Origin of the sequence: Bifidobacterium ramosum, assembly GCF_009299505.1 — a bacterium.
Lineage (GTDB): Bacteria > Actinomycetota > Actinomycetes > Actinomycetales > Bifidobacteriaceae > Bifidobacterium > Bifidobacterium ramosum.
This window is the reverse complement of the sequence record NZ_WBSM01000007.1, coordinates 1-179,515: the sequence shown is the minus strand read 5'-3', so window position 1 is coordinate 179,515 and position 179,515 is coordinate 1. Positions and strand designations below refer to the sequence as shown.

The 179,515-nt window shown below is 63.2% G+C and carries 133 protein-coding genes, 5 pseudogenes and 2 riboswitches; of the genes and pseudogenes, 89 read left to right on the top strand and 49 right to left on the bottom strand.

Translation table 11 applies throughout. The features are described from left to right. Positions 1–871: 871 nt before the first annotated feature. Positions 872–2,320: a DUF349 domain-containing protein gene (locus DSM100688_RS07690; RefSeq protein ID WP_152358511.1), complete on the bottom strand. Its 1,449-nt coding sequence runs from the start codon at positions 2,318–2,320 to the stop codon at positions 872–874. A 102-nt stretch (positions 2,321–2,422) separates the two neighbouring features. On the opposite strand from DSM100688_RS07690, the gene hisS reads away from it, so the two are divergent. Both hisS and aspS read left to right on the top strand, forming a co-directional pair. Beyond that, positions 2,423–3,826 (top strand): histidine--tRNA ligase, encoded by a 1,404-nt coding sequence (gene hisS / locus DSM100688_RS07685; RefSeq protein WP_152358510.1) that lies wholly within the window; start codon positions 2,423–2,425, stop codon positions 3,824–3,826. Beyond that, complete coding sequence (aspS, locus tag DSM100688_RS07680) at positions 3,823–5,619, top strand: aspartate--tRNA ligase (RefSeq protein ID WP_152358509.1); 1,797 nt, start codon at positions 3,823–3,825, stop codon at positions 5,617–5,619. The genes hisS and aspS overlap by 4 nt, the downstream gene beginning before the upstream one ends. Positions 5,620–5,920: 301 nt before the next feature. On the opposite strand, the gene DSM100688_RS11790 is transcribed toward aspS, so the two are convergent. Next, complete coding sequence (locus DSM100688_RS11790; RefSeq protein WP_163146910.1) at positions 5,921–6,070, bottom strand: hypothetical protein; 150 nt, start codon at positions 6,068–6,070, stop codon at positions 5,921–5,923. Positions 6,071–6,343: 273 nt separating this feature from the next. Between DSM100688_RS11790 and DSM100688_RS07675 the strand changes: the two genes are divergently transcribed. Together DSM100688_RS07675 and DSM100688_RS07670 are read left to right on the top strand one after the other, a co-directional pair. After that, on the top strand, positions 6,344–8,074 hold the full coding sequence (locus DSM100688_RS07675; protein WP_163146911.1) for a DUF6020 family protein: 1,731 nt from the start codon (positions 6,344–6,346) through the stop codon (positions 8,072–8,074). A gap of 8 nt (positions 8,075–8,082) precedes the next feature. After that, a complete protein-coding gene (locus DSM100688_RS07670; protein ID WP_163146912.1) occupies positions 8,083–8,727 on the top strand; it encodes a response regulator transcription factor in 645 nt (214 codons plus the stop codon). A gap of 65 nt (positions 8,728–8,792) precedes the next feature. Here DSM100688_RS07670 and DSM100688_RS11785 read toward each other — a convergent pair whose 3' ends face one another. Next, positions 8,793–9,593 (bottom strand): hypothetical protein, encoded by an 801-nt coding sequence (locus DSM100688_RS11785; protein ID WP_163146913.1) that lies wholly within the window; start codon positions 9,591–9,593, stop codon positions 8,793–8,795. Positions 9,594–9,952: 359 nt separating this feature from the next. On the opposite strand from DSM100688_RS11785, the gene DSM100688_RS07655 reads away from it, so the two are divergent. The 5 genes and pseudogenes from DSM100688_RS07655 to DSM100688_RS07635 form a co-directional block, all read left to right on the top strand. Continuing rightward, entirely contained in the window at positions 9,953–10,504 is a 552-nt protein-coding gene (locus DSM100688_RS07655) for a YbaK/EbsC family protein (protein WP_152358504.1), read from the top strand. A gap of 79 nt (positions 10,505–10,583) precedes the next feature. Beyond that, a complete protein-coding gene (locus DSM100688_RS07650) occupies positions 10,584–11,387 on the top strand; it encodes an amino acid ABC transporter ATP-binding protein (RefSeq protein WP_152358503.1) in 804 nt (267 codons plus the stop codon). A 36-nt stretch (positions 11,388–11,423) separates the two neighbouring features. Next, entirely contained in the window at positions 11,424–12,263 is an 840-nt protein-coding gene (locus tag DSM100688_RS07645) for a glutamate ABC transporter substrate-binding protein (RefSeq protein WP_152358502.1), read from the top strand. Then, positions 12,263–12,940: an amino acid ABC transporter permease gene (locus tag DSM100688_RS07640; protein WP_152358501.1), complete on the top strand. Its 678-nt coding sequence runs from the start codon at positions 12,263–12,265 to the stop codon at positions 12,938–12,940. Before DSM100688_RS07645 ends, DSM100688_RS07640 begins: the two co-directional genes overlap by 1 nt. A gap of 6 nt (positions 12,941–12,946) precedes the next feature. Continuing rightward, a pseudogene (locus tag DSM100688_RS07635) lies at positions 12,947–14,044 on the top strand (amino acid ABC transporter permease); the annotation flags it as partial. Positions 14,045–14,414: 370 nt separating this feature from the next. Here DSM100688_RS07635 and DSM100688_RS07630 read toward each other — a convergent pair. Beyond that, positions 14,415–15,980 (bottom strand): glycosyl hydrolase family 28 protein, encoded by a 1,566-nt coding sequence (locus DSM100688_RS07630; protein WP_152358500.1) that lies wholly within the window; start codon positions 15,978–15,980, stop codon positions 14,415–14,417. Between the two features lie 348 nt (positions 15,981–16,328). On the opposite strand from DSM100688_RS07630, the gene DSM100688_RS07625 reads away from it, so the two are divergent. The 6 genes and pseudogenes from DSM100688_RS07625 to DSM100688_RS07600 all read left to right on the top strand — a co-directional run bounded on the left by DSM100688_RS07625 (position 16,329) and on the right by DSM100688_RS07600 (position 29,188). Next, positions 16,329–20,309: a 5'-nucleotidase C-terminal domain-containing protein gene (locus DSM100688_RS07625; protein ID WP_163146914.1), complete on the top strand. Its 3,981-nt coding sequence runs from the start codon at positions 16,329–16,331 to the stop codon at positions 20,307–20,309. A gap of 465 nt (positions 20,310–20,774) precedes the next feature. After that, a pseudogene (locus DSM100688_RS07620) lies at positions 20,775–21,069 on the top strand (substrate-binding domain-containing protein); the annotation flags it as partial. A 265-nt stretch (positions 21,070–21,334) separates the two neighbouring features. After that, positions 21,335–23,740 (top strand): alpha-L-rhamnosidase, encoded by a 2,406-nt coding sequence (locus tag DSM100688_RS07615; RefSeq protein WP_152358497.1) that lies wholly within the window; start codon positions 21,335–21,337, stop codon positions 23,738–23,740. Between the two features lie 181 nt (positions 23,741–23,921). Beyond that, positions 23,922–24,974 carry a nucleoside hydrolase gene (locus tag DSM100688_RS07610; RefSeq protein ID WP_152358496.1) on the top strand — a complete coding sequence of 351 codons (1,053 nt, stop codon included), beginning with the start codon at positions 23,922–23,924 and terminating at the stop codon, positions 24,972–24,974. Positions 24,975–25,017: 43 nt separating this feature from the next. Then, on the top strand, positions 25,018–27,594 hold the full coding sequence (locus tag DSM100688_RS07605) for a DEAD/DEAH box helicase (RefSeq protein WP_152358495.1): 2,577 nt from the start codon (positions 25,018–25,020) through the stop codon (positions 27,592–27,594). Between the two features lie 226 nt (positions 27,595–27,820). Next, a complete protein-coding gene (locus DSM100688_RS07600) occupies positions 27,821–29,188 on the top strand; it encodes a replication-associated recombination protein A (RefSeq protein WP_152358494.1) in 1,368 nt (455 codons plus the stop codon). A gap of 151 nt (positions 29,189–29,339) precedes the next feature. Here DSM100688_RS07600 and DSM100688_RS07595 read toward each other — a convergent pair whose 3' ends face one another. Then, entirely contained in the window at positions 29,340–30,071 is a 732-nt protein-coding gene (locus tag DSM100688_RS07595; protein WP_152358493.1) for a nitroreductase family protein, read from the bottom strand. 237 nt (positions 30,072–30,308) lie between these two features. On the opposite strand from DSM100688_RS07595, the gene DSM100688_RS07590 reads away from it, so the two are divergent. Beyond that, a complete protein-coding gene (locus DSM100688_RS07590; RefSeq protein ID WP_170286282.1) occupies positions 30,309–31,172 on the top strand; it encodes a DUF1287 domain-containing protein in 864 nt (287 codons plus the stop codon). Between the two features lie 117 nt (positions 31,173–31,289). Next, the gene (locus tag DSM100688_RS07585; protein WP_152358492.1) at positions 31,290–31,694 is read left to right on the top strand and encodes a pyridoxamine 5'-phosphate oxidase family protein; all 405 of its coding nucleotides are present in this window, start codon (positions 31,290–31,292) and stop codon (positions 31,692–31,694) included. Positions 31,695–31,853: 159 nt separating this feature from the next. Here DSM100688_RS07585 and DSM100688_RS07580 read toward each other — a convergent pair whose 3' ends face one another. The 3 genes from DSM100688_RS07580 to DSM100688_RS07570 form a co-directional block, all read right to left on the bottom strand. Further along, positions 31,854–32,396 carry a DNA-deoxyinosine glycosylase gene (locus DSM100688_RS07580; protein WP_152358491.1) on the bottom strand — a complete coding sequence of 181 codons (543 nt, stop codon included), beginning with the start codon at positions 32,394–32,396 and terminating at the stop codon, positions 31,854–31,856. A gap of 93 nt (positions 32,397–32,489) precedes the next feature. Continuing rightward, positions 32,490–32,675, bottom strand: coding sequence for a hypothetical protein (locus tag DSM100688_RS07575; protein ID WP_152358490.1), 186 nt, complete (start codon positions 32,673–32,675; stop codon positions 32,490–32,492). A 434-nt stretch (positions 32,676–33,109) separates the two neighbouring features. Next, positions 33,110–33,883, bottom strand: a complete 774-nt coding sequence (locus tag DSM100688_RS07570; protein ID WP_152358489.1) for a winged helix-turn-helix transcriptional regulator — start codon at positions 33,881–33,883, stop codon at positions 33,110–33,112. A gap of 949 nt (positions 33,884–34,832) precedes the next feature. On the opposite strand from DSM100688_RS07570, the gene DSM100688_RS07565 reads away from it, so the two are divergent. The 6 genes from DSM100688_RS07565 (at position 34,833) to DSM100688_RS07540 (ending at position 44,571) form a co-directional block, all read left to right on the top strand. Then, positions 34,833–35,639: a histidine phosphatase family protein gene (locus DSM100688_RS07565; RefSeq protein ID WP_152358488.1), complete on the top strand. Its 807-nt coding sequence runs from the start codon at positions 34,833–34,835 to the stop codon at positions 35,637–35,639. A gap of 144 nt (positions 35,640–35,783) precedes the next feature. Next, the gene (locus DSM100688_RS07560; RefSeq protein WP_152358487.1) at positions 35,784–36,734 is read left to right on the top strand and encodes a magnesium transporter CorA family protein; all 951 of its coding nucleotides are present in this window, start codon (positions 35,784–35,786) and stop codon (positions 36,732–36,734) included. Beyond that, positions 36,731–37,810, top strand: coding sequence for a transporter substrate-binding domain-containing protein (locus tag DSM100688_RS07555; RefSeq protein WP_163146915.1), 1,080 nt, complete (start codon positions 36,731–36,733; stop codon positions 37,808–37,810). The genes DSM100688_RS07560 and DSM100688_RS07555 overlap by 4 nt, the downstream gene beginning before the upstream one ends. 94 nt (positions 37,811–37,904) lie before the next feature. Further along, positions 37,905–40,892, top strand: a complete 2,988-nt coding sequence (gene leuS, locus DSM100688_RS07550) for a leucine--tRNA ligase (protein WP_420837493.1) — start codon at positions 37,905–37,907, stop codon at positions 40,890–40,892. Between the two features lie 200 nt (positions 40,893–41,092). Next, positions 41,093–42,193, top strand: coding sequence for a ComEA family DNA-binding protein (locus DSM100688_RS07545; RefSeq protein WP_152358484.1), 1,101 nt, complete (start codon positions 41,093–41,095; stop codon positions 42,191–42,193). 578 nt (positions 42,194–42,771) lie between these two features. Further along, positions 42,772–44,571: a ComEC/Rec2 family competence protein gene (locus DSM100688_RS07540; protein ID WP_240811848.1), complete on the top strand. Its 1,800-nt coding sequence runs from the start codon at positions 42,772–42,774 to the stop codon at positions 44,569–44,571. A gap of 676 nt (positions 44,572–45,247) precedes the next feature. Here the strand turns inward: DSM100688_RS07540 and DSM100688_RS07535 are convergent. Further along, the gene (locus DSM100688_RS07535; RefSeq protein ID WP_204316719.1) at positions 45,248–46,015 is read right to left on the bottom strand and encodes a nitroreductase family protein; all 768 of its coding nucleotides are present in this window, start codon (positions 46,013–46,015) and stop codon (positions 45,248–45,250) included. Positions 46,016–46,498: 483 nt separating this feature from the next. Beyond that, a riboswitch (TPP riboswitch) is annotated at positions 46,499–46,605 on the top strand. On the opposite strand from DSM100688_RS07535, the gene tenA reads away from it, so the two are divergent. Together tenA and DSM100688_RS07525 are read left to right on the top strand one after the other, a co-directional pair. Next, positions 46,596–47,330 carry a thiaminase II gene (tenA, locus tag DSM100688_RS07530; protein WP_163146917.1) on the top strand — a complete coding sequence of 245 codons (735 nt, stop codon included), beginning with the start codon at positions 46,596–46,598 and terminating at the stop codon, positions 47,328–47,330. It overlaps the preceding riboswitch by 10 nt. A 303-nt stretch (positions 47,331–47,633) precedes the next feature. Further along, positions 47,634–48,740, top strand: coding sequence for a glucuronyl esterase domain-containing protein (locus DSM100688_RS07525; protein WP_152358481.1), 1,107 nt, complete (start codon positions 47,634–47,636; stop codon positions 48,738–48,740). A 125-nt stretch (positions 48,741–48,865) separates the two neighbouring features. On the opposite strand, the gene DSM100688_RS07520 is transcribed toward DSM100688_RS07525, so the two are convergent. The 3 genes from DSM100688_RS07520 to DSM100688_RS07510 all read right to left on the bottom strand — a co-directional run bounded on the left by DSM100688_RS07520 (position 48,866) and on the right by DSM100688_RS07510 (position 53,592). Next, positions 48,866–51,331 carry an energy-coupling factor transporter ATPase gene (locus DSM100688_RS07520; RefSeq protein ID WP_152358480.1) on the bottom strand — a complete coding sequence of 822 codons (2,466 nt, stop codon included), beginning with the start codon at positions 51,329–51,331 and terminating at the stop codon, positions 48,866–48,868. Positions 51,332–51,447: 116 nt separating this feature from the next. Next, on the bottom strand, positions 51,448–52,062 hold the full coding sequence (locus DSM100688_RS07515) for an ECF transporter S component (protein ID WP_163146918.1): 615 nt from the start codon (positions 52,060–52,062) through the stop codon (positions 51,448–51,450). A gap of 5 nt (positions 52,063–52,067) precedes the next feature. Then, positions 52,068–52,221, bottom strand: a riboswitch (FMN riboswitch). Positions 52,222–52,278: 57 nt separating this feature from the next. Beyond that, positions 52,279–53,592 (bottom strand): ATP-binding protein, encoded by a 1,314-nt coding sequence (locus tag DSM100688_RS07510; RefSeq protein ID WP_152358478.1) that lies wholly within the window; start codon positions 53,590–53,592, stop codon positions 52,279–52,281. Positions 53,593–54,175: 583 nt separating this feature from the next. Here DSM100688_RS07510 and DSM100688_RS07505 point away from each other — a divergent pair. Then, complete coding sequence (locus DSM100688_RS07505; protein ID WP_152358477.1) at positions 54,176–61,327, top strand: cell surface protein; 7,152 nt, start codon at positions 54,176–54,178, stop codon at positions 61,325–61,327. A gap of 4 nt (positions 61,328–61,331) precedes the next feature. Here the strand turns inward: DSM100688_RS07505 and DSM100688_RS12100 are convergent. Then, positions 61,332–61,463, bottom strand: a pseudogene (locus DSM100688_RS12100) (helix-turn-helix domain-containing protein); the annotation flags it as partial. A 211-nt stretch (positions 61,464–61,674) separates the two neighbouring features. Between DSM100688_RS12100 and DSM100688_RS07500 the strand changes: the two are divergent. The 12 genes from DSM100688_RS07500 (at position 61,675) to DSM100688_RS07450 (ending at position 68,511) form a co-directional block, all read left to right on the top strand. Then, positions 61,675–61,926: a helix-turn-helix domain-containing protein gene (locus tag DSM100688_RS07500; RefSeq protein ID WP_223847555.1), complete on the top strand. Its 252-nt coding sequence runs from the start codon at positions 61,675–61,677 to the stop codon at positions 61,924–61,926. Between the two features lie 311 nt (positions 61,927–62,237). Next, positions 62,238–62,384 carry a hypothetical protein gene (locus DSM100688_RS07495; RefSeq protein WP_163146909.1) on the top strand — a complete coding sequence of 49 codons (147 nt, stop codon included), beginning with the start codon at positions 62,238–62,240 and terminating at the stop codon, positions 62,382–62,384. Beyond that, entirely contained in the window at positions 62,381–63,592 is a 1,212-nt protein-coding gene (locus DSM100688_RS07490; RefSeq protein WP_150381224.1) for a helix-turn-helix domain-containing protein, read from the top strand. The genes DSM100688_RS07495 and DSM100688_RS07490 overlap by 4 nt, the downstream gene beginning before the upstream one ends. Continuing rightward, complete coding sequence (locus tag DSM100688_RS07485) at positions 63,589–64,035, top strand: WhiB family transcriptional regulator (RefSeq protein ID WP_150381225.1); 447 nt, start codon at positions 63,589–63,591, stop codon at positions 64,033–64,035. The genes DSM100688_RS07490 and DSM100688_RS07485 overlap by 4 nt, the downstream gene beginning before the upstream one ends. Positions 64,036–64,162: 127 nt before the next feature. Beyond that, a complete protein-coding gene (locus DSM100688_RS07480) occupies positions 64,163–64,759 on the top strand; it encodes a ParA family protein (protein WP_150381226.1) in 597 nt (198 codons plus the stop codon). Between the two features lie 4 nt (positions 64,760–64,763). Then, positions 64,764–65,003, top strand: a complete 240-nt coding sequence (locus DSM100688_RS07475) for a hypothetical protein (protein WP_150381227.1) — start codon at positions 64,764–64,766, stop codon at positions 65,001–65,003. Between the two features lie 95 nt (positions 65,004–65,098). Beyond that, complete coding sequence (locus tag DSM100688_RS07470; protein WP_150381228.1) at positions 65,099–65,506, top strand: transcriptional regulator; 408 nt, start codon at positions 65,099–65,101, stop codon at positions 65,504–65,506. Between the two features lie 102 nt (positions 65,507–65,608). Next, positions 65,609–65,866 (top strand): hypothetical protein, encoded by a 258-nt coding sequence (locus DSM100688_RS07465; RefSeq protein ID WP_223848171.1) that lies wholly within the window; start codon positions 65,609–65,611, stop codon positions 65,864–65,866. 256 nt (positions 65,867–66,122) lie between these two features. After that, positions 66,123–66,398 (top strand): hypothetical protein, encoded by a 276-nt coding sequence (locus DSM100688_RS07460; RefSeq protein WP_152358476.1) that lies wholly within the window; start codon positions 66,123–66,125, stop codon positions 66,396–66,398. Between the two features lie 42 nt (positions 66,399–66,440). Beyond that, positions 66,441–67,136 carry a hypothetical protein gene (locus DSM100688_RS07455; protein ID WP_152358475.1) on the top strand — a complete coding sequence of 232 codons (696 nt, stop codon included), beginning with the start codon at positions 66,441–66,443 and terminating at the stop codon, positions 67,134–67,136. Between the two features lie 274 nt (positions 67,137–67,410). After that, the gene (locus tag DSM100688_RS11780; RefSeq protein ID WP_163146919.1) at positions 67,411–67,572 is read left to right on the top strand and encodes a hypothetical protein; all 162 of its coding nucleotides are present in this window, start codon (positions 67,411–67,413) and stop codon (positions 67,570–67,572) included. A 462-nt stretch (positions 67,573–68,034) separates the two neighbouring features. Further along, a complete protein-coding gene (locus tag DSM100688_RS07450; protein ID WP_152358474.1) occupies positions 68,035–68,511 on the top strand; it encodes a hypothetical protein in 477 nt (158 codons plus the stop codon). Positions 68,512–69,065: 554 nt separating this feature from the next. Here the strand turns inward: DSM100688_RS07450 and DSM100688_RS07445 are convergent. Genes DSM100688_RS07445 through DSM100688_RS12415 form a run of 3 tightly spaced genes read right to left on the bottom strand, consistent with a single transcriptional unit; the run spans position 69,066 to position 71,478 of the window. Beyond that, positions 69,066–70,289: a tyrosine-type recombinase/integrase gene (locus tag DSM100688_RS07445; protein ID WP_240811847.1), complete on the bottom strand. Its 1,224-nt coding sequence runs from the start codon at positions 70,287–70,289 to the stop codon at positions 69,066–69,068. Next, the gene (locus tag DSM100688_RS07440; protein WP_152358473.1) at positions 70,286–71,158 is read right to left on the bottom strand and encodes a tyrosine-type recombinase/integrase; all 873 of its coding nucleotides are present in this window, start codon (positions 71,156–71,158) and stop codon (positions 70,286–70,288) included. Before DSM100688_RS07440 ends, DSM100688_RS07445 begins: the two co-directional genes overlap by 4 nt. Then, entirely contained in the window at positions 71,155–71,478 is a 324-nt protein-coding gene (locus DSM100688_RS12415; RefSeq protein WP_476727150.1) for a hypothetical protein, read from the bottom strand. The genes DSM100688_RS07440 and DSM100688_RS12415 overlap by 4 nt, the downstream gene beginning before the upstream one ends. A 210-nt stretch (positions 71,479–71,688) precedes the next feature. Between DSM100688_RS12415 and DSM100688_RS07435 the strand changes: the two are divergent. Next, positions 71,689–72,636 (top strand): annotated as a pseudogene (locus DSM100688_RS07435) (Abi family protein); the annotation flags it as partial. Between the two features lie 274 nt (positions 72,637–72,910). Beyond that, positions 72,911–77,206, top strand: coding sequence for an LPXTG cell wall anchor domain-containing protein (locus tag DSM100688_RS07430; protein WP_152358471.1), 4,296 nt, complete (start codon positions 72,911–72,913; stop codon positions 77,204–77,206). Between the two features lie 172 nt (positions 77,207–77,378). On the opposite strand, the gene DSM100688_RS07425 is transcribed toward DSM100688_RS07430, so the two are convergent. Continuing rightward, a complete protein-coding gene (locus tag DSM100688_RS07425; RefSeq protein WP_107043664.1) occupies positions 77,379–78,860 on the bottom strand; it encodes a glycoside-pentoside-hexuronide (GPH):cation symporter in 1,482 nt (493 codons plus the stop codon). A 362-nt stretch (positions 78,861–79,222) separates the two neighbouring features. Here DSM100688_RS07425 and lacZ point away from each other — a divergent pair, with 362 nt between their 5' ends. The 3 genes from lacZ (at position 79,223) to nagA (ending at position 84,660) form a co-directional block, all read left to right on the top strand. Then, positions 79,223–82,384 (top strand): beta-galactosidase, LacZ type, encoded by a 3,162-nt coding sequence (gene lacZ, locus DSM100688_RS07420; RefSeq protein ID WP_100495501.1) that lies wholly within the window; start codon positions 79,223–79,225, stop codon positions 82,382–82,384. An 85-nt stretch (positions 82,385–82,469) separates the two neighbouring features. Beyond that, entirely contained in the window at positions 82,470–83,282 is an 813-nt protein-coding gene (nagB, locus tag DSM100688_RS07415; protein ID WP_100495500.1) for a glucosamine-6-phosphate deaminase, read from the top strand. Between the two features lie 73 nt (positions 83,283–83,355). Beyond that, entirely contained in the window at positions 83,356–84,660 is a 1,305-nt protein-coding gene (nagA, locus tag DSM100688_RS07410) for an N-acetylglucosamine-6-phosphate deacetylase (RefSeq protein WP_100495499.1), read from the top strand. Between the two features lie 51 nt (positions 84,661–84,711). Here nagA and DSM100688_RS07405 read toward each other — a convergent pair whose 3' ends face one another. The 3 genes from DSM100688_RS07405 to DSM100688_RS07395 all read right to left on the bottom strand — a co-directional run bounded on the left by DSM100688_RS07405 (position 84,712) and on the right by DSM100688_RS07395 (position 87,985). After that, the gene (locus tag DSM100688_RS07405) at positions 84,712–85,713 is read right to left on the bottom strand and encodes a LacI family DNA-binding transcriptional regulator (protein WP_100495498.1); all 1,002 of its coding nucleotides are present in this window, start codon (positions 85,711–85,713) and stop codon (positions 84,712–84,714) included. 332 nt (positions 85,714–86,045) lie between these two features. Continuing rightward, positions 86,046–87,332 carry a sensor histidine kinase gene (locus DSM100688_RS07400; protein WP_100495497.1) on the bottom strand — a complete coding sequence of 429 codons (1,287 nt, stop codon included), beginning with the start codon at positions 87,330–87,332 and terminating at the stop codon, positions 86,046–86,048. Further along, a complete protein-coding gene (locus DSM100688_RS07395; RefSeq protein WP_100495496.1) occupies positions 87,329–87,985 on the bottom strand; it encodes a response regulator transcription factor in 657 nt (218 codons plus the stop codon). The genes DSM100688_RS07400 and DSM100688_RS07395 overlap by 4 nt, the downstream gene beginning before the upstream one ends. Positions 87,986–88,171: 186 nt before the next feature. On the opposite strand from DSM100688_RS07395, the gene DSM100688_RS07390 reads away from it, so the two are divergent. The 11 genes from DSM100688_RS07390 (at position 88,172) to DSM100688_RS07340 (ending at position 99,128) form a co-directional block, all read left to right on the top strand. After that, positions 88,172–88,477, top strand: coding sequence for a hypothetical protein (locus DSM100688_RS07390; protein ID WP_100495495.1), 306 nt, complete (start codon positions 88,172–88,174; stop codon positions 88,475–88,477). A 93-nt stretch (positions 88,478–88,570) separates the two neighbouring features. Next, entirely contained in the window at positions 88,571–89,209 is a 639-nt protein-coding gene (locus DSM100688_RS07385; RefSeq protein WP_239519405.1) for a hypothetical protein, read from the top strand. A 68-nt stretch (positions 89,210–89,277) separates the two neighbouring features. Further along, the gene (locus DSM100688_RS07380; protein ID WP_240811846.1) at positions 89,278–90,321 is read left to right on the top strand and encodes a peptidoglycan-binding domain-containing protein; all 1,044 of its coding nucleotides are present in this window, start codon (positions 89,278–89,280) and stop codon (positions 90,319–90,321) included. Then, entirely contained in the window at positions 90,311–90,913 is a 603-nt protein-coding gene (locus DSM100688_RS07375; protein WP_100495494.1) for an ATP-binding cassette domain-containing protein, read from the top strand. The genes DSM100688_RS07380 and DSM100688_RS07375 overlap by 11 nt, the downstream gene beginning before the upstream one ends. Positions 90,914–90,924: 11 nt before the next feature. After that, positions 90,925–92,007, top strand: coding sequence for a hypothetical protein (locus tag DSM100688_RS07370; protein WP_239519406.1), 1,083 nt, complete (start codon positions 90,925–90,927; stop codon positions 92,005–92,007). 385 nt (positions 92,008–92,392) lie between these two features. Beyond that, on the top strand, positions 92,393–92,599 hold the full coding sequence (locus DSM100688_RS07365) for a hypothetical protein (RefSeq protein WP_025263185.1): 207 nt from the start codon (positions 92,393–92,395) through the stop codon (positions 92,597–92,599). A gap of 18 nt (positions 92,600–92,617) precedes the next feature. Further along, entirely contained in the window at positions 92,618–93,463 is an 846-nt protein-coding gene (locus DSM100688_RS07360) for a VirB6/TrbL-like conjugal transfer protein, CD1112 family (RefSeq protein WP_100495492.1), read from the top strand. A 40-nt stretch (positions 93,464–93,503) separates the two neighbouring features. Beyond that, positions 93,504–93,884 (top strand): PrgI family protein, encoded by a 381-nt coding sequence (locus DSM100688_RS07355; protein WP_100495491.1) that lies wholly within the window; start codon positions 93,504–93,506, stop codon positions 93,882–93,884. After that, positions 93,877–96,273 (top strand): VirB4-like conjugal transfer ATPase, CD1110 family, encoded by a 2,397-nt coding sequence (locus DSM100688_RS07350; protein WP_100495490.1) that lies wholly within the window; start codon positions 93,877–93,879, stop codon positions 96,271–96,273. The genes DSM100688_RS07355 and DSM100688_RS07350 overlap by 8 nt, the downstream gene beginning before the upstream one ends. 524 nt (positions 96,274–96,797) lie before the next feature. Beyond that, on the top strand, positions 96,798–97,862 hold the full coding sequence (locus DSM100688_RS07345; RefSeq protein ID WP_240811844.1) for a CHAP domain-containing protein: 1,065 nt from the start codon (positions 96,798–96,800) through the stop codon (positions 97,860–97,862). 21 nt (positions 97,863–97,883) lie between these two features. Then, positions 97,884–99,128: a hypothetical protein gene (locus DSM100688_RS07340; RefSeq protein WP_239519408.1), complete on the top strand. Its 1,245-nt coding sequence runs from the start codon at positions 97,884–97,886 to the stop codon at positions 99,126–99,128. 6 nt (positions 99,129–99,134) lie between these two features. Here the strand turns inward: DSM100688_RS07340 and DSM100688_RS07335 are convergent, their stop codons facing one another. From DSM100688_RS07335 to DSM100688_RS07270, 14 genes are all read right to left on the bottom strand, one after another. Then, complete coding sequence (locus DSM100688_RS07335; RefSeq protein WP_055427673.1) at positions 99,135–99,761, bottom strand: ABC transporter ATP-binding protein; 627 nt, start codon at positions 99,759–99,761, stop codon at positions 99,135–99,137. Positions 99,762–99,826: 65 nt separating this feature from the next. Further along, positions 99,827–100,495 carry a hypothetical protein gene (locus tag DSM100688_RS07330; RefSeq protein WP_152358470.1) on the bottom strand — a complete coding sequence of 223 codons (669 nt, stop codon included), beginning with the start codon at positions 100,493–100,495 and terminating at the stop codon, positions 99,827–99,829. Between the two features lie 19 nt (positions 100,496–100,514). Continuing rightward, the gene (locus tag DSM100688_RS07325; protein ID WP_100495487.1) at positions 100,515–101,213 is read right to left on the bottom strand and encodes a hypothetical protein; all 699 of its coding nucleotides are present in this window, start codon (positions 101,211–101,213) and stop codon (positions 100,515–100,517) included. Beyond that, positions 101,203–101,889 (bottom strand): ABC transporter permease, encoded by a 687-nt coding sequence (locus DSM100688_RS07320; RefSeq protein ID WP_100495486.1) that lies wholly within the window; start codon positions 101,887–101,889, stop codon positions 101,203–101,205. The genes DSM100688_RS07325 and DSM100688_RS07320 overlap by 11 nt, the downstream gene beginning before the upstream one ends. 251 nt (positions 101,890–102,140) lie before the next feature. Next, positions 102,141–102,548, bottom strand: a complete 408-nt coding sequence (locus DSM100688_RS07315) for a hypothetical protein (protein WP_174514764.1) — start codon at positions 102,546–102,548, stop codon at positions 102,141–102,143. A 141-nt stretch (positions 102,549–102,689) separates the two neighbouring features. Then, positions 102,690–104,357: a VirD4-like conjugal transfer protein, CD1115 family gene (locus tag DSM100688_RS07310; RefSeq protein ID WP_100495485.1), complete on the bottom strand. Its 1,668-nt coding sequence runs from the start codon at positions 104,355–104,357 to the stop codon at positions 102,690–102,692. Beyond that, on the bottom strand, positions 104,354–104,788 hold the full coding sequence (locus DSM100688_RS07305) for a hypothetical protein (RefSeq protein WP_100495484.1): 435 nt from the start codon (positions 104,786–104,788) through the stop codon (positions 104,354–104,356). Before DSM100688_RS07305 ends, DSM100688_RS07310 begins: the two co-directional genes overlap by 4 nt. After that, positions 104,785–105,093 carry a hypothetical protein gene (locus DSM100688_RS07300; RefSeq protein WP_152358469.1) on the bottom strand — a complete coding sequence of 103 codons (309 nt, stop codon included), beginning with the start codon at positions 105,091–105,093 and terminating at the stop codon, positions 104,785–104,787. Before DSM100688_RS07300 ends, DSM100688_RS07305 begins: the two co-directional genes overlap by 4 nt. Next, on the bottom strand, positions 105,090–105,803 hold the full coding sequence (locus DSM100688_RS07295; protein ID WP_100495482.1) for a hypothetical protein: 714 nt from the start codon (positions 105,801–105,803) through the stop codon (positions 105,090–105,092). The genes DSM100688_RS07300 and DSM100688_RS07295 overlap by 4 nt, the downstream gene beginning before the upstream one ends. Before the next feature lie 18 nt (positions 105,804–105,821). Next, positions 105,822–107,279 (bottom strand): antirestriction protein ArdA, encoded by a 1,458-nt coding sequence (locus tag DSM100688_RS07290; RefSeq protein WP_163146920.1) that lies wholly within the window; start codon positions 107,277–107,279, stop codon positions 105,822–105,824. Then, on the bottom strand, positions 107,279–108,277 hold the full coding sequence (locus DSM100688_RS12095; protein WP_239519409.1) for a hypothetical protein: 999 nt from the start codon (positions 108,275–108,277) through the stop codon (positions 107,279–107,281). Before DSM100688_RS12095 ends, DSM100688_RS07290 begins: the two co-directional genes overlap by 1 nt. Positions 108,278–108,316: 39 nt before the next feature. Further along, positions 108,317–109,219 (bottom strand): PcfB family protein, encoded by a 903-nt coding sequence (locus tag DSM100688_RS07280; protein WP_100495480.1) that lies wholly within the window; start codon positions 109,217–109,219, stop codon positions 108,317–108,319. A gap of 51 nt (positions 109,220–109,270) precedes the next feature. After that, the gene (locus DSM100688_RS07275; RefSeq protein WP_152358468.1) at positions 109,271–110,722 is read right to left on the bottom strand and encodes a relaxase/mobilization nuclease domain-containing protein; all 1,452 of its coding nucleotides are present in this window, start codon (positions 110,720–110,722) and stop codon (positions 109,271–109,273) included. Continuing rightward, positions 110,713–111,117, bottom strand: a complete 405-nt coding sequence (locus DSM100688_RS07270; protein WP_055427653.1) for a MobC family plasmid mobilization relaxosome protein — start codon at positions 111,115–111,117, stop codon at positions 110,713–110,715. Before DSM100688_RS07270 ends, DSM100688_RS07275 begins: the two co-directional genes overlap by 10 nt. A 258-nt stretch (positions 111,118–111,375) precedes the next feature. Here DSM100688_RS07270 and DSM100688_RS07265 point away from each other — a divergent pair, with 258 nt between their 5' ends. Continuing rightward, positions 111,376–111,912 (top strand): hypothetical protein, encoded by a 537-nt coding sequence (locus DSM100688_RS07265; RefSeq protein WP_152358467.1) that lies wholly within the window; start codon positions 111,376–111,378, stop codon positions 111,910–111,912. Between the two features lie 28 nt (positions 111,913–111,940). After that, positions 111,941–112,273 (top strand): hypothetical protein, encoded by a 333-nt coding sequence (locus tag DSM100688_RS07260; protein WP_055427651.1) that lies wholly within the window; start codon positions 111,941–111,943, stop codon positions 112,271–112,273. 116 nt (positions 112,274–112,389) lie between these two features. Here the strand turns inward: DSM100688_RS07260 and DSM100688_RS07255 are convergent, their stop codons facing one another. Then, positions 112,390–113,949, bottom strand: coding sequence for a ParB/RepB/Spo0J family partition protein (locus DSM100688_RS07255; protein WP_152358466.1), 1,560 nt, complete (start codon positions 113,947–113,949; stop codon positions 112,390–112,392). 87 nt (positions 113,950–114,036) lie between these two features. Further along, the gene (locus tag DSM100688_RS07250; RefSeq protein ID WP_133119377.1) at positions 114,037–114,654 is read right to left on the bottom strand and encodes a DUF4192 family protein; all 618 of its coding nucleotides are present in this window, start codon (positions 114,652–114,654) and stop codon (positions 114,037–114,039) included. Between the two features lie 468 nt (positions 114,655–115,122). Here DSM100688_RS07250 and DSM100688_RS07245 point away from each other — a divergent pair, with 468 nt between their 5' ends. Both DSM100688_RS07245 and DSM100688_RS07240 read left to right on the top strand, forming a co-directional pair. Beyond that, complete coding sequence (locus tag DSM100688_RS07245; RefSeq protein ID WP_100495476.1) at positions 115,123–115,836, top strand: YqcI/YcgG family protein; 714 nt, start codon at positions 115,123–115,125, stop codon at positions 115,834–115,836. A 41-nt stretch (positions 115,837–115,877) separates the two neighbouring features. Beyond that, positions 115,878–116,681: an EamA family transporter gene (locus tag DSM100688_RS07240; protein WP_239519410.1), complete on the top strand. Its 804-nt coding sequence runs from the start codon at positions 115,878–115,880 to the stop codon at positions 116,679–116,681. A gap of 57 nt (positions 116,682–116,738) precedes the next feature. On the opposite strand, the gene DSM100688_RS07235 is transcribed toward DSM100688_RS07240, so the two are convergent. Then, entirely contained in the window at positions 116,739–118,064 is a 1,326-nt protein-coding gene (locus DSM100688_RS07235) for an ABC transporter substrate-binding protein (protein ID WP_100495474.1), read from the bottom strand. A gap of 233 nt (positions 118,065–118,297) precedes the next feature. On the opposite strand from DSM100688_RS07235, the gene DSM100688_RS07230 reads away from it, so the two are divergent. The 8 genes from DSM100688_RS07230 to DSM100688_RS07195 all read left to right on the top strand — a co-directional run bounded on the left by DSM100688_RS07230 (position 118,298) and on the right by DSM100688_RS07195 (position 128,239). Next, complete coding sequence (locus DSM100688_RS07230; protein WP_094729296.1) at positions 118,298–119,413, top strand: ROK family protein; 1,116 nt, start codon at positions 118,298–118,300, stop codon at positions 119,411–119,413. Positions 119,414–119,544: 131 nt separating this feature from the next. Beyond that, positions 119,545–120,474 carry an ROK family protein gene (locus DSM100688_RS07225; protein WP_094667170.1) on the top strand — a complete coding sequence of 310 codons (930 nt, stop codon included), beginning with the start codon at positions 119,545–119,547 and terminating at the stop codon, positions 120,472–120,474. A 412-nt stretch (positions 120,475–120,886) separates the two neighbouring features. Beyond that, positions 120,887–122,197: a sugar ABC transporter substrate-binding protein gene (locus DSM100688_RS07220; protein ID WP_055427642.1), complete on the top strand. Its 1,311-nt coding sequence runs from the start codon at positions 120,887–120,889 to the stop codon at positions 122,195–122,197. Between the two features lie 10 nt (positions 122,198–122,207). After that, on the top strand, positions 122,208–123,143 hold the full coding sequence (locus tag DSM100688_RS07215; RefSeq protein WP_044088999.1) for a carbohydrate ABC transporter permease: 936 nt from the start codon (positions 122,208–122,210) through the stop codon (positions 123,141–123,143). Further along, complete coding sequence (locus DSM100688_RS07210; protein WP_055427641.1) at positions 123,143–124,012, top strand: carbohydrate ABC transporter permease; 870 nt, start codon at positions 123,143–123,145, stop codon at positions 124,010–124,012. The genes DSM100688_RS07215 and DSM100688_RS07210 overlap by 1 nt, the downstream gene beginning before the upstream one ends. A 134-nt stretch (positions 124,013–124,146) precedes the next feature. Beyond that, entirely contained in the window at positions 124,147–126,183 is a 2,037-nt protein-coding gene (locus tag DSM100688_RS07205; RefSeq protein ID WP_150381240.1) for a beta-N-acetylhexosaminidase, read from the top strand. Between the two features lie 182 nt (positions 126,184–126,365). Continuing rightward, positions 126,366–127,031 (top strand): response regulator transcription factor, encoded by a 666-nt coding sequence (locus tag DSM100688_RS07200; RefSeq protein ID WP_055427639.1) that lies wholly within the window; start codon positions 126,366–126,368, stop codon positions 127,029–127,031. Further along, positions 127,007–128,239 (top strand): sensor histidine kinase, encoded by a 1,233-nt coding sequence (locus tag DSM100688_RS07195; protein WP_146143585.1) that lies wholly within the window; start codon positions 127,007–127,009, stop codon positions 128,237–128,239. The genes DSM100688_RS07200 and DSM100688_RS07195 overlap by 25 nt, the downstream gene beginning before the upstream one ends. Before the next feature lie 306 nt (positions 128,240–128,545). On the opposite strand, the gene DSM100688_RS07190 is transcribed toward DSM100688_RS07195, so the two are convergent. The 4 genes from DSM100688_RS07190 to DSM100688_RS07175 form a co-directional block, all read right to left on the bottom strand. Further along, on the bottom strand, positions 128,546–129,949 hold the full coding sequence (locus DSM100688_RS07190; protein ID WP_223846962.1) for a tyrosine-type recombinase/integrase: 1,404 nt from the start codon (positions 129,947–129,949) through the stop codon (positions 128,546–128,548). Positions 129,950–130,234: 285 nt separating this feature from the next. Next, a complete protein-coding gene (locus DSM100688_RS12090) occupies positions 130,235–130,972 on the bottom strand; it encodes a hypothetical protein (RefSeq protein WP_223846963.1) in 738 nt (245 codons plus the stop codon). Then, a complete protein-coding gene (locus DSM100688_RS12085) occupies positions 130,969–131,673 on the bottom strand; it encodes a helix-turn-helix domain-containing protein (protein WP_223846964.1) in 705 nt (234 codons plus the stop codon). Before DSM100688_RS12085 ends, DSM100688_RS12090 begins: the two co-directional genes overlap by 4 nt. A 92-nt stretch (positions 131,674–131,765) precedes the next feature. Further along, the gene (locus DSM100688_RS07175; protein ID WP_152358464.1) at positions 131,766–133,010 is read right to left on the bottom strand and encodes a tyrosine-type recombinase/integrase; all 1,245 of its coding nucleotides are present in this window, start codon (positions 133,008–133,010) and stop codon (positions 131,766–131,768) included. A 361-nt stretch (positions 133,011–133,371) separates the two neighbouring features. On the opposite strand from DSM100688_RS07175, the gene DSM100688_RS07170 reads away from it, so the two are divergent. The 4 genes and pseudogenes from DSM100688_RS07170 (at position 133,372) to DSM100688_RS12220 (ending at position 138,446) form a co-directional block, all read left to right on the top strand. Next, the gene (locus DSM100688_RS07170; RefSeq protein ID WP_152358463.1) at positions 133,372–134,724 is read left to right on the top strand and encodes an LPXTG cell wall anchor domain-containing protein; all 1,353 of its coding nucleotides are present in this window, start codon (positions 133,372–133,374) and stop codon (positions 134,722–134,724) included. Between the two features lie 104 nt (positions 134,725–134,828). Beyond that, the gene (locus DSM100688_RS07165) at positions 134,829–136,559 is read left to right on the top strand and encodes an isopeptide-forming domain-containing fimbrial protein (RefSeq protein WP_152358462.1); all 1,731 of its coding nucleotides are present in this window, start codon (positions 134,829–134,831) and stop codon (positions 136,557–136,559) included. A 144-nt stretch (positions 136,560–136,703) separates the two neighbouring features. Next, positions 136,704–137,537: pseudogene (locus DSM100688_RS07160) on the top strand (class C sortase); the annotation flags it as partial. A gap of 57 nt (positions 137,538–137,594) precedes the next feature. After that, positions 137,595–138,446: an isopeptide-forming domain-containing protein gene (locus tag DSM100688_RS12220; protein ID WP_152358460.1), complete on the top strand. Its 852-nt coding sequence runs from the start codon at positions 137,595–137,597 to the stop codon at positions 138,444–138,446. Here the strand turns inward: DSM100688_RS12220 and DSM100688_RS07150 are convergent. Continuing rightward, the gene (locus DSM100688_RS07150) at positions 138,433–139,665 is read right to left on the bottom strand and encodes an ATP-binding protein (protein ID WP_152358459.1); all 1,233 of its coding nucleotides are present in this window, start codon (positions 139,663–139,665) and stop codon (positions 138,433–138,435) included. The genes DSM100688_RS12220 and DSM100688_RS07150 overlap by 14 nt on opposite strands. A 322-nt stretch (positions 139,666–139,987) precedes the next feature. Here DSM100688_RS07150 and DSM100688_RS07145 point away from each other — a divergent pair, with 322 nt between their 5' ends. Next, the gene (locus tag DSM100688_RS07145) at positions 139,988–141,001 is read left to right on the top strand and encodes a glycosyltransferase family 2 protein (protein ID WP_152358458.1); all 1,014 of its coding nucleotides are present in this window, start codon (positions 139,988–139,990) and stop codon (positions 140,999–141,001) included. A 48-nt stretch (positions 141,002–141,049) separates the two neighbouring features. Here DSM100688_RS07145 and DSM100688_RS07140 read toward each other — a convergent pair whose 3' ends face one another. Beyond that, on the bottom strand, positions 141,050–141,835 hold the full coding sequence (locus tag DSM100688_RS07140; RefSeq protein WP_152358457.1) for a nitroreductase family protein: 786 nt from the start codon (positions 141,833–141,835) through the stop codon (positions 141,050–141,052). Between the two features lie 157 nt (positions 141,836–141,992). Here DSM100688_RS07140 and ppgK point away from each other — a divergent pair, with 157 nt between their 5' ends. Next, positions 141,993–142,757, top strand: coding sequence for a polyphosphate--glucose phosphotransferase (ppgK, locus tag DSM100688_RS07135; protein ID WP_152358517.1), 765 nt, complete (start codon positions 141,993–141,995; stop codon positions 142,755–142,757). Between the two features lie 283 nt (positions 142,758–143,040). Then, positions 143,041–144,207 (top strand): pyridoxal phosphate-dependent aminotransferase, encoded by a 1,167-nt coding sequence (locus DSM100688_RS07130; protein ID WP_152358456.1) that lies wholly within the window; start codon positions 143,041–143,043, stop codon positions 144,205–144,207. A 361-nt stretch (positions 144,208–144,568) separates the two neighbouring features. Here the strand turns inward: DSM100688_RS07130 and DSM100688_RS07125 are convergent, their stop codons facing one another. From DSM100688_RS07125 to DSM100688_RS07115, 3 genes are all read right to left on the bottom strand, one after another. After that, a complete protein-coding gene (locus tag DSM100688_RS07125; protein WP_152358455.1) occupies positions 144,569–145,402 on the bottom strand; it encodes an ATP-binding cassette domain-containing protein in 834 nt (277 codons plus the stop codon). Between the two features lie 294 nt (positions 145,403–145,696). Beyond that, the gene (locus tag DSM100688_RS07120) at positions 145,697–147,502 is read right to left on the bottom strand and encodes an aryl-sulfate sulfotransferase (RefSeq protein WP_152358454.1); all 1,806 of its coding nucleotides are present in this window, start codon (positions 147,500–147,502) and stop codon (positions 145,697–145,699) included. Between the two features lie 153 nt (positions 147,503–147,655). Beyond that, positions 147,656–149,887: a hypothetical protein gene (locus DSM100688_RS07115; protein ID WP_152358516.1), complete on the bottom strand. Its 2,232-nt coding sequence runs from the start codon at positions 149,885–149,887 to the stop codon at positions 147,656–147,658. Between the two features lie 104 nt (positions 149,888–149,991). On the opposite strand from DSM100688_RS07115, the gene DSM100688_RS07110 reads away from it, so the two are divergent. The 7 genes from DSM100688_RS07110 (at position 149,992) to DSM100688_RS07080 (ending at position 164,090) form a co-directional block, all read left to right on the top strand. Continuing rightward, entirely contained in the window at positions 149,992–153,624 is a 3,633-nt protein-coding gene (locus tag DSM100688_RS07110) for a tetratricopeptide repeat protein (protein WP_420837492.1), read from the top strand. A 217-nt stretch (positions 153,625–153,841) separates the two neighbouring features. After that, positions 153,842–156,520, top strand: a complete 2,679-nt coding sequence (gene ligA / locus DSM100688_RS07105; RefSeq protein WP_152358453.1) for an NAD-dependent DNA ligase LigA — start codon at positions 153,842–153,844, stop codon at positions 156,518–156,520. A 276-nt stretch (positions 156,521–156,796) separates the two neighbouring features. Then, positions 156,797–157,627 carry a hypothetical protein gene (locus DSM100688_RS07100; protein WP_152358452.1) on the top strand — a complete coding sequence of 277 codons (831 nt, stop codon included), beginning with the start codon at positions 156,797–156,799 and terminating at the stop codon, positions 157,625–157,627. 227 nt (positions 157,628–157,854) lie between these two features. Then, on the top strand, positions 157,855–158,970 hold the full coding sequence (locus tag DSM100688_RS07095) for an Mrp/NBP35 family ATP-binding protein (RefSeq protein WP_152358451.1): 1,116 nt from the start codon (positions 157,855–157,857) through the stop codon (positions 158,968–158,970). A 44-nt stretch (positions 158,971–159,014) separates the two neighbouring features. Continuing rightward, positions 159,015–159,224: a DUF6199 family natural product biosynthesis protein gene (locus DSM100688_RS07090; protein WP_152358450.1), complete on the top strand. Its 210-nt coding sequence runs from the start codon at positions 159,015–159,017 to the stop codon at positions 159,222–159,224. A gap of 51 nt (positions 159,225–159,275) precedes the next feature. Next, on the top strand, positions 159,276–162,860 hold the full coding sequence (gene dnaE / locus DSM100688_RS07085) for a DNA polymerase III subunit alpha (protein WP_163146955.1): 3,585 nt from the start codon (positions 159,276–159,278) through the stop codon (positions 162,858–162,860). 339 nt (positions 162,861–163,199) lie between these two features. Beyond that, entirely contained in the window at positions 163,200–164,090 is an 891-nt protein-coding gene (locus tag DSM100688_RS07080) for an aldo/keto reductase (protein WP_152358448.1), read from the top strand. A gap of 160 nt (positions 164,091–164,250) precedes the next feature. Here the strand turns inward: DSM100688_RS07080 and DSM100688_RS07075 are convergent, their stop codons facing one another. Both DSM100688_RS07075 and DSM100688_RS07070 read right to left on the bottom strand, forming a co-directional pair. Further along, entirely contained in the window at positions 164,251–165,600 is a 1,350-nt protein-coding gene (locus DSM100688_RS07075; RefSeq protein ID WP_152358447.1) for a metal-dependent hydrolase family protein, read from the bottom strand. Between the two features lie 179 nt (positions 165,601–165,779). Continuing rightward, the gene (locus DSM100688_RS07070; RefSeq protein ID WP_152358446.1) at positions 165,780–166,085 is read right to left on the bottom strand and encodes a YhbY family RNA-binding protein; all 306 of its coding nucleotides are present in this window, start codon (positions 166,083–166,085) and stop codon (positions 165,780–165,782) included. A 200-nt stretch (positions 166,086–166,285) separates the two neighbouring features. Between DSM100688_RS07070 and DSM100688_RS07065 the strand changes: the two genes are divergently transcribed. From DSM100688_RS07065 to priA, 9 genes are all read left to right on the top strand, one after another. Next, on the top strand, positions 166,286–168,163 hold the full coding sequence (locus tag DSM100688_RS07065; RefSeq protein ID WP_152358445.1) for an oleate hydratase: 1,878 nt from the start codon (positions 166,286–166,288) through the stop codon (positions 168,161–168,163). Between the two features lie 1,436 nt (positions 168,164–169,599). Continuing rightward, positions 169,600–170,496, top strand: coding sequence for a GNAT family N-acetyltransferase (locus DSM100688_RS12375; RefSeq protein ID WP_239519445.1), 897 nt, complete (start codon positions 169,600–169,602; stop codon positions 170,494–170,496). A gap of 113 nt (positions 170,497–170,609) precedes the next feature. Then, entirely contained in the window at positions 170,610–172,298 is a 1,689-nt protein-coding gene (locus DSM100688_RS07050; protein ID WP_239519446.1) for a xylulokinase, read from the top strand. A gap of 277 nt (positions 172,299–172,575) precedes the next feature. Next, complete coding sequence (gene hisD, locus DSM100688_RS07045; RefSeq protein ID WP_163146956.1) at positions 172,576–173,973, top strand: histidinol dehydrogenase; 1,398 nt, start codon at positions 172,576–172,578, stop codon at positions 173,971–173,973. A gap of 99 nt (positions 173,974–174,072) precedes the next feature. Then, the gene (locus DSM100688_RS07040; RefSeq protein WP_152358444.1) at positions 174,073–175,245 is read left to right on the top strand and encodes a histidinol-phosphate transaminase; all 1,173 of its coding nucleotides are present in this window, start codon (positions 174,073–174,075) and stop codon (positions 175,243–175,245) included. An 87-nt stretch (positions 175,246–175,332) separates the two neighbouring features. Further along, positions 175,333–175,935 carry an imidazoleglycerol-phosphate dehydratase HisB gene (gene hisB, locus DSM100688_RS07035; protein WP_152358443.1) on the top strand — a complete coding sequence of 201 codons (603 nt, stop codon included), beginning with the start codon at positions 175,333–175,335 and terminating at the stop codon, positions 175,933–175,935. A 92-nt stretch (positions 175,936–176,027) separates the two neighbouring features. Beyond that, on the top strand, positions 176,028–176,807 hold the full coding sequence (locus tag DSM100688_RS07030) for a hypothetical protein (protein WP_204316738.1): 780 nt from the start codon (positions 176,028–176,030) through the stop codon (positions 176,805–176,807). A gap of 96 nt (positions 176,808–176,903) precedes the next feature. After that, entirely contained in the window at positions 176,904–177,551 is a 648-nt protein-coding gene (hisH, locus tag DSM100688_RS07025) for an imidazole glycerol phosphate synthase subunit HisH (RefSeq protein WP_152358442.1), read from the top strand. Positions 177,552–177,604: 53 nt separating this feature from the next. Beyond that, positions 177,605–178,330, top strand: a complete 726-nt coding sequence (gene priA / locus DSM100688_RS07020) for a bifunctional 1-(5-phosphoribosyl)-5-((5-phosphoribosylamino)methylideneamino)imidazole-4-carboxamide isomerase/phosphoribosylanthranilate isomerase PriA (protein ID WP_152358441.1) — start codon at positions 177,605–177,607, stop codon at positions 178,328–178,330. Between the two features lie 471 nt (positions 178,331–178,801). Here the strand turns inward: priA and DSM100688_RS07015 are convergent. Beyond that, on the bottom strand, positions 178,802–179,515 hold a 714-nt coding region (locus DSM100688_RS07015; protein ID WP_152358440.1), incomplete at its 5' end, for a DUF2252 family protein.

Genomic DNA, 179,515 nt, shown 5'->3' with positions numbered 1-179,515 from the left:
CCAGCTCCGGCCAAGAAACAAACCGACAGTTGAATGACACCGACATGACGCATGTGTCAACCATGCCCCAGGACATACCGTCAACCATGCCCCGACACATGCGTCATTTAGGCCCCGAGACATTACATGCGCTGAGGATGGGTCAGTGCGGGAAATTCGGGAGAGATGGGTTGTTTTCCTGAAAAAGTTGCGCTTGGACTTGCTCAGTGCGGGTTATTCGGGACGATAGGGCTGTTTTCCCGAATTTCTTGCGCTGGCGATGTGGGGTGGTGGCCGAAGCGTGTGCTTCCCTGGGGTTCCACCCTCATATGACGGACATGCAGCCGATTGTGGCTGCGTAATCGGCCGTATGTCCGTTGAGGATGAAGCGGCGGCTGAAAAGAGCGTGATGAATAGTTGTAGTACTTGCGACTCTCTAACGGACATACAGCCGATTTACCCACCTGAATCGACTGCATGTCCGTTGGGGAAGGAGGAGAAGGGAGATGGTGGCTCGGGACGGCTTGTCGGGAATCCGCGATCATGAATCCCTAACGGACATACAGTCGTTTTGGGTACTGAAATCGGCTGTATGTCCGTTGAGGGGAAGAGATGGGAAGAAGGGAGGAACGGACACGTAGGAGGGGCGGAGGAAGGGAGAAGAAGAAAAATAGGGGGAGGAAGATCGGCCTTATCGAAGGCAATATCGATGGAAACGGTCACTCCATAAAGAACGGACATACAGCCGATTCGTCCCACGCAATCGGCTGTATGTCCGTTAAAGAATGGGGATAGGAAAGAAGGAAGAAGAAAGAGAGAAAAGAAAAAGAGCAGGAAGATGGGAGTCGCGTGACGCAGACTTCCATCCTCCTGCCCTTTTCCCGCCACTTACCTACTTGATGGCGTTGAGCCACTGCTCCTTGGTGGCCTTCTCGGCCTCGAGCTTGGCCTTCTTCTTCGGGTCGGACTCGGCGGCGATCTTCTCGTCCAGCTCGGCGAGCTGCGCGTTGAGCTGTTCCTCGAAGCTGGACTTGCGGGCGTCGGCCTCCGGATCGGTCTTCTTCCACGCGGCGTCCTCGACGGCCTTGATCTGCTTGTCGACGGCGTCGAGACGGCCCTCGATGCGGCGCATGTCGTCGCGCGGCACGTAGCCGATCTGATCCCATTCCTCCTGAATGGCGGCCAGCGCCTGACGCGCCTTCTTTGCGGCGGCCTCGTCGGCGACCGGCACCAGCGCCTCGGCCTTGGCCAATAGCTCCTCCTTCTTGGCGAGGTTCTCCTTCTCGGACGAGGAGATCTGGTCACGGTCGGCCTGACGCGCGTTGAAGAACGTGTCGGCGGCCTCGCGGAACTTCGCCCACAGGGCGTCGTCCTCGTTGCGGCCCGCGCGGCCGGCCTGCTTCCAACGGTCCATCAGCTCGTTGAACTTGTGCGAGGTCTCGCCCCATGCGGTCGAGTCCTTGAGCTCGTTCGCCTCGGCAATGATGGCCTCCTTGGCCTCCTTGGCGGCGTTGCGCTCGTTGTCGCGCGCCTGCGCCCACTTGCGGCGGGCCTGGTTGAACGTGGTGCGCGCGGCGGAGAAGCGCTTCCACAGCGCGTCCGCGTCGGCCTTGTCGATGCGGACGGTGGTGCGCTGGTGCTGCTGCCACTGGTCGAACAGCGCGCGGAACTTGTCGGCGGTGGAACGCCAGTTGGTGTTCTCGCCGAGCGACGCGGCCAGCTCCTCGGCCTTCACCACGATCGCGGTGCGCTCCTCGACGGCCTTCGCCACGGCGGCCTTGCGAGCCTCGGAGATCTTCGCCTTCTTCGCTTCGCCTTCGGCCTTCAGCGCCTCGAACTGCGCCTTGAGCGCGGCGACGTCGCCGACGACGGCCGGCTGCGCGGTCTCCTCGGCCAGCGTCTTGATCGACTCGTCGATCTCGCGCGGCTTGATGCCGTTCGACTTGAGACGGCCGGCGAACAGGTTCAGCTTCGCCTTGAGATCCAGGAAGCGGCGTGCGTACAGCGCCAGCGCCTCCTCCTTGGACACGTCCGGGAACTGGCCGACCTCACGCTCGGACTCGCCGTCCTTGACGTACACGGTGCCGTTGTCATCGACGCGGCCGAACTCCTCGGCGGCCTTGACCTCGGCATCCGAATAGGCGCCGGTCGCGGGAGCCGGAGCGGCGGTGTGCGCCGGCTTCTTGGCGAACGCGGCGGGGGAGGGCGCGTGCGGCTTCGGCATGCTCGCCGGTGACGGTTGTGCGGGTGTGGCGCTGGCTTTCTCCTCGGGGGCGGGCGTCGGCGCCTGCTCGGTGGTTGCGGTGGTGTTGTTCGGTTCGGTGACGTTCTCGTCGGCCATGGCCAGCTCCTTAAGCTACAAGGTGGTAGAGAGGTTGCGCGCGCCTGCGACGGCCAAAACCGTGCGACGTGTTTTCCGCAACCTCCCTTATTATAGGGAACCGTGGCTAAAGGCGCATCTATTTCAGGATTTCCAGAGTGGCTCCCCTCTGAACGTGTCGTGGAGCAGCGTGTCATCGATACGCTCCGTAGGGTTTTCGAGCTCAATGGGTTCATCGGCATTGAGACTCGCGCGGTCGAGCAGGGCTCCAGCCTGCTCAAGAAAGGCGAGACCAGCAAGGAGATCTACCTGCTGAGCCGCCTGCAGGAGGTCGGTCAGGAGAACGACACTCCGATCGAGGACCGTCTCGGCCTGCACTTCGATCTCACCGTGCCGCTGAGCCGGTACGTCGTCGAGCATTCCGGCGATCTCGCGTTCCCGTTCAAGCGCTGGCAGATCCAGAAGGTGTGGCGTGGCGAGCGTCCGCAGGAAGGCCGTTTCCGCGAGTTCGTGCAGGCCGACATCGACGTGATCGGCCAGGGCGAACTGCCCGACCACTACGAGGTCGAGCTGCCGCTGGTTATGGTGTCCGCGCTCGAGCAGCTGCGCGCGTATGGCCTCCCGAAAGCGACCGTGCACGCGAACAACCGCAAGCTGTCCGAAGGCTTCTACCGCGGCCTGGGACTCACCGACATCGAGGGCGTGCTGCGCGAGATCGACAAGCTCGACAAGATCGGCGCCGACGAGGTCGTCAAGCTTCTGGTCGACGGATGCGGCGCGAGCGAGTCGCAGGCCCGTGCGTGCCTCGAACTCGCCGATCTGACCGCCGCGAACGGCGACGAACTGGCCGCCAAGTTCGACGCGTTGTGCGCGAAGCACGGCATCGCAACCGATTCCGAGGCGTACGTGCTCGCCCGTCAGGGACTCGACACGCTCGCGATGATCGTCGACGAGGCCGCGCGCATCCGTCCGGGTTCGGTGATCGCCGACCTCAAGATTGCCCGCGGACTCGACTACTACACCGGTTCCGTCTACGAGACGTTCCTCGAGGGCGCCGCGTCGCTCGGCTCGATCTGCTCCGGCGGCCGCTACGACAACCTCGCCTCGCAGGGCAACCGCAAGTACCCGGGCGTCGGCCTGTCCATCGGCCTGTCGCGACTCGTGTCGTACATGCTGCACACCGCCGGCGCGCACGCCAACCGCGTGTCCCCGGCCGCCGTGCTCGTCGCCGTGTGGAACGAGGCGGACCGCTCCCAGTCCAACGTCATCGCGAACGCGCTGCGCGCCCGCGGCATCGCCGCCGACGTCGCGCCGACCGCGGCCAAGCTCGGCAAGCAGATCAAATACGCCGACAAGCTCGGCATCCCGTACGTGTGGTTCCCGGCCGACGTGGCCGACGAGCGCGCCCACGACGAAGTCAAGAACATCGTCACCGGCGACCAGCAGCCGGCCGACCCGCAGTCGTGGGAGCCGGATACTGTGTACGCCCAGCAGCAAGTCGACATCAAAGGAGTAGAGGAAGCATGAGCCAGACGGCTTACAGAACACATCATGCGACCGACGTGACCGAAGCGCTCGTCGGACAGAAGGTGACGCTCGCGGGTTGGGTCGACCGTCGTCGCGACCACGGCGGCGTGGCCTTCATCGACCTTCGCGACAACACCGGCCTCGTGCAGGTCGTCATCTACGACGAGGACATGGCGCGCCCGCTGCGCTCCGAATTCGTCGTGCAGGTCGTCGGCGAAGTCCGTCTGCGTCCGGAAGGCAACGAGAACGAGCATCTGGCCACCGGCAAGATCGAAGTCGTGGCCGAGACCATCACCGTGCTCGCCAAGTCCGACGCGCTGCCGTTCCAGGTGTCCACCGCGCTCGAAAACGAGTCCGAGACCAAGCTGCCGGGCGAGGACGTGCGCCTCAAGTACCGTTACCTCGACCTGCGCCGCCCGTCCATGCAGCACAACCTCAAGCTGCGCTCCGACATGGCCAAGGCCGCCCGTCACGCGCTCGAGGACATGGACTTCACCGAGGTCGAGACCCCGACGTTCATCAAGTCCACGCCGGAAGGCGCCCGCGACTTCCTCGTGCCGGCCCGCCTCGTGCCGGGCTCCTGGTACGCGCTGCCGCAGTCCCCGCAGCTCCTCAAGCAGCTGCTCATGGTCTCCGGCGTCGAACGCTACTACCAGCTCGCCCGCTGCTACCGCGACGAGGACTTCCGCGCCGACCGCCAGCCCGAGTTCACCCAGCTCGACATGGAGATGAGCTTCGTGGACCAGGAGGACGTCATGGCCATGGCCGAAAAGGTCATCGCCGCCATCTGGAAGGTCGCCGGCTACGACGTGCAGCTGCCGCTGCCGCGCATCTCCTGGCAGGAGGCCATGGACAAGTACGGCTCCGACAAGCCGGACCTGCGCTTCGGCAATCCGCTCGTCGAACTCACCGACTACTTCAAGAACACCCCGTTCCGCGTGTTCCAGGCCCCGTACGTGGGTGCCGTCGTCTACAAGGGCGGCGCCTCCACGCCGCGTCGCCAGTTCGACGCATGGCAGGAGTGGGCCCGCCAGCGCGGCGCCAAGGGCCTCGCGTACGTGCAGTTCACCGACGACGGCGAGCTCAAGGGCCCCGTCGCCAAGAACCTGTCCGACGAGGAGCGCGCCGGTCTGATGCAGGCCGTCAACGCCGAGCCGGGCGACGCCGTGTTCTTCGCCGCCGGCACCCGTGAATCCTCGCAGCTCCTGCTCGGCGCCGCCCGCGTCGAACTCGCCCGCCGCGAAGGTCTGCTCGACCCGAAGAAGTTCGCGTTCACGTGGGTCGTCGACTTCCCGCTGTTCAAGCCGACCGACGATCCGGACGACGACGACGTGGCGGTCGGCCACTCCAAGTGGACCTCCATGCACCACCCGTTCACCATGCCGTCCAAGGACTGGATCGACAAGTTCGACCAGGATCCGGAACACGCCATGTCCGACTCCTACGACATCGTCTGCAACGGCGAAGAGATGGGCGGCGGCTCCGTGCGTATCCACCGCGACGACATCCAGGACCGCGTCCTCAACGTCCTCGGCATCGCGCCGGAGGAGGCCAAGGAGAAGTTCGGCTTCCTGCTCGACGCGTTCAAGTACGGCGCCCCGCCGCACGCGGGCATCGCCCTCGGCTGGGACCGCACCGTGTCGATCCTCGCCGGCGCCGACACCATCCGCGACGTCATCGCTTTCCCGAAGGCCGGCGGCGGCCGCGATCCGCTGACCGGCGCCCCGGCTCCGATCACCGACGAGCAGCGTGCTGAGACCGGTGTCGACTACGATCCGGAAGACGAAAACTGAGTGATGGAGCGTCCTCGTCGCTGAGCCGTTAAGCAGGCAGTCCGGTGGACTGCCTGTAGGCGAGGTGAGCGGCTGTGCCGCGAAGGCCGTGTGTAGCACGGCTCCTCGGTTGACGTACCTTCGTACGCCTTCCCTCGGTGCGCCTAGAGGACGCACGCATCACTCAGTTTTCTGCGAAAACTGATCTGCGGAGCGTGCGCAGGTAGATAATCGTTGATTGACGAGAGGACAGTTCCCATAAGGGAGCTGTCCTCTCGTCATATATGAACCTGGTGAAACGTGAGCTGTGAATCGTCACCGGTCAGTCACCGGACTGGCCGACGATCACGCCGTCGGCGATGGAACCGTCCGTGCCGCGGTGCTGGGCGTGCGCGTCCGTCGTATCGTTCGCCATGACGATCTCGGTATGTAACAGGTACTGTTCGGCAAAATCCAACGTGGTATACACCATCCGCGCATCCCCCTTTCACTGTGCGTCGCGGCATCGGCGTCAACGGCGTTCCCCTTCACCGTTGGACGACAATCCAACCATGGATCCGCCGGCGACACAAGACCGGCGTCATAGCGGTCATGGATAACGCGTTCTTGATGCGATTGATAGCTGCCGGCGCGTCGCGATGAGGTCGCGGTGATATCTCGATGCCGACCGGATGCCGACTAGACTGAATGCCGACGATCCTGCGGGTGTAGGGCATGGGGGAGATGATCGGCAATGATCGGAAACGTGGGCGATCGTATGCGGCGCGCCTTGACCGCAGTGGCTTCGACCGCGGCGGCCTCGCCGCTCGTCTGGCTGACCGCACGCCGTCCGTCCACGTTCGGCAAAGCGATACGCGCACGGTTCGTGTTGTACGCCGTGACGCTGATCGCGGCGTGGACGCCGTATCTCATGCTGATCTGGCCCGGTGCGATGCGCGACGACACGCTTGCGCAATACCTGCAGACCGCCGGCCTGCACCGGTATTACACGCAGCATCCGCTGTTCGACACGTTGATCTTCGGCCTGTTCTGGAGGATCGGGGACGTGTTCGGCTCGCCGCTGATCGGCGAGGCGGTCTACACGGCGACGCAGGCCGTGCTGCTGGCCGCCGGCGCCGCGCTGATGCTGTGCTACGTGCGCAAGATCGGCGCGCCGCGATGGCTGCGTCTGCTGGGATTGCTGTATCTCGCCACGAGCTACGTGGTGGTCGGTGCGGTCGGCACGATGGGCAAGGATTCCCTGCACACGGTGTTCTTCCTGCCGTTCGCCGTGCTGTTCGCGGAGGCCTGTCTGACACGCGGACGCGTGCTGCTGCGCATGCCGGTCGCCGTGACGTTCGTGACGGTGCTGTTCGCGACGGTCGCGTCGAAACGCACCGCGTTGATGATCGCCCTGTGTTCCGGCGTGGGATTGCTGGCTGTCTGCATGCGCGGGCGGAGCCGCCGCCGGGCACTCGTCTGCCTGTGCCTGGCGATCGTCCTCGCACAGGGGGTGTTCGCGCCGCTCGCAGCCGCGGCGACGCACGCCAACCGTTCGCCGTCGCGCGAGCTGTGGGGCGTGGTCACCCAGTCGGTCGCGCAGGTCGCGCATGACCGGCCGTCGGCGGTCTCGGCCGCGCAACGGGCGGCGTTGAACGGCATCATGCGGCTCGATCAAGCCGCGCTCGAGATCAACCCGCATCGCACCGACGAGACATTCCATACGCTGCGTGAGGATCCGCGGCCGTCCGGCGAGGCGACGCTCGCGGCGCTGCGTGCATGGGCGGAGCTGGGACTCGCGCAGCCGGGGGAGTATCTCACGGCGTGGGCCGGGCCGATCCGCGGCTGGTGGGATCCGCGCGTGAACTTCGCATACCCGACGGATTCGGATTATCTGTTGCGTGGCGGATACCTGCGGCAATGGGCCACGTTCCTGCCCGAGGACGCGGGAGTCGCGGATGGCGTCGGTGCCGCTGTCGCTGGTGTCACCGAGTCCGGCCTCGCCGACGAGGACACCGTCGAGGCACTGCGCGTGGCGCGGATCACCCGTGATCTAACGCCGCTGATGGGCACGTCGCGCAAGCCGCGATGGCAGCGGGACCTGTTGGACCGCATCCGCCGGTGGATCCGTGACAGCAACCCGTTCACCGCGATGGCCCTGTACGTCACCTGGTTGCCGTTGCTGGTCGGCGCGACGCTGCTGGCGCAGACCATCGCGGCGCGAGGGCGGCGGTCGGTTGCGCATTCGGGGATCTCGGGACGGTCGGCGGCCTTGCCCACATCGCGCGAAACGCCGCATGACGGCATGTCGCGACCGGCTCCGTCCTGCCGTCTGGCGGCGTGTGGCCTGTTGTGCTGGACGGTCCTGTCGCTGTACGCCTCGCCCGAGGCCCTGTTCTGGTATCCGATCCCGGTGTTCCTGTCCCTGCCGCTGTTCGCCGCACTGCCGTTCACCGTACTGCCGTCCGTTACGGACGATGAGCGGCGACTGCGATAATAATGGACATGACAACGATTGCGATCGTGGACAACGACCGGTTCGCGCTGGGCATGCTGGCGCAGATCGTCGGGCGCGCCCTGCCTGGCGCGGCGGTGATCTGGACGAGCGAGGACGGGGAGACGGCCGTGCACCGGTGCCTGTATGAGGGCGACGCGGCGGCGCCGGACGTGCTGTTGCTCGACATGTCGCTGAACGGGGATCCGGGTGCGTGCCAGGATGGCGTGGACGTCTGTCGCAGGATCCGTGAGGCATCCATACGGCCGGCGGTGTTGTGTCTGACCTCGTATTCGCGCCGGCACTACCGTCAGGCGGCGATCGATGCGGGCGCGCAAGGACTGATCGGCAAGGACGTGACACCGAAGGAGCTGGCGGCCGCGATCGACGCGGTGGCCGCAGGCCGGACGTTCGACGGGTTCATGACGGCCGCCGTCGCACACGAATCGCTGGCCGCGTCTGCGCAGCGCTCGGCGGCGCTGTCCGATCAGGAACGTGAGGTGCTGCGCCTCTACGCCGCGAACCGCACCACCGAGGAGATCGCCGACATGCTCGGCATCAAGCCGTCCACGGTGTTCGTCGTCACCCGCCATGCCAAACGCAAGCTCGGCGCCGTCACTCGTGCCGAGGCGATCCGCGCATTCCTCGGCCGGTAGTCCGTCGTACGGCACGGCACGTGGCCGCCCGTCCGCCGTACCGGCATGATCGTCGGCGTGATCCGTCAGTGCGGGTCGCCGATGCCGTTTGACGGTGACGTTTGTGGGCGGCGTACGTCGGCGGACGTGCACGAACCGGTGCCGTCGTCGCTGTCGTCCAACGTGTCGATGGCCTGATAGGTGCCGGTCATGGCGCGCTGGATGAACGACCGGATCGTCAGCAGGTCGTCGCGCTGGGACTGCGACAGGTCGTCACGGTCGAGATCGGTGTTAACGAGCATGATCGCGTTCGCCAGATCATTCGTCGTGCGGTCGTGCAGTGCCGCGGCGATGCGCTCGCGCTCCCGCCGCTGCCGCGCCTGTTCGCGCGTCCGCCGGCTGTCGGCCATCCATCGCGACACCAGACCGATCACGATCGCGAACATGCAGTACGCGAACGAGACCACCACCGAATCGGTCACACCGAGTCCGAACAGCAGCCTGCGGTCGACCAGCAGCGCCGTGACGGCCAGTAGTCCGGCCAACGCCGCTGCCCACCGATGTTCCCGCCAGATGATCGTCATGGCGACGGCCATCGCCAGCAGATACGAATACGACATCGGAAACGGCGACACCAAACCCACGCAGATCAGCGTCGTCACGAGCCATGCCCCCGCCTCCGGCGCGAGCGCCAACACCGGCAGCGACGCCAACGCCAGCAACGGGATCAGCAGATACGACACGTGGAAGTTCGCGGTCGGCCAGCGCAGGATCGTTTCCGTGACGACGCAACAGGCGACGGTCGCGCACGCGATGGTCAGGGTACGACGCGGCGGCGTGAACTGTGGTGTGAACCGTGGTGTGGACGACGGCTGAGGATGGCTCATATGACCATCATCCCACGACGACGTGCCGATGTTGTTGAGTTACGGTCGTTTCCAGGGGCGAAAACGACCGTAACTCAACAGTGAGGAGCGGTTCATGTTGAGTTACGGTCGTTTGACGGGCTACGGAAGGCCGTAACCCAACATGACGGGACGGATGATGTTGAGTTACGACCGCGTGGCGGAAATGTCTCGCTGACGGTACCGTCAGCGAGACATTTCCGCCACGCGGGCACCCACCGACGGGAGCCCGGCGAGGACGCGGATAAACGGCCATAAGGAACGTCTATAGGCCGGCGGCGTTGCGGCCGGCGCATGGCCGGTATGCTGGCGCATAACAAGTTGCGGGGAAGGCACATCATATGACGTTGGAAATATTGGATTGGCATGACGGGGATCTGCTGGCGAAGCCGGTGTTCGACGCACTGAACGCGCTGGTCGCGGCCGGCGTGCCGGAGCGCAAGATCCTCGGCGTCACGATCAACACGGACGAGGAATCGGATACCGACCTGTGGTGCCCGAAGTACGGTATACCGTTCGAGCAGACGGGCAACGTGGTCGTCGTGCACACGCACAAGACCCGCAAGGCCCCGCCGCAGTTCGCCGCCGCGTTTGTCACGGCGGACACGCGGGCCGACCTCAACGGCGTGGTCAAGCACACGCTCGAGGTGAGCAAGGTCAGCTTCGCGCCGATCGCGGACGCGGTGGCGGCCACCGGCATGGAATCGGGCGGCATGTCGCCGATCGGTCTGCCGGCGGACTGGCCGGTGCTCGTGGACCAGCACATCCTCGCGGTGCCGAAGCTATACCTCGGATCGGGCATCCGGCCGTCCAAGCTCGTCGTGGACGGATCGATCTTCGCGGACATCCCCGGGGTGACGTTTGTCGCCGGACTGGGCAAGCCGAAGGTGTGAACGTTCACTGTCTCATCAGGCGTCCGAAACATGGACGGCATGTGTCGAATCGGTAACATGCGGCCGATATACTGCCCGCATGCCAGAAATCCAAGAAGAAGAGAACATCGCCCGCACCCCACTGGTGCCCGGCGTCGAATACCCTGATCACCCGCTCGTCGAGCTGACCCACGTCGAAAAATACTTCGGCGACCTCCACGTCCTCAAGGACATCAACCTGACCGTCAATAAGGGCGAGGTGCTCGTCATCGTCGGCCCGTCCGGCTCCGGCAAATCCACCATGTGCCGCACCATCAACCGCCTCGAGACCATCGACTCGGGCGACATCCGCATCGACGGCAAGGCCCTGCCGCAGGAAGGCAAGGAACTCGCCAACCTGCGTGCCGAGGTCGGTATGGTGTTTCAGTCGTTCAACCTGTTCGCCAACAAGACGATCCTCGACAACGTCACCCTCGCGCCGATCAAGGTGCGTCACATGAACAAGACCGAGGCCGAACACCTTGCCATGGACCTGCTCGCCCGCGTGGGCGTCGACTCGCAGGCCCACAAGATGCCGTCGCAGCTGTCGGGCGGCCAGCAGCAGCGCGTCGCCATAGCACGCGCGCTCGCCATGAAGCCGAAGGTCATGCTGTTCGACGAGCCGACCTCCGCGCTCGACCCCGAAATGGTCAACGAGGTGCTCGACGTGATGGTCGAGCTCGCGCACGAGGGCATGACCATGCTGTGCGTCACCCACGAGATGGGCTTCGCGCGCAAGGCCGCGGACCGCATCGTGTTCATGGCCGACGGCCAGATCCTCGAACAGAACACGCCCGACGAGTTCTTCGAGCATCCACAGACCGACCGCGCCAAGGACTTCCTGTCGAAGATCCTCACCCACTGATCGTGACCGCAACAGTGAGACAGTGAGGCATCGCATATGACAGTCAAACCAAGTATCAGACGGATCGCCACGCGCGTCGTCGCCGCCGTGGCCGCGCTCGCATGCACGTTCTCGCTCGCGGCATGCGGCGAGGACGAGGCCGGCAAGATCCGCATCGGCATCAAATTCGACCAGCCGGGCCTCGGCTTCAAGAAGTCCGGCACCTACGTCGGCTTCGACGTGGACGTGGCCAAGTACATCGCCAAGAAACTCGGCTACTCCGAGGACGAGATCATCTGGAAGGAAGCGCCCTCCAAGCAGCGTGAGGCCATGCTGCAGAACGGCGACGTCGACATGATCCTCGCCACGTACTCGATCACCGACGAACGCAAGAAGGCCGTCTCCTTCGCCGGCCCGTACTTCGTCGCCGGCCAGGACCTGCTCGTGCGCAAGGACGACCATTCGATCAACGGCCCGGAGGACCTCAACGGCAAGCGCCTGTGCTCCGTGACCGGTTCGACCTCGGCCGCGACCGTCAAGGAGAAGTTCGCGTCCGAGGTGCAGCTCATGGAGCAGCCCGGCTACGCGGAATGCGCCACCGCGTTGTTCTCCGGCATCGTGGACGCGGTGACCACCGACGACATCATCCTCGCCGGCCTCGCCTCGGCCTCGCGCGGCAAGCTGCGCGTCGTCGGCAAGCCGTTCACGCAGGAGTACTACGGCGTGGGCATCAAGAAGGGCGACACCAAGCTCGCCACGCAGATCAACAACGCGATCGTGCAGATGATCCAGGACGGCTCATGGCAGCGCGCCATCAGCGACAACACCGCCGGCACCGACTACACGCCGGACGTGCGCTACAACCCGCCGACGCCGAACGAAGGGGAGGAGGAGTGATGAACGGATTCCTCGAACTGTTCAGCCAGTATGATGTGCTCGGCGCGTTCCTCGTCAACATCGAACTGACCCTGTGGAGCGCCCTGTTCTCGCTCGTGCTCGGCGTGATCCTCGTCATGATGCGCATCTCGCCGATCTCGTCGCTGCGCTTCGTGGGCGGTGCGTATGTCGAGCTGTTCAAGAACCTGCCGCTGACGATCATCATGGTGTTCATGGTGCTCGGCGCGTACGCGCAGTTGAAGCTCAGCTTCTCCGACACGTTCGCCACGAACTTCTTCTGGCTCGCCGTGACCGGCCTAAGCCTGTACACGGCCGCGTTCGTGTGCGAGTCGCTGCGTTCGGGCATCAACACCGTGCCAATCGGCCAGGCCGAGGCGGCGCGTGCGCTGGGACTCGGCTTCATGCAGTCGGCCACGCAGATCATCCTGCCGCAGGCGTTCCGCGGTTCGGTCGCCCCGCTCGGCAACACGCTGATCGCGCTGCTCAAGAACTCGACCGTCGCCGCGGCCGCGTCCGTGTCGACCGAAACGTCGTCGCTCATGAGCTCGATGATCGAATTCCGACCGGACGTGATCATCCAGATCTTCCTGATCTTCGCGTTTGGCTACGTGATCCTGATCATCCCGATCGGCATGCTCACCACGTACCTGTCCAACAAGCTCGCCGTCAGGAGGTGATTTCGGATGGCTGATACTTCCAATTCCGTACTGTTCGACGCGCCCGGCCCGAAGGGTCGGCGCACCATCCGCATCGCCAACTGGATCGCCGGCGTGATCTTCGCGTGTCTGCTCGTGCTGATCCTTATGCGGCTGCACAATCCGCCGCAGGGCGAGAACCAGCTGAGCTGGGAGCTGTGGAAGCCCGCGATCGAACGCGAGGCGTGGACCGACTTCTACCTGCCCGGCCTATGGGCCACGATCCGCGCGACGATCGTCGCCGTAGTCGGCGCGGTCGCGTTCGGTCTCGTGTTCGGCGTCGGCCGACTCCTGCCGAACATCGTGATCCGCTCGGTCTCCGCGGTGATCGTCGAGTTCTGCCGTGCGGTACCCGTGCTGCTGCTCATGATCTTCTTCTGGCGACTGTTCGCGTTCGCCGGCATGCCCAGCCCGTCATACTGGGCGGTCGTGCTTGCGCTCGTGCTGTACAACGGCTCGGTCGTGGCCGAGCTCGTGCGCTCCGGCGTCGGCAACCTGCCGAACGGCCAGCGCGAGGCGTCGCTGGCGCTGGGCCTGACCGAAACGCAGTCGCTCATGCAGATCGAGGTGCCGCAGGCCGTGTACGCGATGCTGCCGGCCGCCGTCACGCAGTTGGTCGTCGTCCTGAAGGACACCGCGCTCGGCTCGATCATCATGTACACCGATCTGCTGCAGGAGTCGCGCCGACTCGGCTCGATGTACTTCAACATCCTGCAGACGCTCGTCATGGCCGCGGTGATCTACTTCATCGCCTGCTGGCTGCTCTCGCGACTGGCCGAATGGCTGCCCGAACGCATGCAGCAGCGCACGGCCGCGCCGGCCGAACCCGAGCCGGTCGCGCCGATCGCCATCATGGATCCGTCGAACGTCAACCAGATCGCCGTCGCGAAGGAAGTCAAGGAACTGCCGTACGGCGGCACGCCGCGCAAGTACCACGTGCATCATCGCGGCACCAACGCGTCGATCCGCAACTGGCGACGCACCCGCTACGAGCAGGGTTACGACGAGACGCATCCCGAGTCGCAGGTCGACCCGCTGACCGGCGAGTTCCCGGCGGCCCGCAAGGCGGCCGAGGACGAGAAGGCCGCCAAGGCGAAGGCCGCGCGCGCCAAGCGCAAGGCAGAGGCCGAAGCCGCTGCCGACGGCGGTGCCGACCGTCACGGCGACAAGGCCGCGCACCACACCGACGCCATGCCCGAACACAACCCCGTGTTCAAGCACGGCAACGACGTGGGCAAGGGCCATCCGAACCTCGGCGGCAAGCCGAAGATCTGAGACCGAACACCGACGCGCTAATGTCGTGCGCATAAGGAGCCGGTTCCCTGATCGGGGGAGCCGGCTCCTTGCATATTTCGTATGCCTTGCCTACGCGTCGGCATGAGGAACGATGCCGTCTGCGATCACGAGTCGCCATGCGACATCAGGCGCGACACCAGGCGCAAGATCAGACATGAGATCAGGCGCAGTCGACGTCGAAGCTGACGTCGCGTACGTGCCGCAGACGGATGTTGGCCGCGCCGTTGGCATGCGGATCGATCGCGCCGGGCTGCGTCGGCGAGAACGTCAGCTCGCGGAACACGATGCCACGCACCGGATGATCGGCGTCGAACCCGCACACCTCGATGTCACGCCCCTTGCCGCGTCGGTCGCCGGTGGCCGGGAAGCGGTCCAGCAGGCGCACGCGCTCGAACCGCATACGCTCGAACACCGGCACCTGGCCCGAGTCCTCGCCGTCGTCGTTGTATGGCACGCCGTGCAGTTGGATGTGCGAGAACGTGCTGTCGGTTGCGACGACATCGCGCACGTATCCGCCGCGCTTGCGCGTCGCCTTGATCTCCAGGCCGAACGACGTGCGTGACATGTCGCAATCCCAGATGCGCACGTCGTCGATCCCGCCCGACATCTCCGAGCCGAGCGTGATGCCGAACCCGAACTCGGCCCGGCAGTCGAAGATGCGGATGCGCCGACTCGGCCGGCCGATCCGGTTGCCCTCCGGATTCTTGCCGGATTTGATCGCGATCGCGTCGTCGCCCGTCTCGAACACACAGCCGAAGATCGTGCAGTCCTCGCACGAGTCGGGATCCCAGCCGTCGCCGTTGAACACGCCCTTCGAACGGAACGTGCAGCCGTACGTGACGATGTGGTCGCTGTAGATCATGTGCACGTTCCAGCTGGCCGACTGGCCGAGCGTGAGCCCCGCGATCGTGACCCGGCTCGCGTTGCTCATGTTGATCAGCCGCGGTCGCACGCGGCCCGGCACCGTGTCGTCGCCGTCCGGGCGGCCCACCGCGGCCGGCGCGGTCGACTGTCCGGCGCGGATGCGTTGCTTCTCCCGGTCGATCACGCTGCGCATGAGTTCGCGGCCGCCGCTCAGGATCGCGCCTGCGCCGCGGATCGTCACGTCCGTGCAGTTGGCCGGGCCGTCGTGATCCAGTTCGCCGATGTTGATCAGGCTTGACAGGCAGTCCATTTCGATGCCTTCGAAGCGGCTGCGGATATACGGTTCGTAGTCGGCCGGATCCGTCGTGCCCTGCAGCGTCGCGCCCGCGGCGACGACGAGTTCGGTGTGCGAGTGCATGCGCAGCGCACCGGTGAGGAACGTGCCGGCCGGAATAAGGACCGCGGTGTCGGCGTCGCAATCGTCCAGCGCGCGTTGGATGGCCGTCGTGTTGAGCGTACGGCCGTCGCCGACCGCGCGGTACGGTGGCCGGGTGACGTCCAGCATGCGCTTGACGGCGGTCGTGCAGGCGTCCACGCCGCCCAGTTCCCGCAGTTCGCGGTCGTCATCCGCATCGACGAGATGCACGGTGACGTGATACGGATGCGATGGCTGCAGATCGCCGATCGTGCAGTGCGTCACCGTCGTCTGCTGTATCCGTTGTGTCTGATGCGTTTGCGGCGCGACGTCGTCGCTGACTGTCACCTGATAGCGGCGCCCGGACCGCGCGTCGTCCGGGCGATCCCACCATATCGTCAGCGTGTCGTGCGTCGCCGTGTAGTGCAACCCTGCGTCGTCAGTCATATCCGTTCCCCGTGTCCGATCCGGTTGTATCGCATGGTTACGGTATCCATGACGGGTGCGCCGGTGGCCGGCTGTTGCCACGTTTTGCCGTGCGTCCGTGACTGTCCGTGTGCCTGTGACTGTGCCGCGTGACTGTGCCGAGGCGGCCGCGCATGATGGATGACGCGCTCGGCAGGCGGCGTGACGGCCGTTCGCCCAGTGTTCAGATGCGGTACGGTTGGCGTTCGTTCGGATACGGTGTCGGATTCACTTGCGTTTTCTAGCGTGGAACCTGTCCATATCGATCGGCCGCGGCTCGCGATGAAGTGTGCGGGGGTGTCCGCCGACGCAGAAGAAGGGGTATTACGCATGGGGAACCATCACCGTATCGCGGCGTCGCGTCGTGCGATCGCGCTGCTGACCGCGGCGGCGACGCTGTCGGGTCTGGCGGCGGTCGTCGCGCCGGCCGCAGTGGCCGAGGCTCCGGCCGCCGGCGCGTCCGCCAAGCCGTCCGTCATCATCAACGAGGTCTTCGCGGGCAACACGAAGGAGCTCGGCGATCCGATCGCGCAGCGTGACGACTGGGTCGAACTCAAGAACACCGGTTCCGCGCCGGTCGACGTCAAGGGCTGGGGCATCTACGACGAGAAGCAGAAGAAGCACTACACGATCGGCGTCGACAAGGAGATCAACGACGACACTGTGGTGCAGCCCAACGGTTATCTCGTCGCCTATATCGACTACAACGGCGAACCCGGTCTCGGATCGGACGCCGACTCCGTCTACCTGACCTCGTCCGTCGGCGACAAATATGATGCCGCCGCCGAAGTCGACGCGACCACGTGGAAGCTCGCCGACAAGATGACCGACGCGCAGTCGTGGTCGCGTGCCGACGACGGCACGTTCAAGGTCAGCGACAAGCCGACGCCGGGCGCGGCCAACGAATTCCCGTCGCCGACCCCGACCCCCGAGCCGGGCGGGACGATGACCGTCGACGCATGGCCGGGACTCGATACCGTCTCCGCGATCGACGCCGACGGCGAATTCGGCGCGAAGGGCCAGTCCGGCGACCACACCGACGGCAACCTGTCGGGACTGGTGTATGAGTCCGGTCGCAACGGCTCCTCCGATACGCTCTGGGCCGCCGACAACGACCTCAACCCCACGCTCGGCAACACCGAGGACAAGGGGCCGGGATCGATCAACAAGTTCGTGCTCGACGCCGCGACCGGCACCTGGAAGCAGGACCCGACCGACGGATGGACGTTCGACGTGAACGGCCAGACCAAGGGCGGCAAGCAGCTGCACTTCAAGGACGGCAAGGGCGGCGTCGACTCCGAAGGCATCACGCTCATCCCGGGCGCCGACGGTTCGCTCGACTCGTCCAAGGGCGTGTTCATCGGCGCGGAACGCGACAACGAGAACAAGAACGTGCCGCGTCCGTCCATCCTGTCGTACGACGTGAACGCCGCAGCCAGCGACACGAACGGTGATGGCGCGCAGGATCTGACCGCCACGCACGAGTGGAACCTTGTCGCGCCGCTGGGCCAGTTCGGCGTCACGCTCGGCAAGGACGACGCCAACCTCGGCGTCGAAGGCCTCGCGTTCATCCCGGACGCCGTGCTCACCGCCAACCATTTCCAGGTCAACCTTGACCCGAGCAACGTGCACGCATATGATCCGGCCGGCACCGCCAACGACTACGGCGGCCTGTTCTTCGCGGCGCTCGAGAAGACCAACGCGATCTACGCGTTCGCGCTCGCCACGGTCGGCGGCAATGACGTGGCCTACCCGGTCGCGCAGATTCCGCTGCCCGCAGCCGCGGCCAACGCCGGATTCGACGGGCCGCGCGACCTGACCTGGGACGGCGAACACGGCCAGCTCCTCGCCGAAGGCGACAACGACAAGGGCACCGGCGCGAAGATCGCCACCTACACCTTCGACGGGAACGGCACGTTTGCACTCACCAAGCTCACCGCGACCCCGGCCGAGATCGCCGGGCAGAACTCCGAAGGCTTCGCGATCACGCCCGATGCGGCCGCTACCACCGTCAAGGGCGGAGCTGAAGGAAAGACGTACAAGCCGGTCTTCTGGGCCGACGACGGCGTGACCAACGGCCACTCGCTGCGCCAGGGCTGGATCGAGGCGACCAACCCGAACCCGCAGCCGGAACCGCAGGATTCCGCCAAGGTGACGCTGTTCGGCATCACCGACTTCCACGGCCACATCGAAAACGGCGGCTACCTCGCCACCGCGCTCAAGCAGACCAAGGCCGCCAACCCGAACACGCTGTTCGTCGGCGCGGGTGATCTGGTCGGCGCGTCCGCGTTCGAATCGTCCATCGCGAACGACGTGCCCGCCATGGACCAGCTCAAGGCGATGGGACTCGCCGTCTCCGCCACCGGCAACCACGAGTACGACAAGGGCGCCGCCGATCTGGCGAACCGCATCGTGCCCGGCATCGCGCCGGCCAAATACGTCGTCGCCAACGTGACCGGCGACGTGCTCAAGGGCAAGGTCCAGCCGTACGCGATCGAGGAATCCGGCGGCAAAAAGATCGCCTTCATCGGCGGCATCTTCGCCACGCTCGCCGACTCCGTCTCCCCGGCCGGCATGAAGGGCATCACCGTCACCGACCCGATCGCGGCGATCAACAAGTACGCCGACCAGCTGTCCGACGGCGACCCGTCCAACGGCGAGGCCGATGCGGTCGTCGCCCTCGTCCACGCCGACGCGAACGACCTGAAGAACCTCGACGCGAACGTCGACGCGGTGCTCGCCGGTCACACGCACCTGTACGAGACCGCGAAGACCAACGCGGGCGCGCCGATCATCGAGACCGCGAACTATGGCGTCGAATACTCCACCACCGACCTTGAGATCACCGGCAGCGGCAAGGACGCGAAGGTGACCGCCACCGCGGCCAAGCACGACGTGTTCACGCAGGACGCGGACGGCAAGGACATGCCGCTGTTCGAGGCCGATCCGGCCGTCAACCAGATCTACCTCGACGCGAAGGCCGCCGCCGACGCGAAGGGCAACGAGGTGCTCGGCACGCTGGCCGACGATGCCACGTTCAACCGCGGCGCCAGCAAGCCTGGCGACCTGACCACGGTCGGCAACAACCGCGGCGTCGAATCCACGCTTGGCATTCTCAACGGCAACGCCGCGAAATGGGCCGCCGAACAGTCCGGCCAGAAGGCCGACATCGGTGTGATCAACGCGGGCGGCATGCGCGCCGACCTCGACCCGAACGGCGACAAGCAGGTGACGCTCAAGGAAGCGCACGACGTGCTGCCGTTCGGCAACTCCAACGCCGTCGTCACCCTGACCGGCAAGCAGTTGAAGACGCTCATCGAGCAGCAGTGGCAACCGGCCGACGCGCAGCGACCGGTGCTCTGGCTCGGCTTCTCCGACAACGTCGACTACCAGTACGACACGTACGTCGCCACCGTCGACGGCAAGCAGGTGCCGCGCGGCGCCGTCCACGACCTGACCGTCAACGGCAAGGCCGTACGCGACGACGACACGTACCTGATCGCCGGCAACTCGTTCCTGCTCGCGGGCGGCGACAACTTCACCGTCTTCCAGCAGGGCTCCGGCTACGTCGACACCGGGTACATCGACTTCGACGGCTTCTCCGACTACCTCAAGGCGCATCCGAAGCTCGAATCCGCGAAGACCCGCCACAGTGCAGGTTTCTCGGCGGCTCGGCTGGCGGATGACGGCACGGTGACGTTCACCGTGAGCGGCCTCGCGTTCACCACCGACGAGCCGCGGCCGTGGGGCGTGCGACTGACTGCCAACGGCGTGGACTTCGGCGACCTGACCGGACTCGATTTCACCGGCGAGGAGCAGGGGCCGGGCGCCGGCTCGATCACCGTGACCAAGAAGCTGACCGATACGGAACGCGCCGCGTTCGTGGCCGCGGCGGAGAAGGCTCCCGCGGCGGCGAAGGATGCGGCTGCGGCCGACGGCGGGGCGCTCGCGATCGGCGACTCGACGGTGGAGACGCTGCTGACGAAGCCGGCGGAGAAGCCTCAGCCGGAGCCTGAGCCAACGCCGACTCCGGAGCCTCAGCCGACGCCGACTCCGGAACCGGAACAGCCGAGTGCGAATAAGCCGACACCGCAGCAACCGGGCCAGTCCCAGCAGCATGGTCAGACCGTGACCGCGAAGCCTTCCGGAAAGCCCGAGGCGGGTGCGCCGGCGGCCAAGGTGCGGAACCTGTCCGACACCGGCTCGTCCGTGGCATGGCTGGCGCTTGCCACCGCCGTTCTCGTGGCACTCGGCGGCATCGGGCTCGCCGCGCTCGGCGTGCGGCGTGACGATGGCATGACGGCGGCATAACGGCGTAGGAGACTGTCGGCGGACGATGGTTCGTCGGTGTCCGTTGATGTCCGTTGAGATGATGGCGGGGGTCGATCTCGAGAAGGGATCGGCCCCGTCGTCATTGCCATACTGTGCGGCTGGGGCGGTGGCAGTGCCGTCATTGAGTTACGGCCTGTCGCGCAGACCGGTAGCGGCCGTAACTCAACAATAGCGAGCGTCTGTTGTTGAGTTGCGGTCGGGAACGGCCTCCGAAACGGCCGTAACTCAACGTTGGGGACCGGATGTTGTTGAGTTGCGGTCGTCCGCGGTCTTAGGAAGGGTCGCGTCGCTATGACGGCGTCCCCGCAGTATGGATGGCATGCGCAATACGCATCGGAAAAGGAGCGTTCATCATGACGACGTCACGCGTAACGGCACTCGCCGCAGACCGGGGCCGATGGCCGTTCCGCCGGTCGGCGCTGCTCACGCCGAACGGCTCATCGCCTCCCGTTCGACGGGGTGGTCGCGTTCAACGACCAGCTGGCCATCGGTGCGCTGTTCGCGCTGCGCAACGCCGGTTTCGACGTGCCCGGCAGCGTGCAGGTGATCGGCTTCGACAACATCGAGGAGGCGCAGTACCTGCAGATCCCGCTCACCACCATGGATTCCTACCTCGACTGGACCGCGCCGATCGCGGTGGACCGCATCCTCGCCCGCATCGGCTCGAACGGGGCTTCGGTCGGCCCCGAACTGCTGACCTGCGAGTCCGCATGTCATCGCGCGTGCGACTATGCGGTAACGTTGGTTCGTTGCGGCGTCCCGCTACGCTGCGGCGTTCGCCGTCGCGGTGACGCGGTTCCGCTGCATCGCGCTGCGGTATTTCGGCCCGGCCGAGATCCGACGTTGGTCTGTGGTGGAATGATGGCGTGCGTCTGACCAGCTGGCATATGTAACGGTATATATTGGTTTTGTTGAAAATTGTGTGATTGTGCGACTTGCTTATTCGTATCAGCGTGATTATTGTATGTACCGATACAACGACGTTGGCGAGGGAGCGTGACGCGATGACGACGATGACGGAACCGGTGCCGTGGCAGGCGCGGATGATTGGCGGTCCGGATGGCACGGTGGTGGTCGATCCGGCCAAGGCGGGCGGCGAGATGCGACGTCCGCCGGTGATTCGCTGTGATTTCGCGGTGACCGGCACACCGGTCGCCGCACGGCTGCGCGTGACCGCATGGGGACTGTTTGAGGCGGAGCTCAACGGACGGCGTGTCGGCGGCGACGTATTGGCCCCCGGCTGGACCGTGTACGGTGAACGGCTGCCGTACTGGACCTACGACGTGACCGATCTGGTGCATGCGGGCGCGAACGTGCTGGGCTTCTGGCTCGGCGACGGCTGGTATCGCGGGCAGATCGGCTTCAACGGCGGGCAACGCGACTGTTACGGCAGCCGGCTCGGCGTGTGCGCGCAACTGGAACTGACGGATGCGGACGGCATGGTCACGGTCGTCGCCTCGAACGCCGACGACGGGCGGTGGCGGGCCGGCTATGGGCCGATCCTTGCCAGCGGACTGTACGAAGGCGAGACGTTCGATGCGCGCGAAGGCGTCGATCCATTCGCGTCGTCGGCATCGGCGGCATCGCCAGTCGCCGCGAGCGACCGTCACTGGCATCCGGTCGAACGGTTCGACTTCGACCGATCCATCCTGTATCCGGCCGACGAATCGACCGCCGTGCGTTGCATCGGCGAGCATCGGCCGGCATCCATCAGCCGACTGCCGGACGGTCGCTGGCTCGTCGACTTCGGCCAGAACTGCACGCAACGCGTCGTACTGACCATCCCCGCAACCGAACCCGGCCACGAGATCGACATCCGGCACGTCGAGGTGCTGAACCCCGACGGCACACCGGCCACGCGCCCGCTGCGCCGCGCCATCCAGCACGACCATTACATCAGTGACGGCAATCCGGTCGTCTGGGAGCCGCGGTTCACCATGCACGGCTTCCGCTACGCGGTCATCGGCGGCTGGCCGTCCGATCGCGCACTCACCGCCGCAGACCTGCACACGCGCGTCTACAGTTCCGCGCGGCATCGGCTCGGCTGGTTCTCCTGCTCCGATGCGCGCGTGAACCGACTCGCCGAGAACGCGCGCTGGTCGATGCTGTCGAACTTCGTCTCGATCCCCACCGACTGCCCGCAGCGCGACGAACGATTCGGCTGGACCGGCGACATCGCCGTGTTCGCCCCCACCGCCGCGTACCTGTACGACGTGAACGGGTTCCTCGACAGCTGGCTTGACGATGTCGCGATCGAGACGGAACGTTGGGGCACTGTGCCGTATTACGTGCCGTATCCGTTCCCGGGCTGGGGCAAGCCCGATGCGGTCGCGCTGTGGGGCGACGCGGTGACGATGGTGCCGTGGGCGATGTACATGGCGAGCGGCGACGTCTCGGTGCTGCGCCGGCATGCTCCGCTCGCCCGCCGTTGGATGGACGAGGTCGCGGGACTGCTCGCGGATGACGGTGTGTGGGACCGTAGGCCGGACGTGTGGTGCGGGCAGCTCGGCGACTGGCTCGACCCGACCGCGCCGCCCGACGACGCGGCCCGAGCCATGACCGACAAGGCGCTGGTCGCCACCGCATTCGCCGCGCATTCGGCCGATCTGGTGGCGCGGATGTTGGATGTGCTTGGGGACGCGGAGGCGCGGGAGCGGTATGCCGCGCTCGCCGCGCATATCCGTGCCGGATTCCGCGCCCGGTTCGTGCGGGCCGACGGCACGATGACCTCGGACACGCAATGCGCGTACGCGCTGCTTATCGCGCTCGATCTGCTTGACGGCGTGGATGGGCCTGTCGAGTACGAGCGGCTGCGTGCGGCGGCGGGGGAGCGGCTCGCCGCGCTCGTGCGCGAACGCGGGTTCGTGGTCGGTACCGGATTCGCCGGCACGCCGTTTGTGCTGCCGGCGTTGTGCGCGACCGGCCACGCGGACGAGGCGTTCTCGCTGTTCCTGTCCGACCGGTGCCCGTCGTGGCTGTATCAGGTGCGCATGGGCGCGACGACCACATGGGAACGCTGGGATTCGATGCTGGAGAACGGCGAGGTGAACCCCGGCGACATGACCTCGTTCAACCATTACGCGTTCGGCTCGGTGCTCGACTGGATGCATGCGGCGATCGGCGGACTGGAGCTGGCCGACACTGGGTGGCGGCGCGTGCGTGTGCAACCGCAGGTTGCCGCGGCGCTTGCGCACGGGATCACGTCCGGTTCGGCCGCACATGTCACGCCGCAGGGGACGATATCGGTCGCGTGGCGGGCGGACGACGATGGCACGGTGCGTCTGACCGTTGACGTGCCGCAGGGCGTCGCTGTCGAGCTCGGGCTCGCCGTGGTCGACGAGCGTGACGGACGGCGGCTGCCGGCCGGCGCGGTTGTCGCGCCGGGGGAGCATCGGTTGGTTATGGCCTGACATCTGGTTCCCGGGATTTTCGCCGGCGGATCCCGGGAACCGGCGCATGTTCGGTTTTCGACGGCGACATTGGAATATCAACGATCGCCATGTGCGGCATTGTCCGTATATGTGCGATTGCCGGTTCCCGGGATCATCACCATCAATCCCGGGAACCGGACGACAGCAAAAGGAGCATCCCATGAAGCAATGGCAACTGCACCGCAAGCCGTGGGCCGAACAGACCGCGCCGGCATGCCGCGTCATCATCGACAACGACTTCGCCGGCGACCCCGACGACCTGTACCAACTCGTCCACCATCTGCTCAGCGACACCGTCGACATCCGGTTCATCATCTGCTCGCACCTGCGCGCCGGCGACTTTATCGACCCGTCAGGCGACACCGTCGCCCACGCCGAAACGCGCGTGCGCACGCTGCTCGGCCACATGGGCTGCGACGTCGGCGACATCATCGTGCGTGGTTCGGAACAACCGCTGCAGCCCGCCGACTTGACCGGTCATTCCGCGCATCCGCAACCCAGCCAGGCCTGTGACGCGATCATCCGCGAGGCGATGCGCGATGACACGGACGTGCCGCTGTACTACGTTGCGGGCGGCGGCGTCACTGACCTGATCAGTGCCTATCTGACCGAACCGCGCATCGCCGACCGTATGCGCGTCGTCTGGATCGGCGGGCAGGAATATCCGGGCGTGCGCCCGCCGCTGAACCGAGTGTGCACCGAATACAACGCCGACATCGACCCGTTGGCCGCGCGCATGCTGCTGTGCGATACGCCGTTCGAACTGTGGCAGGTGCCGCGCAACGCATACCGGCAGTGCCTTGTGTCGATCGCGGAGCTGCGCGAACGGGTGCTGCCGTGCGGCGAGATCGGGTGGTTCCTGTACGACTCGATGAACACGATCCGCACGCATGACGATCGGTACGGCACCAGGGCGACCGGCGCGTACTGCCTCGGCGATTCGCCGCTGGTGAGCCTGACTGCGCTGCTTACGCCGTGGGAGGTCGCGCCGGCCTCGCACCACTGGCATACGGTCTCGGCGGTGCGTTTGGATGAGCACGACCGGCCGGTCGCGGTGGACGAATGGCCGGATGCGGGCGACGACGGGCATGCGGGCCCGGACGAACGTGCCGGCAGACGCGCGATCCATATCGTCGACCAGGTCGACACGCGCCTCCTGTTCGAGGACCTGTTCGCCCAGCTGCGTGCCTTCCACCGCTGGCAGGAGGCGTAGCCCGCCCGGCGGATGCGGGCGGTCGAGTAGACTGGGGAGCATTATGGCAGATAACGAACAGTATGGCTCCCTGGGGGCGTTGGCGCCGAGCTGGGGCGGCGGCGACGGCGGCGACCGCAACATCGATTCGGACGAGATCTACGAGCGGTTCTTCGGCTGGGTGCACGACGTCAAGCACATCGAACCGTGGCCGCATCAGGAGGAGGCCATCATGGACCTCCTCGCCGGCGACCACGTGATTCTGAACACGCCCACCGGTTCGGGCAAGTCGCTCGTCGCGCTCGGCATGCATTTCGCCGCGTTGTGCACCGGGCGGCGCTCCTATTACACCGCGCCGATCAAGGCGCTCGTCTCGGAGAAGTTCTTCGATCTGGTCGACGTGTTCGGCCGTGACAACGTGGGCATGATCACCGGCGACACGCATATCAACGCGGATGCGCCGATCATCTGCTGCACGGCGGAGATTTTGGCGAATCAGGCGTTGCGCGAGGGCCGGCATGCCGATGTCGGCTGCGTGGCGATGGACGAGTTCCATTATTACGGTGATCCTGAGCGCGGCTGGGCGTGGCAGGTGCCGCTGCTCACCTTGCCGAAGACGCAGTTCCTGCTCATGAGCGCAACGCTCGGCAACGTGGATGCGATCGCCGACAAGCTCGAGGACATGACCGACACGGACGTGGACATCATCGCCGACGCGCCGCGACCGGTGCCGCTCACCTATGAGTACACGCTCGACCCGCTCGAGAAGACCGTCGAACTCGCGTTCCGCGAAGGTTCCACGCCGATCTATGTCGTGCACTTCTCGCAGGATGCGGCGCTGGAGACCGCGCAGGCGCTCGCCTCGACCGGTGTCTCGAGTAAGGAGCAGCGTGCGGCCATCGCCGACGCGATCAAGGGCGTCAAGTTCACCACCGCGTTCGGCAAGATCCTGCAACGATTGCTGCGCACCGGCGTCGGCATCCATCATGCCGGCATGCTGCCGCGCTACCGGCGACTGGTCGAGCAGCTCGCCCAGCAGGGACTCTTGCCGGTCATCTGCGGTACCGACACGCTCGGCGTCGGCATCAACGTGCCGATCCATTCGGTCGTCTTGACGGCGCTCACCAAGTTCGATGGCACGCATATGCGCAAGCTGCGCGCCCGTGAGTTCCATCAGATCGCCGGCCGTGCGGGCCGTATGGGCTTCGACACGGAAGGTCTCGTGATCGCCGAGGCGCCCGAGTTCGAGATCGAGAACGCGAAGGCCGTGGCCAAGGCCGGCAACGATCCGAAGAAACTCAAGAAGGTCAAGCGCAAGAAGGCTCCCGAAGGGTTCGTTACGTGGAATCAGGCCACGTTCGACAAGCTCATCGATGCGGCCCCCGAAACGCTGGTGCCGCACATGAAGATCACGCATTCGATGGTGCTCAACGAGGTCGCGCAGGGCGGCGACGCGCGCTACCGCGTCGACCGGCTCATCGACGACTCCGCGCAAAGCTCCGACCAGAAGGAGAAGCTGCACCAGCGCGCCGACGAGATCTTCCAGACTTTGTTCGACACGAAGGTCATTGAAACCGAGGACCGTGACGACGGCGGCAAGAACTACTACCTCGACGTGGACGTGCCCGACGACTTCGCGCTCGACCAGCCGCTGTCGCCGTTCCTGCTCGCGGCCTTGGAGCTGCTCGACCCCGAATCCGACACGTACGCGCTCGATGTGATCTCGATGGTCGAGGCCACGCTTGAGGATCCCAAGCAGGTGCTCAAGGCGCAGGAGCGGCAGGCGCGCGACAAGGCGCTCGTCGAGATGAAGGAGGATGGGCTCGACTACGACGAGCGTATGGACAAGCTGCAGGAGATCACGTATCCCAAGCCCTTGGAGGACATGCTGCAGGCCGCGTTCGACCAGTATCGCGCCGACGTGCCGTGGGCGAACGACTACTGGCTCTCGCCGAAGTCGGTCGTACGCGACATGGTCGAGACCGCGTCCGACTTCACGGGGTATATCGCCCGATACAACATCGCGCGCTCCGAAGGCACGCTGCTGCGGTATCTCTCGGATGCGTACCGCGCGTTGGCGCGCACCGTGCCGGTCGAGAAGCGCGACGAACAGCTGGATGACATCATCTCGTGGCTGCGCGTGGTCGTCCGTTCGATCGACTCCAGTCTCGTGGACGAATGGGAACATGCGGGCGACGAGTCCGATGCGGCCGCCGAGGCCGCGGCGAATTTGGCTGCGCCGGGTGGGGCGCGCGAGGCCGTGGTCGAGGACCGTCGCGGCCTGATCGTGCTCATCCGCAACGCGATGTTCCGCCGCGTGCAGCTCATGGATCTCGACAAGCCCGAGGAGCTGGGTGCGCTCGACAAGGACTGGGGCTACGGCGTGCACGAATGGGAGGACGTGCTCGACGATTACTACGACGAGCACGAATACGTCGGCATCGATGCGGCCGCCCGTTCCGGCAAGCTGTTCATTCTCGACGACTCGCTCGAGCAGAAGGAACACGCGTGGAAGGTGCGTCAGATCATCGACGACTCCGATGGCGACCATGACTGGGCCATCACCGGCACCGTCGATCTCGACACCACGCAGGAGACCGGTGAGGTCGTGTTCTTCGACTATCACGTCGGCGCTGCCTGACGCCGGATGACCGACGTGGTAGGGGTGGTCGGATGTGAGGGAGACGCGTGGCGGTTTTGTCTCGCTGAGGACCTCCTCAGCGAGACAAAACCGCCACGCTGCGGTCCGGCTGGCCCGTGCGTGGCGGAAATCGCCCGCTGAGCGACCGCTCAGCGGGCGATTTCCGCCACGCGGATCACTAGAGTATCGAACAGATGTTCGACGGGTTGGGGTATGATGGGATGCCATGAGCGATAACGACCTGTTCGACGCGACGGATGCGCCTGACGACATGACGCGACCGCTGGCGGTGCGCATGCGGCCGAACACCTTGGACGAGGTAGTCGGCCAGTCGCGCGTGTTGGGGGAGGGCTCGCCGCTGCGGCGGCTCGCCAACCCCGCGTCGAAGGGATCGCTCGCCGCGCCGAGCTCGATCATCCTGTTCGGACCTCCCGGCGTGGGCAAGACCACGCTGGCATACATCGTGGCCCAACAGTCCGGCCGCGTGTTCGAGGAGCTGTCGGCTGTCACCTCCGGCGTCAAGGAGGTGCGCGACGTGCTTGCCCGCGCCCGTCAGCGGCTTGTCTCGCAAGGCAAGGAAACCGTGCTGTTCATCGACGAGGTGCATCGCTTCTCCAAATCCCAGCAGGACGCGCTGCTGCCCAGCGTCGAAAACCGCGACGTGACCTTCATCGCCGCCACCACCGAAAACCCGAGCTTCTCGGTCATCAAACCGCTGCTCAGCCGGTCGGTCGTCGTCAAGCTCGAATCGCTCGAACCTGACGACCTGCGCACGCTCATCACCCGGGCCGTCGAGGACCGGCGCGGGCTCAAAGGCGAGGTGAGGATCACCGACGACGCCGTGGACGAGATCATCCGCATGGCCGGCGGCGACGGCCGCAAGACGCTCACCATCCTCGAAGCGGCGGCCGGTGCGGCCACTGGCGATCAGGCGCGAAAAAAAGGCGCCCGCAAGCCGATCATCACGCCCGACATCGTCAGCAAGGTCATGGACGTGGCCACCGTGCGCTACGACAAGGACGGCGACGACCACTACGACGTCATCTCCGCGTTCATCAAATCCATGCGCGGATCCGACCCGGACGCGGCCATCCACTATCTCGCGCGCATGCTGCGGGCGGGGGAGGATCCGCGCTTCATCGCGCGGCGCATCATGATCGCGGCCGCTGAAGAGGTCGGCATGGCCGCGCCGCAGATCCTGCAGGTCACCGTCGCCGCCGCGCAGGCCGTCGCGATGATCGGCATGCCCGAGGCGCGCATCATTCTGGCGGAGGCGACCATCGCCGTCGCCACCGCGCCGAAATCCAACGCCAGCTACAACGCCATCAACGCGGCGCTCGCCGACGTGGACGCCGGGCTCATCGGTCAGGTGCCGCTCTACCTGCGCAACGCGCCCACCAAACTCATGAAGGAGTGGGGCAACCACGAAGGCTACAAGTATGCGCACGACTGGCCGGGCGCGGTCGCCCCGCAGGAATACCTACCCGAGGAACTGCGCGGCCGGGAATACTATCATCCCAACGACCGCGGCTATGAACACGAGGTGAGTGCGCGGCTGGACCGCATCCGCCGCATCCTGCACGACGGAGAGTAGTCGCCGGGGGCGGGTCTGTCCGGTGGTCGCCTGGCGGTGCCACGGCGGATGACCGGACGCACGATGGCCACCTGTCTGCGCGCCCGTACGGCGTGACGCATGCGCGTCGTGGTATACGGTTCGCGCCGCGCTTACGCCGATTCTGTCGCGGCTACGTCCAAGTGAACCGGTCGGTGCCAGCGCCTAGTTCGAAATGCAGCTTGGCGATGCCCAGACCGATCTCCGCCTGCACGCCGTCCAACGCCTCGGCCCGCACCGTACGGCTGTCATCGCACAGCGTGAACCGGAACGGCTGCTTGCCCAACGCGCTCGGCGCCAGCTGCACCGCCTCCAGACCGCGTATGAACCACTCCGGCGCATCGGCCAGACCGTCGCCGTTACTGCCGTCGTCGGTGCCGTGACCATCACCGGTCGTGTGCTCTACCGCGCCCAGCTCCTCGACCGGCTTGCTGCGATGCGGCCGCCCTGGGCGCGCGCCATACCCCAGCGCGATCGCCGCAGGCATGCGTTCGCCGTCGCCGATCGTCCACCGGCCGTCATGCTCCGCCGTCTCGTGCAGCACCACCCAACTGGTGTCCAGTCCGAGCCGTACCGCCTCCAACGCCAGCCGTTCGCCGTAATAGCCGACTCGTTCGTCCAGATCGTCCCCGTCGTCCCGTCCGATCAACGCCAGACAATACCGCACGTTCTTGAACCGACCGTAATGCGTCGGACATCCGCCGAATGCATCCGCATCGTCGTGCACGAGCTGCACGTCGAGACGGCCCGCCGTGTTCACCTGCGCCACGGTCCCGCGCAGCGCTGCCAACGTCGTCTCGTCGATCGGCTGATCGGTATAGTCGCGCACCGCATGCCGTGCCCGCATGGCTTCGATGATGTCCATGTATCCTCCCTGTATTCCGGCGTTTCCGCGGGGCCGCCGCATGCCGCGCGCCGCACCCCGCCGTCGTGTGCTGCCGTTCATCTTAGCGCCCGGGCATGCACAGGGACATACGCGAGGACACATGAGAACATACAACGCACGACGAGACCGACGCATACTGATTTTCTGTATCGCCCGTTGCCATGTCCGCGGTCGTGGGGTATGTGTTGGTGAGACAAACGGACGGAAGGGACATATATGGCATGGCGTCATGCGAACGGTCCGGCGGCCGGCGATCTCCAGGCACGCGGTCGTCGCGATCGCAGCGTACGACGATGGGTCGCGGCGGCCGTCGTGATCGCACTGCTCGCGGTCGTCGCGGTCGCGGGAACCGTCGCGATGCGACGACTCGGCACCTCGTGGCGTACGCTCGGCTCGTCGATCGCATCGATTGCCGCCGGTACCGGCACCGCAGCGACGAACGGCGACGGCGATGCGGACAACGGCAATGTCATGTCGCAGGACGAAGCCGACCGTCGGTATCCGAAAGCCGTCAGCCCGGTCGACTTCAACGACAACGGCACCGACGACTACGCGGATATCGTCGCCGGCGCGCGGGCCGACGCCGTCGCACGGCCGACCTATGACGACGGGTATTATCAGGGCGGCTATCCGCCCGACGACCGCGGCGCCTGCACCGACCTCGTCTGGCGCGCGTTCCGCACCGCCGGCTACGACCTCAAGGCCATGGTCGACGCGGACATCGCCGCCGATCCGGCGAGTTACGCGGCGGTTGCGCCGAACCCCGATCCGAACATCGACTTCCGCCGCACCGGCGTGCTCGACGTGTTCTTCGCGAAATACGGTCAGACGCTCACCACGGACACCGCCGACCGCGACCAATGGCAGGGCGGCGACATCGTCGTGTTCGAACACACCCGGCACATCGGCGTGGTGTCCGACAAACGCGACCGCGACGGCTATCCGTACATTCTGCACAACATGGCGCAACGGCAGCGCGAGAACGATTATCTGACGTTCGCTCGGCACATGACCGTCACCGGACACTACCGGTTCGACGCGTCGAAGGTGCCGCAGAACGTGCTCAAACATTGGCGGTAGGCGTCGCGCCCGGCATGGCGGTGAGATTACTCACAGCCGAACATGCGGCGGACGGGCGGCGATTGGCGTACGCTAGAAGAGATTGATATCGCAGACATTTCGTGAAAGGATACGAATATGGCAACGCTCACCGCTGAGATGAAGACCTTCATCGAGAACAATCTTGGCTGGATCTCCACCGTCTCCAAGGACGGTCAGCTCGACCTCGGCCCGAAGATGAGCCTGTTCGTGCTCGACGACAACCACATCGCCTACCACGAGCGCACCGCCGGCCAGGCCTACGAGAACCTCAAGAACGGCTCCCCGCTGGTCATCGCGTTCGCGAACCTCGCCGAGAAGAAGGGCTACCGCTTCCGCGGCACCGTCACCCTGCACTCCGACGACGCGATCTATGAGGCGCAGGTCAAGGTCGCCGAGGAGAAGGGCACCAAGAAGCCGGCCGTCATCCCGGTGCTCGAGATCACCGAGATCCAGGATCTCGCCTCCGGCGCGAACGCCGGCAAGACCATCGCCAAGGACTGACGTTTCGTACGGACCGAAAGAAGCGCCGCTTTCCTTACGGGATCGTCCCTACGTATGGGATTTTCCTTTCGGAAGACGGCGCTTTTTCTGTAGTGTTTCTGTAGTGTTTCCGTATTTTTTGGATGACTGCCATTGACGTCTCGTCGTCGAGCCGGTCGGTCAGTCGATCGCCGGTATGCCGGCCTCGTGAAACGCCGCGCGATAGACGGCGACGAGATCGGGCAGACGCATGGATGCATTCGCCGGACTGGTGGACGGCAGTGGGATCATGGGAACGGCGATGCCGGCCGCGTCGAGCTGTGGTGCGATGAGCTTGCGATACAGCTGTGCGGCCTTGGCTCCGGTGGTGAGCACGCGCGTGACGTGCGAGTCGCGCAGGATCGGCGTGAGATCGTTCGGGACGGCGTTGCGTATGGAGGAGTCGGACGCGCCGACGATGTCGCACGAGGCGATCACGTCCCACAGGGCGATATGATGACGCAACGCGAACGCCCGTCGGGAATCGGGGGAATCGCCGGGCACGTCGCGCGGATCCGCGGGATCGGCGAACAGCGCGGCCATGACCGGCCAGAACCGGTTCTGCCGATGCATGTAGTAGAATCCGGCCGCGCGGGATTTCGGACTCGGCATCGATCCGAGCACCAGCACCCGCGAATCGGCATCCCATACCGGTCCGAATCCGTGTTCGACATGTTCGCTCATGCCGTCCATCGTAGTCGTGTGCGGTCGCGGCGAATCGGCTGCTGGTTGGTGAGATTACTGGAGAGATTGGCGCGGCTGGGCGCGATCGGGCAGTCAGTGTTTCCGGTCGACGAATCGCACCTCGTCGGACCAGAACTGCGGATACCGCTGCTGGAACAGCTGGCGGCACGCGCTTTCGGCCGTATACGGGCTGCCGGAGCGCGACTCGACCTTATGGCCGTACGCGTCACGCAACACGCCCAGTCCGTCCTGCCATGAATACACGAGATAAGCAGCCATAGCGCATCCCCTCCGCCCATATTGTAGGCTGCGTCACGTAACGGGAATCTTGCCGGCAGAAGAACATCCTGTTGTTTCTTTTGAGCGTCCTGCCGTTCTTTCCAAGCGTCCCGTTGCTTCTCCCAACCTCAACATCCCGCCGCTCCGCTTGGCATATTCTGGCCCCTTGGTTTTCCGTCCCATCTCTCCTAACGGACATACAGCCGATTCGGCAGGATAAAACGGCTGTATGTCCGTTAAGGAAAACAACTGGTGATGGTTCTCCTGCTCCGCCACTCCCAACGGACATACAGCCGATCTCACAGGGTAAAACGGCTGTATGTCCGTTAAGGAAAACGGCTGGTGATAGTTCTCTTGCTCCATCACCCTAACGGACATACAGCCGATTCGGGACCGTTATCGGCTGTATGTCCGTTGAAGTGGCGGGCGCTAAATCAGCGAATGCGGTAGTGATGACCGTGCTGGGTGATGAAGAACCCGAGCCGACGCAGCTTACGTGTCAGCGAATACATCGTGGTGTCCATCACGCTGCGCCGGTCGGCGAATCCGGCGCCGTCACCGAACACCAGCCGGGACAGTTCGTCGAAGCTCAGGAACTCGCCATCGGCGCGGATCAACGCCTCCAACGCCGAATACTCGCGTGGCGACAACGCGATCGGATGGTCCGTGCCGCGGTAGTAGGCGCGCTGCCGATGCGTGTCGAGCGTCAGATCGCCGTGGATGAGCAACGTTGGCACATCGTCGTGTGTGGGGTCGTCGTTCTGCAGCAGTGCCATGTACGACAGCAGTTCGGCGTCGCCGAATGGTTTGACGATCGTGACGTCCGGCGAGAATCGGGATGCGAGTGCGTTGCGGACGTCGTCGTTCGACGCCATCGACGGGGTGACCAGCAGAGCGATACGGGGACGGCGGTCATGCCGTTGCGTCGGCGTGCGCGATGGAGATGCGTTCGATGGCGCGATCGTTGCAGACGATATGGCCGTTGCTGTCGATGCGTCGTCCAGCGCCGTCGTCAGCCGATCCAGCAGTGGTGCGGGCGTCAGATCGTCGACGAGGACGGCGTCGAACGGCCCGTTGACGTGATCGGCGATCGCACGGTCGAATTCGTCGACGGTCGTCGCGGCAAACGCCGTATGACCCGCGGATTCGAGCGTGCGCGACACGGCCGATGCCAACGCCGCGCTGCCGGTCACGAACAGTATCTCCATTGTCACCTCCCGTCGTTGCCTACCCAGCACTATAGTCCCACGGCGCAACGGTGACGGTGTGACGGTGCAGGCGTGCCGATGTGACGGTGCCGGATCCATGCACAGTTATCGATCGGTCATAACTCTCAACGGACATACAGCCGATATAGCCCACTGAATCGGCTGTATGTCTGTTGGGGGAAAGACGGTCGACTGGCTAGGAAGGTATCAAGTGCCTTGACGTGACTCATTCCATCCCCATAACGGACATACAGTCGATCTGGTGGGCTATATCGGCTGTATGCCCGCTGAGGAGATAGGGGTTATTCGTTGATGGAAGGATGGTTCCCGAATTTCTCGCGCTAAGGGATGGTCAGCGCAAGAAATTCGGGAAAATGGGGTGTTTTCCCGAAAAACCTGCACTAGGACACGCTGAGCGCAAGAAATTCGGGAGAAGTGGGCTGATCCCGAAATAGTTGCGCTTAGTGTCGCTCAACGCAATTTTTTCGGGACGATGCGGCCGTTTCCCCGAATTTCTTGCGCTATGGGTATGGCATGGCCGGTTAAGCGTGTGCATCCTTGGGTTTCCCACGCTGGGCAACGGACATACAGACGATAACGGGTCCGAATCGGCTGTATGTCCGTTGGGGGGGGGCGGTCGACTGGCTAGGAAGGTATCAAGTGCCTTGACGTGACGCGTTCCATCCCTATAACGGACATACGGCCGATATACCCCGCAGAATCGGCTGTATGTCCGTTGAGGGGGGGGCGAGAGTGATATAGGCGCGAAATAAGTCGATGGGGTGGGGTCGTCGTACCGCCGGCGAACGGTCGCATCTCCAGCGGGCATACAGCCGATTCCACCGGTCACATCGGCTGTATGTCCGTCGGCGGTTGGGGGAGACCTTAGGAGGGACGGGCCGACCGATATGATGGGTGGGACACGGCCGGACGACGGAAGGCATGGAACATGATCGACGAAGTGGTGATGCTGCGGCACGGACGCACTTCCTATAATCTCGCGGGGCGGCTGCAGGGGCAGATCGATGTGCCGCTCGACATCGTCGGCCAATGGCAGGCCGACATGGCCGGCCTCGAACTCGCCCAACGCTACTACTGGGCGAAGGTCGGCGACGTCGCCCGCCATCCCGAGCGCCTCGCCCAACCCGGTCCCGACGCCGTCAAACGCAGCGACATCGAGGAATACCGCAACGCGTCGGCCGCCGAACGCCGCATGGTCGTCATCTCGTCCGACCTGTTCCGTGCCCAGCAGACCGCGCACGCCTTCGCCGACCCGCTCGGCCTGCCGGTCGAAACCGATCCGCGACTGCGCGAACGCAGCTTCGGCCAGTGGGAGGGCAAGACCCGCGAGGAGATCCGTGCGATCGACGAGGATGCCTATGCGTCGTGGCGGCGGCATGAGGGCGGCGAACTCGCGTACGGCGTCGAAAGCCGTGAAGCGGCCGGTCGCCGTGGTGCCGAGGCGATGCGCGCGATCCTCGCCGACCCGCGCTACGCCGCCGCGCCGACCACGCTCATGATCGTCGGCCACGGCTCATGGATCGCCGCCACCATCGAAACGCTGGTCGGCATGCAGGTCAACTCGCTCGACAACCTCGGCCGCATCCGCAACGCGTTCTGGAGCCGGCTGAGCGTGCTGTACGACATGAACGGCGTGACGCTGGACCGTCCGGTCTGGCAGATCGACGCGTTCAACGAGTCCGCGTCCATCGCACGCCACGTCGATTGGGAGCACGGTCCCGCGTACCTGCGTTGACGGCCGCGCACTCGGCACCCGGCCTGTCGCACCGTAGGGACTATTCTTGTCTCGGTTCGATCGGTGCGCCCGGCAACGGCGGGCGACGCCGATCGCGGCGCATTCGTGACGCATACGTACGGTGAGAGGCGGGTGAAGCGAGACATGTTGAGAATATTCAGCACCATCAACGGCCAAGTGGAGCAGATTCAGAAACCCGAGAACGGTTCGTGGATATCGCTGAGCGAGCCGACCGACGTGGAGCTCGCCACCATCGCCCAGGAGACCGGCATCGATCTGGCCGACCTGCGCGCTCCGCTGGATGACGAGGAACGCTCGCGCGTCGACGTCGAGGACGATTACACGATGGTCATTGTCGACATCCCGACCGTCGAGGAGCGCGGCGGCCGCGACTGGTACGAGACAATCCCGTTGTCGATCATCGTCACGCAGAACCTCATCATCACCGTGTGCATGCAGGACACGCCCGTGCTGCACCCGTTCATGGAGGGCACGATCCGCGGCTTCAACACGTTCATGCGCAGCCGCTTCATCCTGCAGATCCTGTACCGCAACGCGACCATGTACCTGCGCTACCTGCGCATCATCGACCGCGAAAGCGACAAGCTCGAACTCAAGCTCCGCCACTCCATGCAGAACCGCGAGATCGTGATGCTCATGGAGTTGAGCAAGACGTTGGTCTATTTCACCACGTCGCTCAAATCGAATGAAATCGTGATGGAGAAGCTCACCACGCTGAGTCGCATCAAGCAGTATCCGGACGACGAGGACCTGCTCGACGACGTCATCACCGAGAACAAGCAGGCCATCGAGATGGCGAACATCTACAGCGGCGTTCTTGCGAACATGACCGACGCGTTCGCCTCGATCGTCTCGAACAATCTGAACAACGTGATGCGCATCTTCACGATCATCTCGATCACGCTGTCGGTGCCCACGCTCATCTTCTCGATGTACGGCATGAACTTCCAGGAGGGCATGCTCGGCATGCCGTTGAGCGACAAGCCGTGGGGTTTCGTCGCGATCATTCTGATTTCGGTCGCTCTGTCCGCCGTGGTGACATGGTTCCTCACCCGTTCGCGCATGTTCAAGTGAGCGGTCGACCGTTGCCGTCGTTCCATGCGTTGCCGCTGCCGTTGCCCGGTGACGGTGCCGTTGCCGCTGACGTTGCTGCCGCTGCCGCATGGGCGAGACGACGTATGCGTGCGCGCGTGCGTGTGCGGCGTATGGCCGCGGCCGTGTGCGCGTTGATCCTGGCGGCGGTGCCGTTGGCCGGTTGCGGGGCTGCGTCGGAGTCGACGGCGACGGATGGTGCCGGCGTCGTGTCCGCGACGAGTGGCCAGCCGCAGGGGCCGACGGTCACGATCGGCGTCACCTCCGATCTGCCGGGTCTGGGGTACTGGCATGACGGCACGTATTCCGGATTCGACGTCGACGTGGCGACGGCCGTGGCGAAGGCGCTCGGCTATGGCCGCAAGCAGATCGTGTTCGTACAGGTGCGTCCGCAGGATCGGGCGACGGTATTGGACGACGGCCGCGCCGACATGGTGATCGCGGGGTTCGCGATGACCGATGACGCCGCACGGCGAGTCGCATTCGCCGGTCCGTATCTTGACGTGCGGCCGGCGGTGCTGACGCATGACGATACGTCGCTGGACGAGCGTACGGTCGCCGGTCTGTTCATCGCAGCCGATCAGGCCTCCGACGACGATCGGACGTCTGATGATGCGTTGGACACTACCGCGGCGGACGGCGATACTGAGCCGGATCGGAATCTCACGGTGTGCGCGGTGAACGGCACGGCCGTGCGGACGATGATCGCCGGTCATGACGACGTGACGGTAATGACGTTCGACACGTACGGCCAGTGCATGACCGCGCTCATGGCCGGTTCGGTCGACGCGGTCGCCGGCGACAACGCGACGTTGCCGGGGCTGATGCGCGACCGTCGCGGATCGTACCGCATCGTTACGGATCCGTCGGACGATCACGGACTGCAATACGGCATCGCCGTGCGACACGACCGCACCACGCTCGCGCAGCGGGTCGACGACGCGTTGCGGACTATGATCGACAACGGATCGTGGCAACGGTACGTCGATGCCGACCTCGCGCCGTTCGGCTACCGGGCAACGCAGCCGCCGACGATTCCGACCGATTCGGACCGGTGATCGCCGACCGGAACCGACGCCGATCCGGCCGCGATATCACGGTGCGGTCGAATCGCGCGGAAAACGGGCGCAAGTGTCCAGTTGCATGGCAATAATGCACCGTATGGCTAATGAGAAGAACACCGCCGCGCAGGCGGCCGAAGTCCCCGCCGAGCCGTCGTTCCGCTACAACGCGGCGCTCGCGCAGGACATCGAAACCAAGTGGCAGAAGAAGTGGGACGACGAGGGCACCTTCTGGGCCGCCAACGTCAACGGTGACCTCAAGGACGGCAAGGGTCGCAACGCGGACGGCCGCCCGGCCTTCTTCGCGATGGACATGTTCCCGTACCCGTCCGGCAAGGGCCTGCACGTCGGCCACCCGCTCGGCTACCTCGCCACCGACGTGGTGTCGCGCTACCACCGCATGAAGGGCGAGAACGTGCTGCACGCCATGGGCTACGATGCGTTCGGTTTGCCCGCCGAGCAGTACGCCGTGCAGACCGGTCAGCACCCGCGCATCACCACCGAGCAGAACATCGCGAACATGCGTCGCCAGCTGCACCGCATGGGCCTGAGCTTTGACAACCGCCGTTCGTTCGCGACCATCGACCCCGGCTACGTGCGTTGGACGCAGTGGATCTTCTCGCGCATCTACGACGCGTGGTACGACGAGGACGCCAAAAACCCGTCCGGTTCGCAGGGTTCCGCGCGCCCGATCTCGGAGCTCGTCGCCAAGTTCGAAAACGGCGAGAAGGCCATTCCGGGCCATGAGTCCGACGGGGTCGCGTGGGGCGATCTCTCCGAAGCCGAGCAGCAGGACATCCTCAACGACTTCCGCCTCGCCTACATCTCCAAGTCCCCGGTCAACTGGTGCCCGGGCTTGGGCACCGTGCTCGCCAACGAGGAGGTCACCGCCGAGGGCAAGTCCGAGCGCGGCAACTTCCCGGTGTTCCAGCGTGAGCTGCGTCAGTGGTCCATGCGCATCACCGCGTATGGCCACCGTCTGATCGAGGACCTCGACGGCATCGACTGGCCGGAGAAGGTCAAGCTCATGCAGCGCAACTGGATCGGCGAGTCCCACGGCGCGTCCGTGCACTTCACCGTCGAGACGGCGTCCGGCGACAAGGACATGGAGATCTACACCACCCGTCCCGACACGCTCTTCGGCACCACGTTCGCCGTCGTCTCCCCGGAGCACGACCTGTTGCAGTACGTGCCCGCCGAATGGCCGGCCGACATTCCGGACAGCTGGAAGGGCGGCTACGCGACCCCGGCCGAAGGCGTCAAGGCGTACCGTCTGGCCGCCGAGTCGAAGACCGCGAAGGACCGCGTCGAGGAGGCCGGCGAAAAGACCGGCCTGTTCACCGGCCTGTACGCCACCAACCCGATCACCGGTGTGAAGCTCCCGCTGTTCACGGCCGACTACGTGCTCATGGACTATGGCACCGGCGCGATCATGGCCGTGCCGGGCGGCGACCAGCGCGACTACGACTTCGCGACGAAGTACGGTCTGCCGGTCATCTATACGGTTGAGCCGCTGCCGGAATCCGGCGACGATCTCGCGAATTACGAAGGCAAGGCGCCGTTCGTCTCGCACGATGGCATCGTCATCAACTCGTCAGTGGACGCGACCGCGGCGAAGGGCGACGCGCTCTCGCTCAACGGCCTGCGCGTCGACGACGCGATCGCCAAGGTCAACGCGTGGCTCGAGGAGGCCGGCGTCGGTCGCGGCACGGTGAGCTACCGTCTGCGCGACTGGCTGTTCTCCCGCCAGCGCTACTGGGGCGAGCCGTTCCCGATCGTCTACGGCGAGGATGGTACCCCGCATCTGCTGCCGGACTCCGCGCTGCCGATCAACCTGCCGGACGTGCCCGACTACCAGCCGCGCACTTTCGACCCGATGGACGCCGAATCCAACCCGGAGGCGCCGCTGAGCCGCAACGAGGACTGGGTCAAGGTGGAACTTGACCTGGGCGACGGCAAGAAGACGTACTACCGCGACACGAACACCATGCCGAACTGGGCCGGCTCCTGCTGGTACTACATGCGCTACATCGACCCGACCGACACGGCCCACATGGTCGAGAAGGACGAGTTCGACTACTGGATGGGCCCGAACCACAACAAGTACTCGGGCGACGAAGGCGGCGTGGACCTGTACGTGGGCGGCGTCGAGCACGCCGTGCTGCACCTGCTCTATTCGCGCTTCTGGCACAAGGTGCTCTTCGACCTCGGCTACGTGGATTCGGCCGAACCGTTCCACAAGCTGTTCAATCAGGGCATGATCCAGGCGTTCGCCTACACCGACGACCGCGGCCAGTACGTGCCGGCCGCCGAAGTCGAGGAAGGCCCGGCCGGCGCCGACGGCGAACCGACGTTCACCTGGCACGGCGAGCACGTCAACCGCGAGTTCGGCAAGATGGGTAAGAGCCTCAAGAACATCATCACGCCGGATGACATGTACGAGAACTACGGCGCCGACACGTTCCGTCTGTACGAGATGAGTATGGGCCCGCTGGCGGACTCCCGCCCGTGGAACACTCGCAACGTGGTCGGCGGCATGCGCTTCCTGCAGCGCCTGTGGCGCAACGTCGTGGACGAGAACACCGGCGAGGTGCATGTCTCCGAAGACGCGTTGGACGACAAGACGCTCAAGGCGCTCAACAACACGATCGCCGAGGTGACCGAGGAGATGGAGGGCATGCGCCCGAACACCGCGATCTCCAAGCTCATCGTGCTCAACAACCACCTGACCTCGCTCGGCACCGTGCCGCGCGCCGCCGTTGAGCCATTGATCCTCATGCTCTCGCCGATCGCGCCGCACATCTGCGAAGAACTGTGGGCGCGTTTGGGCCACACCGAGTCGCTGGCACACGAGCCATGGCCGGTCGCCGACGAGCGTTACGTCGGCCAGGACACGGTGACCGCGGTCGTGCAGATCAAGGGCAAGATCCGCGCCAAGCTCGAGGTCTCGCCCGATATCGACCCGGCCGAGCTGGAGAAGATGGCGCTCGAGGCCGTCGCCGACCGTCTCGGCGGCAAGACCCCGCGCAAGGTGATCGTCAAGGCCCCGAAGATCGTCTCCATCGTGCCGGCGGAGTAGCGTTCAGGTCCTTCTCTTCGTAGGCGTTTGGCTCCCCTCTGTGAGGGGAGCTGCCAGCCGTAGGCTGACTGAGGGGAGCGGCGGGAGATGCCCTGTTCCCACACTGTCCGCCTCCCCACTCCATTGTGGATAACCGACCATTCGACCACATACCCCGATCCGGCTAGACAAGATGCCCATACATCCCGCACCGTGGATGTATGGGCATCTTGCATACTGGCACCATCGGCATCGGCGACATATCCGGCGCGGTCGCTGCGCGCGGCGTATCGCCGTCCGTCCACGACGTGACGACGACGTCTGATCGTCTGCGCGCACTGGCATCGCCGTCACGATCGTCAACGCGGCCGTTGGTACAGTCGCCAGTCCAACCGCGAGAAAGCGACCACAACACGACGTTGCATCCGCCGCCTCCACCGATCCAATGCGCGGCGACATCATCGAACATCCCATATCCGGTCGACCCCGACGATACGTCGTCCGGCCTGTCGACCGATCCGCCCGACGACACGCGGCCGTATCCGTCGATCGTCACCCGGACCGTTGCCCACACCGATCCATCGATCGAATCGATCGGCACATCATCGGCTCAGCCGCACACGGTGCCCGATACCGCCGCCGAGCCGGACAAGACGGATGCGCGGCGACGCTCCACGCTCGCCGCGCTGGCCGGCGTGCGCTCGACCGACACCGCGCACGAGGAGCATCGGCTACGACGTGACCGTCCGCGGCTTGCCATCCGGCCGATCCACATGTTCGGTGCGATCCTGCTGCTCGCGACGTTGCTGTGCGCCAGTCTGACCATGCTGCTCCAACAGGCGATGCGCTACGAACGTGCGTTGTCCGCGGCTCAGACGTCGGTTTCCGCGGATGGGACGGACGGTGTGAACGCGGTGGCGTCGGATGACGACGTTGATAAAGCGCGTGATGACGCGCGCGACGGTACGGGCAATGATGCGGATGCCGTGGTGCCGGATAGTGCGATGGATGACCGTCTGGCGGACGATACGGGAACGGCCTCGACCATGGAGAACGATACAGACGATGCGGCAAACGGTGCAAACGATAGCGGACATGTTGACGGCGGTGCCGATGCCGCCGACGACGGCAGAATCGACCTCAACACCGCGACCTCCGCGCAACTGCAAACCGTTAAGGGCATCGGGCCGGTCACCGCCGAACGCATCCTCGCGCATCGCGATCGAATCGGTCGATTCACCAGCGTCGACCAGTTGCTCGACATTAAGGGCATCGGCGCGAAAACGCTCGCCAAAATCCGGGATGCGGTGACGGTGCGATGAGCGGGGCAAATGTGATGACCGGGGGAGCGGGCGGAACTGCGCCGCCGCGCCGATGGTCGCGAGATGGTTGCCGTAGCGATCGCGATGGGCGCGATGGCGCCAGTAGACGCGATGGTGTCGGTTGCCGCGATGGGGTACGCGGCGAACGGCGCGATTGGGCGGGCGATGGATTCCAACGCGAACAGGGCAGTTGCGATTGGCGTATGCTGCCAGTCGCGGTTGTCGTGTGGATGGCCAGTCTGACCGCGCATCAGCTCTTCGTGCTGCTGATGGGCGACGGCGAGACGGACATGCTGACGTTGTTCGTCACCGTGACCGCCATGCTCGGCACCTGCGCAGCGTGTGCAACCTACGGAAACTCTCGATATGCGTTGCGGCACGGGCCGGCGGCGATGACGACATCGTCGCCGTCCAGGCGGTGCGGCATGGCGACCCGGGGGCGCGACGGCGATCGCAACTGTGACGTATCAGACCGCATATACGGGGTGACGGCCCAGGTACGCGGATGTGATTCCCCGTCGCCGGTGACCGTCATACGTTGCCGTCGTTGGCTTGAGACTGCCGTCGTTTCATTGCCGGTGCTCGCGATGCTGCTCGTCGCCATCGGTCTGTCGACGGTCAGCACCTTGTCAGCGGCGCTCGTCCAATGGCACGATCCCACCAGCCGGCTCGTCCGGCAGTCCGACGACACCGCCGTCGTCGCGACCGTACGCATCATCACACCACCCACCGTCACCACGTTGCGCGATGCGGACTGTCAGGCCGACGCCGTCATGCAATCGTTGGCAGACGGCATCGTCGCACAATCGTCGCACGCCGCCCTGCGCATGTTCGCATCCGACGACGGCTGCACGACGCTCGCACACGGCGCCACGCTACGCATCCGCGGCGGTCTGCAACCGGCACAGTTCGGCAAACAACCGCTGTGGCTCATCGTCGAACCGGACGCCGCGGTCGAGACCATACGCGCGCCGAACACGATACGGCAAACGATCGCAGCTATGCAACGGTCGTTCTTCACCGTCACCGAGCGACTGTCCGACCAAGGACGCGTGCTCGTGCCGGGACTCACGCTCGGCGTGCTCGGGCAGGACTATGTCAACGTCGGTGGTGGGGTGATGTCGTCGAGCGGTGTGGCAGGGTCGTCGGAGTCGGCCGAATCGTCTGCATCGTCTGTATCGTCCAAGCGATCGGAGTCGGACCGCGCACGGCAGCCGGTCGACGACGCGTACGCCGAACTGATCGAGGACAACTTCCGCCGCTCCGGCATCATGCATCTCATGGCCGTGTCCGGCGGGCACTTCATGCTCGTCGCCGGTCTGATCCGCCGGCTGTGCGCGCGGCTGCTCATGCCGCGGCGGTTGGTCGCCGGATGCGTGTCTGGCGCGTATCTGCTGCTCGCCGCGGCCATGTACCCGTCCGATTCCGTGCTGCGCGCGCTCGTCATGGGACTGCTTGGCGCGGCGGCGATGTTCGTCGGGCGGCGCGGGCAGTCGGTGAGCGCGTTGAGCTGGACGGTGATCAGCGTGATCCTGATCGATCCCGCGATGGCGCGCAGCTACGGGTTCGCGCTGTCCAGTGCCGCGGTGCTTGGCATCGTGCTGTTCGCGGGGCCGATCGGCGACCGGCTTGCCGCGTTGATGCCGCGTGTCGTGGCCGAGATGCTGGCGATGACTCTGGCCGCGCAGTCGCTGACCCTGCCGATCCAGATACTCATGGAGCCTGAGCTTTCGCTCGCCTCCGTACCGGCAAACCTGCTGGTCAGCCCGTTCGTGGGATTCGCAACGATGACCGGACTTGCGGCGTTGCTGGTGTCGTGGGCGAGTCCGTCGCTTGGGTTTGCGCTCGCGTGGACGGCTGGTTGCGGTACGCAGGTGATGGAGCGCGTCGCCGCATGGCTTGCCGCCGGCCGGTACGCCGTGATTCCGTGGGGTGGGGAGGAGTTGCTCGGTGGTGCGTTCGAAGATCTGCTGATGACGTCCGGCAATGTGCCCGCCGCTTTGCTGATGCTCTTCGCCGAGATTGTGTTGGTGGCGGCGACCGTGGTCATGGCACGGTGCGTTCGGTGCCTGCGTGAGGGCGGGCTTGCTGCGTCATTGTGCGGTGGGATGTCCCGTTGTCTGGCGCCGTATCGTCTCGTGTCTGGTGGAAATACCGGCACCGGTGTGGTGGGTGCTGCTGGCGAGGGTGGCGATGCCGAATCGGACGTCGCGGGTACGGGCGATGCTGCGGCAGCTGCTGTTATCGGTGCGGACGGCGATGCCTTGTCCGCGATGTCGGAGCTGCCGGGCGAATCCTTCCGTCCGACCATTCGCGCCTGTATCGCCGTCTGGTTCGCCGACACCGAGACCCTGCTGAGCCACGTCTTCGACAAATGATGTGCGCACCCCTCCCGTGCAGCAGCCCCCTAACTGACAACCAGCCGATTCGTGCACTAAAATCGGCCGGTTGTCCGTTGAGAGGAAGGTTTTCCCGAATTTCTTGCGCTGAGCAGTCGTCAGTGCAAGAAATTCGGGATGAGTGAGCTGATTTCCTGAAAAACTTGCGCTTGGATTCGCTGAGCACAAGGATTTCGGGACGATGGGGCTGTTTCCCCGAATTTCTTGCGCTGACGGAATGACACGGCATGCCAGCGTGTGCATCCCTGGGTTACCCCATAAAAACGGACATGCAGCCGATTCGGCCATCCAAATCGGCTGGTTGTCCGTTGAGGAGGAAGAGCACAAAACCAGAGAACAGAGAACGTTTCTCAAACATCATTGGGCATCATCCCCAGTCTCCAACGGACATACGCCGTTTTTGTCGTCTCAATCGCCTGTATGTCCGTTGAGGGGAAAGGCCGGATTGCAGCAGATATAGCGATAGGTGAGGGAGAGGGGTGTAGCGTTGTTCCCCAAACTGTTCCGCATTGCAATGATTGTAAAAACGGACATACAGCCGATTCGAACATCCGAATCGGCTGTATGTCCGTTAACGATGAGGAACGCCGTGCCGCGATATGGAGCGCATGACGGCGGTTCGGCGATCGTCAGCGCCGATCATCAGCGCGATAGGTCAGCGATCGAGGCGGAAGCCTTGATCGCGTACCGGCGCAGCCATCGCATGACCGGCCATGTCGGCCGTCGCGTTCTTCGCGATCTGATCGCTGAACGCATCCACCGGCCGATCGGTGTTGCGCAGATCGTAATACTGGTGCACGGCCTCGTCGAACGCGGCGAGCGGTGCCAGCGTCGCCTCGTCATCCGCCGGATATGCGTTCTCGAAGAACTGCATCGACCGCGGCATACGCGGCTTCAGCGCCGGCTCTTGATCCGGCTTGCCGATCGCCAGTCCCAGCACCGGATACGTGTACTTCGGCAGCTGCAGCACGTCGATCAATCCGCGCACGTCATTGAGCAGCGAGCCGAGAATCACGCACCCCAGACCGAGCGAATACGCGGCGGTCTCCATCGCATGCAGCGCGAGCACCGCGTCGTTCTGCGCCTGCGCGAAGCGATAGCTGGCGTTCAGCGTGAACGTGTCGGAGTCGGTGTCCACGCCCTTCGATGCGGCGACCGCGGCGTTGCGGTGCTCGTCGAGGACGAACACGTACAGCAGGGGAGCGGTGGCGATGTACGGCTGATGACCGAACTCGGCCATCTTCTGCTTGACGGCGGGATCAGTGATGCGGATGGCGGACCAGTCGTTGAGGAACTGGCTGGACGCGGCGTGCTGCGCGACGGTTTCCAGCGTGGCGACGGTGTCGTCGTCGATGGGGTCCGGCTTGAACTTGCGGATGGAACGACGGTTCAGCAGGGTATCAATGGTGGCGTTATGAATCAGTGTGCTCATGATGCCATTGTCGCGCGGTCCGATGGCCATGCGCAACGTTGGTACGCTCCCGGCGGACACTCGCACGTTGCTCGGCGTATAGCCGTCTTCTCTCTCAACGGACATACAGCCGATAGGCATAGATAAATCGGCTGTATGTCCGTTGAGGAAGAGCAGAACGCAGATGAATGGGATATCGATGCGCGGTTCCGCTCCTCCTCCTTAACGGACATACAGCCGATTTCATCGGTGTAATCGGCTGTATGTCCGTTAGACGGTGAGGGTTGAAAGAGAGGGGAGGAAGGTCCGGATGGGGCGATCAGGGGGAAGGCCGGGCTGGATGCCGTCCCCCTCAACGGACATACAGCCGAAAACCGTGGTCAAATCGGCTGTATGTCCGTTAGAAAGGAGAGGACATATGACGCGGAGGAACGCGTGAAGACAGGCAGCCCCCGGTCGGGCAACCCCCGGTCGGACGGCGTTGGCATAATGGCGGGTGTAATGCAGGGGAACCCGGCGACGGGTTGAGAAAGGCCAAGCGCGGCCTGACCCTTAGAACCTGTTGGCCAACACCAGCGAAGGGAGACATATCATGACATTCGACGCCGCATCCTTCGGTCCGATCACCCCCGACCACATACCGCCGTTCGCGCAACGGCTGCGCGACGCCGCCGACACGGTCTGGGAGGAGGGCTATCGCCAGCCGTTCCTGCGCGAGCTCGGCGACGGCACGCTCGACCGCGAACGGTTCGCGTTCTATCTGCTGCAGGACTACCGCTATCTCAAGGACTATGCGAAGGTCCACGCGCTCGCGCTCACCAAGACCACCGATCCCGAGATCATGACGTTCATGGTCGACGTGCAGAGCGCCGTGTTCAACGTCGAGACCACCGTGCACCGCAAGTACATGGCCGAGTACGGCGTGACCGAGGAGCAGATGGATCACGTGCGCCAGTCCGCGTTCGCCAAGGCGTACACGTCGAACATCCTCGCGATCGCGTATGGCAATCCGCTGGTCGACGTGCTGGTCGCGGTGCTGCCGTGCGCGTGGGTGTACGCCGACTATGGCCGTCGTCTCGCACGCGAGTTCGCCGATACGCTCGACGCGAACCCGTACAAGAGCTGGGTCGACATGTACAAGACGGACGAGTTCTGGTCCGGTTCGGCGTGGCTGATCGAGCATATCGAACGGTTGGTCGACGGGCTGAGCGAGGAGCGCAGGGCCGAGCTCGTGGACATCTTCGTCACCGGCGTGGAGAACGAGTACATGTTCTGGTCGAGCGCGTACGACATGCAGTATTCGTGGAAGCAGGAGTGGTCGCGGTAGCATTGTTTGCGTAAACAATGCTATGGGGGCGGCATGATGATCACGGACGAACAGTCGGCGTACTCCGATCAGCCAAGTCAATCCAGTCGGTCAAGTCAGTCTGATCGGTTCGGTCGATCGGACCAATCAGATCGATCAATTCAATCAGATCAATCAGGACAGCCGGCACCATCCCGGTCGGCGAAACGACGTCCGCGACCGACGCCTCCGCACGACGACCGGCTGCTGCCCGACCCGTTCGTAACCGCGGACGGTGATCGCATTCGCACGCCCGACCAATGGCCCGCGCAACGCGAGCATCTCGTGGATCTGGTGCAGCGCGGCCTGTACGGCACCATGCCGCCCGCCCCGCGCACGCTGCTGGCCACGGTCATGGAACGGCATACGATCTGGCACGGCGACGGTCTCTACGAACTGGTGCGGCTCACGATTCCGGACACGCCCGGCGGCGTACGCATCACGTTCGACGTGCGGGTGTGCCGTCCGACGGATACCGGTCGAACGGATGACGGTCGAACGAATGACGGTCGAACACACACCACCGGCCGCGGTCCGGCGCTGGTGCTGCCCAACTACGCCTCGCCCGACCGGTTCTGCGGGTTTTGCATCCGCGAGGAAATGCTGCGGTCCGCCGTGGAACGCGGCTATACGGTCGCGGGGTTCGAGATCGACGAGGCCGCGCCCGACGACGCCGAACGGTTCTTCGTCAGCCCGTGCCTCCGCGCGTATCCCGGCTACACGTGGCGCGCGTTCGCCGTGTGGGCGTGGCTGCAGAGCCGTGTGATCGACTGGCTGCGCACACAGGAATTCGTGGATCCGGACATGATCGTCGCCACCGGCCATTCCCGGTTCGGCAAGACCGCGTTGTGCTGCGGCGTGACCGACACGCGCGTCGCGGTGACCGCGCCGGCCGGTTCCGGCTGCGGTGGCATGGGATCGCTGCGTCTGCAGGGCAACCGGTTCGGCGAAGGCATCGGCCATTTCGAACGTATCGGCAGCATGGCGCATACGTTTCCGCATTGGGTGCTGCCCGAAGCCGGCGCGTATGGTTCGCCGGATGGCGAGCGGCCGTACCGTGAGTCCGAGCTGCCGTTCGATGCGAACACGCTCGCCGTATGCACGGCACCGCGCGGGCTCATCGTGGTCGAAGGGCTGGATGACGGCGCGGCGAACCAGTTCGGCACGCAGACCGCATGGCTGGCGGCCAGCGAGGTGTACCGGTTCCTCGGCGTGCCGCAGCGGTGCGGCATCCACTACCGCGAGGGCGGCCACGACTACACGCCGGAGGATTGGAACGTCGTGCTGGACTTCTGCGACGCGACGTTGCGCGGCCGGCAGGTCGCGGCGACGTACAAGACGCGTACGGATGGTGATGTTCCGGTCGGATACGACTGGTCGATGCCGCGGTGACCGGCCGATCGGCGGACGTCATGCAGATTCGTGCCTACTGATGACGTCGGGCCGACGTTCGTCGTATGCCATCCGCGACGTTCGCCCGATGTACGACCGATGGCGGCCGACCGTACGCCGTCACATCAGCCGACGACCAACGGCAGCGCGATCAACGCGACGATATAGACGACGGCCAACGCCGCGAACGCCAGATCGGACGGCCGTACACGCAGCTCGTGCCAGTGCGTGCGGCGGATGCCTTCCTCGTAGCAGCGCGCGTCGAGCGCAAGGCTGAGATTGTCGGCGTGACGGATCGCCCCGGCGAACATCGGCACGCATAATGCGGTCATCGCACGTAGCCGGGCGGCGGGCGAGCCGGTCTCGATGCTGCCGCCGCGGGCCGCCTGCGCGTCGGCGATCGCCTTCGCCTCCGTGCCGAGCGTCGGCAGGAACCGCAGTGCGAGGCTCATCACGAGCGCGATTTCCTGCGTATGTACGCCGAGCCGGGCGAGCGGCGACAGCAACGATCCGAAGCCGTCGGTCAGCGCCGTCGGCGTGGTCGTCTCCAGCATCACCGCGCCGAGGATGATCACCAGCGCGAACCGCAACGCGTACAGGACCGCGATCGTGATGCCGTCGTCGGTGACCGGGATCGGGCCGAGTCGCACCAGCACGTCGCCCGACCGCACGAAGAAGATGTTGAGCAGTCCCATGACGACGAACATCGCGAGGAACATGTGCACGGACGCGAGCAGTCGCAACGGGCGGATGCGCGACGCCGCGACGATGCCGGCGACCAGTGCGGCGCCGAGCGCGAGCTGCGCCGGCGTGGCGATCGCGAATGCGGTGAACATCATCGCGAGGAACGTCACCATCTTCACGCGCGGATCGAGCCGTGCGATATACGATGAGTTGCGGGTTGCGCGGGGCTGCGAGGAAGCGGATGAGCCGGCAACACCGGATGGGGGAGTGGTCGGAACCGTCGCCGTTGCATCCCCGCCGCCCAGCATCACCACGCGATCGGCCACCTCCTGCGCCTCTGCCGGCGAATGCGTGATGATGAGCACCGTGACGCCCTGCGACCGCAGCGTGCGGATCAGGTCGTGGATGCGCGCGGTCGCCACGTCGTCGAGACTGGCGGTCGGCTCGTCCATGACGAGCACGCGCGGCCGGCAGGCGATGACGCCGGCGATGGCGACGAGCCGCTGCTGCCCGCCGGACAGACTGAACGGCGAACGGTCGGCGAGATGCTCGATGTGCAGTAATCGCATCGCCTCGGTGACACGCGCGGCGACGTCGTTCTCGCTGAGCTGCTGGTTGCGCGGGCCGTAGGCGATGTCGTCGGCCACGGTGTCGGCGAACAGCTGCCGCTCGGGATGCTGCATGACGAAGCCGACCGTGCGGCGCAGGCGTGCGCGCTGCCGGCGGTCGAGCGTGCGCGGACGGCGCGCGGTGCCGTTGCTACTTGCCGCCACGGGGATGCCGGCGACGGTGATCGACCCGGATGTGGGCGTGTCGAGCGCGCACAGAAGTCTCGCCAGCGTGGATTTGCCGGCGCCGTTTTCGCCCATGATCGCAATGGTTTCTCCGGATGTGACGGTCAATGAGAGATCGTTGATCGCCGGTGCGTCGGACGACGGGTAGCGGTAGGTCACATGACTGACGGTGATGGCCGGAACGTCGGCCGGCAATGCTGCGTGGTCCGTCGTTGACCGATGTTCTGGTGCGACCGTCGATCGCGCGTCGGCCGGGGGAGTGGCCGTCTCCGCGATATTCCGCGACGGATGTCCGTCGGATCGTCCGTCGTCCGCCGTCGTGACATGGTCTCGCGCCGGCGCAACCGCAACGTCCTCGACGATCCGGCCATCCTGCAACCGCACCACGCGGCCGGCACGTACCACTTCGTCGTCGTGATGCGTCACGTGCACGATCGTCGTGCCGCGGGCATGCAGTTCGTCGAGAATCCGCATGACCTCGGCACGCGCGGCCGGATCGAGCATCGCGGTCGGCTCGTCCAGCACCAGCATGGCCGGATGCATCGCCAGCATGTCGGCGATCGCGACGCGCTGCTGCTGCCCGCCGCTCATCCGCGTCGGATCGTCGAACCGATGTGCGGCCATATCGACCGCATCCAGTGATTCGTTGATCCGTGCTCCGATCGTCGCCCGGTCCAATCCCAGATTCTCCGGGCCGAACGCCACGTCGTCCGCCGTGACCGTGGTGACGAGCTGGTCCTCCGGATTCTGGAACACCGCGCCGATCGAACGCCGGGCCGCACGATACTCCGCCGGATCCGCACCGAAACCGGCGGCATGTCGCGCGGCATCGGCAGGGTCAGCGGCGGCATCGGCGGCATCGGCATCGTTCGCGACGTCCAACGAAAACACATGATGGCCGAGCAGCGTGACGTCGCCGTCGTCCGGTGCGGCAAGCCCGGCGACGAGCCGCGCGAGCGTGGACTTGCCGGAGCCGTTCGCGCCGGTCAGACATACGTATTCGCCGGTGCGCACGGTGAGGTCGACGCCGTCCAGCGCCCAGTGTTCGCCGCCGTCGTAGCTGAACCGGATGCCGGTGAGCGTTGCCGCGATGGATGCCGTAGGTTCGGTCATGAATGGTTCCTTATGCGAAAACGGGCGTCGGCATGTCATGAACAGAGCGGAATCATAGGTCTTTCTGACATGCGAACGCCCGCATATGGGTGGTGCGTGATCGATACGCGTCCGGTCTACTTGTCGAGCAGCGTGGTGATCGGCTTGTAGATCAGGAACGTGACCACGCCGTGGATCGCGAACTTGAGCAGGTTGAACGGCAGCAGGGCCGGCACGATGAGCGCGGCCACCTGTGCGACGGTCATGTGCGCGTAGATCGGGGTGACGATGAGGTTGCCGACGATCGCGATGGCCAGCGCGCACACCGCGCCGACGATCAAACCGATGATCGCGCCGTTGCGCGTGCGGTTCTTACGGTAGATGACCGCGGCCGGCACGGAGAGGAACAGCGCGACGAGCACGGCCATGAGCGTGCCCCACGGATCCATGAACAGGTGCGGCACGAAGCCGAGCACGCTCACGATCGCGGCGGCGGCCGGGCCGAACGCGAAGCCGGCGATCAGCGCCACGATGCCGGACGGGTCGTATTTGAGCCACTGGATGCCCGGAATGATCGGGAATTCCACGAAACTGGTGGCCATCGCGAGCGCGACGAACAGCGCGTACATGGCGATGCGACGGGTGGACCAGCGGCCCGAGTCGGCCACGCCGGTCGAATGCGCGGTGTCCGGGCGCGACGAGGTGGCGCTGCTGGTGCTGGTGGCGTTGGTGGTATGCGAAGAGACACTCATATCGAGCTCCGTTTCTTCCATCCGGACTGTAACCGTTGGCCCCGGAATCTCACCGGATCAGCCGCTTGCGCGGGTCGCGGGCTTGCGCGTGAGCGGCCGTTATGATGTCGGCCGTGCGTTTACCGCCAGTAAGGATTTTCACCTTCCCTGAAACTTACGTGCTCCATGTATACGCCCACCCCCGGATTTGCGCCGGCAGCATAGTCTGCTACGCAGTCAGTGGTTCTCGAGTAATCCGATGGTGTAGATGGGAGCGTACAGGATCTTTTCCTCCTGAGAAATGTTGCATGGGCCGAACACATAGCCGGTATCGAGATGGTACTTGGATTCCGCCAGTACGTTGTCCATTGCGTGGTGACGTTTGTATGATTTGCCGGATTTGATTTCTATGGGCAGTACGTTGTCGTTACGGTCTTGGATGAGGAAATCGAGTTCGCCGAGTTTCTTGCTGTTGAAATAATACAGGTTGAATCCCTGTGCGCTGAGCTCTTGGGCCGCGGCGTTTTCGTAGATGGAGCCGTAGTTGATATCGGGTTCTCCGTCAAGCACTTCGATGGCGGTTTTCCTGAGGAACGAGCCGGTAAGCAGTCCGACATCGTTGTAGAAAAGTTTGAACAGGTTGCGTTCCTTGCTCATCTCCAGTGGTGAGCAGGGTTCGTCCACGTTGTATGCCGCAATGGCGACGTCGGCTCCGACAAGCCAGTCGAAGTCGGACGCGAGCGCTTGGAATCGTGCTGTCTTATCGATTTTCGCGAAGGTGAATCTCTTGTTGGGATTGTTGAGTTCGCTGGGTACCAGATCATAGATGGTTCGTATATGCAGTCGATCCGCCTTGTGCGCGTATTGGCTGATGTCTCGGCGGTATTCGCGTTTGATGTTCTCCTGGATGGTGCGGACACCCAGAATGCTACCGTCGGCGCAGAATGAATCCACGGCGGCGGGCATGCCTCCGACCACGAGGTATTTGGCGTACAGATCCATGAGCCGTCGATGAATGAATGCGTCGATTTCGCGGCGCTGTTCGAAATGATCTCGTAGTACGGCGAATATATTGTCCCCAATGTTCTGAGACCAGCAGAATTCCTCAAAATCCAGCGGATGCATGTCAAGTTCGCTCATATAGCCGACGGGTACCGAACGAATGTCTTCCAATTCGACACCGAGCAGCGAACCGGAGAGCGCATAGTCGTATCTTCCGTCATCCACGAGGAATTTGATGGCGGTGACGATTTCCCGACATTGCTGTACCTCATCGAAGAAGATCAGCGTCTTACCGGGGACCAATGGCGTGTCCACGGCGAGTTCGAGACGCATCAGCAGGTTCTTTGCATCACGCGGAGTGCTGAACAGGCTGATGAGTTCGGGATTCTCGATGAAATTGAGTTCCGCCACGTATTCGTAATGGGTTCTGGCGAAATGACGGATGCTGTAGGTCTTGCCGATTTGCCGGGCCCCGGTGACCAGCAGAGCCGTGCGTCGTGGAGCAGCGTGCCAGCGTTCGAGGTCGGTCTCGATTTTTCTTTTCAGCATAGGGTCCTCCGTTGGTGCGTGCGTTTCGGTCGCGCTCCTGATGACACGTTTTCAAACCAGAATAACTATTCTGAATCACGTTTTCAAACCAAAATATGGCAATTATGCCACGTTTTCAAACCAAAGATACGGGCTGTTGCCGCGATTGCCCAGCGGTTTTGATGTTGCTGCGGCAATGGGATGCGCGGCATGTTCGCTATGCGGGAAGTGTCGTGATGGGTGGGACGGGGATACGGGGGTACGGCGTGTCGTATGCCCCCGTTGTTGAAAACGTGTGCACGTGTCGAACCGGTTACTGATTGATCAGTTGCAGTGCGGCAACGTAGTTTAACGAGATAAGTACGACACTGTAAGCGGTTACCCTATGGCGCATAGACAGTTTGCAAACGTTTGCGTAATAGTACAGGGAAGTGTGAAGTATCTAGATTTTTACTGATAATTTGCCTGATTTTCGTGTCGCGGGGGGGGGGTAATCATGGCCTCGAAATCGCGAAGGCGAGACGATATCGAGAGACCGAAAGGTGCAGCGATGAACTGGAAGCCTCGGAGTGCAGATCTCCGGAACCGTGACTGCGGCGATGCCGTGCGTCGCATCGTTCCGTCGCGCCTGCGCCGCGGCATCGCCGTCGCCGTCTCGCTGTCCATGACGCTGGCGTGCGCGGTGCCGTCCGCCTACGCGCAGAACGCCGGCGTTGCCAATACGTCCACCTCCGACGTGACCGTCATCTCCAACGGCAAGGTCGTGACCGACAATACCGTCGTGTCCGCGGCGGAGTCGCTCGCCCGGCAGCGTACGGCCGAGGCGGATGATGCAGCCGGCACCGTTGGCGCGAACGGTGCGGCCGATACCTCTAATACGAACGGTGCGTTCGACAATGACGGTAATACTGTATTCGCGAACGACAACGTGTTCGGTTCCAGCAACGGCCTGACCGCCGGCGACGCGGCGGTCGTGCAGACCAACGACTCCGCCGATGCTGCCGATGCCGACACCCGGACCGCTGATGAAACAACCGTCGATCAGAACAATGACGGCGTTCAGTCCTCGGCCGACGCATCCGACCAGTCCGACGGCACCCAGCAGACTGATGCCCCGTCCGAAACCACATCCGCCCAAGCCGACGCCGCCGACGCCCTCGGCGGCCGCGACTTCGCCGGTCAGGTCACCAAGACCATCAACGGCAAGACCTACATCCTCATCGGCAACGAACAGCAGCTGCGCGCCATCGGCACGGGCAAGAAGGTGACGAAGCCGATTTGGTCGATCACACAGCAGTACCAACAGACCGGCAGCGTGCTCGGTGTCCCGACCTATGGATGGAAGGATGTCGCCGATTCCAAGCAGGTGGTCTACACCGGTGATGCCGATCTGGGCACGACCGACACCCTTGACGAGGGCAACAGCGCGAAGATGGACGAAACCGGCATCGTGGGAGTGGGGCACACCCGTCTGCGCTATGTCACCGTCGACGATAACGGTAACGAAGTGACCGCGAAGACGCTTCTTATCGGCGGCAACAACACGCTCGTCGATGGCGTCACCTACACCAACACCGCCAACTACATCATCTTCCGCGACATCGATCTGTCCGAGAACGCGGCCGACCGGAACAACACCAACTGGACGCCGCTCATGTTCTCCGCGATCATGCTCGGCGCGAAGTCGCAGGATCCCGGCACGGCACAAACGCTCTGGAACGGCATCAACGCCGAAGGCGATGCCGTCACCGATAAGGCGGACCGCCCCACCATCTCGAAGGTCGTTGTCCGTCAGACCGGCAGGATCAATCATCAGCAACAGTCCGGCATCGGCTTCTTCGGTACGATCAGCAATCAGGTCAGTCTGGACAAGAGCGCCGGTGGTCTGAAGTCGCTGCGTGAAACCGTGGTCTCCAACATTCGGCTGAATGACGTCTCCGTATCCAACGAATCCACCGAAACCGAGGAAACCACGACATTGGTGTCGGCATTGACCGATCTGCTGGGATTCCTGCTGGGCACGGTCATCGGCGGCTTGGTGGATACGCTCGCCAAACTCGTTGGTTTGGACCTCGGGCTGAAGGACATCCTTACCGGCCTGTTGAACGTCAGGGCGGCCGATCCGTCGCTGTTCGCCACCGGCGCGTTCGCCGGACGCATCGACGGCGACGTGACCGTCAGCAGATGCGAGGTCGCGAATGTGACCGTGTCGAACGTGAAGGGCATGACCGGCGGATTCGTCGGCTACGCGACCGGCGAAACCCAGTATGAGATCGTTTCGGCCGCGTTGGGCGCGATCATCGATGTGCTCGCGCAGATCCTCAGTTATATTCCCGGTCTTGGTCTGGGCGATTTGGTCAAGTGGCTGCTGAACGGCGGTCTGATCAAGGTGGGGAGCCTTATTCCGATCGGATATTACAATCCGACGCTGTCCGGCAACACGGTCGTCGATTTCCGACAGGGCACGGTCATCGGTTCGGACGCGCAGGACTACGCCGGCGGTTTCGTCGGCAATCAGATCGGCGCGATCATCGAGAACTCGTCGGTGACCAGTGCCGAGGCGTACACGGTGAAGGCCCACATGTACGCCGGTGGTTTCGCCGGTGTGACCCGTAACGGTGTGCTTGAGGGCACCTTGGAGAATCTGGGCGTCGACCTGTATCAGGCGGCCCAGCCGCAAAGCCTGATCGAAGGGTCCTCGGTCGAGGCACAGTCGGTGACCGTGAACGCGGCCAGTTTCGCGGGCGGTTTCACCGGCGCACTGGCGAACAGCTTCGCCGTGAACGATACGGTGCGGGGCGGTGTCGACGTGACCGCATCCGGTGTCAAGGACCCCAGCGGGCAGACGGAAACCACGCTTGCATACGCCGGCGGCTTCGCCGGCATCGAAACGTTGGGCTGGCTGACCGCTCTGGGCCAGTACTCGACCGATAAGAACCAGTACAACCTGCTTGAGTCGGTCGGCACGATTCTGAAGGACGCGCTCACCGGCAATCATGACGCCTCCGCGTTGCTGAGTCTGGTCGGCATCGCGCCGTCCGCCATCCTCGGCCTCACCATGAGCGGCACCATAACCGTGTCGTCCGCGCATGATTATGCGGGCGGCATCGTCGGCCGTGGTGACGGTGCGACCATTGCTCGTTCCGATGCGGAGCATCTGACGAGCTACCCGTTCTGGAAGACGAAGCATGCGCGTGCCTTCCCCACGGCACAGGATAATTCGGTCACCGGTTTGCAGTCCGTGACCGCGCAGGGTTCGTATGCAGGCGGCATCGCGGGGCAGCTCGGCACCGCATCCATCGGCGGCATCGTCAATGACACGATCGGTCTGGGTGGCTATCTGCCATTCGAGGTAAGTGCATTGAGCGTCGCCGGCACCACAGACGCCGGCTACACGGTCACGGCGAGCGGCGACTACGCGTCCGCCGGCATCGGCAAGGCCACCGGCGGCCGCATCGGCAAGGCCACGACCGCCTATAAGACGAAGGACGCGGACGGCAACGAGATCAACCCCGTTCCCGACACGGCGGGCGTGACGCTCGACAACGTCGCCTCCGTCACCGCGAACAACTACGCGGGCGGCTTCATCGGCGTGTCCGGTCCCGGTGATCTCGTCGGCTCGGACGGTCTGAACCTGCTCGGTCTGGGCGCGCTGAAGATCAGCGGTCTGCTGTCCGTGGCCCAGGGCGTGATGGTCGAAATCGAAGCGGCGAACGTCAACGGCATCGCCCGTGGCATGACCGTCGCCGCCAAGGGCGCGTACAAGAAGGACGATCCGACCACGTACTATGCCGGTGGTTTCCTCGCACAGTCGAACAGCACGCAGGTCGCGGACGCGCACGTCGACAACCTGCACACGGTTACGGCGGACGGCGCGGCCGGCGTCGCTGGTGGTTTCGTCGCACTGTCCGAAACCGGCGGACTGGCCGACGTGGCCGACAAGGATTCGATCCTCGACCTCGTGAAGATCGACGGCGGACTGCTCAAGGCGGTGTCGTACCTGATTCCGAAATACGACAACGTGGACGTCCGCTACGTCAACAGCGGCTCCGTGACCGCCAATATCGCCGGCGGCTTCACCGGCGACTTCCAGAGCGGCACGGTCGACGACACCGTAAAGGGCGAGAAGGACGCGTGGGCCGTCTACAACCTTGACACCGTGACCGGCGGCGCCTATGCCGGCAGCTTCGGCGGCAAGGTGCATTCCGGCGCGCTCGCCAGCTCGGACGGTGGCATCAGCGTGCTCGGCAATCTTGGCGACGGCGCGTTGACCATCGGCGCCGATGACCTGGCCTCCATCGCCAACGCGTACGTACCCGTCATCACCAATGCGGGCGTGCACACGGACGCCACCACGCAGGAAACCACGAGCGGCCGCACCATCACCGATCCCGACGATCCGGGCCTGACCGTGACCGCGACGACGATCGCGTCCACCGACTCGAATTCGGGCTCGGCCGGCGGCTTCATCGGCTACGGCTCCGGCGTGCAGGTGTCGAACTGCGACCTGACCCAGCTGCGCCGCACGGATGTGAAGGCTCCGAAGAACCTCGAAACGACCGGTTCGATCGACGACACGTACCTGTCTTCGGCCAGCGCATACGCGGTGACCGGTGCCCGATACGCGGGCGGTTTCATCGGCAAGATGGACATCGGCTCCGCGGCGTCCGTCGGCGGCGGTCTGAAGATCCTCGGCAAGAGCATCGGCATTCAGAACGTGCTGACCGTCCTGTCGGCCGTCGTCTCCACGATCGAGCACTCCGACGTGACCGGCGGCATCGGCGGCTACTCCGTACTCGCCTCCAACACGGACGACCAGAGCAACGCGCTCGGCATGGCCGGTGGTTTCGCCGGTCAGATCAAGGGCGGCCACATCCAGGATTCCAGCTCGCACGAGTTCGTCTACATCATCGGCCAGATCTCCGCGGGCGGCTATGTCGGCACGATGCAGCCGGGTGCCGCGGCGGACATCCTCGGTGATGCGACCATTCTCAGCAGCATCGTCGATGTCAGCGACGCCGCCAGCCTCGTGCAGGACTTCGTACCCACGATCCGCAACTCGTCCACCGACGCGGCGATCTGCGGCGGCGCGGTGCGCGCCCAGGGAACCTCCGACGGCACGACCCGCCGCGGCATGGCCGGCGGCTACGTCGGCCACGACAACGGCGGCCACATCTGGGGTCTGAACGACGCCTCGTGGAAGAACGAGAACCATAAGGACGGCGCGAACAAGGGCAAGTACAGCGGACCGCAGAAGGTCGCGTACGCGGCCCGCATCCGCAGCGTCTACGGCCAGGAGATCGCCGGCGGCTACACCGGACTCATGGAACCGGGCAGCACGGCGGAAACCGGATCCATCGGCCTGCTGAAGGGCCTGATCAAGATCGACAACCTTGCGGGCGTGCTCGCCGTCGTCTATCCGACCGAACAGCACACCAAGGTCACCGGCCCGCTGCGCAACGCGAGCATCGACCAGTGGAATACGTGGGTGAACAACATCGGCAAGTACAGTGCGTACGGCAAGGAATTCACCGACATCGCCAAGAACGTCAAGAACAAGACGATCACGACGCAGGAAGACTTGGACGCGTACCTCAACGGTTACGTGTTCGGCTTCAATGTCGTCGCCGGACGCGGCAAGTATGCGTCGGGCGCGAACCTGCGCGATTCCGGCGTGGCCGGCGGCCATGTGGGAATCATGATCACCGGCGTGATCACCGACGGGCAGTCCGAGGACGTGAAGACCGTGAGCGCCATGCGAGCCGTCGGCGGATATGCCGGCACGATGGAAGCCGGCCAGGCCGCGACATTCGGCAGCCTCAACCTGCTGGGTCTCGACGTCGATCTGGGCAAGCTGGTCGGCGTGGCGAAGGTGTTCGTGCCCGTCGTCAAATCGTCCGGCGTGATCGGCTGCCGCAAGGGCATGAAGGTGTCCGCCACCGGCAGCAGCGTCACGAACGGCACCGGCAACGCCGGCGGCTACGTCGGCATGGGCGTGGGCGCGCAGCTGTGGGGCGATCTCGACTCCAACGGCGACGATCTACCGTCCGGCAGCACCGCGAACAAGGCGGCGGGCGTGAACGTGACCAACCTGCGCAAGGTGTCCGGCCGCAACAATGTGGGCGGCTACATCGGCCTGGCCACGAGCGGTGCGACCGCGGACTTGGACCTGAACTCGTCCGACGGGTTCCTGCAGCGACTGCTGAATGGTCTGATCTCGAACCCGACCGAACTGGTGCGGGTCCTGCAGGCCACGATCGTCACGATCCGCGGCGCGCATGTGAGCGCGGACAGCAACGAATGGGGCTACACCGTCGAAGGCGCCTACAGTGACGAGAGCGGCGCGACCAAGTACGCGTTGAACGCGGGCGGTTTCGCCGGCAGCCTGCAGGCCGCGATCCTCGGAGACAAGGATTCCGCGAAGTCCAACGACTCCACTCAGGACGTGGACGTGTCGAAGGATCCCGCCGAGCTCGTCGTCACCGGATTGCGCGCCGTGGAAGGCGGCCAGTACGCGGGCGGCTTCTTCGGCCTCGCGGACGTGTCGTCCGTCGCATCCGTCGGCGGCAACGAGGTCGAGCCGAACCAGAACACGAACATCCTGCTCGGTCTGCTCAAGACCAACGAGATCGGCGTGCTCGAAGCGTTCCGCACGTTCATCTACGGCGCCCGCGTGACCGGCGTATCGGACGGCATCCAGGTCAAGGCGCACGAGTCGACCACGAGCGGCGTCATGGATTCGACCCGGTTCACCGGCGCGGCCGGCGGCTTCGGCGGCGGACTCATCAACGGTTCCGTCAAGCAATCCAGCGTCGCGAACCTCAACAGCGTGACGGGCGTCAACTATGTCGGCGGCTTCATCGGCCATCTCGGCAAGTCCGGCACCGTCAGCGCCGAAAAGGTCAACGCACTCGGCCAGATCCTCAACGTGACCGCCGGCGTGCTCAACATCTGGGGCTCGCACGTCGAGAACTCGAAGGTTTCAGGCATCAGCGCCGGATATACGGTCACGGCCACGCACGGCGGTACCGAGCACGGTCGCGGCGAAACCAATGCGACGGGTCGAGAAGTGGCCGGCGGTTTCGTCGGATACGCCGATCTCGCTCGCATCAAGAGCTCGCATGTGACCGGACTGAAGAAGGTCACGAGCGGGGAACTGGCCGGCGGATTCGTCGGCGAGACCAAGCGCGCATACCTGGTCGATGCGGAAGCCAACTCGGTGCTGCTGAACGTCCTGTTCACCATCGTCAACGAACTGGTCAAGGCGCTCTATCTGCCCGAGGCCGAGCGTCTCGATGTGATCGACCTGGGCAAGTTGCTGCCAGGCGTCAGCAAGGTGTTCAATCTGAAGGTGCTGTCGGACGGTGATCTGCTGTACGTGAACCTGCTCGGACTGAAGATCAGCGTCGCGCTGTCCAAAGCCGATGCCGAGAACCAGCAGCAGACCGATGTGGCGATCATCACGATCGGCGATTCGACCATCAAACTGCCCTGTTCCAAGGATGGCATCGACGACCCTGAGGAGAACCGTGCGAATCTCTCTGGGGGTACCCACCGGCTCCGGGCTCCACGAGGTATCGTGGCCCGGAGCCTTTTGTTTCCAACGGTTTCAGGCCGTCAGCCTGGCCTTCAGCCGCGCGCACAGGAAACCCGGCGGTGGCCGCTGCCACCAAAGATGCACCTCCGTCGCCGTTCATGCCACGCATCATCTGCTCGTACATCGACGCGTCCAGAAGGTAGAGGGGCGAGACGTTGAGGAACTCCGCCACCGCGGCGATGTCCTGGATGGTCCAGGTGGTCTTGCCGGTCATCTTCGCGGACACCGCACCCTTCTTCAGCCCCAACGGGGCGCACAGTGCCTGCTGGTTCAGGCCACGTCCCGTCAGCTGCATGTTGACGTTCCAGATGAACACCTTCTGCATGTAGTCGCCGAGTCCATTGGTTCCGGGAGATGATTCAAAACTTGTCATATCAGGTTCCTCCATATTTGCATACGTCCATTGCTGATGGACACAATCCTACAACAGCGATTTGCTTCGACGCAAGTTCCCTGATATATTGTCTATCGTGAATGGACTGACAGCAAAAAGATTGGATTCTCCGATGCGTCGATACATGACGGCGGCGGGTCTGAGCTGCCGTGACCTCGCGAAGGAGATGGGCAAGTCCAAATCCTCGGTCGCGGGGAAGGTCAACGGTTCGATACCGTGGCAGCAGTCCGATCTGATCTGGCTGGCCATTCACCGAAACCTGTCCCCGGGGTACGTGCTCGGCATCGATGCATACCTGACGGACGGCGGGTGGAAACCCGAAACAAGAATCCCCGGACCGGCTGGAACCCGACACGGGGATTGAACGGCAACAACCATGGGACGCGCCGGCGCGTGCATCCGCCAAGATCAGACGCCAGCTGTCCCGATTCCCCGAAGGAGGATCATCGCCATGACCGATTCTACCAATGCCGCCGGCGTTCGCCCGGCGCATGTTTCCGAGCCTACCCGTTCGCGCGACTCCGCGCGGCGGACGACGCGAGTCGATGGGAACGTCGACATGCGCATTGCGAAAGCTCATGTGCTGTCCATGCTCGCCCACCCGTCCCGGGGCTCGCGCCGTTGAGGCGCGCGTCCATGGGACATCCCCTCGAATCCGGCCGAACCATGTGGTGGATGGTCGTGGTCGCCGTGTGCGTTTCCGGCGGCGTTCTCGCGTATGCGTTGTGCCGCGCCGCCCGCTTGGGCGACGAGATCGGCGCAAGACTGCGCGAACGGCGTGAAGCGGACCGGCGGTGTGACGTCGAGGAGGACTGTCGATGAGCAGCAGGGCCGAGAACTGGGCATGGGAGCGTGACGACGTCAAGGGCATCACCAAGTTCGTGCTGGTGTATCTGGCCCGTCGCGCCTACTACGACGATGGCGCCGCCGCCTGGCCGAGCGTGGAGACCATTGCGTTCAACTGCGGATGCTGTGAGCGCACGGTGATCCGTTCGTTGCAGGAGTTGGAACGCAAGGGCTACATCAGGCTCGGTGACCAGGAGATGTCCGCGCGCAATCCGCGCACGCGCAAGCCGATCGCCAAGGGGCATCGCTCCCGCGTGTGGGACGTCGTCATGGACGGCGGCCGTCCCGCCGAGAACATCGAGGAGAAGCCCCGGAACCTGGACGCGCTGGCCTGCTCCGGCGAGTCGGATATAGGCAAGGACAATTTGTCACCCGACGGATTGTCACCCGAACCGACGGATGTCGGCTCGCGGACAAATTGTCCCGAAATTCCGGACAGAAAGTCACCCAATAGACAAGTGATAAACAATTCTCCCTTCATCCCCTTCGGGGATGTCTCCCTCAACGTCGGACAAGCCTGCGCTCGGACGTCCGCCACCAATTCGAAGCCTGGAACCGTTCCTACGCCCGATTGGGGCAAGGCCCTGCCTCCACGGGGATGCAGGAACCCGCTGTGGGTGCCCGAGCCCGGCAAACTGCCCGAGCCGGTCACAGAGCGCGCCGGCCAGGAGGTTCGCGTGCTCGACGGCATCCGGCAACGCCTGCTCGCCGTGGATCGACGGTTCGACGTTCCGGCGACCATGGCCGACCGCAAGGCCGTCCACTCACTGCTGATCGACCGGCCATACGGCGAGATCGTCGCGACGATGGACTGGGCGTACCGCAACCGTTACTGGCTGCCCCGGCTCGCCAATGGAGCCAAGTTCGCCGCGAACTACGTGCAGCTGCGGCTTGAGATGCTCACCCATCCCGATCCGACGGGCAAACGCGCGCCCGATGCCCCACTGCCGGTCGTCAAGGATCCCAACCGGGCGATACCGGTCAGCTCGTTGTCCGCGAGCCGCGTGCCGATCTACGGGGCGGCGCTGCTGCGCACCTCGCTATGCCAGGAGCACATCGACGGTAGCATCTCGCAAGAGGCATGCCCGGTATGCGCATACGACAAACGCAACCATGCCACCCACGACGTCGCCGGACGCCGCAGGGCGAAAGCCGGTACTACAGCGGGGACGGTGCGGCCATGAGCGGGGTCGCGAATCGTCTTGAGGAGTGGAAGCAATCCGGCGAATGCCGCGACTTCCCACGACCCTGGTCCGACTACCTGTGGTCGTTGGAGTTCGAACACCGTCCAGCCGACGCGAAGGCGTTCCACTCGGTCGCCAGGGCAGTGTGCGAACAGTGCCCGGTCCGGGCCGAATGCCTGGCCTACGCGGCCAGCGGAGGGCTCGAATGGGGTGTGTACGGCGGCAAGGTATGCACCGACCGGCGACGGATCGCCCGAATGGCCGAAGCCGACGGCGTCCCCTGCCGGGATCGCGGCATGCCATGGATCCAACGCTGGCAGCTGCTCACGGACTGGATCCGCGCCCATGGGAACGTGTTCGACGACGTCACCGACGAGGCCAGCGCGGAACGCCAGCAACGACGCCTACGTGCGCGGTCCGGCCAATCCCCGAGCACCGCATGACCCGTCGAACCGGCAGACATTCAAACAAGCAGGAATCCAAGCAGCCAAGCAATCAAGCAATCAGACAATCAAACGATCAGGCAGCCCGGCCTGCGTGATCACGGGCAATCGCAAAGGAGAAGAACGAATGCGCATCACCATAGCCAACGCCAAGGGCGGGGTCGCGAAGACCACGTCCAGCATTTACATCGCCTCGGTCATCGTATCCAGAGGAGGCATGGCCGTCGTGTACGACGCGGACCCGCAATCCAGCGCCAGCCTGTGGGCCGCCGCCGCTGAGCAGACTGCGGATCCGTTGACGTTCGACGTACTGCCCGCAAACCAAGCCACGCTTCGCCATCTCGCCTCGGATCCGGACCCGGACGAATGGGCGATCATCGACGCGCCTCCGCAGGGACCGGCCCTGGATCTGGCAATCAAGGCCGCCGACTTCGTGATCGTGCCGGCATCGGACTCACCCATGGACCTCCAACAGGCATGGAGCACCCTCGACATGGCCAGAATGAGCACTCCCGCAGCCCTGCTGCTGGTCAAGGCCGAACGCAGCACAAAGGCGTTCCGCGACACTATGGACGCCCTCATTGCCATGGACACGCCCCGATTCGATACGATCGTGCCGAAGGCCCAGACCTACAAGCGTTCGCTCGGCACCAACCCGCACCAGTTGGGCGAATACCGAGACCTCGTCACCGAGCTCCAGCAGATCGCCGGAAAGCAGAGGTAAGGCCGTGCAAGGAAACTACCAGCCGCTGGCCCGGCCAGTGCCGTTCGACGACGTGCTGCGCCAGCAGAACAAGACACCCAAGACCACGGGCGAACCATTGGTCATGCTCTCACTGCGCATACCCGTGTCACTCAAGACCCGTCTCAAAACCACGGCCGCCGCACACGACCTTCCCATGCAGCAGCTCCTGCGCGACGCCATCGAACACGAGCTCGACCATCTCGACGGCAACGACGAGACGTAATCCGTTCGGCAATCAAGCAATCCAACAAGCATACAAGCAGTCAAACATGCAGACACGATTCCATGAATACGCCATGTCTGCGGAAAGGAGCCACTATGGACTATTCGATGGAGGTCTCCGTACTCGGCGACCGGATCAGCGTCGGCGAGGAGGGGCGCGTCATCACCCTCGGCGTGAACACCGGATTCCCGGCAGGCTCGACGGCGGGGCTGGCGTATACGATCTCGCCGTTGCAGGCCCGCGTGTTCGGCGCGCAGCTGCGCGCGGCCGCCGATGCCGCCGAAGGACATCCGGGCATGCCGTCCGACGAGGAGGTGAACGCGGCGGCGAAGGTGTTCTGCGGCGGAGTATGGAACGGGTTCGACCCTGACAGCATGATGCCGACCGAACAGTTCGACCGGTTCTGGAACGACGGCGAAGGCCACCAGCTCTACCGGTCGATCGCACGCCATGCGCTCATCGCCGCCCGCATGTCCATCCTCGCGGGACAAACCGAAAGCTGACAGGCCAACAAGCCTGCATGCAGACAAGCAGACATGCAAACAATCAAGCAATCAAACAAGACATAAAGCAAGCAATCCATCAATCAAGAACGGAGCGGGACCATGAACGACAACCACGACGAAACCGGAGAGTCCTTCGATGATATCGAGGATGATTCCACGATCGAGGACCGTATGAGCGCGCACATCGCGGCCATCGCCGCCAGTGGCGTCGCCGCCGAAGCCGAAGCCCTGGCCAACCGACAGGCTGACATGGCAGCCAAGGAACGCCGCGAAACCCGGCTTGCAATCCTCGCCGTCGTTGCCATCGTCGGTATCGTTATCGCTTACACCATCGCACATGTCTCGTGCAAGCATTGACTCTCAAACAGAACATCTGTGATACGCGATGCGTTCGCTGCTTTCAAAATACTACATATAGTATAGGATATGTATCCTATCAACTACATGTAGTAGAAACGCTGGGAAATGGAATAAAAAGCCACGAACTGCTATTGTAGTTCATTACATGAACGAGGGATGACTCGACCGGCTCTTTGCAGTGTGAAGCGGTCTCCCAGAAAGCGGACGGATCCTTTCGGGTTCGTCCGCTTTCCTTTTTCGGAAAGGAAAGGCGATGGCAGACGCACAAGCCGATGTCCCAACGCCGGCATGTCGGCGTCGCGCAATGACCGTGGAAGAGCAGTGCGATGTCATGGCCCAGCATGGCATCACCTTCCAGAAATGCAGTAGGGAAAACGCCAAGCGTTTCCTTCAAGACAACACGTACTTAGAAGTCTCTGCCGTTATCGTCTCTGATGCCTTATTTTACAACGGTTTTGAGATAGCGCCACCACTCCCCGTGCCCCCCGCGTGCCCTAATGCCTCAAAAATGCGAACCCTTCATGTCTGAAATAGTGAAGTCTAGGCAGAAAACCAGTGTAGTCTAGTCCGCATGGAAACCATGCACGCCGTCACGCCAAGCGATACCCGCCGTATCGCTAGTGCCGTCGTGCTGCGAAACGGCGGATACCGCCACGCCGCGCAACGTCGCGCCGCCGTGGCCCAACTGTCCAAGGTGCTGCAATCCGTCTCGATTGCCCCCGCCGCGCCTATCACCGGATGCATTACGCCTGAGAACATGATGGGGACGATGCCCGCCGTTCTCCGTGGTGCCTATGAAGACAACGAACGTCGCGCCGCCCTGTTCATGGGAATGGCGAACGGCTCCATATCCGTTTCCGAAGCGTTCGACCTTGTGTTAGACGATGAAGTCCGTCTAACTCGGGACGAGTTCGCGGAACTTACGGAACTGTGGCGTGCCGACGCACGCGATGACGAAGTATTGCCATGGGCTTACGCTCGCGCGCTTGCGGCCCTTACGGAATACGCCGACGAATACGTTGCCGCTGAGGCGCTGACGATTCGTGCGGACTGCCTTCATATGTTCCGTGAAACGCGCGCGTACACACCTGACGGCGATATGGTGCTTGCTTTGCTCATATTGCTTGCGGCTGCAATCATCCAAACGGATGCAGCCGAAACATACCACGTCCAACGACCGCCGGATATTCTGCCGCTCGTATCTCTTCTGACCATTGCGGCCATTCTTGCGCCGCGTGCTCCCCAGTTCCGCCTTCCAATGGCGTGAATCTTGGGGATAGTGTCAGACGTGCCCGCATATCGGCCTTAAGGGCGTGAATAGTCATACGCTCTGACGCTCCCCGTATCTCGAACGAGGGAGTAATTTAGTCATGTCTACGCAAGTTTCGGGCGTGCCCGCCTTGCTGGTGAATCGAACGACCGCCGCCGCAATGCTCGGCGTGGAAGCCGTGACGGTGGATAGGTGGACGGCTATAGGCGCTCTGCCTGTGGTGGCAGTCCCCGGAACCGGTAGGGCGGGACGGCCCCGCAACATGTACGCGGTGGCTGATCTCAAGCGCTTTATCGAGGAACATACCACGGTAAAACAGCAGCGCGGCCCCGCCCCGGCTCCAAGGCCGCGCCGCCGCGCCGTCTCCGCCGCCGCTGATCTGCAAAACAGCAGCGCCGCCGAAATTCTCGCCATGGGAAAGCGGGGTGAATGAGATGGGACGCCCCTCTAGTTGGCTAGACCCCGCTACCGGCGAACTTAAACGAAGCCGCGTCGCTGTTATCTACAACTATGTGGCGCGCTGCTGCAAGAACGACCACGGCCGCTACGAACGGCTTGCGGAACCGCGCACGATACCGCTAGGCAGCATCGCCCACCATGTCGGCCTACCGTGGGCGTTCGCGGGCGGCAACATTGCCGCATCAAACCGCCCTATCATCAAGCACATAGCGCACGCGCTACTGAGACTGCAACGTATCGGCCTCATAGAGGTATACCCGTGCGACGGCCTCTCGGTGTGCGTTAGGCTGCGCGTCACGCCGGAAACGTTGCGCAACCGTTACGGCGAACGCGCGTTAGTCCGTGCCCTTGAGGTATACGAACGGAACCGGCAGCATGTCCAAGCACGATAGCGGCGGGCGGTGTGGTTATGGCAAACCTCCCTAGCCTCGGGCGCATGATAGATCTCATCATGCCGTTCTATCCGTCCAAGGCCGTCACGCACAAAGATTGGCTAGTGCTGCACTACATGGCCGATAACGTGAAAACGTCCGGCAACATGTGGACTGTCTACCGCTTCTTTGGAAGCCGGGACAAGTGGGCGCGCAACATGTACCCCGATACAGCCCCGGCCAACGCCGTGCGCTACATCGGTACGTCATTGCGGCACCTTGCGGCCGCTGGACTGATCGAACAAGTGCAAGACGCCGGGCGCGGCCATACGGCGGAATACAAGCTGCTGATAGTCGAACGGTACAAGGAACGCCGCCGTGTCGCCGCGCTGCTGCAAGAAACGGCCCGTGTCCACTACGAACTAGGTATAGAACTAGCCAAGCAGTGCCGGGACGACTTCACGCCCCGCAACGGCCTTGAGCCGGTACCGGTACCCGCATGCCTGACCGCTGTGGATAACTCCGGCTGGCAGTGTGGATAACCCGCGTCGGGGCGACGGCTTGCGGGATAACAGACATACACCAAACGGGATAATAAACATACCTATGGTGTATGTCTGTTATACACAATGGTGTATGTTCAATATCCCTAATGGTGTATGACAGACATACACCCTAGTAAGAGATAGTTAGAGATAGTTAGAGTTAGTTAGAACGTAGTGAGAGGAATCGGCGCGGCGGTGCCGTCCTGTTTTTTTAAACGGCGATGCCAAAGGGACACCCCGCGCCCAGTGTTTCACTCTCCCCAATAGGAAAAATAAAAATCCCCACTTAGGTGGTGAAAAACGGCTTAAAATGAAGTCTATTCCCCACTAGGTATGTAAATATGCCACTTTTTAGGGATTGTTCTACATTTGTCATGTTGTGCAACGAACATGGGCCGTCTTTCCCTTGCTGGTCTGACGGCCCTTGCTCGGCTTTGGCTAGTCGGTCATTTCCACGTATCGGGCGGCGCTTTCATACATCTCGGCGCGCATGGCCTCAAGCCCTACGGTGACGTTGCCCGATATGGTGCCGTCGTTGGTGCTTTGCAACTCTATGAAGCCTCTCGACTGCAACAACCGTGCCCCGGCCCGTGCCGTGCTGCCTCGCCGTGCATGCCCGTCCGGGGGATGTGCCATGTCTCCACGAACGCTTCGGCGGGGATATGGAACGAAAGCGGGTCGTCGCCGCGCACCATATCGACCAACGGGCCGATCTCGCCTTGCAGCATGGAAACGAGAATACCGGCTATGATGCCGCTTGCACGTTCGACCTCGACACTACTTGATGCCGTCTTGCGCGGTGCCTTGCGTCGGTCACCGTGCCCGTTCTCATATCCATAGTGAATCTTGCCGTTGCGGTGTCGTCTTACCTGTGCCGTCGTATCCTCTACCGGCGACGCGCCCGGCGCTGGTTTCGGCGGCGCTGGTTTCGGCGGTTCCGGGGTTGACGGCTGCTCGGTCATGGTAGCGGCGTTCACAAGACCGCGTAACCGGCCGTCCGGCAGCGCCGTATAAGCCATAGTGGTTTCAGTACTTGCGTGGCCGAGCGCCTTGGACACGCCCAGCATGTCGTGAGATTCCGAGTAGGCGACCGTAGCGAACCGGTGGCGTAGCTTGTGAGCCGTGTACCCGTCCGGCAGCAGTCGGCTAATGTGCTTGCCTATGTACGACACCTCGACATGACCGCCGAAGCGGCCGGGGAACACATACCCGCGCGACGCGATGATTGCGGCCGCTACGTCGCCCGGCAAAGGGATAATACGCTGTTTGTCGCCCTTGCCGTGGACGATAAGCGACTTGCCGCCGCTGGAATCGGCCACCACATCACGGCTGTGAACCTGTGCTATCTCCGCACGCCGTAGACCGCACTCGGCGGCTAGCAGAATCATCAACCGTTCCGAAGCCGTGGCGCGCTGCAATGCGTCACGTATCGCGCTATCCGGGCATGGCGTGGGCTTCGGCTTCGGCTTGCGTATACTCGGCAGCGCTTCGGCGGGGTTATCCTCACGACCTTGCTCGATACGGCTGTACCATTTGAAAAACGACGAAAACGAGTTCTTCACGCCCTTCTTGTACTCGCGACTTGAACAACGCCCCAAGGCCCGGACTAAGTCCTTGGTGGCGACTTCGGCCGGTGAGGCACCGGCGACCATCGCGAAACGCCGCATATGACTACGCCGCGACGCTATCGTGTTCGGACTGTAGCCCATCGCCTCTAGATAGTCGAAATAGGCTGCAAGAGGTTCACGCCATGCTTCAGGCAATTCACACGTCACTGCTTCACCCCCTTGATCGTCTGACGGCCTGTAGCACTCGCCATGTCGTTCATGCGCTCCACAAGTCCCATGTCGTCGTCTTCTGTCGCATGTTGATAGATAAGCGCCGCCCGCATGCTGCTATGGCCCATGCGTCGCATTAGTTCCTTGGTGGTGGCACCGGCCTTGGCCGCGATCGTCGCGCCCGTATGCCGCAAATCATGGAAACGCAGATCGGGACGGCCCGCCGCCTCACGCGCCCGCCTGAACATCTTGCCTACGGTGCTGTTTGCCATAGGGGTACCGTTGCGGGTGCCGAACACATACGCTGCGTTGTCAGCCCCTGTGAACTTCTCCATATGCGCCGTCAGCAAGTCCGTGATGTGTGCCGGTAGATATACGACACGCCGCCCCGCGTCAGTTTTGAGAAACGCTTCTTCATACAGTTTGCCGCCTAACCGGTACGCCTGTTTATCGACATTCAACCGGTAGCAGACCGCCCCGGCCTTATCGACCACAAGCACCACGTCGGCACGCCGCAAGCCCGCAAGCTCACTGAAACGCAACCCCGACCACGCCGCGATATGGATAAGCGCGCGGTAACGTTCGGGCATGTTCGCCGCTATCGCGTCCAGTTCCTCGAACGTGGCGGGCTTGCGCTCCGCCGCCCTGACACGTGCCGCCCCCTTGATGACGCAAGGATTGTGCCGTATTACTTCATCGCGCACGGCCTCGGCCATGATCGCATGCAGCAGCCTGTAAGCCTGAGACGCGCGCGTTTTGCCCGTGCTGCGCTTGTTCGGCATCTCTCCGGCCTCTACCCGTGACGCGAACATATCGGAAATGCTCGCCCACCACTGTTTCACCACAAGGGGCGTCATATCGTTCATCGGTACGCCCCTAACGTGGGTAACAACAATTGGTCTAGTAGTTCCGCGTACATGCGTGCCGTGCCGGGCGCTAAGTGTTCTCGCCTCTCCCTAAGCCATGTCAAGGCATACACTTTGAACGTCTGACCGGCTAAACGTGGGTCTACCCACTCATTGCGGTTGATCGCCGCCCGCACCCCGCTAAGCCATGCGTCGGCGCTAGTCTTGCTGCTAAACGTATCGGGGGCGGTGAACCTCTCCCCATTCACCACATAGGACGCTTGATAGCGTCCTGAAGGCAGTTTCCTTATCTTGCCGAAACCTCGACGATTTCTAGCCATATGTATTCACCTCCGGCGTGTCGCGGGCTTAGGGCATCGGATAGCCGTCGTGCCCCCCACGTGCCCTAAGACCTGTCGTTTGTTGTTGTTTTGAGATGAAAACAAGCAGAAAACACAAATAGAAAAACCCCTGAAATCGGCATGATTCCAAGGGTTTTACTAGTGACCCCGGCCGGACTCGAACCGGCGACCAAATGATTCTTCAAGCTCAAGGCATTCGACAACAACTTCCGACATGACTCCGACGGCGTATACTCCAATTTGGATTTTGCCTACCTGCAGGACCTGTCCACCATCGACTTCGAGCTGAGGGTTCTGATCCTGCGCATGACAGGAGACATTGAACATGCGCTCCGGGTACGCTTCAACAATCTCATCTCTCGCGTAAATGAAGATGGCTATCAAGTGATACGTGATTACGAGCAGGATCAGCGGGCTTTTTATGCGCGCAACGGAAAGGCATATGACCCCGACGGCGACTACCAAAAATCCATATATACCACGGGTATGATCCGCAAGTATCTGGACAGCAAACCCGTCTGGCTGTTCTGGGAGACCTGCACACTCAACAGCCTCATCCGCTGCTATCAGTCATTCCTTCAACACCGTCGATTCCAAGACCCCACCTATTCGCTGCTGTACGGCGTACGTCTGCTCCGTAACGCGGCATCGCACCACAACTGCCTGCTCATACCGCCATCGGAACAGGTCAGGCCAACTAGGGATCTCAATTATCTGCTGAGGCTGCTGCTGACTGATGAAACCGAAACCACGGACATGACCCTTCGGCTCGCTGAAACAGATCCTCTGATCCATGACTTCGCATGCGTACTGCTCGCCCACGCAAACCTCGTCAAAAGCAAGGGGATGCGATCCCATGTCGTAGAGCAGATCAACAGCTTCCTCACGCGAATGCAACGGCATGAAGACTGGTATCGGAACCCGGAGAGCGGTTGCGACCATCTGATTGGGCAGCTGGATGCCATCCGGCTCCTCCTTTCCAGCATCGTGGAGTTCAACCGGAAACGTGACGATGACGTGCTTACGGAAGAGCAGAAGCACATATTGGCACAGCCGGACAGGAACCCCGTGCGTCACGGAAGAAGACGCGCCAGCCGTCAGGCTCGTTCCGGCCGGAATCCGTCTCCTTCGGCGTGATGCCGTTCGGTATCTCAGATGTGCTCGTCTCTTTTTCAAAGAGGCGAGCACGCTACGTTTTGAGAGCTTTGCATTACGTCCTTATACGGATGTCCGCCGCAGGGCCACCCAGCACGGGGTGATGCTGATGGTGCGTTCGGGGTCCGGCGGCCGGCCGTCGGGTCCATGGGCGTGCTTTTCTTCCAGGGACCCGGGAGGAGGCGGGTTCTGGAGTCCCCGTTTCCTCTCTTTCCCGGAGAAAAGCGCTTCTGTCGCATGAGGGAAAGGATTCCGTATGAGGTTCGGGAGGAAAAGCGTCAGCGTGGTGGCGTCGATCACGGCCGCCGCTGCGCTGCTGGCATGCCTGGTTCCGGTCGCGTTGGCCGATAACGGCGGCGGTGGTTCCGGAGAGGATGGCGGCGGTTCGGGTGGGGGCCCGACGCAGACGGCCGATGCGCATTGGATCTACAAGGATTCATGGCCGGCCACGTTGGATGGTATGAAGATGGCGCTGAGCGACGCGAAGGTGCGTCTGTCGTCCGATCTGGCGAACGGGCAGAACCAGTTCGTGAACATGAACAAGACTTTGAGCGACGCGATCGATGAGTGCCGGCGTTCCTATACGGGTGACGGGAACGCGGACTGCCGTCTGGTGGCGGTGGGCTACGTGCGTCTGGCGGATGGTTCGTTCAATGGCAGCTACGTGAGCTCGAACGCGAAGAGCCGTTGGGAGGCTCAGTGGAAGGCCGAGGCGAAGGGAGACTACACGTATCAGGGTCAGAAGTATTCGACCTCGACGACTTGGAAGGACAAGCTTGGCACGCGCAGCGTTGACTCGCTGGCGCAGGAGTCGATCAATTCCAACCCGAACGCGTCGTTCCGTGTGATCGTACTGGCGCAGAACCAGCCGCCGGTCGATTACAAGCTGAACGTGACCACAAGCCATAAGCAGAAGACGGACATGCGGGTCGGCTCCACTGATCCGATCGGAGACGTCATCCACGCCGACAGTGGCGGCTCCGCGATCAAGGAGACGCTGAACGGAACAGCAATCATCCATTACGAGAACGGCCCGTACCTGCCTGCGAAAAGCGTGAGCAAGCCGATCAGTTTCTCCAGCAGTGGAGACACCCAACTCGACAATCTCGCCTCACCGAAGGATTTCGGCATGAAATACTGGGCCGAGGGCTCGTACTGGATCGACATCCAGGTGCCCAAGCAGGGGCGTATGCAGGCTGCCGTGGACACCGCGGATCGAGATCCGGCCGAATCCTGGAAGGTGAGCTCGGTGCCGCCCGAGCTCCCGGTCAAGAAGATTGAGGACGGCGTGAGTGCCGACCGGATGACGAACCGCACCACGATCACGTACGGCACCGGCCGCGGCGGCTACGAGATGCGTTTCCGCGACGTGATCGAACCCGGCGGCGTCGAATACTCCGTAAGCAACTACAGGCTCATCGACAGGACCGACAGCAACCGAGACGTTTCCGGCGAGTTCGAGATCAATTGGGACAAGGCATCGAACACGGTGTCGGCCGTTCGCTCGGCGGACAAGGGCGAGATGCCCATGGATCATGTGTACGAGTTCAGCTTCGACGTGACCGTGTCGAAGCCTTCCGACTTCCAGCAGGTCAAGGACCATGCGTGGGGCAAGTGGAACCAGGAGCCCGAAGCCGATGCCGGAACCAAACAGTTCGATACATGGCGGCCGAATCCCGACAAAAGCTGGATTCGTCTGAACACGAAGGGCCAGTGGGAGGCTGTCATCGACCCGAAGGAGACCAACCAGACCGGCGCCGACAATATGACGCTTCTGGACGGCGACCGGGTCGCGTCGGTGGTCAACGGCACCATCGCCAAGAACCTCATCCAGGTTCCGGAAACCCTGACGCTCACGGACGACTGGTCGGCCGCCGACTACCTGTTCGATGCCGATGACAAGTCGAAGATCAAGGTGTACGAGGCCGATGCCGGCACCGACCGCGAGTCCAGCGTCACGGACATCGCCAATCACGGCAGGGACGTCACCGACCAGTGGACGATCACGATGGAAGGCACCATGGTGACCGCCACCGCCGGCCAAGCCTACCGCGAGGGATTGAAGGGGCTGAAGACCGCGAAGCAGGTCACGCTGCTCATCCCCGGCAAGGCGGCGTACGCCGATGGCAAGGGCGCGGGCCAGGTGCGCGACGACTTCGGCAAGAAGGCAAGTGACGAACTGTCGTTCTGCACCGCGCCGGATGGCAAGTCACTGACGAACAAGGGCTCCCAGACCGTCAACACGCACACCATCCCCACGAACGAGCCGAAGATCTGCGGCTACGTGCCGCCCGTCGTCAAGGACGTGGTTGGCGAATCCTCTCAGGGAGGCGACCAGGCGTCCGTGGACGGCAAGGTCGTCTACCCGGGCCAGCGCGTGGAATACCGTCTGGAGACCCAGCCCCATCTGCCCGGCAATCTCGTGTATTCGGTCAGTGAGGTGGCGGTCACCGACACCTATGACGAGCATCTTGAAGTGGACAAACAGACCCTGGAGGTCACCGATCTGTCCACCGGCAAGTTCATTCCGAAAACCGAGTACGAGACCCAATGGAACGACAAGCAGCACGCGGTGCGTCTCGTGTTCTCCGACGGGTACGTGAAGACCAACTGGCGCAACGGAGCGAACCCGCGCATCATCGTCCGCTTCGAGGGCACGGTCGCCAAGGATGCGCCCACGGACACCAAAATCGGCAACCAGTGGGCATTGACGCTGAATAACATGATCACTCCGAGCAACAAGGTATGGAACGAGCCGCCCGACTTCACGCCGGTGAAGAAGGACACCCAGGCCGACCCGTCCATCAGCATCGACGGCAAGACCGCGCTGCTGGGCGACCGGATCTACTACCGCGTGACCATCGACGCCAAGCAGACCAACCAGGCCTACAAGGTCTGGAGGCTCGGCATGACCGACGACTGGGACGACGAATACCTCTCCCTCGACGCCAAGCGCATCGAGGTCACCGACACCGCGACCGGCAAGGACGTGACCGCGAAGTTCAACATCGCGGCGATCGACGGCGTCGCCTACGTGTACGCCAAGACCGCGGACACGAAGGGGCCGGCCACCGGCGAGACCATCAAGGGCGATCCCCAGCCCAAGAACCTCAAGGAATACGCCGAAAAGAAGGACCACGACCCGTTGAAGGAGCCGGCCATCGACCAGTCGATGCTGGGCACGAGCTACGAGGTGAGCCTGCCGATGACCGTCATCAAGGTCACCGACGGACATATCGTGAGGAACAAGGCCACGCAGGTCGTCAACGACACCCGCAAGGACACCAACGAGGTCGCCAACCCCCTCAAACCCGTCAACCCGTCCAAGGACGTGGTCGTGAAGGTGGACGGCGAATCCATCGACAAGCGGAGCGTGTACCTCAACAGCCTGTTCCTCTACCGTCTCGACAGTTCCGTGCTGCCCGCTCACCGCGCCTACCAGAAGGTCACCGACTGGAGCATCACCGACCCGCTCGACACCGAGCATGACCAGTACACCGGCCAATGGGCCGTGTACGCCATGCGCGATCTGACCGAACAGGGCAAGGTGATCGCCCATAAAGGCGTGAAGATCGCCGGCAGCGGCTTCGACGCCGGCGCATACGGCGGCGAACTGTTCACCCTCGCGCAGGACGACAAGGGCGTGGTCACCGTTACCGCGACCCAGCGCATGCTCGACCTCGTCAGCGGCGACGACGAAAGCGAGCAGGCATGGACCGCGTTCATCCAGTGCAAGCGCGTCAAGACCGGAGAACACATCGCCAACCGGTTCGACGAAACCCTCAACGGCACCAAACGGCCTTCCAACCAGGTCGAGACGCACACGCCCGACATGACACCGAGCCTGAAGATCGAGAAATGGGACGAGGCCTCCGGCTGGCCGGCCGGCGACCGCGACCAGGTCAAGGACGCGCTGGCCATGCAGGGCGACACGCGCATCGTGTTCACCATCACCAACACCAGCACCACCGACCCCGACACCAAGCAGGGCGCATGGTACCGCACCAAGGACCTGAACCTCAAGGACCAACTGGTCGCCGGCGACGGCCGGGTGACCGATCTCGAATACCCCGCCGATTGGGACAGCCGCATCCTCAAGCCCGGCGAGAGCGTCGAGGTCAAGGGCGTCCTCAAGGGCGTGACCGGCCATCACACCGACCGCGCCACGGTCACCGGCACGCCGTTGGTCGAATGCGTCGTCTCCGACCCGGATCCGTTCGACGGCAAGGACGAGACGTCCGCGCCTGATGATGCGGTCACGATCGACGGCAGGCTCGTCTGCCCCGACACCGAAGTGGTCAGCAACACCGACGACTGGAACGGCTACCGGACCGGGCTCGCCCATACCGGCGCCGCCGTCCAGGGCGTGATCGCGGCGGCGATCACCCTGCTCGCCGTCGGCGTGGGACTGGTCGCCGCCCGCAGGTTCAGGCGCGGGAACAACGCCGCCGGCCGCCACTCCGGCACGATGCAACCCGTCGATGCCGAGGATGCCGACGCGGATGACGTCGAAACCGTGGATTCGGTTCCCGGCGGGCAATCCGTGGTCTGACCGAAGCGGCGGGGACCGTTCTCCGCCGCGATGATTCTTCCGGTCGGACGGCAATCCGGCCGGAACCCCGCCGGTTCTCTTCCTTCTTCTCTCCCCGGCGGGCATGGCAACGGCCCGACGCCAACGGTTCAAACCGTTCGCGTCGGGCCGTTCCCTTGCTACTTTTGGCTGCTTACTGTTCGTCGGTGTTCTCGGAGGCGAGTCGTTCTTCGAGCTGTTCGACGATGTGGTCGTGCATGTTCTCGTCGATCTTGACGGTCAGGAGGAAGACGACGAGGCTGGCGACGATGCCGGCGAGCGGCAGGTAGTAGGCGCAGGTCTTGAACGTGCGGATGTTCGCGGCGGTCATGTCGGCGGCGGTGGCGTTGCCGACCATGCCGGCGGCGACGGCCACGAAGCCCACGATGCCGTTGGACAGGGCGCCGGCGATCTTGTCGAGCATCGGGCGCACGGAGAGGGTGACGGCCTCGTTGCGCTTGCCGGTCTTGAGCTGGCCGTATTCGATGGAGTCGGTCATGCTCAGGATGGCGGTCATCTGGATGGTCTGCGCGGGCAGGTAGAAGAGGACGAGCGCGACGATGACGACGGGCAGGTTCATGGGTGCGATGATGAACAGCGTGTAGCCGGCGATCATGAACGCCATGCCGGCGGTGTACAGCCAGCGGCGCGGGATGCGCCGGTTGAGCACCGGGTAGAGGGGCGTGGTGACCAGTCCGGTGATGACCGGGATGACGCCGGCGATGGAGAAGCTGTCCGGGGCGCCGAGCACGTATTTGAACTGGTAGAAGAGCACGCCGGTGGTGGCGACGTTGGCCACGGAGTACAGCAGGTAGCTCAGGGCGACCCACAGGAGCTGGTCGTTCCGGGCGATGGCCTTGAACGCCTCGATGGGGTTGCCGTTGGCCTCGGCCTTGGCGCGCAGTTCGCCCTGGTTCTCGCGGGTGCCGAACGCGACGCTCCACGCGGTGAGCAAACCGAGCACGGCGATGATGATGGCGAACGCGGCCCAGCCGGTGCGGCCCTGCTCCCATTGGCCGGTGAACTTCCAGGTGAACCAGCTGACGACGGGCACGACGATGACGGTGACGCCGTTGTATCCGATGGATCCGGTGAACGCGCCGAGAGCGGTGTACGTGCTGCGCTCGTGCGAGTCGGAGGAGATCGCGGGGATCATGCCCCAGTAGGAGATGTCGCGCAGCGAGTAGATCACGTCCAGCAGGATGAACACGATGACGAACAGGACCATGAACACGCCGGTGTTCACGTCCACGAGCCCGAACAGGCCGGTGAACACCATGATCAGCAGGATGCCGGGCACGAGGCCTCCGATGAACTGCCAGGGACGGAACCGGCCCCAGCGGGTGTTCGTGTTGTCCACGAGGTTGCCGAGCAGCGGGTCGAGGAAGATCTCCGCGATGCGGATGACCACCACGAGTCCGGTGATCACCGCGATGAGGCGCGCGGCCAGCGTCTTGTCCACGTCGATGAACAGCGCGGTGGTCACGAACGTGATGAAGAACGTGCTCATCGTGTTGTAGAACGCGGCCTGGCCCAGATTGCCGAACGCGTATGCGATCTTCTGCCCCATGTTCCTGGTGGGCACGGCCTGCGGCTGTCCGGGCGTCGCCGTGCGCTGTGTGGTGGATCCGCTCATGGTGTGGTGGCCTCCTTGCGACCTGTAAAGAATCCGTGCGCGGGAACAGCTCCGATCCCGCAAGACGCGAGTATAGGACTTTCTTGAAAAAGTAAAAAACTTTACCGCGTGTCGCAAGCAATGCCAACGATTCATGTTCGCCAATCCAACACGCCGCGCGGGCGCCAGCAGTGGTCGGAGACCGGATTATCGTTGATAAGTAACGGCTTTCCGCCGTTCTTGCGGTCGCAGTCGGGACAAGCGCAAGAAGTTGCGTAAATTAGTAAATATCTTTATCATCGTTGTGCAAGGAGTCACATTCGAAGGCTCCCGCACTGCGGCGGCAACGACGCGACGCAATCCGATGCGAAAGCGAGGACATCATGAACACAACCGACGATCAGCGGAAGAACGGCGATCCGATCGTCTCCCCGTCCATGCCGACGACGGCATGGCTCGCCGACCCGCGCGTGTACGCGGTCCACCGGCTCGACGCCCATTCCGACCATGCGTGCTGGTCGCACGCCCCCTCCGGCGGCGAGGGCACGGATCTCACGCAGAGCCTTGACGGCGAATGGCGGGTCCGCGTCGAGACGGCGCCGGCGAACAGCTTCCCCGACGGGACGAGCGACGGGCCGGATTGGATCAGCGACGTGTCGCCGCTGTTCGCCGCGCCGGGCTTCGACGACTCGTCGTTCCCCCGCGTGCGGGTGCCCTCGCATCTGGAGACCGCGGGGCTTCTCGACCCGCAGTATGTGAACGTGCAGTACCCGTGGGACGGCCACGAGGACCCGAAGGCCCCGGCCATCCCCGAGCATGGCCATGTGGCGGTCTACCGACGCAAGTTCGCCGCGGAGGGCGCGGTCGCCCAGGCCATCCGCGAGGGCCGCACGGTGACGCTCACCTTCCAGGGCGCGGCCACCGCCATCTACGTGTGGCTCAACGGCGCGTTCGTCGGCTACGCCGAGGACTCCTTCACGCCCAGCGAGTTCGACGTGACGGACGTCGTCAGGAAGGACGGCAACGTGCTGGCGGTCGCCTGCTACGAGTATTCGAGCGCGAGCTGGCTGGAGGACCAGGACTTCTGGCGGCTGCACGGCCTGTTCCGCTCCGTCGAGCTCAACGCGAGACCCGCCGCCCACGTCTCCGACATCCACGCCGAAGCCGATTGGGAGCCTGCCACGTCAATCGGATCGCTCTCGCTGGACGTGCTGATCGACGGCGCCACGAACGCCGCGACGGCCGACCTCGCGTTGCGAGACAAGAACGGCACCATCGTCTGGCGCACCGCCACGGAAGCGGCCGGAACGCTGCACGCCGAAGCCGAGATCGACGACGCCGCACCCTGGAGCGCCGAACGCCCGGACCTGTACGAACTGTCCGTCACCCTGCTCGACGCGGACGGCAAGGTTCTGGAGACCGCGCGCACCCGCATCGGCTTCCGGCATGTGGCCATCGAGGACGGCGTCCTCAAGCTCAACGGCAAGCGCCTCGTGTTCCGCGGCGTGGACCGCCACGAGTTCGACTGCCGGCGCGGCCGTGCCGTCACCGAAGAGGACATGCTGTGGGACATCCGCTTCATGAAGCGCCACAACATCAACGCGGTGCGCACCTCGCACTACCCGAACCAGTCACGCTGGTACGAGCTGTGCGACGAATACGGCATCTATCTGATCGACGAGACCAACCTGGAGACCCACGGCAGCTGGAACAGCCCCGGCGACATCCCCGTGGGCACCTCCGTCCCCGGTGACGACGAGGCCTGGCTGGGTGCATGCATCGACCGGCTGGACAGCATGATCATGCGCGACCGCAACCATCCCAGCGTACTCGTCTGGTCGCTGGGCAACGAATCCTACGCGGGCGAAGTCCTCAAGGCCATGAGCATGCACGCGCATCGGCTCGACCCGGGCCGTCCCGTCCACTACGAAGGCGTCAACTGGAACCACGCCTACGATGAGATCAGCGATTTCGAAAGCCGTATGTACGCCAAGCCGGACGAGATCCGCGACTGGCTCGAACACGGCGACGAGCGCGGCGCGGCGAACAAGCCGTTCGTCAGCTGCGAGTACATGCACGCCATGGGCAACTCGTGCGGCGGCCTGAGCGAGTTCATCGACCTCGAACAGTACGAGCGCTACTCCGGCGGGTTCATCTGGGACTACATCGACCAGGGGCTCGTCCAGCGCCTGCCCGACGGGAGCGAACGACTCAGCGTCGGCGGAGAATGGGGCGACCGGCCGACCGACTACGAATTCGTGGGCAACGGCATCGTGTTCGCCGACCGCACGCCCAGCCCCAAGGCGCAGGAAGTCAAGCAGCTGTATTCGCCGATCAAGCTCACCCCCGACGGGCACGGCGTGACCATCGAGAACCGCAACCTGTTCATCGGCACCGACGGCTACGTGTTCGCCGCACGGCTCCTCGAAGACGGGCGCGAGATCTGGCACGCCGACTACCGGTTCGACGTGGCCGCCGGAGACACCCAACGCCATGACATCGCCTTCCCGGACATCGACACGGACGGGAATACGCGCGAGGTCACCTACGAGGTCGATCTCCTGCTCACCGAAGCCACCGCATGGGCGCCGGCCGGCTACGAGCTCGCGTTCGGCCAGCTTACCGACACCCTCAACCCCGAACGGGACATCACCGAGACCGATTACGACGACGACGGCCGCGCGACGGTCACGCTCGGCCGGTGGAACGCGGGCATCCGCCGCGACGACGAGGAAATCCTCCTGTCTCGCACCCAGGGAGGCATCGTCTCCTGGACGCGGGACGGACGGGAAATGGTCATGCGACGCCCTGAACTCGTCACCTTCCGCCCTCTGACCGACAACGACCGCGGTAACCGTTCCGGATTCGACCGTGCAGCATGGTTCGCGGCCGGTCGCTACGCCATCGTGACCGATACGAGCATCACGCAATCCGACGACGGAGGACTCACGGCCGAATACCGGTACGAGCTCGCCGACCCGGGCCACACGCCCGTGACGGTCGCCTACCGCATCACGTCCGACATGCGCATGCGACTGACCGTCGAATACCCCGGCGGTGTCACCAACGCCGCCAGCCTGCCCGCGTTCGGTGTCGAATGGGAACTGCCCGGCGAATACACGCAGCTGCGCTACTACGGGCCCGGCCCCGAGGAAACCTACCGCGACCGCAAGCAGGGCGGCAAGCTCGGCATCTGGGACACCACCTCAGAGGCGAGCATGGCGCCGTATCTCATGGTGCAGGAAACCGGAAGCCACGAGGACGTCCGCTGGCTCGAAGCCACCGACATCCAAGGCCACGGATTGCGCGTCAGCCAGCGCGGCGACCGTCACTTCACGGCCAGCCTGCTGCCATGGAACACCTACATGATCGAAGCCGCGCGCCGCCATGAGGACCTGCCCGCCCCGCGCCACAACTACCTGCGTCTGCTCGCGGCGCAGATGGGCGTCGGCGGAGACGACTCCTGGGGAGCCCCCGTCCACACGGCCTACCAGCTGCCCGCAGGCAGGCCGCTCACCCTCGACGTGAACCTCGAACTCATCTGACCGGCAACGGGCGGCGGCATGCACCACCATGCCGCCGCCCGTGCATATTCCCCAAAACACACCCACAGAAAAGAGGCAATCAATCATGGCTGAAGTGATCATCGTCAAGAACGAGGAGGAGGCCGGCGAGATCTACGGCCGCTGCGTCGCGGACCTCATCAAGGCCAAGCCGGACGCGGTGCTGGGCCTGGCCACCGGTTCCAGCCCGCTGGCCGCCTACCGCGCCCTCGCCAAGATCGTGAAGGACGAATCCATCGACGTCTCCCAGGTGCGCGGCTTCGCGCTCGACGAGTACCTGGGCCTGCCGCTGACCCACCCGGAGTCCTACCACTCCACCATCCACCGCACGGTCGTCGAACCGCTCGGCCTCGACCCGGCCAAGGTCCACGTGCCCGGCGACGTGCTGAACGGCGCGCCGCTCGAAGACGGCGACAAGATCGCCGCCGCCGGCCCGGCCTACGACGCGGCCATCGAGGCCGCGGGCGGCATCGACGTGCAGATCCTCGGCATCGGCACCGACGGCCACATCGGCTTCAACGAGCCCGGCTCCTCGCTCGCATCCGGCACGCGCGTCAAGACGCTCGCCGAGCAGACCCGCATCGACAACGCGCGCTTCTTCGACAACGACATCAACCAGGTGCCGACCCACTGCATCACGCAGGGCATCGGCACGGTCCTCAAGGCCCGCCACCTCGTGCTGCTCGCGTTCGGCGCGGGCAAGGCCGAGGCCATCGAGGAGACCGTCGAGGGCGGCGTGAGTGCGTTCTGCCCGGCCTCCGCGCTGCAGCTGCACCCGCACGCCACGATCATCATCGACGAGGAGGCCGCCAGCCGCCTGCGTCACAAGGACTACTACCGCTACGCCTTCGCCCACAAGCCCGCCTGGCAGGGCATCTGACAGTAACCGAACCGAACTCGGGCTCCTTCTTTCTCCGCAAAGAGGGAGCCCGAACGCATACAGGAAGGAAATCATGGCACAGGACAGAAACGAGATCGTCGCGCACGTGACGGCGGCGTTGGAAGGCGAGGCTCGCCCGGTCGCGATCCGCGGGGCGCGCAAGGTGGACGCCCGCGGCGAGCAGTCGGGCTACTGGGTGGTTTCGGACGCGCGTGGCGTGATCGTGGCCACGGGCGCTGCGGCCGCGGACGGCACCGGCGAGGAGGCGTTCGAGCACGCCTGCCGCACGGTCGGCATCGACCCGGCCTCCCGCTCCGGCGAGGTGATCGACGCGGCCGACCGCATCCTCACCCCCGGCTACGTGGACATCCACGCCCACGGCGCCTGGGAGAAGAGCTTCGACGACGGCCCCGACGGCATCGACGTGGCCCGCGCCGGCCACGCGGTGCACGGCACCACCCGCCAGGTGCTTTCGCTCATCACCAACCCGATGGACGTGATCTGCCGCAACATCCGCACCGTGCGCGAGAAGATGGCCACCCGCCCCGACATCCTCGGCTGCCACCTCGAAGGCCCGTTCCTCGCCCTGAAGCGCAAGGGTGCGCACGACCCGAACTGCCTCAAGGACCCGGTGCCCGAACTCGTGGACGAGATGCTCGACGCCTCGGGCGCCGACCCCGCCACTGGCAAGCTCGGCTGCATCCGCCAGATCACCATCGCCCCCGAACTGGAGCACGGCATCGGCGCCATCCGCCAGTTCGCTTCCGCCGGCGTGGTGCCAGCGGTCGGCCACTGCGACGCCGACTACGAGACCGCCCAGGCCGGCTTCGACGCGGGCGCCGGCATCATGACCCACATGTTCAACGCGATGAACGGCCTGCACCATCGCGAACCCGGCCCCATCCCGGCCGCCGTCGAGGACCCGCGCGTCACCATCGAGCTCATCAACGACGGCTTCCACGTCCAGAACCCGATGGTCAAGCTCGGCTTCGGCCTGGCGCCCCACCGCATCGCGTTCGTCACCGACGCGATGGCCGCCACCGACTGCCCCGACGGCGCGTACAAGCTCGGCGAACTCGACGTGAACGTCATCGACGGCCACGCCCGCCTCGTGTCCAACGGCGCCATCGCCGGCTCCACGCTCACCCTAGAGGTCGCGGTCCAGCGCGCGGTCAACGAACTCGGCTTCAGTCCCGTCGCCGCCGTCGAGGCCGCCACCCTTACCCCGGCACGCGCCTTCGGATTCGACCGGGCCAACCCCGTCACCGGAGCCCCGCTCGGCCTCATCGCCCCCGGATACGCCGCCGACCTCAACCTCCTCGACCCCACCGACTGGACCGCCCAACACGTCTGGTGCGCCGGCCGCCAGGTGAAGTAAATTCCTTCCAGCAAAATCGACGCCGGTGCCGCCCGTCTTCGAGACGACGTCTTACGCCTGAGGAACGAAGCTTGCGCGCGGCACCAGCTCGGTCGTCAGCAGGATGTGACGACGCACCCGCCGCTCATGCTTCAACCCATCAATCAAGGTGGAGAACGCCATACGGGCCAACTCCCTTTGATCGATCGCATACGAACTCAGCGACGGCGACGTGTACCGGGCGATTGACTGGTTGTTCACACTCACCACGGCCAACTCGTCGGGAACCGCCACGCGCAGTGCGTTCAACGCCTGCAACGCCCCCACCGCGAGCACGTCGGCGGCCACGATCAGACCATCGGGCATGCTGCCGGCCTCACGATGATCGGCCACCAGTTGCTCCGCGAGACGATAACCGTTCTCCACGGTGAACGTGCCGGACGAATACACCAATCCGTCCGTTTCCAATCCCAAGTGCGCAGCCCACTGGCGGAACGACAGTTCGCGGATATCCTCGGGATAGTCATGCGTGCCCATGATGCTGCCCACGCCACCGAGAAACGCGATGCGTCTGCGGCCCGCCGCGATCATCGCGTCCAAGGCATCCAGCATCGTCTGCGACAGATCGGGCCGTACGGAGTCAAACAGGTGCGGCGCCGGATTCGTGTCGATGCACACGCCATGCGGGAGCACTGCATGCAGGGCGCGCAGGTCCGCTTCGGGAAACACCGTGGCACCCACGGTGATGAACCCATCGAACTCCGCCGCGCGTTCCGTCAGCTCGTGTATGGACCGGATGAACGTGGGCTGGTCCAATTCCATCGACTCCGCACACTCCGCAAGAACCTTCCGCAGATCGGCGAAGTACGCATCCTGTAGCTCCTCCCCGGACGGAGGCGCATCCAGCACCGCGATCGCGGGACGGAACACGTTGCGGTATCCCAGCTCCTCGCACACTCGCAGCACGCGCCGTCGCGTCTCCTCCTTGATGGAGAACGACGGGTCGTTCAGCAAGCGCGACACCGTGCTCTGTGACACCCCGGCCCGTTCCGCAACCTCCTTGAGCGTGGCCATGACATCCTCCCCGCAAACTTTAGTAAAGGGTTTTACTACAGCATAACCCGGGGAAGCGGGGTTAGCGGTATTGGCGGCTTGGAAGTTTACCCTCAACTGGTAGACTGCACATGTCCCGGCAACAGGGGCAATGCATAGGGGTGACGGGCATGTACAGCAACATTCCCGTCACCTTTTAAAAATTGGAAGCTGATTTTATTTCCAATAGACCGACCGATACACGTTTGGATGAGACATAACGATTATCTGACATTTCCCTCAAATATCATTCATCATTTTCAGTGTAAATGAACCAATATTTCTAATGCAGGAGATGTTTAATGCTACGATTCTTATAGCGTGTCAGGTAAAAGAACTATGATTCTCAATCCACCTCCCGGCCGCGCTTGCAGACTCAAATGGCCATGATGCATAGCAACAATCTCTTGCACTATGGATAAACCCAACCCGTGATGAGGTGATGCAGATCCCACATGCGTATTTATCCTATTATCCTCCCCCCTGTTAAAAGGTGACAGGAAATCATCTACCCTTGTATCGGAAAGATCCATGCCGGTATTGGATATGTCTATCGCAATGCAGGACTCGCCTTCGTATTGCCTGTCATTGGCTAAGTTTATCCATACATGTGGTTGAGCCGCACGATTATGCTGAATGGCATTCGTAATAAGGTTTGCAACCATCTGCTTAATTAGCAGACCATCGGCTAGGAGATATGCATTTTCCAGATTAGTATGCACTTGAACTCTATCTCCGATAAGTTCCATATTTTCTTGAAGAGTATTGCGAATGATCTCAGCTACATTAACTCGGCTAAGATTGGCTCGGTCTAGTTGCTGCACTTTCGACAATTCGAGTAGATGATTGACGATTTCAACCCCAGCATGATTTGAAGCCAAAGCCTTTTCGACGAAAGGCCTGCAACGCTCATCGAAAAGCTGGTTGTGCAACGGAATCTCCAATGCGGCCGAAGTGGCCGCAAGTGGATTTTTTAACTCATGTGACGCATCGGCGATAAATTCCTTTTCCCGACTGATTGCACTGTTGAGATCCTTTAACATGAGGTTGTATGCGGATGCAATAGTGTACGCCTCGTCGTTTTCATATGGAATAACGATAGGTTGCCTTTCCAATCCAGCATCGGACGCGGTAATCTGAGAGGCCACACTATTGATTCTTCGTTGTGTCCTAGTGGCGATAATCCAAGTTATTCCTCCAGATAATAGGCCAAAAACAATGATGGGGGCTATGCTTACCGCCAATATCAGATCCCGGGATTTTTTGTCTCCTTGTTCCATAGTTAGCGTTAAAGCATCCTTGCTGGAGTCATACCCGGCGGAAACGTAATCCTTATCGACTTCAGAAGGAATGGCCTGCGAATTCAAACTATGTTGTTCATCGGCATCTTCTGCCTGAGTAAAAGATTTATTTACGGTCACCGTTTCCAGTTGCCGGTTCACGACATAATACGTCATGGCGGTCACCACTCCGGTAAGCATGAAGAACACGATGACGATCGTGGTGACCAATCTTCTTCTTGTAGACCACTGAAACGGTAAATGCAGTTTCGGATGGCTGGAATGGTTCCCATTCAACGAAGGATATTTAGGCTTTTTCATGATATGCGATATCCTTGTCCGGGAACGGTCTCAATGAAATCAGTGATTCCGATTTTCGTGCGAATCGCATAGATTGTGGTCTTGACGATTCCTCTTGTATGAGCGTGATCGTCTTGCCAAATCTCACGATATAGGCGTTCTGCGCTAATCACCGCGCCGCGCGCTTCGATCAGGGTTTTTAATACGGCAAGTTCTCGTTTCCCAAACTTTAGTTCCGCGCCGTGAACAGTGATGGACCCCGTTCTGAAGTCTGCCGAAAAGTCATCTCGGTTGTAAACCATGTCATTTGCCATGCCCAAACGCCGACGCACTGCATTAACTCTGGCCAGCAGTTCGGCATATTCAAATGGTTTCGTCAAATAGTCATCTGCACCAAGATCAAGTCCTTGGACTATGTCCTCGGTTTGGGATGCTGCAGTCAGCATGAGAATGTGTATGGGATCACGCCGTTCGCTTAGTCTCTTAGCGATTTCGTCACCATGCAGTCCAGGGAGATCGCGATCAAGTATCAGCATGTCCCACTCCCCGGAATCCAGCTCCTCCAGAGCATCCCGGCCATCGTAAACAGCTTTTGCCTCCATGCCTTCCATGGAGAGTCCCATCCGTACCACATCAGCGAGATTGGCGTTGTCTTCGACAATCAGAACCTTCATACGGCCCGCTCCCTTCGCGAAACAATGCGCACACCATAGCATTCGCGTCCAACCTGGTCAGGAATCGGTCAGGTTCAGTCAGTGGCAGGTCAAAACATAATCTCGCCAGCCATGCACGTCGTAGTTTTGACTCCGGCTGGACGGACTTCCCCGTCGCGGCCTCCTTCACAAGAGAAAGGAAACAACATGATGAACATGAAGAAAAGAGTCATGTCCGGTGTGCTTGGTGCAGCACTTGCCTTGACTGGATTCGCTGGTGTCACAGCGCCGGCGATGGCAGTGGTCGGCAACGGCTCCTACATCAATGCGGCAAAGAATCTCACTTGGGCCAACGCGTACAACACAGCAGGGAACAGCGGCTATGCCCGAGCTGAAGTCGGCCGCATCGTGAACGGTAAGAAGGTTGTTTACTACAACGGCTGGAAGCACGGATACGCTTATGCGTCCTCCACCGCGGGATCTTCTTGGTACGCCCGCGGCATGCTGAAGTAACTTTCATACCGTGCTGGCGTTCCATTCGATAGCAATTCGTATGGAACGCCAGCACTTTCCTTTTTATGCGCCATAGTTTTGAAAGGAATACATATGTCAAAAGATACGTTGCGCGTGGTTGCGGCTGCCGGCGTGTTGTCGGTGGTGTTGGGTTTGGGGGCGTGTTCGATGCCGGGTTCCGGGAATGCCGGCGCGTCGGACGGGGCTTCCTCCTCGTCTTCGTCGTCTTCCGGATCGTCGTCGTATGAGGCGGAGTTGAAGCAGGCGTTGCAGTCTGCGTCGAGCGATTTCGAGCGCGGTGTGTTGGAACGCGCGGTCAAGGCGGGCAGGATCAGCGAGTCGGATTACCGGGAGGCGAACGAGAAGTACCGGGAGTGCATGGCCGCCAAGGGCGATGACGTGGAGTTCGACACGGACCAGTCCACCGGGTTGATGCAGGAGCACATGAACACGGACGACACTTATGATTCGGCCAAGGCGAACGAGGACAGCATGGCGTGCGCGAAGGGCACGAACCTGCAGATCCGCGACCTGTACGAGCGTATGGTGCAGAACCCGTCGAACGCGGACGAGATCGAACTGGTCGTGGGTTGCCTCAAGCGGCGCAAGCTGGTGCCTGATTCGTTCACGAAGCAGGATTACCTGACCGAGATGGGCAAGCCCGAGGGGTCGTCGAAGCTGGACACGTCGTCGGACGCGTTCTCCCAGTGCCTGGCGAACCCGAGCAAGTAAAGAGGGGGTTGCTCGTGTTTCGATCCGGAAAGAATAGTAGTGCCCGCACACGTCGTCGGGTGAACGGCGTGGGGTTCGTGGCGGCGTGCATGGTCGCGTGCCTGGCTGCCGGCATGGGATTGGCCGTGGGGTTGGAGCGGATGGCGACGCCGCCGTCCCTGTCAACTTCCCCGGATGCGGGGAGTCTCGCGTTGGGGTCTGAGGAGTTCGACGACGCGCGTTCCCTGAACGTGGACGTGACGGCGTCGCCGGCCGGCGGGGTCGCGTTCCCGGTGTCGGGCAGGGTCACGTTCGCGTCGTGTCCCGCGGACGGCGTGGTGCGTTCGGGCTCGCACGAGTACGACGTGGACGGCACTCCTCTGGTGAGCCTGCACACGGACACGCCCTTGTATCGTGATCTGGCGTACGGGGACAAGGGCGACGACGTGACGGCGTTGCAGGACGAGCTGGCCGCGCTCGGCTACGGGGGCTCCCGGTCGGGCGTGTTCGACTGGGCCACGTGGGACGCGTGGCGTCGCCTGTACGCGGCGAACGCCGGCACGGCCGCGGCGACGGCCAGGGTCCAGCAGGGCGCGTTCTCCCGCGCGTTGGCGGTGTGGCTGCCCGCACAGGCGATGAGCGTGTCGTGCGCGGCGTCGCTGGGTTCGACCGTGACCGGCGATTCGACTGATTCGCCCGCGTTCCAAGCCACGGCCGGGGTCGCGTCGGTCAAGGCCGCGTCCCTGCCGGACGGCCGCATCCAGGGCGATCGCGTGGTCGAGATCAACGGCAAGGACTATCCCATCGGCGACGACGGCATCGTGTCGGACCAGGCCGCGTTGCAGGCGATGGCCGGATGGTCCACGTACACGGGCGCGCGCAAGGACGGCGAGGACGTCACGAGCGTGACCGTGACCTACAAGCTCAAGAAGCCGATCGGCGTGTACTCGGTGCCCGCGGCCGCGCTCATCGGGCTCAAGGGCAGCGACGGGTGCGTGGTGGCGACCGACGGCACGAGCGTCAAGGCGCACGTGGCCGGCAGCTCGTTGGGCCGCACGCTGGTCACAATCGACGGCAAGGCGCCCGCGCGCATCAAGGCCGATCCGGGACAGGCGGCGTGCGATGCGCGTTGACCTCGACCACGTCGGCCACCGGTACGCCGACGGCCCGCTCCTGTTCCACGATCTGACCGCAAGCCTCGTGCCCGGGCACGTGTACGCGTTGACCGGGCGGAGCGGCGCGGGCAAGTCCACGCTGCTCGGCATCATCGCCGGCTGGACCACGCCCGCCGAAGGCCAAGTGACCCGACAAGGCATCGACTCGATGCGCTGGATCTTCCAGAACCCGCACGGCGTGGCCCAACGCACCGCGATCGACCACGTCAGCCTGCCCCTGCTCGCCAAAGGGCTTTCGCGTCGCGAGGCCGAGGTACAGGCGCGCACGCTCATGGACCGGTTCAACCTGACCCAGGTCGCCGACCGCAGGTTCGCGGAACTGTCCGGCGGCGAGGCCCAGCGCCTCATGCTCGCCCGCGCGTTCGCCGCCCAACCCTCGCTCATGCTCGTGGACGAACCCACCGCCCAGCTCGACATGCACACCGCGGCCACGGTCAGCGAATCCCTCTCTCGCATCGCCCGTAACGACACGATCGTCGTGGTCTCCACCCACGACCCGAACACGCGCGACGCATGCACCGACATCATCGATTTGAAGAACTACCAATGAACCACACCACGATGAAAGCAACCTCCGTCATCTCCGAGGCATGGCGCTCCATCACCAGCGGCGCCGCCCGCCTCGCCCCGGCCGTCCTCGCCCTGGCCCTGACCGCCGCCGGCATGGGCGTCATGGACATCGCCACCGGCTCGGCTATCCTCGACCAGGCAAACGCATACCGGCAATCCGGGGCCGACATCCTCGTACTCAACGCGCCCGACGGCATCGACGCGGCATCCTGCGAACGCCTCACCAGCCTCACAGGCGTCCAGGCCGCCGGAGCGATCCGCGCAGCCGACCCGCTCACCCTCGCGGCCCTGCCCGACACCACCACGCCCCTCTACCAGATTACCCCCGGACTGGCCAAACTCCTCGACACGAAACAGGACGCGAACACGACCGGACTGATCGCCTCCCAGCAAGTCGCCGAAACGCTCGGCACCACCACCGGCGGCACGATCGGCCTCGCGGACGGACGCACCGCACACGTCAAGGGCGTCTACCAATACCCCGACGACGGACGCACCCCCGGATACGCGTACGCGCTAATGGAGGAAACACCCGCCACCGGCACGTTCGACGCCTGCTGGGCCAAGACCTGGCCGCAAACCAGCCAGACCCGCAACGCCCTCTGGTCCACCCTCACCCCGAACGCGAAAACCACCGGCGACGATGCACCCACCCTCGGCCAGCTCAACACCACCAAAGGCGACGGCTTCGACGGACAAACCCTCTACCGGCAACGCTCCACACGCATCCTGCCCGCCTGCGGCGCGCTCATCGCCCTCATTATCGGATACCTGCTCATACGCGGCCGCCGGCTCGAAATCGCCTCCGCACTGCACTGCGGCGTCCCCAAACCCGCACTCGCCACGCAGATCATCATCGAAACCGGCATCACCATCCTGCTCGCCACCGCCATCAGCCTGCCCATCGACATGACCGCCGCCAGACTCCTCATCGACGCCACCGACCGAACCGTCATCACCCTCAACGCCATACAAACCACCATCACCACAGGCGCCGCCTACCTACTCGCCACCACCATCACCACCCTCCACATCAAGGAACGACACCTCTTCACCTACTTCAAAGAACGATAAAGCGCAAAAAATCATTGGAATTACGTGATCCGTAGATTCCACAATTCTCATCATCGTCGGCGGACACTATCGGCACGGCAGCCTATCGATTCATAGGCTGCCGTTTTCATCTATCAATGCTCTCACGAAGGACGCGTAAGACATTTAGCAGCCACATCAACGATAAACTCTCAGTATCTTTCCGATAAAAATAGTTATCGACTTATCAAAACAACCTTCGGAAATCCCTGCTATGGGATGCATAGTCGCATCTTCGGGGACATCCCCATGTTCTGAACTATTCAGAAAGACTGTCCGCCGCTATCCCGCCGGTTTTCCCTGACGATGGGTGTCAACGGAGGCCGTTGCCTGTCGGGCTCCTTGATTGTCGTCAGAGGAGGCCGTCGTGGATTTGTTGAATCAGGTGCTTCAGTTGTTCGTCAGGTTCGCCACTATCGGCGGCGGACTGTGGCTGGTGTGGGGCGCCGTCACATTCGGTGGCGGGCTGAAGGATCACAACGGGCCGCAGACGCAATCGGGACTGTGGCAGATCGTGGGTGGAGGCATGATCATCGCGGCCGCGCAGATTTTCAACGCGGTGGCTCTGGGCTGAGCTGATTCGGGGCCTGCCGTGGAGGACTTCATCGTAGCCATGCTCAACATGATCGGCGGCGGAGGTGCCGGTTCGATTACGGCCGGGCTGTTGTCTCAGGCGCCGGAGACGTGGAATCCCGCTCTTTACCAGTTGGCGGTGAACGTGCATGGAGTCGCCGTCAAGCCTCTGACGTCGGTGGTGCTTGCGGTCATGTTCACGTTGGAGCTGGCGCGTAACTCGACGCGCATCGAGTCGGACCGTGATCTGGGTGTGAAGATCGTGGCCGGCACCATGTTCAAGATCGCGTTGGTGTTCATCGCCGTGCAGAACGCCAGCCTATTCATTCGGATGTTTAATCAGGTCACGCAGTTCCTCATGCAGGGCGTGTCTTCTCAGATGTCGTATGAGGCGACGGGCGACGGCGGTCAGCTGGGTGATCTGATGCGTGACCAGATTCGCGATGCCGGGGTGATGGGACAGGCGGCGTTGTTCTTTCTGCTGGTGATCCCGTGGCTGTTGTCCCAGTTGGCGTCGGTGGTGTTCACGGTGGTGCTGTATGTGCGGTTCATCGAATTGTATGCGTTGACGGCGTTCCAGTCGTTGCCATTCGCGTTTCTGGTGCATGAGGACACCAAGCCGATCGGCGTGGGTTTCTTCAAGTCGTATGCGCGCACGTCGGTGAATGCGGTGTGCGTGTTCATCTGTCTGGTGTTCTATCAGCGGATCGTGGTCGATGCCGTGAAGATCCCGGATTCTGCGGACGAGGGCATGGTGGCGTGGGTGACGGGCAACTTCGGCAATCTCATGATGGCTGGCATCCTGCTGTTCTTCGTGATCGCGGTGAGTCAGCGTGTCAGTCGGGCTATAGCCGGCGGCGAGTAGCCGCCTATCACAACCGGGCCCAATCGGAAAGGATTCTTTCATGTTGCAGATGCGCGTGTATAAGGAGATCGCCAATGTCGAGGCGAAGGTGATGTGGGGGCTGAGCTGGCGTCAACTGGCGGCCGCCACATGCATGCTCGTCCTGGGAGGAGGCGAGGCTGCATTGTTCTGGTCGTTGGGGTTGTCCGATCTGGGGTCGTATCTGCTGTTTGCGGTTTGCCTGCCGTTCGCGCTGTGGGGTTGGTGGCGTCCGAAAGGGCTGAAGCCTGAACGGTATCTGGGATACATGCTGCGCCAGCGTTTCGGTCCGAAGGTCTACCTGCTCGAACCCTATGTTCCCGCGAGGTTTCCCGGCAAACCGTCGTTGAAAGAGAAGGCCCGTAGACGAATCAGGGGAAGGAAGGTACGTCGTCATGTCTGACATCAGTGGCGGCAAGGCGGTCAAAGGCAACGGTAAGCGACATGGAAAGGTCGGGAACAGGCGGTCCGGGAATCGTCGCATGCCTCGTTCGTCGAAGGAGTTGCTTGGTTATGATTCGATGCTGTCCAATGGCATCGTGTTCCTTGGCGGCGACCGGTGGAGCGTGTCGTTGCGGATCAGCGACATCAATTATCAGGTCGCGACCCAGGATCAGCAGCTGGATGTCGTGGACCGGTGGGGGCGTTTCCTGAATTCGGTCGGTGAGAATATGGGCGTTCAGATCACGGTCGCCACGCGCATGCTGGATCCCGAGGAGGTGACGCGCAGTATCGCCATGTCGCTTCGGAGCGATGCGTTGGATGGATTGCGCGGGGACTTCAACCGCAATGTGCGTCGGCGTCTCGCCGGGCGTTCGCAGGGCGCGGTGACGGACAAGTATCTGACGTTGACGTTGCGTGAGCGGGACGGGGAACGGGCGGTCACGCTGCTGAACCGTGCCGCGTTGCGTGCCACGGCGCAACTGCGGTCGGTGGGCGGCTGTGTCGGTGTCCGTTTGGATCGGCAGTCGCGTCTGGCGGTATTGCACGGGATGCTGCGGCACGGTGTCCGGTTCTCGTTCACCGAGGATGGTTTCCTGAAATCGCATGGCATGTCCACGAAGGATTATGTGGCCCCGTTCGCCGTGGATGTGTCGGATCGCCGTCGGCTCCGGTTGAGCTCGGGCACTGCGGAGGTGTGGCATCAGTGTCTGTTGGTGCGTGACTTCCCGGATTATCTGAGCGATCAACTAGTGTCGTCCATCACGGACATCAAGGCGGATATCACGGTCGGCATCCATCTGTCCCCGCGGGGCAAGGCCGAGGGGTTGAAGCTCGTGAACCGGACGATCGCCGAAATGGATATGCAGGCCATCGACGAGCGGCGCAAGAACCGCAAACAGCATCTGCCCGAGGACATGCTGCCTCATGATCTTCAGGAATCCATGACTCAGGCGGGTGAGCTGCGTGATGATCTGGAGCATAACGGCGACCGGCTGGTGGATTCCCTGATGATTGTGGACGTGTCGGCGGGCAGTCGCGAGCAACTGGATCAGACGGTTCGTGACGTGACGGCCGCGATCGATGGGCAGTCGTGTGTGGCCGAGACCTTGGCCTACATGCAGGTGGAGGGGCTGAACGCCGTGCTGCCGTTGGGGAATCCTCTGCCGCCGATGCGTCGCACGCTGACCACGTCGAGCGCGGCGATTCTGGTGCCGTTCACGTCGCAGGAGCTGTTCGAGCCGGGCGGGGTGTTCCATGGGGCGAACGCCCGCACCGGCAATCCCGTGGTCATCGACCGTACGAAAGGCATGAACGGCAACGGATTCGTTCTGGGTACGACCGGTTCGGGCAAGAGCCAGGCGGCGAAGAACGAGATAACCCAGATCTATCTGACCCGTCCGGACGATGATCTGATCGTCATCGACCCGGAACGTGAGTTCACGCCGTTGTGCACCGGTCTTGGCGGCGAGCGAGTCGAGATCGGGGAAGCGTCGCGCGCGCATATCAACGCTTTGGATATCGAGTATGAGGATGATTCCGAGGGTGATCCGATACGGTCGAAATGCGCGAGCGTGCTGAACATGCTCGGTGTGCTGATCGGCGGACAGGACGGCATCGACCGCATGCAGCGCAGTCTGATCGACCGTACGGTCATCGGCATGTATCGCGAGGTGCGGGAGCATCCAGAACTGGGCATGCCCACGCTCGTCACCCTGCATGACCGTCTCGCGGCTTTGAATGAGCCAGGTGCCCATGATGCCGCGCGAGCATTGGAGATCTACGCGACCGGCAGTCTGAACGCCTTCGCCCATGCCACTGATGTGAATACGTCCAGCCGGTTACTGGTCTATGACGTTTCCGGTCTGGGAGCGGAGTTGCGCACATTCGGTATGCTCGTCGTCCTGGATCAGATATGGAACCGGGTCGTCAGGAATCGCCGTCTCGGCCGGCGCACCTGGCTGTGGGTGGACGAGTTCCATCTGCTGTTCTCGAACCGGTATGCGGCCGAATACTTCCTGCGCCTGTACAAGCGCGCCCGTAAATGGGGTTTGTGCCCCACCGGCATCACGCAGAACATCGAGGAGCTGCTGGCCAACCAGGATGCGCGTCTGATGCTCGCGAACAGCGACTTCCTGTTGCTGCTGAACCAGACCGCCACGGATGCCGACGCCTTGTGCGAGCTGCTGAAGCTGTCCGATGAGCAGCGGGCGTTCTTCACCGGGGTGCAGCCCGGTCAGGGCATGGCTAAGAGCGGCACTGCGTTCATACCGTTCGATGGGCGTATCGATGCCGATAGTCTGCTTTATCGGTTGTATACCACGAAATTCGAGGATCGGAAACCCGAATGAGACCCGTCACCTCCGACTCATTCCACGCCACACGCAATCTCGTTCGACCGAACGGCACGATTCATGGCTTGAAAGTCCGTCATGTCAGCGGACTCTCCCATGGGCCCGTGCTGGCCGGGCTAAAACAGCCACAAACTATCATCAGGAACAGTGAATCCGAAGCATCGCACCCGATCGGCACAACAACCGTCAGCGTTTTGGAACGTGGTGTGAATGCGACACGATCCGTGCTTGAATCGCAATCGACACAGACGGAGACCAGCGAGGACGACAACCCATTATCACCAATGGCCCCCGTAAGCCGGATATGCGACGGCGTGACCGGTATTATTCGCACAAGACATGCGGCAAGAGGTTCGACGGCGCGTGCCGCGGCGGGAAGAACGGCTTCGGCTCGTGTCAGACGTGCGAGGCGCTCCGGCAAGACCGTACGATCGGGCGTCCAAGGGGCCAAATCCGCTGCCAGAGCCTCGACGCAGATTGCGAGACAAGTCACGCAGACGGTTTCTCGGGCCGTAACGGCGGTGAAAGCCGGGATCGCAGCATCGGCATCAGCTGCGGTCGGTGTCCCGTTTCTGCTGGGCGCGGTGGCGGTGCTGATGGTCTTCAGTCTGCTGTTGTGGTTCATCCCCACCGTTGCCGTTGGAGATGACGGCGGTTGTGAAGCCAGTGTGATCGAGGTTCCGGACGAGGCGAAGCCATGGGTGAGCGAGGCGGCTCGATCGAGCGGATTGAGCGCTGATTTCATCGCGGCGATCATGAAGCAGGAATCCGGTTTCCGACCGGATGCGTATGCCGACGACAGCAACGGAGGAACCTGGGGATTGCTGCAGATGAACAGGAGCGTATGGCGCGGCGTGCATCCCGAAGGCGCCGACCAGACGCCACCTGAAGGCATCACCGAGCCCATGGTCCATGCCCATTACGGCGGCATGTATCTGAAAAACCGCTTGGAAGGCGTCAAACAACTCAAGGCCAAGCACCCGGGCATGCCGTTCTCTGAGCTTGACGACCTGACGGCTTTGGTCATCGCCCATAACGCGGGCGAAGGCAACCTCATGAGGTACCCGGATATTCCCAACATCACCAAACGGTATCTCGACAACGTGAAGCCGGCGATTGATGCGGGAGGCGGCTGTTCGGCCACGGCAGGACGAACCATCGGCAAGCTCACGCCACCGTTGGTCATGCAGTCTGGCACGCTGAACGTGGATGTGGCGGCGACCGGCACGCCCGTGGGCAAGATCACCACCTATGCAACCGGTCAATGCACATGGTGGGCGGCCGCCCGCCGATTGCAGATCGGCAAACCTGTGGACGGTTACATGGGCGACGGCTGGATGTGGGCGTCAAGCGCCAGAAAATTCGGATACCCGACGGGCGGCGGCATACAGCTCGGCGACGTGGCGAGCTTCGCCAAAGGCTATCTCGGCGCAAGCGCCGATTACGGACACGTCGCCATCGTCGAGGAAATCAAGGACGACGGCAGCATCGTCGTCAGCGAATCCGGCGGCGGCCTTCCATACGCATGGCTCAGGACCCTTACCAAGGAGCAGGCCAACAATCCCAGCATCACTTACATCCACTAATCCCGAGGGAAGGAAGGAAGCATGCGCCGCATCAATCCCAAGCTTGACCCTTGCGAGCTTTCCGATCTTATGAGCGATTCCGCCAACTGGGATCTCCTCATGCAAATCCGCAATCATCCCAGTACATGGCCGGAACTCGACCAGTGGGCTGCGCATGCCATTGCAGACCCTGAAACCGCTGGGGCTCCACCGGAACCGTTGACAGACGGAAAACCCAAGCACCGGCTGCTTCCCATCACACCCATCATCGATGATGAGCTGCCTCGCGATGCACGGAACAACAGCACTCCCGTATCCAAGCTTGACAAACAGAAGGGAACGACGATAGACACACCAATGGGGGTAGGGGAACATGCCAAGGATGATGTGTCCTTGGCAGAAGATTCATCGGCTGACAGCACGGATGAGGTGGCCGTCCATCGGCATATCCCTTTTACCCACATCGCCGGCATCATGCTCGTTCTGGTCATCGCAGCAGGATCAGCCGCAGGCCTTGTCATGGCGAAGAAGAACTACGACCATCAGGCGGCGCTCACGTCATGCAATCACGCAATCAAGCAATCTGACATAGTGCGGATTGAATGGAACAAGGCATTGAAACAGGCGGAACCATATGCGAAGTTCCAGGATAAAGACGTGCGGGATCCCAAGTCTTTGGAACTGCTTGGCAAAATCATGCAATATCAACCATCGATCTCAACAGAAAATTGCGATCCGAGTCTGACGGCCGACCGTCTCGATCGCACTCGTGCAGAAATAGGGAGAGCGAATAACCAGCTCAGAACCCAGATCAGGAACCTGCATGACACAGTTGACACGGTCAAGGCATCACAGGAACAACAACAGATCGACAACGCACAGAACGCACTGAGCCAAACCATTGAAGACGCCGATAGGTTCTACAAAGAATCCGCGAACAAGGTCAGAGACGACAACACCCGCGCACGACTCAATGAGCAGATCACCCATGCACGACTCATGATGCGCGACCATCAGGATCTTGATGTCTATAACAGAACCATCCAGGACCTCAACGAAGTCATGCAAATCGTCCGGGATTCCATGACGGCTGTAGTAGAGAACGAGGAAATATCCGAGGCGGGCCGTTCGGATGGTTCCACGCATCCAGGATCGGATTCCCAATCATCGAACCGACAACCCGCACCATCAGCGGAAGGTTTATCCCAGCCAGTCACGCGAGGCAATCCCACTTGGGACGTGCCTGGGCAATCGGCAACCCCCTCATTCCCCGACCGGCTGGGATAGTACTGCTCATCCGAGTTTGCCGTCGGTCATGGTGTAGAGGTGGTCGGCGATTTGGTTGAGTTCATCGCTGTGGTGGGAGGCGATGATGGCGGTCCGTCCCATGTCGCGCTGACGTTTCATCTCATTGAGGAAGATATCCACGGAGTGTTCGTCAAGGCCGTTGGTGGGCTCGTCGAGCAGGATGAGATGCTGATGCTCCATGAGGGCCTGGACGATGGCGAGCTTCTGGCGCATGCCCAGGGAGAACGACTTGACCTTCTCGTGCCTGTGGTCGTTCAGTCCGAACAACGTCAGCAGCCGTGTGGTCTCCCGCTCGTCGTAGGTATGGTTGATGCCGGCGAGATAGCGCAGGTTGGCGTCTGCGGTTTCGGAGGGCATGAATCCGGGGTTCTCGATAATCACACCGACCATGTCGGGGAGCTTGCGGTTGAATTCGACCGTTTTGCCGTTGATGGTCACGGTCCCGCGGTCGGGACGGATGAATCCGCATACGGCCCGCAACAGCATGGTCTTGCCGGAGCCGTTGGCGCCGACCACGCCGTATATCCGTCCCCGTTCGAAGTCGGCGTTCACGTCTTTGAGGACGGTCCTGCCCTTGAGCGTCTTGGTGAGGTTCCTGACCTGCACGTACATGATGTTCCCCTTTCGCTGGTAACAAAGTGGTTGGTTTTCCGATTGGCGACGTCATCCCGACCTCTTCAGAGAATCTGCATCCGATTGAACGCGATCAGGTTCGCCGCGGCGCATATGAGGATCGTCAGGATGGCCGCGGGCATCCAGTTCGGTACGTGAAGCGGACCGACGGCGAGCAGCCACTGCTGCGGTTCCGAGAACGACATGAGCAGTCCCAGCAGTACGACCACGACGAAGTAGCCAGCGATGCGCGACCCCGACAAGTAGCCAAGGTTCGCGGTCAGCATCGCAGCCAGCAGCACGCACGCCGCGCACACGGCCGAACCTGCGAACGCGACCGGGTCTTCGTCCGGGAACATGATCCGCTGGGCCACGGCTTGGATCAGGGTGTAGACGACGCAGTACACGGTGATCATGAGCAGGTAGGCGAGGAACCGTCCCGGTCCCCGGCCGCGTCTGACGTACACCATGCACTCGGGCACGGCGAGCCATTCCGAGAACTGCTCCAACGGGATCGCCATACCGAACAGAGCGTACGCCAGTGCATACATGTTGTACGCCAGCCCCGGAGTGAACGGCGAATCCGACGAGCGGAACATGCCGATGAACACGCCCGGATCCATACCGCTGATCAGGAACCGGTACACGACCACCGCGTAGATGACGAGCAGCATCGCGCGCAACCCGTTGCGCCGATGTAGCGACTGCAGGAACCGGGCCATCTGCCACTTCATCCGACCACTATCGTTCATGTCACGCCTCCAACCTGTCCATGTGTCCAAAGGCGACGACGTTCGCGACGACGAGCAGCAGACACCAGCCGACGAACGGCGCCACCTGCCCGACGAGCACATCCGGCCAATAAGGACTGATCGGATACCAGAAGTAGTACACGTACCGGGTCACCTCGCCCGTCAACGGCAGCAGCATCCAATTCGCCAACAGCAGGATGGCAATCAGCACCGGCAGCGTCCGCGAGAACGGCAGCCCGCAGTTCGCCAGCAGCAGCACCAGCAGCGACACGGCCACGCACATCATCACCGTCTGCACTGTCAGCATCGCCGTCAGCGACAGCGAGCCCGGCTCGAACGGCCGGCCGAGCAGGACGAACTCGGTCAGTGCGAACACCACACCCGAGCACGCCCCTGTCAACAGGCCCATCAGAGTCAGCCACGCGAGGTTGTGCCGCAACTCGTTCCTCGGATCGCGGCGCACCCGTTCGAACGCGCCATACCTCGCACTGCCCGCGCCCACCGCGATCAGACACGGCGGCAACGAGCACAAAGTGGCGCCCACACGCATGAACCCGATGTAATCGTCGTGCAGGGATGGGGCCAAGCCCCCGTATAGCAGACTCACGGCGCATACGGCGCCGATCAGGGACACCAGCCCCACTGCGATGCGCATCACCCGTGGCGCGGTCCGGAACGGATGGAACAGATCAGAGCACATCGCGGGCCTCCTTCACCCGCGCGAGCACCAGCGAGCAGACCGTCATCCCGACCGTCATCAGGAGCATCCCCAAGTAATTGCGCCACGCGGTGCCAGGCGCATCCCAATGCGAGAAATTCAGGAAGATGATCTGGCTCCACTCGTCGGGAACCAGGCCACCGGTCAGCGCGGGCAGCATCCACCACACCAGACTCGCCACGAACGGGACCAGCAGCTCCACATGCCTGCGACGGATGAACAGGGACGAGCCCAACGCCAACAGGGCGAACGCACCCGACAAGACAAACACCAACAACAGGATCACCGCAATCAGCAACGGCTGACTCATCCTGTACAACGGATACGCCCACGACGACGAATCAATCAGTACATATTTAGGCAGCATCATGCCATTCTCATCCGCCGATGTACCTTCGATGAACGACAACTGTGGTGTCCGAACAGCCGAAACCAACAGGTTGACGATCAACGGCAACACCCCACCCAAGCCACCCAGCACAAAACCGGACAGCATGCTTGTATGCAAAAGCGCGGAACGTCCCTCGCGCGGAAGCATGTTCAGCAGGCGACCGCTACGCTCCTCCACCGCCCACACGCTCCCACCCATCAGGGCCGCGAAGAACGGCAGCAAATACAGATACAATGTGGATGCCGAACCATACTGGTTGAATAGCATCACATCCTTCAGGAGCGATGGCGCACTTTCCCTGATTCGATACCCCGCGTGGTACGTGGTCCAATACTGCACCGCCATCAGCATTACAGACATAGCCACGACAACCAGCGAACGAACACTGCACACGTTTCGCGCCAACTGCCGACGGAATACAAATCTATTCATGCTTTACTCCCTGCTCCCATATCGTTCTAATGACGATGTGGGTGACGCCGAATATGTGGCACCACCCACATCGTTATTAGTCGTTATCAGTTAGAGTCCGGACTCCAGACACCATACGCAGACGTTGCAGAGATGTAGTTCTCTACATTCTGCATACGCAAATGAATTTGCTTGGGGCCGTTCTTGAAAGCGTTATTTGATACAAGAGCACTCTTATTGCTGCGCAGGAATTCAACGCTGGATGACACGTCATCATTGCTGTATCCAAGGGCCCATACCCTAATGGTACGATTCCCAGATACATTATCAGCTCGCACGAAGGAAGCTGAGCTATTCTGCTTCTGCCGGTTAGGGGTATCGAAGGTAGACCAGTTCTTGGCATATCCGCTCCAGCTGCTGCTGCTCACGTTGCCGGCGATTGCCGGTGTTGCGAAGCAGGCCATAGCCAGCATCGGTATGAAAACGCCAAGAAGCTTGCGCTTGACGGTGTTCATGATGACTCTTTCTCTTTTAAGGGTGTACGTCTGACGAGGCTTCACCAGACGCTGAGGATTCATCAACGTCTTTGTGATGAACCTCACATTTATACTGGCACTTTATTCAAAACGCTGCCTGTGAAAAGAGGGGTTTGTCATCTATAGATGACAAACCTTATTGCTAAGGAACGGCGGTATGCCTCTGAGTAGGTAGATGCACTGGTTGGCAGGTATGCGTCCAAGTTCGTCCGGGGTGAGGAGTTTTCGGGCGTTCTTACGGGTGCTGCGCGTCCAGCTGCCGTTGAGGCCTTTGGTTTCGCTGGTTTCGATGACGTCGATGGTCTGGTCTCCGAGTCGGTCGCTGATGTATTTGGTGGTGCTGGGTTCGTTGCCGCCGAGGAAGAGCTGGCTGTCGCAGTTGCCGGCAATGGTTTCCCAGTCATCTCGGTAGAGGCTTTTGCCTTGGCTTACGGTCTGGAGGATGATGCTGCAGCTGATGCGTCGGCTTCGTATGGTGGCGATGAGCCTTACGAAGTTGGGGATTTTGCCGATGTTGGCGAATTCGTCGAGCATGCAGTGCACGTCGCGGTCGAGCACGCCGTCGGGTTTGGCGTCGGCTTTTCGCACAAGCGTTTCGAAGAGGCATTGGTAGAAGACGCTGGCGATGAAGGAGAACGTGGCGTTGGTGTCGGGCAGTTCGAGGTAGATGATGCGTTTGCCTTGGTCGAGGGTTTCGAGCCGGATGTCGTCGCCGTCGAGGATCCGGCGTACCTCATGCACTTGGAGGGGTGCGAGGTGGACGCCGGTGGTGATGATGATGCTTTTCTTGGTTTCGCCGGCGCCTTTGAGGAACGTGTTGTATTGGGCGCATGCGAATGCGAGCCCGTCGAGCATGTTCCGGGTTTCCTCGTCGTAGTCGTCGGGGTGTTCGCGCATGCGGTGGATTTCGGTTTGGGTTTCAGCGAAGAGCGCGTCGATGATGTATTCCTTGTCTTCGTCCTGTTCGCTGGCTCCCATGCGGTCGAGGGTGTCGGTGACCTGATTGAGGGTGGGCTTATTCTCGGTGTAGTAGGTCCATGCAATGAGGGCGCATAGGAGTGCTTTTTCGGCGTCCTGCCAGAAGCTGTCTCCGGTTTTGCGGTCTCCGGCGGCGTTGGTGACAAGGTTGTCGGTCAGGCGCAGGATCGCGGATTGGGGCTCTTCGGGATCGATGTAGCGCATGGGATTGAACCGGTCGGACCGGTCGAGGTGGATGAGGTCGAGCGTGTTGACTTGGTATCCGCGATCGCGCATGGCGTGTTCCGTGTCACGTTTGAGTTCGCCTTTGGGGTCGGTGACGGCCCAGTTCATGTCCACGGACAATAGGTTGGGTTTGACGTAGTAGCGGGTTTTTCCGGAGCCTGATGAGCCGAGCAGGAGCGCGTTGAGGTTGCGCAGGGTGCGTCGCGTGTCTATGGAGAGCCGTTCGGTCGCGGTGAATCGAATGTTGCGGGATTCCACGGGGTCGATGAACGGTTTGATGTCCTTCGGAGTGCCCCAGTGGGCGGAACCGTGTTCCTCGCCGCTGCGCAGGTTCAGGCGCGCCGTGTACTTGTATGCCCAAATCAGCAGGCCGACTCCCATTGCGGCGAGTCCGCACAGCAAATCGGTATGGTTCGTGGATAGGTGGAATGGATGGTACAGGTCGAGCCAGAATCTGTTCATCAGGTCGATCACGCTCGTGCCTTCATCCAGGTCGGTGCGTATCTGGTAGCCGATCTTGTCGCCCAGCCAGAACAGCGTGAACAGTCCCATGGCCGCGGGCAGTATGGCTTGCAGGCGTTTCATTGGTTTCCCCTGTCTCTTTCCGTGCCGCCGCGGTGCTGCGTTATGGTTCGTCGCATGTCATCACCTGCGGGGACGTCGGCCGCTTGCGAAATCCGACTGTTGATGCGGTGTTCGGCGCGGACGCGAATGTTCGTGAGCGTCTGTTCCCTAGTCCATGGCGGATCGTCGGCCGCGGGCTGCATGACGGCGGTGTCCGCTTGCAAAGGCTTATCGCGTCCGAGTGCCGGCTGTCTGTTTCCCGCGTCGGCGGCGCTGGTGATGCGCGTGAGACCTTGGCGGTTCTCGATGGTGTCGCCTCCGTCGCACATCGCGGCAAGGATGCGTCCCACGGGTGTTTCCGCATCGTAGATGGCCGAGTTCCCGCGTGTGATTGGAATGCCAACGGTTTCCTCGCCTGCATCGATGATCGTGATTGTTCGCGCCGTGTTCACGGGAGCGTGTCCTTGACGCTGGTGTGCAGGGCCATCTCGTCGGCCAGGATGTACACTTCGTCGGCGTTTTCCTCTTCGTGGATGATGCCGTGGACGATGAGCCGTCGTCCCTGCAGCGCGCCCTGTTCGCGCAGGTATGCCGCATGGTCTCCGGCCGCGTGCACGCGGATGATGAGCGGCGTGTCCATGGTGCCGGCGTTCACGGTCAGGGTTGCCGTCGTCCCGCCGTTGCCGTCGGTGTGGAATCTGGCGTCATCGGTGAGGATGCCGCGCGCATAGGCCTGCGGATGTCGGGCGTCGCTCATCGGCCTGGTCTGCGTTTTCTGATGGGTTTGTCGATGTTCGGGGCTTTGCCTTGGACGGCGTTGATGGCGTCTCGACCGATGGCGCGGGCGTCGCGGCCGCCGCCGGTGAGCGCGTCGGATTCTGCGCGGGCCTTGGCCACCCGAACGTGTTTGGAGGAGAGCGTGTCGAGGGCCTGTTCCCGTGCGGCCATGACCCGGATGCTCCACGGGTCCCGGTAGTCGTCGATCGGCTGACTGATGCGGGTGCGGTCGGGCAGTTCGTTGCGTCGGGTCTTGCGGTCCACCGGGTAGGAGCGGCAGGCGGGGTTCGCGGATTGGATGTAGTGGATTGCGGTGGCGAGGTCGGCGATGCGTTCCTCCGCCGTTTTGTCCATGTCGATGAGCACGCGGCCCTGCACGTGTTGTTCGTCGCATACGGTGCGCGTCCATGTTTCGTAGTCGCGCACGTCAACGGTGTCCCGTTGTTCGCGGTCGTGCTGGTATCGCGCGGCGTCGAACCGGTAGGTGATGTCGTGCGGGTGCACGTCGGCCGACCATTCGGGCAACGGTTCGATGGGGATCTCACGCAGGGTGACGAGCCGGTACGGTGGTTCGATGTCCCCGTAGGAGCCTTGGGGCTGAAGGATGCCGAAGCCTTCCATGCGCAGCTCGTAGCCGAGGCGTTTGAGTTCGTCCTGCAGTTGCCGGTAGGCGGTGTCCATGTTGGTCATGCTGGTCTCCTCGGCGGCTTATCGGTTGCGGGTCTTCGTCCGGTCCGGCGTGGACGGATGGGCTGTGGGGTCGTCGGCGCGCTGGCTGGCCCGTTGGCGTATGCCGTCGAGCACCGCGTCCCTGCCTTTCGACATGTTCGGCTCTTCCTCTTTCGCCGATTTGGGGTTGAAGGAGGTGATGGGTGCGGGCAGCGCGTATCCCTGGTCGATCGGGGTGATGCCGTCGGCGGGGTCGAGTTCGCCGGCGGGTCTGGCGCCCATGGTTTCGGCGAGTATCGAGGCGGCGTCGCCGCGCCCGGTCCGGTCGGCGATGATGCGTTGGAGGGTGTCCTCCAATCCGGCGCTGATGTCGGTGGAATCGGCGGGCATGATGCACTGGTAGACGGGTGCTCCCCAGTTCGTCGCCGTGCCGGCGAGCGTGTATTCCATGATGCGTTCGCTGGGTTCGAGCAGTGATTCGAGCCGGAACGGTTCCCGTGCCGGCATCTGGTCGGGATTGGCGTGTTCTGCTGCGTGTTCGGCGACGAGTCGGGCGAACGTGGCCGAGCCTGAGGGCATGTCGCCGTCCAGCTGGTCGGCCACCGGTTTGACGAGGCCTTGGACCTGTCGGCGCAGGGTGTCGCCATCGGTGTCGTTGGCCTGCATGATGCGTTCGGTGATGCGCTCCGTGCCGTCCGATCGCATCACGTTGTCGTGCGTGTCTCCCCAGCGCTCGATCATCCGCATCGCGTCGGGGGTCGACTGCGTCGTGGCGTCGAGACCGGGCTCGTCGTCGGTGTAGGCGTCGATGATCTGCTTGAGTTCCGTGCCGGAATACCGTTTGGTGTCGGGGATGGTGGCGTCGATCAGGAACCCGTGGTCGGCGAGGGTGACGTTGTCGTTGATGACGGCGTCGCGCCCGTATTTCGCCACGTCGAAGTACATGCCGTATGGTCCGTCAAGGAGTTTCGCGAGTTCCGTGCTTTGGTTGACGCAATGCCAGCCGTACATCTCGTCCAGGTCGGGCGTGTTCTCCTGCGTGATGCCTTGCGGCGGGTCGTAGGTCATGTATTCGATGTCCTCGGATTGGACGAGCAGGTTCGCCAGTCCGATCGGGTCGTGCACGCCGTTCATATCGGCCGCCAGCCGTACAGCCTCCAATGCTTCGGGCTGGTCTTGCGCGAAGATCCGGGCGGCTTGCGCGAGCGTGTTCAGGGCGTGGAGGTCTTCGTATTCGCCGGGCCGGTAGTCGAGTGCGGCGAGCAGGCCCGTGTATTCGTGGTCGAAGATGCCGTATTCCTCATAGGTGACGCCTCCTTGGCGTCCGATCTCATAGGCTTGCTGCGCGTCGAGCGTCAGTCCTACCTGTTCGGTGAGGAACCGGTCGATCCGCTGCTCGTCCGTGGGCAGGCGCAGCCATCCGCCGATGAGCGTGCCCTCGTTGTATCGGCCGAGGTTGCCTACCCATACGTTGATCGTCAGATCGTCTTCCGCCATCATCGGCTCCTTGTCTGTGTTTGCGTCTGCGTTCTTGCCTGCGCGGTGGATGGTGTTTGCGCGCGGCGTTCGGCCCTGTCCTTGATGGCGTCGAGCGTCCGGCTCTTGCCGGCCGGCCGGGATTGCGCGGCCGCCGGTTCGGGGTTTTCCGGGCCGGGTGCTGCTGGTGGTTCCTCGCCGGCTGGGGTGCCGGTGGTGGCGGTGACCGGTTTGTTTTCGGCGTGCTGCCTCGCATAGGCCATGCGTTGCGCTTTGACGGCGCGGCACAGCTGCCATGCGTCGTCGATGCGCATGGTCTCGCGTTGCTCGCCTTTGCCACGCCACAGTTCCACCGGTTCGCCGGGTTTGAAGCTGACGGTCACGTCGCGCCCGTTCAGTTTGGCGTCCCTCGCATGGTCGGTCAGGAAGCGGTCGAGCTGCCATCCGGTCAGGTCCACGCCGCGGATGCTGGTGCCCTGCGGTATCGCCACGCGCATCTTGTCGAACATGCGCCCGTCCTTGGAGGTCATCCGGTACAGGTGCACGTAGCTGTTGGGGAAGTTCACGCGCGGCCAGATCTCCCTTGTTCTTCCACCGGCCGCGGGTTGCGCCGTCTGCTCGCCGCCGGGCCGGCCGACAGCCGTCTCGTTCCGCCTCGGCTCCGGGACCGGGACCTGCGCGTTCCCGGGCTGCTCGGGCTGCCATCGCGTCGGCGTCTGCATGGCGTCGGGCGTGTTCCATGATGGTGCGGCCTGCGTGCGGATGCGTTGGGCGATCTCGTCGGAGGCCTGATCGAGGTCCGGCGCAGGGAAGCTGATCGAGGCGTCGGGCCATGCCTGGTTGTGGCGTCGGATCGCGTCATCGACGACCATGCGGGCGACCTGGCCCAGCCGATTGTCCTGCGGCATGCCGGCGGCCGCGTATTGCTCGCCGCGTCGTGCGATGTCCGCCAGGGCCTGCCGGTCGTTGTCGATGAGGTTGTCCATGAGCCAACGCGCGTTGGCTGAAAGCTCGGGCATGACGATGCTCCTTTCCGGTCATGGTCGTCGCGCATCCGTTCACCGGGTGCGGGTGCGTTGCTTCGAGGGCGCGGTGCGGCGTTGCCCTTCGATGCGTTTGCCGGCCCGCGTGCGGATGTCGTTCAAGGTCTGCTGCTTGGTTTTGGGGCGGCGCACGCCGCCGTCCGGGGCGGGGATGTCCATGCGGTTCCAGTCCAGGCCCCGTGAGCGTGCGGTCAGGGTTTCGATAGTGTCGGCGATCCGTCTGGCCTGGCCGGCCGGGTAGGTGAAGCGCACCGTGTCGTCGGCGACCCGTTGCGTGTGGTGGGGTATGTGGAGCCGGTCGAGCTGGTCGGTGATGATCGCAGCGTCACGGTCCCAGGGCACCGTGCGGAAGTCAAACCGGCCGTTCGATGGCGATTCGGCGTCGAAGGCGAGGCGCAGCGCGTCGTCGGAGGGTTCGAGGAACGGATTCGGCTCCTCTCGTTCCGGTGCCGGCATTGTCTCCGTGGCCGGCCGTGCGGGATCGGCGTCGCCGGGTTCGGGAATCGTGGCGGTCTCCTGCCGGGCGAGTTCCCGGTTGAGGCGTTCGACGATGCGTGAGACGACGTGGTTGACCTCGTCGGCGTCCTTGCCTTGGAAGTGGAGGAAGGTGCGGCCGGTGTCGCGGTCGTGCTCGATGTGGAAGGTGATGCCGGCCTTTTTCAGGTCGTGTTCGAGCTGTCGGGCGTATCGTCCGGTGACTTCCTGCACGTTGATCGGCTCGCCGGTGCGATGCAGGGTCTTGCCGTCCACCTTGCCGGTGGTCCTGATACGCCGTAATGTCTCGCCGGTGGCATGCACGCCGATGCCGAGCAGGTGCAGCGCCTTGTCGAGCCCGTATTTGGTCACGTCGATGATGACGCGCGTGCCTTGCTCGCTGACGCGCATCATGAGTTCCTGTGCCTGGTCCTCGGCCGCCATAGGATTCTCCCGTCATCCGTCGTGGTTCGTTGCGTTCCAGCTTCCGCCGGCTCACCGGTTCCTGCGGCGGACACGATGCCCGTCATCGCGGCGTTGCGCGCGCCGTGCGCCGTCGGAGCGTTCGGCGGTTGGCGTGGTGCGGGCGATGAGCCGGCGCAGGGCGAGGGCGTCGGAGGCCAGGCCACGGGTCTCCTGCTCCTCGATGGCGAGCTGGGCCTCCAGTCCCGTGGCGTCGGCTCCCTGATCATGGTTGTCGGCGATGAGCGCGATCAGGGCGCGCATGTGCTTCGCGTTGAGTTCGACGGAGTCGGTGAGTCGGCCGAGCGTCGCCAGCCGGCCGTCGCCTTCGTCGATGACCTGGGCGAGCACCTTGAGCTCGCGCAGGCTGTCGGCGAGCCGGTCGCAGGCGATTGCCTGACGCAGCGCGCGCCCGTTCACGCCGGTCAGGTCCCGGCCGTCGAACCGTTGACGGCAGTAGTCCTCCAGTCGCAGCGTGGGCCGCGCGAACCATGCGTACAGGCCCTCGCAGTCCGTTGAACGTGCATAGCCGCCGTTCTCGTCGGTGAGCACCTGTCTGACGTCGTCGGACAGGTAGGCGTGCCAGATCCTTCCGTCACGCACGAGCCGGTCGCACGGTATGGACAGGCGCAGGCGTCCGTGCGTGCCGGGCACCCGAACGGTCACCGCCGTATCCGTCCGACGGGCGATCATGGCCTCGTGGAAGGTGATCTCGCTGAGCGTGCGCCGGTGGATCTTGCCCATGATGGCGAGCATGTTGTATGCCACGCCCAGTCGCCGGTCTCGGATTCCGCGGGTCTGCCCGCATGGCGTGTAGGTGATGCGTCCGCCGCGCACGGTCGCGTTGACGCCGAGCGTCGCGAGTTCGCGGCGGAAGCCCGCGAAGTCATGGGCGTTCATGCAGGCCGTGTCGATGCTGGTGCGCAACCGGTCCTTGATGTTGCCGCCTCTGGCGCTCAGATGGAGTTCCCCGATCGACGGGGCCACGCGCCCGGACCGTTCCGGCATGAGGGTGTGCAGCCCGTATTCGCGGCACAGCCGGTCGCTGATCTTCCGCCATTCGCCCAGGGTTCCTTTCCTCAGACGCAGGGCCTTGCCCGTGATCCGGTCTGCCGGGCAGATGAGGATGTGGTTGTGCATGTGGGATCTGTCGGTGTGGGTGGCAATCACGTAGTCGTGCGTGCCTCCGGTGATCTCCCGGACGAACCGTTCCCCGATCAGATGCGCCAATCGGGGCGTGACCTGGTCGGTGGGATCGAACGATTGGATCACATGCAGCGCCAACACGGCCCCCTGCCGGCGTGAGCCGCCTTTCGTGGCGTCCAACGCACATTCGAAGCCTCGGGCGATGGACTCGGCGTCCGTGATGTCATCGCCGACGGTGGTCGAGGCCCACCGGTAGCCGTCGGTCTTGGCCGGGTTCGTCACGTAGGCGATGCTGCGGGCAAGCGTGCTTTTGATCTTGCCGATCTTGACTACAGCCATTCGGGCACCCCTTTGGGGTCAACGTCGGTCTCCACCCGGATGCGCAGGCCCGCGACCAGCCGTTCCGCCTGGCGCAGCTCGTCGAACACGCGCGAGAGCATGGCCAGGTCCGTCTCCCGCGTGGTGTTCGCGTGACGGGCGATCTGGTTGACGTTGTTGCCGATCCTCGCCAGTTGGGCGCTCACGTCATGCAGGTTCGCGGGCACGGTGATGTTGACGCGGTGGGCGCATCTGATCCTGTTGCGGGCGAACGCCATCCATCCCACGGGCCTGAGCCCGGCCTGGATGCGCTGACGGTTCTCCACTTTGAGCGAGTCCGCCACCCACCGCCATTCCTCCTCGCTGAACGTGACCGCCTTGCGGATCGTCCTGGAACGGTTGCCTTTCCAACCCATCGGCGCCTCCTCATATCGGGTTCCACGGGTGTCCCGCGATCGGCCCCGAGCCTCGCGGGGCCGCGCCGGTGTACGTACACCGGCGATGCTTGCTACACACCAACCGCCCCTCCGGGGAGGGGATGGTTGCGCACCGGTCAGTTTCGCCTTGGCGCCACGCCATGCGCGGCGGACTTCAGGTCACGTTTCGCATGCCGACGCCGGTTCCGTTTCGTGTCCGCCGGCATCATTGCCGGCGTCGTTCTACGATGCGGGGCAGTGAAGAACAATCACCGTGAGGAGACCGTCATGGCGAAGCCGAGGGAACGCAACCGGGCGATGCGCGCCATCGCCGACAACGCATTGGATGCCGAGTTGGAGGCGCTTCGGCGCAAACGCGGCGAACTGTCGCGTTTGGGTATCCTGCTGGACGATATGCGCTGGGCCGCGGAACGATTCCGTGACGCCGCCCAATCGTTCTGCGACGACCATCACATGCCTCGCGCCCAGCTCGTGCGCACGCTCAGGATGGAGCCAAGGGAGACGGGCATGGCGTTCCATGCCGTCACGCCCGACTACGGGCAGGCCAATCCCGCCGATAGTCACGGCGAAATCCATGATGACGAGGATTCGTCCCTCGAATCCGACGGCCGACCGGCATCCGCCGTCGATACACCGGAGATTGCCCTGACGGAAGACAACGCCGCAACGGCGAATGCGGCCGATGCCGGTGACGCCGGAGAATCCGGTTCGATTGGATTGGACCCGGAGGGATTGCGATTCGGTTTCCCGCGTCCTGGCGGCTACGCTGGATGACATTGGCTACATACGGGAGGTGACGGCGATGCCGATGCTGCTGGTGATGCTTGGCCTGTCGCTGGCGACGGGCGTGATACGCATGCTGATGCGTGGCGTGGCCTCGTGCCTTGCCCTGTTCGCGCACCCGTTGCGGCTCGTGGTGTTCCTCGTGAACTCCGTGTTCACGGCGTTCGCCATGCTGTCGGGATTGCTCATGCTGGCGTTCCTGCTCATGCATTTCCTCGCCGGCTCGGACGCTCCGGCATTGGACGGCTCGTTCGCGTTGATCGTCGCCACGTTTCTCACGGCCGTGCTTGCGAGCATGCTCATGGATTGGTGCGACGCGCGGCTCCGACGACGCTCCTCCCGCCACGGCTGAACGTCACCCGCCGCCGCTTGGCTCCGGAAGGCGCGGGCGCGCATGCGCCGTCACGTTTCGCCATTCGCGCCCGGACGGGGGCGGAACCCGTATTCCGGTTCCGCCCCGTCCGTCGCTTATTCGGCGTCGTCCGGCTCGCCGGATGCGTCGTCGGCTTGCGACGCCCCATCGTCGTCCGGTTCGCTGTCCTGCCCTATGCCGGTATCCTCGCCATTGTCGTCGTCATCGATTGGTACGAGGGAGCCGTTGAGGGCTTCGGCTTCCGTGTCCGAGGTGCGGTAGCCGAGTGTTTCCAACGCCTCGTACAACGGTGCGGCGTGTTCCGCGATGGTCGCCGCGTCACGCCACGTTTCCCAGCTGACGCGCTCTTCGGCCAAGGCGTAGAGCAGTCCGAACGCGGCCCGTTGCGGGTCGCCGGCAATCATCGCGGTGACGGACTCGCGTAACGGGTCTTCGGCCTCGTCCTCCGGCTTTGCATCATCGGCGTCGTCGCCCGCCGTGCCGATGCCGGTGATTTGCTCCCAGACGTCCTCGGCATGACTGTTCCATTGGTCGAATCCCTCGGTGAGCGTATCGAGCGCGAATCTCGCGGACAGCAGGGCGACGGCTTTGCCGATGCCCTTCGGCTGGGATTTCAGTTCCATGAGATGCGTCACGAACGCGATGCGCAAATCACGGCTTGCCCGCGCGAACTCCTTGGCCGGTGCCGTCTCGCGTTCCTCGCGTTCCCGTTCCTCGCGCCAACGCGCCTCACGCGCCTCGCGGGCCGCGGTCTCGGCCTCCTCGTCCACGGTTTCGTACAGGGCGATGCCGCGCGCCCATGACGCGCCTTCGGCCCGCACTCCCACGACGGGCGTGGCTCCGTCATGGGAGTCGCGCCATGCGTCGATGGCCTTGGCAATGTCGCCCGTGGTCAGCATCGTGGTGCGACGCAATCCCTTTGGCGAGTCATACCAGTTGTCCGCGTTCGGCTGTTCGTCGGCCGCGTCGATGCCCATGCGTTCCAATTCGGCTCGTGCCGTGTCGAGCCATTCGCGCCATGTTCGCTCCTGCCGGGCGTGCTTGACGGCCATGTTCCAGTTCTTGCCGCCTGCCGCCTCGGCGAGCCGTTCCTGAAGGTCTGGATGCCGGTCGAAGTCGGCGATGGTCTCCCAGTCGTCGATACTCAGCTGGGCTGTTCCGGCCTTGCTTCGCACGTTCTCGCCGATGGCGGCTATCTTCAGGCGTCGGCGCACCAATGACGTGGAACGGCCGGTGCGTTGCGCCGCCTCGTCCACGCCCACGCCCAAATCGAGAAGCCCCTGATAGCCGTCGGCCTCCTCGATGACGGTCAGGTCGGCGCGCTGGCTGTTCTCCACGAGCATGAGCTCGCGTTGCTCCCGTTCCGACAAATCGGCCACCACGGCGGGCACCCAGCTCAATCCGGCGAGTTTGGCGGCGGCGAGGCGGCGATGCCCGATGACGAGCAGGTAGCGTCCCTGCGGCGTGGGAGTGACGAGCAGGTTCTGCCGGATGCCCTGCGCGCGTATCGAATCCGCGAGTTCCGACACATCGCCCACGTCACGGCGCGGGTTCGCGGGGTTCGGATCGATAAGTCCCACGTCCAGCATGACGATGTTCGATTCCTCCATGCCCTCGTCGGCCGATACGGGACGTTCGATGATTGCGGTTTCCATGATTGTCTCCTTGAAAAACAGATGATTGGGGATTGGCTGGGGCTTCCGGAATCGGAAGCCCCAGCCAGATGAATCCACGGCCGACGCTCAGTGGCGGCGGCGTTCCGTCCACGCGGGGCGGATGCCGTGTTCGCTGGCCGCGAGCACGAGGGATGCCAGCGAGCAGTCGTCGTCCAAGGCCAAGGCCTTGAGCGCGCGCACCGCGGCGGCGGTCGAACGGTCGGCCATCCACAGCAGGTACGCGCACGACGCCATCGGCTGTGCCTTGTATCCGTCCGGGGCGTCGGCCGTCACCGATTCCAGCAACGCCGTCGCGCGTTCCCCGCGTCTCGTGTCCGGCTGATAGGCGGCGTCCTTGAACGCCCGTGACAGTTCGCGCATGACCACGGCCGCCGACTCCATCGAATGCGGCTGGGCGTACAGCATGTGCAGTTCGCCGCCGCTCATTTCGCGCAAAGATGCGAGTATCAGCGCGTCCCGCATGCTCAGGCACTCGGTCATCAGCACCGCCAGCGTGACGCGCTCCTCATGGGAGAAACCGCCCTCGTCGCGCGACAACAGGCCGTTCCACCTGTCCATCAGGGGCGCGAACCACTTGTCGGCCGCTTCCGCCGGTCCAAGTTCACGCCGGTCCTGAAGGAACCCGTCGCGTACGCGCTTCGCCAGTCCGGTTCCCGCCGTGCGGGTATCCACCATGTCGTTCATGTCCATCGGTCCTTTCCGTGTGGTTTCCATTTCGGACACCACCCGCCTGCCATGCGCGCAGGCGGAGAGACCGGAGGCGTGGACCGCGACGATCCGGGCCGTAGCGAAGACGGCATGCTGGTTCGCCGTCGCAGCGCAGGCACGGGAGCGGCGCGGGACACGGCGCAGGGAACGCAGACGGAGCGCATGGCATGCTGGTGGTGGCCGCAAACCCTTCGTCAGATTCCGCGCGGCCCACCGCCGCGAGCATGCGAGCGGCCAGACAGCACGGTCATGCGCACAGCGCATGGCCCGGGGCCGCGTTCCCGCGCCGATTGCGGAGAGTATGTCGAACAGCCCCGCCTGGAGCATTCTCTCCACAAGCGGCGCGGATGTCATCTATAGATGACATAGCATCCCAAAACGAACTATCAAGAAGACACACCTGGCATCATTTGACGTAAATCAGTTTCATTTACAGGAGGGGATATGACTACTGATTCTTCCGACAAAAGTGCGCTTTTTGATATCCACACAGCACCAGCAAAAGCGATGAAATATCTACGGGAATTTGACGAAGCTGTTCAAAGCAAGGGGTTCCCGTGTATTTTTGCACCATTGGCGTTCCGACACAATGATTTATTGTTTGGTCTTGCTGATGTTTCAGCAGGATATCAGCAAATAGCACTGTTGTTCAATGCGGCAGTTCAATCAATCATGAAAAATTCGAATCAGACAATTGTTCTTTGGATTGAAGGAGCGGGTACCAATAATCTTGAAGAAGATAAGAATTTAGCTTCCGCTATTCTCAAGGAACTACTAACAGCGGATCAGACACCTTGGCCTGCTTCCGCACCTACCAATCCAAACGATCCCAATTGGGATTTTTGGTATGGAGGTGTTGATTTCTTTATCAATTTCAGTACCCCACATCACGTTAAACGCCGTAGTCGCAATCTGGGAAGTGCTTTCACGCTGGTAATTCAATCGCGATCTACTTTTGACCATATTGGTAAGAACCCGATGCAGATACGTCATCGTATTCGTGAACGTATTGCACAATATGACGCAATTTCAATTTCCCCGGCTTTAGGAGAACACGGTAACGCTCCGGAATTGCCGCAGTTCTTCCTAGGCGACGATAATATCGAGGCATCCATGCTGCTGACCGAACAGGATATTCTCAGCCGAATCAAACGATGAAATCTATAAATACCCGAGACAAAATACTGCTCGCAACAGGCATGGTGACAGTCGGCTCGTTGGGCATCCAGACCTCTTCGTCCCTGTCGGCGTCGTTGTTCGATGCGTTGGGTCCGATTCCGGTCAGTTCGATGCGTATGCTTGTCGCCGCGGTCGTCATGCTCGCGCTCATCCGTCCGAAACTCGCGGGCCGGTCGAAAGGCGAATGGTTGGGCATCGTGGTCTACGGGCTGGCGATGGCGGCGATGAACGTCTGCCTGTACTCGGCCATCGACCGCATCCCGATGGGCGTGGCCGTCACCCTGGAATTCCTCGGCCCATGCGTGGTCGCCCTGGCCGGATCTCATCACTGGCGCGAGGGACTGTGCGCGGTGGTCGCGCTGGTGGGTGTGGGATTGATCTCGTTCACGCCGGGAGGCTACTTCAACCCGGCCGGCTACCTGTTCGCCTTGGGTTCGGCCTGCTGCTTCGGCCTGTACACGCTGTTCGCCGACAAGGTCGGCAAGGGCACCGGACTGGACGGGCTCGCCCTGTCGGTCACGGTCGCCGCTCTCACCACGCTGCCGGTATCGGTCAGCCACGCCGCGCATGCGATGCCCGCCCAATGGGGCGTCATCGCCGCGTCGGCAGTGCTGGGAGTGGCGATTCCCTACACGATGGACACGCTGTCCGGGCGCATCACGTCGGCGCGCGTGGTTGGCACGCTGTTCTCCATCGACCCAGCCATGAGTGTGGTCATCGCCGCGCTGATCCTGCACCAAACCATCACTCTTACGGCCGTGTTCGGCGTCATCGTCGTCTCCCTCGCCGGAGCCCTGCTCGTATGGACAGCCGATAAAGCGTAAAAAACAAGCACAAGTGGCTGGCAAGAACAAACGCCTCCTGTCAGCCACTCTATTCCATCATTGAACGCTAAATCCTTGATCTGCGGCATAGTTCTTTAAAGCCTTTTGCCACTTGTCGGCGGCAGCCTTGAAAGTCTCCTTGCCGGAGAAGAATGATCCCATATTGTCGTTGTAGATGGAGCGGGCGTAGGGCTCGAAGGGTAGGAACTCCCATTTGCCGGTGACGTCCTTGGCGGCCCGGGAGAAGACCTCGTTGTATTTCTGGCCGCCGAAGAACTCGTTGTCGCTGCCGTCGGCGTTCCTGAGCGTGGTCTTGGCGAGGAAGTCCTTCTGGTTGAGGGTCTTGGTGGTGGCGGGGAAGCTGCCGTTGGATACGCGGGCGTCGATGCCTTCGTTGTTGGTGGTGACGTATTCGACGAACTTCTTGGCGGCGTCGAGTTTGCCGTCGGGGATCTTCTTGGTGATGGCCAGTCCGCTGCCGCCGTATTCGCCGTTGATGGGCATTCCGTCGATGGTGGGCAGGAGGGCTACGCGGAATTTGCCGGTGGCTTGGGGCACGCCCTGCAGGAGGTTGTTGGCCATCCATGCGCCGCTGATGAGGCTGGCGGTGGAGCCGTCTCCCAGGGATTTCATCCAGTCGTCGGTCCAGGTCTTCGTGTGGACGTCGATGAGGTCTTCGTCGCGCATCTTCTGCCAGAGGTTCATGAACCGCTGGGCGCCCTTGTCCTTGGTGATATTGATGGTCAGTTTGTCGTCGTTGAGTTTGTAGGCGTGGCCGCCCATGGCCCACATCATCGCGTTGAACAGGCCCGCGTCGCCGGAGTCGGAGATGATGTAGGAGCCGGTGGCGCGAATCTTCTTCGCGTCCTCGTAGAACTCGTCCCACGTGGTCGGCGGTTCGCTGATGCCGGCCTTGTCGAACACGTCCTTGTCGTAGAAGTAGGCCATCGGGCCCGAGTCGGCAGGCATCGCGTACACGCCGCCGTTGATGTTCACGGAGCTCCATGTGCCGGGGGTGAACGTCTTCTTGAGCTTGACGGTGTCGTAGACCTTGCTCAGGTCCATGAGTGTGTCCGAGTGCACGAACTGCGGGATGGCGAGGTATTCGATCAGGGTGACGTCGGGCAGGCCGTTGCCGGCCTGGGCCGCGTTGTTGAGCGCGGTGTAGGTCTCCTCGGTGCTGCCGACGTTGCTCACCTTCACCGTGATGTCGGGATTGGCCTTCATGAAGATTTTGGCGGCGCGATCGATGCTGGCGTCCCACGACCATACCGTCAGTTCGGTCTTGCCCGAGCTTGCGATTGTGTTGCCGCATCCCGCGAGCGGGATGAGCAGGGCTCCGATGGCGGCCGTGGCTATGGCTACGCGTGTGGTGTTATTCATGTTGGTCTTCTTTCCGTGCTCGACCGTCTTTGGCCGTATGCCGCAACTATTTTGTTTGGATGTCGAACATGATTATGTACAGAGATGGGAAACTTGTCAAAACACCGGGGTTTTCATATTGTCAGTCCCCTGATGGGTGTTATTCTGAAAGCCGTTCGAGGATGACGCCGGGATGTCCGTCCCGATAATGTGATTCCGCATTTCCGCAATCGTCTCACCCGAGGAGGGCTCCCATGTACGCTAAATCCAATCCCAGCGACGCAAGGGCCAACAACCGCAGACTGTTGTTCCGGCTGCTGTTCCCCGACCGGCAACTGTCGCGCGCCGACCTGTGCAAGGAGACGGGGCTCTCGCGCGCCACTGCCACGGATGTGACCGGCGAGATGATCGACGACGGCCTGCTACGTGAACTGGGGTCGGGGAAACGGGATGGCCGCGGCAAGCCGGGCACCTTGCTGGCCATCGATACGGACGTGCTTCGTCTGGTGTGCATCGATCTGTCGCGCCCGTATGTGATGACCGGCGCCGTGATGGATTTGCGGGCCAGAATCGTGGAACGTCGCGAACGTGTGCTTGATGATGGCGACCGGGTCGATCTCGACGACGTGCTTTCGCTCGTCGGTCAGATGATCCGGCTTGCCGGTTCGGGGCTTGTCGGCATCGGCGTCGCAGTCCCCGGCGTGGTCTCCGGTGCGGGGAGGGTGATCTCCAGCTCCAATCTCGGCTGGGACGACGTGGAGCTTCGCGACATGCTCGAAGGCGAGTTCTCGTTGCCGGTCCGAGTGGACAACGACGCGAACGCCGCACTGCTCGCCGACCGCTTCCTCGGGCACGGCAATCCCAACTGCCTGCTCGTGCAGATCACCCGGGGCATCGGCGCGTCGGTGCTGCTCAACGACGAGTTCGTGGATGGCGACGACCATGCGGCCGGCGAGATCGGCCATGTTGTGATCGACCCGAACGGTCCGGCATGTACCTGCGGCAAGCGCGGCTGCCTGGAGACCTACGTCTCCGCCATCGCGTTGCGCGACCGCATTCGTCAGGACCCGAATCGGCGCGCGGACATCCTGGCCGAAGCTGGTGCGAGGCTCGGCGGAGCTCTGGCCATGCCGGCGAGCCTGTTGAATCTTCATGACATCGCCGTCTACGGACCTCCCGACATCGTCGGCGAGACGCTGCTCAATGCATGCGACGAGACCGTCAACTCCTTGTCGCGGAACGACTACCAGAGCAGTATGCGGGTGCGTCGGTGTGAGCTCGGTGACGACGCCACTCTGCGGGGGCAGGCGGTCTCCGTGCTGCGCGAGATCGTGGGCAGGCGCGGGCTGTCCGCGGCGGCCTCGTCCTGACGCCACGTGCGTCCCGCCGCCAAGCGCGCGTGGCGTGGTGTATCATCGCTTCCCGAATCCAATATGTAAGGATTCCGAACATAATGGCGGGCGGACGAAACAGGAGTCCGCCCTCGGGAACGGAGATCGTCATGACGATGAATGCCAGTGGTACGCCGGAAACAGAGAACCTGCGCGTCGGCGTGGATGTCGGCGGAACGAAGATCGAGGCGGTGCTGACCGATGCGGCCGGCACGGTTCTCGCATCCGCGCGCAAGGCAGCCCGGAAAGGCGGTGACGAGGTCGTGGAGGATGCGGTAGCCATCGTGCGGCAGGTGGCCGGAATGCGGTTCGATGAGGTGAGATCGGTGGGCATCGGCATCCCCGGGCTGGTGCACCGCGACACCGGGCGCGTGGAGAACGTGGTCAATCTCGGAATTGAGAACCTGGAGCTGGGAGGTCGCGCATCCGGCATGCTCGGCCTTCCCGTGTGGGTGGACAACGATGTGAACGCCGCGGCGCTGGGGGCCTATGGAACGCTGCCCGACCGGCTCAAGCACGGCAGGATGGCGTTCGTCAACCTGGGGACGGGGCTGGCGGCCGGCTTCGTTCGCGCCGGTCTCGTCGAACGCGGCGACACCGGCGCCCTCGGGGAGATCGGCCACCTGCCGGTGGACCCCAACCGCATGGCGTGCAAATGCGGTCAGCGCGGATGCCTGGAGACCGCATGCTCGGGAGGGGGCCTGCGGCGCATGTGGCCCGTCGCGGATCCTCCGCTGCCCGACATCCTCGCGAGGGCCGACGGCGGCGATGGCGAAGCGGAACGGGTTCTTGGCATCGCGCTGCATGCCCTCGCCGACGTCGTGCAGATCGTCGCCCAGGCCGCGGATCCTTCGGTCATCGTCATCGGAGGCGGTGTTTCCCGCGCCGGGTCCCCGTTGCTTGATGCGCTGCGCGGGGAACTGCGCAACAGGGAGGCCTCCAGCGGATTCATCGCGGGTCTGCGGCTGACGGAACGCCTGCGGCTCGCCGATGCGTCGATTCCGATCGGCGCGCTCGGAGCGTCCCTCATCGCCTGCTGACCGCACCTCCCGACGCAACGCCCCCTTCGGCGCGTCGGGCCGAATGCCACGCGTTTCGTCCGGTTTCGCCAAGCAAGGCCGTAGCGTGCCCCTTATTTTGTTCGACTGACTTGCAAAAAAGATAAAGACGTCATATCCTTGGCTATCAAGGAGGTTGAAACCAGCTAAAGGAATTAAGCAAGGATGGCTAACAAAAGTCATGTCATTCCTGCCGTGACGTCATGTCGAGGAACGATGTGACATCACGTTCCTAGGCGCTGTTTCGGGCGCCGGCGACGGCGTCCGAAACAGCATCGTCCACGCATGGCAGCGCGGACGGATACGGCCCCGGGACCGTCGTGCGCAGCGGCACGTCGCGCCATTCCTCCGAACGGCGGCGCCGGGCAGGCATTCCAGGAAAAAGGAAACCACCATGAGAACGAAGAGGATTTCCGCGGCCATCGCCTTGGCGGCCGCAGCGGCGCTCACCCTGTCGGGATGCTCGATGGGAGCCCCGTCCGGAGGATCGCAGCAGGATGCGTCCGCGGGCGGCAAGCTGACGGTGTGGATCATGCAGGGAGACCAGAGCGAGGACACCATCAAGGCGATCAACGAACGGTTCACCAAGGAAACAGGCGTCAAGGTCGATGTGCAGACCCAGGTGTGGGCCGACATCAATACGAAGGTGACGACCGCGCTGTCCACGGACACGCCGCCGGACGTTATCGATCTGGGCAACACGCAGGTCGCCGGGTTCGCCGTGAGCGGCGGCCTGCTGGATCTGACGGACAAGGCCGACGATATGAGGCAGGGGCACACCTGGCTGTCCGGCCTTGAGGAGCCCGCCACCATTGACGGCAGACTGTACGGCATCCCCGCGCTGGGGGCCGCCGGCGCCGTGATCTACAACAAGAAGATGTGGTCCGAGGCCGGAATCGACAATCCGCCAAGCACGTACAAGGAGCTTGAAGCCGACCTGCAGAAGCTCCGGGACGCGAACACCGACAAGGACTTCTCCCCGTTCTACATGCCCGGACGCGATTGGAAGTCGGCGGCACGGTGGATCTGGGACGCCGGCGGCGACTTCGCCGAACAGCAGTCGGACGGAACCTGGAAGAGCACGCTGTCGAGCGACAAATCGCTCAAGGGCATCGACCAATGGCTGGAATTCCAGCACAAGTGGTCCTCCGAGGCGTCCCGTTCGCTGGACACCGGCAACCCCGACTTCAGCCAGCTGCTGGCCGAAGGCAAGACCGGCGCGATCCTGAACAACAGCGCCGGCATCCGCACCATCCAGCAGTACAACCCCGACCTCACGACCGACAATCTGGGATCGTTCCCCATGCCCGGCGCCAGCGGCAAGCTCCAGCCGGCGATGATGGCCGGCTCGGTGTGGGGCGTCGCCCAGAAGAGCAAGCGTCAGGAGTTGGCGCTCAAGTGGATCAAGATCGCCGCGAGCCCCGAGATCCAGAAGGACTACGTGTTCGCCAAGGACGGGTGGATGCCCAACTACGTCGAAGGCCTCGACGAGGTCATGAAGTCCGCGGACTTCCCGTCCTACCTGACCGGCTTCTTCGAGTCGGCGAAGAACACCAAGGCCACACCGGCGTCACCGCAATGGCTGACCATCGAGAACGACAGCTCCCTGAACTGCTTCGGCGACATCGCCACCGGCGCCACCACGGCCAAGGCCGCGGCCAAGTCGTTCGACGAGCATGCGGACTCCCTGTACGCGAAGAAGTAGGGAAATCATGATGAGCAACGCGCAATCGACGGCCGCCGCCGTCCCCGTGGTGAAGCGGCGTCGCAATCTGACGCCCCTGTGGCTGCTGACGCCCGCCGGCGTGATCATCATCGCGCTGGTCGTGGTGCCGTTGATCTTCTTGGTCTTCACGTCGTTCACGGACTTCAACCAGAAGACCCTGTTCACGGGCTCGTTCAACATCGTCGGGTTCGACCAGTACGAGAACGTGCTGACCGACCCGGAGTTCTACAAATCGCTGGCCCGCACGTTCGGGTTCGCGGCCGCCCTCGTGGCCGGCAGCGTGCTGATCGGCATGGGCGTGGCCCAGCTGATGACCAAATTGGGGCCGGTGATGCGCTGGCTGGTCACGTTCGTGCTGATCTTCGCGTGGGCCATGCCGAACGTGGCCTCGTCGGTGGTGTGGAAGTGGCTGTTCCAGCCGGGGTACGGCGTGGTCAACTGGCTGCTGACCCAGACCCATTTGTTCGGGGACGTGACGAACCTGTCGTGGACCGACAACACGTGGCTCGCGTTCCTGGAGATCTGGCTGCTGGTCGTCTGGCAAGCCGTCCCGTACATCGCGATCAACCTGTACGCGGCGACCACGCAGGTGGACAAGTCCTGCCTTGAGGCGGCCCAACTGGACGGCTGCTCGAAGCTGCGGTGCTACTGGCAGATCACCGTGCCGCTGATCAAGCCGAGCCTGATGGTTATCACGATGCTGTCGGTAATCTGGGACTTCAACGTGTTCAACCAGATCTGGCTCGTCTCCCAGGGAGGCCCCCGCGAGACGACCGCGACGATCGGCATCTTCACCTACAAGAAGGCGTTCGTGTCGTTCGACATCGGCACCGGCGCTGCCGCGAGCGTGCTTGTCACGCTCATCCTGCTCGCCCTGACGAGCGTGTACATCCGATACCTGCTCAAATCCGGGGAGGACCTGTGATGACCACCGCAACCATAACCTCTGCCGCGCCGCGCGCCAAGCGCAGCCTTTCCTCGCGGCTACGCCGCATCGGCACGATCGTGTTGGCCGTCGTGTTCTGCATCGTGTGGATCTTCCCGGTCTACTGGATGTTCGTCACGTCGATCAAGCCGCGCAACCAGATCATGACCGCCACGCCCGTGTTCTGGCCCGCGAAGCTGTCAATCGACAACTTCATGGTGGCCGTCACCCAGACCTCGTTCCTGACGAACCTGAAGAACAGCGTGATCGTGACCGCCGTGTCGATCGTCCTGTCGATCGTCCTCGCGTTCTTCGCGTGCGCGGCCCTGACTCTCTACCGGTTCCGCGGTCGCAAGGCAATCATGGTGTTCGTGCTGGCCATCCAGATGACCTCGGGCGGCATCATCCCGCAGTTCATCATCTTCAACCAGTTCGGCCTGCTCAACAAGTACAGCGGCCTGATCCTCGCGTACATCGCCATGGTCCTGCCGTTCGCGATCTGGAACATGCGCGGCTTCTTCCTGAACATCCCGAAGGACATCTTCGAGTCCGCTGCCGTCGAGGGGGCCAACGACTGGCAGATCCTGTGGAAGATCACCTTCCCCTTGGCCGCACCCGGCATCGTGTCCACGTCCGTGTTCGCGTTCATCAACGCCTGGAACGACTACATGACCGCTTACACGTTCATGAAGGATCAGGCGAAGTATACGCTGCCCGTGTGGCTCTCCTCGTTCTCCACGCCCACCATGGGCACCGACTTCGGCGGGCAGATGGCCGCATCCGTCATCTTCTCCCTGCCTGTCGTGATCTTCTTCATGATCATCCAACGCAACATCATGAAGGGCGTCACCACGGGAGCCGTCAAATAACCCAACTGAATCGATCGGCAGCATGTGCGGTGTCGGGACCATGTCCGCGAAATGGCCTCGACGCCGCACTGCCATCTCAGGGCCAAACGAACCTCACAACAATCCTTGGCGACATACTAAGAAAGGAACTTCCCATGAACGGCCAAACACCCCTGCAAGGATGGACCATCGTCCCCACGCCGCAAACCATGCAGCATAAAGCAGGCATCGCATTGCTGCCAATGTGCGGACGAATCAACGAAGCGCGCGCGGCCGGTGACGATCGGTACATACTCGCCGCACAACTCATCGACGACATCCGCGCAGCCACCGGATTGGAATGGGACATCGCGACGGGCGACCGCTGGCCGGGATTCATCACCCTGACCATACTTGACAATCCCCATGCACACCCGTCCGGCTCGTATACGCTCGACATCACCTCGGATGGCGTGACCGTCGTAGGCGCGGATTTCGAGGGCGTGCGCAACGGCGTGCAGACCCTGCGCCAGCTCATCCGCCAATGCGGCGCCGCCCTGCCCTGCCTGCACATCGAGGACCAGCCCGCCTTCGAAACGCGCGGCTACTATCTCGACGTGACCCGCGGGCGCGTCCCCACCCTCGACTGGCTCAAGACCTGGGCTGACAAACTCTGCCTCTACAGGTACAACCAGCTCCAGCTCTACGTCGAACACACCTTCGCGTTCGACGGGATGAGCGAGACCTGGCGCGGCAGCAGCCCGCTCACCCCGAAGGACATCCTCGAATTCGACGACTACTGCGCCGAACGTGGGCTAGAACTGGTCCCGTCGGTCTCCACGTTCGGGCATCTCTACATGGCCCTGCGCACGCAGTCCCTGCGCGACCTCGGCGAGTTCCCCGAGTCCGCCGACGAACCGTTCGGGTTCATCGACCGCATGCGCCACCACACATTGAACATCAGCGACGAACGCGCCTTCGCCCTGTCCACGAAACTCATCGACGACTACCTGCAGCTGTTCCGCTCCGACAAGTTCAACATCTGCGCCGACGAGACCTTCGACCTCGGCAAGGGCCACTCCAAGCCCCTCGCCGAGCGGATCGGCGTCGCCGCCATGTACGCCGACTACGTCACCCGCCTGTGCCGCCACCTCGAAACCCAAGGCAAACAACCGATGATGTGGGGCGACATCGCCCTCGAACACCCCGAAATCCTGGAACAGCTCCCCGAAGAAGTCATCCTGCTCAACTGGCAGTACGACCCGCAAGTCACCGACGAGAAAATCAGGACCGTCGCCGAATCCGGCGCCACGCAGATCGTGTGCCCGGCCGTATGGTGCTGGAACGCGCTCCTGCCGCGCATCGACGACGCCTGGAACAACATCACCCGCATGGCCCGCTACGGCGCGCAATACCAAGCGCAGGGCATGCTCGTCACCGACTGGGGCGACCTCGGCCACGTCAACGACCCGCGCATGGCCATCCCCGGCATGATCATCGGCGCACAGGAAGCCTGGAATCCGGGACGCGTCCCGGACGAGGCCGACATGCTCCGCCGCATCTCCCGACTCGAATACCACGACGCCAGCGGAGAACTGCTTGATATCCTTGCTCGCGCAAGCCATGCGGCCTGCTTCCAATGGAACCACCTGGTCACTTGGCTGGAACTTGATGACGGACAGGACGGCGTCAACACTGGGGTTCTGCAAACCATCCAGGGACTGCTCCCGGAAAACGAACGACCAGACGATGTGATCCGCACCCTCCAGAACGAAAGCCGGACACCGTCACTTGCAGAATCCCGACGGATACTGCTCCGCTATCTGAAGCACCACATCGCGCTCGGTGAAACCGCAGATCACCTTCTGCAGACCAGCGCTCGTCGAATCTCCGCGATCACCGCGACCGCAGGACCGCGAATCGCAGGAAACGCCGCTGCATTCCGCGTAGCCATCGAGGGGCAACGAACGCTGAACCGAGTTGGCCTCCGACTCGCGTCCGAGGCGGGGGTCACTGGCACTTTGCAATCATGCGAGGCGATTCAGCATGACGACGCGGCGAATCTTGCCGCAGCATTGGAGATCTGGATGGAGGCGTATGCGGCGCAATGGAGTATGACCAGCCGCGACTCCGAACTGCAAAGACTGCAGGAAGTCGTTTTCCGGGTTGCTGATCATCTGCGCTCGGCGAGCCGAGTGCAGAGCGTACTATGAGCAGCATCTGCCCCATGAGAGGAGTCCCCATGCCGTAGCCGCCCGATTCCGGGAACGACCAGCACCAGCAATTCATTGATGGTGCTGTCCAGACATGGTTCAAGACCACCAACACCATCAATCGGAACCAGAACGCTTCCAGCGCAACACCCACATCTAACCGTATTACGGATGATTGAGCAATGTACCTAGGGAAACGAATCAGAATCGCCATTGTCGATAACGACAAACTCACACTTGGCATGATGAAGCTAATGATCAAGCAGCTTCTGCCATTCGCTGAAATACATTGGACGGCGGCGAAGGGCAAAACGGCTATCGACAAATGCCTGGATAAGAAAACGCAGCCCGACGTACTGCTGGTGGACATGTCCTTGGAAGACATGACCGGCTATGAGGTATGCCGGGCCATCCGCTCCAAAACACCGCAAATCGTGCTGATCGGCATAACCGCTTTCTCCCTAGAGAGATACTACGTACAGGCTCTGGAGAACGGGGCAGCGTGTTTGATGGACAAGGCGCAGGTGCGTGATGTCTGTCAAGCCGTGTGCCTATTGGCCAACGGACAATCACCTCATGTGAAATACGAGTCATCGGAAACCGCGCAGGAAGCCTACGCGAGACTATCCATAGAGGACAGCCCCAAACGCCGGTATAAGAACCTCACCAGAAGAGAGGAAGAGGTCATGAATCTATGCGCGTTAGGATATACATCAAAGGAAATCGGAGTGAAGCTTGGCATAGGAGAACCAACCGTAAAGACATACATCAAGCGCGTAGTTGAGAAGATAGGCGCCAAGAACAGAACGCAGGCGGTAATTAAATGGCTCGAAAAGAAAGACGAGTAAAAAGCAGCAATAAAGCGCACAATGCTTTCATTCTCAATAACACCAAATATGTTCAACACTTACTTCCGGTCGTCAGTATTGTTATCACGATAACGGAAACATGGACTTATCCACCACGGGAAATAATAACTTGGCTATTGGTAATCATTCATATATCGATGATCGCGCTAATGGCCGTTCATCCGCTATTAGGCAGCAATCTGCTGTTGGGTGCATTTGTTTTCGGCTGTTTTATACCAGATACTAGCGGACCAAGTTTTCTGTGGGGAACTTGGTTGGCGCTTGCTTATATTGGACTATATGTCAAGCCACCATATGGAGCAATCTATCCGTTGACAGTTTCTGCCATTCGCATGTGGAGATTCAGTCTAACAAAGACTCCGTTCGATGAATATGTCATGCTTTTGTTCATTATGTTTTTGGCATTTTTCATCGGAAGAGCGATATCTTGGAGAAATCTGGCGGATCAAGTAGAGAAGGATAAGCTTAAAGCAGAAAAGATTCAGCAGCATCTTTCAATGGTTAGAAAGGAAAATATTGCCGTCAGTAAGATACATGATTCGGTTAGCGGAAATCTAACATACATGGCAATAATGCTGGATAACAAATCAGCAAAACATGATTGCAACTTCAGCGAAGAAGAGATTTCAAATCTTCGATCAACGATTGTTAAAACATTGGAAGAAATACGAATTGCCATTAATGTAATGAACGGCAATGATGTTGCATTGCTAAATAATGTAGATATGCCGTATATCAGACGCCTTCAATCTATTGCCGAGCAAGGCGATAAATTTTTATCAATGCTGGGATTTTCTGGGAAAACCTATATACCTTCCGAGTTTTCAGAAAAAATCAGCAACGATTACTTTGATGAAGTAGAGTCTCTATTGCAAGAGCTATATACGAACACTGCCGCCCATGCGAAACCCAATAGCGATTATTATATCTCTATAAGTTGTAAAGATTTAATAATATCTATTGACCAGGTCAATGAAGTTTCAGCGGATAGCTTGTTCCCTGATAAACCCGTATCGGAAAATGGTTTAAAGCTGCATGAAAAACGCATACAATTGCTGGGTGGAACAACTAGAACTTCCTCAGAAGACGGCACATGGCAATTTCATGCACAAATTCCGCTGAGCTTATCCCACGATGTGACAGATCCAATTTATGGAATGAGGACAGGCCGGAAGCATTCGAACTGAATAGGTAGTAACGTCATATGCTTCCAATGAGATAACGTCGGCATTGCCTTCCGGCATTATTCCGATTGCTGTTAATGATACGATCAGCAACGCCGAGGTAATTACTTTCATGGTCATCCTTTCTGTGCCCGAAGTATCGCATAGATGCAATCGCATCATCTTGTTATTGGCGAGGCTTGTCATCTTTCGTATGACAACATCATGAGGTAATTGTTTATGCCATGCACACCGTCATGTCATTGAGCTGGTGTTGGTAACTGAGAAGACACCAGCACCAGCTTGTGTCATTCTTCCTTTGATATGGCGCTATGCGTCCATGAAATCCTGTGCAAGACGATCTACTATCCTGCTCTGATGTTCGGCGACGGTGAGTTGGTAATAACGTATGGCAACTTTCTCGCTTGTATGTCCCAGCTCGTTCATGACTTCGCGGAGTGTGCCTCCCCGCAACATCAACAATGTCGCATGGCTCGCCCGTAGCCCTTGGAACGTCAAATCAGGACGGCTGGCTTTTACGCGTGCCTTAGCGAATTGTTCCTCCAGCGTAGTTTGGGACATTATCTTCGCTCTTCGTGGGACGAATACCGGAGATTCTGGCAGTCCCATGTCGCAGTGATTGTGAAGGTGCTGGCGAATCATCGGCATGAGCGCGTCAGGTATATGCACATTCCTTATGCTTGATTCCGTTTTTGTCCGGCTGTATCGGATTTCTCCACGATCCGTACGGCCACGGTTCACGGAGCGTCGGACGTGCAACGTCTGACCATCTAGATCTATGTCCATGACACGCAAGCCGCAGAGCTCGCCGCATCGTAGTCCTCCGACCAAGGTTGAGAGGAAGACCGACAGTCTTGTGTATTCCGGCATGGCCTCTGCCAGTAGCATCAGTTCACGAGGAGTCACCGGAGGCGCGTCGATGCGGGAGGACCGGGGTGCTGGCGGTATGGGGAAAATGAATGGATTGAATTGAAGCAATGGCTCCGTCCCGTCCAATCCGGGCTTTGTCGCGGATTCGAGAATCGCCTTGAAGCGCATGCAGGAGCGACGGAATGCCCATTGCCCTTCTGGATGTGGTTTGTCATACCATGCCTTGATTTTCAGGGGTGTGATTTCCGAGAGGCGGAGCGACTCAAAATCCGTGATGAAATGCCGGATGTCTAATTTGAGGTTCCTGCGTGTCCCTCCGGCTATCTCTCCGCCATTCGGGAGCTTGTAGTTTGATTCCCATTGCGCCACATAATCGCGGAACAGGATATGACGCTGCTCCTGTTCCCTGAACTCCTTCAGCTTGTCTTTTTTTCGTTGAGTCGGGTGCTTCCATTCGGCTATGCCCTTATTGTGCAGATCTACCAGATGTTTCTCTTCTTCGAGCCATGTTCTGGCCTCTAGTTCCTGCCAGGGTTTGAACTGCCGTTGCACTCGTTTTCCCGGGGCAAGCGGGTTCGGGTAGCGAACTTGCCAGGCAATGATTCCTCCGTTTTCGTCAAAACGTGGTATGACCGTTCCCCATGCGCTTCGAGGCCTTGTTGTTTGGTTTTTCTTGGGACGCCTATTTCTGGGCATGAAATCCCCCTTGATAGCAAAAAGGCGCACCGTGTGTGCGCCTTTCGGGAGATTGAAGTCAAATGATGCCGGAGAGGAGGAGTTCGCCGTGTGTATGTCATCTTGAGATGACATACACACGCGAATGGCCTCTTTGAGGCCATTCATTGTCTATGCCGATAAGTTCTATCCGCATAAAACGAAAAGAGAAGCAGAAAATAAGAACTGTGATGACTGACGATTCTTGAGGTCTTACGGCAGATGCCAAATGAAGCACGCTCATGCGCATTAGGTCAGTATCGCGTCAGAGCGATATGCACGCAGACGCTCAATACTTCATCTTTGAATGTCGAGTATTTGGCCGTGCTCTGTCGCGAGGGAACAGGACGTTTTTTCGAACTACGTGATTCAGGATGGCATGCCCCGTATATGCAACTTGCTGACAGGTGCCCGTCACCATGTGGCGAGTGTTTCGATGGCGTCCAATCCGTCCTGACGGTGTGGTTCGTCGAGGTTGTCCCAGTAAGGTGAATCCTCGGTGAGCTGCTCGTGCAGGAGTTTGATGCGTTTGCGGTCGGTGCCGCTGTGCAGTCGTGCGAGCTCGGCATCAGGGTCCGGGATGAGGGATGCCAGCAGGGCGGCGTCGTAGAGGTGGCGTTCACCGTAGCCGGCGTGATCGGCACTATAGGCGGCACTCTTAAGTATCAATGCGCCGAGCAGGTCCGGGATACGGATTGTGACTTCGGTCCCGCTTTGGTCGTCGATGAGCCGGACCTGCATACTGCGTTCCACAGCCTGCGCGCCGCCCGGCATGGACAGTACCGGCGTGCCGGCGATGGTCGCGTCGTTGCCGAGGAATTTGGGCAGGTGGTCGGCGACCAGCAGGTCCACGATGTCGCCGTTCGGCGCGCTCATGCGGGTCGTGTATCCGGTCAGCGTGCCCGGCTGCGTCTGGAACCCGCGGGCAGTGAGGATGCCGCGCAGTCTGGCGATGCCGCGTCGGTCGGCCATGAGGTCGGCGAGTAGGTCGGCGTCGGTGGTGGGGCGTGCGGTCAATCCGCCCATGATGGCGTGCAGCTGGACCATGAGCCCGCCTGTGAGCAGCCATGATTCCGGGATGTTCGCCGCGGCGACCGCGTACACGGTGCTCCACGGATGGCCGGTGCTGGGGATGTGGATTGTGGGGATCATTCCTGATGCTCCTTGCGGTGGTGGTCTTCGATCAGCTGTTGGAGGGTTTTCAGGCCGGCGCGGCGTTCTCTCGGGTCGTTGGATTCGGCCAGGTCGGTCGCGCATACGCCGAGAGGCATTGATCCTTCGCCGGCGGGGAGATTGTCGGTGATGTGGAGTCGCACCCGGACGGGTGTCACACCTTGCTTCAACCGGCATTGTCGGACGATGTCATCCAGAGCGCTGGCGGTGACGTATCCTTCCACCATGTCCGTGGTGGTCAACTGGAATGAGTCCGCCAATGTGCCGGTGGCGGCGGAGGGACGAATGAGGGTTGCGACCTTGGCGAGGTTGGAATCCCTGCACCAGTATTCGACCGTCATCGCACGCCTGCGCGTGAGACGGGTCAGATTCTCCGCATCCATCCGTCTCAGGTATCCCTTGAGCCGGTATCGCTGTTGTCGGCCCAGCCATGGCGCGTCGAGACCGCTGAGCATGTATAGCGCCCCGAATGCCATGTCCGGTGAATACGGGCGCCCGTCCGCCCCCTGCCACTGTGCTTGGCGGCGTACGGAATCCTCCGTGACCAGCGAGCCGTCTCCCACGGGAAACGATTCAAGCCGGCCGGCAGCGCGAAGCGCGCTGACCCGTCGTTCGCTCACTCCGAGTCGGCGGGCGGCTTCCCGCCGTGTGAGCAGCGTCCGATTCGTTCTGATAGCCATACCTCTATTGTATACAGAACTATTCCATATTGGGAATAGTTCTGTATACATCGGACGGCAGGGCATCTCAATCCGTATTCGTCCATATGTGGTCATTGCGCTGCTTTGATGAAGTCTTCGGCGAGTTGGTTGACGATCTGGTTGCGGTGTCGGGCGACGATGCGCTGGTAGTGCTTGATGGCGACCTTCTCGCTGACGTGTCCGAGTTCGTCCATGACCTCCCTCAAGGTGCCGCCCTTGAGCATGAGCAGGGTCGCGTGACTCGCCCTCAGGGACTGGAAGGTCAGGTCGGGTCGGCCGGCTTTCTCCCTGGCTTTGCGGAACTGGGCCTCCAGGGTGGTCTGACTCATCACCGAGGCTCGTCTGGGGCGGAAGACCATGGCTTCCGGGTCCGTCCATTCGCAGTGCCTGAGCAGATGGTCGTGAATCAGGGGAACGAGACCGTCGGGGATGGGCACGGTGCGCCGGCTGGAGTCGGTCTTGGTCCTGTCGATGCGTGTCGAACCGCGATCCGCATAGCCCCTGTTGACGGAATGGCGCACGGTCAGGCGTTTGGCCTTCAGATCGATGTCCTTGACCTGCAGGCCGCACAGCTCGCCGCAACGGAGGCCTCCGACGAGCGTGGCGAGTATCACCGCCAGTCTCGTGTAGTCGGGCATGTTCTCCGCGATCAGCTTGAGTTCCAGCGGCGTGACCGGCGGAACGTCTTCCCTGGCGGATCGTGGCGCTGGCGGTATGGGCAGGATGAACGGGTTGTCGCGGATCAGCGGCGGGGAGCCGTCCATGCTCATCTTCGTGGCGCTGGCGAACGCCGCCTTCAGGCGCATGCATGAGCGACGGAACGCCCATTGCCCCTCGGGGTGCGGTGCGTCGTACCAGCGTTTGATGTCCTTCGGCGTGATCTCGGTCAGGAGCTTGCCTTTGAAGCCCGGCATGAAGTGCGCGATGTCGAGATACAGGTTCCGGCGCGTGCCGCCGGCTATCCTCTCGCCGTTCGGCAGCCGGTATCCCTCCGCCCATCGGGTCACGTAATCCTCGAACGAGATAAGGCTCGCGCGCTTCCTGCGGCGGCGTTCGGACGGATGGACCCATTCCTGGATGTTCTTGCGGTCCAGTTCCACCAGATGCCGCTCCTTTTCGAGCCACTGGTGCGCCTCGTGCTCCATGTCCGGCTTGAACTGGCGCTGGACCTTCTTGCCCGGTCGTTTCGGGTCCGGGTAGCGCACCTGCCAGGCGATGAGATTGCCCGCGGCGTCGTAGCGCGGCGTCACGGTGCCGAACCTGCTCCGCCGCTCCGGCGACGGCCCCATACTGTCCTTCTTCGTCCTTGCGGACATGATGATGCTCCTTGTGCTGAATCCAGGATCGATGGCACGCATAACGGCCTCGGAAAATGCCACCAAAAATGCCACCAAGTGGCCGAATGGGCTCTCGGCGAGCCATTGCACCTAAAAATGCACCTACGACACCTTAGGCCTTGCAATCATTGAGGTTTAGGATGATTCGATCACTCGTCACAGGTCGTTTCGACCATCAGCCGCATGAAGATGACGCTAAGGAGCAACACTGCTTGCGTGTCTACCGGAAGGAAGCGGGAATCGTTGCTATACTTAAGATTCAGATTGATAATAAGTAAATATACATTTGAAGGATTTGCCGTTTGCGCTTGAGGCAATTGCCTTTCGTATCCCCCTCAAGGTGACACTCATCAAGGCGAACCGTACGGAGGTCAGCAAGTCCAGCGTGCAGGGCATCGCCGACGGCTACGACGTGTTCGGCGGCGGCGCGACCCAAGGCGCGGACGGTTCCGGCAAGACCGGTTACGCGGGCGGTTTCGTCGCGCTGAACGACGAAGGCCTGTTCGAGAACAACGACATGACCTACGCCGACACGATTCGCGGCGCGAGCGGTCTGGTCGGCCCGTTCAGCGGCACGACGCTGCTGAACAGCGAGTACAGCTTCAACACTGTCCGCGGCATTGAAGGCACCGGCAACACGTACCACATCTATCGCGACGTTGACCCGAGCCTCTCCCACGCGCTGGCCGCCAAAACGGTAGACCAGAACGGCAAGCCGACCGAGTTCAAGGGAGATTTCACCAACGGCTCCCACATGGACGACGGCACCGGCACCAGCGGTTCCCCCGGCACCAGCGGCAAGCTGAAACTGCACCTCAACCGGTACGACGTCGCCCACCTCGCCGAGAACGCGTTCATCGAGAAATACGCGGACCTGCAGTATGCGGTCATCGCGAACAACCTCGGCGGTTCCAATACCGGCGAGACGAACGACGTGAAGAACGTGGCCAAGGCCATGAACGCGTACGTGTCCGCGGCGAAGGCCGTGCTCATGCTGGACAAGGCCGTGACCGACAACAACGGCGGGCTCACGCCCGAGCCGGACGACGGCCAGGATCCGTGCGGTCTGAACGGCTGCCAGACCGTGGACCTCACGCTGCAGAAGGTGTGGATCGACGGCCAGCTGACGCGCCCGGATTCCATCGATCTGACCATCGCCGCCACGTACACGAACACAAAGGGCGAGACGATCACGCCGGAGACGATCACCTGTTACACCGGGTCATGCCAGGCGAAGGACCGTGACAACCCGATGACCGTGACCATGAGCGCGGCCGACGGTTCACCGTGGAGCGACACGTGGCGCACCAAGATCACCGGCTTGCCCGTCGCGTTCAAGGACGAGACCGGTGCGCTGCACTACTACACGTACACCGTGAAGGAGGCGCAGCTGATCTACGGGGCGGCCACCGACACCCAAGTCGAGTACAAGACCCCGTCCGAAGCCGGCTACTCGGTATCCGTGGACTACGGCAAGGATGCGGACGGCAGGTATGTGGCCAAGGTCACGAACTCCGCGCCGCTGCCGAACACCGGCGGCTCGGGTACGCAGTGGATCGCGATGCTTGCCGTGATCATCCTCGGCCTCGGCACCGCATGGTACCTGCGCGACAACCGCGTGAAACCGGCCGCAACCGGGGGAGCGGGAACCGCGTTGCCATTCGGCGGCCGGCGCGGGCGGCACGTCCGATAACAGATTTCCCGTAGTCCGGCGGGCTGCGGGCCAACCAATGTCAACCAACGTCACCTCCCAGAGCGGAATCTGGAAGGCAACAATCAAGGAGAAAGGAACCAGTGATGAACTCACTGACCAAGAAGCTGGCGGCGGGCGCAATCGCCGCGGCCACGATGCTCGGCATCGCCGGCCTCGGAGCCACCACCGCGAGTGCGGACACCACCACCCCCACCGGCTCGCTGACCGTCACCACTACGGACAGCAGCTTCGCCAGCAAGACGGTGAACGCGTACCAGATGTTCTCCGCGACCGTCGACTTGAAAGGTACTGCGGAGTACACGCTCGTCGATACGTGGAACGAATTCTTCACGACTGAGCTGAAGACTGCGGGTAGTGATGACGGCGTGTGCAAGGACAAGACCGGCACTGAGCTGACCACCTGCGCCGTCGATTACGTGTCCAAGCTGTCTGACAGCGAAGGCAACGACTCGACCGTCGAGGGATACTCCCGCACGCTGACCTCGTTCGCGACGAAGGCTTCCAACTGGGCGCAGAAGACCAAGACCGGCGATACTACTCCGAATGTGACTGTCGCTAAGACGGCTAACGTCTCCGATACCGCTTCCGACGGTACGTACACCGCTTCGTTCACCGGCCTTGACTTCGGCTACTACCTGCTCGCCGTGCCGGGCGTCGCCCAGAACGATGCGAACTTCAAGTACGCGACCCTCGTCTCGGTCACCACGGCCACTGGCAACACCGCGGTCATCAAGGGTTCGTACCCGACCGTCGACAAGAAGGTCGACGGTGCGGATGAGGGCACCGCGAAGATCGGCGACGAGCTGACCTTCACCCTGACCTCCACGGTCCCGGACATGAGCGCCTACGACACCTACCAGTTCGCGTTCAAGGATATCCTGAGCAAGGGCCTTACTTTCAATGACCAGACTGGTCTTGAGTCCATCAAGATCCTCAACGACGATAATACTGTGGCGGCTACTCTTACGACGGATAATTACTCTTTGTCTTATGAGGCTGGTGACGGTACCAATGGCGCTACGACCGATGAGCACAAGCTCACCGTTAAGCTCGGTACCAACAGCAACGGTAAGTACGACTTCAAGGCATATGCCGAACAGTACACCGGCAAGAAGATCGTACTGACCTACAAGGCGACCCTGAACGAGAAGGCCGAAATCGAAGGCACCGGTACCCAGAACAAGGCCACGGTCGAGTTCTCTAACAACCCGCAGTCCGACGGCACGGGCGAATCCGTCCCGGACATCGTCAAGGTGTACACCTACAAGTTCGGCATCGACAAGTACACCACTGAGAATGGCAAGCGCACGCAGCTCCCCGGCGCCAAGTTCACCCTCACCCCGAAGGACGAACAGACTGCTATCCAGTTTGTGGTCGAAGAACAGGGTAACTCGAATAAGGCCACGACGTATCGTGTCGCTAAGACCGACGAGCAGGGCGCGACCGCCGAGATCGTTACGCCTGATTCCGGTAAGGTAATGCTCAAGGGTCTCAAGGCCGGCGAATACGTGCTCACCGAGACCGAGGCTCCGAAGGGCTACAGCAAGCTCACCAAGCCGATGGGCGTCAAGATCACCGAGAAGGATGGTGACAAGGGTGGCAAGACCGGTGAGATCACCTACAACAACAATTCCGCGTCTGACGCTTACGGTCTCACCGCTACGGATGGATACGTCGCGGTCGAGAACAACAAGGCCCCGATCCTGCCGTCCACCGGTGGCATGGGTACCGCGCTGTTCACCGTGTTCGGCGTGCTGATCGTGGCGCTGGGCGCCGGCTGGTACGTCAAGTCCAACCGCAAGTCCGCCAAGTAAGCGGCCGCTAGGCTCCCCTCTTCGAGGGGAGCTGTCAGCGAAGCTGACTGAGGGGAGCGGCGTCACCCGTTTGCTCCCCTCAATCTCGCTATGCGAGCGGCTCCTCTCAACGAGGGGAGCTGAGAGTGTCATACAAGGAGATTCATGATCAGGAAGTTGCGCGGCCTCATGCCGCTGGTGATCATCGCGATAGGACTGCTCGTGCTGTTCTATCCGACGATCAGCAACTTCCTCGTCATGAAGAACGCGTCCCGCGCGGTCACCAACTACGACGCGAAAGTCGAAGCGCTCTCCGACGAACAGTACCGGCAGATACTCGACGTTGTCCACCAATACAACGCGCGTCTCGCCGCCGAAAGTTCCGGACTGACCGACGCTCTCGCCGGTGCGGTCGACACCGAGGCGACGGACGCCGAGTACATGAAACTCCTCAACGTGAACGGCGACGGCATGATGGGCTACCTCACCATTCCGCGACTCAAGGAAACCATGCCGATCTACCACGGCACCTCCGAGGAAGTGTTGCAGGTCGGCGTCGGTCATCTCGAACGGACTTCGCTGCCGGTCGGCGGCGCATCCACGCACGCGGCGCTCTCCGGCCATCGCGGACTCCCCACGGCGAAACTGTTCACCGACTTGAATCTGATGAAAACCGGCGACAAGTTCTACATCAAGATTCTCAAAGACACCTACGCCTATCAGGTCGACAAGATCACCACGGTCCTGCCTACCGACACCAAGGAACTCGCCATCGAACACGGCAAGGACCTGGTCACGCTCATCACCTGCACGCCGTACGCGGTCAACACGCACCGTCTGCTCGTACGTGCGCACCGCGTCCCGTACACGCCCGAGCAGGCCGACGACGCGAAACCGACGTTCCACGTCGACATTCCGCTGCAATACCTGCTGCCGGCGCTCGGACTGATCGCACTGCTCATCGGGTGGCGCGTCTACCGGTGGCGCAGCGAACGACGCTTCGTCGCGCGGCACAGCGCGCAATAACCCATCACATCACGAAAGGAGAGGCCACACATGGCTGAAATGCGAAACGGGCAACGAGGCATCGCCGCACGCCTGTGCGGCGTGCTCCTCGCCATCGTCACGGCACTGTCCATGCTGATATTCGTCATCATCGCGGCACCCGTGCGCGTCGCACAGGCCGCACCGGTCGGCAGCATCACCATCGACGCGCAATGGGACCGCGGCGCCGACGGCCAGACCGCGCTCGCCGGCGACACCTACGCCATCGTACGCATCGCCTCCGCCGAACTCGACGCCGACACCGGCGCCATCCGCGCGTTCCATACGCTCAAGCCGTTCTCGTCATTCGATCGGGACTGGGCCAAACTCACGTCATCCGAGCTCAACGCCGCCGCCAAACAGCTCGACGCATACGTGACCAAACACCGTCAGTACGCCGAAACCGGCGTCACCGACGGCGCCGGGCGCACGTACTTCACCGATCTCGACGCCGGCATCTACCTGATCGCACGCACCGCCGTCGCCTCCGCCAACCAACGGTACGACTGCGACCCGTTCCTCGTCGCCGTGCCCGAAACCAACAGCGGCACGCCGACGTACGCCGTCACCGCCGAACCCAAATTCAGCGACAACGGCGGCATCACCCCGCCGAACCCGAATCCGTCGCCGAATCCGTCTCCCGAGCCGAATAATCCGAGCGAGCCGAGCAAACCGACTCAGCCGACCACGCCGGGCAGCCAGTCCACCCCGAAGACCCCCGCCAACACCGGCGCCGCCGTCAGCGTCATCGCCCTCGCCGCCATCGCCCTGACCGTCACCGCCCTCATCATCCGCGACCTGCGCCGCGGGCGGCAATCCTCCGGCTCTTCGATGAACAGTCGGCACACTGTCAGTCGAAATTGATATCTCCATCATCCGCAAGAAACTCCATGAGATTGCGGTGACGGACACCGTCTCGCTGCAACGGCAGCTGGTCGAGCGTGAACAGGTATCGGGGATATGATTCACGAATCATCGTAAACGGTCGATACTCCCGCTCCTCGACCTGCGGGTCAAGTACGCTCATCGATACCTGAATATACGCGTATTGACTGCGTTTGCGTACGATGAAATCGCATTCCAGTTTGCCGATCTTTCCTACGCTGACTTCGTATCCCTTGGCTCGTAGGTGTAGATACAAGGCGTTCTCCAGCGATGGCCCATAGCTCAGTCTTGTATCGATGTTACGAGCGAAGTAGACGCCAGGGTCCGCAAGATAGTATTTTTCTCCGCCGCGCAGTGATTTGCGTGACCTCAAATCGAAACGAGGACACTTATACAGGATCTTGGCATTTTCGAGCATGCGCACGTACTTGGCGAGAGTTTCCCGTTTGATTGATATATGTTCGCTGTGCTGCAGATACTGCACGATACGTGTCAGATTCGTGGGGGATGCGTAATTGTTGATCAGATATGATTGCACGCGCTCAAATGTGTCCCGATTCGTGATTCGACTGTGAGCGGTGATGTCTTTTTCGAAAATCTGCCGGATGACATCCTGAATATACAGGGCTTTGGCGTCGGGATCGGTATACTCCAATGCTTTCGGGAATCCGCCATATGTCAGATATTCGGTGAATGATGCCATACCGCTTTCGGTCTGCATGCCGAAGAAATGCAGCATGCCGAGGTATTCGCAGTAGGAAAGCGTATACATTTCCAATTCCACATACCGACCGGTGAGTTTGGTCGCCAATTCTCCGGATAGCAGATATGAATTCGACCCGGTAATGAAGATGGAGAATCGTCCGTCTTCGCGGTATGCGTTGATTACCGTCTCAAAGCCCTTGACGTTTTGCACTTCGTCGATGAACAGGTAGGTAAGTCCATTGTCGGGGACTCGTTCTTCGATGATGTGATCAAGATCGTCCGGAGTCGTCACGGAACGGAGTCCTCGGCTATCCAGGTTCAGGAATACGAGGTTCCGTTCGGCGGTGCCTCTCTGACGAAGCTCGTCGGCGATGCATGCCATCAGAGATGACTTGCCGCACCTTCGGATGCCGGTGATTACCTTGATCAATCCGGTGTCGGCGAAGAAAGGCCGCAGTCGCTTCAGATAGTGTTCTCGCGGGTACAGCGACACAGTTATTTCCTTCTTCCCGGGGGCAAAATTGCATTTTCATCAATTTTGCCCCCGGGAAAGGACTTTCTGACTGTCGCAAAGATGGTTCATGTTGATATGCCGTGTTCTGATCTGAGATAAATTCATCTTCATTCGTATTCGATGAAGATTGATGTGAATCTTCACCTGCGGGAGATGAGGATCGACGAGCTGCGATGATGGACGGATCTGTGCGGTCCGGGCTGTGCTATGGTTCGGATAACATTTGCGGTACGTGCCTTCTCCCATGTTCTTCGCAACCCTTGTATGGGGACACGCGCATATCGTGCATACAATGGAACGCATGAGCGAAAAGCATGCCGCAAAGAAGAGTATCGAGAAACTGGCGATCGTCGTCGTCACCTACAAGCGCCAGCAGCTGCTGACCAAACTGTTCGATTCGATCGAACGACTGACCGTCGCGCCGTGGCGCATCGTCATCGTCGACAACGAGCACTCCGACGAGACGCGCGGCATGGTCGAGGACTTCTCCGCGCGCATCACCCGCCAGTGGGGCACCACCGTGGCCGACGCGAGCGGCAACGAGACGCGCGTCGTGTACGCGCCGCAGACCGCCAACCTCGGCGGCGCGGGCGGCTTCTCCGCCGGCGTGAAGAAGGCGTACGAACTCGGCGCCGAATGGTTCTGGGTGATGGACGACGACGTGGCCGTCGAACCCGACGGCATCGAAAAGCTCGCCAAGTGGACGCCGCGCCACGACGTGATCCAAGGCAGCCGCTACGACTTCGACGGCGGCCCGTTCTACTGGCAGTACGATTTCATCGTGCCGCTCGGCATCCCGAACCCGATCGCGCCCGCTGCGTTCGGCCGCGCCGGCTACCGCGTCATGGACACGCTGTGCTTCGAGGGTGGCCTGTTCCGCCGTCGCATCGTCGAGAAGATCGGCCTGCCGGACCCGCGCTTCTTCATCTACTGGGACGATACGATCTACGGCTACCTCGCCAGCAAGGTCACCAACCCGATCATCGTGCCCGACGTCGTGCTGCGCCGCACACGCGAGATCGGCAACTGGGACATCGCGGGGCTGCGTCAGCTCAATTCGACCTCGGATATGAACCGGTACCACATCATGCGCAACCGCGGCTACATGGCCCGCTACTTCATGGCGCACGGCGACTTCCGCCCGTTCCTGTTCGCGGTGGGCACGGCGGCGACCGCCGCGAAGGAGGTCATCCGCCTCGTGATGGTCGACCGTGAGCACGTGCGGACCGGCCTCGTGCAGATCGCCAAGGGCTGGTGGGATTCCCGCAAGCTCATGCACGATCCGCACTGGCAGCCGATGCCGCCGCTCAAGTAGGGGTGCGGCCGGAGCCGGCACGGCCGGGGCCGGCGTAACGCGACGATGTTACTGCTTGTGAATGAACAGCCCGCCGTCGCCCCACGCCCATTCGCCGGAGCCGGCGCCGATCTGGAAGTGCAGCTTCGCGATGCCCAGATCGTTGAGCGTCTCGCGATAGTCTTCGGCCGGATCAATATGCGCGGCCGCCGTATCATCCGCTGCATTGTACGTGAACGTGATCGGCTGACGATTCATCGCGCTCGGCGCCTTCATCGCCGCCTCGACGCCCGCCGTGAACCACGCCGGCGCGGCCGCCCGCTCCTCATCGGTCATGCCGGCCGTGAACTGCGCGAACGTCTTCGTCGGCCGATGCGACCGCTGGAATGCGGTCAGTTCGTCATACGACTTCGCCTGATACGACAGGTGATGCTCCGGATAGCCGATCACGACACACAGGTACGCCTCCTCGCCGCGGCCGATGCGGCAGTGCCGCGCCGCCTCCTCACGATCCCAACTACCGCCGACCCACAGCGTGCCCAGCCCGCGCAGCGTCGCGGCCAATACCACGCGCTCCGCGTAGAAGCCGGCGCGTTCGCGCGCTTCGGGATCGTCCTTCGGTTCGACGAGCGCGATGTAGTTCGCCGCGTTCGTCAGATGCCCGGACGCGTTCGCCGCCTCGAACACCTTCGGCTGGTTCAGGACGAGCTGCAGATGCGTGTCGGCGAGCGTGTTCACCGCGTCGATCGTCATGGTGAGCTGACGGGCCGTGTCGTCGTCGATCGGATCCTTGTCGTACGCGCGCACCGAAGTGCGGATGTTGATGGCGTCAATGAGTTGCGTATGTTCTGTCATACCTCCCGATTATCGCACGGAACCGGTGCCGCGGATCAACGTTGCCCTGTTTTGCGCCGTGGGATGCGCGGCGCGTGTCGGCCGGCTTGCGTTATACAATGCCCATACCGGTTCGATATCGTGTTCCGATGGGAACGTATGGAAAGAGAGGTCAATGATGATTGAGACAGCACAGGCGTTTGGCGTGGACATCGGCGGCTCCGGCATCAAGGCCGCCCCGGTCGATCTCGAAAAGGGCGAGTTCGCCGAACCGCGTCTGAAGATCCTCACCCCGGCCGTGTCCACCCCGCAGGCCGTCGCCGCGATCGTGCGCCAGCAGCTCGACCACTTCGACGTGCCGGCCTCCGCTCCGGTCGGCATCGCGTTCCCCGCGCCGATCAAGCCCGGCCAGAAGCTCGACTTCATGGCCAACCTCGACCAGTCGTGGATCGGCGTCGACGTGACCGAGGTCTTCTCCGAAGCGTGCGGCCGCCCGGTCGTCGTCGTCAACGACGCGGACGCGGCGGGCCTCGCCGAACAGCAGTACGGTGCGGCCAAGGGCCAGAACGGCCTGGTCATCGCCACGACGCTCGGCACCGGCATCGGCACCGCGCTCATCATGAACGGCACGCTGGTGCCGAACACCGAGCTCGGCCACATCATCCTCGACGAGAAGCATCCCGACGCCGAAAAGTACGCGTCCTCCGGCGTGCGCGAGCAGAAGGAGCTCGGCTACAAGAAGTGGGCCAAGCGCCTCACCAAGTACTACGGCCTCATGGAGAAGTACTTCAACCCAGACCTGTTCGTGGTCGGCGGCGGTGTGAGCCGTCAGAGCGACAAGTTCCTGCCGTACATCGACATCAAGACGCCGATCGTGCCCGCCAAGCTGCGCAACGAGGCCGGCATCGTCGGTGCCGCGTACTACGCCAGCACCAAGCAGTGAGCTACCCGGCAGCGGGTATGGCTGTTCTCGCGTGAGCATTCACTGGCTCCCTCGTTTCCGGGGGAGTTTTTTTATTGCGTCGCGTATGTCGTCGTGCGTCGTGGCAGAAATCGCTCGCTGAACGTACCGTCAGCGAGCGATTTCTGCCACGACGTGATCCGAGTGGCGGTTTTCGCTCGCTGAGTGAATGATCAGCGAGCGTTTTCCGCCACGCGACGACCGTACGGCGGAAGATAGTGCGGCGACGGGCACGTTTTCTTGTTGCGCGGCTAGACTGGCAGCCATGCGATTTTCCTCACGAGTCGATATCAGCGCACCGAATCCGATCGCCGCGGCCGAAGCCGACGCCAAGCGACGCGGCGTGACGCTCGGCAAACTCAACGATTCCAACCCCACCCGGCATGGTCTGGCCCCGGCGCTGGTTCCGGAGACGTATACCGCCGACCCGCGCGGGCAGCGTGCGGCTCGTGAGGCGTTGGCCGGGTTCCTGAGCGCGACCTACGGCGGCGCCGCAGTCGACCCGGACCGCCTGTACATCCTCAGCTCCACGTCGGAGGCCTACTCGTGGCTCATCAAGCTGCTGTGCGACGCGGGCGACGCGGTGCTCGCCCCGAAACCCGGCTATCCGCTCATCGAGTCGATCGCGCGGCTCGAATGCGTGGACACGGTCGAATACCAACTGCGGTTCGACGGTTCGTGGTACATCGACGTCGCCGAACTGGAGTCGCTGCTGGATGGCGAGCACGGCGAACGTATTCGTGCGCTGGTACTCATCAATCCGAACAATCCGACCGGTTCGTATGTCAAGCCGTCCGAACGTGAGCGAATCGTTGCGCTGTGCCGCGAGCGGGGCATTGCGATCATCGCCGACGAGGTGTTCTACGACTATGCACTCGAACCGTTCGATGGCAACGCGCGGCTCGCGGGGGAGCGCGGCGTGCTTACGTTCGCATTGGACGGGTTCTCGAAGATGCTCGCCGCACCGCACGCGAAGGTCGGTTGGATCCAGATATCTGGTCCGGCCGATGACGTGACTGAGGCGCAGCGGCGGCTCGACGTGATCGCCGACGACTATCTGCCGATGAGCGACATCATCGCGCGGCAGATTCCGGCGTTGCTGGACGCGGCAGTGCCGCAGACGGATCGTGTGCGCGGGCGGGTGCGTGGCAATCTCGCGTTGCTGCACCGGCTGCTGGATGCGGACGAGCATGGACTGGTGAGCGTGCTGCGGGCCGAGGGCGGCTGGAACGTGCTGCTGCGCGTGCCGAGCGTGATCGACGAGAATGAGTTGGTATTGGCGATGATCGACCGGTACTGCATCTCCGGTCAGCCGGGGTACTTCTTCGATATGACGTCGAACGGGTATCTGGCGATCTCCCTGCTGCCCGAGCCGGACGAGTTCGAGCGCAACGTGCGCGCCGTGCTCGACACGGTGGACGCGCTGCTGTGACCGTCATCGTCATGACTTTCAGCAGGAGTACATAGTACCGACTCCTTAACGGACATACAGCCGATTCCAACGATGTAATCGGCTGTATGTCCGTTGAGGGGAGGTGCTGTCGGGAGAATACGCAGAGGTCGACTTCATCTTCCCCTGACGGACAACTGGCCGATTTAGATACCGAAATCGGCTGGTTGTCCGTTGAAAGGGACAGTTGTTCGCTAGGGAAAAGGAACGCCTGCTTTGGGAGGGTGTCGACCTGCCGTCCCTCCCGACTGCCGTTCTTCCCTTGACGGACAACCAGCCGATTACATCGTTGGAATCGGCTGGATGTCCGTCAAGGGGAGGGATGAAAACCCGAAGTAGGGAATCAGCGGGCCGCCTTGGCGGCTTCGTACTTGCGCCGGATGAGATCGGCGTAGAACGCCGCGGCGTCGGCAGGGGATCCGTCGAAGACCAACTGATGATCGTCCAACACCAACGTGCGGTCGATCGCGTACTCCGGTCGCTGGATCAGATCAACATCATGCGTGGCGAACACGACCTGCCGGTCATAGCTGAACAACGCGCGCGCCACATGCGCCGATCCGATCTCGTCCAGTCCCTTGGTTGGCTCGTCGGCCACGATCGCGGCAGGGGAGAAACTCAACGCGGACGCGATCGCCAACAGATGCCGCTTCTCGCTGTCCAACGCGCTGGCCGGCTCGCGCGCCACCGACGTCAGATCGAAATGCGCGAATAGATCGCCGATGATCTGCTGCCGCTCCGACTCGGGCACCTTGTGCTTCTTCAACGGCTGATCGATCGCCTCACGGATGTCCGCCGCCTGATAGTAGCTGTTCGGAATCTCCTCACGCCGCACGCGGCCGACCAGATCCTCGATGCGTTTCAGATCGCGTTTGACCGCCGGATTAAGTACTTCGTCGTCGTTCGCCGTACCGCCGTCACGATGCGACATGACCGCCACCGTGCCGGCCGACGCGGTCAGCGCGCCGTCGAGCAGCTTGAGCAGCGTCGTCTTGCCCGAGCCGTTCAGTCCGATCACCGCCACGCGTCGCGTGTCCGGCCCGATCGTGAGCGTCGTCGGCAGCAGTCCGACATTGCCGTCCTCGTACCGGTGCCCGGCGCCATCCATCACGAACGTCATCGACGACGGACGATCAGCCGCCGCACGTCCCCCGAACAATGCATCAAACAGTCCCATGACTCCCCAGTGTAGTGCGGTCGCGGCCGGTCCGGTGTGCGGTAGCGTCCGTAATCGTCACTCAGTGCGCGCAATCGTGACGTGGGCGCGCACGCAGTGATGGTTTGGGCGGGCGAAACGTCACTCAGTGCGCGCGGATGTCGTGATTGCGCGCACTGAGTGACGATTACAGAGTGACGATTACAGATGCCAAGACAAGAGCTGCGAGTGGGCATCCCTTGGTTAGCCACGCTGACGCCCCGAGACCGGCGAAGTGCGGGGTCGTCGCCTCAGACTGTCGCCCCCGCCGCCCCGTCACGCGGCGAAGTAGAAGCCCTTGAAGTCGTACTGATACACACGGTAGATATACGCCGTATTGAGCGCCATCCGGTACTGCGCGAGCAGCTCGCCGTCGGCCGTGTACGTGCCGAACAGCCCCTGCATGCCCGTGTCGATCAGGATGTTCCCGTTGCTCAACTCCTGCGCCGAGCTCACGTACGGCGAGTACGGCACGTCGAACGACGCGACCTCGGTGTACGTGCCCGCGTGCTCGTCCACCAGATAGCGGCGGTACTGCGAGCGCGAGTCCGCGTCCTTGGACGAGCCGGCGGTGCTGATCCCGTCGATTACGGTCCAGTCGTAGTCGGGGCGGGTCATCGCGTAGCCGTAGTTGTTGTCGAACATGTACAGGTAGTACTGGTCGTCGGCGAGCGAGTCGTCGGCCACGTACGTGATCGAATGCTGGCCGCCGGTGTCGCCGAAGTCGCCGTCCTTGGTGAGGAACGCGGACGCATAACCGGTGCCGTCCCACACGGAACTCTCGCCGATCATGTACGCGAGCGTGGGCGTGCCTTCGAGGTCGTTCACCTTGATGATGGTGGACGTCTCGCGCGCGGAGAACAGCGCGGAGCCGTCGGGCAATAGCTGGATCGTGTTGCAGTGCAGCCAGTCCCAGCGGTTCGTGGCGGTCGGATCGGATTCGTCGATGCCGGAATGGTCGGTGGTGGACTTGTAGCCGGCGAACATGGTGCCGAAGTCGAGCAGCAGCGTGGTCTTGCCGGTGGTCGTGTCGAGTTTGACGACCTGGTCCTGCACGGCGTGGTCGCTTCGGCCGAGGTCGGTGGCGAGCAGCACGATGTTGCCGTCCGCGTCGAGCGCGTAGTCGTGGTGGAGGATGAAGTCGCCACCGAGATCGTAGATCTTCTCGAGTTTGCCGAGCCGGTTCATGCCGACCATCGTGTGCGTGGACGCGGAGAACCACATGAGCCCGTCGTCGTCGAACAGCAGACGGTGCGAACGGTAGTACTTGACCGGCACTTCGCCGCGCAGCACGCCGTACGTGTCGTAGTAGTACATGAAGTCCTGCTCGTCGCTGTCGTTGCCGAGGATGGCGTACAGGCCGTTGCCGAGCTGTTGCGTGATCTCGGATGCGGTGGTCGTCGAGTCCGTCGCCGACGCGGACGTGGACGCCGACGTGGATGTAGACGACGTGGATGATGCGGACGACGCGAACGCGGCGGTCGTGTCGAGACTGCCGTCGGTCTGTTCGAGTCGCACGGCTTCGGTGCCGAGCAGCGACGGCCCCTTGCGGGTGATCGTGTAGTCGGTGTCGAGGCCGCTTTCGTCGGTGATCGTCAGCGTGATGGTGTTCTCGACGTCCGGGATGAGGCCGAGCACGAGGAATTCGTGTTCCTTGACGTACTCGTCGTCGCCCTGGTTCGCTTCGGCGGTGAAGTCGGGGTAGCCGTCCGCGGACACGGTGTACGTGACCTTGGTGGCGTAGTGCGAGGTGAAGTAGACGTACAGTGACGTGGTGTTGGTGCCGTACGGGTTGTCGGCGACGAAGATGTTGTCGACGGTATGGGTCTCCTTGTCGCGCGCCTTGACGAGGTTCTCCTCGGCCATCTGCTGATAGTCGGCGGTGTAGATGTTCTCGATGCGCGCGTTGAGCTGGGCGATGCGGTTCTGACGGATGGCCGCGTCGACGTCGTTCTGGCTGAGCAGGCTCAGGCCGATGGCGACGATGCAGGCGAGCGTCGCGGCGACGGCACGGACGGCGATCGTGCGGACGGCGGTGTGTCGGATGGGGGAGGACGGTTGCGGCGGGTGCGTGATGGTCATGGGCGGTTCTTCGTAGCAGGGATGCGGATGATTGACTATCGTCCATTAGTATGATCTCGAGCTTGGAGAAACGCGTGGCGGGTACTGGGAGCGTTCCGCGATATGGCTGGGGATTCGCTGAACGATACCGGTCCGGGCGTTCGGATGCGACCGTCAGCTCAGGCCGAGCATCGTGAACCAGGATCTCACTTCGTAGAACACGGCCGGCGCGTTGTGATCGAGCGAATCGTCGCGGCCCGGCACGAAGCACGAGGCGACCGTCACGGCAAGCGCGTACAGCATGACCAGCAGCACCAGCAGCCGGATGGCCCGCCTCCACAGCGATGTGCGTGGATATTCGGCCTCCTCGAGTTCCTCCGGGTCAAGCGGATCGAACACCCGCGGGCCTTCCAACAGCCGCATCAGCACCGGCATGGCGGCCAGACAGATCAGCCATCCGAAATCGGCCATGTACCGCCATCCCAATCCGCCTTCGACGACATCGACCACCACAATGGCCAGACCGAGCGCCAGCGCGAACAGGGCGGTCGCCCGATACGGTTGCGGCAGACGGCGGCGGATACGCGGCAACAGCAGTGCGAGCAGCAACAGCGGGCACAACGTGAACAGGCCGCCGACCATCGCCTCGGTGAATCCCCATTCGGGCAGCGGCGTCGGCTGGATCGACAGGAACGGGAACGCGTGGGAGAACCGCAGCGGCAAGAACAGATAGTAGATGATCATGTAGGGGATGTCGGCTGCGGGCAGACGGAAGTTCGTCATGTCGGTGACCGTCATCTGATAGGCGCTGCCGAAGTCGAGGATGCTGCCGAAACGCGCCGCATTGTAGGCCATGAGTGGGACGACCACGATCAGCGCCGGCACGATGATCGCCAACGGCGCACGCAACGTGCGCAACAACGCGGGGAAGCGCAGCCGCGAACGGTCGCGCATGACCGCGGATGCCAATCCCGTGATCTGCGGCCAGAACAGCGGGAAAGCAAGCAGCGCGGAGAGCACGAACGGCGGACGGCATCCGAAATTCGCCGCGATGCACGCCGCGCCGCCGGCCAGATGCGGCAGCGACAGGGGAGCGGCGCCCGACCAGTCCGCGGCGATCGTCGGATCGTCGGCGGCCGCGACGTCTCCGTCATCCGATTCGACGGCTGCGACGGCTCGCGACGGCCGGATCGCACCCATCCACAGCCATAATCCCAGACACGTGAACATCATCGACGCGGCGATCGGCACCGAATAGAAATTCGTACGGAACCACAGATAGCACGCGTTCGATCCCAGCAGCAGCATCGCGCACGCCATCGTCGCCGAACCAAGCGAGGCGCGTGGCGACAGCCGATGCACCAGCCGCACCGTCAACAGGCAGGCGAACGCCAGAAACCCGAACATGAACAGCACGTCGGCCGCCGCCGACGGCAACCGCAGCCCGCCGTCCACCCACAGCGACGTGACCGCCTGATACGGCAGGAACAGCAGCACCGCCGGCACCACGCCGAAATACGAATACCAATGGCCGTCGAAGAACGCATAATCCCAGTAGATCGGCGACACGCCATCCGCCATCAGCCGCTCCCGCGTCGCGATGGCATGCGGATTCGCCGCCTGCGCCAACTCGTGCGGCACCGGCAGATCCAGCCATGCATGGCCGTGCAGCAGCGCGTCCGCCACATGCGCGTACTGGTCGTAATCATACGTGTAGCCGTTCGTGTTGTGGAACACCAGCGGACCGGCCACGGCCGCCTGCCAGACGACCACGCCCAACGACAATGCGGCGAACGGCGCCAACGTCAACGCCAGCCACCGCCGCTGCAACGGATCGGCCGGATCGAGCCGCGTGCGCCACAGCCGCGACCCCGGCCGGCACAGCAGCATCAGCGCCGCCACGCACGCCAGCGCCGCCACCCGCGGCCAACTCCACGCGAACGCCACATGCACGTTCGCACGCACCGCCCGGATCGGCAGCAGCGCGCCCTGCCGCTCCTGCACCCAGATGCGCAGCATGCCGGACGCGCCGTCGGTGCGGATGTACGCCGAACGACGCGACGCATACGCCGTCTGCTGCACACGGCCCGCCCGGCCGTTCGCGTCCACGCGCAGATGGAACGTCCACGTCAGACGATCCTGCTGGGTCAGCCATGCGCCGTGACTCACATCGACCGTATCCACGCGCGCATACGGCGACGAACCGTCCGCCTTGACCTCAAGCCACGCCCGCGTCGGATCGGTCACCCTGAGCAGCCCGTCGTCGGTGCGCTCCAGACCGGGGCCGAGCGTGTTCTCGGCGGCCGACGAATCGGCGCTCGCCGACAGCGTGGTCCAAAACGGCAGGTTGAACACGGCGCACTCGAGCAGCGCGATGAGCAGCATGGCCACACAGGCCACCAGCATCGTGCGCGGGCGGATCACAGGACGACGGAACGTAGCAGACACCCCATTATTCTATCGGCTTCATTTCCGGCCCCATGTCGGGCTGGATTGGAAGAATGTGGGGCATGCCCACGTACACACCACACCATAGGAATCATGGCCGCGGCGTGCCGGCCGCGATCAACCGGCTGGTGCGTTCCCTTGACGCGGCCGTGCGCGGCGCGAAGCCGGCATCCGGCAACCCGTTCGAGGCCGCGCTCAACGCCAACGGCGACATGCTCAAGGCGCTCGCCGACCACGCCATCACGCTCGGGCCGCTCGTGCGCCGCCATCTGATCGACGGCTTCGACGGCGTGCCCGAAGGACTCACGCTCGGCTGGGCGCAGCTGCCCGGCAAGGCCGGCGGCAGCGTGCTCTCGCTCGGCGCGTTCACCGACCGCGCGCACTTCTCGCAGATCGCGCTCGCCGACACCCAGGGACGGGTGTTCGCCGGCACCGATCCGGCGATGGACACGCACGACATGCAGCCGCGGTTCCTGTTCGGCAAGGAGGGCGAGCTGAAGTTGCCCGACGGACCACGGTTCGGCCACCAGACCTCCGGGGCGTCCGATGCGCCGCGCATACTCACCGTGGTGCAGGGCGGCATCGTCGGACGCGACGACACCGGTCGGCTCACCTGGCTCGCCTCGTGGCTCAAGACCGACAACCGGTACACGCTCGAACAGGTGCGCGCCGCGCTGCCGGCATCGATGCGCTACGATCTGGAATACCGCGACGCGATCACCATCGCGTTCTTCGCCGCCTACCTGCTGCCGCAGATGCGCGGGCCGCTCATCGGGTTCGGCTCGGGCAACATCTTCCGCCGGCTCAACCGCGAGGCGCCGATCGGGGCGATCCGCCGCTGCCTGCGCGATACGCTCGACGCGCGCGCCCACGGCATGCGCGCCTCCGGACTTGAGGACCATTTCGCCGACCTCATGCATGAGGTGCGCGCGCCCGAGCCCGCCACCGGGCTCGACGCGGTGCACGGCGCGGAACCGCTGCACCTGTACACCTCCACGTATTCGGGCAACTACTTCTTCACGTGGGACACCGAACTGCAGATCCCGGCCGTGCTGCAGACGCTGCGCATCGAAGGCAACCTCAACCGGTTCGCCGCCGTCAGCGCATGGCTCGAACGCAACGCGCGGCTCGGCCTCAACCCCACCGAGGACACGGTCACGCGCGCGCAGGCCGCGCAGATCGACTGGATGCTGCTGCATAATCCGGCGTTGATCGCGCTGAAGACCAACGAACACGACGAGACGTATGCCGGAGCGCTGGACGGTGGGGCTACGGCTGGCGGCGTCGGCGCGGGGCTGCCGACGTCGGACGAAGGCGTGCACGCCATCCTGCGCATGGTCGACGAGGCGCGGGCGCAGACCCGGCGGATCGCCGATAAGGAACGCGGAGCGGATAGTGGTACCCGCGCGGGTGCCGGTGCCGGTGAGTCCGACAATGCCGCGTCCCACGGCTCCGAATGGCTGTACCGACAGTCCATGTCGACGCTGCTGCGCCGGCTGCGACTGCCATACCGTTTCGACGTGGAGTTCCGATCGAACCTCGATTCGGGACTGGTCGGCGTCGGCTTCACCACCGCCGGACCGTCGATGATGCCCACCAGCCGGTACGATGCCGACACCCACGCGTGGAAGGACCTCAGCGCCGACCAGCGTGCGTCGATGAGCGCCGCCTACAACCTGCGCGTCGGCCTGATGATGGCCGCGATGGCGTTCGGCGCGGACGACCGCATCCGTCAGGTATCGCTGCACGTCGACTCGATCGGACTGGAGGAGGCCGTAGCGGAGCAGAACACGGCGATTTCCGGTGCGGTCGGCCAGATGATGCACATGGTCGAACGCGGCCAGTTCGGCGATGTGTCGCTCGGCGGCGGCAAGGCCGCGCCGAAGGACGGCGACTTCCACGGCGATCCCACGCGCACGCCCATGCCGGCCATGGACGACGGCGACGGCGGTACGGCCGCGAGTGGCACCGGTACGACCGACGCGTCGGACGATACTGGTGTCGTTGGTACGGACGGTGTCGTCGGCGCCGGCAACGTCGCGAACGGCGGCGCATCGGGCACGTCGGACGACACGGCCGGATCGACGGCATCCGCATCGGCCGAGCACGGCGATCCGGACATGGACACCGCCGACAAGGCCACCGTCGACAGCCGGTTCGAGGATCTTATGAAGGACTTCGACTTCGACGAAGTCGCGTTCAACATGCCGCAGGGCAATCGTGCGACGGATGCCGCCGCCACGGACACCGCCGGCATGGCGTACGGCCTCGGCTCCACCGGCGACGGCGCGGACGGGCTCGGCGTCGCCGCGGCGGCCGGCGTCGGCGACGGCGGCTCCGCGGATGGTGATCCGCTCACCGCGCTGCAGACCACGCCTACGGTGCGTACGCTCGCCACCGTCACCTTCACCCGCGAGGCGCTGCTCGAACGGCTGCGCGAGGACGGACTGGAGCATCCGATCGACACGTACCGCATGTTCGACGCCGTCATGGAGATGGACGAGCACGGCGCGCTGCTGCCGGTGAATCCGGGCTTCGACCTGCGCGACAACCGGTTCGCGCCGGCCGGCTCGCAGGAGGAGCCGGAACTGTCCGATACGGTGTTCGAACCGCATATGGCGCGCGTGCTCGGCGCGCACGACGCCGTCGACCTGTCCATCCAACGGGCCGACCTGCTGCAGCACGGCGTCGCCGAATTCCACCGGCTCGCCGCCGACCCGAACCTGCTGTCCGTCGCCAAGGCGCAGCGCGCGATGGCCATCATCGACCGCATCGCCGACCCCGAGCTCAGCGCCCTCGCGCCGCGCGTCACGAGCGCGCTTATCGACGGCGAGGACACGCCGGACTTCGACTTCCAGCTCACGCACGACATCGAACGGGCGCGTCTCAAGGCTCGCGACCTGCTGTTCTCCGGCAACGCGGAGCAGGCCTTCGACATGATCGAGGTGGAACTCGAACGGCTCGACCTCATGTACGCCAACAACCCCGGCGTGCCGCGGTACTTCAACTCCTATGCGGAACGCGTCGTCTACAACCGGCTGTTCGCCACCTCCGGCGAACAGACCGTGCTCATCCCCGACGATCTGTTCTACGCGCACATGGAACTCGCCGACGTGCTGTCGCAGATCAAGGGTCCCAAGGAGGCGCTGCCGCATCTCAACGCGATGGTCGCCTACGCGCCCGCCTACCCGCTGTCGCATCTCAAACTCGCGGTGCAGCTGGCCCGCACCGAGGACTGGGATCTGGCGCGCGCCGCATGCCTCAACGCGCTGCGTGTGGCGCTCGACCGCGACGACGCCGCCTTCGCCTACTACCGGCTCGCCTACGCCGAATGGATGCGCGACCGGTTCGACGTGGCCGTGGCCGCCTATATCATGAGCGATCACATCAGTCCCGGGCAAATCGGCGCATTGGAGGGCGAGCTGCATGAGCTTGTGGCGCGCGCCGACTCGCAATGCGTGCCCGTGCCCGACAGCGTCGAAGCGGCCAAGGCCGTACTGATGGCGCACGACCTGCCGGTCTGGCCGAACACCGAGGTCGCGGCGATCATGCGCGAAGCGGCCCGCGTGACCGTGGATGAGGGCATGTTCGTGCCCGCCCGCACGCTGTCCGTGGCGTGCGCGCGCATGAACGACGACGACTCCGACGGCATCGACGTGGTGCAGGCGCAGTTCCTGCGCTCGCTCAACGCGTGAGGCGGGGCTGGCTGGGCTTCTGGGGTTCCCGGGATGCGCGCCGGGAAATCCCGGGAACCGGCTATGTGCGGTTCCCGAGCGTTGCAGGGCGGTGTTCCGCCGAATTGTCATGTGCGATTGTGCGGTAATGTGCGTTTTCCGGTTCCCGGGATGGCGGCGCTGGATCCCGGGAACCGTGCCGGTAAACTGATGTGCGACATATCGATATGGAGGGCATATGACGACCGAACAGTTGGCTTGGGACTTCGACGCGCCGGAAGCGGTGACGATCGTCGAGAACGAGGGGATCAACCGGTTCGCACCCGGTTCCGACCAGTGGATCGCCGCCCTGCAGCCGACCGATGGTGATGCGCTGCGGCTCGACCGTCTGGACGTGGACGCGATGCCGGCCGAAGCCGCCGCGCGCCTGTGGGCGCGTGTGGCCGCGTGGGTCGAGTCCGATCAGATCGCCTATTACATCGACGACGCGCCGGTGTCGTCCGACGCCGCCTATGACGCGCGTCTGCGCTGTCTGCAACGTCTCGAGGCGGCGTTCCCGCAACTCGACTCGCCGCAGTCGCCCACGCACCGCGTCGGCGGTACGTTCTCCAACGACTTCGCGTCCGTACGTCATCCGTCGCGCATGATGAGCCTCGACGACGTGTTTTCGATCGAGGAGCTGCGCGACTGGTACGACTCGGTCATCCGCGATCTCGACTGGCCTGAATCCAAACCGCTGCCGATGAGCTGCGAGGTCAAGATCGACGGTCTGGCACTCAATCTGATCTACCGTAACGGGGTGCTCGAACAGGGGCTCACGCGCGGCGACGGCGTGACCGGCGAAGACATCACCCTTAACGTGCGCACCATCGGCTCGATCCCCGCGAACCTCGGCGGCCCGGCCGAGGACATCCCCGAATTCGTGGAGATCCGCGGCGAGGTGTTCATGCGCTGGGACGACTTTCGCACGCTCAACGCCGAGCAAGAGGACGCCGGCCGCGCGCCTTTCGCCAACCCGCGCAACGCCGCAGCTGGATCCCTGCGGCAGAAGGACCCGCGCATCACCGCGACCCGACGGCTGAGCTTCTACGCGCACGGCATCGGCACGCTGCGCTGGGGCGCAGGCCGCGCCGCCGGATCGCACGACGTCGTCAACGACCAGTCCGAGGCGTACGAGCTGTACACCAAGTGGGGTGTGCCGGTCTCGCCGCACAACCGCACCGTCACGAACTTCCAGCAGATCCTTGACATGATCGACTACTACGGCGAACATCGCGGCGACATCGAGCATGCGCTCGACGGCATCGTCGTCAAGGTCGACGATCTCGGCCTCCAACGGTCTTTGGGTGCGACCTCGCGTGCGCCGCGCTGGGCGATCGCCTACAAGTACCCGCCCGAGGAGGTCAACACCGAACTGCTCGACATCACCGTGCAGGTCGGCCGCACCGGCCGCGTCACGCCGGTCGCCATCCTGAAGCCCGTGTATGTAGCCGGTTCGACCGTCGCACGCACCACGCTGCACAACCCGTCCGAGGTCAAACGCAAGGGCGTGCTCATTGGAGACACGGTCGTCGTGCGCAAGGCCGGCGACGTGATTCCCGAACTCGTCGGGCCGGTGTTGGAGCGCCGCCGCGGACGCGAGAACCAGTTGCGCGAGTTCGTCATGCCCGAACACTGCCCGTCGTGCGGGGCGACACTCGCGCCGGCCAAGGAAGGCGACAAGGACATCCGCTGCCCGAACGTCGAAAGCTGCCCCGCGCAGCTCACCGAACGCATCATCAACCTCGCCTCGCGCAAGGCGTTCGACATCGAGCATCTGGGCGACCAGTCGGCCATCGCACTGACCAATCCGGAGGAGAACCGGCCGGACTCGGTCGCGACCTATGCGCCGAATATCGCCGAGATTCTCGTGGCTCCCGGCGAGGAACCGGAGCCGTACGAACCGGCGCCCGGACTGGAGCTGCCGCCCGTGCAGACGCCGGTGCTCTCGAGCGAGGCCGGACTGTTCGACCTGACCGCCGCCGACCTGCGCGACGTGCGCGTGTGGCGCGAGGCCGCGATCGTCGAGGTCCGCGAGACGACCGACGCCAACGGACGGAAGAAGAAGACGCGCAAGCGGATCGGTGATTCCGGACTGTGGCATCAGGTGCCCGCATTCTGGACCGCTCCGACGGCGGCGAGGAAACTGACGGCCAAGCAGTTGGCCGAACGCGGCGGCGAGACGGCGGCCGATACTGCTCATCTCGGCCAGGACTATCCCGACTACAACGTGCCGGCCGACGCGGTCGTCGTACGCGTCGAGCACAAGACCGTGCGGGGAGCGACGACCGACGTGCCCGTCATCGTGCGGCCGGGCGAGAATACGCGCAAGATGTTCGACGAAATGGACAAGGCACGCCACGCCGACCTGTGGCGTGTGCTCGTCGCGCTGTCCATCCGCCGGCTTGGCCCGCCCACCGCGCGCCTGATCGCCTCCGCGTTCGGCTCGCTGGACGCGATCGAGCAGGCGAGCGCGGAGGACCTGTCGACCATCGACGGCATCGGGCCCGAAATCGCCGAATCCGTGGTGACCTGGTTCGCCGAGGCGCGCGAGTCGGGCAACTGGCGCGGCGCCGTGCTGGAGGCATGGAAGCGCGCCGGCGTGGGCGTGGGATCGGCCGAGGTGAGCGACCTGCCGCAGACACTGGCCGGCAAAACCGTCGTCGTGACCGGATCGCTGGAAGGCTATTCGCGAGACTCCGCCAAGGAGGCGATCATCGAGCGCGGCGGCAAGGCGGCCGGATCGGTGAGCAAGAAGACCGACTATGTGGTCGTTGGGGCGAATGCCGGGAGCAAGGCCGCCAAGGCCGAGGAGCTGGGCATTCCCATGCTTGACGAGGCGCAGTTCGCCACGCTGCTGGAGACCGGCGAGGTGTGATGGCGCTTGCCCGGTTCCCGGGATCGCCGCGCCGCAATCCCGGGAACTGGGCGTGTGCGGTTTGTAAGAGTCGAGCCGCCATTTTCCGCCGATATGCCATGTGCGGTTGTGCGTAAATGTGAGATTTCCGGTTCCCGGGATGACCGGGCCCGATCCCGGGAACCAGAAGGCCGCGGCATTGTCCGCAACACGCCGAAACTGTGGATAACCCATGCATTCGACCACATAGCCCGACCGGCCTTGCTCCAGACATCGGCGACCTCGTAGGCTCGCCGCATGAGCTCTTTCATGGCTGATGAGGCGATGCAGGTAATGCTGCGGCGCCGCGCGCAATGTGCCGCGCTCGCGGGCGACATGGACATCGTCCCTGTATTCTCCCATTGCAGCGCGTTGGAATACTGGGGAACTTCCCCGCCACCGGACTGTCGGCTGCCTGCGAACAAGCACCATATCGTGTTCGCGGACAAGGCCAAGCGCCGACGATATGCCAGGGTGATCACGCATTCATGGAAAGGCGAGTTTCTGGTCGAGCATGCCGGCGTCTATGACGTGACGCGACCGGCCATGACATGGGCCCAGATGTCCAGATACTGCAGCGAGGAAAGTCTGGCGGTCATCGCGGGATCGTTCGCCTGCCGGGACCGTCGCCGGCGGGTCGCGTCCATCGATGAACTGGTCCGGTATGCGACGGACACCAAAGGGTTTCAGGGACGTGCGCGATGTATGGGCATTGCGCCGTTTCTCGCGGCTAACACCGATTCGCCGCCGGAATCGCAGGTCTATGTGCTGGCCATGAGAAACGGTCTTGGCACGCCGTCGGTCAATCATTGTGTGATGTTGGGGCCGAATGATTGCTGTTTCATCGACATCGCGTATCCGGACATCAAACTCGGCATCGAATACCAAGGCGGATACCATGCCGGCGTCGACCAGATGCGTGCGGACGCCAGACGACTGAACCGGCTGAGATTGGCGGGGTGGGAGATCGTGCTGGTCACGGCGGACGATCTGATCGATGATGCCGCGCGGCGACGGATCGTGCAGGTCATCAGGGTGATGATGCAGCGACAGAGGCATCTGATGGGGCTGGCCAGGGTGGTTATATGAGTTCGCCGGTTCCCGGGATTGCGGGCGGGGAATCCCGGGAACCGGGCGTGTGCGGTTTGTAAGGGTCGAGCCGCCATTTTCCACCGATATGCCATGTGCGGTTGTGCGTAAATGTGAGGTTTCTAGTTCCCGGGATGACCGGGCCCGATCCCGGGAACCGGCACATGCCTCTGGCACGCCGCGCGATCGCACGCTAGTCTGGTACGCGGCAATAAGGAGGACGATCCATGACAGTAACCCCCCGGAAGATCGAAGCGGACATTTACGACCGGCTCAGCCGCGTCATCGACCCCGAACTCGGCCGGTCCGTCACCGATCTGGGCATGATCGCGGCGATCCATGCGGACCCGGCCGTCGCGCCCGACGCCTACGACGTGACCGTGCAGGTCGAGCTCACCGTCGAAGGCTGCCCGCTCTCGGAGACCATCACCAACCAGATCAACGGCGCGGTCGCCTCCTACCCGGACGCGACCCTCACCCCGCACATCGAGGTCACGTCGATGAGCCGCGACAAGCTCGCCGACCTCGTCGCCGACCTCAAGGCCGAGCGCAAGCAGAACCCGTTCACCAAGCCGGGCGTCAAGACCCGCATCTTCGCGATCGCCTCTGGCAAGGGCGGCGTCGGCAAATCGTCGGTCACCGCGAACCTCGCCGCCACGTTCGCCGCGCTCGGCTACGACACCGCCGCCATCGACGCGGACATCTATGGCTTCTCGCTGCCGAAGCTGTTCGGCGTGCGCACCCAGCCCACGAACCTCAACGGCATGCTGATGCCGGTGACCGCGTGGGGCGTCAAGCTCATCTCGATCGGCATGTTCGCGGGCGCCGACCGGGCGATCCTGTGGCGCGGACCGCGATTGCAGCGCTCGCTGGAGCAGTTCCTGTCGGACGTGTGGTGGGGCGAGCCGGACGTGCTGCTGCTTGACCTCGCGCCCGGCACCGGCGACATGGCGATCTCCGTGGCACAGGCGTTGCCGAACGCCGAGCTCGTGGTCGTGACGACCCCGCAGCCGAGCGCGTCCGACGTGGCCGTGCGTTCGGGGCTGGTTGCGCTGCAGGTGCCGATGAAGGTGCGCGGCGTCGTGGAGAACATGAGCTGGTATGAGCACAAGGGCGAGAAGCTGCGCATCTTCGGCGAGGGCGGCGGCCGGCGGGTGAGCGAGCAGCTCACCGATGCGCTCGGCTACGAGGTGCCGCTTATGGCGCAGCTGCCGCTCGAACCGGAGCTGCGCGAGACCGGTGAGGCGGGTCGGCCGGCCGTCCTCGACAAGGACGGCGCGCTGCGCACGGACGGCATCGGCCGGGAGTTCCGGACGCTCGCCGAGCGGCTGATGGGCGTATGATGGACGTATCCTGAGTCGTCCGCGAAGGAGCGCCGAGCACCGTCATGAGCGTCACGCAATTCATGCTCTTCGAACTGTTCATGACGTGCTGCGGCGTGGGCTTCCTGTTCAAGCCGGAGGTCATGTGGAAGATCCAGCATGTCCTTGACGTCAAAGGCGGCGCGCCGACCGAATGGTATCTGTTCAGGGCGCGGGTCACCGGCGCGGTGATGCTCGTCATCGCCGTCGGAGGGCTCATCGTGCGGTTCGGATGACGGGCCGGCCGCGGCCATGAGGTGCCAAGGCCATGAGGTATGGTGGAACGCATGGCTGAATCGGGAAACTTTGTTCATCTGCACAACCACACGCACTATTCGCTGCTGGACGGCGCGTCGAAGATCCCGAATCTGGTGAACCGCGTCAAGGAGCTCGGCATGCCGGCGGTCGCCATCACCGACCACGGCAACATGCACGGCGCCTACGAGATGTGGAGCACCGCCGTCAAGGCCGGCGTCAAGCCGATCATCGGCATCGAGGCGTACGTCACCCCGGAGACCGCGCGCCAGGACCCCACGCGCGTCAGCTGGGACACGAACTGGGACCCGAACCTCGACGAAAAGCACCGCCGCCGCAACCCGGACGATGTGTCCGGCGGCGGCGTGATCACCCACCTGACCATGTGGGCCGAAAACGACGAGGGCCTCGTCAACCTCATGAAGGCAAGCTCCGTGGCGAACCTCGAAGGCCGCGTCATGCGTTACCCGCGTATGGACAAGGAGGTGCTCGCCACCTACTCCAAGGGCGTGATCGCCTCCTCCGGCTGCCCGTCGGGCATCATCCAGACGCGTCTGCGCCTCGGCCAGTTCGACGAGGCCCTGCGCGCCGCCGGCGAGTTCCAGGACATCTTCGGCCGCGACAACTTCTACATCGAGCTCATGGATCACGGTCTGAAGATCGAGACCGAGGTGACCGACGGCCTGCTCACCATCGCGAAAAAGCTCAACGCGCCGCTGCTCGCCACCAACGACTCGCATTACGTGCGTGAGGAGGACAAGGACGCGCAGGACGCGATGCTGTGCATCAACTCCGGCGACACGCTCGACAACCCGGACCGCTTCAAGTTCGAAGGCTCAGGCTACTACATCAAGCCGGCCGAGGAGATGCGCGAGCTGTTCAAGGACTTTCCCGAGGCGTGCGACAACACGCTCGAGATCGCCGAACGCTGCAACGTCATGTTCGACGACAACGAGGACGGCGCGTTCATGCCGCAGTTCGCCTGTCCCGAAGGTTGGGACGAGACCTCGCTGTTTTTGAAGAAGGTCGAGGAGGGCCTCGAGAAGCGCTACGACGGCAACCCGCCGCTCGAGGTCCTCAAGCAGGCCGACTACGAGTGCGGCGTGATCTGCCAGATGCAGTTCTGCGGCTACTTCCTCGTCGTCGCCGACTACATCAACTGGGCCAAGACCCACGGTGTGATGGTCGGCCCGGGCCGTGGCTCCGCCGCAGGCGCCATGGTCGCCTACGCGATGGGCATCACCGAACTCGACCCGATCAAGCACGGCCTGATCTTCGAACGCTTCCTCAACCCCGAACGCGTCTCCCTGCCGGATATCGACGTCGACTTCGACCCCGACGGCCGCGCCAAGGTCCTCGAATACGTGGCCGACAAGTACGGCCACGACAAGGTCGCCCAGTGCGTGATCTACGGCACCATCAAGACCAAGCAGGCGCTCAAGGACTCCGCGCGCATCATGGGCTACGACTTCTCCATGGGCGACACCGTCACCAAGGCGCTGCCCCCGGCCGAGACCGGCGGCAAGGACATCAGCCTGCACGACATCTTCGACCCGAAGGCGAAACGCTACGCCGAGGCGCGTGAATACCGCGAACTGTACGACTCCAACCCGGACGTCAAACGCATCACCGAGGAGGCCAAGGGCATCGAGGGTCTGATCCGTCAGACCGGCGTGCACGCGTGCGCCACGATCATGGGATCCGAGCCGATCACTGACACGTCGCCGCTGCTGGAGCGCGTCGACGGCACCGTCACCACGACGTTCGAATACCATACGTGCGAAACGCTCGGCCTCGTCAAGATGGACTTCCTCGGCCTGTCCAACCTCACGATCATCCGCGACACGCTGCGCAACGTCGAACTCAACGGCAAGGGCAAGATCGAATACACGAAGATCCCGCTCGACGACAAGCCGACGTACGATCTGCTGTCGCGTGGCGACACGCTCGGCGTCTTCCAGCTCGATGGCGACGGCATGCGCTCGCTGCTACGCACCCTGAAACCCACCAACTTCAACGACATCTCCGCACTCATCGCCCTGTATCGACCGGGCCCGATGTCGATGGAGTCGCACACCAACTACGCCAAGCGCAAGAACGGTCTGCAGAAGATCACGCCGATCCACCCCGAACTTGACGAGCCGCTCAAGCAGGTGCTCGACGAGACGTACGGCCTGATCATCTACCAGGAGCAGGTGCAGTCCGCCGCGCGTATCCTCGCCGGCTACTCGCTCGGCAAGGCCGACGTGCTGCGTCGAGCCATGGGCAAGAAGAAGCCCGAGGTGCTGGCCAAGGAGAAGGTGCCGTTCTTCGCCGGCATGAAGGAGCATGGTTACTCCGAGGAGGCCGCCGAGGCGATCTGGGAGATCCTGGTCCCGTTCTCCGGCTATGCGTTCAACAAGGCGCATTCGGCCGCGTACGGCCTGATCTCGTATTGGACCGCTTACCTCAAGACCCACTATCCGGTCGAGTTCATGGCCGCCCTGCTACAGGGCGCATCGACCAACAAGGACAAGACCGCGCTGTACCTCGGCGAGGCGCGCCGCATGGGCATCCAGGTGCTCTCGCCGGACGTTAACGAGTCGGTGTACGAGTACTCCGCCGTCGGCGACGTCGTGCGCTTCGGCCTCGGCGCGATCCGCAACGTCGGCGACGCGCCGGTCAAGGACATCATCGCCGAACGCAGCGGCAAACGCGGCAAGTTCGTCAACTTCATGGACTTCATCCGCCGAGTGCCGCTCACCGCGCTCAACCGGCGCATGATCGAATCGCTCATCAAGGCCGGCGCGTTCGACTCGATCGACCCGAACCGGCGCGCGCTGTTCACCATCCACGAGGCGGCCATCGACTCGGTGGTCGGCCTCAAGCGCAAGCAGGCGGAGGGCCAGTTCGACCTGTTCTCCGACGAGGACGACGGGGGAGCGGAGGCGATGGGCGACGCCGCCGTGTCCGTGCCCGACATCGAGGAGTGGGACAAGAAGACCAAGCTCAACTTCGAACGCGAGATGCTCGGCCTGTACGTGTCCGACCATCCGCTCAGCGGCATGCAGGCCGTGCTCGCGGGGCTGCGTGAGATGTCGATCGCGCATCTCATCGACCGCGCGAAGACGATGGGCGAGGGCCAGCAGGTCACGCTCGCGGGGCTGATCACCGGCGTGGACCGGCGCGTGTCCAAGAAGGGCAACCCGTGGGCCATCGTCACCATCGAGGACATGGAAAGCTCGATCCAGTGCATGTTCTTCGGCAAGGTGTACGAGGCGGCCGCGGCCGAGCTGGCCATCGACCAGATCGTGCAGATCCGCGGTCAGGTCGAGCTGCGCGACGAGACGGTGAGCCTGCGCGCCACGGAGATGCAGGTGCCGACGCTGGAGGCGGCTGATGAGCGGCCGGTGATGCTGACGTTGCCGCAGGTCGCGCTCGGTCGGGAGAACATGAGCCGACTCGCGCAGGTGCTGCACGCGCATCCGGGGTATTGCGAGGTGCGGCTGGCGATCGTGGACGACGACGGCAACGCGCAGGTGCTCACGTTCGGCGACCGGTTCCGCGTGAAGCGCGACACGGCGCTGTTCGCGGAGATCAAGATCCTGTTCGGGCCGAGCTGTCTGCCCGCCGCGTGACGGTGAGGTGCCGCGTGACGGTGTGCGATGCTGCTTGCTGCGCGACGCTGTGCCGTGTAACGCCGACTGTTGCGTGACGTCGCCCGCCGTGGTTCACCTGCGCTGTCCCGTCTTCCCTCAACGGACATCCAGCCGATTTCACCTATGGAATCGGCTGGATGTCCGTTGAAGTCGGTTGAGCAGATGTGTCGCGGTACCTGGCTACGGTTTGCCTTACGTTTGATTTTGTATGCCATATTCCGCGTGATCTGCGACTATAATCAGACATGATTATGCTTCATGCTTACGTATGCGGGATCCGTCGGGATCACACGTACGAACCGTCCGAAAGGGGCAACGATGAGTGAAGAACACGGCGCACTGCGGTCGCCCGAGATCACGCTGAACGACAAGAACCACTCGGTGATTCCGCAGATCGGCTTCGGCACGTTCCAGATTCCGCCGGAGGATACGCAGCGCGCGGTCGAGGAGGCGCTGGAGATCGGCTACCGTCACATCGACACCGCGGCCGCCTACTACAACGAGGAGCAGGTCGGCGACGCGCTCAAGGCCACCGGCATGGCCGGCAAGGTGTGGGTCACCACCAAGCTGCGCAACTGCGATCAGGGCTATGATTCGGCGATGGTCGCGTTCGACGAGTCGCGCCGCAAGCTCAAGGTCGACGTGATCGACATGTACCTGATCCATTGGCCGTTCGCCGCCGCCGGCTTCTACAAGGAGACCTGGCGCGCGCTGCTCAAGCTGCGCGACGAGGGCGCGATCCGCGTGCCGGGCGTCAGCAACTTCCTGCCCGAACACCTGCGCGCCGTCATCGACGACTCCGCCGAAACCCCGGCCGTCAATCAGATCGAGGTGCACCCGCGCTTCAACCAGCCCGGCAATCTCGCGTTCTGCAAGGCGCACGGCATCGTCGCCGAAGCGTACAGCCCGCTCGGCCACGGCAAGGACATCGAATCCGAACCGGTCGTCGCGGCCGCCAAGGCGCACGGCGTCACCCCGGCGCAGGTCGTGCTGCGCTGGCACACGCAGGAAGGCCGCATCATCATCCCCAAGTCGAAGCACGTCGAACGTATGAAGGCGAATCTCGCCAGCGCGAGCTTCGACCTGACCCCGGCCGAACTCGCCGCCATCGACGCGCTGGACGACCCGCACGCCAACGTGAGCGCTGATCCGGCGACCTTCACCCACTCCCAGTCGTGGGCCGATCAGCACGTGCGCGGCAACATCTGACCGTCGCGCGATGCGTCGTGCAGACGTCATACGCGCGCTGTGATGCAGCGCAACACGTTGGGGCCGGGTCTTTCCGTGCGGGAAGACCCGGCCCCAACGCATCCAACGTGTCCGCAGGCCGTCGCTTCGCGACTACTTGCGACTATGTGACTACTCGTGACTACTCGTCGTACGCGCGGTCGAGCAGCGCATCGATGTCGTCGAACCGCTTGACCTGCGGATGCCACAGCGGCCGCCCGTCCGCGATCACCAGCGCCGGCTGCTTCAACGCACGCAGATCCAGCAACGGATTGGCGTCCAGCACCAGTAGGTCGGCGGCCTTGCCGGCCTCCACCGAACCGGTCTCGCCGGCGACGCCCAGAATCTCCGCGTCGCCCAGCGTCGCGGCGTGCAGCGCCTCGGCGGCCGTGAACCCGGCGCGTTTGACCAGCAGGTCCAACTCGCGCCACGTGTTGTACTGCGTGACGAACGTCATCGCCGTATCCGTGCCCACGCCGACGCGCAACCCCGCGTCGTGCGCGTCCTCCGCGCCCGCGAGCATGCCGGCTACCACCGTACGCGCGTTCGCCAACTGGATGTCGGTGATGCCGGTCACGTCCTGGCCGAGCTCCGTCATCGGCAGACCGGCCGACATGGTTGGGATCAGCGCCGACCAACCGCGCAGCGAGTGCGGATTATGTCGGAACAGTTCGATCATGGCGTCATCGAGCGCGCTGCCGTGCTCGATCGTGTCCACGCCGGCGAGCAGCGCGCGCTTGACGCCTTCCGGGCTTTGCGCATGCGCGGCGACGATTACGCCCGCCTCGTGCGCCACGTCGCAGATCGCGCGCATCTGGTCGACGGTCATCTGTGGGCTGCCGGCCTCGCCGAGCCGCTGCGCGTCGGTCACGCCGCCGGTCGCCGCGATCTTGATCGCGTTCACGCCGTGCGCGAGGTTCTCCCGCGTGTTGCGGGCCATGTCCTCCGGCGTCTCGCCGGTGAGGGCGATCAGCGGCGCGCCGTGGCCCTCCGGAATCGCCAGCAGCGGACCGGCCGCGAGGATGCGCGGGCCGACCATATGACCGTCGGCGATGCGGTCGCGTAGTTCGACGGCCTCGTAGCCGACGTCGCCGAGCGTGCGGATCGTGGTGACGCCCGACCGCAGCAGCGTCATGACGCTCGCCTTGGCCCGCGCCTTGAGATACGGTTTGCCGACCGGCGAGTGCATGATCGTTGCGGTGATCCGCTGACCGCGCGGCGTGGCCATCTTCGGATTGAGCGGGCGGCCTTCGGAAAACAGGTGCACGTGCGCGTTGATCAGACCCGGCGTCACCGTTTTGCCGGTCGCGTCGAGCATACGATAGCCGTCGGGGATCGGCGTGGCGATGCTAGGGGCGATCCGTTCGATGCGGCCGTCGCCGCCGACGATGACGGTGGTGTCGTGCAGGGTGGTGCCGTTCGCGTCGCCGATGACGACGGTGGCGTGCGTGATGGCGAATGGTTCGCGTAATGATGGTGACAGGGAAGACATCTGACGCTCCTTTGCATGCAGAGTATAGGTCCGGGACCGGTCCATGGCCGGTTGGCCGGTTTGAGTGCGATCCCGATGCCGGCCGGCCGCCGCTCTCCGGGAAGGTTCTCTAGGAGAGCTCTCCTAGAGGGCGGCGGCCGGCGTGTGACTGGTTGGTCGAGGTCGGCCGGTTGTCTGCGCTACTCGCGCACGAGCTGGATGTGCTCGATGTCGTCGCGCTTGGAGCGGCGGAAGAGCACGAAACGGTTGCCGATGACCTGCACCACCTCGGCGCCGATCTGGCCGGCGAGGCTTTCGGCCGCCTCCTTCGCGGTCAGGCCGGAGCCGTCCTGCACGGCGATCTTGAGCAGCTCGTGGCTGTCCATGGTTTCGGACGCCTGCTTGACGGCCGCGTCGGTCAGATCGTTCTTGCCGATGAACAGCAGCGGCTTGAGCTGGTTCGCCAGCGCGCGCAGCTGCTTGGTCTGCTTCTTGGTCAGTGCCATGGGATTCCTTACTGTCCGTATGATCCATACGATTGCGATATCGCATACGAGCATACCGGTTCGCCACGATGAACCGGACGGACTCTGGTGTTTCGACACAACACGGTCTAGTGTCTATAGCGGGAGCCGAATCAATGCGACATCATGTCTACCAAGTCAATGTTGACATGACGTCAACTCCACCGTCAAGGAGGCGGAACATGTACTATTCCAACGGCAACTACGAAGCGTTCGCCCGCCCGAAGAAGCCGGCCGGCGTCGATCATAAGTCGGCATACATCATCGGCACCGGACTCGCCGCACTGTCCGCGGCCTGCTATCTCGTACGCGACGCGCAGATGCCCGGCGATCACATCCACATCTTCGAAAAGGACTCCGTGCCCGGCGGCGCATGCGACGGCGCCGAAATCCCCGGCCTCGGCTACGTGATGCGCGGCGGACGCGAAATGGACAACCACTTCGAGGTCATGTGGGACCTGTTCCGCTCCATCCCGTCCATCGAAACGCCCGACGTGTCCGTGCTCGACGAGTACTACTGGCTCAACAAGGAGGATCCCAACTACTCGCTGTGTCGCGCCACCAAGGACCTCGGCCACGACGCCGAAACCGGCGGCAAGTTCGGTCTGTCCGACAAGGCGTCGATGGAGATCATGAAACTGTTCTTCACGCCCGACGAGGACCTGTACGACAAGCCGATCACCGACTTCTTCGACGACGAGGTGCTGAATTCCAACTTCTGGATGTACTGGCGCACCATGTTCGCGTTCGAGAACTGGCACTCCGCGCTCGAGATGAAGCTGTACATCAAGCGCTACATCCACCACATCGGCGGTCTGCCGGACTTCAGCGCGCTGCGGTTCACCCGCTACAACCAGTACGAGTCGATGATCCTGCCGATGGTCAAGTACCTCGAATCGCACGGCGTGCAGTTCCACTACGACACGAAGGTCGAGAACGTCGAATTCGCGATCGGCGGCGGCGACGGTCCCAAGCGCGAGCACACCGGCGTCGGCCAGGACACGATCCTCAAGATCCAGGCCACGTCCGGCGTGTTCAAGCGCAATCCATACAGCTCCGCGACCAAGAAGCTCGCCGTGCGCATCGACCTCGACCACGACGGCGACAAGTCGTCCATCGACCTGACGCCGGACGATTTCGTGTTCATCACCAACGGCGGCTGCGTCGAGAACTCCACCATGGGCTCGCAGCACTCGCCCGCCCCGTGGAACCCGGACATCAAGCCCGGCGGCGGCTGGGACATGTGGCGCCGCATCGCCAAGCAGGACCCGAGCTTCGGCCACCCCGACACGTTCTGCTCCGACCCGCAGGCCACCAAGTGGATGAGCGCGACCGTCACCACCCTGGACGGCGAGATCCCGCCGTACATCCAGCGCATCTGCAAGCGCGACCCATTCACCGGCAAGGTCGTCACCGGCGGCATCGTCACCGTCACCGACTCCAACTGGCTCATGAGCTGGACGCTCAACCGCCAGCAGCAGTTCCGCGACCAGCCCAAGGACCAGCTGTGCGTGTGGGTCTACGGCTTGTTCCCCGACAAGCCCGGCAACTACGTGAAGAAGTCGATGACCGAATGCACCGGTGAGGAGATCTGCGAGGAGTGGCTCTACCACATGGGCGTGCCGACCGACAAGATCGAGGCGCTCGCCAAGCGACACGCCAACACGGTGCCGGTCATGATGCCGTACATCACCGCGTTCTTCATGCCGCGCGCCGCCGGCGACCGTCCGGACGTCGTGCCCGACGGCGCGGTCAACTTTGCGTTCCTCGGCCAGTTCGCCGAAACGCCGCGCGACACGATCTTCACCACTGAATACTCGATGCGCACCGGCATGGAGGCGGTGTACACACTGCTCAACGTGGACCGCGGCGTGCCGGAGGTGTGGGGCAGCGTCTACGATGTGCGCAACCTGCTCAACGCAACGGTCAAGCTACGCGACGGCGCGCCGATCACGGCTATGAAGCTCAACTTCGTGGAACGCGCGGTGCTCGGCAAGGTGCTGAAGAAGCTCGACGGCACCGACATCGCCACGCTGCTGCGCGAATACCACGTGATCTGATCTCTCGGTTTGCGTTCCCGTGAATAGGCGGGGCGTTGGGTTGCTTGCTCCGCCCCGCTTTGCGTCACTGCGTAACTGTGTAACCATGTAACGGACATGCAGTCGATCGGCACTATCCGGATGCCATCTGGATTGGCTGTATGTCCGTTGTGTTTTATGTATTGTTTCTTTTTTCTTCCCCTCACCCCCCTTAACGGACATACAGCCGATAAGGCACCGAAAATCGGCTGGTTGTCCGTTGGAGGAGCATGAGGCACCGTCGTGTAGAGCGAGGGACGCTGCAGCGAGTGGAAGGGACAGCGTGATATACGGAGTTCGCGGTGCTTGACCTCTGACGGACATACAGCCGATAAGATGCTGAAATCGGCTGGATGTCCGTTAGGGTGGGGCAACGTCGCTCGGGTGCGGGTTTCCGCTGAGCGATCGGCTGGTTGTCCGTCGGAAAAGCGGACGTTTCCCGAATTTCTCGCGCTGAGGACTGGTCAGCGCAACAAATTCGGGACGAGTGGGCTGATTCCCCGAAAAACTTGCGCTGAGGATCGCTCAGTGCAAGGATTTCGGGACGATGCGGTTGATTTCCCGAATTTCTCGCGCTGACGGCGCGACGGAGTGTGCTCGGCGTGTGCATCCTTGGGTTGCCCCTCCTTCCGACGTACAACCAGCCGATACGAACGGTACTATCGGCTGGTTGTCCGTTGAGGACGATGAGCAATGGGCGTTGAGTGCGTGGGAGGAACGTCGCGGCATGCTGAGTTTCCTCTTTGCCCCTAACTTCATTAGCGGACATACAACCGATTCCAGCATCTGCATCGGCCGTATGTCCGTTGGGGTGAAACGATATGGGATGATGGTTGTTGCGATAGGTTGTTGCGATAGGTTGTTGCGATAGGTTGCCGTGATAGGTTGCGGTTTGTCTTCCCGGAACGTATTTGCCATTCCTTGACAATTCGTTCTTCCTCAACGGACATACAGTCGGTTTCGCTGCCGTTATCGGCTGTATGTCCGTTGGAGGAGTGGTATGGAGTGAAAAGTCCGCAATGGTGAGCGATGGATTGCGGGATCCGTTGCCTTCATCTTGTAACGTACATACAGCCGATAAGGCACCGAGAAACGGCTGTATGTACGTTTTTGTTTATGCATTGTTTCCCTTTTTCCTTCTTCCCCTCACCTCTTAACGGACATACAGCCGATTTTCGGTGCCTTATCGGCTGTATGTACGTTGGGAGGAAAGGAACGCCGTTGGGGGCGCCGTTGGGGAGAGGGGCGCCGTTGGGCGCAGGAAGCGTCGCGGCGAGTGGGATGGTGCCGCGGCGTATCGTTGTCCCCGCTCAACCATTCAGCGGGCTGCCAGCCGATTGATAAGGTGGCTCGGCCGGTTGTCCGCTTAGGGGTGCCACGTCGTGCGGCGGTTTGCTGCGGCTATTACGATGGCGCGTATGACGACGAATGATGATGCGCCGCGTACGCTCATTGATGACGTGACCGGTACGGTTGCGGCCAGTGCGACTGGCACGGGCGAGGAATCCGGTTTCGGTGACGTGACCAGCGCGGCCGGCATGGTTGGTGCGGGCGAGATGTCCGATCTTGCCGATGTAAGCGGGATGCCCGGTTCCGTCCGTGCGATCAATACGGTCGGTACCATCACCGATTCGGCCGGCGTGGGCGTTCGATGCGATGTGACCGACCTGACGATCTGTCATGCCACGGCGACCGACGCGGACGCGCTGATCGCCATCGAAACGGCGTGTTTCCCTCCGGCGGAGGCGGCGAGTCCCGCGGCGATCCGCGCGCGCATCGCCGCATATCCCGAAGGATTCTGGCTGCTGTGCGGCCATACCGCGGCGAGCGAAACCGTGGCCACGGACGCGGCCGACGACACCACGGCCTCCGGCGATACCGTCATCGCCGCCGATACGACATCCGGCAATTCCACTGATACTCCGGCCGCCAACGACACGATCGATGACGCTGCCACTGCCACCTATAGTGCCTCCGCCGCCGGCGCCATCGTCGCGTTTATCAACGGCTTCGCCACGAATCGGCGCGACCTCACCGACGACATGTACGACGATCCGTCGCAGCATGATCCGCACGGCGACTGGCAGATGGTCTTTGGTGTGGACACCGCGCCGCGATATCGTCATCATGGATACGCCAGCCGGCTCATGCGCGGCGTCATCGCCGATGCGCGCACCGCCGGTCGCAAGGGCCTCGTGCTGACCTGCAAGGATCGGCTCGTCGGTTTCTACGCACGATTCGGCTACGTGGACGAAGGCATCTCTCAGTCCACGCACGGCGACGTCGTCTGGCATCAGATGAGGCTGACGTTCTGATCGGCACGGCGCGTGCCGGATGCGCCATGGTGCAACGACGAACGACGTAATGATGGTCGTCGCGACGCGCGGCCGACGGATGGAAGACAGACAAACAAACGAGAGGAGCGGATATGCGACGGTATGCGGCGACGTTCGATGCCGGTACGACGGCGGTCAAGGGCGCGCTGGTCGACGAGGATGGTCGTGTCGTCGCGTCGGCGAGCGGCGGTCTCGATCTGATCGTCGATGGCGACGCGCGCGAACAGGACCCGGACCAATGGTGGCGTGCGTTCCGCGATGTCGCCCGCGCGATGTTGCACGACGCCGCGCAGGCCGACCAGGATTTCCGCATTGACCGTATCCGCGGCATCATCTGCAGCGGCCAGATGCAGGACGTCATCGCGCTTGACGACGATCTGCGACCGGTGCGCACCGCGATCCTGTATTCGGACGGTCGTGCGGACGAACAGGCGTTGCGACTGGCGCGCGTTCTCGGTGACGGCTGCGCGCGCGGCGACACCTGTGCGTCCGGTGACGTTCGTACGTACGATGACGACGTCCGTACCGATGACGGGCGTGACCGCAACGGTTCCGACGGCCGCTATGCCGGTGACGGGCGTGACGGTTCCCGCGACCGTGGTCATGCCGATACCGATGGCGATGCCGCGACGATTCATCCGTCTGCGGAGGCGCGCCCGGCCGGCACCGTGCCGTCGGACATCATCGGTACGCAACGATTCCTCGCGACGGTCGGCAACCGGCTCGAAGGCTGTCTGCCACTGCCGAAACTCATGTGGATGCGTGATAACGAGCCGGACACGTTCGCGCGCGTACGTCACGTGCTCATCAGCTCCAAGGACTATCTCATTGCCCGGCTCGCCGGCGTCACGATCGGTGACGTGGCCGCATGCTCCACGGCGGGCGCGATGAACATCCGCACCGGACGGTGGGATGCCGGACTGTGCGCCGCGGTCGGCATCGACATGACGATACTGCCCGAACTGCACCGTCCGCAGGACATCGTCGGCTCGGTGACGGTCGCGGCGGCCGAAGAGATCGGATTCGCGGCGGGCACACCCGTGTACGCCGGCATCGGCGACGCCGGCGCGACCACGCTCGCCAGCGGTGTCGGCAGACCCGGACAATACAACATCAACCTCGGCACGTCCGGCTGGATCGCCACCGTGTCGAACGAACCGTTCGTCGACAAGCCAGGCGCGGCGAACCTCGCGTTCGGCGTGGTCGACGGATTCGTGAACGCGGTGCCCTTCCTCAACGCCGGCGACGTGCACCGCTGGGCGACCGGCCTGTTCGCCGGCGGCGACTACGACCGTGCGCACGATCTGATCGAGTCGTCCGAGCCGGGCGCGAACGGCGTGTTGTGCCTGCCGTATCTGGTGGGGGAACGGTTCCCGGTGATGAACCCGGCCGTGCGCGGCGCCTTCGTGGGGCTTTCGCCGGCCACCAGCGCCGCCGACATGCTGCGCGCCGCGCTCGAAGGCGTCGCGTTCTCCATCCGGCAGGGCATGGAGAGCTTCGACGTGCCGCCGACCTCGATTTCGCTGATCGGCGGCGGCGCGCGCGAAACCGCATGGTGTCGGATTCTGGCCGCCATGCTGCACCATCCGGTCGAAGTGTTCGCCAACGCCGACATCCTGCCCGCTGTCGCGCTCGCTTCGCTCGTCTTCGACCGGCCCGATCTGGTCGCGGCCGTCGCCGACACCACCACCTATGAGCCGGACCCGGCCGCCGCCCACGCCTACGACGCCCTCTACCCCCGCTTCGCCGCCCTCTACCCGGCCATCGCCCAGCTGCGATGATTGCGGCAATGCCGTGACGCATACCCATCTTTCCTAACGGACATACAGCCGATACGACCGCCCGTATCGGCTGTATGTCCGTTAAGGAGTGATGGGGAGTTTGAAGAGATATAGGGAGGTTGAGGAGCGTAAGCAGTATGAGGAGTGGCAGATAAGCTGGAACAGAAAGCCGTCGACCATACGTTCGTGGCCCTGAATACGTCGGTTATCTCACGATTCGGGTGAAAACGGACATCGGACGGCGGTTCGTGAGGCGACGTTGTTACGATGGGGCGGTATGAGCGAGAACATCATGCGAATCATCGACCTGCGTGGTCGCAAACTGTCCCGTGCCGAACTGCTGGCCGCGATGCCGCGCGCCGCGATGGGCACCTCCGAGGCCACCGATCTGGTGCGTCCGATCCTTGAAGATGTGAAGGAGCGCGGCGCGGCCGCCCTGCGCGATTTCGAGGAGAAGTTCGACCATGTGCGCCCCGAGCACCTGCGCGTGCCCGAGGAGGCGATCGAGGCCGCGCTCGACACGCTCGATCCCGAAGTGCGCGCCGCCATCGAGGAATCCGTGCGCCGCGCCCGCGCCGTCGCCAAGAACCAGGTGCCGCAGGACTTCCACACCGATCTCGCGCCCGGAGCGCGCGTCGCCGAGCGTTGGATCCCGATCCAGCGCGTCGGCCTGTACGTGCCCGGCGGCAAGGCCGTCTACCCGTCGTCCGTCATCATGAACGCCGTGCCCGCGCAGGCCGCCGGCGTCGAATCGCTCGCCATCGCCACCCCGCCGGCCCGCGACAACGACAAGGGCCTGCCGAACAAGACCATCCTCGCCACCTGCGCCATCCTCGGCGTGCACGAGGTGTATGCGGTCGGCGGCGCGCAGGCCATCGCCATGTTCGCCTACGGTGCCAAGGGCTCCGAGCCGCAGGACGGCGAGGTGCTGTGCGATCCGGTCGACAAGATCACCGGCCCGGGCAACATCTTCGTCGCCACCGCCAAGTCGCTCGTCTCCGCGTTCGTCGGCATCGACGCGGTCGCTGGCCCGACCGAAATCGGCATCATCGCCGATAAGACCGCCAATCCGAGCCTCGTGGCCGCCGACCTCATCGGCCAGGCTGAACACGACGAGCTCGCCGGCTCCGTGCTGTTCACCGACGACCCCGACCTCGCCGACAAGGTGCAGGAGAACCTCAACTACCGCGTGCCGAAGACCGAACACGCCGAACGCGTCCACACGTCCCTGTCCGGCACGCAGTCCGCGATCGTGCTGACCGACGGCCTCGACCAGTCGATCGACGCGGCCAACGCGTACGCCGCCGAGCACCTCGAGATCCAGACCGCCGACGCGGATGCCGTCGTCAAGCGCATCAAGAACGCGGGCGCCATCTTCCGTGGTCCATACTCGCCGGTCCCGCTCGGCGACTACATGTCCGGCTCCAACCACGTGCTGCCCACCGGCGGCACCGCGCGCTTCGCCGCCGGACTCGGCGTGCACACGTTCATGAAGCCCGTCGAGGTCATCGAATACGACGAGGAGGGCCTGAAGGCGCTCGCCGCACGCATCAACGCGTTCGCCGTGTCCGAGGACCTGCCAGCCCACGGCGAATGCGTGCTCAGCCGCTTCGTCAAGGACCCGTACGACAAGGCCACGCTGCGTGAGCAGGAAGCGGAGGCCGGTCTGCGGTAACGTTCGCTGCACCGGTACGTCGAACGAATCTTCGACCAACGATCATCGACTGCGGATGGGTCACGCCCGTCCGCAGTACTTGCGATAGGGGAGAACAGCATGACTGAAGAAACCAACGCGATCCCGGCAAGCCTGCCGCTGCGCAACGACCTCATCGGCGAAACGCCGTACGGCGCTCCGCAGCTCGACGTGCCGGTCTGCCTCAACGTCAACGAGAACCCGTACGAGCCGAACCTCGACGTCTGCGCCACCATCGCGCGCCGCGTCGGCGAGATCGCCCATACGCTCAACCGCTACCCCGACCGCGAGCACATCGCGCTGCGCCAGGCGTTCAGCGACTATCTCGCCAAGGAGTCCGGCACCCGCCTCGCCGTCGACCAACTGTGGGGCGCGAACGGCTCCAACGAGATCATGCTCCAGCTCTTCCAGGCGTTCGGCGGCCCGGGCCGCACCGCGCTCGGCTGCGACCCGACGTACTCCATGTACCCCGAATACGCGCGCGACACGTTCACCGGCTGGAAGCTCGCCCATCGCAACGCCGACTTCACGCTTGACGTGGACGCCGCCATCGCGGCGATCCACGAGATCAAGCCGAGCATGGTGATCCTCACCAGCCCGAACAACCCGACCGGCACGCCGCTGCCGCCCGCCGACCTCGAACGCATCCTCGAGGTGTGCGAGACCGCCGACGTGGCCGGCGCCGCCGACGGCGTGCATCCGATCGTCGTCGTCGACGAAGCGTACGTCGAATTCCGCAACCCCGGCACGCCCAGCGCCGTCACGCTCATCGCGCAGCACCCGAACCTCGCGGTCAGCCGCACCATGAGCAAGGCGTTCGCGTTCGCCGGCGCCCGCGTCGGCTACCTCGCCGCAAGCAAGGGCATCATCGACTGCGTGCGCATCGTGCGTATGCCGTACCACCTGTCCGCCGTCACGCAGGCCGCCGCGCTCGCCGCGCTCGAACACACCGACGAACAGCTCAGCCAAGTCGCCCACCTGCGCGAGACCCGCGAGGCCACCGCCGCATGGCTCAAGACCCAGACCTATCAGGGCCGGCCGCTCGAGGTCGCCGCATCCGAATCGAACTTCCTGCTCTTCGGCGGCCACTTCGACCAGCGTGACCGCATCTTCGACGAATTGCTCAAGCGTGGCGTGCTCATCCGCGTCGTCGGGCCGGACGGCTGGCTGCGCGTATGCATGGGCACCGACGACGAGATGGCCCGCTTCCGCGAGGCGCTCGCCGAGGTGCTGCACATCGTGGAAGCCGAGTAGATCCCGCATGATCCGCGCCGAATAACGCATGATCCGCGCGGATCGAGTACTCTCGATACGAGACATCAGCAGCGTAAGGAGCAACACATGGCACGCACCGCGCACATCATCCGCGAAACCAGCGAATCGCACATCGACCTCGAACTGAACCTCGACGGCACCGGGAAAACCAGCATCGACACGTCCGTGCCGTTCTACAACCACATGATGAACGCGCTCGGCAAGCACTCGCTCATCGACCTCAAGATCAAGGCGTGGGGCGACACCGACATCGACGTGCACCACACCGTCGAAGACACGGCCATCGTGTTCGGCGAGGCGTTGAAGCAGGCGCTCGGCGACAAGCGTGGCATCCGCCGGTTCGCCGACGCGACCGTGCCGCTCGACGAGGCGCTCGCCAAGGCCGTCGTCGACATCTCCGGGCGTCCGTATTGCGTGTGCACCGGCGAGCCGGCCGGCTTCGAATACTGCATGATGGGCGGCCACTTCACCGGATCGCTCGTGCGGCACGTCATGGAATCGATCGCCCTGCACGCGGGGATTTGCCTGCACATGCAGGTGCTCACCGGCCGCGACCCGCACCACATCGCCGAAGCCGAGTTCAAGGCGCTGGCCCGTGCGCTGCGGTTCGCGATCGAACCCGACCCGCGCATCGAAGGCCTGATCCCGAGCACGAAGGGCGCGCTGTGATGAGCGACGATCTGCGCGGCCGCGGTACGGGCGGCGATGATTCCGGCGACGATTTCAGCGTGCCGGACGAGTTCAATCCCGACGATTTCGACATGGGCGGCGCCGATGATACGCACGGTGCCGGTACGCACGACGTGAACGGTGCGCATGACGAGAACGGGTCGAACGATGCGCACGGATCGGGCGGCACGTCGTTCAGCGACGAGGAGCTCGAGGCGGCGCTTGCCGGCTTCGAGCAGGAATTCAACGACGCCGGTAACGGTGACTCCGGTTCGGCGGATGCTCCCGATTCCTCCGCGGCGGACGTCCGCGACGATGGCATCAGCGATGGCGACGGTAGCGATAGCGGCGATCATGGTAACCATGACGACCTGTCCGCGCAATTCGAGGACGAGCTCGCCGGCCTGCTCGGCAACAAGGCGAAGGCCGCGGTGATCATCACCCGCATCGCCTCCGCGCGTCTGCTCGCCGCGCTGTGCCAGCTGTCCGACATCTCCGCCGACTGCATCGGCTCGCCGGACGGCGCGATCGCGGTTCTGCGCAACCTCGATGGCGACGGCCCGGAAGCTGCCGCACGCGACATCACCATCGTCGTATCCGGCTTGACCGTCGTGCTCGCCGTCAACCGCGCCGACAAACTCGAAGCGACGATGTACCTGCAAGGCAAGCCCGAACAGACCTTCGCCCCGCCGATCCTGTTCAGCGCCACCCCGCCGTTCGTCGAGGATCTCATGCTCGGCATCTCCAGCCTCGACGACCTGAAACGGCAGGGCACCAAGACGATCGCCTCGGCCAGCATGGACCGAGATCAGGCATTGGCCGTGCTCGCCGAACACACCAAGACCGGGCGCGGCGGCACGAACGACGACTGATCGGGAACGCCGCGGCGATCCCGATGGCGACTGTGCCGGCGGCTACGCCGGTGACTATGACGACCGCGTAAAACAGGGCAACAGGAAGGAACAAGCATGACATCGGTGGTGGTATTCGACTACGGGTTCGGCAACGTACGCTCCATGGTGCGTGCGCTCGCCAACCTCGGCATCGACGTGACCCTGACCTCCGACTACCGGCAGGCGCTCGAGGCCGACGGCCTGGTCGTGCCCGGCGTCGGCGCGTTCGCCGCGTGCATGGAAGGACTCAAGCAGATGTCCGGCGACCGCGTGATCGCCGACCGACTACGCGCCGGCCGACCCGTGCTCGGCGTGTGCGTGGGCGAGCAGATCATGTTCGAAGCCGGGCACGAGCGCGGTCACGAAGCCGCCGGACTCGGCCTGATCGGCGGCAACGTGGACCTGCTCGACGCCGACGTGGTGCCGCACATGGGCTGGGACACCGTGGACGTGCCCGCCGACTCCGTACTGCTGCGCGGCGTGGAGCACGAGCGGTTCTACTTCGTGCACTCGTATGCGGCGATGGACGTGCATCCGGCCGACACCAGCGCGCTGCAGATCGACTTCGGCGACGCGCCGGAACGCGTGACGTGGTGCGACTACGGACGCAGCCGGTTCGTGGCCGCCTATGAGCGCGGGCCGCTGTTCGCCACCCAGTTCCATCCGGAGAAGTCCGCCGAGGCCGGCGCGCAGCTGCTGCGCAACTGGGTCGCCACGTTCTGAACCGTCGTTGAGGTCCGTTCCGTCCATCACATCATCAAGAAAGGCTCACCATTATGTCACTTACCCTGCTTCCCGCCGTCGACGTCCGCGACGGCAAGGCCGTGCGCCTGCGTCAGGGCGAATCCGGATCCGAAACCGACTACGGCTCGCCGCTCGAGGCCGCGCGCACTTGGGTCGAATCCGGCGCCGAATGGATCCATCTCGTCGATCTTGACGCCGCGTTCGGCACCGGTGACAACCGTGCCCAGCTGCGCGAGATTGTGCACGAGCTCGGCGATCGCGTCAACATCGAAATGAGCGGCGGCGTACGTGACGACGCCTCGCTTGACGCGGCGCTGGACGCCGGGGCGGCGCGCGTGAACATCGGTACCGCCGCGCTGGAGAACCCCGACTGGACCGCGTCGGTGATCAAGAAGTACGGCGACCGCGTGGCCGTCGGCCTCGACGTGCGCGGACACACGCTCGCCGCCCGCGGATGGGTCAAGGAAGGCGGCGACCTGTTCGAGACGATGAAGTTCCTCGACTCGGTCGGCTGCTCGCGATACGTCGTGACCGACGTGGCGCGCGATGGCATGATGAGCGGGCCGAACATCGATCTGCTGCGCGAAGTCGCCGAACGCACGGATGCGAAGGTGACTGCATCCGGCGGCATCAGCAAGCTCGATGATTTGCGCGCGATCAAGGAACTGGCAGGGCTGGGCGTCGACTCGGCCATCCTTGGCAAGTCGCTGTATGCGCGCGCCTTCACGCTTGAGGAGGCGTTGGAGGTCGCGAAGTAACGTTTCGATAGTAATAGATCGATGAAGTGACTTCACCGTTGGCGATGGTGAAGTCACTTGCTATGGGGTGGCCAAAGAACAGCCAGGGTGGATGATCAGGGTGATACGGCCCCCGTGCGGTTCCGTGGCGCAGGAAATTCGGGAAATCAGTTCATGTTTCCCGAATTTCCTGCATTGAGCGCATGTGAGCGCAACAAATTCGGGGAATCAGGGTTGATCTCCCGAATTCCTTGCACTGAGGAACCGTCAGTGCAACAAATTCGGGACGATGCGGCTGATTTCCCGAATTTCCTGCGCCGGGACAGTCCCGGTGCAATGAGGGAGAGGAATAGCGTCGTTCCCCTTAGTCGGATTCGCCGAAGGCTCCTCTCAGAGAGGGGAGCCTTGTGATGTTGTCTCTCGCTCACCGAAGTATCCGTCCGGAGTACTGGGAAGCGCTGGACGTGCGACGATAATGCACTCCCGTCTCACCTACGCCGCGCAGGGCAGTTCGCCGGAGTCGATGAGCTGCTTGAACAGCGCATAGTCCGCATCGTTCTGATCGGCGTAGGACGAGGCGAACGACGCGATCGCCTCGTCGAACGTCTCGTCCTCGCCCACATACGCCGCGATCGCGATGCGGTCGCCGGTACGGGCGTGCGCGTGCGCAAGGCATCGCGCGCACATGCGTCCCAGATCGGACAACGCGAGATCGTTGAGATGATCGATGTCGATCGACCCCTTGCCGTTCCAGAACTGGCGCACGTAATAGTCGCGCTTGTGGCCGTCCTCGGCCATGAAGCTCGCCCAGCCGAGCAGTACGTCGGCCGTCGACTGAATCAGCTTCTGCCCCTGCACCACGCGCTCGCCGTGCGTCGCGTACTTCGAACGGCCCACGAACCGTTCGAGCACCGACTCGTTCGCCTCCTTCATCTGCAGCATGAGCGGATCGTCGATGTCGCGGCCGGTCAGCACTGACACCCACGCGCGTGTGCCCACCGAGCCGACGCCCACCACCTTGCGCGCCGTGTCGTGGTATGTGTAGTGGCTCAGCACGTGGCGGCGGTCCTCGTACAGCGAATGACGATAGCTGTTGAACAGCGTTTCGAGCCGCCCTTGCAGCGCCTCGAGATCGGCGTAGTCGTGCAGTTCGTTGATCGGCGTGAGCTCCGGCGGCTTCGAACGGAAGCGCAGCTTGTCACCGTC

Coding starts and splice junctions, on each gene's coding strand:
- DSM100688_RS07690 (WP_152358511.1), bottom strand. CDS start 2,320: ATGGCCGACGAGAACGTCACCGAACCGAACAACACCACCGCAACCACC.
- aspS (WP_152358509.1), top strand. CDS start 3,823: ATGAGCCAGACGGCTTACAGAACACATCATGCGACCGACGTGACCGAA.
- DSM100688_RS11790 (WP_163146910.1), bottom strand. CDS start 6,070: ATGGTGTATACCACGTTGGATTTTGCCGAACAGTACCTGTTACATACC.
- DSM100688_RS07670 (WP_163146912.1), top strand. CDS start 8,083: ATGACAACGATTGCGATCGTGGACAACGACCGGTTCGCGCTGGGCATG.
- DSM100688_RS11785 (WP_163146913.1), bottom strand. CDS start 9,593: ATGAGCCATCCTCAGCCGTCGTCCACACCACGGTTCACACCACAGTTC.
- DSM100688_RS07655 (WP_152358504.1), top strand. CDS start 9,953: ATGACGTTGGAAATATTGGATTGGCATGACGGGGATCTGCTGGCGAAG.
- DSM100688_RS07650 (WP_152358503.1), top strand. CDS start 10,584: ATGCCAGAAATCCAAGAAGAAGAGAACATCGCCCGCACCCCACTGGTG.
- DSM100688_RS07645 (WP_152358502.1), top strand. CDS start 11,424: ATGACAGTCAAACCAAGTATCAGACGGATCGCCACGCGCGTCGTCGCC.
- DSM100688_RS07640 (WP_152358501.1), top strand. CDS start 12,263: ATGAACGGATTCCTCGAACTGTTCAGCCAGTATGATGTGCTCGGCGCG.
- DSM100688_RS07630 (WP_152358500.1), bottom strand. CDS start 15,980: ATGACTGACGACGCAGGGTTGCACTACACGGCGACGCACGACACGCTG.
- DSM100688_RS07625 (WP_163146914.1), top strand. CDS start 16,329: ATGGGGAACCATCACCGTATCGCGGCGTCGCGTCGTGCGATCGCGCTG.
- DSM100688_RS07615 (WP_152358497.1), top strand. CDS start 21,335: ATGACGACGATGACGGAACCGGTGCCGTGGCAGGCGCGGATGATTGGC.
- DSM100688_RS07610 (WP_152358496.1), top strand. CDS start 23,922: ATGAAGCAATGGCAACTGCACCGCAAGCCGTGGGCCGAACAGACCGCG.
- DSM100688_RS07605 (WP_152358495.1), top strand. CDS start 25,018: ATGGCAGATAACGAACAGTATGGCTCCCTGGGGGCGTTGGCGCCGAGC.
- DSM100688_RS07600 (WP_152358494.1), top strand. CDS start 27,821: ATGAGCGATAACGACCTGTTCGACGCGACGGATGCGCCTGACGACATG.
- DSM100688_RS07595 (WP_152358493.1), bottom strand. CDS start 30,071: ATGGACATCATCGAAGCCATGCGGGCACGGCATGCGGTGCGCGACTAT.
- DSM100688_RS07590 (WP_170286282.1), top strand. CDS start 30,309: ATGGCATGGCGTCATGCGAACGGTCCGGCGGCCGGCGATCTCCAGGCA.
- DSM100688_RS07585 (WP_152358492.1), top strand. CDS start 31,290: ATGGCAACGCTCACCGCTGAGATGAAGACCTTCATCGAGAACAATCTT.
- DSM100688_RS07580 (WP_152358491.1), bottom strand. CDS start 32,396: ATGAGCGAACATGTCGAACACGGATTCGGACCGGTATGGGATGCCGAT.
- DSM100688_RS07575 (WP_152358490.1), bottom strand. CDS start 32,675: ATGGCTGCTTATCTCGTGTATTCATGGCAGGACGGACTGGGCGTGTTG.
- DSM100688_RS07570 (WP_152358489.1), bottom strand. CDS start 33,883: ATGGAGATACTGTTCGTGACCGGCAGCGCGGCGTTGGCATCGGCCGTG.
- DSM100688_RS07565 (WP_152358488.1), top strand. CDS start 34,833: ATGATCGACGAAGTGGTGATGCTGCGGCACGGACGCACTTCCTATAAT.
- DSM100688_RS07560 (WP_152358487.1), top strand. CDS start 35,784: ATGTTGAGAATATTCAGCACCATCAACGGCCAAGTGGAGCAGATTCAG.
- leuS (WP_420837493.1), top strand. CDS start 37,905: ATGCACCGTATGGCTAATGAGAAGAACACCGCCGCGCAGGCGGCCGAA.
- DSM100688_RS07545 (WP_152358484.1), top strand. CDS start 41,093: ATGGGCATCTTGCATACTGGCACCATCGGCATCGGCGACATATCCGGC.
- tenA (WP_163146917.1), top strand. CDS start 46,596: ATGACATTCGACGCCGCATCCTTCGGTCCGATCACCCCCGACCACATA.
- DSM100688_RS07520 (WP_152358480.1), bottom strand. CDS start 51,331: ATGACCGAACCTACGGCATCCATCGCGGCAACGCTCACCGGCATCCGG.
- DSM100688_RS07515 (WP_163146918.1), bottom strand. CDS start 52,062: ATGAGTGTCTCTTCGCATACCACCAACGCCACCAGCACCAGCAGCGCC.
- DSM100688_RS07510 (WP_152358478.1), bottom strand. CDS start 53,592: ATGCTGAAAAGAAAAATCGAGACCGACCTCGAACGCTGGCACGCTGCT.
- DSM100688_RS07500 (WP_223847555.1), top strand. CDS start 61,675: ATGCGTCGATACATGACGGCGGCGGGTCTGAGCTGCCGTGACCTCGCG.
- DSM100688_RS07495 (WP_163146909.1), top strand. CDS start 62,238: ATGGTCGTGGTCGCCGTGTGCGTTTCCGGCGGCGTTCTCGCGTATGCG.
- DSM100688_RS07490 (WP_150381224.1), top strand. CDS start 62,381: ATGAGCAGCAGGGCCGAGAACTGGGCATGGGAGCGTGACGACGTCAAG.
- DSM100688_RS07485 (WP_150381225.1), top strand. CDS start 63,589: ATGAGCGGGGTCGCGAATCGTCTTGAGGAGTGGAAGCAATCCGGCGAA.
- DSM100688_RS07480 (WP_150381226.1), top strand. CDS start 64,163: ATGCGCATCACCATAGCCAACGCCAAGGGCGGGGTCGCGAAGACCACG.
- DSM100688_RS07470 (WP_150381228.1), top strand. CDS start 65,099: ATGGACTATTCGATGGAGGTCTCCGTACTCGGCGACCGGATCAGCGTC.
- DSM100688_RS07465 (WP_223848171.1), top strand. CDS start 65,609: ATGAACGACAACCACGACGAAACCGGAGAGTCCTTCGATGATATCGAG.
- DSM100688_RS07460 (WP_152358476.1), top strand. CDS start 66,123: ATGGCAGACGCACAAGCCGATGTCCCAACGCCGGCATGTCGGCGTCGC.
- DSM100688_RS07455 (WP_152358475.1), top strand. CDS start 66,441: ATGGAAACCATGCACGCCGTCACGCCAAGCGATACCCGCCGTATCGCT.
- DSM100688_RS07450 (WP_152358474.1), top strand. CDS start 68,035: ATGATAGATCTCATCATGCCGTTCTATCCGTCCAAGGCCGTCACGCAC.
- DSM100688_RS07440 (WP_152358473.1), bottom strand. CDS start 71,158: ATGAACGATATGACGCCCCTTGTGGTGAAACAGTGGTGGGCGAGCATT.
- DSM100688_RS12415 (WP_476727150.1), bottom strand. CDS start 71,478: ATGGCTAGAAATCGTCGAGGTTTCGGCAAGATAAGGAAACTGCCTTCA.
- DSM100688_RS07430 (WP_152358471.1), top strand. CDS start 72,911: ATGAGGTTCGGGAGGAAAAGCGTCAGCGTGGTGGCGTCGATCACGGCC.
- DSM100688_RS07425 (WP_107043664.1), bottom strand. CDS start 78,860: ATGAGCGGATCCACCACACAGCGCACGGCGACGCCCGGACAGCCGCAG.
- lacZ (WP_100495501.1), top strand. CDS start 79,223: ATGAACACAACCGACGATCAGCGGAAGAACGGCGATCCGATCGTCTCC.
- nagB (WP_100495500.1), top strand. CDS start 82,470: ATGGCTGAAGTGATCATCGTCAAGAACGAGGAGGAGGCCGGCGAGATC.
- nagA (WP_100495499.1), top strand. CDS start 83,356: ATGGCACAGGACAGAAACGAGATCGTCGCGCACGTGACGGCGGCGTTG.
- DSM100688_RS07405 (WP_100495498.1), bottom strand. CDS start 85,713: ATGGCCACGCTCAAGGAGGTTGCGGAACGGGCCGGGGTGTCACAGAGC.
- DSM100688_RS07400 (WP_100495497.1), bottom strand. CDS start 87,332: ATGAAAAAGCCTAAATATCCTTCGTTGAATGGGAACCATTCCAGCCAT.
- DSM100688_RS07395 (WP_100495496.1), bottom strand. CDS start 87,985: ATGAAGGTTCTGATTGTCGAAGACAACGCCAATCTCGCTGATGTGGTA.
- DSM100688_RS07390 (WP_100495495.1), top strand. CDS start 88,172: ATGATGAACATGAAGAAAAGAGTCATGTCCGGTGTGCTTGGTGCAGCA.
- DSM100688_RS07385 (WP_239519405.1), top strand. CDS start 88,571: ATGTCAAAAGATACGTTGCGCGTGGTTGCGGCTGCCGGCGTGTTGTCG.
- DSM100688_RS07375 (WP_100495494.1), top strand. CDS start 90,311: ATGCGCGTTGACCTCGACCACGTCGGCCACCGGTACGCCGACGGCCCG.
- DSM100688_RS07370 (WP_239519406.1), top strand. CDS start 90,925: ATGAAAGCAACCTCCGTCATCTCCGAGGCATGGCGCTCCATCACCAGC.
- DSM100688_RS07355 (WP_100495491.1), top strand. CDS start 93,504: ATGTTGCAGATGCGCGTGTATAAGGAGATCGCCAATGTCGAGGCGAAG.
- DSM100688_RS07350 (WP_100495490.1), top strand. CDS start 93,877: ATGTCTGACATCAGTGGCGGCAAGGCGGTCAAAGGCAACGGTAAGCGA.
- DSM100688_RS07340 (WP_239519408.1), top strand. CDS start 97,884: ATGCGCCGCATCAATCCCAAGCTTGACCCTTGCGAGCTTTCCGATCTT.
- DSM100688_RS07335 (WP_055427673.1), bottom strand. CDS start 99,761: ATGTACGTGCAGGTCAGGAACCTCACCAAGACGCTCAAGGGCAGGACC.
- DSM100688_RS07330 (WP_152358470.1), bottom strand. CDS start 100,495: ATGAAGTGGCAGATGGCCCGGTTCCTGCAGTCGCTACATCGGCGCAAC.
- DSM100688_RS07325 (WP_100495487.1), bottom strand. CDS start 101,213: ATGTGCTCTGATCTGTTCCATCCGTTCCGGACCGCGCCACGGGTGATG.
- DSM100688_RS07320 (WP_100495486.1), bottom strand. CDS start 101,889: ATGCTATTCAACCAGTATGGTTCGGCATCCACATTGTATCTGTATTTG.
- DSM100688_RS07315 (WP_174514764.1), bottom strand. CDS start 102,548: ATGAACACCGTCAAGCGCAAGCTTCTTGGCGTTTTCATACCGATGCTG.
- DSM100688_RS07310 (WP_100495485.1), bottom strand. CDS start 104,357: ATGAAACGCCTGCAAGCCATACTGCCCGCGGCCATGGGACTGTTCACG.
- DSM100688_RS07300 (WP_152358469.1), bottom strand. CDS start 105,093: ATGAGCGACGCCCGACATCCGCAGGCCTATGCGCGCGGCATCCTCACC.
- DSM100688_RS07295 (WP_100495482.1), bottom strand. CDS start 105,803: ATGACCAACATGGACACCGCCTACCGGCAACTGCAGGACGAACTCAAA.
- DSM100688_RS07290 (WP_163146920.1), bottom strand. CDS start 107,279: ATGGCGGAAGACGATCTGACGATCAACGTATGGGTAGGCAACCTCGGC.
- DSM100688_RS12095 (WP_239519409.1), bottom strand. CDS start 108,277: ATGCCCGAGCTTTCAGCCAACGCGCGTTGGCTCATGGACAACCTCATC.
- DSM100688_RS07280 (WP_100495480.1), bottom strand. CDS start 109,219: ATGGCGGCCGAGGACCAGGCACAGGAACTCATGATGCGCGTCAGCGAG.
- DSM100688_RS07275 (WP_152358468.1), bottom strand. CDS start 110,722: ATGGCTGTAGTCAAGATCGGCAAGATCAAAAGCACGCTTGCCCGCAGC.
- DSM100688_RS07270 (WP_055427653.1), bottom strand. CDS start 111,117: ATGGGTTGGAAAGGCAACCGTTCCAGGACGATCCGCAAGGCGGTCACG.
- DSM100688_RS07260 (WP_055427651.1), top strand. CDS start 111,941: ATGCCGATGCTGCTGGTGATGCTTGGCCTGTCGCTGGCGACGGGCGTG.
- DSM100688_RS07255 (WP_152358466.1), bottom strand. CDS start 113,949: ATGGAAACCGCAATCATCGAACGTCCCGTATCGGCCGACGAGGGCATG.
- DSM100688_RS07250 (WP_133119377.1), bottom strand. CDS start 114,654: ATGAACGACATGGTGGATACCCGCACGGCGGGAACCGGACTGGCGAAG.
- DSM100688_RS07245 (WP_100495476.1), top strand. CDS start 115,123: ATGACTACTGATTCTTCCGACAAAAGTGCGCTTTTTGATATCCACACA.
- DSM100688_RS07240 (WP_239519410.1), top strand. CDS start 115,878: ATGGTGACAGTCGGCTCGTTGGGCATCCAGACCTCTTCGTCCCTGTCG.
- DSM100688_RS07235 (WP_100495474.1), bottom strand. CDS start 118,064: ATGAATAACACCACACGCGTAGCCATAGCCACGGCCGCCATCGGAGCC.
- DSM100688_RS07230 (WP_094729296.1), top strand. CDS start 118,298: ATGTACGCTAAATCCAATCCCAGCGACGCAAGGGCCAACAACCGCAGA.
- DSM100688_RS07225 (WP_094667170.1), top strand. CDS start 119,545: ATGACGATGAATGCCAGTGGTACGCCGGAAACAGAGAACCTGCGCGTC.
- DSM100688_RS07220 (WP_055427642.1), top strand. CDS start 120,887: ATGAGAACGAAGAGGATTTCCGCGGCCATCGCCTTGGCGGCCGCAGCG.
- DSM100688_RS07215 (WP_044088999.1), top strand. CDS start 122,208: ATGAGCAACGCGCAATCGACGGCCGCCGCCGTCCCCGTGGTGAAGCGG.
- DSM100688_RS07210 (WP_055427641.1), top strand. CDS start 123,143: ATGACCACCGCAACCATAACCTCTGCCGCGCCGCGCGCCAAGCGCAGC.
- DSM100688_RS07205 (WP_150381240.1), top strand. CDS start 124,147: ATGAACGGCCAAACACCCCTGCAAGGATGGACCATCGTCCCCACGCCG.
- DSM100688_RS07200 (WP_055427639.1), top strand. CDS start 126,366: ATGTACCTAGGGAAACGAATCAGAATCGCCATTGTCGATAACGACAAA.
- DSM100688_RS07195 (WP_146143585.1), top strand. CDS start 127,007: ATGGCTCGAAAAGAAAGACGAGTAAAAAGCAGCAATAAAGCGCACAAT.
- DSM100688_RS07190 (WP_223846962.1), bottom strand. CDS start 129,949: ATGAATGGCCTCAAAGAGGCCATTCGCGTGTGTATGTCATCTCAAGAT.
- DSM100688_RS12090 (WP_223846963.1), bottom strand. CDS start 130,972: ATGATCCCCACAATCCACATCCCCAGCACCGGCCATCCGTGGAGCACC.
- DSM100688_RS12085 (WP_223846964.1), bottom strand. CDS start 131,673: ATGGCTATCAGAACGAATCGGACGCTGCTCACACGGCGGGAAGCCGCC.
- DSM100688_RS07175 (WP_152358464.1), bottom strand. CDS start 133,010: ATGTCCGCAAGGACGAAGAAGGACAGTATGGGGCCGTCGCCGGAGCGG.
- DSM100688_RS07165 (WP_152358462.1), top strand. CDS start 134,829: ATGAACTCACTGACCAAGAAGCTGGCGGCGGGCGCAATCGCCGCGGCC.
- DSM100688_RS12220 (WP_152358460.1), top strand. CDS start 137,595: ATGGCTGAAATGCGAAACGGGCAACGAGGCATCGCCGCACGCCTGTGC.
- DSM100688_RS07145 (WP_152358458.1), top strand. CDS start 139,988: ATGAGCGAAAAGCATGCCGCAAAGAAGAGTATCGAGAAACTGGCGATC.
- DSM100688_RS07140 (WP_152358457.1), bottom strand. CDS start 141,835: ATGACAGAACATACGCAACTCATTGACGCCATCAACATCCGCACTTCG.
- ppgK (WP_152358517.1), top strand. CDS start 141,993: ATGATTGAGACAGCACAGGCGTTTGGCGTGGACATCGGCGGCTCCGGC.
- DSM100688_RS07130 (WP_152358456.1), top strand. CDS start 143,041: ATGCGATTTTCCTCACGAGTCGATATCAGCGCACCGAATCCGATCGCC.
- DSM100688_RS07125 (WP_152358455.1), bottom strand. CDS start 145,402: ATGGGACTGTTTGATGCATTGTTCGGGGGACGTGCGGCGGCTGATCGT.
- DSM100688_RS07120 (WP_152358454.1), bottom strand. CDS start 147,502: ATGACCATCACGCACCCGCCGCAACCGTCCTCCCCCATCCGACACACC.
- DSM100688_RS07115 (WP_152358516.1), bottom strand. CDS start 149,887: ATGCTGGTGGCCTGTGTGGCCATGCTGCTCATCGCGCTGCTCGAGTGC.
- DSM100688_RS07110 (WP_420837492.1), top strand. CDS start 149,992: ATGCCCACGTACACACCACACCATAGGAATCATGGCCGCGGCGTGCCG.
- ligA (WP_152358453.1), top strand. CDS start 153,842: ATGACGACCGAACAGTTGGCTTGGGACTTCGACGCGCCGGAAGCGGTG.
- DSM100688_RS07100 (WP_152358452.1), top strand. CDS start 156,797: ATGAGCTCTTTCATGGCTGATGAGGCGATGCAGGTAATGCTGCGGCGC.
- DSM100688_RS07095 (WP_152358451.1), top strand. CDS start 157,855: ATGACAGTAACCCCCCGGAAGATCGAAGCGGACATTTACGACCGGCTC.
- DSM100688_RS07090 (WP_152358450.1), top strand. CDS start 159,015: ATGAGCGTCACGCAATTCATGCTCTTCGAACTGTTCATGACGTGCTGC.
- dnaE (WP_163146955.1), top strand. CDS start 159,276: ATGGCTGAATCGGGAAACTTTGTTCATCTGCACAACCACACGCACTAT.
- DSM100688_RS07080 (WP_152358448.1), top strand. CDS start 163,200: ATGAGTGAAGAACACGGCGCACTGCGGTCGCCCGAGATCACGCTGAAC.
- DSM100688_RS07075 (WP_152358447.1), bottom strand. CDS start 165,600: ATGTCTTCCCTGTCACCATCATTACGCGAACCATTCGCCATCACGCAC.
- DSM100688_RS07070 (WP_152358446.1), bottom strand. CDS start 166,085: ATGGCACTGACCAAGAAGCAGACCAAGCAGCTGCGCGCGCTGGCGAAC.
- DSM100688_RS07065 (WP_152358445.1), top strand. CDS start 166,286: ATGTACTATTCCAACGGCAACTACGAAGCGTTCGCCCGCCCGAAGAAG.
- DSM100688_RS12375 (WP_239519445.1), top strand. CDS start 169,600: ATGACGACGAATGATGATGCGCCGCGTACGCTCATTGATGACGTGACC.
- DSM100688_RS07050 (WP_239519446.1), top strand. CDS start 170,610: ATGCGACGGTATGCGGCGACGTTCGATGCCGGTACGACGGCGGTCAAG.
- hisD (WP_163146956.1), top strand. CDS start 172,576: ATGAGCGAGAACATCATGCGAATCATCGACCTGCGTGGTCGCAAACTG.
- DSM100688_RS07040 (WP_152358444.1), top strand. CDS start 174,073: ATGACTGAAGAAACCAACGCGATCCCGGCAAGCCTGCCGCTGCGCAAC.
- hisB (WP_152358443.1), top strand. CDS start 175,333: ATGGCACGCACCGCGCACATCATCCGCGAAACCAGCGAATCGCACATC.
- DSM100688_RS07030 (WP_204316738.1), top strand. CDS start 176,028: ATGGGCGGCGCCGATGATACGCACGGTGCCGGTACGCACGACGTGAAC.
- hisH (WP_152358442.1), top strand. CDS start 176,904: ATGACATCGGTGGTGGTATTCGACTACGGGTTCGGCAACGTACGCTCC.
- priA (WP_152358441.1), top strand. CDS start 177,605: ATGTCACTTACCCTGCTTCCCGCCGTCGACGTCCGCGACGGCAAGGCC.